The sequence below is a fragment of the Pseudomonas sp. 9Ag genome, from assembly GCF_902506445.1.
GTDB lineage: Bacteria > Pseudomonadota > Gammaproteobacteria > Pseudomonadales > Pseudomonadaceae > Stutzerimonas > Stutzerimonas stutzeri_AB.
Genome location: NZ_LR733836.1, coordinates 3,502,391 through 3,731,365 on the forward strand (window position 1 = coordinate 3,502,391; position 228,975 = coordinate 3,731,365).

Annotated in this window: 209 protein-coding genes and 4 pseudogenes (1 of these 213 running past the window's edge); 92 read left to right on the forward strand and 121 right to left on the reverse strand. The window is 61.5% G+C overall.

The window, feature by feature from the left end; translation table 11 throughout:
• Positions 1–307 precede the first annotated feature (307 nt).
• From ALTERO38_RS15945 to ALTERO38_RS15955, 3 genes and pseudogenes are all read right to left on the reverse strand, one after another.
• Complete coding sequence (locus ALTERO38_RS15945; protein WP_159968977.1) at positions 308–1,561, reverse strand: acyl-CoA dehydrogenase family protein; 1,254 nt, start codon at positions 1,559–1,561, stop codon at positions 308–310.
• Between the two features lie 170 nt (positions 1,562–1,731).
• A complete protein-coding gene (locus tag ALTERO38_RS15950; protein ID WP_159968978.1) occupies positions 1,732–2,172 on the reverse strand; it encodes a CopD family copper resistance protein in 441 nt (146 codons plus the stop codon).
• A 56-nt stretch (positions 2,173–2,228) separates the two neighbouring features.
• A pseudogene (locus ALTERO38_RS15955) lies at positions 2,229–2,581 on the reverse strand (hypothetical protein).
• Positions 2,582–2,773: 192 nt separating this feature from the next.
• Here ALTERO38_RS15955 and ALTERO38_RS15960 point away from each other — a divergent pair.
• From ALTERO38_RS15960 to ALTERO38_RS15970, 3 genes are all read left to right on the forward strand, one after another.
• Positions 2,774–3,175 carry a DUF488 domain-containing protein gene (locus ALTERO38_RS15960; protein WP_159968979.1) on the forward strand — a complete coding sequence of 134 codons (402 nt, stop codon included), beginning with the start codon at positions 2,774–2,776 and terminating at the stop codon, positions 3,173–3,175.
• 175 nt (positions 3,176–3,350) lie between these two features.
• The gene (locus ALTERO38_RS15965) at positions 3,351–5,243 is read left to right on the forward strand and encodes a DUF294 nucleotidyltransferase-like domain-containing protein (protein ID WP_159968980.1); all 1,893 of its coding nucleotides are present in this window, start codon (positions 3,351–3,353) and stop codon (positions 5,241–5,243) included.
• Positions 5,240–5,956 carry a 3'-5' exonuclease gene (locus ALTERO38_RS15970; protein ID WP_159968981.1) on the forward strand — a complete coding sequence of 239 codons (717 nt, stop codon included), beginning with the start codon at positions 5,240–5,242 and terminating at the stop codon, positions 5,954–5,956. The genes ALTERO38_RS15965 and ALTERO38_RS15970 overlap by 4 nt, the downstream gene beginning before the upstream one ends.
• An 82-nt stretch (positions 5,957–6,038) precedes the next feature.
• Here ALTERO38_RS15970 and ALTERO38_RS15975 read toward each other — a convergent pair whose 3' ends face one another.
• Together ALTERO38_RS15975 and ALTERO38_RS15980 are read right to left on the reverse strand one after the other, a co-directional pair.
• Complete coding sequence (locus ALTERO38_RS15975) at positions 6,039–7,679, reverse strand: BCCT family transporter (protein ID WP_102837847.1); 1,641 nt, start codon at positions 7,677–7,679, stop codon at positions 6,039–6,041.
• A 417-nt stretch (positions 7,680–8,096) separates the two neighbouring features.
• Positions 8,097–9,095 carry a TRAP transporter substrate-binding protein gene (locus ALTERO38_RS15980; RefSeq protein WP_178114601.1) on the reverse strand — a complete coding sequence of 333 codons (999 nt, stop codon included), beginning with the start codon at positions 9,093–9,095 and terminating at the stop codon, positions 8,097–8,099.
• 361 nt (positions 9,096–9,456) lie between these two features.
• Here ALTERO38_RS15980 and ALTERO38_RS15985 point away from each other — a divergent pair, with 361 nt between their 5' ends.
• The 3 genes from ALTERO38_RS15985 to ALTERO38_RS15995 all read left to right on the forward strand — a co-directional run bounded on the left by ALTERO38_RS15985 (position 9,457) and on the right by ALTERO38_RS15995 (position 16,214).
• Positions 9,457–10,407: an NAD(P)/FAD-dependent oxidoreductase gene (locus ALTERO38_RS15985; protein ID WP_178114602.1), complete on the forward strand. Its 951-nt coding sequence runs from the start codon at positions 9,457–9,459 to the stop codon at positions 10,405–10,407.
• An 88-nt stretch (positions 10,408–10,495) separates the two neighbouring features.
• Positions 10,496–11,872 carry an L-serine ammonia-lyase gene (locus ALTERO38_RS15990; RefSeq protein WP_148926818.1) on the forward strand — a complete coding sequence of 459 codons (1,377 nt, stop codon included), beginning with the start codon at positions 10,496–10,498 and terminating at the stop codon, positions 11,870–11,872.
• 169 nt (positions 11,873–12,041) lie between these two features.
• Positions 12,042–16,214: a CheR family methyltransferase gene (locus ALTERO38_RS15995; RefSeq protein ID WP_159968982.1), complete on the forward strand. Its 4,173-nt coding sequence runs from the start codon at positions 12,042–12,044 to the stop codon at positions 16,212–16,214.
• A 603-nt stretch (positions 16,215–16,817) separates the two neighbouring features.
• On the opposite strand, the gene ALTERO38_RS16000 is transcribed toward ALTERO38_RS15995, so the two are convergent.
• Complete coding sequence (locus tag ALTERO38_RS16000; protein ID WP_159968983.1) at positions 16,818–18,374, reverse strand: sigma-54-dependent transcriptional regulator; 1,557 nt, start codon at positions 18,372–18,374, stop codon at positions 16,818–16,820.
• 271 nt (positions 18,375–18,645) lie between these two features.
• Here ALTERO38_RS16000 and phhA point away from each other — a divergent pair, with 271 nt between their 5' ends.
• From phhA to ALTERO38_RS16020, 4 genes are all read left to right on the forward strand, one after another.
• On the forward strand, positions 18,646–19,431 hold the full coding sequence (gene phhA, locus ALTERO38_RS16005; protein ID WP_159968984.1) for a phenylalanine 4-monooxygenase: 786 nt from the start codon (positions 18,646–18,648) through the stop codon (positions 19,429–19,431).
• 155 nt (positions 19,432–19,586) lie between these two features.
• Positions 19,587–19,943, forward strand: a complete 357-nt coding sequence (locus tag ALTERO38_RS16010) for a 4a-hydroxytetrahydrobiopterin dehydratase (protein ID WP_102837853.1) — start codon at positions 19,587–19,589, stop codon at positions 19,941–19,943.
• A complete protein-coding gene (locus tag ALTERO38_RS16015) occupies positions 19,940–21,136 on the forward strand; it encodes an amino acid aminotransferase (RefSeq protein WP_159968985.1) in 1,197 nt (398 codons plus the stop codon). The genes ALTERO38_RS16010 and ALTERO38_RS16015 overlap by 4 nt, the downstream gene beginning before the upstream one ends.
• Before the next feature lie 344 nt (positions 21,137–21,480).
• On the forward strand, positions 21,481–22,293 hold the full coding sequence (locus tag ALTERO38_RS16020; RefSeq protein ID WP_159968986.1) for an EAL domain-containing protein: 813 nt from the start codon (positions 21,481–21,483) through the stop codon (positions 22,291–22,293).
• Between the two features lie 19 nt (positions 22,294–22,312).
• Here ALTERO38_RS16020 and ALTERO38_RS16025 read toward each other — a convergent pair whose 3' ends face one another.
• From ALTERO38_RS16025 to ALTERO38_RS16055, 8 genes and pseudogenes are all read right to left on the reverse strand, one after another.
• Entirely contained in the window at positions 22,313–22,996 is a 684-nt protein-coding gene (locus tag ALTERO38_RS16025) for a type 1 glutamine amidotransferase domain-containing protein (RefSeq protein WP_159968987.1), read from the reverse strand.
• 1,105 nt (positions 22,997–24,101) lie between these two features.
• Positions 24,102–24,866, reverse strand: a complete 765-nt coding sequence (locus ALTERO38_RS21855) for a methyl-accepting chemotaxis protein (protein ID WP_372239425.1) — start codon at positions 24,864–24,866, stop codon at positions 24,102–24,104.
• A gap of 93 nt (positions 24,867–24,959) precedes the next feature.
• A pseudogene (locus ALTERO38_RS21860) lies at positions 24,960–25,991 on the reverse strand (cache domain-containing protein); the annotation flags it as partial.
• A 278-nt stretch (positions 25,992–26,269) separates the two neighbouring features.
• Complete coding sequence (locus tag ALTERO38_RS16035; protein WP_159968989.1) at positions 26,270–27,730, reverse strand: sodium-dependent transporter; 1,461 nt, start codon at positions 27,728–27,730, stop codon at positions 26,270–26,272.
• Between the two features lie 79 nt (positions 27,731–27,809).
• A complete protein-coding gene (gene maiA, locus ALTERO38_RS16040) occupies positions 27,810–28,490 on the reverse strand; it encodes a maleylacetoacetate isomerase (protein WP_159968990.1) in 681 nt (226 codons plus the stop codon).
• Between the two features lie 328 nt (positions 28,491–28,818).
• Entirely contained in the window at positions 28,819–30,222 is a 1,404-nt protein-coding gene (locus tag ALTERO38_RS16045) for a sodium-dependent transporter (protein WP_102837861.1), read from the reverse strand.
• Positions 30,223–30,327: 105 nt separating this feature from the next.
• The gene (locus tag ALTERO38_RS16050; protein ID WP_102837862.1) at positions 30,328–31,419 is read right to left on the reverse strand and encodes a Glu/Leu/Phe/Val dehydrogenase dimerization domain-containing protein; all 1,092 of its coding nucleotides are present in this window, start codon (positions 31,417–31,419) and stop codon (positions 30,328–30,330) included.
• Positions 31,420–31,598: 179 nt separating this feature from the next.
• Positions 31,599–35,069: an indolepyruvate ferredoxin oxidoreductase family protein gene (locus ALTERO38_RS16055; RefSeq protein WP_159968991.1), complete on the reverse strand. Its 3,471-nt coding sequence runs from the start codon at positions 35,067–35,069 to the stop codon at positions 31,599–31,601.
• A gap of 239 nt (positions 35,070–35,308) precedes the next feature.
• On the opposite strand from ALTERO38_RS16055, the gene ALTERO38_RS16060 reads away from it, so the two are divergent.
• A complete protein-coding gene (locus ALTERO38_RS16060) occupies positions 35,309–35,776 on the forward strand; it encodes an Lrp/AsnC family transcriptional regulator (RefSeq protein WP_045430192.1) in 468 nt (155 codons plus the stop codon).
• Between the two features lie 155 nt (positions 35,777–35,931).
• Here the strand turns inward: ALTERO38_RS16060 and ALTERO38_RS16065 are convergent, their stop codons facing one another.
• From ALTERO38_RS16065 to ALTERO38_RS16075, 3 genes are all read right to left on the reverse strand, one after another.
• Positions 35,932–36,357, reverse strand: a complete 426-nt coding sequence (locus tag ALTERO38_RS16065; RefSeq protein ID WP_159968992.1) for a DUF192 domain-containing protein — start codon at positions 36,355–36,357, stop codon at positions 35,932–35,934.
• 59 nt (positions 36,358–36,416) lie between these two features.
• Entirely contained in the window at positions 36,417–37,193 is a 777-nt protein-coding gene (locus tag ALTERO38_RS16070; protein ID WP_159968993.1) for a DNA-formamidopyrimidine glycosylase family protein, read from the reverse strand.
• A gap of 262 nt (positions 37,194–37,455) precedes the next feature.
• Positions 37,456–38,337: a pseudouridine synthase gene (locus tag ALTERO38_RS16075; RefSeq protein WP_159968994.1), complete on the reverse strand. Its 882-nt coding sequence runs from the start codon at positions 38,335–38,337 to the stop codon at positions 37,456–37,458.
• Positions 38,338–38,518: 181 nt separating this feature from the next.
• On the opposite strand from ALTERO38_RS16075, the gene ALTERO38_RS16080 reads away from it, so the two are divergent.
• The 3 genes from ALTERO38_RS16080 to ALTERO38_RS16090 all read left to right on the forward strand — a co-directional run bounded on the left by ALTERO38_RS16080 (position 38,519) and on the right by ALTERO38_RS16090 (position 42,124).
• Entirely contained in the window at positions 38,519–39,298 is a 780-nt protein-coding gene (locus ALTERO38_RS16080; RefSeq protein ID WP_159968995.1) for a thioredoxin family protein, read from the forward strand.
• 158 nt (positions 39,299–39,456) lie between these two features.
• The gene (locus ALTERO38_RS16085) at positions 39,457–41,268 is read left to right on the forward strand and encodes a thiamine pyrophosphate-requiring protein (RefSeq protein ID WP_159968996.1); all 1,812 of its coding nucleotides are present in this window, start codon (positions 39,457–39,459) and stop codon (positions 41,266–41,268) included.
• 583 nt (positions 41,269–41,851) lie between these two features.
• A complete protein-coding gene (locus ALTERO38_RS16090; protein WP_218581731.1) occupies positions 41,852–42,124 on the forward strand; it encodes a GMC family oxidoreductase in 273 nt (90 codons plus the stop codon).
• A 10-nt stretch (positions 42,125–42,134) separates the two neighbouring features.
• Here the strand turns inward: ALTERO38_RS16090 and ALTERO38_RS16095 are convergent, their stop codons facing one another.
• Both ALTERO38_RS16095 and ALTERO38_RS16100 read right to left on the reverse strand, forming a co-directional pair.
• A complete protein-coding gene (locus ALTERO38_RS16095) occupies positions 42,135–42,401 on the reverse strand; it encodes a PepSY domain-containing protein (RefSeq protein ID WP_159968997.1) in 267 nt (88 codons plus the stop codon).
• A gap of 106 nt (positions 42,402–42,507) precedes the next feature.
• Entirely contained in the window at positions 42,508–42,867 is a 360-nt protein-coding gene (locus ALTERO38_RS16100; protein WP_159968998.1) for a copper-binding protein, read from the reverse strand.
• 163 nt (positions 42,868–43,030) lie between these two features.
• On the opposite strand from ALTERO38_RS16100, the gene ALTERO38_RS16105 reads away from it, so the two are divergent.
• Genes ALTERO38_RS16105 through ALTERO38_RS16120 form a run of 4 tightly spaced genes read left to right on the forward strand, consistent with a single transcriptional unit; the run spans position 43,031 to position 45,631 of the window.
• Complete coding sequence (locus ALTERO38_RS16105; RefSeq protein ID WP_148926840.1) at positions 43,031–43,339, forward strand: PepSY domain-containing protein; 309 nt, start codon at positions 43,031–43,033, stop codon at positions 43,337–43,339.
• Complete coding sequence (locus ALTERO38_RS16110; RefSeq protein ID WP_102837871.1) at positions 43,339–43,644, forward strand: PepSY domain-containing protein; 306 nt, start codon at positions 43,339–43,341, stop codon at positions 43,642–43,644. The genes ALTERO38_RS16105 and ALTERO38_RS16110 overlap by 1 nt, the downstream gene beginning before the upstream one ends.
• Positions 43,644–44,309, forward strand: a complete 666-nt coding sequence (locus ALTERO38_RS16115) for a response regulator transcription factor (protein WP_102837872.1) — start codon at positions 43,644–43,646, stop codon at positions 44,307–44,309. Before ALTERO38_RS16110 ends, ALTERO38_RS16115 begins: the two co-directional genes overlap by 1 nt.
• The gene (locus ALTERO38_RS16120; RefSeq protein WP_159968999.1) at positions 44,306–45,631 is read left to right on the forward strand and encodes a sensor histidine kinase; all 1,326 of its coding nucleotides are present in this window, start codon (positions 44,306–44,308) and stop codon (positions 45,629–45,631) included. The genes ALTERO38_RS16115 and ALTERO38_RS16120 overlap by 4 nt, the downstream gene beginning before the upstream one ends.
• Positions 45,632–45,648: 17 nt before the next feature.
• Here the strand turns inward: ALTERO38_RS16120 and ALTERO38_RS16125 are convergent, their stop codons facing one another.
• Positions 45,649–45,864: a hypothetical protein gene (locus ALTERO38_RS16125; RefSeq protein WP_102837874.1), complete on the reverse strand. Its 216-nt coding sequence runs from the start codon at positions 45,862–45,864 to the stop codon at positions 45,649–45,651.
• 315 nt (positions 45,865–46,179) lie between these two features.
• On the opposite strand from ALTERO38_RS16125, the gene ALTERO38_RS16130 reads away from it, so the two are divergent.
• From ALTERO38_RS16130 to cynS, 5 genes are all read left to right on the forward strand, one after another.
• A complete protein-coding gene (locus ALTERO38_RS16130; protein WP_159969000.1) occupies positions 46,180–47,049 on the forward strand; it encodes a YafY family protein in 870 nt (289 codons plus the stop codon).
• A 982-nt stretch (positions 47,050–48,031) separates the two neighbouring features.
• A complete protein-coding gene (locus ALTERO38_RS16135) occupies positions 48,032–49,267 on the forward strand; it encodes an exonuclease SbcCD subunit D C-terminal domain-containing protein (RefSeq protein ID WP_159969002.1) in 1,236 nt (411 codons plus the stop codon).
• Positions 49,264–52,920, forward strand: coding sequence for an AAA family ATPase (locus ALTERO38_RS16140; protein WP_159969003.1), 3,657 nt, complete (start codon positions 49,264–49,266; stop codon positions 52,918–52,920). The genes ALTERO38_RS16135 and ALTERO38_RS16140 overlap by 4 nt, the downstream gene beginning before the upstream one ends.
• A 325-nt stretch (positions 52,921–53,245) precedes the next feature.
• Positions 53,246–54,007 (forward strand): phytanoyl-CoA dioxygenase family protein, encoded by a 762-nt coding sequence (locus ALTERO38_RS16145; protein ID WP_159969004.1) that lies wholly within the window; start codon positions 53,246–53,248, stop codon positions 54,005–54,007.
• 131 nt (positions 54,008–54,138) lie between these two features.
• Positions 54,139–54,588 (forward strand): cyanase, encoded by a 450-nt coding sequence (gene cynS, locus ALTERO38_RS16150; protein WP_102837879.1) that lies wholly within the window; start codon positions 54,139–54,141, stop codon positions 54,586–54,588.
• Positions 54,589–54,688: 100 nt separating this feature from the next.
• Here the strand turns inward: cynS and ALTERO38_RS16155 are convergent, their stop codons facing one another.
• The gene (locus ALTERO38_RS16155) at positions 54,689–55,369 is read right to left on the reverse strand and encodes a c-type cytochrome (protein ID WP_159969005.1); all 681 of its coding nucleotides are present in this window, start codon (positions 55,367–55,369) and stop codon (positions 54,689–54,691) included.
• 354 nt (positions 55,370–55,723) lie between these two features.
• Between ALTERO38_RS16155 and ALTERO38_RS16160 the strand changes: the two genes are divergently transcribed.
• Both ALTERO38_RS16160 and ALTERO38_RS16165 read left to right on the forward strand, forming a co-directional pair.
• Complete coding sequence (locus ALTERO38_RS16160; protein ID WP_159969006.1) at positions 55,724–56,206, forward strand: acyl-CoA thioesterase; 483 nt, start codon at positions 55,724–55,726, stop codon at positions 56,204–56,206.
• Between the two features lie 151 nt (positions 56,207–56,357).
• Complete coding sequence (locus ALTERO38_RS16165) at positions 56,358–56,699, forward strand: zinc ribbon domain-containing protein YjdM (protein ID WP_128120901.1); 342 nt, start codon at positions 56,358–56,360, stop codon at positions 56,697–56,699.
• 360 nt (positions 56,700–57,059) lie between these two features.
• On the opposite strand, the gene speA is transcribed toward ALTERO38_RS16165, so the two are convergent.
• The 3 genes from speA to thiO all read right to left on the reverse strand — a co-directional run bounded on the left by speA (position 57,060) and on the right by thiO (position 60,913).
• Complete coding sequence (gene speA / locus ALTERO38_RS16170; protein ID WP_159969007.1) at positions 57,060–58,973, reverse strand: arginine decarboxylase; 1,914 nt, start codon at positions 58,971–58,973, stop codon at positions 57,060–57,062.
• A gap of 121 nt (positions 58,974–59,094) precedes the next feature.
• A complete protein-coding gene (locus ALTERO38_RS16175) occupies positions 59,095–59,466 on the reverse strand; it encodes a translation initiation factor Sui1 (RefSeq protein WP_159969008.1) in 372 nt (123 codons plus the stop codon).
• Positions 59,467–59,818: 352 nt separating this feature from the next.
• Entirely contained in the window at positions 59,819–60,913 is a 1,095-nt protein-coding gene (gene thiO, locus ALTERO38_RS16180; protein WP_159969009.1) for a glycine oxidase ThiO, read from the reverse strand.
• A gap of 152 nt (positions 60,914–61,065) precedes the next feature.
• Here thiO and ALTERO38_RS16185 point away from each other — a divergent pair, with 152 nt between their 5' ends.
• The 7 genes from ALTERO38_RS16185 to ALTERO38_RS16215 all read left to right on the forward strand — a co-directional run bounded on the left by ALTERO38_RS16185 (position 61,066) and on the right by ALTERO38_RS16215 (position 68,673).
• Positions 61,066–61,584, forward strand: coding sequence for a GspH/FimT family pseudopilin (locus ALTERO38_RS16185; RefSeq protein ID WP_159969010.1), 519 nt, complete (start codon positions 61,066–61,068; stop codon positions 61,582–61,584).
• A gap of 75 nt (positions 61,585–61,659) precedes the next feature.
• Entirely contained in the window at positions 61,660–62,166 is a 507-nt protein-coding gene (locus ALTERO38_RS16190) for a GspH/FimT family pseudopilin (RefSeq protein ID WP_256663906.1), read from the forward strand.
• The gene (gene pilV / locus ALTERO38_RS16195) at positions 62,163–62,633 is read left to right on the forward strand and encodes a type IV pilus modification protein PilV (RefSeq protein WP_159969011.1); all 471 of its coding nucleotides are present in this window, start codon (positions 62,163–62,165) and stop codon (positions 62,631–62,633) included. Before ALTERO38_RS16190 ends, pilV begins: the two co-directional genes overlap by 4 nt.
• Positions 62,630–63,742 (forward strand): PilW family protein, encoded by a 1,113-nt coding sequence (locus ALTERO38_RS16200; RefSeq protein ID WP_159969012.1) that lies wholly within the window; start codon positions 62,630–62,632, stop codon positions 63,740–63,742. The genes pilV and ALTERO38_RS16200 overlap by 4 nt, the downstream gene beginning before the upstream one ends.
• Complete coding sequence (locus ALTERO38_RS16205) at positions 63,739–64,254, forward strand: PilX N-terminal domain-containing pilus assembly protein (protein ID WP_159969013.1); 516 nt, start codon at positions 63,739–63,741, stop codon at positions 64,252–64,254. The genes ALTERO38_RS16200 and ALTERO38_RS16205 overlap by 4 nt, the downstream gene beginning before the upstream one ends.
• Before the next feature lies 1 nt (position 64,255).
• Positions 64,256–68,227 (forward strand): pilus assembly protein, encoded by a 3,972-nt coding sequence (locus tag ALTERO38_RS21580; RefSeq protein WP_256663907.1) that lies wholly within the window; start codon positions 64,256–64,258, stop codon positions 68,225–68,227.
• A 56-nt stretch (positions 68,228–68,283) separates the two neighbouring features.
• On the forward strand, positions 68,284–68,673 hold the full coding sequence (locus ALTERO38_RS16215) for a type IV pilin protein (RefSeq protein WP_159969725.1): 390 nt from the start codon (positions 68,284–68,286) through the stop codon (positions 68,671–68,673).
• Positions 68,674–68,727: 54 nt separating this feature from the next.
• Here the strand turns inward: ALTERO38_RS16215 and ispH are convergent, their stop codons facing one another.
• From ispH to murJ, 6 genes are all read right to left on the reverse strand, one after another.
• Entirely contained in the window at positions 68,728–69,672 is a 945-nt protein-coding gene (ispH, locus tag ALTERO38_RS16220; RefSeq protein WP_159969014.1) for a 4-hydroxy-3-methylbut-2-enyl diphosphate reductase, read from the reverse strand.
• 164 nt (positions 69,673–69,836) lie between these two features.
• Entirely contained in the window at positions 69,837–70,274 is a 438-nt protein-coding gene (gene fkpB / locus ALTERO38_RS16225; protein ID WP_102837892.1) for an FKBP-type peptidyl-prolyl cis-trans isomerase, read from the reverse strand.
• Positions 70,267–70,770 (reverse strand): signal peptidase II, encoded by a 504-nt coding sequence (gene lspA / locus ALTERO38_RS16230; RefSeq protein WP_148926860.1) that lies wholly within the window; start codon positions 70,768–70,770, stop codon positions 70,267–70,269. The genes fkpB and lspA overlap by 8 nt, the downstream gene beginning before the upstream one ends.
• A 57-nt stretch (positions 70,771–70,827) precedes the next feature.
• The gene (gene ileS / locus ALTERO38_RS16235) at positions 70,828–73,659 is read right to left on the reverse strand and encodes an isoleucine--tRNA ligase (protein WP_159969015.1); all 2,832 of its coding nucleotides are present in this window, start codon (positions 73,657–73,659) and stop codon (positions 70,828–70,830) included.
• 1 nt (position 73,660) lies between these two features.
• Positions 73,661–74,611, reverse strand: a complete 951-nt coding sequence (ribF, locus tag ALTERO38_RS16240) for a bifunctional riboflavin kinase/FAD synthetase (protein WP_159969016.1) — start codon at positions 74,609–74,611, stop codon at positions 73,661–73,663.
• Positions 74,612–74,695: 84 nt separating this feature from the next.
• The gene (gene murJ / locus ALTERO38_RS16245; protein ID WP_159969017.1) at positions 74,696–76,243 is read right to left on the reverse strand and encodes a murein biosynthesis integral membrane protein MurJ; all 1,548 of its coding nucleotides are present in this window, start codon (positions 76,241–76,243) and stop codon (positions 74,696–74,698) included.
• A gap of 220 nt (positions 76,244–76,463) precedes the next feature.
• Between murJ and rpsT the strand changes: the two genes are divergently transcribed.
• On the forward strand, positions 76,464–76,742 hold the full coding sequence (gene rpsT / locus ALTERO38_RS16250) for a 30S ribosomal protein S20 (RefSeq protein WP_003281567.1): 279 nt from the start codon (positions 76,464–76,466) through the stop codon (positions 76,740–76,742).
• Between the two features lie 92 nt (positions 76,743–76,834).
• Here rpsT and ALTERO38_RS16255 read toward each other — a convergent pair whose 3' ends face one another.
• From ALTERO38_RS16255 to rplU, 5 genes are all read right to left on the reverse strand, one after another.
• Positions 76,835–77,293, reverse strand: a complete 459-nt coding sequence (locus ALTERO38_RS16255; RefSeq protein WP_159969018.1) for a CreA family protein — start codon at positions 77,291–77,293, stop codon at positions 76,835–76,837.
• A gap of 9 nt (positions 77,294–77,302) precedes the next feature.
• On the reverse strand, positions 77,303–78,421 hold the full coding sequence (gene proB, locus ALTERO38_RS16260; protein WP_159969019.1) for a glutamate 5-kinase: 1,119 nt from the start codon (positions 78,419–78,421) through the stop codon (positions 77,303–77,305).
• A 107-nt stretch (positions 78,422–78,528) separates the two neighbouring features.
• Positions 78,529–79,746 carry an Obg family GTPase CgtA gene (cgtA, locus tag ALTERO38_RS16265; RefSeq protein ID WP_159969020.1) on the reverse strand — a complete coding sequence of 406 codons (1,218 nt, stop codon included), beginning with the start codon at positions 79,744–79,746 and terminating at the stop codon, positions 78,529–78,531.
• Positions 79,747–79,909: 163 nt separating this feature from the next.
• Positions 79,910–80,167, reverse strand: a complete 258-nt coding sequence (rpmA, locus tag ALTERO38_RS16270) for a 50S ribosomal protein L27 (protein WP_019339713.1) — start codon at positions 80,165–80,167, stop codon at positions 79,910–79,912.
• A 35-nt stretch (positions 80,168–80,202) separates the two neighbouring features.
• Complete coding sequence (gene rplU, locus ALTERO38_RS16275) at positions 80,203–80,514, reverse strand: 50S ribosomal protein L21 (RefSeq protein WP_003302133.1); 312 nt, start codon at positions 80,512–80,514, stop codon at positions 80,203–80,205.
• A 248-nt stretch (positions 80,515–80,762) separates the two neighbouring features.
• Between rplU and ALTERO38_RS16280 the strand changes: the two genes are divergently transcribed.
• Positions 80,763–81,731 (forward strand): polyprenyl synthetase family protein, encoded by a 969-nt coding sequence (locus ALTERO38_RS16280; protein ID WP_148926867.1) that lies wholly within the window; start codon positions 80,763–80,765, stop codon positions 81,729–81,731.
• Positions 81,732–81,882: 151 nt separating this feature from the next.
• Positions 81,883–82,110 carry a hypothetical protein gene (locus ALTERO38_RS16285; protein WP_102837902.1) on the forward strand — a complete coding sequence of 76 codons (228 nt, stop codon included), beginning with the start codon at positions 81,883–81,885 and terminating at the stop codon, positions 82,108–82,110.
• 11 nt (positions 82,111–82,121) lie between these two features.
• Here ALTERO38_RS16285 and ALTERO38_RS16290 read toward each other — a convergent pair whose 3' ends face one another.
• The 5 genes from ALTERO38_RS16290 to ALTERO38_RS16310 form a co-directional block, all read right to left on the reverse strand.
• Positions 82,122–82,739: an FKBP-type peptidyl-prolyl cis-trans isomerase gene (locus ALTERO38_RS16290; RefSeq protein ID WP_102837903.1), complete on the reverse strand. Its 618-nt coding sequence runs from the start codon at positions 82,737–82,739 to the stop codon at positions 82,122–82,124.
• A gap of 108 nt (positions 82,740–82,847) precedes the next feature.
• Complete coding sequence (locus ALTERO38_RS16295) at positions 82,848–83,153, reverse strand: DUF6482 family protein (protein ID WP_159969021.1); 306 nt, start codon at positions 83,151–83,153, stop codon at positions 82,848–82,850.
• A 95-nt stretch (positions 83,154–83,248) separates the two neighbouring features.
• Entirely contained in the window at positions 83,249–83,737 is a 489-nt protein-coding gene (locus tag ALTERO38_RS16300; protein ID WP_102837905.1) for a TIGR00645 family protein, read from the reverse strand.
• 165 nt (positions 83,738–83,902) lie between these two features.
• The gene (locus tag ALTERO38_RS16305; protein ID WP_159969022.1) at positions 83,903–84,238 is read right to left on the reverse strand and encodes a hypothetical protein; all 336 of its coding nucleotides are present in this window, start codon (positions 84,236–84,238) and stop codon (positions 83,903–83,905) included.
• 171 nt (positions 84,239–84,409) lie between these two features.
• Positions 84,410–86,860, reverse strand: coding sequence for a Lon protease family protein (locus ALTERO38_RS16310; protein ID WP_159969023.1), 2,451 nt, complete (start codon positions 86,858–86,860; stop codon positions 84,410–84,412).
• Positions 86,861–87,109: 249 nt separating this feature from the next.
• On the opposite strand from ALTERO38_RS16310, the gene ALTERO38_RS16315 reads away from it, so the two are divergent.
• Positions 87,110–88,141: a cytochrome-c peroxidase gene (locus tag ALTERO38_RS16315; RefSeq protein ID WP_159969024.1), complete on the forward strand. Its 1,032-nt coding sequence runs from the start codon at positions 87,110–87,112 to the stop codon at positions 88,139–88,141.
• 61 nt (positions 88,142–88,202) lie between these two features.
• On the opposite strand, the gene mscL is transcribed toward ALTERO38_RS16315, so the two are convergent.
• Complete coding sequence (mscL, locus tag ALTERO38_RS16320; protein WP_102837909.1) at positions 88,203–88,613, reverse strand: large-conductance mechanosensitive channel protein MscL; 411 nt, start codon at positions 88,611–88,613, stop codon at positions 88,203–88,205.
• Between the two features lie 210 nt (positions 88,614–88,823).
• Here mscL and ALTERO38_RS16325 point away from each other — a divergent pair, with 210 nt between their 5' ends.
• On the forward strand, positions 88,824–89,093 hold the full coding sequence (locus ALTERO38_RS16325) for a YdcH family protein (protein WP_102837910.1): 270 nt from the start codon (positions 88,824–88,826) through the stop codon (positions 89,091–89,093).
• Positions 89,094–89,248: 155 nt separating this feature from the next.
• Here ALTERO38_RS16325 and ALTERO38_RS16330 read toward each other — a convergent pair whose 3' ends face one another.
• A complete protein-coding gene (locus ALTERO38_RS16330; protein ID WP_148926872.1) occupies positions 89,249–89,689 on the reverse strand; it encodes a CopD family protein in 441 nt (146 codons plus the stop codon).
• Positions 89,690–89,803: 114 nt separating this feature from the next.
• Here ALTERO38_RS16330 and radA point away from each other — a divergent pair, with 114 nt between their 5' ends.
• Positions 89,804–91,165 carry a DNA repair protein RadA gene (radA, locus tag ALTERO38_RS16335; RefSeq protein WP_159969025.1) on the forward strand — a complete coding sequence of 454 codons (1,362 nt, stop codon included), beginning with the start codon at positions 89,804–89,806 and terminating at the stop codon, positions 91,163–91,165.
• An 8-nt stretch (positions 91,166–91,173) separates the two neighbouring features.
• Here the strand turns inward: radA and ALTERO38_RS16340 are convergent, their stop codons facing one another.
• The 6 genes from ALTERO38_RS16340 to ALTERO38_RS16365 form a co-directional block, all read right to left on the reverse strand.
• Positions 91,174–91,545, reverse strand: coding sequence for a PilZ domain-containing protein (locus ALTERO38_RS16340; RefSeq protein ID WP_148926873.1), 372 nt, complete (start codon positions 91,543–91,545; stop codon positions 91,174–91,176).
• 58 nt (positions 91,546–91,603) lie between these two features.
• A complete protein-coding gene (locus ALTERO38_RS16345) occupies positions 91,604–92,065 on the reverse strand; it encodes an isoprenylcysteine carboxylmethyltransferase family protein (RefSeq protein ID WP_159969026.1) in 462 nt (153 codons plus the stop codon).
• A 102-nt stretch (positions 92,066–92,167) separates the two neighbouring features.
• Complete coding sequence (locus ALTERO38_RS16350) at positions 92,168–92,806, reverse strand: response regulator transcription factor (protein WP_159969027.1); 639 nt, start codon at positions 92,804–92,806, stop codon at positions 92,168–92,170.
• A 31-nt stretch (positions 92,807–92,837) separates the two neighbouring features.
• Positions 92,838–94,190: a cache domain-containing protein gene (locus ALTERO38_RS16355; protein WP_159969028.1), complete on the reverse strand. Its 1,353-nt coding sequence runs from the start codon at positions 94,188–94,190 to the stop codon at positions 92,838–92,840.
• A 173-nt stretch (positions 94,191–94,363) separates the two neighbouring features.
• Positions 94,364–95,617, reverse strand: a complete 1,254-nt coding sequence (gene glyA, locus ALTERO38_RS16360; protein ID WP_159969029.1) for a serine hydroxymethyltransferase — start codon at positions 95,615–95,617, stop codon at positions 94,364–94,366.
• 138 nt (positions 95,618–95,755) lie between these two features.
• On the reverse strand, positions 95,756–98,545 hold the full coding sequence (locus tag ALTERO38_RS16365; protein WP_372239426.1) for an EAL domain-containing protein: 2,790 nt from the start codon (positions 98,543–98,545) through the stop codon (positions 95,756–95,758).
• 430 nt (positions 98,546–98,975) lie between these two features.
• Between ALTERO38_RS16365 and ettA the strand changes: the two genes are divergently transcribed.
• The 5 genes from ettA to siaD all read left to right on the forward strand — a co-directional run bounded on the left by ettA (position 98,976) and on the right by siaD (position 104,549).
• Complete coding sequence (gene ettA / locus ALTERO38_RS16370) at positions 98,976–100,643, forward strand: energy-dependent translational throttle protein EttA (RefSeq protein WP_102837918.1); 1,668 nt, start codon at positions 98,976–98,978, stop codon at positions 100,641–100,643.
• A gap of 147 nt (positions 100,644–100,790) precedes the next feature.
• A complete protein-coding gene (siaA, locus tag ALTERO38_RS16375; RefSeq protein WP_159969031.1) occupies positions 100,791–102,782 on the forward strand; it encodes a biofilm regulation protein phosphatase SiaA in 1,992 nt (663 codons plus the stop codon).
• A gap of 28 nt (positions 102,783–102,810) precedes the next feature.
• Positions 102,811–103,356 (forward strand): biofilm regulation protein kinase SiaB, encoded by a 546-nt coding sequence (gene siaB, locus ALTERO38_RS16380; protein ID WP_148926895.1) that lies wholly within the window; start codon positions 102,811–102,813, stop codon positions 103,354–103,356.
• A gap of 20 nt (positions 103,357–103,376) precedes the next feature.
• The gene (gene siaC, locus ALTERO38_RS16385; protein WP_159969032.1) at positions 103,377–103,754 is read left to right on the forward strand and encodes a biofilm regulation phosphoprotein SiaC; all 378 of its coding nucleotides are present in this window, start codon (positions 103,377–103,379) and stop codon (positions 103,752–103,754) included.
• Between the two features lie 9 nt (positions 103,755–103,763).
• On the forward strand, positions 103,764–104,549 hold the full coding sequence (gene siaD / locus ALTERO38_RS16390) for a biofilm regulation diguanylate cyclase SiaD (RefSeq protein WP_148926897.1): 786 nt from the start codon (positions 103,764–103,766) through the stop codon (positions 104,547–104,549).
• Between the two features lie 196 nt (positions 104,550–104,745).
• Here the strand turns inward: siaD and gbcA are convergent, their stop codons facing one another.
• Positions 104,746–106,035: a glycine-betaine demethylase subunit GbcA gene (gbcA, locus tag ALTERO38_RS16395; RefSeq protein WP_102837923.1), complete on the reverse strand. Its 1,290-nt coding sequence runs from the start codon at positions 106,033–106,035 to the stop codon at positions 104,746–104,748.
• Positions 106,036–106,431: 396 nt separating this feature from the next.
• Between gbcA and gbcB the strand changes: the two genes are divergently transcribed.
• The 8 genes from gbcB (at position 106,432) to fdhA (ending at position 117,012) form a co-directional block, all read left to right on the forward strand.
• Positions 106,432–107,532, forward strand: coding sequence for a glycine-betaine demethylase subunit GbcB (gbcB, locus tag ALTERO38_RS16400; protein ID WP_102837924.1), 1,101 nt, complete (start codon positions 106,432–106,434; stop codon positions 107,530–107,532).
• 478 nt (positions 107,533–108,010) lie between these two features.
• Positions 108,011–109,264 carry a serine hydroxymethyltransferase gene (gene glyA / locus ALTERO38_RS16405; RefSeq protein WP_159969033.1) on the forward strand — a complete coding sequence of 418 codons (1,254 nt, stop codon included), beginning with the start codon at positions 108,011–108,013 and terminating at the stop codon, positions 109,262–109,264.
• A 121-nt stretch (positions 109,265–109,385) separates the two neighbouring features.
• Positions 109,386–110,636 (forward strand): sarcosine oxidase subunit beta family protein, encoded by a 1,251-nt coding sequence (locus ALTERO38_RS16410; protein ID WP_102837926.1) that lies wholly within the window; start codon positions 109,386–109,388, stop codon positions 110,634–110,636.
• Positions 110,637–110,692: 56 nt separating this feature from the next.
• On the forward strand, positions 110,693–111,019 hold the full coding sequence (locus tag ALTERO38_RS16415; RefSeq protein ID WP_102837927.1) for a sarcosine oxidase subunit delta: 327 nt from the start codon (positions 110,693–110,695) through the stop codon (positions 111,017–111,019).
• Positions 111,016–114,048, forward strand: a complete 3,033-nt coding sequence (locus ALTERO38_RS16420; RefSeq protein ID WP_102837928.1) for a sarcosine oxidase subunit alpha — start codon at positions 111,016–111,018, stop codon at positions 114,046–114,048. The genes ALTERO38_RS16415 and ALTERO38_RS16420 overlap by 4 nt, the downstream gene beginning before the upstream one ends.
• Positions 114,049–114,131: 83 nt before the next feature.
• Entirely contained in the window at positions 114,132–114,761 is a 630-nt protein-coding gene (locus tag ALTERO38_RS16425) for a sarcosine oxidase subunit gamma (RefSeq protein ID WP_159969034.1), read from the forward strand.
• Positions 114,762–114,867: 106 nt separating this feature from the next.
• Complete coding sequence (purU, locus tag ALTERO38_RS16430) at positions 114,868–115,725, forward strand: formyltetrahydrofolate deformylase (RefSeq protein ID WP_101152638.1); 858 nt, start codon at positions 114,868–114,870, stop codon at positions 115,723–115,725.
• A gap of 87 nt (positions 115,726–115,812) precedes the next feature.
• The gene (gene fdhA / locus ALTERO38_RS16435; protein ID WP_102837930.1) at positions 115,813–117,012 is read left to right on the forward strand and encodes a formaldehyde dehydrogenase, glutathione-independent; all 1,200 of its coding nucleotides are present in this window, start codon (positions 115,813–115,815) and stop codon (positions 117,010–117,012) included.
• A gap of 163 nt (positions 117,013–117,175) precedes the next feature.
• Here fdhA and ALTERO38_RS16440 read toward each other — a convergent pair whose 3' ends face one another.
• Positions 117,176–117,640 carry a thioesterase family protein gene (locus ALTERO38_RS16440; protein ID WP_159969035.1) on the reverse strand — a complete coding sequence of 155 codons (465 nt, stop codon included), beginning with the start codon at positions 117,638–117,640 and terminating at the stop codon, positions 117,176–117,178.
• Between the two features lie 265 nt (positions 117,641–117,905).
• Between ALTERO38_RS16440 and ALTERO38_RS16445 the strand changes: the two genes are divergently transcribed.
• From ALTERO38_RS16445 to ALTERO38_RS16475, 7 genes are all read left to right on the forward strand, one after another.
• Entirely contained in the window at positions 117,906–118,883 is a 978-nt protein-coding gene (locus ALTERO38_RS16445) for a dipeptidase (protein ID WP_101152634.1), read from the forward strand.
• A gap of 113 nt (positions 118,884–118,996) precedes the next feature.
• Positions 118,997–119,527 (forward strand): 4-vinyl reductase, encoded by a 531-nt coding sequence (locus ALTERO38_RS16450; protein WP_102837932.1) that lies wholly within the window; start codon positions 118,997–118,999, stop codon positions 119,525–119,527.
• 95 nt (positions 119,528–119,622) lie between these two features.
• Positions 119,623–121,683: a dimethylglycine demethylation protein DgcA gene (gene dgcA / locus ALTERO38_RS16455; RefSeq protein ID WP_102837933.1), complete on the forward strand. Its 2,061-nt coding sequence runs from the start codon at positions 119,623–119,625 to the stop codon at positions 121,681–121,683.
• A 169-nt stretch (positions 121,684–121,852) separates the two neighbouring features.
• A complete protein-coding gene (gene dgcB, locus ALTERO38_RS16460; RefSeq protein WP_159969036.1) occupies positions 121,853–123,832 on the forward strand; it encodes a dimethylglycine demethylation protein DgcB in 1,980 nt (659 codons plus the stop codon).
• Positions 123,832–125,067, forward strand: a complete 1,236-nt coding sequence (locus tag ALTERO38_RS16465) for an electron transfer flavoprotein subunit alpha/FixB family protein (RefSeq protein WP_159969037.1) — start codon at positions 123,832–123,834, stop codon at positions 125,065–125,067. Before dgcB ends, ALTERO38_RS16465 begins: the two co-directional genes overlap by 1 nt.
• A gap of 113 nt (positions 125,068–125,180) precedes the next feature.
• Positions 125,181–125,954 carry an electron transfer flavoprotein subunit beta gene (locus ALTERO38_RS16470; RefSeq protein ID WP_148926904.1) on the forward strand — a complete coding sequence of 258 codons (774 nt, stop codon included), beginning with the start codon at positions 125,181–125,183 and terminating at the stop codon, positions 125,952–125,954.
• 40 nt (positions 125,955–125,994) lie between these two features.
• Positions 125,995–126,243, forward strand: coding sequence for a hypothetical protein (locus ALTERO38_RS16475; protein WP_102837937.1), 249 nt, complete (start codon positions 125,995–125,997; stop codon positions 126,241–126,243).
• Positions 126,244–126,428: 185 nt separating this feature from the next.
• Here ALTERO38_RS16475 and ALTERO38_RS16480 read toward each other — a convergent pair whose 3' ends face one another.
• Both ALTERO38_RS16480 and ALTERO38_RS16485 read right to left on the reverse strand, forming a co-directional pair.
• On the reverse strand, positions 126,429–127,526 hold the full coding sequence (locus ALTERO38_RS16480) for a GlxA family transcriptional regulator (protein ID WP_102837938.1): 1,098 nt from the start codon (positions 127,524–127,526) through the stop codon (positions 126,429–126,431).
• 394 nt (positions 127,527–127,920) lie between these two features.
• Positions 127,921–129,297, reverse strand: coding sequence for an L-serine ammonia-lyase (locus tag ALTERO38_RS16485; RefSeq protein WP_148926905.1), 1,377 nt, complete (start codon positions 129,295–129,297; stop codon positions 127,921–127,923).
• 1,005 nt (positions 129,298–130,302) lie between these two features.
• Here ALTERO38_RS16485 and ALTERO38_RS16490 point away from each other — a divergent pair.
• The 8 genes from ALTERO38_RS16490 (at position 130,303) to ALTERO38_RS16525 (ending at position 140,046) form a co-directional block, all read left to right on the forward strand.
• A complete protein-coding gene (locus tag ALTERO38_RS16490) occupies positions 130,303–131,499 on the forward strand; it encodes a glycine betaine/L-proline ABC transporter ATP-binding protein (protein WP_148926906.1) in 1,197 nt (398 codons plus the stop codon).
• 2 nt (positions 131,500–131,501) lie between these two features.
• Positions 131,502–132,389: a proline/glycine betaine ABC transporter permease gene (locus tag ALTERO38_RS16495; RefSeq protein ID WP_178114603.1), complete on the forward strand. Its 888-nt coding sequence runs from the start codon at positions 131,502–131,504 to the stop codon at positions 132,387–132,389.
• A gap of 34 nt (positions 132,390–132,423) precedes the next feature.
• Positions 132,424–133,368 carry a choline ABC transporter substrate-binding protein gene (locus tag ALTERO38_RS16500; protein WP_159969038.1) on the forward strand — a complete coding sequence of 315 codons (945 nt, stop codon included), beginning with the start codon at positions 132,424–132,426 and terminating at the stop codon, positions 133,366–133,368.
• A gap of 214 nt (positions 133,369–133,582) precedes the next feature.
• On the forward strand, positions 133,583–134,437 hold the full coding sequence (locus tag ALTERO38_RS16505; protein WP_159969039.1) for a glycine betaine ABC transporter substrate-binding protein: 855 nt from the start codon (positions 133,583–133,585) through the stop codon (positions 134,435–134,437).
• A 296-nt stretch (positions 134,438–134,733) separates the two neighbouring features.
• Positions 134,734–135,321 carry a transcriptional regulator BetI gene (betI, locus tag ALTERO38_RS16510; RefSeq protein ID WP_064481439.1) on the forward strand — a complete coding sequence of 196 codons (588 nt, stop codon included), beginning with the start codon at positions 134,734–134,736 and terminating at the stop codon, positions 135,319–135,321.
• A 41-nt stretch (positions 135,322–135,362) separates the two neighbouring features.
• Positions 135,363–136,835: a betaine-aldehyde dehydrogenase gene (betB, locus tag ALTERO38_RS16515; protein ID WP_159969040.1), complete on the forward strand. Its 1,473-nt coding sequence runs from the start codon at positions 135,363–135,365 to the stop codon at positions 136,833–136,835.
• Positions 136,836–136,918: 83 nt separating this feature from the next.
• A complete protein-coding gene (betA, locus tag ALTERO38_RS16520) occupies positions 136,919–138,634 on the forward strand; it encodes a choline dehydrogenase (RefSeq protein ID WP_148926911.1) in 1,716 nt (571 codons plus the stop codon).
• 440 nt (positions 138,635–139,074) lie between these two features.
• Positions 139,075–140,046: an IS110 family transposase gene (locus ALTERO38_RS16525; protein ID WP_128122069.1), complete on the forward strand. Its 972-nt coding sequence runs from the start codon at positions 139,075–139,077 to the stop codon at positions 140,044–140,046.
• 289 nt (positions 140,047–140,335) lie between these two features.
• Here ALTERO38_RS16525 and choX read toward each other — a convergent pair whose 3' ends face one another.
• Positions 140,336–141,223 carry a choline ABC transporter substrate-binding protein gene (gene choX, locus ALTERO38_RS16530; protein ID WP_256663951.1) on the reverse strand — a complete coding sequence of 296 codons (888 nt, stop codon included), beginning with the start codon at positions 141,221–141,223 and terminating at the stop codon, positions 140,336–140,338.
• Between the two features lie 110 nt (positions 141,224–141,333).
• Positions 141,334–142,839, reverse strand: coding sequence for a choline-sulfatase (gene betC, locus ALTERO38_RS16535; protein WP_148926913.1), 1,506 nt, complete (start codon positions 142,837–142,839; stop codon positions 141,334–141,336).
• 112 nt (positions 142,840–142,951) lie between these two features.
• On the opposite strand from betC, the gene ALTERO38_RS16540 reads away from it, so the two are divergent.
• Positions 142,952–143,872, forward strand: coding sequence for a LysR family transcriptional regulator (locus ALTERO38_RS16540; protein WP_159969041.1), 921 nt, complete (start codon positions 142,952–142,954; stop codon positions 143,870–143,872).
• A 13-nt stretch (positions 143,873–143,885) separates the two neighbouring features.
• On the opposite strand, the gene ALTERO38_RS16545 is transcribed toward ALTERO38_RS16540, so the two are convergent.
• Complete coding sequence (locus ALTERO38_RS16545) at positions 143,886–144,662, reverse strand: ferredoxin--NADP reductase (protein ID WP_148926915.1); 777 nt, start codon at positions 144,660–144,662, stop codon at positions 143,886–143,888.
• A gap of 220 nt (positions 144,663–144,882) precedes the next feature.
• On the opposite strand from ALTERO38_RS16545, the gene ALTERO38_RS16550 reads away from it, so the two are divergent.
• The 4 genes from ALTERO38_RS16550 to ALTERO38_RS16565 all read left to right on the forward strand — a co-directional run bounded on the left by ALTERO38_RS16550 (position 144,883) and on the right by ALTERO38_RS16565 (position 148,341).
• Positions 144,883–146,010 carry a class I SAM-dependent methyltransferase gene (locus tag ALTERO38_RS16550; RefSeq protein WP_148926916.1) on the forward strand — a complete coding sequence of 376 codons (1,128 nt, stop codon included), beginning with the start codon at positions 144,883–144,885 and terminating at the stop codon, positions 146,008–146,010.
• Positions 146,007–146,384 (forward strand): MerR family transcriptional regulator, encoded by a 378-nt coding sequence (locus ALTERO38_RS16555; protein ID WP_159969042.1) that lies wholly within the window; start codon positions 146,007–146,009, stop codon positions 146,382–146,384. The genes ALTERO38_RS16550 and ALTERO38_RS16555 overlap by 4 nt, the downstream gene beginning before the upstream one ends.
• A 57-nt stretch (positions 146,385–146,441) precedes the next feature.
• Positions 146,442–146,846 (forward strand): carboxymuconolactone decarboxylase family protein, encoded by a 405-nt coding sequence (locus ALTERO38_RS16560; RefSeq protein WP_159969043.1) that lies wholly within the window; start codon positions 146,442–146,444, stop codon positions 146,844–146,846.
• A gap of 268 nt (positions 146,847–147,114) precedes the next feature.
• Complete coding sequence (locus ALTERO38_RS16565; protein WP_159969044.1) at positions 147,115–148,341, forward strand: MFS transporter; 1,227 nt, start codon at positions 147,115–147,117, stop codon at positions 148,339–148,341.
• A gap of 99 nt (positions 148,342–148,440) precedes the next feature.
• On the opposite strand, the gene ALTERO38_RS16570 is transcribed toward ALTERO38_RS16565, so the two are convergent.
• The 4 genes from ALTERO38_RS16570 to ALTERO38_RS16585 all read right to left on the reverse strand — a co-directional run bounded on the left by ALTERO38_RS16570 (position 148,441) and on the right by ALTERO38_RS16585 (position 152,985).
• On the reverse strand, positions 148,441–150,645 hold the full coding sequence (locus ALTERO38_RS16570; RefSeq protein WP_148926920.1) for a xanthine dehydrogenase family protein molybdopterin-binding subunit: 2,205 nt from the start codon (positions 150,643–150,645) through the stop codon (positions 148,441–148,443).
• The gene (locus ALTERO38_RS16575; protein WP_159969045.1) at positions 150,642–151,628 is read right to left on the reverse strand and encodes a xanthine dehydrogenase family protein subunit M; all 987 of its coding nucleotides are present in this window, start codon (positions 151,626–151,628) and stop codon (positions 150,642–150,644) included. Before ALTERO38_RS16575 ends, ALTERO38_RS16570 begins: the two co-directional genes overlap by 4 nt.
• The gene (locus tag ALTERO38_RS16580; protein WP_148926922.1) at positions 151,625–152,158 is read right to left on the reverse strand and encodes a (2Fe-2S)-binding protein; all 534 of its coding nucleotides are present in this window, start codon (positions 152,156–152,158) and stop codon (positions 151,625–151,627) included. Before ALTERO38_RS16580 ends, ALTERO38_RS16575 begins: the two co-directional genes overlap by 4 nt.
• Before the next feature lie 224 nt (positions 152,159–152,382).
• Positions 152,383–152,985 carry an NTP transferase domain-containing protein gene (locus tag ALTERO38_RS16585; protein ID WP_159969046.1) on the reverse strand — a complete coding sequence of 201 codons (603 nt, stop codon included), beginning with the start codon at positions 152,983–152,985 and terminating at the stop codon, positions 152,383–152,385.
• Between the two features lie 342 nt (positions 152,986–153,327).
• On the opposite strand from ALTERO38_RS16585, the gene ALTERO38_RS16590 reads away from it, so the two are divergent.
• On the forward strand, positions 153,328–154,623 hold the full coding sequence (locus ALTERO38_RS16590) for an NCS2 family permease (protein ID WP_045430412.1): 1,296 nt from the start codon (positions 153,328–153,330) through the stop codon (positions 154,621–154,623).
• Positions 154,624–154,912: 289 nt separating this feature from the next.
• Positions 154,913–156,001, forward strand: a complete 1,089-nt coding sequence (trmA, locus tag ALTERO38_RS16595; protein WP_159969047.1) for a tRNA (uridine(54)-C5)-methyltransferase TrmA — start codon at positions 154,913–154,915, stop codon at positions 155,999–156,001.
• Positions 156,002–156,023: 22 nt separating this feature from the next.
• Here the strand turns inward: trmA and ALTERO38_RS16600 are convergent, their stop codons facing one another.
• From ALTERO38_RS16600 to ALTERO38_RS16620, 5 genes are all read right to left on the reverse strand, one after another.
• Complete coding sequence (locus ALTERO38_RS16600) at positions 156,024–156,446, reverse strand: diacylglycerol kinase (RefSeq protein WP_159969048.1); 423 nt, start codon at positions 156,444–156,446, stop codon at positions 156,024–156,026.
• Positions 156,439–157,155, reverse strand: a complete 717-nt coding sequence (locus ALTERO38_RS16605; RefSeq protein WP_159969049.1) for a lipopolysaccharide kinase InaA family protein — start codon at positions 157,153–157,155, stop codon at positions 156,439–156,441. Before ALTERO38_RS16605 ends, ALTERO38_RS16600 begins: the two co-directional genes overlap by 8 nt.
• A gap of 2 nt (positions 157,156–157,157) precedes the next feature.
• On the reverse strand, positions 157,158–157,835 hold the full coding sequence (locus tag ALTERO38_RS16610) for a class I SAM-dependent methyltransferase (protein ID WP_159969050.1): 678 nt from the start codon (positions 157,833–157,835) through the stop codon (positions 157,158–157,160).
• An 81-nt stretch (positions 157,836–157,916) separates the two neighbouring features.
• Entirely contained in the window at positions 157,917–159,194 is a 1,278-nt protein-coding gene (locus tag ALTERO38_RS16615) for a HAMP domain-containing sensor histidine kinase (RefSeq protein ID WP_159969051.1), read from the reverse strand.
• Complete coding sequence (locus ALTERO38_RS16620) at positions 159,184–159,867, reverse strand: response regulator transcription factor (RefSeq protein ID WP_003302056.1); 684 nt, start codon at positions 159,865–159,867, stop codon at positions 159,184–159,186. The genes ALTERO38_RS16615 and ALTERO38_RS16620 overlap by 11 nt, the downstream gene beginning before the upstream one ends.
• A gap of 192 nt (positions 159,868–160,059) precedes the next feature.
• On the opposite strand from ALTERO38_RS16620, the gene ALTERO38_RS16625 reads away from it, so the two are divergent.
• The 8 genes from ALTERO38_RS16625 (at position 160,060) to ALTERO38_RS16660 (ending at position 167,201) form a co-directional block, all read left to right on the forward strand.
• The gene (locus ALTERO38_RS16625) at positions 160,060–160,749 is read left to right on the forward strand and encodes a thermostable hemolysin (protein WP_159969052.1); all 690 of its coding nucleotides are present in this window, start codon (positions 160,060–160,062) and stop codon (positions 160,747–160,749) included.
• Positions 160,733–162,178 carry an AMP-binding protein gene (locus tag ALTERO38_RS16630; protein ID WP_159969053.1) on the forward strand — a complete coding sequence of 482 codons (1,446 nt, stop codon included), beginning with the start codon at positions 160,733–160,735 and terminating at the stop codon, positions 162,176–162,178. Before ALTERO38_RS16625 ends, ALTERO38_RS16630 begins: the two co-directional genes overlap by 17 nt.
• Before the next feature lie 15 nt (positions 162,179–162,193).
• A complete protein-coding gene (locus ALTERO38_RS16635; RefSeq protein WP_159969054.1) occupies positions 162,194–162,865 on the forward strand; it encodes a TenA family transcriptional regulator in 672 nt (223 codons plus the stop codon).
• Positions 162,852–163,688, forward strand: coding sequence for an SDR family oxidoreductase (locus ALTERO38_RS16640; protein WP_159969055.1), 837 nt, complete (start codon positions 162,852–162,854; stop codon positions 163,686–163,688). The genes ALTERO38_RS16635 and ALTERO38_RS16640 overlap by 14 nt, the downstream gene beginning before the upstream one ends.
• Positions 163,685–164,335, forward strand: a complete 651-nt coding sequence (locus tag ALTERO38_RS16645; protein ID WP_159969056.1) for a tetratricopeptide repeat protein — start codon at positions 163,685–163,687, stop codon at positions 164,333–164,335. The genes ALTERO38_RS16640 and ALTERO38_RS16645 overlap by 4 nt, the downstream gene beginning before the upstream one ends.
• A 50-nt stretch (positions 164,336–164,385) precedes the next feature.
• Positions 164,386–165,045, forward strand: a complete 660-nt coding sequence (locus ALTERO38_RS16650; protein WP_159969057.1) for a response regulator transcription factor — start codon at positions 164,386–164,388, stop codon at positions 165,043–165,045.
• Positions 165,039–166,451, forward strand: a complete 1,413-nt coding sequence (locus tag ALTERO38_RS16655; protein ID WP_159969058.1) for an ATP-binding protein — start codon at positions 165,039–165,041, stop codon at positions 166,449–166,451. Before ALTERO38_RS16650 ends, ALTERO38_RS16655 begins: the two co-directional genes overlap by 7 nt.
• Positions 166,452–166,652: 201 nt before the next feature.
• Complete coding sequence (locus tag ALTERO38_RS16660; RefSeq protein WP_159969059.1) at positions 166,653–167,201, forward strand: cytochrome b; 549 nt, start codon at positions 166,653–166,655, stop codon at positions 167,199–167,201.
• A 53-nt stretch (positions 167,202–167,254) separates the two neighbouring features.
• Here the strand turns inward: ALTERO38_RS16660 and glp are convergent, their stop codons facing one another.
• From glp to ALTERO38_RS16715, 11 genes and pseudogenes are all read right to left on the reverse strand, one after another.
• Positions 167,255–168,487 carry a gephyrin-like molybdotransferase Glp gene (gene glp / locus ALTERO38_RS16665; RefSeq protein ID WP_159969060.1) on the reverse strand — a complete coding sequence of 411 codons (1,233 nt, stop codon included), beginning with the start codon at positions 168,485–168,487 and terminating at the stop codon, positions 167,255–167,257.
• Positions 168,484–169,029 (reverse strand): molybdenum cofactor biosynthesis protein B, encoded by a 546-nt coding sequence (gene moaB, locus ALTERO38_RS16670; RefSeq protein WP_019339935.1) that lies wholly within the window; start codon positions 169,027–169,029, stop codon positions 168,484–168,486. The genes glp and moaB overlap by 4 nt, the downstream gene beginning before the upstream one ends.
• A gap of 232 nt (positions 169,030–169,261) precedes the next feature.
• A complete protein-coding gene (gene moaA / locus ALTERO38_RS16675) occupies positions 169,262–170,251 on the reverse strand; it encodes a GTP 3',8-cyclase MoaA (protein WP_159969061.1) in 990 nt (329 codons plus the stop codon).
• Between the two features lie 172 nt (positions 170,252–170,423).
• Positions 170,424–171,380: a peptidylprolyl isomerase gene (locus ALTERO38_RS16680; protein ID WP_159969726.1), complete on the reverse strand. Its 957-nt coding sequence runs from the start codon at positions 171,378–171,380 to the stop codon at positions 170,424–170,426.
• A gap of 206 nt (positions 171,381–171,586) precedes the next feature.
• A pseudogene (gene narI, locus ALTERO38_RS16685) lies at positions 171,587–172,261 on the reverse strand (respiratory nitrate reductase subunit gamma); the annotation flags it as partial.
• Positions 172,254–173,009, reverse strand: a complete 756-nt coding sequence (narJ, locus tag ALTERO38_RS16690; RefSeq protein WP_159969062.1) for a nitrate reductase molybdenum cofactor assembly chaperone — start codon at positions 173,007–173,009, stop codon at positions 172,254–172,256. The gene narJ and the pseudogene narI, both read right to left, overlap by 8 nt.
• 3 nt (positions 173,010–173,012) lie before the next feature.
• Positions 173,013–174,551, reverse strand: a complete 1,539-nt coding sequence (gene narH / locus ALTERO38_RS16695) for a nitrate reductase subunit beta (RefSeq protein WP_159969063.1) — start codon at positions 174,549–174,551, stop codon at positions 173,013–173,015.
• Positions 174,552–174,650: 99 nt separating this feature from the next.
• Positions 174,651–178,406 (reverse strand): nitrate reductase subunit alpha, encoded by a 3,756-nt coding sequence (locus ALTERO38_RS16700; protein ID WP_159969064.1) that lies wholly within the window; start codon positions 178,404–178,406, stop codon positions 174,651–174,653.
• A gap of 102 nt (positions 178,407–178,508) precedes the next feature.
• Positions 178,509–179,996 carry an MFS transporter gene (locus ALTERO38_RS16705; protein ID WP_159969065.1) on the reverse strand — a complete coding sequence of 496 codons (1,488 nt, stop codon included), beginning with the start codon at positions 179,994–179,996 and terminating at the stop codon, positions 178,509–178,511.
• A gap of 14 nt (positions 179,997–180,010) precedes the next feature.
• Positions 180,011–180,469 carry a universal stress protein gene (locus tag ALTERO38_RS16710; RefSeq protein ID WP_045430483.1) on the reverse strand — a complete coding sequence of 153 codons (459 nt, stop codon included), beginning with the start codon at positions 180,467–180,469 and terminating at the stop codon, positions 180,011–180,013.
• 15 nt (positions 180,470–180,484) lie between these two features.
• Positions 180,485–182,086 (reverse strand): antiporter, encoded by a 1,602-nt coding sequence (locus ALTERO38_RS16715; protein ID WP_159969066.1) that lies wholly within the window; start codon positions 182,084–182,086, stop codon positions 180,485–180,487.
• Positions 182,087–182,307: 221 nt separating this feature from the next.
• Here ALTERO38_RS16715 and ALTERO38_RS16720 point away from each other — a divergent pair.
• From ALTERO38_RS16720 to ALTERO38_RS16730, 3 genes and pseudogenes are all read left to right on the forward strand, one after another.
• Positions 182,308–184,335 (forward strand): annotated as a pseudogene (locus tag ALTERO38_RS16720) (histidine kinase).
• The gene (gene narL / locus ALTERO38_RS16725) at positions 184,313–184,921 is read left to right on the forward strand and encodes a two-component system response regulator NarL (protein WP_234484583.1); all 609 of its coding nucleotides are present in this window, start codon (positions 184,313–184,315) and stop codon (positions 184,919–184,921) included. Before ALTERO38_RS16720 ends, narL begins: the two are co-directional and overlap by 23 nt.
• A 173-nt stretch (positions 184,922–185,094) precedes the next feature.
• Complete coding sequence (locus ALTERO38_RS16730) at positions 185,095–185,880, forward strand: type IV pili methyl-accepting chemotaxis transducer N-terminal domain-containing protein (protein WP_159969068.1); 786 nt, start codon at positions 185,095–185,097, stop codon at positions 185,878–185,880.
• A 91-nt stretch (positions 185,881–185,971) separates the two neighbouring features.
• Here the strand turns inward: ALTERO38_RS16730 and ALTERO38_RS16735 are convergent, their stop codons facing one another.
• Positions 185,972–186,511, reverse strand: coding sequence for a DUF4345 domain-containing protein (locus ALTERO38_RS16735; protein ID WP_159969069.1), 540 nt, complete (start codon positions 186,509–186,511; stop codon positions 185,972–185,974).
• Between the two features lie 173 nt (positions 186,512–186,684).
• On the opposite strand from ALTERO38_RS16735, the gene ALTERO38_RS16740 reads away from it, so the two are divergent.
• Entirely contained in the window at positions 186,685–187,119 is a 435-nt protein-coding gene (locus ALTERO38_RS16740) for a DUF411 domain-containing protein (protein WP_159969070.1), read from the forward strand.
• An 89-nt stretch (positions 187,120–187,208) separates the two neighbouring features.
• Positions 187,209–188,069: a neutral zinc metallopeptidase gene (locus ALTERO38_RS16745; protein WP_159969071.1), complete on the forward strand. Its 861-nt coding sequence runs from the start codon at positions 187,209–187,211 to the stop codon at positions 188,067–188,069.
• A 22-nt stretch (positions 188,070–188,091) separates the two neighbouring features.
• Here the strand turns inward: ALTERO38_RS16745 and ALTERO38_RS16750 are convergent, their stop codons facing one another.
• Positions 188,092–188,433: a hypothetical protein gene (locus tag ALTERO38_RS16750; protein WP_159969072.1), complete on the reverse strand. Its 342-nt coding sequence runs from the start codon at positions 188,431–188,433 to the stop codon at positions 188,092–188,094.
• A gap of 109 nt (positions 188,434–188,542) precedes the next feature.
• Here ALTERO38_RS16750 and ALTERO38_RS16755 point away from each other — a divergent pair, with 109 nt between their 5' ends.
• The 4 genes from ALTERO38_RS16755 to ALTERO38_RS16770 all read left to right on the forward strand — a co-directional run bounded on the left by ALTERO38_RS16755 (position 188,543) and on the right by ALTERO38_RS16770 (position 191,709).
• Positions 188,543–189,145, forward strand: a complete 603-nt coding sequence (locus ALTERO38_RS16755; protein ID WP_159969073.1) for a DUF2796 domain-containing protein — start codon at positions 188,543–188,545, stop codon at positions 189,143–189,145.
• Between the two features lie 66 nt (positions 189,146–189,211).
• A complete protein-coding gene (locus ALTERO38_RS16760; protein ID WP_159969074.1) occupies positions 189,212–189,919 on the forward strand; it encodes an ABC transporter ATP-binding protein in 708 nt (235 codons plus the stop codon).
• Positions 189,920–189,922: 3 nt separating this feature from the next.
• Positions 189,923–191,188 (forward strand): ABC transporter permease, encoded by a 1,266-nt coding sequence (locus tag ALTERO38_RS16765; protein ID WP_159969075.1) that lies wholly within the window; start codon positions 189,923–189,925, stop codon positions 191,186–191,188.
• 8 nt (positions 191,189–191,196) lie between these two features.
• Entirely contained in the window at positions 191,197–191,709 is a 513-nt protein-coding gene (locus tag ALTERO38_RS16770; RefSeq protein WP_159969076.1) for a DUF3299 domain-containing protein, read from the forward strand.
• Between the two features lie 307 nt (positions 191,710–192,016).
• Here the strand turns inward: ALTERO38_RS16770 and ALTERO38_RS16775 are convergent, their stop codons facing one another.
• From ALTERO38_RS16775 to ALTERO38_RS16800, 6 genes are read right to left on the reverse strand one after another with little or no spacing between them, the layout of a single operon-like run.
• The gene (locus ALTERO38_RS16775) at positions 192,017–193,108 is read right to left on the reverse strand and encodes a hypothetical protein (protein ID WP_102838114.1); all 1,092 of its coding nucleotides are present in this window, start codon (positions 193,106–193,108) and stop codon (positions 192,017–192,019) included.
• 1 nt (position 193,109) lies between these two features.
• Positions 193,110–193,820, reverse strand: a complete 711-nt coding sequence (locus tag ALTERO38_RS16780) for an energy transducer TonB (protein ID WP_159969077.1) — start codon at positions 193,818–193,820, stop codon at positions 193,110–193,112.
• Positions 193,820–194,233, reverse strand: a complete 414-nt coding sequence (locus ALTERO38_RS16785) for a biopolymer transporter ExbD (protein ID WP_159969078.1) — start codon at positions 194,231–194,233, stop codon at positions 193,820–193,822. The genes ALTERO38_RS16780 and ALTERO38_RS16785 overlap by 1 nt, the downstream gene beginning before the upstream one ends.
• A gap of 10 nt (positions 194,234–194,243) precedes the next feature.
• Positions 194,244–194,789, reverse strand: a complete 546-nt coding sequence (locus ALTERO38_RS16790) for a MotA/TolQ/ExbB proton channel family protein (protein WP_159969079.1) — start codon at positions 194,787–194,789, stop codon at positions 194,244–194,246.
• The gene (locus ALTERO38_RS16795; protein WP_159969080.1) at positions 194,782–196,128 is read right to left on the reverse strand and encodes a MotA/TolQ/ExbB proton channel family protein; all 1,347 of its coding nucleotides are present in this window, start codon (positions 196,126–196,128) and stop codon (positions 194,782–194,784) included. Before ALTERO38_RS16795 ends, ALTERO38_RS16790 begins: the two co-directional genes overlap by 8 nt.
• The gene (locus ALTERO38_RS16800; protein WP_148926955.1) at positions 196,125–196,895 is read right to left on the reverse strand and encodes a DUF3450 domain-containing protein; all 771 of its coding nucleotides are present in this window, start codon (positions 196,893–196,895) and stop codon (positions 196,125–196,127) included. Before ALTERO38_RS16800 ends, ALTERO38_RS16795 begins: the two co-directional genes overlap by 4 nt.
• 278 nt (positions 196,896–197,173) lie before the next feature.
• Here ALTERO38_RS16800 and ALTERO38_RS16805 point away from each other — a divergent pair, with 278 nt between their 5' ends.
• Positions 197,174–197,860 (forward strand): OmpW family protein, encoded by a 687-nt coding sequence (locus ALTERO38_RS16805; RefSeq protein WP_159969081.1) that lies wholly within the window; start codon positions 197,174–197,176, stop codon positions 197,858–197,860.
• A gap of 71 nt (positions 197,861–197,931) precedes the next feature.
• Here ALTERO38_RS16805 and ALTERO38_RS16810 read toward each other — a convergent pair whose 3' ends face one another.
• The 4 genes from ALTERO38_RS16810 to ALTERO38_RS16825 form a co-directional block, all read right to left on the reverse strand.
• The gene (locus ALTERO38_RS16810) at positions 197,932–198,861 is read right to left on the reverse strand and encodes an NAD-dependent epimerase/dehydratase family protein (RefSeq protein WP_159969082.1); all 930 of its coding nucleotides are present in this window, start codon (positions 198,859–198,861) and stop codon (positions 197,932–197,934) included.
• Positions 198,854–199,738, reverse strand: coding sequence for a sugar nucleotide-binding protein (locus ALTERO38_RS16815; protein ID WP_159969083.1), 885 nt, complete (start codon positions 199,736–199,738; stop codon positions 198,854–198,856). Before ALTERO38_RS16815 ends, ALTERO38_RS16810 begins: the two co-directional genes overlap by 8 nt.
• Before the next feature lie 10 nt (positions 199,739–199,748).
• Positions 199,749–200,243 (reverse strand): single-stranded DNA-binding protein, encoded by a 495-nt coding sequence (locus tag ALTERO38_RS16820; protein WP_019339955.1) that lies wholly within the window; start codon positions 200,241–200,243, stop codon positions 199,749–199,751.
• A 162-nt stretch (positions 200,244–200,405) separates the two neighbouring features.
• The gene (locus ALTERO38_RS16825) at positions 200,406–201,773 is read right to left on the reverse strand and encodes an MFS transporter (RefSeq protein WP_159969084.1); all 1,368 of its coding nucleotides are present in this window, start codon (positions 201,771–201,773) and stop codon (positions 200,406–200,408) included.
• Positions 201,774–201,904: 131 nt separating this feature from the next.
• On the opposite strand from ALTERO38_RS16825, the gene uvrA reads away from it, so the two are divergent.
• Positions 201,905–204,742: an excinuclease ABC subunit UvrA gene (gene uvrA, locus ALTERO38_RS16830; protein ID WP_159969085.1), complete on the forward strand. Its 2,838-nt coding sequence runs from the start codon at positions 201,905–201,907 to the stop codon at positions 204,740–204,742.
• A gap of 366 nt (positions 204,743–205,108) precedes the next feature.
• Here the strand turns inward: uvrA and rplQ are convergent, their stop codons facing one another.
• The 34 genes from rplQ to rpoB all read right to left on the reverse strand — a co-directional run.
• Positions 205,109–205,495 (reverse strand): 50S ribosomal protein L17, encoded by a 387-nt coding sequence (gene rplQ / locus ALTERO38_RS16835; protein ID WP_019339959.1) that lies wholly within the window; start codon positions 205,493–205,495, stop codon positions 205,109–205,111.
• Between the two features lie 45 nt (positions 205,496–205,540).
• Positions 205,541–206,542: a DNA-directed RNA polymerase subunit alpha gene (gene rpoA / locus ALTERO38_RS16840; RefSeq protein WP_019339960.1), complete on the reverse strand. Its 1,002-nt coding sequence runs from the start codon at positions 206,540–206,542 to the stop codon at positions 205,541–205,543.
• A 22-nt stretch (positions 206,543–206,564) separates the two neighbouring features.
• Positions 206,565–207,185: a 30S ribosomal protein S4 gene (rpsD, locus tag ALTERO38_RS16845; protein WP_102838124.1), complete on the reverse strand. Its 621-nt coding sequence runs from the start codon at positions 207,183–207,185 to the stop codon at positions 206,565–206,567.
• Between the two features lie 17 nt (positions 207,186–207,202).
• On the reverse strand, positions 207,203–207,592 hold the full coding sequence (gene rpsK / locus ALTERO38_RS16850) for a 30S ribosomal protein S11 (RefSeq protein WP_014854207.1): 390 nt from the start codon (positions 207,590–207,592) through the stop codon (positions 207,203–207,205).
• Positions 207,593–207,622: 30 nt separating this feature from the next.
• Entirely contained in the window at positions 207,623–207,979 is a 357-nt protein-coding gene (gene rpsM / locus ALTERO38_RS16855) for a 30S ribosomal protein S13 (protein WP_073301056.1), read from the reverse strand.
• A 131-nt stretch (positions 207,980–208,110) separates the two neighbouring features.
• Positions 208,111–208,227: a 50S ribosomal protein L36 gene (gene rpmJ / locus ALTERO38_RS16860; RefSeq protein ID WP_014854209.1), complete on the reverse strand. Its 117-nt coding sequence runs from the start codon at positions 208,225–208,227 to the stop codon at positions 208,111–208,113.
• Between the two features lie 30 nt (positions 208,228–208,257).
• Positions 208,258–209,586: a preprotein translocase subunit SecY gene (gene secY, locus ALTERO38_RS16865; RefSeq protein WP_159969086.1), complete on the reverse strand. Its 1,329-nt coding sequence runs from the start codon at positions 209,584–209,586 to the stop codon at positions 208,258–208,260.
• A complete protein-coding gene (gene rplO / locus ALTERO38_RS16870; RefSeq protein WP_159969087.1) occupies positions 209,587–210,021 on the reverse strand; it encodes a 50S ribosomal protein L15 in 435 nt (144 codons plus the stop codon).
• 3 nt (positions 210,022–210,024) lie between these two features.
• Positions 210,025–210,204: a 50S ribosomal protein L30 gene (gene rpmD / locus ALTERO38_RS16875; protein WP_003281818.1), complete on the reverse strand. Its 180-nt coding sequence runs from the start codon at positions 210,202–210,204 to the stop codon at positions 210,025–210,027.
• Between the two features lie 2 nt (positions 210,205–210,206).
• Complete coding sequence (gene rpsE / locus ALTERO38_RS16880) at positions 210,207–210,707, reverse strand: 30S ribosomal protein S5 (RefSeq protein ID WP_019339966.1); 501 nt, start codon at positions 210,705–210,707, stop codon at positions 210,207–210,209.
• Positions 210,708–210,710: 3 nt separating this feature from the next.
• Positions 210,711–211,061, reverse strand: coding sequence for a 50S ribosomal protein L18 (gene rplR / locus ALTERO38_RS16885; protein ID WP_019339967.1), 351 nt, complete (start codon positions 211,059–211,061; stop codon positions 210,711–210,713).
• Positions 211,062–211,071: 10 nt separating this feature from the next.
• Positions 211,072–211,605, reverse strand: coding sequence for a 50S ribosomal protein L6 (gene rplF / locus ALTERO38_RS16890; protein ID WP_019339968.1), 534 nt, complete (start codon positions 211,603–211,605; stop codon positions 211,072–211,074).
• A 12-nt stretch (positions 211,606–211,617) separates the two neighbouring features.
• On the reverse strand, positions 211,618–212,010 hold the full coding sequence (gene rpsH / locus ALTERO38_RS16895) for a 30S ribosomal protein S8 (protein WP_003281824.1): 393 nt from the start codon (positions 212,008–212,010) through the stop codon (positions 211,618–211,620).
• Between the two features lie 185 nt (positions 212,011–212,195).
• Positions 212,196–212,501: a 30S ribosomal protein S14 gene (gene rpsN / locus ALTERO38_RS16900; RefSeq protein WP_046164401.1), complete on the reverse strand. Its 306-nt coding sequence runs from the start codon at positions 212,499–212,501 to the stop codon at positions 212,196–212,198.
• Between the two features lie 13 nt (positions 212,502–212,514).
• Entirely contained in the window at positions 212,515–213,054 is a 540-nt protein-coding gene (rplE, locus tag ALTERO38_RS16905; protein WP_019339970.1) for a 50S ribosomal protein L5, read from the reverse strand.
• Positions 213,055–213,073: 19 nt separating this feature from the next.
• Complete coding sequence (gene rplX / locus ALTERO38_RS16910) at positions 213,074–213,388, reverse strand: 50S ribosomal protein L24 (RefSeq protein WP_019339971.1); 315 nt, start codon at positions 213,386–213,388, stop codon at positions 213,074–213,076.
• A gap of 11 nt (positions 213,389–213,399) precedes the next feature.
• Positions 213,400–213,768 carry a 50S ribosomal protein L14 gene (gene rplN / locus ALTERO38_RS16915; RefSeq protein ID WP_003289207.1) on the reverse strand — a complete coding sequence of 123 codons (369 nt, stop codon included), beginning with the start codon at positions 213,766–213,768 and terminating at the stop codon, positions 213,400–213,402.
• Positions 213,769–213,791: 23 nt separating this feature from the next.
• Entirely contained in the window at positions 213,792–214,058 is a 267-nt protein-coding gene (rpsQ, locus tag ALTERO38_RS16920; protein ID WP_025240347.1) for a 30S ribosomal protein S17, read from the reverse strand.
• 2 nt (positions 214,059–214,060) lie between these two features.
• The gene (gene rpmC, locus ALTERO38_RS16925; protein ID WP_159969088.1) at positions 214,061–214,252 is read right to left on the reverse strand and encodes a 50S ribosomal protein L29; all 192 of its coding nucleotides are present in this window, start codon (positions 214,250–214,252) and stop codon (positions 214,061–214,063) included.
• Positions 214,252–214,665: a 50S ribosomal protein L16 gene (gene rplP, locus ALTERO38_RS16930; RefSeq protein WP_003176421.1), complete on the reverse strand. Its 414-nt coding sequence runs from the start codon at positions 214,663–214,665 to the stop codon at positions 214,252–214,254. Before rplP ends, rpmC begins: the two co-directional genes overlap by 1 nt.
• Before the next feature lie 12 nt (positions 214,666–214,677).
• On the reverse strand, positions 214,678–215,364 hold the full coding sequence (gene rpsC / locus ALTERO38_RS16935) for a 30S ribosomal protein S3 (protein WP_019339973.1): 687 nt from the start codon (positions 215,362–215,364) through the stop codon (positions 214,678–214,680).
• Positions 215,365–215,377: 13 nt separating this feature from the next.
• Positions 215,378–215,710, reverse strand: a complete 333-nt coding sequence (gene rplV, locus ALTERO38_RS16940) for a 50S ribosomal protein L22 (RefSeq protein WP_007924194.1) — start codon at positions 215,708–215,710, stop codon at positions 215,378–215,380.
• A gap of 13 nt (positions 215,711–215,723) precedes the next feature.
• Complete coding sequence (gene rpsS / locus ALTERO38_RS16945) at positions 215,724–215,999, reverse strand: 30S ribosomal protein S19 (RefSeq protein WP_021209376.1); 276 nt, start codon at positions 215,997–215,999, stop codon at positions 215,724–215,726.
• Positions 216,000–216,015: 16 nt separating this feature from the next.
• Complete coding sequence (rplB, locus tag ALTERO38_RS16950) at positions 216,016–216,837, reverse strand: 50S ribosomal protein L2 (protein ID WP_019339975.1); 822 nt, start codon at positions 216,835–216,837, stop codon at positions 216,016–216,018.
• Positions 216,838–216,851: 14 nt separating this feature from the next.
• Positions 216,852–217,151, reverse strand: coding sequence for a 50S ribosomal protein L23 (gene rplW / locus ALTERO38_RS16955; protein ID WP_021209378.1), 300 nt, complete (start codon positions 217,149–217,151; stop codon positions 216,852–216,854).
• Positions 217,148–217,750 carry a 50S ribosomal protein L4 gene (rplD, locus tag ALTERO38_RS16960; RefSeq protein WP_019339977.1) on the reverse strand — a complete coding sequence of 201 codons (603 nt, stop codon included), beginning with the start codon at positions 217,748–217,750 and terminating at the stop codon, positions 217,148–217,150. Before rplD ends, rplW begins: the two co-directional genes overlap by 4 nt.
• A gap of 12 nt (positions 217,751–217,762) precedes the next feature.
• Entirely contained in the window at positions 217,763–218,398 is a 636-nt protein-coding gene (gene rplC, locus ALTERO38_RS16965; protein ID WP_045430590.1) for a 50S ribosomal protein L3, read from the reverse strand.
• Between the two features lie 81 nt (positions 218,399–218,479).
• Positions 218,480–218,791, reverse strand: coding sequence for a 30S ribosomal protein S10 (gene rpsJ / locus ALTERO38_RS16970; RefSeq protein WP_003186070.1), 312 nt, complete (start codon positions 218,789–218,791; stop codon positions 218,480–218,482).
• A 149-nt stretch (positions 218,792–218,940) separates the two neighbouring features.
• A complete protein-coding gene (tuf, locus tag ALTERO38_RS16975) occupies positions 218,941–220,134 on the reverse strand; it encodes an elongation factor Tu (RefSeq protein ID WP_025240334.1) in 1,194 nt (397 codons plus the stop codon).
• Positions 220,135–220,164: 30 nt separating this feature from the next.
• Positions 220,165–222,267: an elongation factor G gene (gene fusA / locus ALTERO38_RS16980; protein ID WP_102838128.1), complete on the reverse strand. Its 2,103-nt coding sequence runs from the start codon at positions 222,265–222,267 to the stop codon at positions 220,165–220,167.
• Positions 222,268–222,297: 30 nt separating this feature from the next.
• Positions 222,298–222,768: a 30S ribosomal protein S7 gene (rpsG, locus tag ALTERO38_RS16985; protein WP_045430600.1), complete on the reverse strand. Its 471-nt coding sequence runs from the start codon at positions 222,766–222,768 to the stop codon at positions 222,298–222,300.
• A gap of 98 nt (positions 222,769–222,866) precedes the next feature.
• Positions 222,867–223,238: a 30S ribosomal protein S12 gene (gene rpsL, locus ALTERO38_RS16990; RefSeq protein WP_025240342.1), complete on the reverse strand. Its 372-nt coding sequence runs from the start codon at positions 223,236–223,238 to the stop codon at positions 222,867–222,869.
• Between the two features lie 140 nt (positions 223,239–223,378).
• Complete coding sequence (gene rpoC, locus ALTERO38_RS16995; protein WP_102838129.1) at positions 223,379–227,578, reverse strand: DNA-directed RNA polymerase subunit beta'; 4,200 nt, start codon at positions 227,576–227,578, stop codon at positions 223,379–223,381.
• 65 nt (positions 227,579–227,643) lie between these two features.
• Positions 227,644–228,975: the 3' portion of a DNA-directed RNA polymerase subunit beta gene (gene rpoB, locus ALTERO38_RS17000; protein ID WP_159969089.1), read on the reverse strand. 2,739 nt of this gene lie beyond the right edge of the window; the window shows 1,332 of its 4,071 coding nt (coding positions 2,740–4,071); the start codon falls outside the window, past its right edge; its stop codon occupies positions 227,644–227,646.

A 228,975-nucleotide genomic window follows, 5' to 3' on the forward strand; every position in this document is an offset into this window, starting at 1 on the left:
CAGAGCTTTGGGCGCCTGCCGGAGGCCGACAGTGCACGTCTTACCGCGGTGGGCTGAAGCTGAACGCCGCCCGCCCGTCCCACCCTAACGGGCTGAAACCGCAGCCTGCTTTAAGTGCATCAAATTGCAAGGCAGGGTGAGCGGCGCGACGCGCCGCCCTAACGACCAGCGCAAAAGGCGAACGTCGCGTCACCCACCCACTGCGCTGGTCAGGCCGCCGCCATACTGGGTGACGGCTCGTAGGGTGGACCACGCTTCATCGATCCACCAACCCGGGCCACGGTGGATGTAAGAAGCAACATCCACCCTACGCATTGCGTCCAGGCGGTGTCAGGTAAGCCGCCGTTGCGCCACGATTGGCCTCGCTGGCCTTGAACTCCATCTTGGCGATGCTGCGCAGATGCACCTGATCGGGACCATCGGCGAAGCGCAAGGCCCGCCCGCCGGTCCACATGTCCGCCAACGGCGTGTCCGGCGTCAGGCCCATTGCGCCATAGACCTGCATGGCGCGATCGGTAACGTTGGTCAGCATTCTCGGCACCAATGCCTTGATCATCGAGATCTCCTTTCGCGCCGCCTTGGCGCCGACCTCGTCGATCATCCAGGCGGTTTTCAAGACCAGCAGACGCGCCTGTTCGATCTCGATGCGCGACTCGGCGATCCAGTCGCCGATATTCGAGTACTGCTGCAGATACTTGCCGAACGCCTTGCGCTCCTGGCAGCGCTCGACCATCAGCTCCAGCGCCAGCTCGGCCATGCCGATCGAGCGCATGCAGTGGTGAATACGCCCCGGCCCAAGCCGCGCCTGCGCCATCATGAACCCCTCGCCCTCCTTGCCCAGCAGATTGCTTGCCGGCACTCGCACGTTGCGCAGGACCAGTTCGCTGTGGCCCTCCGGCGCCAGGTGATTCATCACCGGGATGTTGCGCACCAGCTCGACACCGGGCGTGTTGAACGGCACCAGAATCATGCTCTGCTGCTGATGGGGCTCCGCACCCGGGTCGGTCTTGCCCATCACGATCAGCAGCTTGCAGTTGGGGTGCGAGGCGTTGGTGATGAACCACTTGCGTCCATTGATCACGTAGTCGTCGCCATCACGGCGTATCAGTGTCTGGATATTGGTGGCATCGGAGGACGGTACGTCCGGTTCGGTCATGGCGAAGGCCGAGCGGATCTCTCCGTCAAGCAAGGGATTCAACCAGCGCTGGCGCTGCTCCGGCGTGGCGAACATGTGCAGCAGCTCCATGTTCCCGGTATCCGGCGCATTGCAGTTGAACACCTCCGACGCCCAGTGCACGCGCCCCATGATCTCCGCCAGCGGCGCGTACTCCAGATTGCGCAGCGCCATGCCCGGCTCATCCTCGCCGAGCGAAGGCAGGAACAGGTTCCACAGCCCTTCCGAGCGCGCCAGCGCCTTGAGATCCTCCATGAAGGAGACGGGGTAAGCGCCGGCCGCGACCTCCATATGCCAGGCTCCGATACGCGGCACGATGTATTGATCCATGAACGCGAGAAGCTGCTGACGCAGCGCTTCGACACGTGGGCTATAGGCAAAATGCATCGGATACCTCGGCGATCTGACGGGTCAGGAATGCAATCACCATAGGCGCGGTTAGCAGGAAAAAGAACGAGTCTAAAGCGGCTGAATCAGCCGCCAATCACGGTCGCTGATAGCGCCGCGGCATTGACCGAGGTCATCGTCTGCCAGGCGCCGATGCACTAGGCCCACGCTTACCAGTGCAGGTAGAACATCCCTTTGGCCAGCAGCACGATGCCCACCATCTGCGCGAAGATCGCCCAGTGGATGCGCCGATAGCGAGCCGGCGTCATGCGCCCGCTGCGCAATAGCATGGCGACCATGCCAAAGGTGAAAAAGACACCCACCGCCAACAGGATCTTCAGCGACAGCAAGGTCGCGAAGCTGCTGGCGAAGGGGTCGGCCAACACCTGGCGGTGATACCAGGCCAGACCGATACCGGCGCCGTAAACAAACAGCACGACCCAGTGCAGCACCACCCGCAGACGTGCGCCGACCGCCTTGTCGACCTTCTGCATCAGCTCCGGCTCGATCTGCTGGCGCACGCGGCTGAGCACCGCGACCTCGACGAACAAGGTGCCGATGAAGAAAATGGCCGCCAGCAGATGAATGACATGCAGCAGGGAATAGCTCATCACGGCTCCTTCGGTTGTGATGCCGGCCAGCCTAGCAAAGCCACCGGCAGAACAGGCTAGCGATTCAGTGCCGTCAGGTCGCCGCCCTCGGGTTGCACTTGCTGTCCGGCGAGCAGACCGTTGTTCGACGTCCGCAACCGCGTCCGACTGCCATCGTCCTTCTCGATCACATACAGGGTTTGCTCCAGCCCGGCCGCCTCCTGCCCCCCTGCCCGGCCAGATAGCCCAGGCCACCACCGATCAGCGCACCGATGGGTCCGCCAGCAGCTGCTCCCAGCATGAATCCGCTGAGCCCACCGAAACCACCACCGACAACGCGGTCCTCATGCGCCGACACCACCTCAGCGGCGCCAGCCAGCGAGCTGACCAGCAGGGTTGCGCAGGTAACCAAAGCGACTAGATTCTTCATGCAATGCTCCGTTGTGTGTTGTGTCGTTCCCCTGTACACAGTCATGAAGCGTGCCGCTTTTAAAAGCATTTGAATTCAACTACTTAACTAGGTGTATGTATTTTTTACCCCGCCTTAATAGGTACCAAAGACCATTATGTTAGGTACTTTTCACCACATACTCAGATACTCCTTATCAAGGAGGCCGACCGAGTGATCCACTGCAAACGCGCCTATGAGCCGCCTGCACCTGATGACGGCCATCGGGTGCTGGTCGATCGCCTATGGCCACGCAACCGGCGCAAGGAAACGCTGGCGCTGGATGACTGGTGCAAGACGCTGGCGCCCTCGAACGAACTGAGGCGCGCCTTCAAGGCTGGCGAACTGACCTTCGAGAGTTTTCGGGAAGCGTACCGGCGTGAACTGGCGAGCCACCCGGAGCACTGGTGGCCGCTGTTGGACATCGCGGCCAGAGGTCCACTGACGCTGGTCTACGCCGCGCGCGATGAACAGCACAACAACGCGCAGGTGCTCGCCGAGTGGCTGGAAGAGGAGCTGGGGCGACGTGGCGCGCCCACATCGCCCACCTGCTATGCCGGCGAGCCGATGGCCTGATTGCCCGAAAGTCTGTCGCGCCGTCATCGAGCGCCCCAGGACCTCGACAGCGCAGCGATACACGCAACGAACGACATGCGACTGCCTGCCTGCGACCCGCGTCCGTGCTCACTGACGCTGGTCGCTACGGCGATGTGCTTCAATGCATCAACAGCGTGCCGCCAGGAGCCCCCGCATGCAGGTCGAGCTGCTCGAAATACGCGACCATCTGAGTCGCTTCGCCCCCTTCGACGGTCTGCCGGACGACACGCTCGACGAAATCGCGCGACAGATCGAGGTCGGCTATTTCAAGGCCGGCAGCGACATTCTTCGCTACGGCGAGACGATCTCGGACCTGCATTACATCCGCAGTGGCGCCGTTGAGGTCTACCGGCGTAACGGCGAACTGTACAACCGCCTGTCCGAGGGCGAAGTATTCGGCCAGTTCGGCCTGCTGCGCGGCCACAAGGTGCGCCTGCCGGCACGGGCGATTGAAGACAGCCTGATTTACTTCGTTCCCGGCCTGTTGTTCGAGCAACTGTGCGAGGCCAATGACGCCTTCGCCGACTTTGTCGAGGCCGAGGGCCAGTCGCGCCTGAAGGTGGAAGAGCCGCAGGGCAAGGCCAGCGAGCTGATGAAGATCAAGGTCCGCAAGCTGGTCACCCGGCGCACCGTCAGCGTGCCGCTGGGCACCAGCGTGCAGGAGGCCGCGCAGGTGATGACCGAGCATGGCGTGTCCTCACTGGTGATTCTCGGCCCGTCGCCGAACGCGGACGAGTCATCCAGCCTTCAGGTCATGACCGGCATCACCACTGACCGCGACCTGCGCACGCGGGTGTTGGCCGAAGGACTGCCGCTGGATACGCCGGTCGACCAAGTGATGTCACCCAACCCGATCACCATCCAGGCCGACGATTCGGTGTTCGAGGCCATGCTCAGCATGCTGCGCAACAACATCCATCACCTGCCGGTGATGTATCGCCAGCGCCCGGTCGGGGTGATCAACCTGTCGGACATCATCAAATACGAATCGCAAAGCAGCCTGTATCTGGTCAACAGCATCTTCAACAAACAGTCGGTCGCCGAGCTGCAGGGCCTGGTGCCGGACCTGCGCGCCACCTTCCTGCGCATGGTCAACGAAGAAGCCACGGCACACATGATCGGCAGCGCCATGTCCGGCATCGGTCGCAGCCTTACCCATCGTCTGCTGGAGCTGGCCGAACAGCGGCTGGGACCGCCACCAGTGCCCTACTGCTACATGGTGTTGGGGTCGATGGCACGCGACGAGCAACTGATCGTCACCGATCAGGACAACGCCCTGGTCCTCGACAACCGTTTCGATCCGCGCATCCATGACGAGTATTTCCTGCAGCTGGCGAGCTTCGTCAGCGACGGCCTGGCAGCCTGCGGCTACACATACTGCAAGGGCGGCATCATGGGGAGCAACGCCAAGTGGCGCCAACCGCTGCGGGTCTGGAGGGGCTACTTCACCCAATGGATCGAGCAACCCAATCCTGAAACGCTGCTCAACAGCTCGATCTTCTTCGACCTCAGCAGCGTCTACGGAGAGGCCGGACTCGTGGAAAGCCTCAAGGATCTGATCGCGCAAAAGGCCAGCAGCAACCCGCTGTTTCTCGCCGCCCTTGCACGCAACGCGCTCAACCGCACGCCACCGCTAGGGTTCTTCCGCACCTTCGTGATGGAAAAAGACGGCCAGCAGAACAACATAATCAACCTCAAGGGGCGCGGCACCGCGCCGCTGACCGACCTGATCCGGGTGCATGCTCTGGCGGTCGGCTCCAAGGCGCAGAATTCCCAGGACCGTCTGGAGGCCATTGCGGCCACCAAGCTGCTGACCGAAGACGCCATCACCCAGCTGCGCAATGCCCTGGAATTCCTCTCCATCGTGCGCATCCGTCATCAGGCCATGGACTTGCTGGAGGGACGCGAGCCGGATAACTACATCGAGCCGGAACAGATTGACGCCAACGAACGACACAACCTCAAGTCGGCTTTCCAGGTGCTCAGCAATGCGCAGCAGTTCCTGCGCTTCCGCTATCCGGGCCAACTTCCAAGCCGGCCGCTATGAAGCGTAGCGGATCTCGTACGGCCCCCGACTGGCCAGCCGTGTTTGCCCAGCTCGCGCGCACGGCCCGCGACCCGCGCCTGGTCCGTTTCTACGAGGCCGGTACGGTCAGTGCCGACACGCCACTGGAGCAGGTGCCCTTGCTCGCTCTGGACGTCGAGACCACCGGCCTGGACAGCCAGCGCGACTCCATCGTCAGCCTTGGCCTGATGCCCTTCGACCTGCAGCGGATCCGCTGCAGCGAGGCCAGTTATTGGGTCGTCAAGCCGGTGTGCGAACTGAGCAGTCAATCGATCACCTTTCACCACATCACGCACTCGGATGTCAGCAACGCACCGAGGTTGGCCCACGTGCTCGACGAACTGCTGGAGAAAATGGCTGGCAGGATCATGGTGGTGCATTACCGCAGCATCGAGCGGCGCTTTCTCGACCAGGCCGTGCACCACCTCCTGGGCGAAGGCCTGCAGTTTCCGGTGATCGATACGATGCAGCTGGAAGCACGGCTGCACCCGCGCCGACGTGGCTGGCTGCGCCGAGTGCTCAGCACCAAGCGGCCCGTATCGATCCGCCTGGCCGACAGCCGCCTGCGCTATAACCTGCCGCTGTACCAGGCCCACCATGCCCTGACCGATGCCCTGGCTACCGCCGAGCTGTTGCAGGCGCAGTCGGCCCTTCATTACCCACCGACCACTGCGGTAGGCGATCTTTGGAATTGAAAAGGCGCGACCGCTACTAACGGTCGCGCCTTTTCGGATCGCCTGCCAGGCGGCCGGGCCGCCTGGACATAGGCCTAAGCCACTACCGAGGCTCGCTCATCAGTCCCTTGACGATGGACACGCAGCCAACCAGCAGAACGACGGTGAATGGCAGACCGGTGGATACCGCCATGGCCTGCAAGGCGACCAGACCGCCGCCGAGCAACAGTGAAGCAGCCACTCCACCCTGCAACACAGCCCAGAATGCCCGCTGCGGTACCGGCGCGTTAATCTTGCCACCCGCTGTGATGGTATCGATCACCAACGACCCCGAGTCAGACGAGGTGATGAAGAACACCACCACCAGCACAATGCCGACAAAGGAGCTGATTTCCGCCAGCGGCAATTGCCCGAGCATGACGAACAGTTTCAGCTCAAGCGCTGCATCCTGGACGCCGGTAAAGCCCTCGTTAACAAACTGACCCAACGCGGTGCCACCGAACGAGGTCATCCACAGTACCGATACCAGCGATGGCACCAGCAGGACGGCGATCAGGAATTCACGTACCGAGCGGCCACGGCTGACCCGGGCGATGAACATACCAACGAACGGCGACCAGCTGATCCACCAAGCCCAGTAGAACGCAGTCCAGCCTTGGCTGAAGTTGGCGTCAGCACGGCCTATCGGATTGGATAGCGCCGGCAGGTTGACCAGATAACTACCAAGGTTGCTGAAGAAGCCGGTGAAGATCGCCAAGGTCGGGCCGACGATGATGATGAACAGCAGCAGCAGCAGTGCCAGCACCATGTTGAATTCCGACAGGCGCTTGACCCCCTTGTCCAGTCCCGCCAGCACAGACATCAGCGCGAGGGCAGTGATACCCGCGACCAGCAGCACCTTGCTGGTATCTGTATTGGGCATACCGAACAGAGATTCGAGGCCGGCCGCCGCTTGCTGAGCCCCAATGCCCAATGATGTAGCAAGGCCAAACAGGGTGGCAAATACCGCAAGAATGTCGATTAAATGACCCGGCCAGCCCCAAACCCGCTCACCAAGCAGCGGGTAAAAGATCGAGCGAATGCTCAGCGGCAAACCTTTGTTGAACGAGAACAGCGCCAGAGCCAACGCGACGACGGCGTAGATCGCCCAAGGGTGCAGGCCCCAGTGGAAGATGGTGGCAGCCATACTCAGGCTAGCCGCAGCCTGTGCATCGCCAGCAGCGGCGCCCAGCGGTGCCCAGTCGGTACGTACGCCGTTCTCTACAGTGGTGCCGCCCATAGCCGTGGAGAAATGCGACATGGGTTCGGAAACGCCGTAGAACATCAGACCGATGCCCATGCCGGCGGCGAACAACATGGAGAACCACCCGATATAGGAATAGTCCGGCTTCGCATCCGTGCCGCCCAGGCGAACTTTACCCAGTGGTGAGAGGATGAGCCCCACGCACAACAGCACGAAAATGTTCGCCGACCCGATGAAGAACCACGCCAGATTGCCAGTCAGCCAGTCGCGCATGGCGGTAAACACCGGCTCGACTTCGCTGCGCAGGGCAAGGGTAACGATCACAAAGAAAACGATTGTCACTGCGGAGATGCTGAAAACCTTGCTGTGAACATCGAAAAACTTGCGTTTGATATTGTCCTGACCGATGACGTAGTCGGTATCGATCAGGTTGGCCGCCCCGGTCGGTGCGGGAATGCTTTCCACGGACGTTGCCGGGGTCTTTCCAGGATTGGTCGCCACCTGCTGTTCTCCTTATTCTGGGTTGGCACATCGGAAACAAGCACAAAGACGGCACGCCCCTCTGCTGCACACGAGCTCAGGTACGCGCTTCGCAAGAATGCTAACAGCCGAAGGGTGGCGTTAAGCGGCCAAGACCGGCATCGACGATTCCATAACCGTCATCCGTCGGAGGCAAGCCTTGCCGTCGCCTGGCGGTTGAGGTAACGCCAGGTCGAAGGTCAACCGGCTGGCAACTGCCCTGAACCAGCATGCCTGTGTGACAGGCTGCCCGGCTGCCGAAGGGCTGGAAGCAATACCGTTTCGTCAGGAAGGCCGTCGCGCCAGCGCTAATAACAGTGCGGGATGGAACGAGGGCGGGTGAAAGGAACGACAACGCGCTCGCCGACCCCGGATGTCGGCGAGCCGAGTGGCTGAGGATCAGCGCTTGCGATTGACCGTCAATGCGGCGCGGATCACGTCGGCGCCGATCTCGCTTTCGTAGGCCTGCCAGACCGGCATCATCTTTTCACGCCAGGCTTCGCGCTGCTCGGCCGTCAAGGCGATCAGCTTGCTGCTGCCGCTGGCGAGGATTCGGTCGCGGTCGCGCTGGTTCAGCGCGGCGGCCTCCTTATTCACCGCCTGGGTGACCTCGAGGATGATGCCTTCGAGCTCGGAGCGTACTGCAAAGGGCATGCTCATCCAGAACTTCGAGCTGGTCACCAGCATATAGTTGAGCACCCCGTGATTGCTCTCGGTGATGAACGGCTGAACCTTGTGCATGTTCTGGCTGGCGATGTTCGACCAGGGGTTCTCCGCGCCCTGGACCACACCGGCCTGCAGCGACTTGTAGACCTCGGCAAACGGCAGCACCACCGGCTTGGCCCCGACCGCATTGAACTGCGCTTCCAGTACCGCCGAGGGCTGTATGCGAAACGCCAAGCCGGCGGCGTCGCCTGGCAGACGCAGCGCCTGCGTGGCAGAAAGCTGCTTCAGACCGTTGTTCCAGTAGGCCAGGCCATAGATCCCCGAGTCGGCCATGGAGCGCAGCAGATCACGGCTCGTCTCACGCGACTGGAAACGCTGGACGGCGGCCTCGTCGTCGAACAGAAACGGCAGGTCGAACACCTGCAGCTTCTTCGTGTACTTGCCAAACTTCGACAGGGACGGCGCGAGGATCTGCACCTCATTGTTCAGCAGCGCCTGCATCTCCTCGGCATCACCGACCAGTGTCGAGTTCGGGTACACCTCGACCTTGACCTTGCCCGCCAGGCGCTCGTGCACCAGCTTCTGGAACAGCAAGGCGCCTTTGCCCTTGGGCGTGTCGTCCGCCACCACGTGGGCGAACTTGATAACGAAAGGCTCCCCATCGGCCGCCATGACCGAGGCACTCAACCCACACAGGACCGCGACCAACGCAGCAACACAAGACTTGAACATCTGACCCCCAACGGGAATAGCCCGAATCGACGCCTTGTGAGCACCGTTCGAGCAGTTATCGAATAACGACGGGACCTGACTCACACCGTGGCGTGGTCGGTCCATTCTTTGGTTTGAGTTAGCCAGATCATCTCGACTGCGGCGGTCGGCGCCTGGCCTTTATTGGAATGCGGGTGACGTCGAACCGGGTGCGGAGCGACTGTGCCAACCGAGGCGGAAAGTCTTGGCCATCACCCTTGATGGCACAAGCACCAGAAAGTCCAACCAGCTCTCAAAACAGCACATCTCACTCATCGGAACGGCCGAACTTTCGATCCGCTGCCCCTTTCTACAGGCAACACCCTCAGCCATCCGGTCAGCCATGAACGAGTTTTCGACCCCCTCCTCGCAAAACCCCGCCGTGATCGACTGCCTGATAGTCGGTGGCGGGCCGGGCGGACTGACGGCGGCGCTCTACCTCGCGCGCTTCCGCCGCAGTTGCATGGTCATCGATGCCGGCTCCAGCCGTGCCTCATGGATACCGCGATCGCATAACTACCCAGGCTTCCCGCCGGGCATCAACGGCAATGACCTGCTCGCCCGCCTGCGTGAACAGGCCAGGGGCTATGGCGCGCGGCTCGAGCAAGGCCGGGTCGAGCACATCGAGCCACATGCCGACGGCTTCAGCGTGCGCTATGGCGATGCCACCTGCGTGACCCGACGGATTATCCTCGCCACCGGGATCGAGGACACCCTGCCGGACATGCCGGATGTCGAGCAGGCCATCGGTGAGGGCAAGGTGCGGCTGTGTGCGATCTGCGATGGTTATGAGGTCGACGGTGACAATGTCGCGGTCTACGGCGAAGCAGAAAATGCCATCAGCCATGCGGTATTCCTGCGTACCTTCACCGATCGCGTCACGGTGGTGGTGCATGGCGAGCCCAATGCCTGCGACCAGGCCATCGCGCTGGCCGAGCACTACGATATCCGCGTGATCAGCGACCGCGTCGAGTCACTACACCTCTGCGAGACCGGGATCGAACTGCTGACCTGCAGTGGCGAACGGCACCATTTCGACATCATCTACCCCAGCCTGGGCGCGCGGTTTCGCTCCGACCTGGCGCTGCAGCTGGGCGTCGACTGTGACGAGTGCGGCGGCATCTGGGTGGACGACCACCTGCAAACCACCATGCGCGGCCTCTATGCCATCGGCGATGTAACCATGGGCCTGAAGCAGATGAGTGTTGCCATCGGCCAGGCGGCGCAGGCGGCGACGGCCGTGCACAACAGCCTCGAAGCCAACCCTTGGGGCGGCACCGAGGCGACTCGTTGAAAAAGCGAGCGCAACGGCGACTTTTGCACCAGCCCGATGGCAGCGACGGTCTAGGCTGAATACAAGCCTGTTCGCTTCGGAGCCTTTCATGTCACTCAGCGTATTCGACCTGTTCAAGATCGGTATCGGGCCGTCCAGCTCGCATACGGTGGGACCGATGCGCGCCGCGTTACGGTTTGCCGAGGGGCTCAGGCGTGACAACCTGTTGGCCGTCACCGAACACCTGAAGGTCGAGCTGTACGGCTCGCTCGGTGCCACCGGCAAGGGCCATGGCAGTGACAAGGCCGTTTTACTGGGCCTTGAAGGCGAGCGGCCCGAGGACGTCGATACCGACGCCATCTCCCCTCGCATGGCAGCGATGCGCGAATCCCACGAGCTGCGCCTGCTGGGCGAAAAACTCATTCGCTTCGAGACCGGCAATGACCTGCAATTCATCCGCAAGCCATTGGCATTCCACCCCAACGGCATGATCTTTCGCGCGTTCGACGCCGCCGGGCTGCAGTTGCGCAGCCGCGAATACTATTCGGTCGGCGGCGGCTTCGTGGTCGACGAGCAAGCCGCTGGCAACGACCGCATCGTCGAGGACCAGACTGTCCTGCCCTATCCCTTTCACAGCGCCGACGAGCTGCTCGCGTTATGCGACGAGCATGGCTTATCCATCAGCCAGCTGATGCTGGCCAACGAAGCCGCCTGGCGCTCGGAAGCCGAAACACGGGCGGGGCTACTGAAGATCTGGCAAGTGATGCAGGAATGCGTAAAGGCCGGGTGCAACACCGAAGGGGTAATGCCCGGCGGGCTCAAGGTCGAGCGCCGCGCCGCCGGCCTCTACCGTCAGCTCAGCGAGCACCCCGAAGCCAACCTGCGTGACGCACTCAGCGTACTCGACTGGGTCGACCTCTACGCGCTGGCCGTCAACGAGGAGAACGCCGCGGGCGGCCGTGTGGTGACGGCGCCCACCAACGGCGCCGCCGGGATAGTGCCTGCCCTGTTGCACTACTACATGCGCTTTATCCGCGGCGCCAACGAAGACGGCGTTGTGCGTTTCCTACTGACCGCGGCGGCCATCGGCATCCTCTACAAGGAAAATGCCTCGATCTCCGGGGCCGAAGTCGGCTGCCAGGGCGAAGTGGGCGTGGCCTGCTCCATGGCTGCCGGCGCCTTGTGCGAAGTGCTGGGCGGTACGCCGCAGCAGGTCGAGAATGCGGCCGAGATCGGCATGGAGCACAACCTCGGGCTCACCTGCGACCCGGTGGGCGGGTTGGTTCAGGTGCCCTGCATCGAGCGCAACGCCATGGGCGCGGTCAAGGCGATCAACGCGGCACGCATGGCCTTGCGTGGCAACGGCAAACACTTCATCTCGCTGGACAAGGTGATCCGCACCATGCGCCAGACCGGCGCCGATATGAAGAGCAAGTACAAGGAAACCGCCCGTGGCGGGCTGGCGGTAAATATCATCGAGTGCTAACTCCACTTGCGGCTCATCACTGTCCGTTTCTTTGGCAGTAATCCGCATCGCGAAGCTTTATCATCCGTTCAGCAGTGTCTGGGGTGGCAAAGGAATCCATCCGAGGTCTCGCTGTCTTCCCTGTATATCGCCCGCCCCGGAAAGACCCGGAAATAATGCTGAGGATTTGATGACCACCAGCCATGAGGCGTCCACGCCGAAAAATAGCCAGCTCACCCGCAGCACCCTGAAGTTCCCGGTAGTCGGGATCGGGGCCTCGGCCGGCGGCCTCACGGCGTTGCTGACCCTCTTTGAACACATGCCCAGCGACTGCGGCATGGCGTTCGTGGTGATCATGCACCTCTCACCCAAGCACGAAAGCAACGTCGACAAGATCCTGCAAAATGTCACCCGGATGCCGGTGTTGCAGGTCACCCAGCCGGTGCCCATCGAGCGTAACCACATCTACGTGATTCCCCCGGCCATGGACCTGTCGATGAATGACGGCTATTTGCGCTTGGCGAAGCCTGAGCGCGAGCGCGGTGCTCAGGTGGCCATCGACCTGTTCTTTCGCGCCCTGGCCGATGTGCATCACACCCACGCCATGGGCATTGTGTTGTCCGGCACCGGCGCCGACGGCTCGGTCGGGCTGGCCCGCATCAAGGAGCAAGGCGGTGTCACCCTGGCGCAGACACCGGAAGATGCCGAATACGATTCGATGCCACGCAACGCCATCGAAACCGGGATGGTGGATATCGTGCTGCCGGTTGCCGACATGCCCGAGCGGCTGGTCGAGCTGCGCCGCAACCAGGAAGTTCTGCTGAACCGGCAGGACCCGATCGCGTCGCCGGGCGACACCGAACAGGCCAACGAGGACCAGGGCGAACTGGAATCCGCCCAGGCCCATACGCAATCCAAACCCAACGAACTGGCGCTGCGCGAGATTCTCGCTGCACTCCGGGCCCGCACCGGACACGACTTCCGTCATTACAAACAGGCCACGGTGCTGCGCCGCATCGAGCGTCGCATGCAGGTCAATGCCCTGCGCGACATGCCCAGCTACGCCAAGCACCTGCAAAGCCACCCGGAAGAAACGCCGGCCCTGCTGGCCGACATGCTGATCGGCGTAACTAACTTCTTCCGCGACCGCGAGGCGTTTGAAGCGCTGGAGCGCGACATCATTCCTTCGTTGTTCGAGCGCAAACAGCACAGTGAAGACAAATCGATTCGCGTCTGGGCGGCCGCCTGCTCGACCGGTGAAGAGGCATATTCACTGGCCATGCTGTTGAACGACCAGGCGGAAGTCAGCAATGCTCATGGAGAAATCCATTCGCAGGTGTTCGCCACCGACATCGATGATCGGGCGTTGGAAACCGCTCGCGCCGGTGTCTATCCGGAAGCCATCGTGACCGACGTGCCGCCCACTCGGCTGCGACAGTACTTCATCAAGGAACAGGATCATTACCGCATGCAGAAGGAGCTGCGCGAGCGGATCCTGTTTGCCCGCCACAACATCCTGCGTGACCCGCCGTTTTCCAGACTCGATCTGATCTCCTGCCGCAACCTGATGATCTACCTGGACAGGGACATTCAGCTCGAAGTGCTGCGCATGTTTCACTTCGCCCTCAATCCAGGCGGCTACCTCTTCCTTGGCAGCTCCGAGACCGCCGATGCCTGCAGTCAGCTGTTCACGCCGGTGGACAAGAAGAACCGCATCTATCGCGCCAAGGAAGTGTCATCCGCGCTGCGCCGCGCACCCACCGGCCCGTACCACGGCTTTACGCTGAGCGCACCGAGTCGCCCGCCCTTCAGTGAACCCTCAAAACGCCACCGCAAGTTTTCCTACGCCGATGTCCACCAGCGTGCGCTCGAGCAGTACGCCCCGCCCAGCGTCATCGTTAACCAAGAAGCGGATATCGTGCACATGTCCGATCGTGCCGGGAACTTCCTGCGCTATGTCGGCGGCGAGCCTTCGCTGAACTTGACGACGCTGATACACCCGCAACTGCGGCTCGAGCTGCGCACCGCGCTGTATCAGGCGACTCACACCGGCAAGAGCGTCGAAGCGCGACGGGTTCGTCTGGAACGCGACGACCGAAGCTTCTACGTGAACATGGTGGTTCGCCCGTTCCGCGACAGCGAGGCCGGCAGCGACTACATGCTGGTGATCTTCGATGAGGTTGAAGCCTGCATGGACAGCAGTGCTCAGGAGCATTCCGACACCAAGGACAGCGTGCTGACCCAGCTCGAAGCCGAGTTGCAGCAGACCAAAGAGCAGCTGCAGATCACCATGGAGCACTCGGAAACCTCGACTGAAGAGTTGCGTGCATCCAACGAAGAACTGCAGGCGATCAATGAGGAGCTGCGCTCAGCCACCGAGGAACTGGAGACCAGCAAGGAAGAATTGCAGTCGATCAACGAAGAGCTGACCACGGTCAACTCCGAGCTCAAGGCCAAGGTCGACGAAACCAGCAAGATCAACGATGACCTGCAGAATCTGATCTCCTCAACCGACATCGCCACGGTCTTTGTCGACCGCAAGCTGCGCATCAAGTGGTTCACGCCCCGCGCACGCGAAATCTTCAACGTGATCGGCAACGATGCCGGCCGCTCACTTTCGGACATCACCCATCGTCTCGACTACCACGGGCTGCACGCGGACGCTGCGAAAGCCTTCGACGAGTTGCACCTGGTCGAGCGGGAAGTCAGGTCCAAGGACGACAACCGCTGGTTCCTCGCGCGTTTCGTGCCCTACCGCACGCAGGATGACCGCATCCAGGGTGCCGTGCTGACCTTCATCGACATCACCGACCGACGCCGTGCCGAAGAAAGCCTGCGTGCCGGTGAAGCCCATATGAAGCTCCTTGCACAGAGCACAAAGGGCTACGCCATCATCACGCTGAACTGTGAGGGCCTCATCACCACCTGGAACCGTGGCGCGGAGAAGATATTCGGCTACGGCGAGCAGGATGTGATCGGCAAGAGCATCGACATGCTCTATACCGAAGAGGACCGCAACCAGGGTGTGCCCAGCGCTGAACGACAGCGTGCCCTTGAACAAGGCCAATCCGCCGATGAGCGCTGGCATGTGCGTCAGGATGGCAGTCGGTGCTTTTTCAGCGGCCTGGTCAACCCGCTGGTGGATAACGACGGCAAGGTTATCGGTTTTGCCAAGATCGCCCGCGACCTCACCGAGGAGCGCGAGCAGGAGGCCCACCAGCGCAACGAGCTGGAAAACATCCAGGCTGCCAACATGCAGAAGGATCAGTTTTTCGCCGTGCTGTCGCACGAGCTCAAGCACCCGCTGAACCTGATCCAGCTCAACACCGACCTGGTCGCGCGCTCCCAGGCCGCGAAAAACTTCCCAAGCCTGCGCAAGGCAACCCAGTCGATTCAGAACGCGGTTCGCAGCCAGTCACGGATCATCGACGACCTGATGGACGTGTCCCGCATCCGTACCGGCAAGCTCAAGCTGCAATTCTCGACCTTGAATTACCAAGAGGTCCTGCGCGGCATCGAAGCGGTGTTCGCCCCGCTGGCGCAAGCCGAGAACGTCACGTTCGAGGTGCTCAAACCCGAGCAGCCGATCTATGTTCTTGCCGACCCGACACGGCTCGATCAGATCATCTGGAACCTGCTGAACAATGCCTGGAAGTTCACCAAAGGCGGCGAGCGCATCTGCATGCAGCTGGAGCGCGACGGCGAACAGGCGCGGCTGGATGTCATCGACAGCGGCGAAGGCATATCAGCAGACTTCCTACCCAAGGTGTTCGACATGTTCGGCCAGGCGGAAATGCAACATGCGCAGCGCTCCAAGCATGGCCTGGGGATCGGCCTGGCGCTGGTCAAGCAACTGGTAGAAGCCCATGGCGGCCGTATCGAAGCCTTTTCCGAAGGCATCGGGCGCGGTGCCCGTTTCAGCGTCTGGCTGCCGATCCACCTGCAGACCGAGCTGGAGCTCAGCGAGTTGGAGCACGACGGGGATATGGGAGGCTTGGCCGGCATTCGCATCCTGCTGGTAGACGACTCGCCGGACATCCTTGAAACCATGTGCGAACTGCTGGAAAGCGAAGGCGCCAAGGTCACCACCGCCGACGGCGGCGCCAAGGGCATCGAACTCGCTGAGCAGAACGCCTACGATGTGATCGTCTCCGACATCGGCATGCCGGGAATCGACGGCCACAAGATGATGACGGCGATCCGCGGCGGCAACACCAATGCCGACACGCCCGGCATCGCCCTGACCGGTTACGGCACCCTGCGCGACGTGGAAAAGGCCAAGGCCGCCGGCTTTACCCTGCACCTGCGCAAACCGATCGACCTGCAAGCGCTGATCGATGCCGTGACACAGGCCGTGCACTAGACCAGCCGCACCGCGGCTCGCTGCTCTTCACAGCAGTGAGCCCGTGCACCACACAGGGCTTCAGCTGCGCATGAGTTGCTTTTCGTAGGAGCGAGGGGGACGCCGAGTCCTTGCTCGCGAACCAGGCATGAGGCACATCACAGGTGCAACGCTCGCCTCCGATTCGCCAGCAAGCTGGCTCCTACAGACACGTGCGGCACCGCAGCAGCAGGCGCCGCCGTATCAATGCCTGAAAACCATCAAACCCACGCGCTGAATTAGCCTGCCGCGCGGACACGGTTTGCCTTTCGTTGGAGCGAGGGGGACGCCGAGTCCTTGCTCGCGAACCGCGGCGGCGAACACAACTCCGAGACTTCGGCCGACCTCCGCTTCGCCAGCAAGCTGGCTCCTACAGGTGCGTGCTACCGCGGCCGCTGGGAGCCGTAGCGATGGGCCAGCGATCACCGAAGCAGGATGCAAATCCATCACACGAGCACAATCTTGCTTTTCGTAGGAGCCAGCTTGCTGGCGATCCGGTGCGTCAAATGCAACACCTCTGCGGCGCCCACCTCCGCTTCGCCAGCAAGCTGGCTCCTACAGACAGGTGCTGCGCCGCAACGGCGATCAGCCTTCCTTGCCGATCCCGTATCCGCGCAGCTTGTTTGCCACGGTGGTGTGCGAAACGCCAAGGCGTTTGCCCAGCAGCCGGCTGCTGGGATGGCGTTGATACAGCTCCTGCAACACCGCCTTTTCGAAGCGGCCGACGATGCAGTCCAGATCGCCGTCCAGCGAGAAGTCACCCAGCGGTTGCGGTGAGCCGTAGTCCGGCAGGCGAATGTGTTCGGGCTTGACCACCCCGCCCTCGCACAGCGAAACCGCCTGGAACAGCGTGTTTTCCAGCTGCCGCACGTTACCTGGCCAGTGATAGCCGGCCAGCCGCTCCAGCGCCTTGGGTGACAGGCTCGGCAAGGCGCAGCCGATCTGCCGGCTGGCCTGATCGAGGAAGTGCTGCACCAGCGGTTCCAGGCCATCCAGGCATTCACGCAGCGGGGGAATGTGCAGCGAGAGGACGTTGAGCCGGTGATACAGGTCCTGGCGAAACTCGCCCCTGGCGCAGAGTTCGGACAGATCAAGCTGCGTCGCGCAGATCACCCGCACATCGAGATAGACCTCCTCGTCACTGCCCACCCGTCGAAAGCAGCCGTCCTGCAGAAAGCGCACGAGTTTGGCCTGCAAACGCGTACTCATCTCGCCGACCCCATCGAGGAACAGGGTGCCGCCGGTGGTCAGCTCCAGCAGACCGAGCTTGCCTTCCGGACGCGCGCCTTCAAAGGCGCCAGGGCCGTAGCCGAACAGCTCGGTCTCGGCCATGGATTCCGGCAGGCCGGCGCAATTGAGCGCCATGAACGGCGACTGCCCTCGCGGGCTGGACAGGTGACAGGCGCGCGCCAGCAGCTCCTTGCCCGTGCCGGTCTCGCCCTCGATCAGCAGCGGCGCATCCAGCGGCGCCATGCGGCGTGCTTCACGGACCACGGCGGCCATCACTTTGGAACTCTGGAAAATACTGTCGAAGCCGCGCAGTTCCTGCTTGCGCACGTTATAGATGCGCTCGCCGACACGGTCGGCGCGGTGCAGCGTGAGCACGGCGCCTGCCAGGGCTTCACTGTCATCATGCTCCGACTGCAACGGCGCGATGTCAGCGAGAAACACATCGCCCTTGATGGTGACGCGCAGGCCGTTGATGCGTGCCTTGTTCGCTCGCACCAGCTCCGGCAGGTCGAAATCCTCGGCGTAGCGCGACAGGCTCATGCCCGGCACCTCATCCACGCGAACCCCGAGCAGCTGCGCCGCGGCACGGTTGGCCGCCACGATGGCACCGGCCATGTCGATGGAGAGCACTGGAAACTCCAGCGCGCCCAGCAGCGCATTGAGCTCCAGCGAATGCCGTTCGCTGGGCATGAGGCCTACCTTGCGCACCTCGAATACGCCTTGCAGCGCTTCGATCTTCGGCCGCAGCGCCTGGAGCTGCAGGTTCATCAGGTTGGGGCAATGCAGGTAGACCGCATTGCCGTGCTCACCGCCGACTTCGCCGCGCGCCACGTTGATACCGTAGTCGACCAGCAGTTCGAGCATGTCACGGAGGATGCCAATGCGGTTCTGGCAATGAATCTTGATACGCATGCAAGGGTGCCTTTGGGCTTGTTGTTATAGGCGGTATCAGATTTTCTGCTGATCACCGCTGATTTTCGTCAAGATTATTTGACAGATACGCCCGCAAGCAAGGCGATTTTTGCCTGAACGCGCCCAATTGTAATCATTTCGTTACGAAAGCAAGTCCCCGCTCACGCTTCTTACCAGGGCAACGGGGCTCGCCAGAGCGGTGGCAGCGCGTTCAGATGGAGCCATTCCATAACAACAAAGACTCAGGCGGCCGCCCCGCTCAGGAGGTCAGATGAAAGCCACTCAATACGTTGCCCGCGAACCGGATGCGCAAGGCCACATCCACTATCCGGACAGCGAACATGCGGTTTGGCAAACCCTGATTGAACGTCAGCTGAAACTGCTCGACGGCCGCGCTTGCCAGGAGTATCTGGACGGCATCGAACAGCTCGCACTGCCCCATGACCGCATCCCCCAGCTGGGCGAAATCAACCGTGTGCTGGATGCGACCACCGGCTGGCAGGTCGCCCGGGTGCCGGCGCTGATTCCCTTTCAGACCTTTTTCGAGCTGCTGGCCAGCAAGCGCTTCCCGGTCGCCACCTTCATCCGCGCCCCGCAAGAACTGGATTACCTGCAGGAACCTGACGTCTTTCACGAGATCTTTGGCCATTGCCCGCTGCTGACCAACCCCTGGTTCGCCGAATTCACTCACACCTACGGCCAGCTCGGCCTCAAGGCGACCAAGGAAGAGCGCGTCTACCTGGCGCGGCTGTACTGGATGACCATCGAATTCGGCCTGGTGGAAACCTCAGCCGGCCGCCGCATCTATGGCGGCGGCATCCTCTCCTCGCCAAAGGAAACGCTCTACAGCCTTTCCGACGAACCCGAGCACCAGGTCTTCGATGTTGTCGAAGCCATGCGCACGCCTTATCGCATCGACATCCTGCAGCCGGTCTACTTCGTTCTGCCGGAGCTCAAGCGGCTGTTCGATGTGGCCCATGAAGACATCATGGCCCACGTCCGCACCGCCATGAAGCTGGGCCTGCACCAGCCGAAGTTTCCACCTAAAGCGGCGTAGGGTGGATGACGCCGAAGGCTCATCCACGCGTCAATCGTTTCGGATGGCGCTGTTGCTCGACGTCGTGAAGACCGAAGCAGACGCGTGGAAAACGCTTCGCGGCTTTCCACCCTACGCTGCTTAACTCTTATGACCCTCACCACAAGGACCAAGCCATGACCGCCCTCACCCAAGCCCACTGCGAAGCCTGCCGCGCCGACGCACCCAAGGTGTCCGATGACGAACTGGCCGAGCTGATCAAGCAGATCCCGGACTGGAACATCGAAACCCGCGACGGCCACATGGAGCTGGAGAAGGTCTTCCTCTTCAAGAACTTCAAGCACGCCCTAGCCTTTACCAACGCCGTCGGCGAGATCGCCGAAGCTGAGGGTCACCACCCCGGCCTGCTCACCGAATGGGGCAAGGTCACCGTGACCTGGTGGAGTCACTCGATCAAAGGTCTGCATCGCAACGACTTCATCATGGCCGCGCGCACCGACGAGGTCGCGAAAAACGCCGAGGGTCGCAAGTGAAGCAGTTCGCTGACGTGGCGCGGGTGCCTGGCGACCCGATTCTCGGGCTGCTCGATGCGTATCGAGCAGACCCCAATCCAGCCAAGCTCGACCTCGGTGTTGGCGTCTACAAGGATGCCCTCGGCCTGACGCCGATCCCCAAGGCCGTGAAGCTTGCCGAGCAGCGGCTGATCGACAGCGAACAGACCAAAAGCTACATCGGCGGCCATGGTGACCCGCTGTTCGGCGAGCAGCTGTTGCAGCTGGTGCTGGGCGAAGGCTCACTGGCGCTGGTCGAACACCGCGCCGGTTGCACCCAGACACCCGGCGGCACCGGTGCGCTGCGGCTGGTGGGCGATTTCATCGCCAAGTGCCTGCCGGGCCGCAGCCTCTGGCTCAGCGACCCGACCTGGCCGATCCACGAAACCCTGTTCGCCGCGGCCCGCTTGAAGGTTGAGCACTATCCCTACGTCGACGCGCAGAACAGGCTGGACGTGCCGGCCATGCTCGCCGCGCTGGAGCAGATCCCCAGCGGTGACGTGGTGCTGCTGCACGCCTGCTGCCACAACCCCACCGGCTACGATCTGAGCCGGGACGACTGGCGCCAGGTACTCGAGATCGTGCGCCGCCGTGAGCTGTTGCCGCTGTTCGATTTCGCCTATCAGGGCTTTGGCGACGGCCTGGATGAAGATGCCTGGGCCGTCCGCCTGTTTGTCGCGGCGTTGCCTGAAGTGCTGATCACCAGTTCCTGCTCGAAGAATTTCGGCCTGTACCGCGAACGCACCGGTGCGTTGATCGTGGTCGCCGCTGACGGCGAGTCGCTGATCGATGTGCGCAGCCAGTTCGCCTCGGTGGCGCGAAACCTCTGGTCGACACCGCCTTCTCACGGTGCTGCTGTAGTGGCGACGATTCTCTCCAACCCCGAGTTGCGTCAGCTATGGCAACAGGAAGTCGCCGCCAAGCGCGAGCGCATTGCCGGTTTGCGCCAGGGGCTGGTGGAAGCGCTTGCACCCTATGGGTTGGCTGAGCGCTTTGCGCATATCGCGCAACAACGCGGGATGTTCTCCTACACCGGCCTCACCGCCGGGCAGGTGCTGCGCCTACGGCGAGAGGATGCGGTGTATCTGGTCGAAAGCGGGCGGGCGAATATCGCCGGGCTGGACGCTGCGCGGCTTGACCAATTGGCTGCGGCCATCGCACGCGTTACCGGCTGATCACACGCCACTCGCTCGAAGCCCGGAGGCCGGCCGACACGGCCGGTCTCTGCGTTTACCGGCTCGGTTCAACATCAACGCCCTCCCCGCGCTTCAAGCAATGTCGTCAACCGAGCACGCCTATCTCACCCCTACCTTCCTACCGTAAAGCACCTCTCTGAAGGTCTGGAACTCAGACAGGGTTTTTATGTCGTAGCATTTGGCCATCATGCTGGGTCGATTCTGGCCTACCATATAGCCCTGCTATCTATTCCGGCGTGACTGACCGGTCCGGTGACGAACGGGCTCTAGCGAAAGCCAGGGTAGCCGCTATCTTCAGCAATAGGTTTCGAACGAGCTCGCCCATGATTCATAGCAACACCGCCGGTAACCCTGCTCCGCACCAATACGCCTGCCATTCAGCCAGCGAGCACGGGGCCTGCCCCAGCTGCGCGAGTGGCGAGCGTCTCGGCTTTCGCTTCAGTTACGCCTACCAACCGATCGTGGATATTGCCAAGCGCGAGATCTTCGCTCACGAAGCCCTTGTTCGAGGCGTGAACGGCGAACCGGCGCCCAGCGTGCTGGCGCAGGTGACCGAGGACAACCGCTTCCGCTTCGACCAGGCTTGCCGGGTCAAGGCCATCAAGACCGCGGCCAAGTTCCAGATGCAGAGCAAGCTGTCGATCAACTTCATGCCCAACGCCATCTATCGCCCGGAGCTGTGCATCCGCTCGACGCTGGAAGCTGCCCGTGCGCACAACTTCCCCATCGAGCAGATCATTTTCGAGACGGTCGAAGGCGAGCGCATCAGTGACGCCAAGTGGCTGACCGAGGTCTTCCGTGAATACCAGCGCATCGGCTTTCTCACCGCCATCGACGACTTCGGTGCCGGCTTTGCCGGGCTCAACCTGCTTGCCGACTTCCAGCCCGATCTGATCAAGCTGGACATGGACCTGATCCGAGGCATCGACCAGAGCCACTCGCGCCAGGCTATCGTCCGCGGCACGGTGGGCATGTGCCACGAACTAGGCATTCAGGTGATCGCCGAGGGCGTGGAAACATCGGACGAATGCAAGGCCTTGCGCGACCTGGGCATCAGCCTGATGCAGGGCTATCTGTTCAGCAAACCGCTGTTCGAGACCTGCAGCCACGCCGATTCCCTGGCATGGCCGAACTGACTGTAGAGCTGAGCGAGGCTCAGCCGGTCTTCAACAGTTTGAGCAACTCACGGGCAGCCTCTTCCGAGGAAGCCGGGTTCTGGCCTGTAACGAGCAGGCCATCGACCAGCACATAGGACGACCAGTCCGGCCCCTTGCTGTAGTCGCCGCCGATCTCCTTGAGTTTGTCTTCCAGCAGGAAGGGCACCACGTCGGTGAGCTGCACCCCCTCCTCCTCGGTGTTGGTAAAGCCGGTGACGCGCTTGCCTTTGACCAGATACTCACCATCCACGCCGCGCACCTGCACCAGCGCCGCTGGCGCATGGCAGACGGCCGCCACTGGCTTGCGCGCCTGGATGAAGGATTCGATCAGGGCGATGGAGGTCGCATTGCCGGTCAGATCCCACAGCGTGCCATGGCCACCGGGGTAGAACACCGTATCGAAGTCCGCTGCCGATACCTCGTCCAGCTTGCGGGTGTTGGCCAGCAGTGCCTGGGATTCGGCATCGTTCTTGAAACGCTTGGTCATCTCGGTCTGAGCATCCGGCGCATCACTTTTCGGATCCAGCGGCGGCTGGCCACCCTTGGGTGAGGCCAATACGATCTCGGCGCCGGCATCCTTGAACACGTAGTAAGGGGCGGCGAATTCTTCGAGCCAGAAGCCGGTGGGCTTGCCGGTGTCGCCGAGTTTGTCGTGGGATGTGAGGACGATAAGGACTTTCATGGAGTCTCCTGTGGTCGGGTGGCCCGGGGATTTGCGGGGCCTTGGTTTATCTGGACCGTGGGAGGGGGGAATCGGTCAATTGGCATTGGCGGCGGCCAAAGCCGTGAAGCCTGATGCCTCGTTGCTTTTCGTAAGAGCAAGGGAGACGTCGAGTCCTTGCTCGCGAAGATTTTTTAGCTTGTGCATGCGGCCTATTACGGAGTTGGCCGAGGCATTGGTTTCGCCCTGCTGGGCGACTCACTTTTTTCAATTGCCAAAAAAGTAAAACGCTTGCCCCTGCATCCGGCCCCGGCTTCGCCGGGGTTCCTTCACTCCGGTGACGCTCAGCCTCCTGAAAGGGGCGTTCGGCGGCGTCTGTGAGTCGGTTCGTCAGCAGAGAAGCAAGGTGCCCAGGCGTAGGATGGGCGAAGCCCATCGCAAGAGTTCGATGGGTTGCACCCATCCTACGAGACTGAGTTGGCTGAGGCATTGGTTTCGCCCTGCTGGGCGAGTCCCTTTTGGCAATTGCCCCAAAAGGAACCAAAAGGTCTTGCCCCCTACATCCGGGTCTCGCTGCGCTCGACTTCCCTCATTCCATCCGCGCTCCGGGGGCCGGCGTACAAGGGCCATCCATGGCCCTTTACGCCTCTCGCGGCATCCATGCCGCTCGCTCCCCTCCGCGCGGACTCCATTCGGCCTCCTGAAAGGGGCGTTCGGCGTCGTCTGCTAGTCCGCACAAATTGAAACAAGCAAGGCGCTTCGTTTCTCTTGCTTAACAGCTTTCAGACAACTCGGACCCGATCCCCCTTCAGGAGGCCGAGCGCAGATGCTGCGCAGGGGGGCGCGAGGCATGGATGCCGAGCGAGGCGCGATGGGACATGGATGTCCCTTCGCGCCGCCCCCCGGAGCAGCACCGGAGCGAGGGAAGTTTTGCGAAGCAAAACCCGGATGCAGGGGTGGCCTTCTTTTTGGTTACTTTTTCTTGGCCACTCAAGAAAAAGTGACTCGCCCAGCAGGGCGAAACCAATGCCTCAACCCACTCCGCCAACTGGCTAGAACCACCGAAACGCCAATTCGGCAAAATAAAAAAGGGCGCCGAAGCGCCCTTATTTTCATCAACCCCGGATCAGATCCGAAAACTCCCCACCAGCTGCTTCAACCGCGCCGCTTGCTGTTCCAGATCGCCACAGGCACGCAGGGTGGACTGGAGGTTCTCCACCCCCTCCTGGTTCAGCGTGTTGATCTCGGTGATATCCATATTCAACGACTCGATCACCGAGGTCTGCTCTTCGGTCGCGGTGGCTACCGACTGGTTCATCGCGTCGATCTCACCGATGCTGAGTGTCACGCTGCCCAGGCGCTCACCGGCCTGGTTGGCGATGCCGACGCTCGCCTCGCTCTGGCGCTGACTCTCGGTCATGGTGCTCACCGAATCGCGGGCACCAACCTGCAGCTTCTCGATCATGCCGTGAATCTCCTGCGCCGAGGTCTGAGTGCGATGCGCGAGGCTGCGCACTTCATCTGCAACAACCGCAAAACCACGTCCGGCTTCACCGGCGCGCGCCGCTTCGATGGCGGCGTTGAGCGCCAGCAGATTGGTCTGTTCGGAGATGCCCTTGATCACGTCGAGAATTTGCCCGATTCCCACGGTCTGCGTGTTCAACTGCTCGATCTGTTGGCAGGAGGCGCTGATGTTGCTCGACAGCTGCTTCATCGCCTCGATGTTGCGCTCGACCACCTTGCGCCCGTCTTCGGCCTGGTGACTGGCACCGCTTGCCTGCTGCGAAGCGTCGGCCGCATTGCGGGCGATCTCCTGTGCGGCGGCGCCGAGTTGATTGATCGCCGCCGCGACGCTGTTGGTGCGGCTGGCCTGTTCGTCGGAGTTGATCATCGACGAGTTGGAGGCGGCCAGTACACGTTGCGCCACTTCATTGACCTGCTCGGTAGCCGAGGCCACGTCGCGAATCGAGCCGTGGATACGCTCGACGAAGCGGTTGAAGGCCAGCGCCAGCGTGCCGAACTCGTCCTGCGATTGCACGGTCAGGCGGCGAGTCAGGTCGCCCTCGCCTTCCGCAATGTTGCTCATCGCGCGACCCATGTCGGTCAGCGGCCGCATCAACACGCGGATCAGCATGCCCAGCAGCACCATGATGAACACCACAGCGATGACAGTGGCGACGATCGCCGAGGTACGGAAACTCGACAGCGCCGCGTAGGCCTTGTCCTTTTCCACGGAAATGCCGACGTACCAGGTCACCGAGGGCAGTCCCGGAACGGGGCTGAAGCTGAGGATGCGGGCCTGGCCGTCGAGCTCGGATTCGCTGAGATCGCCGGTTATCGAAGGTGTGTTCTGCGGATACAGTTCAGCCAGCGTTTTCATCACTTTGCTTTTGTCCGGGTGGACCAGCACCTTGCCGTCACCGCTGACCAGAAACGCATAGCCCATGCCGTCGAAGTTCAGCGCGTTGATGATGTCGACCAGCGCCTTCAAACCCAGGTCGCCGCCCACCACGCCAACCGTCTGGCTGCCGCTGCGCGCGGGGGTGGCGATCGTGATGATCAGCTCGCCCGTGGCCGCGTCGACATAGGGTTCGGTAAGGGTCGTTCCGCCAGCAGCCACCGCGTCCTTGTACCAGGGGCGGGTGCGCGGATCGTACCCGGCGGGCATTTCGTCTTCCGGACGCATGGTGAAGCGGCCGCTCTGCTCGCCCAGATAGGTAAAGCCGAAGGTTGAGGCGAACGCCTTCTGTTCGAGCAGAGCAACCACGCGCTGATCGGAGCTGTCGTTGGCGATGGACTGCGCAGCGCTTTCCACCAACAGGATCCGACCGGACAGCCAGTTCTGAATGTTGTGAGCGGTGACTTCACCCATCTCATCCAGATAGCTATCGAGATTGTCTCGGATGGCGTTGCGCTGAAGGTAATCGTTGAACAGCGTGAACAGGGCGAACGTCGCGATTACGACGAGTGACGCAGCCAACAGAATCTTGTGGCTGAATTTGAGACGGCTAGGCATGGCGCGTGTCCGGATAGGTCTGGATCGAATCGGCAATCCTTTCCTTACGTAGCGTCCACTGCTTGATCGTATGTCGGCCGCAGGGACTCAAGCTTTAGGCAAATCGCCTGATCGAGACGGGCTACAACCCGCGCCAGCCGGGGGTTTCAAAGCAATTCACGACTGTTTCAGACGAGCGGCATGGCGTTTTGACAGCGCCTTTTTGAATAGCCTGCAAACAAAAACGGCATGCCTTGCAGACATGCCGTTCTGTCAATCCAGCAAGAACGCTGCCGAAGTCAGCGTCCTGCCAAAGCCGGCATGACCCGCGGCCGCAACCCCTCACCGAGGATGGCCAGCACAGCCACGGCCCCGACAATCCAGTACCAGCGCACCAGCGGATCGAAGCCCAGCCAGCCGAGGGCGTGCAGGAAGACCATCGTGATCAGCACCGGGCAGACGTAGCGCACCATGAACAGCCACAGCGCATAACCCAGCGGCGGCAGATCCAGCTCTTCACGCATGATCTCGCTGCGCAGCGCATAGCCGGCAAAGATCACGATGAAGATCCCGCCCAGCGGCATCATCCAGCGCGAGGTCAGGTAGTCGAGCCAGTCGAAGAAGTTCTTGCCCATTGGTGTCCAGCCGGCCATCAGGTTGAACGAGAGCATCGCCAGCAGGCTGATCACCAGCAGCACCGCACCCGCGCCCACGGCGGCCTTGAGACGGCTGATGCCATGCTTCTCGTTGAGGTAGGCCACCGTGGCTTCGATCATCGAGATTGCCGAGGTCAGCGCGGCAATCGACACCATGGCGAAGAACAACACGCCGAACAGCGTGCCGAACGGCATCTGCTGGAAGGCCAGCGGCAGGCTCATGAAGATCAGCCCGGGCCCGGCGGTCGGGTCCATGCCGTTGGCAAAGATGATCGGGAAGATCGCCAGCCCTGCCAACAGCGCCACCGCCGTATCGGCAATCGCGACCATGAAGGTGGTGCGGGCGATGGATTGTCCGTCGGGGATGTAGGAGCCGTAGGTCAGAATCGCCCCGGATGCCAGGCTGAGGGTGAAAAACGCGTGGCCCAGTGCGGCCAGCAGCGCTTCACCGGTGAGCTTGGAGGTGTCGAAGCTGAACAGGAACGCGAAGCCTTGATCGAAGCCGCCACTGGTAAAGGCATAACCCACCAGAATCAGCAGCATCACCGCGAGCCCCGGCATCATCCAGCGCACCGCGCGTTCGATGCCCGCCTGTACGCCCTTGGCGACGATCCACAGCGTCAACAGCGCTACGAGGAGACTCCAGCCACCCAACTGCAGGGCATTGGCGTTGTGCGCCTCGAACACCTGCGCCAGGCCGTCCACGGAACCCGCCGCGAGCGAGCCGTCGAGCATCTTCACCGTATAGGCAAAGGCCCAGCCGGCGACCACCACGTAGAAACAGAGAATCAGGAAGCCGGCCGCCATGGCCATGCCGCCGACACCTTTCCACAACGGGCTGCTGCCGTTTTCGCGTGCCGCCCGACCAATCGCGTCGATGGGGCTGCCGCGGCCGCGACGGCCGATGGCGATCTCGGTCATCATCACCGGAATACCGATGGCGAGGATGCACGCCAGGTACATCAGCACGAACGCGCCGCCGCCGTACTCGCCGGTGATGTAGGGAAATTTCCAGATGTTGCCCAAGCCGACGGCGGAGCCGGTCGCGGCAAGAATGAAGCCCCAGCGGGAGAGCCAGAGGTTCTTGGGTTTTTCACGGGTCATGCGTCACCTGTTTGTTGTTATCTGTGACGGAATCGAACCCGCCGCGCTTGTGGCGCGACGGAGTGCAAGGCGGATGAACCTATTGAGCGTCGGGCTGCACCTCCGGAGCTGCGTTGGCAAAGGCTTCGAGGGATTCGCACTGCTCGGTCATCTGCAAAATGCGCGGATACTGGCTGAGGTCACAGGCAAAACGGCGCGCATTGTATACCTGCGGCACCAGGCATGCCTCCAGATAGCCCGGCCGTTTGCCGAGTGAGAGCTTGCCGTCGAAGGCAGCCAGCCCCTGCTCGACACCGGCGAGGCCCGTGTGAATCCAGTGCTGGATCCACTGCTGCTTCGCCTCGTCCGCAATGCCCAGCGGGCCGCTGAGGTACTGCAACACACGCAGGTTGTTCAGCGGATGCAGGTCACAGGCGATATGAAGCGCCAGCGAGCGCACCCGAGCACGGTCGGCGGGGTCATCCGGCAGCAACGCCGGAAGCGGAAAGACCTCCTCCAGATATTCAAGAATCGCCAGCGACTGGCTGATGCGCTCGTCGCCATCGACCAACAAGGGCACCAGCCCCTGCGGATTGAGCCCCTTGTAGTCGGCCGAGCGTTGCTGGCCGCCGTCCTTGACCAGATGCACCGGCAAGTTTTCGAAGGCGAGGCCTTTCAGGTTCAACGCAATGCGTACGCGATAGGCGGCGCTGGAACGCCAGTAGCCGTAGAGCTTCAGCGTGGGCGACGAACCGGCCGTTGTGGTTGTTTCACTGCTCATAACGCTCCCAGTACGTGGTTCTCTGTGGCGGGCAACATCCTTTGACCATCCCGGTTGCCCTGCTGATCACCCAGCAAGGTCGAAGGATTGGCTTGGCCGCCGCCATAACAAACCACCCGGACCAGCCGCACAAGCCCGCCGGTAGCAGGGCTGGCGACTTCGGGATGCTCAGCCTGGAAGGATTTCGTTACGGCCCTTTGCGAGCGCAGGGCTACGAGGTTGCGTCATTTGCTGCGTAACGAAAACCTGACGGCTCGGTGCGACAGCTCGCCGCACCACACCTTTTTTAACTCCGGTTTCGACGCACCGGGCTCAGCGCAAGAGCCTCCTAGATCAGCCCGCTGAGGTTGAGAAACACCAGGACGATCGCCAGCGGGGTGCCGAAGCGCAGCAGCACCCACCATGCACGGAACAGTCCACCGTCCCGAATTCCAATGGCGTCGCGTACCGTTTGTTCCTTCATCACCCAGCCGGTGAACAGCACAGTCATCAGGCCGCCCAAGGGCATCAGCCAGTTGGTCGTCAGATAATCGAGGCTGTCAAAGAAGGTCTTGCCGAACAGCTGGTAGTCCGCCCAGAGGTTGAAGGAGAACACGCTGCCCAGGCTCAGCAGCCAGAGCAGGCCGCCACTGATCAGCACCGCCTTAGTACGGCTCATGCGGAAGCGCTCGGTCATCCAGGCGATGCTCGGTTCGCTCAGGGAAATGGCCGAGGTCAGTGCGGCGATCACCAGCATGACAAAGAACAGCCCACCGACCACCTGGCCCAGCGGCATCTGGCCGAAGGCGATGGGCAGGGTGACGAAGATCAGCCCAGGGCCGGCGCCCGGCTCCAGACCATTACCGAACACCAGCGGGAAGATCGCCATACCGGCCAGCAGCGCAACGACGGTGTCAGCCAGCGCCACCAGCACGGAGGTTTTCGCAATCGAGGTGCCTTCGGGCAGATAGGAGCCATAGACCATCATCGCCCCTGCCCCGAGGCTGAGCGTGAAGAAGGCGTGACCCAGCGCGATCAGCACGCTGGTGGCAGTCAGCGCGGAGAAGTCCGGCACAAACAGAAATTCCAGCGCCTGCAGGAATTCGCCCGTCACAGCAGCATAGCCAACCAGCCCGAGCAACAGCACGAACAGACCGGGCATGAGGAACCGCAGCGAGCGCTCCAGCCCGCCGCGCACACCAAAGCCGACAATCAGCATGGTCGCTGCCAGCACCAGCGTGCCGCAGACGATCAGCCGCATCGGGCTGGCCAACAGGCCATTGAACATCTCACCACTGGTGTCACCGCTCACACCACCGAAAGCGCCGCTGAGCGTGGTCGGCACATAGGACAGCGCCCAACCAGCCACCACCAGGTAGAAGCTGAGAATGAGGAAACCGGTCAATCCCCCGAGCCAACCGGCAATGCGCCACCGGGTACTGGCGCCGGCCTCACGCGCCAGTCGCGCCACTGCGTCATCGGGGTTCTGCCGACCACGACGGCCGATCATCACTTCGGCCATCAGCAAGGGAATGCCGATCAGCAGAATGCAGCCGAGGTACACCAGCACAAAGGCGCCGCCGCCGTTCTCACCGGTGATGTAGGGGAACTTCCAGATATTGCCCAGGCCGACCGCCGAGCCAGTGGCGGCCAGGAAGAACACCCAGCGTGAGGACCAGAGCCCACGCGCCGCGCTTTGCTGAGTATGAACGCCACCGAGAGAGCCGGCGGCAATGCTGCTTTTGTCAGTCATTGCGGATTCCTGCTTGTTGTTTTTGTCAGGGATTTGCACATGCTCGGCAGAACAACTCGGGCTGCCGAAAACAAAACGGGCGGCCCTGGGCCGCCCTCATGCTCGTTACGCCTGCAGGCGCTGTGGGTGCTTCTGCACCGCGTGCTGGCCGCCGAGGCGCTCCTGGGCCAGCCGATCGGCGACGACCGACGTGGACTCACCACTGCTGGCGGCGCGCTCGAAGATCTCGCGCAGGGTTTCAGCGATGCCTCGAACGTGCGCGTCCGTCTGTGCCGGGCTGCCGCCGATGCGCTGGTAATAGACGTCGATGATGCCGCCGGCATTGATGGCGTAGTCCGGCGCGTAGAGATGATTGCGACGCTGCAGTTCGACGCCTATTTCCGGGCTCGCCAGCTGGTTGTTCGCCGCCCCGGCGATCACCGGGGCACGCAGGCTCTGCAAGGTTTCGGCGTTGAGAATGCCGCCCATGGCGCAGGGCGCGAACACATCTACGTCCAGGCCATAGATGTCGTGTGGCCGCACCGCGTTGGCGCCCAGCTCTTCGACGGATTGCTGCACGTTGGCATCGAAAATGTCGCAGACCCACAGCTCGGCGCCGGCGTCCTTCAGATGACGAGCCAACCCGAGCCCGACATGCCCGACGCCCTGGATGGCGACCTTCAGGCCAGTCAGGTCGTCCCGACCGAGGCGCTGACGCACTGCTTCGCGCAGGCCGACAAACACACCGAGTGCCGTGGACGGCGACGGGTCGCCGCTGGCGATAGTGCCATCGAGCGTGGTGCGCGGTGTGGCGCCGATAACGTGGCGGGTGCGCTGGGCGAAGGCCTGCATTTCCGGCTCACCGGTGCCCGAGTCGGCCGCCGTGATGTAGCGTCCGCCGAGGCTGTCGACGAAATCACCCATGGCGTGGAGCAATGCCTGGCTCTTGCCGGCGTGCGGGTCGCCGATGATCACCGCCTTGCCGCCGCCAAGCTTGAGCCCGGCCAGCGAGGATTTCAGGGTCATGCCACGAGACAGACGCAGCACGTCACGCACCGCGTCGTCGTCACTGGCATAGGGGAACATCCGGCAGCCGCCCAGCGCCGGGCCGAGCGTGGTGTCATGGATGGCGATGATCGCGCGCAGCCCCGATGCCTTGTCGTGGCAAAAGACGACCTGTTCGTGGTGATCGAAATCGGGATGGGTGAAAACGGACATTGCGGATTCCTCTTTGTTGTTCTGTTTGAGAGCCCTGCTATTCAGGCCCCTTCGAATCTTCTGTGCGACCTATCCGGCGCACTTCGCGGAGAGCTTTCGACGCTTACGCCATCAATCAATGGTGGGCTGAAGCCCACCGAACAACTCTGGCCCGCTCGACGAGCGCCCAGCGCCAGCGGTCAGGCCGCCGGTTCGAACAGCCGCACGGTCTGCACCTCGTCGCCGCGGTTCAGCTGCTCCTTGAGCACCTTTTCCTGCTGGCGTGCCTTGGCAATGGAGCGCTCTTTCACCGGGCCATAGCCACGGATCAGTTCCGGTAGCGCGGCGATGGCCACAGCGGTGCGGTAGTTGCTCGGCTTCAGTTGCGCCAGCAGGCCGTCGAGGTTGCGCTCGTACTCGCTGATCAGCTCGCGCTCGACGCGGCGGTCATGGCCGTAGCCGAACACGTCCAACGGCGTCCCGCGCAGGAACTTCAGCTTCGCCAGCACGTTGAAGGCGTTCAGCACCCAAGGGCCGAGTTCGCGCTTGCGCGGCTCGCCGGTGGTGCTGTCACGCTTGGCCAACCAGGCCGGCGCCAGATGGAACTGCAGCTTGTAGTCGCCTTCAAACTGCGCTTCGAGCTGCTGGCGGAATTCCGGCTCGCTGTACAGCCGCGCAACTTCGTACTCGTCCTTGTAGGCGAGCAGTTTGAAGTAATAACGCGCCACGGCTTTGGACAGCGCCAGATCATCGGCGGTATCCAGCGCCCGCACCTGCTCCACCTTGGCGCGATACCGCTTGGCATAGGCGGCGTTCTGGTAACGAGTGAGGAAATCCACACGCCAGTCGACGATCTCTTCCAGGGTCTGGCACAGCGGTTCCACCAATTCAGACGGACGCGCCAGTTTCTCCACAGCCTCACGCTCCAGCGATGCGCGGCGGCCCCAGCGGAAGGCCTGCTGGTTCAACTCGGCAGCGACTCCGTTGATGCTGATAGCCTTCTCGATGGCTTCGGCAGACAGCGGCAACAGCCCTTGCTGATAGGCAAATCCCAGCAGGAAGAGGTTGGTCGCGATGCTATCGCCGAGCAGTCGGGTGGCCAGGTAAGTCGCATCGATGAAGTGAGTCTTTTCGGCACCCACCGCATCGACCAGCGCTTCGCGCATGGCCTTGCCCGGCACCTGGGCATCGGGGTTGCGGGTGAATTCGGCGGTCGCCGATTCGTGGCTGTTGATCACCGCATGGCTGATCTGATCATTGAGGCGGGTGAGCGAATCGTCACCGGCGGCGACCACCAGATCGCAGCCCAGCAGCAGATCGGTTTCACCGGCTGCAATGCGCACTGCATAGATATCGTCCTGCTTGGCGGCGATGCGGATATGCGTGACCACCGGGCCGAATTTCTGCGCCAGACCGGCCTGGTCGAGCACGGTGCAGCCCTTGCCTTCCAGGTGCGCCGCCATGCCGAGCAGCGCGCCAAGGGTGGTCACGCCGCTGCCGCCAACGCCGGGGATCAGCACATTCCAAGGCCGCTCCAGCGACGGATGCTGCGGCTCGGGCAATGTCGCCGCCTCGATACCGCCGGCTACGGCTTCGGGCTTACTCAACCCGCCACCATGCACGGTGACGAAGCTCGGACAGAAGCCCTCGACGCAGGAAAAATCCTTGTTGCAGGCGTTCTGATCGATCTCGCGCTTGCGCCCCAGTTCGGTTTCCAGCGGCAACACGGCGAGGCAGTTGGACTTCTCACCGCAATCGCCGCAACCCTCGCACACCGCCGGATTGATGAAGGCGCGCTTGGCCGGGTCTTCCAGCTTGCCGCGCTTGCGCCGACGACGCTTCTCGGTGGCACAGGTCTGGTCATAGATGATCACCGAGACGCCCTTGAATTCGCGCAGCTCGCGCTGCACGGCATCCAGTTCGCGGCGGTGATGGAAGCTGGTGATCGGCGCGAAGGTATCGCGAGTCGGGTACTTGTCCGGCTCGTCGCTGACCAGAGCAATGCGCTTGACGCCCTCGTGAAAGATCTGCCGGCTGAGCTGGTCGACGCGCAGCTCGCCGTCGATGGGCTGGCCGCCCGTCATGGCCACGGCATCGTTGTAGAGAATCTTGTAGGTGATGTTCACCCCGGCGGCCACCGCGGCGCGTACTGCCAGGCTGCCCGAATGGAAGTAGGTGCCATCACCGAGGTTCTGAAACATGTGCGGCGTGTCGGTGAACGGCGCCTGGCCGATCCAGTTCACGCCCTCCCCGCCCATCTGGGTAAAGGTCTCGGTGCGCCGGTCCATCCACTGCACCATGTAGTGACAGCCGATGCCGGCCGAGGCGCGGCTGCCTTCGGGCACTTTGGTCGAGGTGTTATGGGGGCAACCGGAGCAGTAATGCGGGGTGCGCACCGTGTCGTAATTGCGCGCGGCCAGGGCCTTTTCCTTGGCGGCGAGAAAGGCCAGGCGCCCCTGGATGCTGTCGCTGGTGTAGATCGGCGCGAGGCGCTTGGCGATCACCCGGGCGATCATCGCCGGGGTCAGCTCGCTGAGGTTCGGCAGCAGCGAGGTGCCGTGCTCGTCAAACTCACCCACCACCCGCGGGCGCTTGTCCAGCGGCCAGTTGTAGAGCTGTCCGGTGAGCTGGTCTTCGAGAATGCTGCGCTTTTCCTCGACCACCAAGATCTCGTCCAGGCCCTGGGCAAATTCATGCACCGAAACCGGCTCCAGCGGCCAGCTCATGCCGACCTTGAGCACCCGCAGGCCAACTTGGGCGCACAGTGCTTCGTCCAGACCGAGATCGTCCAGCGCCTGGCGCACGTCGAGATAGGACTTGCCGGTGGTGATGATCCCCAGGCGCGGGTTCGGCGAGTCGAGCATGACCTGGTTGAGATTGTTCGCCCGTGCGAATGCGCGCGCGGCGTAGATTTTGTACAGATTTAGGCGTTTTTCCTGCGCCAGCGGCGGGTCCGGCCAGCGAATGTGCACGCCGTCTTCGGGTAGTTCGAAGTCATCGGGGATGCGTGTCTTCACCCGCAGCGGATCGACTTCCACCACGGCGGAGGAATCGACGTTCTCGGCAATGGTCTTGAGCGCCACCCAGCAGCCGGAATAGCGCGACAGCTCCCAGCCGATGATGCCGTAGTCGAGAATCTCCTGAACGTTGGCCGGGTTCAGCACCGGGATCGAGGCAGCGATAAAGGCGTGTTCGCTCTGGTGCGGCAGCGTCGAGGATTTGCAGCCATGGTCGTCACCGGCCAGCAGCAGCACGCCGCCATGGGGCGAAACGCCCGCGGCATTGCCGTGCTTGAAGACGTCACCGGAGCGGTCTACGCCCGGGCCCTTGCCGTACCACATGGCAAACACGCCGTCGTACTTGGCGCCGGGAAACAGGTTGGTCTGCTGGCTGCCCCAGACCGCCGTCGCCGCCAGTTCCTCGTTGAGGCCCGGCTGGAAATGGATGGCGTTCTGCTTGAGGAAATCGCGCGCGTCCCAGAGGCTCTTGTCCAGCATGCCCAATGGCGAGCCGCGGTAGCCGGAGATGAAGCAACCGGTATTCAGGTTCTGAGCCTGGTCGCGCTGATGCTGCAGCATGGGCAGACGGGTCAGCGCCTGGGTGCCGGTGAGGTACAGATGTCCGGTTGCGAGCCGGTACTTGTCATCCAGGCGGATCTCGGCCAGTGACATGTGGCGCTCCTGTTTGTTTTTATCGGAGTCTGGACGACGCTTTACGTCGTCCGCCTAACAAGGTCGTGGGTAGCTGCACGGTAAGCCGTCCCACGCCAGCGACCGGCAGGGGATCACCCCACCGTTGCGCGTTGGATAAATTCTGGCTGTGACAAGGAGAGATTTTCTTTCTACTTTTGCGGTGTAAGCGCTATCGCGTGCATGATCCATTCACTAACAACAACAAAATGAGAACAACCATGCAGACGCCTCTGAGCAGCATCGACCGCAAGATTTTGCTGCTGCTGCAACACAACGCTGACCTCTCCGCCGCCGAGGTCGCGGAAAAGGTCGAGCTGTCGCAATCACCCTGCTGGCGACGCATCCACCGCATGCAGGAAGAAGGGCTGATCGAGCGCAAGGTCGCCCTCCTCAACCCCAAGAAGCTCGGGCTGAACATGACGGTGTTCGTAAACATCAAGCTGTCCGCTCACGGGCGCAGCAACCTCGACGAATTCGAGCGCGCCGTGGTGGGTTATCCCGAAGTGCTGGAGTGCCACACCATGGCCGGCGAATCGGATTACCTGCTCAAGGTGGTGGCCAAGGACATCGACAGCTACGAGCGTTTCCTGCGCGACCAGCTCCTGCAACGCCCCCATGTGCAGGAGGCTCACTCGCATATCGCCATGAGTGAGGTGAAGCGGACCACGGAATTGCCGCTGGATTGATGGCAGTCACGGCGGAACAATCGGTGGATAAGGCAGAGCCGTTATCCACCCTACAGGCGCAGCGCCGGCCCAACGTGGGGTGGAAAACGACCACAGCCTTTTCCACCAGCATTCAACCGCAACAGAGGCGTCACGCCGTATCACAGCGTGAACGGCTACTCGCCCGGTATCCCGCGCACCGGCTCGCCAACCTCGATCCCGTTGCGTACGAACCATCCCTGATTGACCTCCAGCGCATAGCGGGCCGGCTCGCTTGAGCAGCGAATCGCCTTACTCAACGGCTCCAGATCGATCAAATCGACGATGCGTCCCTGCTCGTCCATGAACGCCGCTGACAGTGGTAGCGGTGTGTTCTTCATCCACAGGCAGTGACGACGAAAGTCATCGAAGCGAAACAGCATGCCGTGGTCGGCAGCCATCTCGGTGCGCTCCATCAGGCCGCGTTCACGTTCAGCGGGAGAGCGGGCGTACTCGGCCTCGATCCTGGCGTCACCAACCTGCAGTTCCAGCAATGGCTCGCTGGCATGGACGATGGCTGGCCCGACCACGGCAACGAGAAACGGCAGTAACACAATACGCATCGATGATCGGCCTCTGATGGTTAAGCGCAGCGTGGTGAGAAGCATACAACGCCGGGTCTTCATTCATTGTCAGCCGGCGCTTCGACCGCAACCTGATCGCTGTCGCCGTAGTGTTTCTGGCAACGCTCGCAAAAGAAGCTTCGCCGTTTGCTGCGGCCGAGCGATTTGGCCCGAATGAAGGGAATCTTGCAGCGCGGGCAGGTGGTTTTGGTGTGCGCGAGCCAGTGCGCTTTAAGCGCGCCCTCGCGCTTCCACTGCAGGAATTCAAAGCTGTAGGTGCGAACCTCACGCGTCAGCTCCCTGAGCTTGGGCGCTGGCAGAGCGCCGATCAGCGACAACGGATGGATGCGGGTACGAAACAGCACCTCGTTCTTGATGATGTTGCCAGAGCCGGAAAACAGCGTTTGATCCAGCAACGCATCGCAGGCCAGCATCTGCGGCCGTTTGCGCAGTTTCTTCAGCGCTGTGCGGTTGTCCCAGGCGTCGCTCATGACGTCCGCACCCCAGTCGTACGCTTCGTTCAGCGAGCCTTCGATGAACTGCACCGAGCAGCCGTAGAAATTCAATTCACCGTTCGGGAAACCCAGGCTCAGACGAGGCGCCGACTCCTTGCGCTCATTGATCCGATAACTGCCGAACAACAGCAGATGAATGCGCAGCGAGACATCATCCAGCTCGATTAGGAAGTGCTTGCCCCAGCTGCGAAACGACCGCACCGTCTGCCCCACCAGCCGCGCCTTGTCGATTTTGGCGCTGCCCTCGGCGCGCTCGATGGGTTTGCCGGTAAATGCAGAGACTTCTTCTCGCAAGATGACGATCGATGGACCTTCGGGCATGGCGATATCGCTTCGGCTGGGTGTTACCGATATCGACTAGGGGCGGCTGAGATGGTGCCAGCCACCCGTTCGAGGATGGTGCAGGGACCGTCGAGACTTGCTGCGCTCAGGCGGCAAGACACCTCCAGCTGTGCGAGATACAGTCCAATCCTTTCGGAGCCTGATCGCTGGCGAAGCTTCTGCGATGGTGTCCCACAGATTCGCGAGCAAGCTCGCGCCCACAAACAGGCCCATACCGCCCACCGTAGGCTAGCGGAACGGTCTACCAATCCAGCTGCAAGCGGCTCTCGAAACAACGCGGTTCACCGGTCAGGGGATCTCGAAATTCCAGGCCACGCGCCAGCAGTTTGAGCGGGTTAGTGTAGTCATCCTGATCGCGGCGACCGCGTTCCAGCAGTTCAGGGTAGAAGGGGTCGTTGCAGATGCCCGCGCCCAGCGAGGCCATCTGCAGGCGCAGCTGATGCTTGCGTCCGGTAACGGGATACAGCGCATAGCGCCAATGCTCGCCGTGCTTTTCGAGCACCTCGATGCGGGTCTCGCTGTTGGGCTCGCCATCGCCGCGCTTCATCAGGAAGAAGGGTTCACCATCGACCATGTGCAGTCGTTCGCACCGTGGAAACTCTAGACCGGGCAGCGCCGGACAGATCGCTTCGTAGCGTTTTTCGATTTTGCGTTCACGGAACAGCGCCTGGTAGCGGCCGCGACTTTCGGGATTGGTGGAGAAAAGCACCAGCCCGGCCGTCAGTCGGTCGATGCGGTGAATCGGCACCAGATTCGAATTGCCCACGCGCTTGCTCAGGCGCGCCAGCAGAGTTTCGTTGACGTACTCCCCGGCCGGCATCACCGGCAGGAAATGCGGCTTGTCCGCCACCAGCAGGTGCTCGTCGAGGTGCAGGATCTGCTCTTCGAAGGGAATCGGCTTCTCGTCCGGCACCTCGCGAAAGTAGTAGACCTTCAATCCGACCTGATAAGGACGCGTCGCCTCCAGCGGCTGCCCGTCAGCGCCAAGTACGCGCCCCCGCGCGAAGCGATCGGCCCAGGTTTCGCGATCAATTGCCGGAAAATGCGCGCACAGGCATTCGAGTACCGTCGCCCAGTTGCCTTGGGGGAGATGCAATGTGCTGCGAGCGTCTGGGGCGGGCATGGGCATGGCGACCGTCTGAGCGGAGAGGCGCAATGATACTTCAACAGCGCAGCCGAGCCGCGACAGAGTCCCATTCGTCGTAATCCTGGTCGGCATCGACTTAGGTTGTCGAGGCGAGCAGTCGCGAGTCGACCATCAGTGACAGCTCGTAAATGAGTGTCCCATCGCAAGGAGACCGAAGATGACTCATCGAATCGTTTCCCGTCAGGAGTGGCTCGCGGCACACGCGGCGCACCTCGTTCACGAAAAGCAGGTCACCCGTCAGCGCGATGCGCTTGCCGCCGCCCGTCGTGAGCTGCCCTGGACAAAGGTGGACAAGGATTACATGTTCCATGAGGCACGAGGACCGGTCCGGCTCGCGGACCTGTTCGAAGGTCGCAGCCAGTTGATCATCAAGCATTTCATGTTCGGCCCGGACTGGACCGAAGGCTGTGTCGGCTGCTCATTCGAGATGGATCACGTAGAGGGTGCGCTGCAGCACCTCACCCATCACGATGTCAGCTTTGCTGCTGTTTCACGGGCGCCGCTCAATATGCTCGAGGCCTACCGCAAAAGAATGGGCTGGCATTTCCGCTGGCTGTCCTCGGCTGGAAGCGATTTCAACCGCGACTTTCACGTGTCCTTCGAGCCGCAGGACATCGTCGACAGCCAGGTCTTTCACAATTACGTGTGGCAGCCGTACGTCTGTGAAGAGCTGTCGGGGTTCAGCGTGTTCTACCGGGATGACGATGGCAGCGTCTTTCACACCTTTTCTGCCTACGGCCGCGGCGCCGAGGAGCTGCTCGGTAGCTACGTGCTGCTCGACATGACACCCAAGGGGCGCAACGAGAACGGCCCTCGGCACAACCTGACCGACTGGGTGCGCCACCATGATCGCTATGGCAGTGATGACAGTGTCGATGCAACCGGGCGTGCCGTTGCAGCCGAGCCGGCCTCGACGCCGTGCTGCCACCCCGACTGAAGGCTCGCTGGTCAGTCAGACGAATCTCTGGGAAACCCTCGCCACCCTCTCCGGTCCAGACGTGAACATTCAGGCATTCGGGTCGCGAGGGCCGCCTCGTTGCGCAGCGTCCAGCCCCTTGTGTCTGAACGAACACGCCCAGACCAAGCGAGGTTTCCATGGCAATGACAGTCGGTGATTACGTAGTTGAACGCCTCTATGAATGGGGTGTGCGCCGCATTTATGGCTACCCCGGCGACGGCATCAACGGTGTGTTCGGTGCGTTGAATCGTTCCAACGAAAAGATCCGTTTCATTCAAGCCCGACATGAGGAAATGGCCGCGTTCATGGCCTCCGCCGACGCCAAATTCAACGGCGGGCTGGGTGTCTGCATCGCCACATCCGGTCCAGGTGCAGCGCATCTGATCACCGGTCTCTACGACGCGCGACTGGACCACATGCCGGTGCTGGCAATCACCGGCCAGAAATCGCGCACCTCACTGGGCAGCCACTACCAGCAGGAAATCGACCTGCCGGCGCTGTTCAAGGATGTGTCCGGTGCGTTCGTCGAGCAGGCCAGTGCGCCAGCGCAGGTTCGGCACTTGATCGACCGGGCGATTCGCACCGCAGTGGGCGAGCGCAAGGTTGCCACCATCATCCTGCCCAGCGACCTGCAAGACGCCGAGTACAGCGAGCCACCGCGCGCCCACGGGGCCGTGCATTCCGGTATCGGCTACACCCGGCCAAAGATAGTGCCGTACGAAGCGGATCTTCAGCGTGCCGCCGAGGTGCTCAACTCAGGCGAAAAGGTGGCCATTCTGGTGGGCGCTGGTGCCTTGAATGCCACCGATGAGGTCATTGCCGTGGCCGAGAAACTCGGAGCCGGGGTTGCCAAGGCGCTGCTCGGAAAGGCCGCCGTACCGGACGATCTGCCGTGGGTCACCGGCTCTATCGGATTGCTGGGCACGGAACCGAGCTACAAGCTGATGACAGAATGCGACACGCTACTGATGATCGGTTCGGGCTTCCCCTATTCCGAATTCCTGCCGGAGGTCGGTCAAGCTCGTGGTGTCCAGATCGACCTCAAGGCGGACATGCTCAGCATCCGGTATCCCATGGAAGTGAATCTCCAGGGCGACTCCGCTGAAACCCTTCGCGCGCTGCTACCCATGCTGCAAGAGAAGACCGAGCGCAAATGGCGCAAGCGCGTCGAGGAGTGGCGCATGGACTGGGAAAGTGTGCTGGAGAAGCGTGCCCTGGTCGAGGCCAACCCGATCAACCCGCAGCGCGTTGCCTTCGAACTGTCACCACGGCTGCCGGATTACTCGATCGTTACCAGCGACTCGGGCTCCTGCGCCAATTGGTATGCCCGCGATGTGAAGATGCGCCGCGGCATGATGGGCTCACTGTCCGGCGGGCTGGCCTCGATGGGTGCAGCGGTGCCCTATGCCATTGCTGCGAAATTTTCTCACCCGGACCGCCCGGTGGTGGCAATGGTCGGCGATGGCGCCATGCAGATGAGCAACATGGCCGAATTGATCACCGTAGCCAAGTACTGGAAGGAATGGCAAAACTCCCAGTGGATCTGCTGCGTGTTCAACAACGAGGACCTCAATCAGGTCACTTGGGAACAGCGTGTGATGGAGGGCGACCCTAAATTCGAGGCGTCGCAGGACATTCCCAACGTGCCCTACCACCGCTTTGCCGAATCCATTGGACTGATCGGTATCTACGTCGACCGTGAAGATCAGGTGGCGGCAGCGTGGGACCGGGCCTTTGCGGCGGATCGGCCAGTGGTGATCGAATTCAAGACCGACCCGGACGTACCGCCGCTGCCACCGCACATCAAACTGGAACAGGCAAAACAGTACGCCTCCGTGCTGCTGCATGGCGATCCCGACCAAGCGGGAATCATCAAGCAGTCGGCCAAGCAGGTGCTGAGCAAGCTGCTGCCTGGGCACAAGGCGGACAAGGGCAAGGACCGGGAATGATTGCGCGGCCGGCGGCCAGACCGGGTTGGGCTACACCTATGCCGACGCATCGCTGGTGCGGCTAGTCTAGGGTCACTTAGCGACCTGCCGACGGTGCGGGTGCGCTCGCCATGGGCCAGCTCAACGAGTGACCCTGGGCAGGCGTGCGCAAGGCCGTTCGGGCCTGCCTAGTCCATATCAGCGGTGGACACAGCGCTCTGGGACCTCAAGACGCGGCTGCTGGAGCTGCGCTGGCGCAACTGCTGGGCATGCGTCGTGAGTACGTCGCCGTCTATAGCCGCGCGGTTTCACCAGCTACGACGATGTGCGCCTGCGCGAGCAGCTCAGCCGCTAGGTGCTAGGTGCTAGGTGCTAGGTGCTAGGTGCTAGAGGACGGCTGCCGCTGGGTGATGTCGCAGCAGGGGAATATGCCTACACGGCGGACGACTTTCGGTAGGGGTGAAGGTCGTCGGCGAGACTCTGCCGCAGGCGCGAAACAAGTCACCCTAGCAGACGAGAAAGATCAGTACGGGCTGCCGATTGCGCGCCTCAGCTGGTCGATGAGCGACAACTATCAGCGTCAGGACGAATATGCCGTGACTTCATGCGCCGAGGACTGGAAGGCATAGCAGCGCAAAACAACTGGAGCGAAGCGGACGGTACGGCGCATCTGATGGGCACCGTGCGGATGGGCAGCGATCCTGCTAGCAGCGTGGTCGACGCGGATTGCCGCAGCTGGGACATCCGCAACCTGTGGGTCTGCGACGGCTCAGTATTTCCGACTTCAGGCGGGGTAAACCCGTCGCTGACCATTCAGGCCATCGCCTGCCGCACTGCCGATCGCATCCGCGACCTGGCAGCGCGTGGCGAGCGGTAGAGTTCGACGATTAGTCGATCTCATCCAGCATGATTTTGCCGGTCTTGCCTTCCATCTGGAACTCGTACTTCTTACCGTCGGCTTTAAGGCCGGTGCCTTCCCAGCTCTTGTCGTCGACCTCCAGGCTATGTAGCTCGGTATAACCGGCGGCCTTGGCCTTTTCCATGGCCTGTTCGAAGGTGATCCAGCCCTCGCCTGGCTCATCCGCCAGCGCAACGCCGCTCGCGGAACCCAGTACAGCGATGGCGAGCGCAGCAGTCATTTTCTTGTGGTACATGGTCGATCCTTTCTTCAGTGAACAGGGTGGGCCGCGTCGCGGCCCTGTTCATAGGAGCCGGATCATCCGCTCAGGGTTCAGTCCGAATCCGTCTGGTACCGGCGTTTCAGCGCTTATCGATGGACACCAGCGCGGCTTCATCGTCCTCGGCCTGAAAACTGATGCGTACGCGGTCGCCCACCGACAGGCCGTCGAGCTGCTCGCGGCGAGCATGAAAGTCCATCGTCGCCGCTGGCCACTTGAGGGCGGGAACAGCCTCATGGGCGATGGTGACAACGCCCTTGTCCGGGCCGATGGCTTCGATTCGACCTTCGGCGTGCACCACCGGCTCGGACACGATGTCGGTGGCCGGGCCGCCGTTGATGGTCGGCGAATCGACCTGTGTGGGCGGCTTGAGCAGGTCTTGGGCGAATACGGGTGAAACGAGCAGTGACAGGCTCACGGTGACGCAATGAAGCAGCTTCATGGCAGACCTCCCGAAACTGGTAGACGTACGCTCAATTGGACAATGCCCACGAGGTAAATGCTGGCGGTCACCGTCGCCTCGCTCCACAGCCGGCCGTTCAGTTTCGCGTAAGCCGCGCCTCGTAACCTGTGAATCGTCGAAACCCACACAGGAAAACGAAACCATGAAAACACTGACTACTCTGATCACTGCAGCCACCCTCGCCCTTGGTGCCAACCTGGCCATGGCCCGCGACCTGGGACCGGACGAAGCATTGAAACTGCGCGATGCGGGCACCATTCAATCCTTTGAGAAACTGAACGAAGCCGCCCTTGCCAAGCACCCTGGCGCCACCATCGATGATACCGAACTGGAAGAAGAGTACGGTCGCCACATCTATCAGGTTGAATTGCGTGACGACAAAGGTGTGGAATGGGATGTAGAGCTCGACGCCAAGACCGGCGAAGTCCTCAAGGACCATCAGGACGACTAATGCGACCCGCCATTCTTTTCACCCTTCCGCTGGCCCTGCTGCTCGCTGCCACCCCGGCGGCGAGCCGCGACCTCGATCAGGATGAAGCCCTGCGGCTGCGTCACGAGGGTTTGATCCTACCGTTGGAAAGTTTGTTGCGTCAGGCAATGGAGCGTCATCCCGGCGCTCGGTTGCTGGAAGCCGAACTGGAAGAAGAGGATGGCATCTTCGTTTACGAAATCGAATTACTGACTGCAGACGGCGTTGCCCGCGAGCTGGAACTGGACGCGCGTGACGGGCGGCTGCTCAAGGATGAAGAAGACTGATGCGTCTGTTATTGGTCGAAGACAATGTGCCGCTGGCCGACGAATTGATCGCAACCCTCACACGCCAGGGCTACGCCACTGACTGGCTGGCCGATGGTCGCGATGCCGATTACCAGGGCAGCAGCGAACCCTATGACCTGATCGTTCTGGACCTTGGCCTGCCCGGTAAGCCGGGGCTGGAAGTGCTACGCGCCTGGCGAGGGCGTGGCCTGGGGACGCCGGTGCTGATTCTGACGGCCCGTGACTCATGGGCCGAGCGCATCGAAGGACTTAAAGCCGGGGCCGACGATTACCTGACCAAACCTTTCCATCCCGAAGAACTGCTGCTGCGTATCCAGGCGCTGCTGCGGCGCGCCCATGGCGTGGCCAACCAGCCCCTGCTGCAAGCAGGCGGGGTCGCGCTGGACGAAGCACGCCAGCGCTGCCACAAGGACGGCCATGACATCGAACTGACCGCCGGCGAGTTTCGTCTGCTGCGGTATTTCATGTTGCACCCCGGTCAGCTGGTGTCGAAAACCCAGCTGGCCGAGCATCTTTACGACGGTGAAACCGAGCGCGACTCCAATGTGATCGAGGTGCATGTCAATCGGCTGCGCGGCAAGCTCGGTCGCGAGCTGATCGAAACCCGCCGCGGCCAGGGTTACCGCTTCGGCGGCGCCGCTTGAAGTCGATTCAGCGCAGCCTCAGTGTCGGACTGATCTCGGTGCTGCTGCTGGTCGGACTGTTGCTGGTCCAGAGCAGCCTCTGGTTGTTCGAATCCGGCCTGCGGCGCAACCTGGCCACCGATCTAAGGGAAGAAACCGAAGGCCTGTTGATGGCTGTGGTTCAGGGACCTGAGGGGTTTGTGCTCGATTCGAGCCGGCTCAACCCTCGTTATCAGCGAGCATTTTCCGGACACTATTTCCGCATCGACTTGCCGGCCCGCAGCTGGCGATCCCGCTCACTGTGGGACGCCGAACCGGCCTGGCCGGCTGGCAACGGCATGGCCGAGGAACTGCTGGACGGCCCACAGGATCAGCGGCTGTTGGCTTATCGAGCGACCTATCGGCGCGACGGACAAACCATCACCATCAACGTGGCCCAGGATTACACGCCCACCCTCAACAGCTTCGCCCAGGTCAGGCTCAGTGGTTTGGGACTGGTCAGCCTGGCGCTGCTGGTGTTGCTGTTGCTGCAACGCTATGCGGTCAAGCTCGCCATGCGCCCGCTGGAACGCGCGCGCCAGCAGATTGCGCAGCTGCAGCAGGGGCAGCGTCAGCAATTGGACGTCCAGGCGCCGGTCGAGCTGCAACCCCTCGTGGAACAGATCAATCATCTGCTGGCACACACCGACGACACTCTTAAACGCTCACGTCATGCGCTGGGCAATCTCGGTCACGCGCTGAAAACACCACTGGCGGTGCTCGGCAGCCTGGTCAGACACGAGGAACTGGCAGCGCATCCGGACCTGCAGCGCAACCTTGAGCAACAGCTAGAGCAGATTCAGCAGCGGGTCAGCCGAGAACTGGGGCGCGCCCGCCTGGCCGGTGAGGTCCTGCCTGGCAGCTACTTCGACTGCGCCAAAGAGCTTGCGCCGCTGTTCGAAACACTGAGGATGATCCATCGTCGAGACCTCGAGTTGCGCTGGCATACCCACGAGAACTGCCGCCTACCGTGGGACCGCGAGGACATGCTCGAGCTGCTCGGTAACCTGCTGGACAACGCCTGCAAGTTCGCCCGATCCGAGGTGCGGCTGCAGATCGAGCAGTTGGATGACGGCTATCTCATTACGGTCGATGACGACGGGCCGGGCATCCCTGAAGCGCGTCGAGAAGCCGTGCTGGAACGCGGAACTCGCCTCGATGAACATGCCGAAGGGCACGGTCTCGGACTTGGCATCGTGCGCGATATTCTGGCCGCCTGGCGGGGTGAACTGTCACTTGAGCAGAGCGAGCTTGGAGGGCTGTGCGTACGCATCCGGCTTGGGGTATACAGCCAAAGATCGTAGCGGTGACGCGAGGTGGGTTACTGGACGCGCGCCAGTTCGTTGCGCATGTCTTCCAGGATGGTCTCGACCAGCAGACCGTTCTGAACATGCCGGCCTGCCATCACCCGAGTGGCCTCGGTGCCGTTGAGCGGATACCCGACACGGACCACCAGGTAACCGTCTTCTTGCGGTTCTACGCGGGTCTTGTAATCAGCCGGAAAGTTTTCGGCAAGGTGACGGGACAGGGTTTTCATGGGGGCCTCGTGCGCTGGGTCTGAAACAAAGACCCTGCTTTACACTCGGGATTCCAACCACTCATCGGATGACCGTTCACCGACTACAAAATTGTAAACACCCTTCACTTCCGTTCGTTGGCACCGTAGGCCAGCCAAGCCAGAACGCCCATCCCCGCAAAGGCAGTGAGCGAAAAAATCAGCGCATTCAGTAACAGGCTCATGGGCGTTCCTCTATCTGCTCGCTTGAAGTACGCCCTGAATATATGTAGCTTCGCGCGACACGTCGAGTCACCCGATAGTCGCACGTAAACTTTTCCAACAGATGGGGCGCGCATGAAACGCAAGCAATCGATCAGTCAGGTTCGCTGGGATCTGGCACTGCGTTACCGACTGATCGAGACCATTGCCTGGTGGGAAGGCCGCCTGACCACGGGCCATCTGATGCAGAGTTTTGGCATCAGCCGGCAGCAGGCCTCCAAGGACATCAACACCTACCTGAACGAGCATGCGCCGAAAAACCTTACATATGACCGTCATCTGAAGGGTTACAAGCCGAGCCCGCAGTTCGAGCCGCTGTTCATTGACGGCAGTGCCAGTGCCTATCTTCACCTGCTCGACCAGAACCGCGACCGCGCCCCGCACATTGAAGGCCTGGCCCTGGCCTATGCCCACACTGAAGTGCTGCACATGCCCGACCGCAGCATCCGACCCGAGGTGCTGCGCCCGATTCTCAAGGCCTGTCGTGAAGGGCTGCGGCTGGAAACCGAGTACGTCTCCCTCGCCCATCCGGACGTCGAGATCAGGGTGATGGCGCCGCACACGCTGGTATTCACTGGCACCCGTTGGCATGTTCGTGCCTATTGCGAGAAGAACCGGGGCTTCCGCGATTTCGTCCTTAGCCGTTTTCGCGGCGAGCCGGATCTGATGGATCCAAGCGAGAACAGCGCCGAGCAGGACGAGGCCTGGAACACGCAGGTAGATGTGGTCATCGAGCCGGATGTACGGCTGAGCGCTGAGCAGAAGGCGATCATCGAAACCGACTACGGGATGCAGGACGGTGAGCTGCGCATCGCCACGCGTGGGGCGCTGGTGCAGTACGTGTTGCAGCGGTATCAGATCGATCCGAATACGGTGTTGGCCAATGCGGCGGCGCAGCAGATTCAGGTGAGGAATCTGCAGGGGTTGAAGGCGTGGTTGTATTGATGGGGTTGGCGACTCATACCGCTTTGCGTAGGAGCAAGCTTGCTCGCGATCAGCAGCAGGCGCAGAACTGCGCATACGACGTAGCGCCCTTCTCAGCCCGACCGGCAGGTTGCGCCTTGCACGGCGCCTCGCTGGCTTTCGCTCCGTGCTCACACTCGATTGGCCCGGCTGGCCGAAGCATTGGTTTCGCCCTGCTGGGCGAGTCACTTTTTCCAGACGCCCGGATGGCCGGCCCCTCAAAAATAAGCAAAAACGCTTACCCCTGCACCGGACTAGGCGTCCCCGGTTCGCTTCGCTCGACTTCCCTCATTCCATCGCTACTCCGAGGGTCGCCGCGCAAGGGCCATCCCTGCCGACGGCGGCCCCGACCCTTCACGGCTCTCGCGGCATCCATGCCGCTCGCCCCTCTGCGCAGCTATTCGCAGCGTTTGGTATCGAACTTTGCCGACGAAAAACGGTGGGTAAGCTTCGCGTTACCCACCGTACGATTTGAGACCGGCGCCGGGCGGCGTCTGGCAACTTCCTCGTCAGCAAACAAGCAAAGCTCTTTTGTTTCACTGTTTACGATCTTTCAGGCGGCTCGGACCCGATTCCCCTTCAGAAGGCCGAGCGCAGGTGCTGCGCAGGGGGACGCGAGGCATGGATGCCGAGCGAGGAGTGATGGGACATGGATGTCCCTTCGCGACGCCCCCCGGAGCGGCGCCGGAGCGAGGGAAGTTTTGCAAAGCAAAACCCGGATGCAGGGGTGGCCTTCTTTTTGGTTACTTTTTCTTGGCCACACAAGAAAAAGTGACTCGCCCAGCAGGGCGAAACCCATGCTTCAGCAAACCTCGACAACAGACCCGAGTATCCCAGGCCAAAGACCTTCGCGAGCAAGCTCGCTCCTACAAAAACCTACCCAGAGGCATCGCGAGATCTTTGCGTCTGGAGGGCTGATTCCAATCGCGCTTAACCGCCAATCCACCGTAAGAAGGCCGTGCGTATGCGCCTGATCCACACCTCCGACTGGCACCTCGGCCAGACCCTTCATGGCCAGGACCGCGACTACGAACACGCGCAGTTTCTTGCCTGGCTGCTCGACCAGCTGATCGCACAGCAGCCCGACGCCCTGCTCATCGCCGGCGACATCTTCGACACGGTAAACCCGCCCCTGAAAGCACAAGAGCGCCTCTACGACTTCATCGTGCGTTCCCATGAAAAGCTGCCGCAGCTGGACATCGTGATGATCGCCGGCAATCACGACTCTGGCGGCCGTATCGAGCTGCCCGGGCCGCTGATGCGACGCCTCAATGCCCACGCCATTGGCCGTATCAGCTGGATCGCCGAAAACCAGCTCGACCATGACCGGCTGCTGGTGCCGCTGCACGACGCGAAGGGCCAGGTGGCTGGATGGTGCCTCGCCCTGCCCTTCCTGCGCCCGGCCGAAGTTACCGGGGGCGATGCAGGGGATGACTACATGCTCGGCATCCGCCACGTGCACCAACACCTGATCGCCGCCGCCGAGGCGCAGCGCCAGCCAGGCCAGACGTTGATCGCCATGAGCCACGCGCACATGGCTGGAGGGGCAGTCTCGGAGGATTCTGAACGCAACATTGTCATCGGCAATGCCGAAGCCCTGCCGGCAAGCCTATTTCCAGAGCCCATCGCCTACGTTGCCCTTGGCCACCTGCACAAACCGCAGAAAGTCGCTGGGCAGGAGCGCATCCGCTACAGCGGCTCACCGCTGCCGCTGTCCTTCGGCGAGATCAATTACCCACATCAGGTCCTGCTGGTGGAGTTCGATGGCGATCAGCTCGCCGGCGTCGAGCCGTTGCCCGTGCCTCGCGCGGTGGAGATGATTCGCATCGGCCGCGCCCCGCTGGCCGAAGTGATCAGCCAGCTTGAAGCGTTGCCGCCGCTGGGCCTGTTCGCTGAGAACCTGCCCTGGCTGGAAGTACGGGTGCAGCTCGACGAGCCGTTGCCGGACCTGCGCCAGCGCATCGAAACCGCCATCACGGGCAAGGCCTGCCGGCTGGTCCGCATCGCCAGCGAATACCGGGGAACACGGGGCGAGACTGAATCCGAAGTGCTGCTCGGCCTTGACCAGATCACCCCGCAAGAGCTCTTTGCCCGCGCCTGGGAGGAACAGTTCGGCAATCCGCCCGACGATCAGGCGCTGGAGGACTTTGCCAGCCTGCTCCAAGGCGTCGAGTTTGCCGGTGAAGGAGACACGCGATGAAAATCCTCGCCATCCGCCTGAAGAACCTCGCCTCGCTGGCCGGTGAACAGGTCATCGATTTCACCGCCGATCCGCTTGCCAGCGCCGGTCTCTTCGCCATCACCGGGCCCACCGGCGCAGGCAAGAGCACCATCCTCGATGCCCTGTGTCTGGCGCTGTTTGGCAGCACGCCGAGGCTCGACGGCGCTTCCTTGTTGAGCAAGGTGCCGGACGGCAAGGATGAGATCGGCAGCGGCGATGAACGCAACCTGCTGCGACGGGGCTGCGCCAACGGCTATGCCGAAGTGGATTTCGTCGGGGTCGACGGCCACCGCTACCGCGCCCGCTGGGAGGTCAGGCGCGCCAAGGAGAAGATTGACGGCAAACTGCAGGCCAGCAGCCAGAGCCTGCTCGACCTGGACCGCGACCAGCTGCTGGCCAGCGGCAAAAAACGGGAATTCAAAGAGCTGCTTGAAGCCAAACTTGGGCTCACCCTGGCGCAATTTACCCGTGCCGTGCTGCTGGCGCAGAGCGAGTTTTCCGCTTTCCTCAAGGCCGATGACAACGACCGCGGCACGCTGCTGGAAAAGCTCACCGACACCGGCCTTTATAGCCGCCTGGGCCAGGCGGCGTTCGAAGCAGCCAAACGCGCCCGCGAAGCACTTGCCGCCTTGCAGCAACAGGCCGGCGGCGTACAGCCAATAGACGCCGAGGCGCGTCAGGCGCTCGAAGTTCAGTCTTCGGAGCAACAAGCCGAGCTTCGAGACCTGCAGCAAGGTCTCGAAGCGCTCAAACAGCAACGCCAGTGGTTGCAGGATATGGCGCGCTTGCAACAAGAGCGTGACGCTGCCAAGCAGCAACTCGCCGAGGCTGAGGAAGAACAGGAAAATCTGGCAGACGCCCGGCGCATCCTCGGACTGTTCGAGCAGCTGGCGCCGCAACGCCATCGATTTATCCGTGAGCGCGAACTGGCTCCATTGGTAGCCAAGGTCGAGGCAACTCTTGCCCGTCACGCCCGGGAGCACGCCGCCGTACAACAACGCCTCGAAACGCTGGAACAGGCCTGCCGGGCTTCTACCGAAGCGCTGAAAGCCGCCGAGCATGGGTTGAAAGCAGCCGAACCGCGACTGGCTGCAGCGCGCCGTGAAGAGGAGCGTCTCAGCCATCTTCGCACTGATCTGCGCGACGCCCAGAAACAGGCCGAACAGGCTGAAACAGCGAGCAGAACGGGTGAACTCACGCTCGCCCAGCTACGCCAACATCAAGAGCGGGCCGCTCAACAGCTCTCCATCCTGACCGACCAACTCGCCACCAGCGCCGAACTGCAACCGCTTTGCGCGGCCTGGAGCGGCTACCGGCCGCGCCTGCAACAGGCCGTACAGATCGCCGCTCGACTACAGCAAGGCCGACGAGAACTGCCCGCACTGGAAGCCGCTGCCAAAACCGCCGAAGCGGCGCAGACCAAGGCAAAAGCTGCTCTGGACGCGCTGCAAAAGCAGATCGGTGGTGAACCAGGCTTTGGCGAGCAACTTGCGCAACTGACGACGCGCATTGGAACGCTTCGTGAAACCGAGCGCGGGTTCGAAAGCCTGCATGGCCTCTGGTCCCGCCAGCAGCAGTTAACCGGCCAGCAACGCACGCTACAGAGCGAACAGAGCAGTCAGCAAGACGAGCTGAACAGGCTCACCGACGCGGGCAAGCTCGCCCGTGTCGAGCGTGACGATGCAGAAAAAGCATTGAAGGTCGTGCAGGCGTTACTGGATCGGCAGCGTCTGGCCCGTAGCGCAAACGTCGAGGCCTTACGTGCCGCGCTGATACCGGGCGAGCCGTGCAGTGTCTGCGGCAGCACCGAGCATCCCTGGCACGACGGCGAGGCACTGATTGCCGCGCTCGATCAACAGGACGAGCGTGAAGCCGAGCACGCGCAACTGCAACTCAAGGCCCAGGACGAAAAGCTGCAAGCCCTGCGTGACCAGCACATTGCGCTAACCACCGGCATCAAGCAGAACGCACAACGGCAAGCGGAACTCACCGGCGACCTGGCCAAGCTCGATGCTCAACTGGCAGAGCTGCCCGTCTACGTAGAACTGCAAAACCAGGCGGAAGGAGAACAGCAAACCTGGCTCGACAGCCGCATAGCTTCGCTTAGGTCCGACATCGCAGGGGCAAATAACCGACAGCGCGAGCTGCTGGAGTTGCAACAGCAAACCGAGACTCTGCAGGGTGCCTGGCAGAGTGCACGTGACACCTGTGTTCAGGCCACACAGATGCTCGCCGCACAGCGCGACGCCATCGTCCGCGATGACGCACGGCTTGAGGAAGAGCTGGCCGAATTCGCTGAGGTTTTGCCGACAGCCATGCTCGAACGCTGGCGGGACAAACCGGCCGAGACCTTTATGCTGCTGGACGGCAAGGTTGAAGCCCGGCGCCAGCAGGTCGATCAGCAATCGGAATTGGCCGAGGAACAGCAGCAGCGCCAGACCGCACTGGAGCGCGAGCAACTGCAACAACAGCATCGAATGGAGCAGCACAAGACTTGCACCGACCGGCTCGCGGAGCTGGAGAGCCGCGAGCAGGCCTGTCGGCTCGCGCTGAACGACAGTCTTGGCGAGCAACCCAGCGCCCAGGCCTGGCAACAGCACCTCGACAGCGCAATCCAGACTGCTCGCCAGCAACAAGCCGAGGTCGACCAGCAGTTGAACGAGGCGCGAGTTGAACTGACCCGCCTAGCTGGGGAGCAGCACAACTGCAGCCAACGCCGCGACGAAATGCTGGCCGAACGCGGCGTGCTGAGTGAGGAGCTCGCTGCCTGGCGCGCGTCTCACCCTGACTTGGACGATGCGACCCTGGAGCAATTACTGCAGCTGGACGACACCCTGCTCACCGAGGCGCGGGAGCGCCTGCGCGCCAACACCGAACAGCTTGCCCGTGGCCGCGAGCGACTGGACGGCTGCGAGCAGCGATTGCAGAAGCATCAAGCCGGGCAGCCGAACCCACCGGACGCCGACGCCCTGGAAATACAGTTCAGCGCTCAGCAAGCCAGCTGCGAGAGCGCCGAGCAGCGCGCCACCGAGACCCGCGCCGCGCTGCTCGACGATGATCGCCGACGCAACCAAAGCCAGGCCTTGCTTCAGCAAATCGCCGATGCCACGACTGAAAGCCAACGCTGGGGCCGCATCGCCGCGCTGATCGGCTCCAGCGATGGCGGCGCCTTCCGCAAGATCGCCCAGGCCTACAACCTCGACTTACTCGTGCAGCACGCCAATGTGCAGTTGCGCCAGCTGGCTCGCCGTTATCGGCTCAAGCGCGGCGGCAGTCCGCTGGGGTTGCTGGTGATGGATACGGAGATGGGTGATGAGCTGCGCTCGGTGCATTCACTGTCGGGCGGCGAGACCTTTCTCGTCTCTCTGGCCCTGGCGCTGGGCCTGGCCTCGATGGCGTCGAGCAAGCTGAAGATCGAATCGCTGTTTATCGACGAAGGCTTCGGCAGCCTCGATCCGGAGTCTCTGCAGATCGCCATGGACGCGCTGGATTCGTTGCAGGCTCAGGGCCGGAAGGTCGCCGTGATTTCCCATGTGGCCGAAATGCATGAGCGCATCCCGGTGCAGATCCAGGTGCAACGGCAGGGCAACGGCCAGAGCGGATTGAAGATCGTCGGCGGAGCGGGCGTCTAGGACTAGGCAAATCGGGTGGCAAAGGTGCAATGCGCCTTGCTTGCAGTGAGCCAGCAGCGCTTGTGAACGCCCTTAGCACGAGCTGGCCGAAGCAGACATGTCGACGCTCGAGCAGCATCGCGCCGCCGTGAGCAGGCTGAAAGCGAACCCGGCAGACGCCGCTTGTGGCTGCGCGCCGAGGTTCGCACGAGAAGGGATGAAACGGGCTCACCGCTTGTGGCCGTGCGCCTGCTGTGACGACAGGTCGTCACAGACGCAGGCAGCTTATGAACCCAAGCTTTCAACAAGCTGTCGACAGTTCTGAACGTCACGGAATCCGGACACCATGCCAGGCACCAGCCGCACCACCGAGCAGTTGCAGGCCATGCACAAGCAAGGTTTCGTGTTGCTGCGTGGCATCGTGACGCCGCAACAGGTCGAAGCGGTACGCGCGGCCATTGATCGCCTCGAGCCAATCCACTGGGACTATCAGGGGCTGGTCGATGACCATTACAAGTGCGTGTTCAACCGCGACCCGTTCTGGCTGCCCTTGCTGGATCTTCCTGGGGTGATCGAACTGGCGGAAGCCTGTCTTGGCGAGGATTGCCATGTCATCGGGCATACAGCCTGGCGCAGCCATCCGGGGTTTGTCGGCGGTGAATTGCATGCCGATTACCTCGCCATGGAGCTACCCGAGCAGGTGGTGCAAGCCCCTGACTTCGACCTGCCGATGCAAGTTTGCACGGCACACCTCTATCTCGACCGGATCGATGCCGACCTCTGCCCCACCCTGGTGATACCCGGCAGCCACCGGGCCGGTCGCAAGCCTCGCCCGGGCGAAACGCACTGGAAAGGTCGCGAAGCACAGCCGGTACTCTGCGAAGCCGGTGACGTGCTGCTGTTTCGCAGCGACCTCTGGCACGCCGGCAGCCGCAATCGCACGACTGACCGCAGCCGCTATCTGCTGCAGATGCATTACGGGAGGCGGATGGTGGCGCAGAAGTTCTCGCCCTATCTGCAGTGGCGATTCAACCCGGATGTGATCGCCGCGGCCACACCGAGGCAGCGCCGCCTGCTCGGTGAGCATGAGCCGTCGGAGTACGATTGAGCCGGTTCGCTGCGCCAAGCCCCCGGGTCGGCCGCAGCCAGCTCTGTCTCAGCCTGGCACAGCCTCTGCATCGAACTGAGCGCTCAGCCGCAACATGCGGCTCGCCCAATCAAGTCGATGAGGATCGCGCAATGATTTCCTGCCGTAGCCAAGTGACCCAGATGATCGTGTCCGCCAAGGTACGCAAGAAGCTGAAATGGGCCCAGATAGCCGAGTCCATTGGCATGTCCAAGGAGTGGACCACGGCTGGTTGCCTTGGCCAGATGGCCTTCGACAAGGCCCAGGCGGAAACCCTGGGCAAGTTGTTCGAGCTGTCGGATGAAGCCATCGCCTGGCTACAGATCGTGCCCTATAAAGGGTCACTGCCGACCTCGGTGCCCACCGACCCGCTTATCTATCGCTGGTATGAGCTGGTCAACGTGTATGGCAGCACCATCAAGGAACTGATTCACGAAGAATTCGGCGACGGCATCATGAGCGCCATCGACTTCTCCATGGACATCCAGCGCCAACCCGACCCAAAGGGCGACCGGGTCAACGTCGTCTTGTCTGGCAAATTCCTGCCCTACAAGAGCTACTGACCGGCGCGTAGGAAATCTCGCAAGCGGCGCGCCAGACTCTCGACTCGGAGAGCGGCAAGTCCGGCACCGCGAGCTGTCAACGGAGGCGTTGCGTACAGCCCTAGTGTGCAACCACTCCGAGCAGCTGCGCGCTGGCCTGCTGCTCCTGCTGCTCGCTCAGTTGCAGCTGCGTCAGATAAGCGGCCAGCGCCTCTATGTCCGCCTCGGACAGCTTGCCAGCGATGCCTATCATGACTGAACCGGCTCGGCTCGGATCATTGCTACGGAAACGACCCAACGCCTTGCGAATGTACTCATCAGACTGCCCGGCCAGGCGTGGCATGGTCTCCTTGCCTTGTGCATGGCTGCCGTGGCAGGCGGTGCAGGTGCGCTGAAACATCGCCTCGCCACGCTGGACCAGCGCCGCATCCGGCGCAGCGGCGGCAGGCTCGACCTTCTGCTGGCTGAAGTAGACGGCTATGTTGACCCGATCCTCCAAGGTCAAGCTTTTCGCCAGTTTCGACATCACGAAATCGACACGCTCGCCTTTGGCAAACTTCTCGAACGAATGGAACAGATAGACAGGATTCTGCGAGGCCAGATTGGGGATGTGCGGGCGCTTGCTGTTGCCGGTTTCGCCATGGCAATAGCCACAAAAAAGAGCACGTTCCTGACCGGCCTCATACGCCTGCTGACGTCGTGCCGCATCGTCCATCAGATAGTTGAAGCGCTCCATCGCCTCTTCGCTGGCGTGGGCAAACGGAACGAGGCAGCTGAGCAGAAGGAGGCTGAATAAACGCATGGCTAGTCCGGCACTGATGGGTGGTGAGGCGTGTATGGCAGCCACTGGACTATAGGGAGAAAAACAGGCGCGATACTGGCGCAGGTCAATAAAGCCTCACACACACGCGGCACCTCGCCAGACTCGAGCACCGGTTCGCAATATTCATTCGCTGCACAGCGCGCAGTGCAGCGCGCTCGGCCCGAGCGACCTTGCAGTCGACGATGAACAGCCGGCGACACACCACGACGACCTGCGCGCTATTGCCACATTGACCACCCCAAAAAAAACGGCTGACGACGCGGATTTCTGGGCCACAGCCGCCTCGCATTCGACTAAAGTAGCAGCCCTTTTTGCCAGCACGAGCCGCGCACCATGCTTGATGGACATGCCGAACTGACCATGACCGTACTGATGACTCCGGACAAGGCCAACTTTTCGGGCAACGTACATGGCGGCACGCTGCTGAAATACCTGGACGAAGTGGCCTACGCCTGCGCCAGCCGCTATGCAGGTCAGTACGTTGTAACGCTGTCGGTCGATCAGGTGAATTTCCGCCAGCCCGTGCATGTTGGCGAGCTGGTGACCTTTCTCGCCTCGGTCAACTATGTCGGCAGCACTTCGATGGAGATCGGCATCAAGGTGATCACCGAAGACATCAGGCAGAAAACCGTGCGGCATACCAATAGCTGCTTCTTCACAATGGTGGCGGTAGGTGAAGATGGTCGCCCTGCCACTGTGCCGTCACTGGCGCCGAAAACACCTGACCAGAAGCGTCGCTTCGCCCAAGCCCAGCAGCGCCGGCAGATCCGCCGGGAGCTGGAGGAGCGTTATCGCGCACTCAAGGACGATTACTGAGCCCTGCTCGCTGCCATCCTTCGGCGGCACTCAGGTGGCGAGGATGGCACCTCTGTTGAGTCCGCAAGCCTCCACGCCCTGGCAGGCAGCCCGCAAGCCGATAAAACCCTATACAATTCGCGGCTTTTCGCACTGCCAACGAGGATCCGCCGTGAGCGCTTTGCCAGCCTGCCCCCAATGCAATTCCGAATACACCTATGAAGATGGCCAGATGCTGGTCTGTCCGGAGTGCGCCCACGAATGGTCGGCCAACGCTGCAGAGCCTTCCGGTGAAGACGAAAAGCTGATCAAGGATTCGGTCGGCAACACCCTGCAGGACGGCGACACTATCACCGTCATCAAGGACCTCAAGGTCAAGGGCTCGTCGCTGGTGGTCAAGGTGGGCACCAAGGTGAAGAACATCCGTCTGGTCGACGGCGATCACGACATCGACTGCAAGATCGACGGCATCGGTGCGATGAAGCTCAAATCCGAGTTCGTCAGAAAGGTTTGAAGCGAAAAGCTTCGCGCCGGGGCGGCCTTCCCACATAAGCAAAAAACCACACCGCGCGCTCTGGTGGGAGGCGCGCCCCGCGGCGAATGCAGCCCTGTAGGGTGGATCGCGCCTCATCGATCCACCGAGCGGAGCCACGGTGGATGTAAAAGGCGACATCCACCCTACGGTCCTGGATCAGAAATCGTACGGTGGATCAGGCCTCACCGATCCACCGCGCCCGGTTAAGGTGGAGCTGAAATCGACCCACCCTACGCGACTCAAGCAAGCCGGTCGCGGCCTACGCAGGATGACTGTAAACCCATTGTCAGCGGTTATGGGTTGCGCGTTCTACGACTGGCGGCATCCGTCTACGCATCTTCAAGGCGTGAGATACGACGAACGCGTCAACCCCAGCCGCAACGCATCGATGTACTGGGTGCGTTCCTTGGCGCTGAGCCGCGCGCTGGACACCTTGTCACGGTAGTAGGTCATCAGCTCCTCGGGCGAGAGGTGCACGTAGCGCAGCATGTCTTCGATGGTGTCGTGGGTCTCGATACCGGCGTGGTAGAAGCTGCCATCCTCACGCTGGTAGACGTTGACCGAATCGGTGTCGCCAAACAGGTTGTGCATGTCGCCGAGAATTTCCTGGTAGGCCCCTACCAGGAACACCCCGAGGAAGTATTCCTCTCCCGCCTGGATCTCATGCACCGGCATGCTGTTCTCGATGCTCTGCTCGTCCACGTAATGCTTGATCTTGCCGTCGGAGTCGCAGGTCAGGTCTTGCAACACGGCGCGGCGCACCGGTTCCTCACTCAGGCGCTGCAACGGAACGATCGGCAGAATCTGGTCGATCGCCCAGGTGTCCGGCAGGCTCTGGAAAACCGAGAAGTTGCAGATGTACTTGTCGGCCAGCTTGTCATTCAACTCGTCGAGCACCGCACGGTGCGACCGCTGACGCGCCTTGAGCTGGTTGTACAGCCGGCGGCAAATGGCGAAGTAGCTCTGTTCGGCCAACGCTTTCTGCGCCAGTGACAACTTGCCAGAGGCATATTGTGCTGCCGCCTCGCTCATGTAGTGCGTCGCGCGCCAGTAGGTTTCGGTGACCATCTCGGGGTCGGTCGGGCCGAGCAGATCAGCCAGTGCCTGGACGATTTCTGGCAGCTCGTCGTAGTTCTCGATGGTCGGCGCTTCATCGTTGTGGCGCTCGAAGTCAGTCACCTGCATCACCAGCACTGCGTGGTGCGCAGTCATGGCGCGGCCGCTTTCGGAAAAAATATGCGGGTGCGGCAGTTCCTGCCGATCGCAGAACTCCTTGAGCATCCCGACTACCGTGCCGGCGTACTCATCGATGTCGTAGTTGATCGAACTGGCATTGCGCGAATGGGTGCCGTCGTAGTCGACGCCGAGGCCGCCGCCCACATCGATATGGTCGACCGGCAACCCGAGCGCGCGGAGCTCGGCGTAATAACGAATGGCCTCGCGAAAGCCATCGCGGTAGTCCGCCAGGTTGGCGATCTGCGAGCCCATGTGAAAGTGCAGCAAGCGCACGCCCTGATCGACGCCAGCCGCGCGAAAGCGCTCGATGACAGTCAGCAACTGCGCAGCGGACAGACCGAATTTGGACTTTTCACCACCGGTGTCGGCCCACTTGCTCGAAGCCAGTGAGGACAACCGTACGCGCAAGCCAACCTGCGGGATGATCTTCAGCTCCGCCGCTTCCTCGATCACCATGCCCACTTCGGACATCTTTTCGATGACGATGAAGACGTTGTGGCCGAGCTTCTGCCCCATCAGCGCCAAGCGAATGAATTCGCGATCCTTGTAGCCGTTGCAGACGATGGTGCCGCCCTTCGGCGCCAGCGCCAGCACCGCCATCAGCTCAGGCTTCGAGCCTGCTTCCAGGCCGATCGATACATTCTGCGTAGCGATAATGTTCTCGATCACCGCTTCTTGTTGGTTGACCTTGATCGGGTACAGCGCGGTGTATTTGCTCTGGTATTCGAGGCGCTCGATGTTGGCATCGAAGGCACCGGTCAAATGACGTACCCGGTCCTGCAAAATGTCAGGGAAGCGCACCAGCAGCGGCAAGGTCAGCCCGGCATCGCGCAACTGCTCGATCAGGCCGGTGAATTCGACGGCCGCGCCATTGGGTCCTTGTGGGCGCACTTCGACATGACCGTCATCACTGATCGAAAAGTAGCCTGCACCCCAGTGGCGAATACCATAGACGCTACGGCTGTCCGCTGCGGTCCATTGACTGCCGTCATCTTTACGTGTGCGTCGTACGGGCATCTAGGCCTCCTGAGAATAGGGATGAGTCTGTCGAGCTTAGCGCGACAGCGGGGCTATCCGGTTTGGACAGCCGACGCGCCCGGAAATAAGCGCACGCGCCTGATTGAGTCAGATCGGACGTTCAACCGCCCGATTTCTTGGCCTTGAATCCGCGCTTGATCAGTTCGTCGATGAGCAATTGAACATGGTCACCCTGGATTTCGATCACGCCTTCCTTGAGTGCGCCACCGGTACCGCAACGACGCTTGAGCGCACTGGCCAACTCCTTGAGCTCGACCTCCGCAAGCGGCACACCGGTTACCGTGGTGACCGTCTTGCCGCCGCGACCTTTGCTCTCCCGGCGCACGCGCGCGATGCCGTCCCCCTCAGGTATCAGCGCTTGCTTGCAGACGCAGGCATCCAGCGGTTGACTGCAATCCGGGCAGTGACGCCCCGCATCGGTGGAAAAGACCAGACCACCTAGTCCGGAAAGGGATGTGGTTTTCTTGGCCACACGCAACCTCATGAGTGTAGAAATCGGCGCGGCAAGGCTCTGCGCCACAAAGCCGGATAATTTAACAGCAAAACCGGCACACCCGAAGGGCTGCACAGCGCTTTGCCAAAAACACCGCCGGATAGCACCGCAGTTAGGTACTGGCCCCCGAAAGGCCAGCGATTTGACGCGAGAACGAGCGCCTCACACCCAGTGATAGATGACGTGAGAGAGCCGCCACCTACTGCGGGCGACTATTTACAACCGGGAAAGGTTTCGATGCGACGAGTGCACAACGAAACCCCTTACTTGAACATCGAAACCAGCTAGTTGCAGGGCTGGCACGCATGGCACGCACCAGCCCTGGGCAATATCACAACCGACCAGCAGGGGCGTAAGGCTCGGGATCGATGCACGGCGACCGATCCAGCATCAGATCGGCCAACAGCTGACATGAAGCCGGTGCAAGCACTAGTCCGTTTCGGAAGTGCCCGCAGTTGAGCCAAAGCCCATCATGCTCCGGCACCGGACCAATATACGGAATGCCGTCCGGCGAAGCAGGACGCAGACCCGCCCAATGCTTCACCACCTCAGCATCGGCTAGCCCAGGCAGCAAATCGACAGCGGTCGCCTTGAGACTTTCCAGCGCATCTTCGGTCGGCGTCTTGTCGAACCCAACGTCCTCCAAAGTACTGCCCACCAGAATGTGGCCATCACGCCGCGGAATCGCATAGCGTCGCTTGGCCAACACCATGCTCGGCAGGAAGTCCTCAGCGCACTTGAACAGAATCATCTGCCCTTTCATGGGCTTGACCGGCAGCTTCAGCCCCAGCGTCGCCAATAGGTTCCCACTCCAGGCGCCCGCCGCGACGACAACCTGCGCGGCACGCATCTCGCCCTTCGCCGTTTGCACGCCAACGATACGCGTACCTTCACGAACGAAACCGCTAACAGGGCAATGCTCGATGATCGTGACATTGGGCAGCTTCGCCAAAGCTGCACGCAGCGACTGCAGCAAACGTGGGTTCCGGACGTTGGCGACACCCGGCATGTAAACCGCCTTCGAGAAACCCTCCCTAAGCGATGGCACCGCAGCGCGCACCTGCTCCATCGCCACTCGATGCAGCGGTCGATTATGTCGGTGCGCCCAGGCTAGCGCCTGGTCCTCGTCTTCCAGGTCGAGCCAGTAGAGCCCAGTCTCGTGAACTTCAGGGTCGATCCCGCTCTGCTGCTGCAAGGCCTCGCCAAGCTTCGGATAGAAGTCCTGCGACCAGTGCGCCAACGCACTGATCGAAGCGTCATAACGCCACGGATAAAGCGGAGAAACGATGCCCCCGCCGGCCCAGGATGCTTCGGTGCCAGTCGCGGATGCCTCGCATAACGACACGGAGCACCCTGCAGCAGCCAGCCCATACGCCGACAGCAACCCGATAACGCCGCCGCCCACCACAATCGTCCGTTGCTTCAACTCAACCTCCACCACTCGGGTTCACATTTTCCGCGTTTCATCCTTGGACTTGCAGTCGCACTGGTCTAAAAAGCCCACTTCGTCAGGATGATTGACGAAGCAAAGTGGCAACGCCAGGAAGGCGGCCATCATACGTGCAAAGGAACCGCACCATGCCGAATCAGGATCAAGGCTTCACGCTTATTGAACTGCTAATCACCCTGACCGTACTGGCTATCCTGCTTGCGATCGCCATCCCGACATTCTCCTCAACGCTCGAATCGGTCCGCCAACGCACGCTGGTCAACCAGCTGCTCGCTGACCTCAACTTTGCAAGAAGCAGGGCGATAACCTCCAGGCGACCGGTCAGCATGTGCGCAGGGTCGGCCGGCTGCGACGATCAAGCGATGTGGAGCGGCCAGGTACTGATATTCGATGACCTGGATGCCAACGGCACAATTGGTGAGGACGACCTGACGCTACGTACCACTGCAGTCAAAGCGGGCCATAGCTGGAAATGGCGAAACTTTCGCCAGCAACGACACATGACATTCAAGCCCGACGGCACAACACACAGCCTCAATGGCACCTTCATCCTGTGCCGACAGGAAATGCCGGTGAGGAAGATTGTGATCAACATCACGGGGCGGACGAGACTTGCGCCACCCACGGCCGACGACCTTTGCACCTAACATGCCGCACGGCCTCGAAAACCGACCGAACGTCCGGGCAGGATGGGAAGCCGAACGGCAAACCGGGATGATTCGATGACCCTGAAACTGAGAAGAACCATGCAGCATTCCCGAGCTTTCACGCTGATCGAGTTGATGATCACGCTGGCGATCCTCGCGATCCTGTTGGCGATCGCGGCGCCCTCGTTCCGAGACACCATCCAGAACAACCGGACCCAGACTATCTCCAACGACCTAACCACTGCGCTCCAGTTCGCTCGCTCCGAGGCAGTCAAGCGTGGCGTGAGAGTGGATATCTGCCGCCGCAATGATAACGCCTGCGCCGATGCGGCCGATTGGGGAAACGGTTGGCTGGTGAAAGTGAATGGCGGCGCTGTGCTCCGCGTATGGGAGGCGGTAGGTAACCAGAATACGGTCACCGGGCCGGCTGAAACGCTCTCTTATCGGCCGAACGGCCTGCTGACCAAAACGACCGCGACAGATTTCACAGTGAAGTTTTCCAACTGCACTGGCAAACCCCAATACACCATTGCACTGACCGCGACAGGACGAGTGACGAGCACAAAAGGAACGTGCCAATGAGAAGCCCCGTTTTTATATCTGCCCGCCAACGCGGCGCGACGCTCATCGAAGTGCTTGTCGCCATGCTGATCCTTTCCGTAGGCCTGTTAGGCCTCGCTGGCATGCAGATGACGGCGCTCAAGAGCAACCAGAGCGCGTACTACCGGTCTCAGGCAACTGTACTGGCTTACGACATCATCGACCGGATGCGCGCCAATCGCACCGAAGCCTTAAACGGTGTCTACGACATCGCGCTACAGAACCAAGCCTGCGATCCAGACATCGCACCCAGCGGAACACTCGCTAAAAAAGACGTAGCCGAATGGCTGAATTCGCTTTCATGCCTGCTCTCTGGCGATGCCAAGGGCAGCGTCGTCCGAAACGATCGAGTGTTCACCGTATCCATCGAGTGGGATGACAACCGCGGCCGCATCGACGAAGCCGCTAACAACGACCGTGAAACCTTTGTCTATCGGACGCAGCTATGAAACCAGTCCCTTTTTACCGGCAGGCGGGCCTTTCGCTCATCGAGCTGATGGTAGCCATGCTGATCAGCCTGATCTTGCTGGGTGGCGTTTTGCAGGTTTTCATCTCCAGCAAAGATATGTACCGCACCAATACTGCGGTAGCCCGCGTTCAGGAAGCGGGTCGCTTCGCAACTGACTTTATGACGTTCGACGTCAGGCAAGCGGGCTACAAGGGCGAGTGCCTAAGTGACCCTCTCAGTCATTTGGAGCTGAGCTCGAAAACAACCGACGAAAAGAACGCCTTCAGCACTTCACCCGCTATCCAAGGTTGGGATAACAGCAAGCCAGTCACATTCGGTGCAGCGGATAGTACGCGCGCCGACACCGATGCGTTCATTGTCAAATATGCAGGTGAAGGAAAGGAGTTTGATCCACAGGGCACTAACAATGCTCAAACGCCAAGCCTAGGCGTGGAAGTTAAAGTGAACGATGAAAAAGGGACCGGCGCATATGCAGGTCAGATTGTTCTACTTGGCAACTCTACTGGCTGCGATATCTTCCAGAACGCCAACAATGCTAATGCCAGCTCTTTTCAGAGAGCTGGCAAGAACGTCGAGCCGGGCAATGAAGTCCCCGCGGCCGACTGGAGCCAGTCGTACCAGAAAAAGCTCACCTCCTACATATTTCGCAGCCATACCTATTACGTACGGGACAACGTCGGAAGACTCCCTTCGCTCGTTCGCAAAGCACTAACGCCCTCCGGCAATAACGTCATCTTTGCCGATGAGGAACTTGTTGAAGGCGTTATTGATATGCAGGTCACCTATGGGTTGGACCAAGACGGTGACCGCCTTGCAGACCAGTATGTGAAGGCCGGAACCAATAATCTGGTCGCCACCGGCACCGGTGATTGGGACAAGGTGGTTTCAGCGCGTATCTCGATCCTTGCAGTCAGCCCAGAAATCCACGTCCTGGAAGAACCGCAGACGTTCGTGTATCCCGCAGCTGTTGGCATCGAGCGGGACGACGACTACGCGCTTTATGAAGATGACGGCACGGTCACCATCAAGAATAACCGGGTCGCGCAGGTATATACCGCTACTGTGGCCATACGGAATCGTCTGCCATGAAACAGAGATCCTTCAGTCATTCACGTCAACGAGGGGCTGTCCTGCTCGTTGCACTCATCATGCTGTTGTTGCTCACCATCCTCGGAGCTGCAGCGATGCGTGACACTAATCTTCAGGAGCGCATGGCAGGCAACATGCGTGACCACAACTTAGCGTTTCAGGCCGCTGAGGCCGCGCTTCGGTTTGCCGAACAGGAAGTCAAAACGGATTACGACAACCTGGTCAACGACGCCCTGTACCCAGTCGACGACGAGTCGCCAGACGTGGTGACCTTCACCAGCTTTAATGGCAACGTTTATCAAGCACCAACCTACACCATCACCCGTTTGCCCCATCCCGGTCAGCTCGACATGCAAAACATGGTCAACCCAACCACCGCTGGTGGCGACTCGCTCGCGGCTGGCGAGTCGCTGATTCTCGACTTCGTTCTAGTCCGCATTGAAGCAACCGGCACCGGCGCCAGCCCGGACTCGAAGGTAACCCTTCGTTCCCTGTATTTTGTAGAGGAGTGACATGATGCCGCTCAATTATCGCCGTATGCCCTGGAATGGACCTACCGGTACGTGGCGCCCGTTGCTGCTGGCGGGGGCTGCAGTATGCTGGACACTCGGCGCTAATCAGGCCGTCGCAGACGTATCGCAGACTCCCCTGCTACTAGGTGCCAGCAATGTCCCTGGCAACCTTGCACTCGTGCCCTCCGTGGAGTGGCCGACACTGCTATCCATTGCCAACACCGGAAACTACAGTTCTGGCAATACCTATCTTGGCTACTTCGACTCGGCGAAGTGCTACACCTACGATAAAACTAACGAATGGTTTGAACCAGCCGGATATGCCACGTTGCGAAAGTGCGGTGGCTCAAAACAATGGAGTGGAAATTTCCTGAACTGGGCGGGAACGCCAACGATCGATCCATTTCGCAGCGCGCTAACCGGTGGGTATCGCTACCGTGATGAAGTTGGGCTCACAGTTCTGGAAAAAGCAAGGCATACGGGTCAAAGTAGCGCCGGCAACCGTACGTCCAGCGCCAACGTCCCTCAAAGCGAAATCGTCGGCGCCACGCCTGCCAAAAGTGACTGGACAAACTTCTATTTGCGCCTGAGTGGCTTGGGCGTTGATATGCTTTTCTCCACTTGGAATGACAAGCTTGGCGATGACAACGCATCCCTCGCTGAACAGGTCGCGTACGACCCAACACTCACAAGTCCTTGGGACGGGGATCGCCTGCTAAAGAGCTATACCCCACAAAACAGCAATACCCTGAAAACCGTTTACCGCCTCAAACTCCGGGTGAAAGTTTGTGTTCCTTCGTTGCTTGAAGCGAACTGCAAAAAATACAGTGACACCAACTACAAGCCTGAGGGCCTTCTGCAGCAGTACAACGAAAATATACGTTACAGCGTATTCGGCTACCTGAACGACGAAAAGCAGCTACGCGACGGCGGAGTATTGCGTGCGGGCCAAAAGTACATAGGCCCACTTAAAAGAGAACGTGGCGTGGCCGGCCAGATGGATAACGCACGCACAGAATGGAGCAAGACAACCGGTATTCTCGCAACTAACCCGAACCCTGATGATGCTACAGCGACTCAAACAGCATTCGGCCGGACTGTCAGCAATAGCGGTGTTATCAATTACCTGAACAAGTTCGGGCAGCTGACGACCAACCAGCACAAGAGCAACGACCCGGTTAGCGAACTCTATTATGCGGCGTTCCGTTACTTCCGAAATCTCGGCAATGTAACCGCCTACAGCACACCGACCCCAGCTCACAACCCCTCGCCGGGCGGAACAACTAAAGACAAATGGCTTGATGGATTTCCGGTCATAACGTCTTGGGAAGACCCCATTCAATACGCCTGCCAGAAAAACGTCATCCTTGGAATTGGCGATACCAATACACACGCCGATCGCAACCTGCCTGGCGCGACAGTAACTAGTCTCGAACCCGCGGTACCAGCCCAAGTCGCTGCTGATGCTGCCAACTTCAATGTCGCAACCGCCACCACGGTGGTTGGTACTCTGGAGGGCGTTGATACAAAAGCAACGACTGCAGGCCAATTCGGCGATTGCTGCAGTAATAACTCCGCCTATATCGCTGGGATGGCGTACCACGCCAATACCGTCGACCTTCGGGACGATATCAGCGGCAAGCAACTGCTCTCCACCCACTGGGTGGATGTTCGTGAAAACGGCGTACTGAAAGGCCGAGCCAAGAACCAATATTGGCTGGCAGCCAAATACGGCGGCATCAAGTTTCCCACCGATAAGGACGTTGAGGACTATGGTGACCCTTACGCCCCCTCCAAAGAGATCCAACCCAGCTGGTGGACCGACGGCGATCAGACCGAAATTGGTGAGCTTCGGCCTCGAAACTTCTACGTAGCTAGCGATGCAACCAAAATGGTCGAAAGTCTGAAAACAGCCTTCGCTAACATCTCCAAGGAAGTCAGTAGTACCACAGCGGCCCTGTCAACCAATTCAACCAAGCTGGAAACCGATACCGTCGTATTCCAATCGATGCTCGACAGCGCCAAGTGGAGCGGGGACCTACTGGCCAAGGCGGTTTCCAGCACCGGAACCGTGAGCACAACCCCTACTTGGAAAGCGGCACAGAAGCTGGATGCGCTAACCAACGCACAGACAGCTGATCGCGTCATCCTGACTTCCACGCCACCTACAGCTGACAGCACGACAGGGGCGCTGGTATCAACGACGGGCAGGACCTTCCTGTGGGATCAGTTGGAAGCAACACAGCAGACCGCCCTGAGGGCTACAGCCAGCGGAACTCCGACGACAGAAGCAGTCGGACAAGACCGACTTGCCTTCATTCGCGGCGACCGCAGCTATGAGCGCACCGATGCAGCGCCTAACAATCCGTTCCGGCAGCGGGACAGCCGGCTCGGTGACATTGCTAACTCTGACCCGCAGTACATTTACAAACCGAATTTTGGTTACTCCCAACTGCCCGAAAGCGCCGGTTTTACCAGCGCAATCAAGAGTGCATACACCACCTTTCGCTCGCAGAGCTCTTACCAAAACCGCCCGCCGCTGGTGGTAGTTGGCGCGAACGACGGCATGCTGCACGGCTTCGACGCAAGCCTTGGCAGCACAGGCGGCAAGGAGTTGTTTGCCTATGTTCCGAATGACCTTATCGACGAGCTCCACGAACTGACCGACCCAACCTATGCGCATCGCTACTATGTGGACGGTACGCCCCGTATCGGTGACGCTCTGGTCAGCGGTCAGTGGAAGACGCTCTTAGTCGGTTCGTCCGGCGCAGGTGGCCGCAGCATTTTTGCGCTGGATGTTTCGAACCCCAACAGCATGTCCGCCAGCAGCGTGCTCTGGGAATTTACACACCCGGAGATGGGCTACAGCCTCGGCCGCCCCAGTCTGGTTCCACTCTACAACGGTAAGTTCGGCGTAATCGTCACTAGCGGTTATGACCGGCCGACGACCACTACCAATGGTTATGTCTGGCTCCTGGATGCTTCGAACGGCAGTGTGATCAAGCGCTTTGATCTGCCGAACAGCGGCGATCTCGGTGCGCCTTTGGCGGTTGATATCGATAACGACCGCGTAGCGGATCGCGTTTATGTAGCCGACACGCTGGGCAAAGTGTGGCGCCTGGACATAACTGGCACGTCCGCCAGTGGATGGGACGCCCCAAGCAGCTTGAAATCCGGCGGCAACATCACCCCGTTGTTCTTGGCCAAGGACGCCAGCGGCGTTGCGCAGCCGATCACCGCACCACTAGACGCGGCCTATACCAAAGATAGGGAGATCATGCTGGTTTTCGGTACTGGCAGCTTCTATCAGACCACCGACAATGAGGTCCCTGCCTCACCGCAGGTGCAGTCGTTCTACGGCATCGTTGATAGCGGTGTCCAGATCAACGGGCGAAGCACGCTGCTGGAACAGGAAATTCTGAGAGAGGTAACCGGCACCGAACTCAATGGCCGAGCGGTCAGCGAAAACGCCATGACCGATAGCCATGGAGGATGGTACTTAGACCTGCTGTGGAAGACAGCGAGAGGCGGAACTGGCGCCAAGGGTGAGCGCGTCATTTCCCAGGCTCAACTGGGTGGCAACCGCGTCACATTCAGCACCCTTATCCCGTCCGCAAACCCTTGTGACGCGGGCGGCACAAGCTGGATCATGAGTCTCGATTTGGCAACCGGCAGCCGCCTCGTCTATTCGTATTTTGACTACAACGGCGACGGCAGTATCAATGAAGACGATTACATCGAACTGGGCGATGGAACGAAGGTTCCCGTCAGCGGCGTAGCCGACCCCGACGAAGGCGCGGTCAAGGGAACGATCGGACTAAACGATCAAAGTACCGGCAAACGCTACTTGTGCTACGCCAGCTCGGCATCTAGTACAGGTTCGAATGGCGTGACGCCGGTGTGTATCGAAGTTATGGGAAACAACAACGATTCTAATCGCTTGTCCTGGCATGAAGTGAGGAAAAATCTTTGATTACTTTAGTCTCATCGTCCCAGCGAACAGCGCGGGGCTTTACGCTGATAGAGCTGATGATCGTAGTTGCGATCATTGGCATCATCGCTGCCATCGCCTACCCCAGTTACCAGGAATACGTCCGCAGCGCTAAGCGCGCGGACGCCGAAACGGCGTTGATGGAACTGGCGCACTTTATGGAGCGCTATTACACCGGCAATGGCCGCTACGTCAAAAGCGATGGAAACGGGCCCGATCTTCCCTTCACCCAGGCGCCAAAAGATGGAGGCGCCAAAGCCTACGATATCAGCCTGATCGCAGCCAGCACCTCCCCCACTGCATACGTGCTGCAAGCCGTACCGACCGGGAGTATGGCCAACGACAAATGTGGGACCCTAACACTAGCGAACACAGGCGCCAAAGGGCAAAAAAACGGTATGACCTTGGCCGAATGCTGGAGACGCTGAACGGCTGAAACAAAAACGCCCGGCGTATAGCCAGGCGTTTCGTTTGCGGGGCTATCAAACCGCCTTCAAACGCAACTCCTTCGGCATCGAGAATGTCACGTTCTCGGGCCGACCATCCAACTCGTCCATTCCTGTCGCGCCCCATAACCTGAGCTGGTCGATCACGCCGCGCACCAGCACTTCAGGTGCTGATGCACCTGCGGTAATACCGATGCGCTCAACGTTCTCAAACCACTCCTGCTTGAGATCTTCTGCCCCGTCGATCAGATACGCGGGTGTATCCATGCGCTCCGCCAGCTCACGAAGGCGATTGGAGTTTGAGCTGTTTGGACTGCCCACTACTAGTACCAGATCGCATTCAGCCGCGAGCTGCTTTACTGCATCCTGACGGTTCTGCGTCGCGTAGCAGATGTCATCCTTACGCGGACCGCCAATGCTTGGAAACTTGCTGCGCAGCGCGTCGATGACGCGACTGGTGTCATCCATGGAAAGCGTTGTCTGGGTGACGAAGGCCAGCGCCTCGGGGTTGCGCACCTCTAGCTTCGCCACATCGTCTTCGTCTTCGACCAGGTAGATCGAGCCACCACTGGCGGTATCGTATTGCCCCATGGTGCCCTCGACTTCGGGGTGCCCAGCGTGTCCGATCAGAATGCACTCACGCCCTTCACGGCTATATTTGGTCACTTCCAGATGAACCTTGGTCACCAATGGGCAGGTGGCGTCAAATACCTTGAGGCCGCGCCTTTCCCCTTCCATGCGCACAGCCTGGGATACGCCGTGCGCACTGAAGATAACGATGAAGCCGTCCGGCACCTGATCAAGCTCATCGACGAAAACAGCGCCCCGCTCGCGGAGATCCTCTACGACAAATTTGTTATGCACGACTTCGTGGCGCACATAGATCGGCGGACCGAAGACTTCCAGCGCGCGATTAACGATCTCGATGGCGCGGTCTACACCGGCACAAAAGCCACGCGGATTGGCGAGTTTGATTTGCATATGAATTCTCGTCGCTCGGGGCGGGTGGGTTGTGGATCAAGTGAAGCTTGATGCTTTATCAGCGTGACGGCCGGACTCACGATAGCGTACGTGGGTCGGGTCGCCCAAAGGGACTGGGCGTGCCCTGCCTCCTACACGAGCAGTGCGCATGAGAGGCTATCCCTTCAGACAGGTTTGACGTCGAATATTTCCACATCGAACGTCAATGCCTTGCCGGCCAATGGATGATTGAAGTCCACGGTTACCTGACGATCATCGAAAGCCTTGACTACCCCTGGCAGCTCCGTCTTGGCAGCATCGTTGAAGATCACCAGCAGCCCTTCGGAGAGTTCCATGCCTTCGAACTGGCTCCGCGGCATGGTTTGCACATTCTGCGGGTTGTGCTGGCCGAAGCCCTGCTCGGGCGCGATCTGAAAAGTGCGCTTGTCACCAGCCTTGAGGCCGAATAACTGCTGCTCGAAACCGGGCAGCAAATTGCCATCGCCAACCTTGAACGTCGCCGGCTGCTTGTCGAAGGTGCTGTCGACTTGCTCGCCATTTTCCAGACTAAGGGAGAAATGCAGGGTGACCTGCATGTCGGGCCCGATACGCTGCTCACTCATTTACCGTTTCTCCCGTTTTACTGCTACGGAACATATCCAACGCCAGCATGACGGCACCGATTGTGATGGCGCTGTCTGCGATATTGAACGCCGGGAAATACCAGCGATTCTGCCAATGCACCAGGATGAAATCGACGACGTGTCCGAGCACCACTCGATCATAGAGATTGCCGACGGCGCCCCCTAAGACCAGTGCCAGCGCCACCGCAAGCCAAGTCTCACCGGGCTTCAAGCGCTTCATCCAGACCACCAGCACGGCGCTGACACCGATGGCGATCAAGGCGAAAAGCCAGCGCTGCCAGCCGGAATGATCGGCGAGAAAACTGAAAGCAGCGCCTGTGTTGTAGGCCAGCGTCCAGGCGAAGTAGTCGGGAATGACCTCGACTTTCTGGTACAGGCTGAAGTTGGCCTCGAAGTAATGCTTGGTCGCCTGATCTAGCGCAATGACCAGCACGCTTAGCCACAGCCAATTGAGCTTACCGAAGCGCGAGGTCATGCTGGCACCCCCGAAAGCGCGTGCCGGGTCTCAGCCGCGCAGCCGTACCGCATGCCGTCACGCATGGTGGCGAACCTCACCTGCACCTTCGATGTTCTCAATGCAGCGACCGCAGATCTCAGGATGAGCTGAGTGCGTGCCGACGTCAGGCAGGTGATGCCAGCAACGGCCGCACTTGGCGTGACCGGTTTTGCTGATCTGCAGCTTGAGACCGGGCAGTTCGCTTTGCACGGCTTCGGCTGGCGCTTTGGCAAGCGGCGCTACTGTCACCGCAGACGTAATCAGCACGAAGCGCAGTTCGGCCCCCAGCTTTGCCAGGTCGGAAACCAGCGAGTCTTCAGCGTACAGGGTGACCTCAGCCTGCAGGTTGCCGCCGATGGTCTTGGCCGCGCGCTGGGTTTCCAGCTCCTTATTCACCGCAGCCTTGACCGCCATGACCTTGTCCCAGAACTCGCGACCCAGTTCGACGCTGCCAGGCAGCTCAGCAAGCCCCTCGTACCAGGTGTTGAGCATCACCGATTCGTTGCGCTCACCCGGCAGGTACTGCCAGATTTCATCAGCCGTGAACGACAAGATCGGCGCAATCCAACGCACCAGCGCCTCGGCGATGTGGTACAGCGCGGTCTGGCAGGAGCGGCGCGGCAGGCTGTCGGCACCAGTCGTGTACTGACGGTCCTTGATGATGTCGAGGTAGAAACCGCCCAGCTCCTGAACACAGAAGTTATGCACTTTCTGATAGACGTTCCAAAACTTGTAGGTGCCATAGGCCTCTTCGATTTCCCGCTGCAACAGCAAGGCGCGGTCGATGGCCCAACGGTCGAGCGCGATCAGCTGATCGACTGGAACCTGATGCTGCGCTGGATCGAAGCCGTCGAGATTGCTCAAGAGGAAACGCGCGGTGTTGCGAATGCGGCGATAGGAGTCTGCGCTGCGCTGCAGGATGACCTTGGACACAGCCATCTCGCCGGAGTAATCGGTCGAGGCCACCCAAAGACGGAGGATGTCTGCGCCCAGGCTGTCAGTGACTTCCTGCGGTGCAACGACATTGCCCAGCGACTTGGACATTTTGCGGCCGTTCTCATCGACCACAAAACCGTGGGTCAGCAACCCTTTGTAGGGTGCGTGGCCGTCAATGGCCGAGCCGGTCAGCAGCGACGAATGGAACCAGCCGCGATGCTGGTCCGAGCCTTCCAGATACAGGTCCGCACGCGGGCCGTTGTCATGCCCCATCGGGTGCGAGCCGCGCATCACATGCCAATGGGTGGTACCGGAGTCGAACCAGACGTCCAGCGTGTCACTGATCTTCTCGTATTGCGCGGCTTCATCGCCCAGCAGGTCGGCTGCATTCAGCTTCGACCAGGCCTCGATTCCGCCCTGCTCGACATGTTGAGCGACGGCTTCCATCAGCTCGACGGTGCGCGGATGCAGCTCGCCGCTTTCCTTGTGCAGGAAGAACGGGATCGGCACGCCCCAGGTGCGCTGACGCGAAATGCACCAGTCCGGACGGCCGGCGATCATGCCGTGCAGCCGCGCCTGGCCCCAAGCGGGAACGAACTCGGTCTGTTCGATAGCGTCTAGCGCACGACGACGCAGGGAGCTGCCGTCGTGAGCGACTTTGTCCATGCCAACGAACCACTGCGCCGTGGCGCGGTAGATCAGCGGCGTCTTGTGCCGCCAGCAATGCATGTAGCTGTGCTGGATGGACTCATGCTTGAGCAGCGCGCCAACTTCACGCAGCTTCTCGACAATGGCCGGATTGGCCTTCCAGATGAACTGGCCGCCGAAGAATGGCAGATCGGCTACGTATACGCCGTGGCTCTGCACCGGGCTGAGAATGTCATCATTCTCCATGCCGTAATGCTTGCAGGAACGGAAGTCGTCTTCGCCATACGCAGGGGCAGAGTGAACGATGCCGGTACCTGCGCCGGTTTCCACATAGTCAGCCAGATAAACGGGCGCGAAACGCTCGTAAAACGGGTGGCGGAAGCGGATGAGCTCCAGCGCCTTGCCCTCGCAGCGGGCGATGATTTCGCCCTGCAGTTCGTAGCGCTGCAGGCAGGACTCGACCAGCTCCTCGGCGAGCACCAGGAGCCGGTCGCCAGTGTCGACCAGGGCGTAGACGAAGTCAGGGTGAACGTTGAGCGCCTGGTTGGCCGGAATGGTCCAGGGCGTGGTGGTCCAGATCACGATGCTGGCCGGCTTGCCCAAGGCAGCGACGCCGAAGGCCGCGGCCAGCTTGTCTGCATCTTCCACTTCGAACGCGACGTCGATGGCGTCGGACTTCTTGTCCTGATATTCGACTTCCGCCTCGGCCAGCGCCGAACTGCAATCGAAGCACCAGTTCACGGGCTTCAGCCCTTTGAAAACGAAGCCACCCTCGACCATCTTCGCCAGCGCCCGAATTTCGCCGGCCTCGTTGGCGAAATCCATCGTACGGTACGGGTTATCCCACTCCCCCAACACGCCGAGACGGATGAAATCGGCTTTCTGCCCCTCGATCTGCTCTGCGGCATAGGCACGGCAGCGCTCGCGAGTCAGATCGGCAGGCTGATTTTTGCCATAGGTGATTTCGACCTTGTGCTCGATCGGCAAGCCATGGCAATCCCAACCCGGGACATAGGGAGCATCGAAACCGGACAGTGTCTTCGAACGAACAATGAAGTCTTTGATGACCTTGTTCACTGCATGACCGATATGAATACTGCCGTTGGCATACGGAGGGCCATCATGCAGGACAAATTTCGGGCGATTTTCACCAATCTGCCGCAGCTTCCCGTACAGGTCGATACTGTTCCAGCGCTGCAGGGTCTCCGGCTCGCGCTGTGGCAGACCGGCCTTCATCGGGAATGCCGTGGACGGCAGATTGAGAGTCGCTTTGTAATCGGTCATTTCAGTCCTGACTCGTGGTAAAGGGTGAAGCCCGCCAGTATTCGCGAGCCGCAGCAATATCTGCTTCGATTGCCGTCTTGAGCGCCTCAAGCGAGGCAAAGCGCTGCTCGTCACGCAGTTTGCGGTGAAAGGTCACGCGCAGCAGTCGCCCATAGAGGTCGCCTTGATAATTGAGCAAATGCACTTCCAGATGCGGTTGGCCGTCGCTTTTAACCGAGGGTCGCATGCCGATGTTGGCGACCGCCGGCTGAGCGAGACCGTCAACCTCGGTGCTCACCATGAACACTCCGCTAAGCGGTGTATTTTTGCGTTTGAGCTGGATATTGGCGGTCGGCGCACCCAACTGTCGACCTAGCGCTTGGCCATGCATCACTCGGCCGGTAATGCTGAACGGCCGACCGAGCAGCTTTTGCGCCAGATCCAGGTCGCCGTCAGCGAGCACCTGACGCAAGCGCGTGCTACTGACGCGCTCGCCCTCCACTTCTATGGTAGTGGCAGCCTCGACGGTGAAGCCTTCGGCAGCACCGGCCTTCAGCAAAAAATTGAAATCCCCGGCACGGTCGCAGCCAAAGCGGAAGTCATCGCCCACTTCCAAGTGCCGCACGCCAAGGCCATCAACCAGCGTCGCGTGAACGAACTCTGCAGCACTCAACTCCCGCAAACGACGGTTGAACGCCAGGCATAGCACCAAATCGACACCCTGCTCACTCAACAGCTGCAATTTCTCGCGCAGGCGGGTCAAGCGAGCGGGCGCCTGATCTGGTGCGAAGTACTCGCGCGGCTGCGGCTCGAAAATCACCACGCAGCTGGGCAAGCCAAGCTCGGAAGCACGTTCGCGCAGGCGCTCCAGGATGGCTTGATGCCCCCGGTGAACCCCGTCGAAATTGCCGATGGTGGCGACGCAACCCCTATGCCGGGGTCGCAGGTTATGAAGACCTCGAACCAGCTGCATACCGCACTTCTTGCTTGAAAAGTCGCCGATTATACGCATGAGGCGGCGGTCACGGACAGGTTTGCCACCCGCGCAAGGTACGGATCAATGACGGAGATGCCGAGGACGCAAACCAAGCACTACCAGGCCCGCCGCGAAAGCACCCAACCCCGCCCCGACGAGCAGCCCCAACTGCAGCGCTCGCTGCTGCCAGCCCCAAGCGAACCATTCGACCGACGGCGCATTGAGCCACCAGACCATCACCACCATTGCAGCACAGCCGCCGACCAACCGAAGGAGGAACAACCCCCATCCGGGCGTAAACCGGAACACGCCTGTCTTGTACAGCCCCCAGAACAGCAGGCCTGCATTGAGCATCGACGACAATGAGGTCGCCAATGCCAGCCCGACATGCTGGAGCGGCCAGATCAGCATCAGGTTCAGTGCCATGTTGGCGATCATGCAGATGATTGCAACGCGCACTGGCGTCTTCAAATCCTGGCGAGCGAAGAAACCTGGCGCCAGCACCTTGATCAACATGAACGCCAGCACGCCCAGCGAATAGGCCTCTAGCGCATTGGCGGATTGCACTACGGCCTCCTCGCTCATTGCACCGTAAAAAAACAGACTGGCAATCAGCGGCTCAGCGAGGATGCCCAGCGCAAGCGCCGCTGGAATCCCCACCAGGAGAACCATTCTCAGCGCCCAGTTGAGGGTATCGGAAAACGCCTTGGGATCCTCCCCAGCATGCTGACGCGACAGGCTGGGCAAAATCACCGTACCGATGGCGATACCGAATGCTCCAAGCGGCAATTCCGAAAGGCGGTCAGCGTAATAGAGCCAGGACACGCTACCGGTCTGCAGAAACGACGCGAGAACCGTATCGAGCAAGAGATTGATCTGACTGACCGACACACCGAACAAGGCCGGAACCATCAGCAGCATTATTCGCCGTACGCCCTCGTCTCCGAATCTCACCCGCGGCCTGGGCAGCAACCCCAGCTTGGCGACGTAAGGGAGCTGAAACGCCAGCTGGGCGAAGCCGGCAATGAACACCCCCCAAGCCAGGGCCATGATCGGTTGATCAAAGTAAGGCGTCAGGAAAACAGCCGAGCTGATCATGCAGACATTCAACAGCACCGGCGTGAAGCCCGGCACCGCGAAATGCCCGTAAGTATTGAGCACGCCGGAGGTGAAAGCCGTTAGCGAAATCAGCAGCAAGTAGGGGAAGGTGATGCGCAGCAGCTCGCCAGCGAGCTGCATTTTGGCTGGATCGTCATGAAAGCCAGGCGCAAAGAGCATGACCACGTATGGCGAAGCCAACACGCCAACCGCCGTAATGCCCGTCAGGATCAGCCCAAGCATGCCGGCAGTGCGATCTACCAGCAGCTTAACCTCCGTCAGAGTTTGTTTTGTCCGGTATTCCGACAGCACCGGAACGAAAGCCTGCGCAAACGCGCCTTCTGCAAACAGACGGCGTAAAAAGTTGGGAATCTTGAAAGCGATGAAGAAGGCATCAGCAGCAGCGCCAGAGCCGAAGTAGCTGGCCACCACCATATCGCGTACCATGCCGAGCACCCGGGATAGCAGCGTCATCACGCTGACTACCGCACTGGACCGCAGCAATCCACCTTTGCCGGATGTATCGGACATTTGTCTTCCTAGAGTTGCAGCAGGAGGGGTTCTGGCCAGGGCACTGAGCATCGACTCGATGACCAGTTTCGACAGTTAACAGAGGGCGCGAGTTTAGCGACCCCCCTTCTGTCCGGCCAGTGTCTCGATTAGTTCAACCGGGGTTGACAAGGGCCAGCCGCATCGGCATGATTCGCGGCCTTATTTGCTTTGTAATCCCACGTTTTCGAGGAGTTCGACGGTGGCCAACAGCCCTTCCGCCAAAAAACGCGCAATTCAGGCTGAGAAGCGTCGCAGCCACAACGCCAGCCTGCGCTCCATGGTTCGTACCTACATCAAGAATGTGGTCAAAGCCATTGATGCAAAAGATCTGGATAAAGCTCGTACTGCTTATACTGCAGCCGTGCCTGTAATCGACCGTATGGCCGACAAGGGCATCATCCACAAGAACAAAGCAGCTCGGCATAAAAGCCGCCTGAACGGCCACATCAAGGCCCTCGGCGAAGCTGCTGCAGCCTAAGCTGCACGCTCTTGTGAAAAAACCGGCCTTGAGCCGGTTTTTTTTATGCCTGCGATTCAGCCATCACAACAACCAACTGAACCACATACCGCTTACGGCTGAGCCCAAGGCAGTATTGGAATCGCAGTCACCGCGTTCTGCGGGCTTCCTTCGATAACCCGATCGCTGTACACCAGATAGACCAGCGTATTGCGAGCCTCATCGAAAAAGCGGACCACCTGCATTGTCTTGAACACCAGAGACGTTCGCTCCTTGAAGACCACTTCGCCATCTTTGAGCTTCTCGCTCATGCGGATGGGCCCTACCTGTCTGCAGGCGATTGACGCCTCGGCGCGATCCTCAGCCAACCCGAGCCCGCCCTTTATGCCGCCAGTCTTTGCACGCGATAGATAGCAGGTCACACCCTCAACCTTCGGGTCATCAAACGCCTCAACCACAATCCTGTGGTTCGGCCCCAGCCATTTAAAGACCGTGTCGACCTCGCCCACTTCGCGCGCCATACCAACTACTGGCCACATCAACAAAACCACTAACGCTTTTGCCAGGCGCATCGAACCACCTCAGACCAAGATCATATTGTCGCGGTGAATCAGCTCGGGCTCATCGACATAACCGAGCAGCTTCTCGATTTCATCCGACGGACGCCCAAGGATTCGCTGCGTTTCAGCCACACTGTAGTTAGCCAGACCGCGCGCAACCTCACGACCATCCAGACCGACACACACGACCATCTCACCACGACGGAAACCACCCTGCGCCGCCTTGACCCCGACCGGCAACAAGCTGCGATTACCCTGCTTCAGCGCATGCACAGCACCGTCATCAAGGACGACCGTACCACGCATCTGCAGATGCCCCGCCAGCCACTGCTTTCGCGCCGCATGACGATTACATTCCGGCGCCAACAGTGTGCCGAGCGACTCACCCGCCTTCAGTCGCGCCAGCACCTGCTCGATTCGACCACCAATGATGACGGTATAGGCACCAGAGCGCGCAGCCAAACGCGCCGCGCGCAGCTTTGTCTGCATGCCGCCCCGCCCGAGCGCGCCACCCGTAGCACCCGCCACTGCGTCCAACGCAGGATCATCGGCGCGCGCTTCACTGATCAAGCTGGCATCTGGATTATTGCGCGGATCAGCATCGAACATGCCGTCGCGGTCAGTAAGGATCACTAGGAGATCCGCTTCGACCAGGTTCGCCACCAACGCAGCGAGCGTGTCGTTGTCGCCGAAGCGGATCTCGTCAGTGACAACCGTATCGTTTTCATTGATAACCGGCACCACACCCAGATCGATCAGCGTACGAAGCGTACTGCGAGCATTGAGATAGCGTTTGCGGTCGGAGAGATCATCATGGGTTACAAGAACCTGCGCAGTTTGTTGCTCGCAACGCGCAAAACTGGCCTCCCAGGCCCGGATCAACCCCATCTGTCCAACGGCTGCCGCAGCCTGCAGCTCATGGACGGCCTTTGGCCTGGCAGCCCAACCGAGACGACTCATACCAGCAGCGACAGCGCCAGAGGACACCAACACTAACTCGACACCCGCCTTGCGCAGCGCGACCATCTGATCAACCCAGACAGCCATGGCCGCCTGATCCAGGCCACGACCATCAGCCGTCAGCAAAGCGCTGCCGATCTTAACCACCCAGCGCCGCGCACCGCTCACCTTGTCCCGCATCGATCCTGCCTTCCAATCGGTACCTGGCCAAACCACTCGGCGGGCGACAGACAAGCCAGCCCGCAACTATTCGCTAGTGACGCTCGCAACGATGCAAACATGCGCCATCAACGCACGTAGAAGATCTCAGCACCACCTTCATCGTCGTCATCATCATCGAAGTCGTCTTCATCGACCTCATCGACAGATTTCACGCCCGCACGACGCAAGGCGCGCTGATCATCCAGCTCCTGAAGGCGAGCACGCGCCTCGTCCTCGATCTGCCGATCCAGCTCAGCAAGCGCCTCCGCATATGCTGGCTCCTCGGCGATACGCACCAAGCGCTCATCCAGGTAACGCATGATGGCCTGACTTAACGCCTCGGTACCCTCGCGCTCGAGGGCAGAGATGACGAATACAGGACCGTCCCATTCAAGGCGCTCGACCACCTGCTGAACACGCTCGTCGCGGTCCTCTTCGAGCAGCTGGTCAGCCTTGTTCAACACCAGCCAACGGTCACGTTGCGCCAGCGCCGGACTGAACTTCTCCAACTCACTGACGATAACTTCAGCCGCATCGGCCGGATCACTTTCATCCAGCGGCGCCATGTCCACCAGATGCAGCAACAGCCGCGTCCGCGCAAGGTGCTTGAGGAACCGAATGCCCAGCCCTGCACCTTCCGAAGCGCCTTCAATCAGACCCGGAATGTCAGCCACCACGAAGCTCTTGTAGCGACCAACGCTCACCACCCCGAGGTTCGGTACTAGCGTGGTAAACGGATAATCGGCAACCTTAGGTTTGGCAGCCGACACCGAGCGAATGAACGTACTCTTACCAGCGTTCGGCAACCCCAGCAGCCCAACATCCGCCAGTACCTTCAATTCAAGTTTCAGGTCGCGAGCATCACCTGGCTTGCCTGGCGTGGTCTGGCGAGGAGCACGATTGGTGCTGGACTTGAAGCGGGTGTTACCCAGCCCGTGCCAGCCACCCTGAGCGACCAGCAGGCGCTGACCGGCCTTCGTCAGGTCGCCAATGACGTCCTGAGTAGCCGCATCAATTACCGTAGTCCCAACCGGCACTGGCAAGACAAGGTCGTCGCCCTTAGCGCCGGTACACTCGGTACTGCCGCCTTTCTGGCCATTCGGCGCATTGAAGCGACGGGTATAGCGGTAGTCGACAAGGGTATTAAGGCTCTCGTCAGCCTGCAGATAAACGGAGCCACCGTCACCGCCGTCACCCCCGTTGGGGCCGCCTTTTTCGATGAACTTCTCGCGACGGAAGCTCATCATGCCGTTACCGCCGTCGCCAGCCTTTACAAAAATCGATACTTCATCGACGAATTTCATGGGAACGCCTCCCGCCGCCAGGACGGGCTAGAAAACAGGAACATAAGGGTCTTGCAAAACCCAGCGATAATTAGAGCACAGCAGCGTTTTGCAAGAGCCCTACAGAGGATATAGAAACAAAAAAGCCCCGTCGCATGACAGGGCTTTTCCAGCAACGCCGCGATTAGGCCGCGACGACGCTCACGTAGCGACGACCAAACTGGCCCTTCACTTCGAATTTGATCACGCCTTCCACCTTGGCGAACAAGGTGTGATCCTTGCCCATACCAACGCCGTAACCGGCATGGAACTGGGTGCCGCGCTGACGCACGATGATGTTACCGGCCTTGATGACCTGGCCGCCATACATCTTCACGCCAAGACGTTTGGCTTCTGAGTCGCGACCGTTGCGGGTAGAACCGCCAGCTTTTTTGTGTGCCATGAGTTCAATACTCCTATAAGGGGATTCAGGCCCGATTAGCCCTGAATGCCGGTGATTTTGACCTCAGTGAACCACTGACGGTGGCCCTGACGCTTCATGTGATGCTTACGACGGCGGAATTTGATGATGGTGACCTTGTCATGACGGCCCTGAGCGATCACTTCAGCAGTGACCTTGGCACCATCGACCACCGGAGCGCCGATCTTTACATCATCGCCGTTGCCAATCAGCAGAACGCGGTCAAAAGTGACGGCTTCGCCAGTGGCAACTTCGAGTTTTTCAATCTTGAGGTATTCGCCTTCGGCGACCTTGTATTGCTTGCCGCCGGTAACGATAACTGCGTACATCTGTGTATCTCCGTTGATCCTGCTCACCCAGCGCTTAAGTGAAATAGTTGGAGGCTGGCATGGCTGCTCGGGGCCGGATAGGACGCCCTTGCAATTGCGTAAGGCAGGGAAATGCCCAGGGGGAAAGTTCAGGGTCCGCGATTGTACGCATCCACCTGAGCCTGCGCAATAGCCGCCGGACCTTGCCTTGACACTGCCTGACCCGCCCCATAGCATGCCGCGCAATCTCCGAGGAGTACTCGTCCCCGATGCAACCCCAGGCCTTTTACCAAGTAGTGGCTGAAGATTTCGCCGCTGTTGACGGCATCATCCGCAACCAGTTGACGTCCCGCGTACCGCTGGTGGAAAAGATCGGGGATTACATCACCTCGGCCGGCGGCAAGCGCCTGCGTCCTCTGCTGGTCCTGCTCAGCGGCAATGCGTTGGGACTTAAGGGTGAGCAGCTGCGCCTGCTGGCAGCGATCATCGAATTCCTGCATACCTCGACGCTGCTACATGATGACGTCGTCGATATGTCCGGCATGCGCCGCGGTCGCTCAACCGCCAATGCCCTGTGGGGCAATGCGCCCAGTGTACTGGTCGGTGACTTTCTCTATGCGCGTTCTTTCGAAATGATGGTCGAGCTGGGCTCGATGGAAGTCATGCGAATCATCTCGCAGGCTACTCGCGTCATCGCCGAAGGCGAAGTGCTGCAACTGTCGAAGGTACGCGACGCCAGCACCACCGAAGAAATTTACATGGAGGTCATCCGCGGCAAGACCGCCATGCTTTTCGAAGCCTCCACGCACAGCGCGGCCACTCTGGCGGGTGCCAGCGAAGAGCAGCGCGAAGCACTGCGCAGCTTCGGCGACTACCTCGGCATTGCATTCCAACTCGTCGATGACCTGCTCGACTATCAGGGCGATGCCGAAGCGCTGGGCAAGAATGTTGGCGATGATCTTGCCGAAGGCAAGCCGACACTGCCGTTGATCTACACGATGCGCGAAGGCACGCCGGAACAGGCCGCCCTGGTGCGCCAGGCCATTCAGAAAGGCGGTATCGAGGATCTGGAAAGCATCCGCCGTGCGGTAGAAGCAGCCGGCGCACTGGACTATACGGCCCGCCTGGCGCGTGACTATGCCGATCGCGCCATAGCCTGCCTCGAGCTGATCCCTGCCAACAGCTATCGTGATGCCCTGGTCGAGCTAAGCCGTTTCGCTGTCGCTCGCACCCACTGAGCACAGCACAGTGAAGGGTGCGTACTGAGCGCCCTTCATCCCTCCCTAAACACCCTACTCTGCGCATCAGCAAATGCCTCAGAGATTCTTTGCGCTTGTATATCTGCAAATAACAATTATTATCATTAACAGAGACTAATTGGAGGTGCGCATGACTTATCTGATCGATGCCTGGCTGGACCGCCCGCAACCTTACCTGCGGATACTCGACCGCAGCACCGGTGCTGTGTGCATTACCTTAGAGGGAGACGCCCTGGACGAGCTTCGCGACCAGGGCGACTTGGATCTGCAGGAACTGAGCACCAGCGAACCCTGCGTGCTCAAGGAACAGGTGCGAAATCTGTTCCTGTTCTCCTATGCCAGGGCGTTGCGCCCGTAGCGGCAGCGGCTTTAGAGAACAGCCAGCAACTCGACATCGAACACCAGTACGCTGTGTGGCGGGATACTGCCAACGCCTTGCGCGCCATAGGCGAGCTCGCTTGGCACATAAAGGCGCCATTTGCTGCCCACGCCCATAAGTTGCAGCGCTTCGGTCCAGCCGGCGATCACGCCACCCACCGGAAACTCGGCCGGCTGGCCACGCTGGTAGGAGCTGTCGAATACCGTGCCGTCAATCAGTGTGCCGTGGTAATGGGTACGCACTTGATCCTCAGCGCTGGGCTTGTTGCCCTCGCCGGCGGTCAGCACTTCGTATTGCAGGCCTGACGGAAGCGTAGTCACTCCGTCACGCTGGCCGTTTTTTGCCAGAAACGCTTTGCCTTCACCGGCAGCGGCTTCGGCCTTTTGCTGAGCCTCGGCTTGCATGCGCTCACGAATGACGGCAAAGCTGGCGTTGAGTGCTTCCGGAGCAACCTGGCTGGCCGCACCCGAAAAGGCGTCTCGAATACCCGCGATCACTGCATCCAGGCTGATCCCCGGCGGCGGGTTCTCGCGCAGCTGATCACCCAGTTGACGGCCGATACCGTAGCTCACGCGCGTTTCGTCGGTTGATAGATTCAGGTCAGTCATGCATCGGCTCCGCCGGAAAAAAGGCCGCACAGCCTAGCACAGCGACTAGCATCGCCCACCCTAGACTGTTCTATAGAACAGCATAGAGGCGCTAGATAAACGGAATGCTCACCAGGCAGAACGCAGGCTGATCGGCACCCGCAGCGGCTCTCGAACACCCTCGGCCAAGCCGCACATTTCATCGTACGCAGAACTGTGAACCAGAAAGAAAGGGACCGTGGGCATCTCACTGAGGAGATCACGCGCATGCTCCACGGATCGCAGATGAATCACTTTGGCCTCCTCATCACATAGCACATGTGACTTGCCGTGGGCGTGGACACTCAACAAGTAGAAGCCGCCCTCAACAGACACCAGATCCAGCGCCTCGACATCATGCGCTTGCGCGCCTTCCAGCAATGCCTGCAGATTCATGCGCACCACCCTGTACAAAATTCTACCTTTGTACAATATCAGGGGAGCCGATCACAACCAATCAACCTTTCACGACTTCTGCGCGAAAAAAACCATCAGTGCTTGGTGAGCTTATCCAGATACCCCATGGCGAAAGCTGAAAAGACGAATGTGAGATGGATAATGACGTACCACATCAATTGATCGCTCTCGAGCTGCTGCGCGTCCATGAACATGCGCAGCAGGTGGATCGATGAGATTGCCACAATCGAAGCAGCGACCTTCATCTTCAAGGAGCCGGAATCCATTTTTCCGAGCCAGTCGAGCTTTTCCTTGCCCTCGTCCACGTCCAGCTGCGAAACGAAGTTCTCGTAGCCAGAAAGCATCACCATCACCAGCAAACCGCCAACCAGCGCCATATCGATCAGCGAGAGTAGCTTGAGGATCAGATCGCCTTCACTCAGAGAAAGCACGGCAGGAAGGATGTGCCAGATTTCCTGAAAGAATTTAATCGCCAGGGCCAGCAGGGCAAAGGCAAGACCAAAGTAAATAGGCGCCAACAACCAACGGGCGGCGTACATGGTGTTTTCGATCAAGCGTTCCATCTGTTCTCACTGCGCGGGGCGGGGTTCGGCAAGCGAGTATACGCAGCGGGGCGGAGTCTTCAAGACGGTGCTATAGCGGCATGTTTCTGCTGTGGATAAGAATTTGCCAAGACCTTTGCCAGCCCCAATAACCGGGACCGCGCTGGCATCCCTTGGCCGGTGCGCTCAGGATTTAGCGCCCCATCCGCTCAGATAGCGCGACTGGTTGGCGTTGACCTTGCGTAACTCTGCCTGCATGTGCAGTTGCCAGATCGAGGGCGATTCCGATTCCGCATAGCCTTGCCCATAGAGATTCTCGGCAATCGCCTTCAGTACCGCCTCGGCCTCGCGAGGCCCGCGAAATGGGCCTTGCGCTTTGATTGCAGTAGGCTGCCCAGCATCGATTCCAGCCGCACACAGCAACGTCCACAAACCATTGCCTCCGGACAGGGGCCGGATGATGCATTCGATACGGGTCACCAGACCCAGGCACTCGCGGTTCAAACAGAGTGTTTGCGACATGACGGCGATCCTCGCGCTCGGTTGCGCGCCCTCATCTGGGAGGAAAGGGCCGCAAATCCGTTATCCACAGATGCTGTGGATAACCATGTGGATAGAGAGTGGAAACTCTCTTCCATTGCAGACCCGCCGCGTGCCATATCGTTCCGTCCACTACTCTGCGTTTTGAACCGATTACCCTTGCTCGGCCCCTTTTACCTGGGCTGCGGCCAGCACCTCCTCGGGGGACGCTGCATCGCTTCGATGATCGTCTTCCAGTTCGATCTCGGCGATGTCGCGCAAACGCTCCACGACCCGTGCATTGACGCTGCCCTTGGGGAACTGCCCGTCCTTGTCCGCCGCGCCTACCGGCTCACCCACCAACAGCGAAAGCGCTTCATCGACATGACGCACCGCGTAGATATGAAAACGCTCCTGGCGCACGGCTTCCAGCACCCGCTCGTCGAGCATCAGCGTCGTAACGTTGGCGAAAGGAATGATCGCACCCTGGTCTCCGGTCAAACCGCGTGCTTCGCACAAGCGGAAGAAGCCCTCGATCTTTTCGTTCACACCACCGACCGCCTGCACCTCGCCGAACTGGTTGATCGAGCCGGTAATAGCAAAGCATTGCTTTAGCGGCGTGCGCGAAATAGCCGAAATCAGCGCACAGCATTCGCCCAATGACGCACTGTCGCCGTCGACATAACCATAAGACTGCTCAAGCGCGATGCTGGCGGAGATCTCCAGCGGAAACTCCTGGGCATAGCGGCTGCCGAGAAAGCCAGTAAGGATCATCACGCCCTTAGAGTGAATCGGCTGGCCGAGATTGACCTCGCGCTCGATATCGACGATTCCCGAGCCGCCCGGATAGACAGTGGCGGAGATACGCGCCGGCATGCCGAACGCCGAGTCACCCACCTCCAGGACGGTCAGGCCATTGCACTTGCCAATGGCCGCCCCCTCGCTGTCGATCAGTATCACGCCGGCGAGGATGTCTTCGAGAATGCGCGCCGAAACACGCCCGGTACGAGTGGCCTTTGCCTTTAACGCACGTTCAATATGGCCGACGTCGGTCACCTCATCCTTGGCCAGCTGACGGATGAAATCCGCCTCACTGACCAGCTGGAACAGATCACCAATCCGGGCCGACAAGCGCCCCTGGTGCTCGGCCAAACGGGCGCTGTAGGTTGCCAGACGCGCAACTGCGGCGGCCGTCAACGGCGCCATACCCTCTTCCGAGGTGCGCGTTTTCATCAACTGTGCGAATTGCTCTAGGCTGTCCTCGGCCAGCGGGATTTCTTCATCGAAGTCCACCAGCACGCGAAACATCTCCTGAAAGTCCGGATCCAGGTCCTGCAGCGTATAGTAGAGCTGGCGGGAGCCGATGATCACCACTTTGACATTGAGCGGGATCACTTCCGGATTCAACGTCACCGTGGCTAGTCGACCCAGCTCGGCCAGCGGCGACTCCATCTTCAGCTTGCGCGACTGCAAGGCACGCTTCAGCGCTTCCCAGACAAAGGGTTCGCTGAGCATCTTTTCCGCTTCGAGCATCAGGAAGCCACCATTGGCACGGTGCAGCGCGCCGGGTCGCAGCTGGCGGTAGCTGGTGTAGAGCGCGCCCTGATCCGTACTGTACTCGATGCGACCAAACAGGTTGTCGTAGGTCGGGTGCGGCTCGAACACCACTGGTGCGCCGCCATCAAGCGGATGGCCGACGACCAGACTCGGGCTGTATTGCTCTTCGAGAAGCTGACGGGTCTGCGCATCCGGACGGTTTTCATCCACCAGCTGCTCCACAACGGTTTTCAGCAGATTGACCTGCACGGCCTGCAGATAAGCCTCGATGCCGGCGTTTTCGCCATACTTCTCTGACAGCGGCGTCAGCAGCGGCTGCAACGCCTGGCTGATGGTTTCATCATTGAGCTGGCGCAGCTGGTTGCTGGACTCGCGCTTCCATTGCGGCAGGCTGGCAAGCCCCTCGTTCAGGTGGACTTCGAGCGCGGAGATGTCTTCGTGGTAACGCTCGCGCTCCGCTTCCGGCAACTGGGCAAATTCCGCCTCGTCCATCGACTTGCCGTCCTTCATGGGCGTGAAGGCGATGTTGCTGCTGTCCCGATATAGCGCGATTTCTTTTTCGAGGGCCAGCTTTTCGATGACATCCAGCGCCTTGTCGTAGCGCTGGTTGAAGGCGCGGTCGATGGCGCTCTTCTTCTGCTGGAAGCTCGGGTGCTCGAACACAGCCGGGAACGTGGCCATCAGGTTGTCGATCAGCTGCCCAATATCGGCAATGAACTCACCCGCACCGCCCTGCGGAAGCTCAACCACGCGCGGCTCGCGAGGCTCGTCGAAGTTGTTCACATAGAGCCAGTCCGACGGCGTATCCAGTCGCTTGCCTTCAGCCTTGAGGTAGCGGCGCACGAACGAGAAGCGTCCGGTCCCCGGCTCGCCCATCACATAGACGTTGTAGCCAGGGCGCGGCATCGCCACCCCGAACTGCAGCGCCTCGACGGCCCGCTCCTGTCCGAGCACACCAAGAAAAGGCTCCAGCTCATCGGTGGTCTTGAAGGCGAACTGGCTGGGTTCAAAGGGACGGGTCAGCGCATCAGGCGCCAGGCGCAGGCCGGCAGCGACGGTTTCGGGCATTGGAAATCCTTGCAGGAATGGCCTTGTGGCCACGATTGATGCTGCCATTCTGGCGATGCCTCCCGCTGGCCGCAAGGTCCAGCAAGGCGCAGCTTGAAGGTTTGCCGAACGGGGCAAGTTTGCGTTCGGGCAAGGCAACCCCTGCGACACACGAGCCGGCGGCGAAAGCCTTCGCCTTGATTCAGATCAACCTGGCGCCTTCGCGAGTAGCGCCTCATGGAGCGGCCAACGTAGAAAAAGGACTCCGTGATGCGCTCCCCTATACCCGTCATGATCAGCGGACTGATGCTGATCTCGAACATCGCCCATGCCGACGAACTGCGAGAACGCGCCAACGAGATTTTCAAGCCGATCCCGGCCAAGGTGGCAGAAATCCGCGGGAAAGCCGTCAGTCCGGATCAGGCACAACTCGGTCACAAGCTCTGGTTCGACCCCCGCCTGTCGCGCAGCCACGTCATCAGCTGTAATACCTGTCACAACCTCAGCCTAGGTGGCGGCGACAATGTCACCACATCGATCGGCCATGGCTGGCAGAAAGGGCCACGCAACTCCCCCACCGTCCTTAACGCCGTGTTCAACGCCGCCCAGTTCTGGGATGGACGCGCCGAGGATCTGCAGGCCCAGGCCAAGGGCCCGGTTCAGGCCGGAGTGGAGATGAACAACACGCCCGATCGCGTCGTCGCGACCCTGAAGAGCATCCCCGAGTACGCCAGCGAGTTTAAAAAGGCGTTTCCTAGTGACAAGGATCCGGTCAGCTTCGACAACATGGCTTACGCACTGGAAGCGTTCGAAGTCAGCCTGATTACTCCGGACGCCCCGTTCGACCGCTATCTCAAGGGCGATGACAAGGCACTCGACGCCAAGCAGAAGCAGGGCCTGGCGCTGTTCATGGACACGGGCTGCACCGCTTGCCACAGCGGCGTCAACGTCGGCGGCCAGGGCTACTTTCCATTTGGTGTGATCAAGAAGCCTGGCGCTGAAATCCTGCCCGCTGGCGACAAGGGCCGCTTTACCGTCACCAACACGGCCACCGATGAATACGTCTTCCGCGCCGCGCCTCTGCGTAACGTAGCGCTAACGCCGCCCTACTTTCACAGCGGTGAGGTCTGGGAGCTGGAACAGGCAGTCGCAATCATGGGAGATAGCCAGCTAGGTCGCACACTCAAAGAAGACGAGGTCGGTGCCATTGCGGCCTTCCTGCGCAGCCTGACGGGCGAGCAACCTCGGGTTGCCTACCCCGTCCTCCCCCCCAGCTCGGTCGATACGCCAAAGCCGGAGTGACCCTTCTCAGCTCCCGACACCCCCGTCGGGAGCTGAGTTGTTGAAGCCTGCTATATCCGGATCACGAGCGATTCTGCTCACGTAACGCGTCGCGAATCTCTGTCAGCAGCTGCTCCTCCTTGCTCGGGGCCGGCGGAGCCGACGGCGCTTCAGCTTCTTTGCGCTTGAGATGGTTGATCGCCCTGACGGCGAGGAAGATCGCAAACGCCACAATGGTGAAGTCGAACACCGTCTGGAGGAAGCGGCCATAGCTCAGGGTAACCGCCGGCGCATCGCCAACGGCCTGCTTGAGCACGATGGCCAAGTTCGAGAAATCCACGCCCCCAATCAGCATGCCCAGCGGCGGGGTAACCACGTCAGCAACGAAGGACGAGACAATCTTTGTGAACGCGGCGCCAATGATGATGCCGACTGCCATATCGATCACATTACCTCTGACTGCAAAGGCTTTGAATTCACTGAGCATGCCCATTTGTCTGTTCCTCTGATGCTGATAGGGAGTGGTCGACGCGACCGCCGTGCCGCTTCGACCATCGGCAGCATAGGTTGGGTTCAATACTCAGGCCAGACAGCCCGTGCGACAGACGGGTTTAACGCAGTCGGCTTGGCTTGATCGCCGTCAAAAAGAATTGCGAAAGGCGGGGCTAAGGTACAGCTCCTCATATCCACCCGGAGCGGCACCATGCACGTTGAACACCATCCCCTGATGAAGGACTTCCCGGAAAAGCTCGAGCAGCTTCATCAGCTGCGTCAGCAGGATCCAAAGTTCGCCCGCAAGGCTGAAACCTACGAGGCGCTGGACAAGCAGATCTGCCGCGTGGAAGACGGCGTTGAACTGCTCGATGACGAAGCGCTAAACGCGCTGAAAATTGAACGTGTTTCCCTCAAGGATGACATCGCTCGCGACCTCAAACGCGCCAGCGGTAGCTGCTGCGGTGGCTGCTGCGGCTGATCTGCTTCAAGCCGCGTCCCGTGTCCATACGCCAGCCATGTGGCGTATGGATGGCGGAAGTTCCACTCTCTGCCCTGCCCTCTACCGTCTTTTGGCGGCTATCGCTAAACGTCCGACTCGCCAGCCTGCCCACTCCGAGCAAAACGTTTTTAAGCTCATCCCTGCAACAATCCACCGAACCTGAAGCCGGACCCCACCCAGACAAAGGCTACCGCCGTCAGCGTGATCAGGACGATATGCACGCCCAGCTGGGGCAAGCGCTGGGCATCAAGTTTCGGGATTATCGCTAACCGGGCATGTACACCCAGCACCGCCGTAAAACCCAGAAGCACCAGTTTGGCCTGGACCAGATGAGCGATGGACGTACCCCCGAACCACTGCGCGTGCGGCAGCCACTGCCCAGCCAGCCATATGCCAGTCGCTATCTGCAGCAGCAGGGCCGGTATCCCGACCCGTTCGTAGAGCTGTTCAAAGGCACGCACGGGCTGCACGTCGCGGCGGCGCAAGGCGCCTGGCAGCACACTGAACAGCAACACCAGATGGCCGCCCACCCAGACGCTGGCACCCAGCAAGTGCAGAAACAACAAATGGCGCATGAATTCACTCCTGTTCGATTTGTTTACAGTCTGGCGGCTGATGTGGCGCTTGTGGCTGATGGCGATCAAGTCAGCCGCTATCATGCGGCTCCACTCATCCGACGCGGAGTTCCCATGGCCAAGGCCAAGCGCATGTACGGCTGCACCGAATGCGGCTCGACCTTTCCCAAATGGGCCGGCCAGTGCGGCGACTGCGGCGCCTGGAACACTCTGGTCGAAACCATTATCGATGGCGCTGCGCCCCCTTCCGGGCGGGCCGGCTGGGCTGGCGATCAGGCCAACATCAAAACCTTGGCTGAAGTCAGCGTCGAAGAGGTCCCGCGATTTTCCACTGCGTCCGGCGAGCTGGACCGCGTGCTCGGCGGCGGTCTGGTAGACGGCTCGGTGGTGCTGATCGGCGGCGATCCCGGGATCGGCAAGTCGACCATCCTGCTACAGACCCTGTGCAACGTCGCCCGCCAGTTTCCTGCGCTCTACGTGACCGGCGAAGAATCTCAGCAGCAGGTGGCCATGCGTGCACGACGTCTGGATCTGCCGCAGGACAAGCTCAAGGTGATGACTGAAACCTGCATCGAAACCATCATTGCCACCGCTCGGCTAGAGAAGCCCAAGGTCATGGTCATCGACTCGATCCAGACCATCTTCACCGAGCAACTGCAGTCCGCCCCCGGCGGGGTCGCCCAGGTTCGCGAGAGCGCCGCGCTGCTGGTGCGCTTTGCCAAGCAGAGCGGCACGGCGATCTTTCTCGTTGGCCACGTGACCAAGGAAGGCGCACTGGCGGGGCCGAGGGTGCTCGAGCACATGGTCGACACGGTGCTTTATTTCGAGGGTGAATCGGATGGGCGCCTGCGCCTGCTGAGAGCGGTGAAGAACCGCTTCGGCGCGATCAACGAGCTGGGCGTGTTCGGCATGACCGACAAAGGGCTCAAGGAAGTGACCAACCCCTCCGCGATCTTCCTCACCCGCGCCCAGGAAGCCGTGCCAGGCAGTGTGGTGATGGCGACCTGGGAAGGCACCCGACCCATGCTGGTGGAAGTGCAGGCGCTGGTTGACACCAGTCACATGGCCAACCCGCGCCGCGTCACGCTCGGCCTGGATCAGAACCGCCTGGCCATGCTGCTGGCGGTGCTGCATCGCCACGGTGGCATCCCGACCTACGACCAGGACGTGTTCATCAACGTGGTTGGGGGCGTGAAAGTGCTGGAGACGGCTTCAGATCTGGCATTGATGGCGGCAGTGATATCTAGCCTGCGCAACCGCCCGCTGGATACCGATCTGCTGGTGTTTGGCGAGGTCGGTCTGTCCGGCGAGATCCGCCCAGTGCCGAGCGGCCAGGAGCGGCTGAAGGAAGCCGCCAAGCATGGGTTCAAGCGCGCCATCGTACCGAAGGGCAACGCGCCCAAGGAGGCGCCCGCCGGGCTAAAGGTGATCGCCGTGACGCGCCTCGAACAGGCGCTAGACGCGCTGTTCGAGTAATCGCGGCTTTATCGCGGCTCACCGAGTGCTGCCAGCTCACGCTCGAGCAGCGCTTCGTCGCCAAGGTTAAGCTCGACCAGCCGCCGCAGATGGCTGATGGAGTCGACATCGATGTGCCGACAGACCATACCGACCAGGTCACCGTCGCCGCGGGTCATCTCGACCTGCATGCGCACTTCGGCGTCATCCGAAAGCCGGATGCGCGCTTCGAACGGCTGAGCGGGATCGGCGTCCCACTCAGCTGGGCGGTGAACCAGCAGCCCCTTAAGCGAGAGATCGTGTAGCTGGACCGGCCAGCAACGCTCGCCTTGCCTCAGCTCCGTTTCGGCGTCGAATTCGAAGCGCTGAAAGCGCCGGCGGTCACTGTTTGTCTCGGTCATCGTATCCACTCCCCTCGGACTTCTTGTTCAACTATAGGCGACGTCAACGTCGGCCCGCTCAGAGCCAGCGCCGTACGCGCCGACGGTATATTCGGTAATCGTCGCCGAACAACCGCAGCAGCAAATGCTCTTCATGAATGATCACGGTGCGCTGCATGCACACAATCAACAAAGGCAGCAGCAGCCAGGGCCAGACACTGTTCAGCAACAACCCGACACCGCAATAGACAAAGGTGTCAGCCAGATAAATCGGGTTGCGCGAGAAACGAAACGGCCCGCTCTGCAACAAATTGCTCGGCTTGCCATAGGGGTTGATGGTGGTGCGATAGCGAAACATTTCCAGCGCTGACCAGAGCATCAGTGCGATGCCGACGGCTATCGCCACCCAGCCTGCATAGAACGTCAACTCGTATTCCGGCAGATCGAGAGGCACCCCTCTCGACAGTCCCCATGCACACCCCATGAAGACCAGGTAAACCAAGGGGGGTGGCGGAATCAATCTGGAAGAGGCATGGCTCATGGCGCGTCCCGGTGTATTGGATAGACCTATCCTACAGAAGCCGACAGTTAACACCGCCAGCTTTTAGTTGGATTTCCCGGGAAACCTAAACAAGCGCGTAAGTTAATGCTGCCCTGGTAGCCAGCCATGCACCATGGCGTGTTTCATCAGGTCCGCCGGTCGATCGATATCCAGCTTGCGGCGAATGCTCAGTCGATGGGTTTCCACCGTCCGCACGCTGATCTGAAGTTCGCGCGCCATGGTTTTGTTGTTGTGCCCTTGTGCAAGCATCAACAGCACTTCGCGCTCACGCGGGGTGAGTTCGCGCTCCTCGGCACTGCGACTGGCCAGCTTTTCAGCGATGCCCTCGCTGTAGTAGGTGCCTCCCGCAGCGATCGCCTGAATCGCGACGATGATTTCCCGTGACGGCGCGTCTTTCAGCACATAGCCGCTGGCGCCAACCTTGACCGAGGTGTTCACGTATTCCTGATTGTCGTACATGCTCAGAATCAGCACCCGCACGTCCGGAAACTGCTGGCGCAGCGATTGGGTCAGCTCGAGACCGTTTACATCCTTTAGGCCAATGTCCATCAGCACCACATCGGCCGTGGCGCGACCCAGCAGCTCAATGGCCTCGGCGCCGCTGCCGGCCTCACCGACCACATCCAGTTCGGGCACGGACATCAGCAAGGCGCGGATGCCGTCCCGAACCAGGGCATGGTCGTCGATCAGAGCCACCTTGATACAGGCTTGCGGGTTCATCGAGCGGGCCTCTTGTATTGAAATTCGATATTCAGCCGGCCCGTGCCGGCAAGGTGACATCCAGTTCCGTGCCGCCGGACTCAGACAACAGGCTGAAACGTCCACCGAAGTGCTCCACCCGTTCGCGGATGTTACGCAAACCGATGCCGCCTCCCTTGATGCTGTCGAGATGGCGCGGGTTGAAGCCGACGCCATCGTCCCGCACCCGCAAGCGTACCGACGCATCATCGCCGTCCAGACTGATGTGCACTGACTGCGCGGCGGCGTGTCGCTCGATGTTGGCCAGCGCTTCCTGCAACACGCGGAACAGCGCAACAGCCACCGAATCGTCAGGATCGCTCTCACCGAGGCCGTTGCTGTATAGCATTTTCAGGCCGCTGCGCTGTTCGAACTCTGCCACAAGCTGGCCAACCGCAGCCGACAAGCCCAAGGTGTCGAGCAAAGACGGATGTAGATCATGGGAGATGCGCCGCACCTCGCCAATCGCCCCGGCCAACCGCTCGGTGCCGCGATCCAGCGTTGCCTGCGCATTGGGATTTCCGCTGGCGAGTTCATGACTGGCCAGTTCGAACTGAAATTTGATCGACACCAGTAACTGACTGATGCCGTCATGCAACTCTCGGGAAACGCGGGAGCGCTCTTCTTCCTGCAAGCTGACGATGCGCTGGGTCAGCAACTGCAGCTTGCGGTCGGCCAAACGCCGCTCGCTGACGTTGAGCGTCAGGCCGCTGGCGAAGACCAGCAACACCGCGACGAGCGCGACGCCGGCGATGGCCAGCATGGTGGTGTAGATACCGCTGGCGACCTCTCCGCGTACCTGCAGGATCGCCTGATCCACATCCTCAAGATAAATGCCGGTCCCCAGCATCCAGCCCCAGCGCTCGAGCATCACCACATAGGCCAGCTTCGCGGCGAACTGTCCGGTCGAGGGTTTTTGCCAGGCGTAGCGTTGGAATCCCGTGCCCGTCTCGGCGCTCTGCATGAGCGCCTGGATCACCTTAAGACCGTTAGGGTCGGTCATATTCCAGAGATCCTTGCCGACCAGCTCCTGCTGGCGCGGGTGCATCAGATTGCGTCCGCTGCGGTCGTAGACGAAGAAATAACCATCACTGCCGAAACTGAAGCGTCCCAGCGCGGCGAGCACCTTCCGTTTGGTCTCTTCATCATCCAGTTTGCTGTCGTAGAGCGGCGCAATGGTGCTCAAGGCCATTTCGACGTAGTTCTTCAGCTCGGCCTGCTTGCTCGCCAGGATGCTGCTTTCGATCAGCTTCGCCTGCTGCTCGCCGAGACGCTGGTTCTGGAACAGCACCAGTGCGCAGACCACCGCCACGGCCAGGAGCAGTGGCAGGATGCTGAGCGCGGCGATCTTGTGCTTGAGCTGCATCGAGCCTCTCCGATGACCTGAACCTAGGCGAAACGTAGCGAAACTTAACCCAGACCGTAGGCCAGGCACAGTACCAGATGGCACTTGGCCTTGACGCACCGTAATCCGGACCGTTTCTCGCTGAAACGAAAAAGCCCGGCAAAGGCCGGGCTTTCGATACCGCGTGAAGCGTCTTAGTTACCGTAAACCGGGAACTTGGCGCAGACCGATTCGACCTTGCCACGCACTGCTTCGACAACCGACTCGTCGCCCATCTTGTCGAGGATGTCGCAGATCCAGCCTGCCAGGTCACGGCACTCGGTCTCGCCGAAGCCACGGGTGGTCACGGCCGGAGTACCAATGCGCAGTCCGGACGTCACGAACGGCGAACGCGGGTCGTTCGGCACGCTGTTCTTGTTCACGGTGATGTGCGCGTTGCCCAGCGCGGCATCGGCGTCCTTACCCGTGATGTCCTGCTTGATCAGGCTGAGCAGGAACAGATGGTTCTGGGTGCCACCGGACACCACGTCGAAGCCGCGCTGAATGAACACCTCGGCCATGGCCTGGGCATTCTTTACCACCTGCTGCTGGTAGGCCTTGAATTCAGGCTGCAGCGCTTCCTTGAAGCACACCGCCTTGGCCGCGATGACGTGCTCCAGCGGGCCGCCCTGGGCGCCCGGGAATACAGCAGAGTTCAGCTTCTTCTCGATCTCGGCATTGGCGCGGGCCAGGATCAGACCACCGCGCGGGCCGCGCAGGGTTTTGTGAGTGGTAGTGGTAACGACGTCGGCGAACGGCACCGGGTTCGGATAGACACCAGCGGCAACCAGACCGGCCACGTGGGCCATGTCGACGAACAGGTAGGCACCTACCTTGTCGGCGATTTCGCGGAAGCGAGCAAAATCCAGCTTCTGCGAATAGGCAGAGAAACCGGCGACGACCATCTTTGGCTTGTGCTCGAGGGCCAGGCGCTCGACTTCGTCGTAGTCAATCAGGCCCTGGTCGTTGATGCCGTACTGCACGGCGTTGTACAGCTTGCCAGAGGACGACACGCTGGCGCCGTGGGTCAGGTGACCGCCGTGGGCCAGGCTCATGCCGAGAATGGTGTCACCGGCGCTCAGTAGGGCCAGATAGACGGCGCTGTTGGCTTGCGAACCGGCATGCGGCTGGACGTTGGCGTAATCGGCGCCAAACAGCTCCTTGGCGCGGTCGATGGCCAGCTGTTCAACCACGTCGACGTACTCGCACCCACCGTAGTAGCGCTTGCCCGGATAGCCTTCGGCGTACTTGTTGGTCAGCACCGAACCCTGGGCTTCCATCACCGCCGGGCTGGTGTAGTTCTCCGAGGCGATCAGCTCGATGTGGTCTTCCTGACGCTTGGCTTCCTGCTCCATGGCAGCGAAGAGATCGGCGTCGAAACGGGCGAGGGTCAAATCACGGCTGAACATGGCAGTCCTCTGAGAATCAGCTGGCGGTAATAAAGAGGCGCGGATTCTACCCTATCCACCGAGGTGCGGGTATGAGCCGTGGTCATCTGCAACATGAGACAAGCTGCAAGCAAATCGAAGTTGCGGCTCGCCGCACCGCTACAACACGGGCCCTGGTTCGAGCTGACCACAGGCAGCCTGCAGCCGGCAGTTTGAAACCGATTCTTTCAACACCGCCGCTGAAACTGGTCGCCCCAGATAGAAACCCTGCACTTCGTCACAGCCATGGTCGCGAAGAAAATCCAGCTGGGCCTGATTTTCGACGCCCTCCGCGATCACTGACAGCCCGAGACTGTGCGCCATGGCAATGATCGCTCGGGCTATCTGCCCGTCCTGCTCGCCTTCGGGTAGACCGTCGACGAAGCTGCGGTCGATTTTCAGCACATCGATCGGGAATTGCTTGAGGTAATTCAATGAAGAGTAACCCGTGCCGAAATCGTCAATGGCAATCGATGGACCGAGCTGCTTGAGCGCATCGAGCATCCGCAGCGCGCCGCCGACATCCTGCATCAGTATGCTTTCGGTCAGCTCCAGCTCCAGTCGGCTCGGTTCAATTCCGCTAGCCGCGAGGATTCCGGCGATGCGCTGGCCTAGCTGTCCGTCGGCAAACTGGCGGGCCGAAAGGTTCACCGACACCTTTGGCACCACCACGCCCTGCCGCTCCCAGCTGCCGATCTGCCGACAGGCTTCGTCGATGACCCAGTCGCCTACCTCGACAATCAGGCCCAGCTCTTCCAGCGCAGGGATGAATTCACCGGGCGGCACCAGCCCTCGGGATGGGTGCTGCCAGCGCAGCAACGCTTCGACGCCAGTCAGCGTGTGGCCGTCGGCAAGATACTGTGGCTGGTAGTGCAGCACGAACTGTTGCTGTTCGAGGGCGTGGCGCAGATCGCTTTCCAGCTCCAGACGTTCCAGTGCGCTGGCATTCATCTCGGCCTGGTAAAACTGGAAGTTGTTTTTGCCTCGTTCTTTGGCGTGGTACATCGCGGTATCGGCATTCTTCATCAGCTGACTGATATCGTTGCCATCCTGTGGGCTCAGGGCGATGCCAATACTCGCAGTGACAAAGAACTCGCGGCCAGAGAGCACGAAGGGGTCGGCGAGACTGGCCAGGATTCGTTCAGCCACGTGAATGGCCCTGCTCAGTGCTTCATCGCGATCTCCGCCAGGGTGCAGCAGAAAAGTGAACTCATCGCCGCCCATGCGCGCCACGGTATCGTCTTCATCCACACAAGAGGCCAGACGGACCGCGACATCCTTGAGCATGCGGTCACCGGCGGCATGGCCGAGCGAGTCGTTGATCGGCTTGAAGCGATCCAGATCGAGAAACATCAGCACGACCCAGCCACGGCGCCGGGCAGCCAATTGAAGGCTGCTGTGCAAACGGTCCTGAAACAGGGTGCGATTGGGCAACTGAGTCAGCCCGTCGTAATAGGCAAGGCGGTGGATCCGCTTTTCGCTGGCTTTGCGCTCGCTCATGTCGCTAAAAAAACAGACATAGCTGACCAGCTCATTCTCATCATCGCGAACGGCGGTAATGCCGATCCAGCACGGGTAAGTCTCGCCACCCTTGCGCTTGAGCCAGAACTCCCCTTCCCAGCTACCGGTCTGGAGGACCTGGCTGTGCACGTAATCCATCTGGTTGGCCTGCTGCCTATCGGCGCTGAGCACCATTGGCAGCTCGCCTTTTACCTCGTCGCCGCTGAAGCCGGTGATCCGGACGAACGCCGCGTTGACCTGAGCGATCTTGCCCGCGGGGTCGGTGACGACGATGGCCGCGGTGGAATGGTCGAATACGGTTGCGGCGCGGCGCAATGCCGTATCGGCCTGACGCTGTTCGCTGACATCCCGGCCGATGCACAGGGTCCCATCGAACCGGTTGCTCTCGTCGGAAATCAGCATGATCCGCAGTTCGATTGCAACGGGCCGGCCATCAGCCGCGAGGCAATCGAAATACAGCGTTTGCGTCTGTAAATCCTGCCCCAGCTTGGCCAGTTCAGCCGGGCTGGCCGACGCATCGCGCACCCGCCGCATCAGATCATAGAAGCGCGCCGCCTGACGCGGCTTGGTCACTACCCGCTCCAGCCCATGACGTGCCGCCCACTCCGGGCTGTAGCCAAGCACGGTCTGGATTGAAGGGCTGATGTAATCAATGCGCAGCGAACTGTCGGTGGTGAAGATCACATCGCGCAGGCTGCCAGCGAGCATCCGGTAGCGGCGCTCGCTGTCGCGCAGCGAGTGGCTGTGGTCCATGTTCGCGGTAACGTCTCGTGCCACGCCGATCAAGCGTCGCACCCGTCCCTGGTCATCACGGGTCAGGACCTGTTCCGTCACATTGAACCAATGCCATTTGCCGTCACGGTGGCGCCAGCGCAACAACGACTCCTGAGCCACGCCGTCCATCATCGAACCGCGCAGGGCCAGCAGCCTCCAGATATATTCCTGATCGTCTGGGTGACTGATGCGCTGCCAGAACAGATCGCTGTCCTCGCCGCGCTCCTCTTCGCTGTAGCCCAGTCGCGTGGCCAGATTGCTGTTGCTGAAGAGCAACTTGCCGGCCTCCAGATCCTGCACGTAAAGCGTGTCGGGTACCGCGCGCAGCACCTCTGACCAGAAGCGCTCACGCTCAACCAGTGCGGCCTGCGCCGCCCGCTCACGGGTGATATCACGCATGACCCAGACAAAGCCGGACGGCTCCACCTCACCCGCCAGCCGCAAAGCCCGACGCGTGATCGAAAAGAGATGGCTTTCCCCCTCCTGAAGCAGTCGCACCGCCTCAAGGCACAGGTCAACGGTCGAATTGGCCGCATCGAACGCCAGGGGATCCAGAGTCGGCAGCAGCTCCTGCAAACGATAACGCGGCGCCTCTCGGCTATTCAGGCCGAACATTGCCTCGGCCTGGCTGTTGAGAAATTGCAGGCGACCACTGAAGTCGCTGATCAGGATCCGCTCTTCAATCGCTCCGAGAGCCGTCGCCGAGTAGCGCAACAGCTGCCAGTGGACGCGCAAGCGTCGTGGCACCAGAAGTCGCGCACACGCGGTGGCGATTCCCCGTGCAAGCCTTTCAAGGCGGGCTGACGCTGATGGAAGTCGATCGACCAAACGTTGAGAGTCCCAAGTGGCATGGCAATGAGCGCTGGGCCGAACCAGCGCCTGAACGGGGCCAAGAATGCCTTGAGAGCCATCAAAGCGCCAGCATCGGATCGACGTCCCGGTTTGCCCTGCCAGGTGCATTACGGTAGCTTTGCCAGTCCGGTTCGACCCGCCCACGGCGGCGGGATTCGCCTCACTTTTTCCTTCGTCACGGGCACTCGTCTCCATGGCTCAATACGTCTACACCATGCATCGGCTCGGCAAAGTCGTTCCGCCGAAGCGTGAAATTCTCAAGAACATTTCCCTGTCATTCTTCCCGGGCGCCAAGATCGGCGTGCTCGGCCTCAACGGCTCGGGCAAGTCCACCCTGTTGAAGATCATGGCCGGGGTCGACAAGGAGTTCGACGGCGAAGCGCGAGCGATGCCCGAGCTGAATGTCGGCTACCTGCCGCAGGAGCCGGAGCTGGACCCGAACAAGACGGTTCGCGAAGTCGTCGAGGAAGCTGTCAGCAGCATCAAGGATGCCCAGGCGCGCCTGGACGAGGTCTACGCCGCCTATGCCGAGCCCGATGCCGATTTCGACAAGCTGGCCGCCGAGCAGGCCAAGCTCGAAGCGATCCTGCAGGCCAGCGATGGCCACAACCTCGAGCGCCAGCTGGAAGTCGCCGCCGACGCCCTGCGTTTGCCGCCGTGGGACGCCAAGGTGGAACACCTGTCCGGTGGTGAGAAGCGCCGCGTAGCGCTGTGCCGTCTGCTGCTGTCGGCTCCCGACATGCTGCTGCTGGATGAGCCGACCAACCACCTGGACGCCGACTCGGTCGCCTGGCTGGAGCACTTCCTCCACGACTTCACCGGCACTGTCGTCGCGATCACCCACGACCGCTACTTCCTCGACAACGTGGCCGGCTGGATTCTCGAACTCGACCGCGGCCAGGGCATCCCCTATGAGGGTAACTACTCCGGCTGGCTGGAAGCGAAATCCAATCGTCTGGCGCAGGAATCCAAGCAGCAGTCGGCCCACGAAAAAGCCATGAAGGAAGAACTGGAGTGGGTGCGCAAGGGCGCCAAGGCCCGCCAGGCGAAATCCAAGGCCCGCCTGCAGCGCTTCGAAGAACTGCAGTCGCAGGAATTCCAGAAGCGCAGCGAGACCAACGAAATCTACATCCCTGCCGGCCCGCGTCTGGGTGACAAGGTCATCGATTTCCACAATGTGACCAAGGGCTACGGCGACCGTGTACTGATCGACGACCTTTCGTTCAGCATGCCCAAGGGCGCCATCGTCGGCGTGATTGGCGGCAATGGCGCAGGCAAGTCGACATTGTTCCGCATGATCATGGGCAAGGAGCAGCCGGATTCAGGCAGCATCGAGATCGGCGACACGGTGCAGGTCGCCTGCGTCGACCAGAGCCGCGATGATCTCGATGGCAGCAAGTCTGTGTGGGAAGCGGTGTCCGATGGCGCCGACATGATCCGCATCGGCAACTATGAAGTGCCGTCGCGCACCTACGTGGGGCGCTTCAACTTCAAAGGCGGCGACCAGCAGAAGTTCGTCAAAGACCTTTCCGGCGGTGAGCGTGGTCGCTTGCACCTGGCATTGACGCTGAAGGAAGGCGCCAACGTGCTGCTGCTCGACGAACCCTCCAACGACCTCGACGTGGAAACCCTGCGTTCGCTGGAAGAGGCCTTGCTGGACTTCCCTGGCGCGGCCATCGTGATCTCCCACGATCGCTGGTTCCTCGACCGTGTCGCCACGCACATCCTCTCCTATGAGGATGACGGCAGCATCGTGTTCTTCGAAGGCAACTACACCGAGTACGAAGCCGATCGCAAGAAGCGCCTCGGCGATGCAGCTTCTCAGCCGCATCGGGTGAAATACAAGAAACTTGCCCAGTAGCAAACCATAGCGGAGCCGAAAGGCTCCGTTTTTGTGTGGCGAAGCGCCTCTGGTGGCAACTGGCCTGATGCCGGATAATCCCGGTTTTCGACGCTTGGCACGACACTTGGATGTCAGCCAGCAATTGCAAGGGAAGTCAGGATCACCATGGCAGCACTGGGAATACGCGGCAAGTCACTGCTGGCGTTGCTATTGACCTTCCTGCTTGCAATCGGCGTCACCGTGCTGGTGGGCCGCGAAGCGTTGCAGGGCGTGCAGAATCGTTTTGGCGAAGCCTATGCGCGAAACGTGGTTCAGCTCAACCGCGAACGGCTGTTCGCACCGGTCACCCGCGAATTGGCCTTGGCGCAACGCCTTGCCGAATCTCAAATCACCCGTGCCTGGCTGCTCGATGAGAACGATCCGGCCAAGCGTGCTTTGTTTTTCCGCGAAGCGGCCGGTTATCAGCGCGCGCTGAGTGACCATTCCTACTTTGCGGCGTCCGCAGCGAGCAACCGCTACTACTCCAACGGCGACCAGCAACCTCCCAGCGAGGCGCCCCGCTATGAGATGAAGCCCGACGCGCCGCAGGATGAATGGTTTTACGTCACCCTGCGTTCGGATGCGCCCTACCATCTCAACGTCGACCGCTCGGCCGTCACTGGCGACCTGAAGATCTGGTTCAACATCCTGGTCCGGGATGGTGAGCGCCCGCTCGGCATCGTCGGCTCCGGCATCAGCCTCAAGGCGTTCGTAACCCAGTTCATCGAAGAGGACAAAACCGGCGTCGAGTCGATGGTCCTCGACAGCCACGGCTCAATCCTGGTCCACCCTGATCAGAACCTGGTTACCCTGAACGCTGACACCTCCCAGGGCCGCTCGCTGTCCACCAGCCTGCTTGGCCAGCTCGACGATATCGACCAGGCCAACGCACTGCGACAAGCGATGCGCTACAACCGCGAACACCCTGGCGAGACGACCACGTTGGAGGCCAGTCTCGATGGCGAGCCCCGACTGCTGGCGCTGACCTGGATTCCGGAACTGCAGTGGTTCGTCGCCAGCGCCGTGGATCTGCGAACCGCGCAAGTCATCGAGCTGAGACCCCTGCTGCCCGCCCTCGGTGCTGTGTTGTTGCTACTGCTATTGCTCATCGCGGGCGGCGCCTGGCTGGTCGACCGTCGCGTACTCAGCCCGTTGCGGCAACTGCGCAAGAGCGCTCAGGCCATCGCTGCCGGACACTACAACGCGCCGCTGCCGAGTGATCGGGACGACGAGATCGGCGAGCTCAGCGCTGCGTTCCGCAGCATGGCGCTGAAAATTCATAGCCATACCAGCGAGCTGGAAAGCCGCGTCGACGAACGCACGCGTGAACTGCAGCAGGCCAACCGCGACATGGCCGCCGCACACAAGAAAATCGAGGACTCGATCGATTACGCCAGCCTTATCCAGCACGCCATCTTGCCCAAGCGCCAACTGGTGGCCGACCTCGATGAGCGCCACGCGGTGCTCTGGCACCCCCGCGACGTGGTCGGCGGCGACTTCTACGTCTATCGCGCCACCGAACAAGGCTGCCTGCTCGGCGTGGTCGACTGCGCCGGCCACGGGGTGCCCGGCGCCCTGATGACCATGCTCGCCCACGCTGCCATCGAACAGGCCATCGCCGATGCGGGCCTGCACGACCCGGCGGCTATTCTTGCGCGCTCTGACGGCATCGTGCGCAGGATGCTGCGCGACGACACGACCCAACAGGCACTCGCCACCAACATGGACGTCGGCCTCGCCTACGTCGACTTCGGACGCCGCCTGGTGGTCTACGCTGGTGCCAAGGTTGCGCTCTACTACAGTGATGGCGAAAGCCTCGAGGAGCTGCCGGCCGGACGCCGCGCCATTGGCGACCGACGCGTAGGCGAGTACGGGAATGCCGAAGTCGGGCTAAAGCCAGGCCGCACCTTCTATCTGGCCACCGATGGCTTCCTTGACCAGGCAGGTGGCGAGCTCGGTTATGGTTTCGGCAATAGCCGCTTCGCCGATATGATTCTGCGTCATGCCCGCCTGCCCATGAACGAACAGGGGGCGGCGTTCAAAGCCACCCTGGACGAATACCAGGGCGATTACCCCCAGCGTGACGACATCACGATGTTGTGTTTCCGTTTCGATTGAGCGCCATTCACCGGAGTCGAGTTGCCCCATGGAAACCCTTGACCTGTTCGCCATGCGCGAAAGCTACAACCGACAGCAGATCATGCTGTGCTTCAACGGCCCGATTTCGCGCAGCCTGATCGAGGAAATCGGCAACGCGCTGCGTAACTACCTCGCGGCTGATCATGCCAACCCGTCGTCGGCGATGGATGTGTTTGCCGTGTACATCGAGATGACCCAGAACATTCGCCATTACGCCAAGGTGCGTAATTGGGCGGATCAGGAGGCCGGCGCGACAGTCGTGGTCGCCCGCAACGATGCCGACGGGCGCTATGTGGTATCCGCCGGCAACCTGATCGAGACCGCGGACGGCGAAGCGCTGATCGCCACTATCGAAGAGCTGGCCCGCCTGGACAAGACGCAGCTCAAAGCTCGTTACAAGGAACAATTGCGCAAACCGCGCGAAGACAACACTGTCAGCGGCGCAGGACTCGGCCTGATCGACATCGCCCGCAAATCCAGCGAACCGCTGAAAGCGTCGCTGCAAACCGTCGCCAACGGCCGCTCGTTCATCAGCCTGAGCGCGGTCATCTGACTTACAAGAGCCAACTGCACATGAATGATTTCTCCATTGCCGGCAGCCAGTCATCGCCCGCCATTCAGTCCGACTGGGAAAACGGCGTGCTCGCCATGCAAGGCGACTCCTACCCGGAAAACTCCTATGAGCTTTTCCATCAGGTCATCGAGTGGATCGAACGTTATCTGGCCGAAGCCGGCCGCCCGCTGCGCCTGGAACTGCACCTGCTCTACCTCAACACCAGCAGCATCAAAGCCGTGATGGACATCTTCGACCTGCTCGAAGCGGCCCATCAGGAAGGCAAGGCAGTGGCCGTCAACTGGCACTACGACCGTCGCAACGAACGTGTGGTAGAGCTGGCCGAAGAGTTCAAGGAAGACTGCACCTTTCCATTCATGATCCTCAGCCACGATTAGAAGGTCCTTATGCGCGGGCAGAATCCGCTGGAAAGTCAGGTTTTGGAGTCGCTGTCCGACCCCGAGAACCAAGGCCATCCACTGCATGAAACGCTGGGTCAGCTGTGGGAGGCACACCACAGCCTGCTCAACCGCATCGAGCGAATCGCCCGGGTCTCCGACGGCTACCAGAGCATCGTCCGCGACCGCGAGATGACCCTTTCGGCCCGTTTCGACAAGCAGCTGCGGCAGCTGGAAAAGGTCGCACGCATTTCAGATCGTTATCAGACAATGCTGCGTGACCTGAACATCGCACTGAAAGAAGCCTCCACCCATGACGCCCTCACCGGCATCGCCAACCGCCGCTTGCTTACCGAGCGGCTACGCGAAGAAACCGAACGGGCCAAGCGTTATTCACGTCCGCTGTGTGTGGTCATGGTCGACATCGACCGTTTCAAGGCCATCAATGACGACCATGGCCATGAGGTCGGTGACAATGTGCTGATGGAAGTGGTGCGGGTGATGGAAGCCGAGATCCGCGAGCATGACCTCTGCGGCCGCTGGGGCGGCGAAGAATTCCTCCTGCTGATGCCGGAGACCTCGACCGAAAGCGCAGTGCGGATAATGGAGCGGTTGCGTCAAGCCGTCGCCAAGCTGCGGGTACGGGTCAATGACGACTCGCTGTCGGTAACGGTGAGCCTGGGCATGGCACAGCTGCGACACGATGAGAACTACTCCAGCGCCATCAACCGAGCCGATGTGGCACTGCTGCGCGCCAAGCGCAACGGCAGGGACCGCTACGAGCTGGCGGACTGACCGTACAAATCCTTGCATCGTCAGCGCTCAGTCGCTGAAAACGCCGGTTTTGCGCTCGACCCGGCGTTCCCCATCGCCCAGCGCAATACCGCTGGCGACCTTCTGTTCACATCGGTGCGATGAATCTCATCGCACCCAGCAAGTACTGGTAACGCACCCGCCTGCAAGCGGGCGCGTCACCGGATGACGCCGGCGCTTAGTCGTTGATCTGCTTCAGGTAGCTCGCAGGCTCAGCGCCGAGGTTGTTCAGCATGCGCTCGCTGTACCAGTCGATGAAGTTGACCACACCGAACTCATAGGTCTTCGAGTAAGGGCCGGGCTGATAGGCCGTCGAGTTGATCCCGCGCTGGTTCTCTTCCGCGAGGCGACGGTCCTGGTCGTTGGTCGCGTCCCACACCTGACGCAGGCGCGCCACGTCGTAGTCGACACCTTCGACCGCATCCTTGTGAACGATCCACTTGGTGGTAACCATGGTCTCCTGCGCGCTGATCGGCCACACGGTAAAGACGATCACGTGATCGCCCATGCAGTGGTTCCAGGAGTGCGGCAGATGGAGGATACGCATGGAGCCGAGCTCGGGGTTCTGGATGCGGCCCATGAGCTTCTTGCTGCCCTGCTTGCCGTCCATGGTCATCGAGACCGTGCCCTTGAGCAACGGCATGCGCACGATGCGGTTACGCAAACCAAAGCTGGCGTGGGCATAGGGAATCTTCTCCGCCTCCCACTTGGCGGCGGAATCGGCAACGTGATCCTTGAACGCCTGGCTGGCCCGTGGATCGGTGACGTCGTCCCACTCCAGCAAGGTATTGAGCAATTCCGGATGCGCGCCGTTGCAGTGGTAGCACTCGCGGTTGTTTTCCAGCACCAGCTTCCAGTTGGCCTTTTCCACCAGGGTGCTCTGCACCGCCACCTTGGTGTTCTCCATGTCGTACGGTTCCATGTAATGCGACAGGGTGGCCAGGAAGTCGTCGATCGCCGGCGGGTTCTCGGCCAGGGAGATGAAGATGTAGCCGCCAGCCGTCTTGCACTGCACCGGCTTCAACCCGTACTGGTTGAGATCGAAGTCAGCGCCCATCTCGGTGCCGGCGAACAGCAGCCGACCGTCCAGCTCGTAGGTCCACTGATGGTAGGGGCAGACCAGCTTGGCAACCTTGCCCTTGTCGCTGGTGCACAGCCGTGAACCACGATGGCGACAGACGTTATGGAAGGCATGGACTGCACCTTCCGCACCGCGGATAACCAGAATCGGGTTAGTGCCGATCTGTAAGGTCAGGAAATTGCCCTTGGCGGGTATTTCGCAGGTCATGCCGGCGATCAACCATTCTTTATGGAAGATCTCCTGCATGTCGATCTGGAACAGCCGTTCATCGCTATAGAACGGCTGCGCCAGAGAAAAATTCGGCTCGCGTGCCTGCAACATCTCGGCCGTGGCTTTGCGCGCGGCTTCGAGTGGATCGCCCAGGCTCAGGTTGGAAGTGACATCCATCGGTTGCTCCTCAAGCCGGCCGCGCCTTGCAGGCGTCTGTGGCTGGCGACAAAAATGGCTATTCGGTTACGACGCAAGGCGGCGAGCCGGACGGCATCAGCGCCGTCAAATAGAGAAGCGGCTCCGGCGAATCACCCCCCTGCTCGGCTGGGACCGAGTGTGTCGCGGCGCAACAGGCAAACCTTATCCATGGGCGACAGGCGCGCATCCGTTTCCGACGCGCAAACGCCCATGACATCGGCCTGGTCGCGATAAGCATGCCGATGTCGCGGGTAGGTAAGTGTCGCCGCGGCGTGTTACGCACAATTCTGTGCCATAAGGGCTATGCGGCGTGGAGTCGCAGTCCCGGAAAAGGGGCCCAACGGGTCGATGTAGCAGCGCGCAATCGAGGTGAGCATGTCCAGTAATTTCCTCAATCCGGTCAATACCCAGACATGGACCAACGGCCGCCATCTGGTGCGCTGCGTGAAGGTGATCCAGGAAACCTGGGATGTCCGCACCTTCTGTTTCATGTCCGATCAACCCATCATGTACTTCTTCAAGCCGGGCCAGTTCGTGACCCTCGAGCTTGAAATCGAAGGGCAGCAGGTGATGCGTTCCTACACCATCGCCAGCTCACCCTCGGTGCCTTACAGCTTTTCGGTGACGATCAAGCGCATCCCCGGCGGCAAGGTATCCAACTGGCTGCATGACAACCTCAGTGAGGGTGACCAGCTACCGGTGCACGGCCCCGTCGGGCTGTTCAACGCCATCGACTTTCCTACCGAGAGAGCCCTGTTTCTGTCCGGTGGCGTCGGTATCACACCGGTCATGTCGATGGCCCGCTGGTACTTCGACACCAACGCCAACGTCGACATGGTGTTCGTCCACAGCGCCCGCTCGCCAAAGGACATCATCTTTCACCGCGAGTTGGAGCACATGGCCTCGCGGGTCAACAACTTCAGCCTGCACATCATTTGCGAGAAACACGGCATGGGCGAGGCCTGGGCCGGTTATCGCGGCTACCTCGACCAGCGCATGCTGGAGCTGATCGCGCCGGACTTCGCCGACCGGGAGATTTTCTGCTGCGGCCCGACCCCGTACATGAACGCGGTCAAGCGACTGCTGCAGGCCAATGGATTTGACATGCAGCACTATCACGAGGAGTCCTTCGGTGCGACGCCGGCAGACGTGCGCGAAGACGTCAAGGAACTGGCCGAACAGGCAGCCGAGGCGCCCGACGTACCGCTAGCCGACCTGAATCAGGTGGAATTCACCGCGACCGGCAAGAGCATTCGCGTCGGCCCGCGCGACACCGTCCACTCGGCTGCCGCGCAGCTCGGTCTGCACATCCCCAAGGCCTGCGGCATGGGCATCTGCGGTACCTGCAAGGTATTGAAGACCTCCGGCGAGGTGGTCATGGAGCACAACGGCGGCATCACCGATGAGGACGTGGCCGAGGGCTACATCCTGTCGTGCTGCAGCGTGCCACAGGGCGATGTGGTCATCGACTACTGAGCCAGGGCTGCACGGGCGGAGCCAGTCCCCCGTGCAGCATCCCCAGCGCCACCCGGGTCGGGCGCTACGCTGCAATTCACAGGCCGCGTAGCACCGGCTCATCACCCATGTCGCTCAGAGAAGCGACCTGCTCGACTGGCTGATTTGCCGGCCACCGCCAGCGCATCACCTCGCCATCGGCCCCTCCGACGTCTCATCCCCGCCCCGTCGCGACCCTTGTCGCCCCTGCTTTACTTCATTCTGCCCAACGCGCAAGCGACTTCTGCGCTGCGCAATCGGCGTGCGCAAACGGCCAGCCGGCGCGCGCGACCGATTACTTGCGCGAGATTTCCGAGAGCGACGACAGCATGTCGCAAACGAACTCCCGCAAGACGCAGGCAGGCATCTTCCCACCAAGGCCCAGCCCTACCATCGCATCCAGACACACCAAGGCCTTCACCGAGGCGAATGGCGCCGTTGCGCCTTTAGGAGATCCGCGATGTTCAGCAAGCAAGACAAAATCCAGGGCTATGACGACGTACTTCTGGCGGCGATGGATGCCGAGGAAGCGCGTCAGGAACATCACATCGAACTGATCGCCTCGGAGAACTACACCAGCAAGCGCGTGATGCAGGCCCAGGGCAGCGGGCTGACCAACAAGTATGCCGAAGGCTATCCGGGCAAGCGTTACTACGGTGGTTGCGAGCACGTCGACAAGGTCGAGCAGCTGGCCATCGATCGCGCCAAAGAGCTGTTCGGCGCCGATTTCGCCAACGTCCAGCCGCATTCGGGCTCCTCGGCCAACAGCGCCGTCTACCTGGCGCTGCTCAACGCAGGCGACACCATTCTCGGCATGAGCCTGGCCCATGGCGGCCACCTGACGCACGGCGCCAAGGTCAGCTCGTCCGGCAAGCTGTACAACGCCGTTCAGTACGGCATCGACACCGACACCGGCCTGATCGACTACGACGAGGTCGAGCGCCTGGCGGTCGAGAGCAAGCCGAAGATGATCGTTGCCGGCTTCTCTGCCTACTCGAAGACTCTGGATTTCCCGCGCTTCCGCGCCATCGCCGACAAGGTCGGGGCGCTGCTGTTCGTCGACATGGCGCACGTGGCGGGCCTGGTCGCGGCCGGCCTGTACCCGAACCCGATTCCGTTCGCCGACGTGGTCACCACCACCACGCACAAGACCCTGCGCGGCCCACGTGGCGGCCTGATCCTGGCCAAGTCCAACCCGGACATCGAGAAGAAGCTAAACGCCGCGGTCTTCCCGGGCGCCCAGGGCGGCCCGCTGATGCACGTCATCGCAGCCAAGGCCGTGTGCTTCAAGGAAGCCCTGGAGCCTGAGTTCAAGGAATACCAGCAGCAGGTGATCAACAACGCCAAGGCCATGGCCAAGGTGTTCATCGAGCGCGGCTACGACGTGGTCTCGGGCGGCACCGACAACCACCTGTTCCTGGTCAGCCTGATCAAGCAGGGCATCACCGGCAAAGATGCGGACGCAGCCCTCGGGCGCACCGGCATCACCGTCAACAAGAACGCCGTACCCAACGACCCGCAATCACCCTTCGTCACATCTGGGCTGCGGATCGGCACACCAGCCATCACCACCCGCGGACTCAAGGAAGACCAGAGCATCGAGCTCGCGGGCTGGATCTGCGACATCCTCGATCACCTCGGTGATGACGATGTCGAGGCCCAGGTGGCTCGCCAGGTCGCAGGGCTGTGCGCCGACTACCCGGTGTACCGCTGATTCGAAAGGTGGAAGGCGCTGCTGCCTTCCACCGCCAGTTGTTGGTGGATCGCTGAGGGGGTGACCCCGCTACGAGTCGCAAAACCGCTTCGAGGCGGTCGTTTTTCCAGGAGCATTCGACATGCAACGTTATTCCGGCTTCGGCCTGCTCAAGCACTCATTCAGCCATCACGAAAACTGGCAGCGCATGTGGCGCAACCCCAAGCCCAAGCCGGTCTACGATGTGGTCATCGTCGGCGGTGGCGGCCATGGTCTGGCCACGGCGTACTACCTGGCGAAGCAGTTCGGCGTAAAGAACGTCGCAGTCATCGAGAAAGGCTGGTTGGGCGGTGGCAACACCGCGCGCAACACCACCATCGTGCGCTCCAACTACCTGTGGGACGAATCGGCACGCCTCTATGAACACGCGATGAAGCTGTGGGAAGGCCTGTCCCAGGACATCAACTACAACGTGATGTTTTCCCAGCGCGGCGTGTTCAACCTCGGTCACACCCTGCAGGACATGCGCGACATCGAGCGCCGGGTCAGCGCCAACCGCCTCAACGGCATCGACGGTGAAGTGGTCGATTCCCGTCAGGTGGCGGAGATGATCCCTTACCTGGACTGCTCGAAGAACACCCGTTATCCGATCCTCGGCGCCTCGCTGCAGCGCCGCGGCGGCGTCGCCCGTCACGACGCAGTGGCCTGGGGTTATGCCCGCGCCGCCGACGCCCTGGGCGTCGACCTGATCCAGCAAACTGAAGTGATCGGCTTCCGCAAGGAAAACGGCGTGTGCATCGGCGTGGAAACCAACAAGGGCTTCATCGGCGGCAAGCGCGTCGGCGTGGTCACGGCCGGTAACTCCGGGCACATGGCCAAGCTGGCCGGCTTCCGCCTGCCGCTCGAGTCGCATCCGCTGCAGGCGCTGGTCTCCGAGCCGATCAAGCCGATCATCGACACCGTGATCATGTCCAACGCCGTGCATGGCTACATCAGCCAGTCGGACAAGGGCGACCTGGTCATCGGCGCCGGCATCGACAGCTACGTCGGCTACGGCCAGCGGGGTTCCTACCCCACCATCGAGCACACCCTGCAGGCGATCGTCGAGATGTTCCCGATCCTCTCGCGGGTGCGCATGAACCGCCAGTGGGGCGGCATCGTCGACACCACTCCGGACGCCTGCCCGATCATCGCCAAGACACCGGTCAAGAACCTGTTCTTCAACTGCGGTTGGGGTACCGGCGGCTTCAAGGCCACGCCGGGCTCGGGTCACGTCTTTGCCGCCAGCCTGGCCAAGGGCGAGATGCACCCGTTGGCCAAAGCATTCTCGATCGAGCGTTTCTACAACGGCGCGCTGATCGACGAACACGGCGCGGCTGGGGTCGCACACTGATTTTGTGCCCCTCCGCCGACGGCGGAGGGATGTAGGTTTTCTGGAGGTACCCGACCATGCTGCATATTTTCTGCCCTCACTGTGGCGAATTGCGCTCCGAAGAAGAGTTCCACGCGGGCGGCCAGGCCCACATCCCCCGCCCGCTGGACCCGAACGCCTGCACCGATGAGGAATGGGGCGAGTACCTGTTCTTCCGCGACAACCCGCGCGGCATCCACCACGAGCTGTGGATCCACGCTGCCGGTTGCCGCCAGTACTTCAACGTCACCCGTCATACGGTGAGCTACGCAATTCTCGAGACTTACAAGATCGGCGAACAGCCCAGCGTTACCGAGGCATCGCTCGCCTCGAAGAAGGCTGCCGAGCAAGGAGTAAAGGCATGAGCCAGGTCAATCGTCTTTCCCAGGGCGGCCGCATCGACCGTAACCGGCCCCTGACCTTCACCTTCAATGGCGAGACCTATCAGGGCTACGCCGGTGACAGCCTGGCCGCCGCCTTGCTGGCCAACGGTGTCGACGTGGTCGGCCGCAGCTTCAAGTACTCGCGTCCGCGCGGCATCGTTGCCGCCGGTTCCGAAGAGCCTAATGCCGTGCTGCAGATCGGTAGCACCGAAGCGGCGCAGATCCCGAACATCCGTGCCACTCAGCAGGCGCTGTACCCAGGTCTGACCGCCAGCAGCGTGAACGGCTGGCCGAGCGTCAACACCGACCTGATGGGCATTCTCGGCAAGGTCGGCGGCGGGATGATGCCGCCCGGGTTCTACTACAAGACCTTCATGTATCCGCAGAACCTCTGGCTGACCTACGAGAAGTACATTCGTAAAGCCGCTGGTCTGGGCCGCGCGCCCACGGAGAACGATCCTGACCGCTACGATCACCTCAACCAGCATTGCGATGTCTTGGTAGTCGGTGCTGGCCCGGCTGGACTGGCAGCCGCGTTGGCCGCCGGTCGCAGTGGCGCCCGCGTGATCCTGGCCGACGAACAGGAAGAGTTCGGCGGCAGCCTGCTCGCCACCCGTGAGACCCTGGACGGCAAGCCAGCCGCCGAATGGGCTGCCGGCGTGATTGCCGAACTGGAAAAAATGCCGGAAGTGACGCTGCTTCCCCGCTCCACCGTGAACGGCTACCACGACCACAACTTCCTGACCATTCATCAGCGTTTGACCGACCACCTCGGTGAAGTCGCGCCCAAGGGTGCCTTGGGCCAACGGATGATTCGTCAGCGCATGCACCGCGTTAGAGCCAAGCGCGTCGTGCTGGCCACGGGTGCTCATGAGCGTCCGCTGGTGTATTCGAACAACGACGTGCCCGGCAACATGCTCGCCGATGCAGTCTCCACCTACGTGCGCCGCTACGGCGTGATCCCCGGCCGCCAGCTGGTACTGTCGACCAACAACGACTACGCCTACCGGGCAGTGCTCGACTGGCTGGACGCAGGCCAACAAGTGGCTGCGGTGGCCGATGCACGCAGCAACCCCAAGGGTGCCTGGGTCGAGGAAGCACGTCGTCGTGGCGTTCGCATTCTCGCCGGCAGTGCGGTAGTTGAAGCGCGCGGCAGCAAGCGGGTCACCGGGGCGCGCATCTGCGCCATCGACCTGGCCAGCCACAAGGTCGTCAGCCAGGGCGAAGTGATCGATTGCGACCTGATCGCCAGCTCCGGCGGTTACAGCCCGGTGGTCCACCTGGCCTCGCACCTTGGCGGTCGTCCTGTTTGGCGTGAAGACCTCCTGGCCTTCGTGCCCGGCGAGGGCTTCCAGCAGCGCACCTGCGCTGGCGCAGTGAATGGCGTGTTCGCCCTTGGCGATGCGCTCGCCGACGGCTTCGAAGCGGGCGCCACAGCGGCTGCCGAGACCGGCTTCAAGGCAGTCAGCGGCAGCGTGCCGCAGGCCGAACAACGCGTCGAGGAAGCCAGCGTCGCGCTGTTCCAGGTCCCGCACGACAAATCTACCGAGCGTGCGCCCAAGCAGTTCGTTGACCTGCAGAACGATGTCACCGCGGCCGGTATCAAGATCGCTACTCGCGAAGGCTTCGAGTCGGTCGAGCACGTCAAGCGCTACACCGCACTGGGCTTCGGTACTGACCAGGGCAAGCTCGGCAACATCAATGGTCTGGCCATTGCCGCCCATTCAATGGGCATCAGCATCGCCGAGATGGGCACCACGATGTTCCGGCCGAACTACACGCCGATTACCTTCGGTGCGGTCGCCGGTCCTCACACCTACGAGCTGTTCGAGCCCAAGCGTTACACCGCCATGCAGGCCTGGCACCTCAAGAATGGCGCCGAGTTTGAAGACGTCGGTCAGTGGAAGCGCCCCTGGTACTTCCCCAAGAAGGGCGAAGACCTGCATGCCGCCGTGGCCCGCGAATGCCTGGCCGTGCGTAACGCGGTGGGCATCCTCGACGCTTCCACCCTTGGCAAGATCGACATCCAGGGTCCGGACGCACGCGAGTTCCTCAACCGCGTCTACACCAACGCCTGGACCAAGCTGGATGTGGGCAAGGCCCGTTACGGCCTGATGTGCAAAGAAGACGGCATGGTCTTCGACGACGGCGTGACCGCTTGTCTGGCCGACAACCACTTCGTGATGACCACCACCACCGGCGGTGCGGCACGGGTGATGGAATGGCTGGAGATCTACCACCAGACCGAGTGGCCTGAGCTGAAGGTGTACTTCACTTCAGTCACTGACCACTGGGCGACCATGACCCTGACCGGCCCCAACAGCCGCAAGCTGCTGGCCGAGGTCACCGACATCGACCTGGACAAGGACGCCTTCCCGTTCATGACCTGGAAGGAAGGCAAGGTAGGCGGCGTGCCAGCACGGGTCTTCCGCATCTCCTTCACCGGTGAGCTGAGTTACGAAGTCAACGTCCAGGCCGACTATGCGCTGGATGTGTGGGAGCAGGTCATCGAGGCAGGCAAGAAGCATGGTTTGACGCCTTACGGCACCGAGACCATGCACGTCCTGCGCGCCGAGAAGGGCTTCATCATCGTCGGTCAGGACACCGATGGCTCGGTGACCCCGGACGACCTGAACATGGGCTGGTGTGTCGGCCGTACCAAGCCGTTCTCCTGGATCGGCTGGCGTGGCATGAACCGCGAGGATTGCCTCAAGGAAAACCGCAAGCAACTGGTCGGGCTGAAGCCGCTGGATCCGAAGAAGGTACTGCCCGAGGGCGCGCAGCTGGTATTCGATCCCAAGCAGCCCATCCCGATGACCATGGTGGGCCACGTGACCTCCAGCTACATGAGCGCGGCCATGGGTTATTCCTTCGCCATGGCCCTGGTCAAGGGCGGCCTCAAGCGCATCGGCGAGCGAGTCTACGCACCGCTGGTCGATGGCAGCGTGATCGAAGCGGAGATCGTCAGCTCGGTGTTCTACGACCCGAAAGGCGAGCGGCAGAACGTGTGAGGTGAACGTGAGGCTGGCGCGCCAGCCTCACGCTCGGTACACCCGGAATTCTACGGCGCCGCACGGCGCCAGGCAGGTAAACCATGACCGCAGTGAACGTGTACAAACAACGCCCGGACAACATCCAGGGGCAATCGCCGTTGCACCACGCCGGCCTGAAAGAGCTGGTCGGCAAGGGCCGTGCTGGCGCCGGCATTCGCCTGCGGGAAAAGAAGCTGCGCGGGCACCTGACCTTGCGCGGCGACGCCCACGACCCGGCCTTCATCAAAGGCGTTAACCAGGCGCTCGGAATGGAACTGCCGGTCGCACTGACGCTGGTGGCCAACGGCGAGACCTCGCTGCAGTGGATGGGCCCGGACGAGTGGCTGCTGATCGTGCCGCAGGGCGAGGAATTCGCCACCGAACAACGCCTGCGCGACGCGCTGGCCGGCCAGCACATCCAGGTGGTCAATGTCAGCGGCGGGCAAACCCTGATTGAGCTCTCCGGGGAAAAGGCTCGTGAGCTGCTGATGAAGTCGACACCCTACGACGTGCACCCGAGCAACTTCCCGGTGGGCAAGGCCGTGGGCACCCATTTCGCCAAGAGTCAGCTGGTGATCCGGCGTACCGGTGAGGAAGTCTGGGAACTGCTGGTGCGCCGCAGCTTCGCCGACTACATCTGGCTCTGGTTGCAAGATGCCAGCGCCGAGTACGGGATGGCGATCGAGGCGTGATGTCGCCGGGGTGGCCGACGCGTTCGTCCACCCCGGCCAACCAGAAAGGGACGGCTGACGCGTGAGCCACACGCCCACCGATGCCCGCCCCGCTTGGGAGATAACCATGAGCCGCACGCCCGATACCTGGATCCTTACCGCACACAGCCCGAGCCTGCTCGGCACGGTCGATGTGGTGACGCGCTACCTCTTCGAACAGGGCTGCTACGTCACCGAGCACCACAGTTTCGATGATCGTCTGGTCAGCCGATTCTTCATCCGCGTCGAGTTTCGCGCGCCGGAGGGCTTCGACGAGTCGCAGTTCCGCGCCGGGCTGGTCGAGCGTGTCACGCCCTTCGGGATGCACACCGAGCTGACACCGCCGGGCTACCGGGCCAAGGTGGTGATCATGGTGTCCAAGTCCGATCACTGCCTGAACGATCTGCTGTACCGCCAGCGCATCGGCCAACTGCCGATGGAGATCGCCGCAGTGGTCTCCAACCACCCGGACCTCGAACCCCTGGCGCGCTGGCATGGCATTCCCTATCACCACTTCCCGCTCGATCCGCGCGACAAGCAGGCGCAGGAGCGTCAGGTGCTGCAGGTGATCGAGGATAGCGGCGCGGAGCTTGTAGTGCTCGCCCGCTACATGCAGGTGCTCTCCCCCGAGTTGTGCCGCACGCTCGATGGCCGCGCCATCAACATTCACCACTCGTTGCTGCCCGGTTTCAAGGGCGCCAAGCCCTACCATCAGGCCTACCAGAAAGGCGTCAAGCTGGTCGGCGCCACTGCGCACTTCATCAACAACGACCTCGACGAAGGGCCGATCATCGCCCAGGGCGTCGAGCCGGTGGACCACACCCACTATCCCGAAGACCTGATCGCCAAGGGCCGCGACATCGAATGCCTGACCCTGGCCAAGGCGGTCGGCTATTTCCTCGAACGCCGGGTATTTCTGCACGCCAACCGAACGGTGGTGCTGTAGGTCCCGGTCGCAATTTCATAGCTCCACTACAAGCCCGCGTGACCTCCCGTCGCGCCTTGTATTCACAAAAACAAAGGAGAAAGGCAGATGGCTGACAATCGTGGCGTCGTTTACCTCGGCGCAGGCAAGGTCGAAGTCCAGAAAATCGACTATCCGAAAATGCAGGACCCCCGCGGGCGCAAGATCGAGCACGGAGTGATCCTGCGCGTCGTTTCCACCAACATTTGCGGCTCGGACCAGCACATGGTGCGCGGCCGCACCACCGCTCAGGTCGGCCTGGTGCTCGGTCACGAGATCACCGGGGAAGTCATCGAGAAAGGCAGCGACGTCGAGCACCTGCAGATCGGCGACCTGGTCTCGGTTCCGTTCAACGTTGCCTGCGGCCGTTGCCGTTCCTGTAAGGAACAGCACACCGGCGTCTGCCTGACCGTCAACCCGGCGCGTGCCGGCGGTGCTTACGGCTATGTCGACATGGGCGACTGGACCGGTGGCCAGGCCGAATACGTGCTGGTCCCCTACGCCGACTTCAACCTGCTCAAGCTGCCCAACCGCGACAAGGCGATGGAAAAGATCCGCGATCTGACCTGCCTGTCGGACATCCTGCCCACTGGCTACCACGGCGCGGTCACCGCCGGCGTCGGCCCAGGCAGCTCGGTGTACATCGCTGGCGCCGGCCCGGTCGGTCTGGCGGCTGCCGCTTCGGCGCGCCTGCTGGGCGCTGCAGTGGTCATCGTCGGTGACCTCAATGCGGCCCGTCTGGCTCACGCCAAGGCGCAGGGTTTCGAGATCGCCGACCTGTCGCTGGATACTCCGCTGCACGAGCAGATCGCTGCCCTGCTGGGCGAGCCGGAAGTCGACTGCGCGGTTGACTGCGTAGGCTTCGAAGCGCGTGGCCATGGCCATGAAGGCGCCAAGCACGAGGCTCCGGCCACTGTGCTCAACTCGCTGATGGGTGTGGTTCGCGTCGCGGGCAAGATCGGTATTCCCGGTCTGTACGTCACCGAAGATCCGGGCGCCGTGGACGCCGCAGCCAAGATGGGCGCCCTGAGCATCCGCTTCGGTCTCGGCTGGGCCAAGTCGCACAGCTTCCACACTGGCCAGACTCCGGTCATGAAATATAACCGCGCCCTGATGCAGGCAATCATGTGGGACCGCATCAACATCGCCGAAGTGGTAGGCGTGCAGGTAATCAGCCTGGACCAGGCGCCTCAGGGCTACGGCGAGTTCGATGCCGGCGTGCCGAAGAAATTCGTCATCGACCCGCACAAGATGTTCAGCGCCGCCTGATCCGTCGTCAGCAGTTGTTTCGTCTTGCGGGTCGGCCGCAGGACTCTGATGTTGAGCACTTTGGGGAGCCTTTGGCTCCCCCTTTTTTGGTGAGCATTTCGCCAGCGTTTCAGCGTGGCCGAGGCATAGGTGCCCCTGCATGTCTGGCCACCCTCTCCCGCCCTCAGCTAGGCAAGCCGATGACCCGACCGACGTGAATGGGCTTGGGCAAGTCCTGCTGCGCCTCGTGCAACGCCTGCACCTGCGCCAGCACCGCCTCGTCGAACGGCGCCGAGCGGCCTGCCAGTCGATCGATGTTGATCAGCATCTGCTCGTTGGCTGCCAGCAGGCTGTCCTCACCGGCCCGATAAAGACCGTGGTAGACCTGCAGCCGCTTGCGGTCGTGATTCAGCAGCTGCGTGCGCACCTCTACTTCCGCCCCAAGCTTGACCTCGGCCAGGTAGTTCAGATGGCACTCGAGGGTATACAGGGTGTGCCCGCTGCGCTCGCGCCCGGCCTGGTCGAGGCCGATCCGATCCATCAGCGCATCCGTGGCAAAGCTGAAGATCAGCAGGTAGAAGGCGTCGCGCAGGTGATTGTTGTAATCGACCCACTCGGGCCGGATTGGGGTGCGATAGGTCGTGAGCATCCGAGGGTGTCCTTCGTTGAGTCGGTGTATTCCGAGCGCGACCAATGTGCCGAAAATGGCCTGCCGGCCACGCTGTAGCCGATAGCCGGTCGCCGCGGCGTGCGCCGGGATCAGCACTATGGCTGCTCCAGCGGCCTGGTTATCGCGTGTTGACGTTTTGAGCAATACCCCAGTCGTTTTTGCATCGGGACGACATCCCCCCCAGGGATAAGCTGCCGCCAAGCATCGACAAACGATTCGATGAGCCGCACTGGGGAGTTACCTGATGAACCCAACCGAACTGCACGCTGACAGCATCGTCATTGACGGCCTGATCATCGCCAAATGGAACCGCGAACTGTTCGAGGACATGCGCAAGGGTGGTTTGACGGCCGCCAACTGCACCGTCTCGGTATGGGAAGGGTTCCAGGCCACAGTCAACAACATCGCCGCCAGCCAGAAGCTGATCCGCGAAAACAGCGACCTGGTGATGCCGGTGCGCACCACCGCCGACATCCGCAAAGCCAAGGAACTGGGCAAGACAGGCATCCTGTTCGGCTTCCAGAACGCCCATGCCTTCGAGGACCAGCTCGGCTACGTCGAAGTGTTCAAGCAGCTCGGCGTTGGCATCGTGCAGATGTGCTACAACACCCAGAACCTGGTCGGCACCGGCTGCTACGAGCGCGACGGCGGGCTGTCCGGGTTCGGGCATGAAGTCGTCGCCGAGATGAACCGCGTCGGCATCATGTGCGACCTCTCCCACGTCGGCAGCAAGACCAGCGAAGAAGTCATCCTCGCATCGGAAAAACCGGTCTGCTACTCGCACTGCCTGCCATCCGGCCTGAAAGAGCACCCGCGCAACAAGTCCGACGAAGAGCTGAAGTTCATCGCCGACCATGGCGGTTTCGTCGGCGTGACCATGTTCGCGCCCTTCCTGGCCAAGGGCATCGACTCGACCATCGACGACTACGCCGAGGCCATCGAGTACGTGATGAACATCGTTGGCGAAGACGCCATCGGCATCGGCACCGACTTCACCCAGGGCCACGACCAGAACTTCTTCGAGTGGCTGACCCATGACAAGGGTTATGCACGCCGCCTGACGCGCTTCGGCAAGATCGTCAACCCGCTGGGCATCCGCACCGTGGGCGAATTCCCCAACCTCACCGAGACCCTGCTCAAGCGCGGCATGCCCGAGCGCACCGTGCGCAAGGTGATGGGCGAAAACTGGGTACGGGTCCTCAAGGACGTCTGGGGCGAATGACGAATACCGGAGCCCGCCGCGCGCACCAATAGCGGCCTCGCCCTCAGCGGGCTCGCCAAGGCTCATCAGCACTGTTCAAACAAGCAAGACAACGAATTCTGGAGCTCAAACACATGTCCACCCACGCACCCGAAATGCCCATCCAGGTCGACGACGAAACCGGCGTCTGGACCACCGACGCCCTGCCGATGCTCTACGTGCCGCGGCATTTCTTCGTCAACAACCACATCGGCATCGAGGAAGTGCTCGGCGCCGAGAAGTACGCCGAGATCCTCTACAAGGCTGGCTACAAGTCGGCCTGGCACTGGTGCGAGAAGGAAGCCGAATGCCACGGGCTGGTCGGCGTGGAAGTCTTCGAGCACTACATGAAGCGCCTGTCGCAGCGCGGCTGGGGCCTGTTCAAGATCGAATCAATCGATCTGGACGCCGGCACTTGCGAGGTCCGCCTGGATCACTCCGCTTTCGTCTACGTCTACGGCAAATGCGGGCGTCCGGTGGATTACATGTTCACCGGCTGGTTCGCCGGCGCCATGGATCAGATTCTCCAGGCGCAGGGCAGCAGCATCCGCACCGTCGCCGAACAGGTCTACGGCGCTTCGCAGGAAGGCCACGACCACGGTCTTTTCCGCGTCAAACCACTCTAAAAAAAGGTATGTGAGAGGGGCTTCGTGGCGACAGCATCGCCGCGCAAGCCCCCCACAAAGAAAACGCTAGGCTGCTTTTCCGTGAGGGTGCCGCAATGGCTTTCGAAGCAATGTTCCAGCCGATCCAGATCGGCAAACTGACCATCCGCAACCGCGTGATCAGCACCGCCCACGCCGAGGTCTATGCCACCGACGGCGGTATGACCACCGAGCGTTATGTGAAGTATTACGAGGAGAAAGCCAAGGGCGGCATCGGCCTGGCGATCTGCGGCGGCTCCTCGGTTGTCGCCATCGACAGCCCGCAGGAATGGTGGTCTTCGGTGAACCTGGCCACCGACCGGATCATCCCTCACTTCCAGAACCTGGCTGACGCCATGCACAAGCATGGCGCCAAGATCATGATCCAGATTACCCACATGGGCCGCCGCTCGCGCTGGGACGGCTTCAACTGGCCAACCCTGATGTCGCCGTCGGGTATTCGCGAACCCGTACACCGCGCCACCTGCAAGACCATCGAGCCGGAAGAGATCTGGCGCATCATCGGCAACTACGCTCAGGCCGCACGCCGCGCCAAGGAAGGCGGCCTGGATGGCGTCGAGCTGTCCGCCGTGCACCAGCACCTGATCGACCAGTTCTGGTCGCCGCGGGTGAACAAGCGTACCGACGAATGGGGCGGCACCTTCGAGGGCCGCATGAAGTTCGGCCTGGAAGTGCTCAAGGCCGTGCGCGCCGAGGTCGGTGACGACTTCTGCGTCGGCATGCGCATCACCGGTGACGAGTTCCACCCGGACGGCCTCACCCACGAAGACATGAAAGAGATCGCCAAGTACTACGATGCCACCGGCATGGTCGACTTCTTCGGCGTGATCGGCTCAGGCTGCGACACGCACAACACCCTGGCCAACGTCATTCCGAACATGAGCTATCCGCCGGAGCCGTTCCTGCACCTGGCCGCCGGCATCAAGGAAGTGGTCAACGTCCCGGTCCTGCATGCGCAGAACATCAAGGACCCGAACCAGGCCCAGCGCATCCTTGAGGGCGGCTACGTGGACATGGTCGGCATGACCCGCGCCCACATCGCCGACCCGCACCTGATCGCCAAGATCAAAATGGGCCAGGTCGACCAGATCAAACAGTGCGTCGGCGCCAACTACTGCATCGACCGCCAGTATCAGGGCCTGGACGTGCTCTGCATCCAGAACGCGGCCACCAGCCGGGAATACATGGGCCTGCCGCACATCATCGAGAAGTCCACCGGGCCCAAGCGCAAGGTGGTGATCGTTGGCGGTGGCCCGGCCGGTATGGAGGCCGCACGTGTCGCTGCCGAACGCGGCCATGACGTCACCCTCTTCGAGAAAAAGGACAGCCTCGGCGGGCAGATCAACCTCGCCGCCAAGGCACCGCAACGTGACCAGATGGCGGGCATCACCCGCTGGTTCCAGTTGGAAATCGCACGCCTCGGCGTCGACCTTCGCCTGGGTACCGGTGCGGATTCGGAGACCATTCTCGATCTGCGTCCGGACATCGTGGTACTGGCCAACGGCGGTCACCCGTTCATCGAGCAGAACGAGCACTGGGGCGCGGAAGAAGGCCTGGTTGTCAGCAGCTGGGACATCCTCGACGGCAAGGTGGCGCCCGGCAACAACGTGCTGGTCTACGACACCATCTGCGAGTTCACCGGCATGTCGGTGGCCGACTTCATCGCAGAGAAAGGTGCCAAGGTGGAAATCGTCACCGATGACATCAAGCCCGGCGTGGCGATTGGCGGCACCAGCTTCCCGACCTACTACCGCAGCCTGTACCCGAAGGAAGTGATCATGACCGGCGACCTGATGCTGGAAAAGGTCTACCGCGAGGGCGACAAGCTGGTGGCGGTGCTGGAGAACGAATACACCGGCGCGCAGGAAGAGCGGGTGGTCGACCAGGTGGTGGTGGAGAACGGTGTGCGTCCTGACGAGCGCCTGTACTACGCCCTCAAGGAAGGCTCCCGCAACAAGGGCCAGATCGACGTCGAGGCATTGTTCGCGATCCAGCCGCAGCCCTGCCTTTCGCAGAGCGGCGAAGGCTACCTGCTGTTCCGCATCGGCGACTGCGTCGCGCAGCGCAACACCCACGCGGCGATCTATGACGCGCTACGGCTGTGCAAGGACTTTTAAGTCCAGCGCAACGTTGACGGTCTGACCCGGTCTGGCTCCCTCTCCCTTTTTGGGGAGAGGGCTGGGGTGAGGGTCTGTCCCGCGGACCAACAGCTCACCCTGACCCTCTTTCCGGAGGGGCGAAGGACTGAAACGCATCATCCCCTGACATTGGCGGTGGGAGCCTCACATGTTGAATACCATTCTTCCCATTCTCCTGTTCGCCGCCCTCGCGCTTGCCGTACTCGGCGCAGGCAGGCGCTTCGCTATGTGGCGCCGCGGTCGGCCGACCAAGGTCGACTGGATCGGTGGCCTGATGGCCATGCCACGGCGCTACCTGGTCGATCTGCACCATGTGGTCGAACGCGACAAGTACATGTCCAAGACTCACGTGGCCACGGCTGGCGGCTTTGTCCTGGCGGCTGTCCTGGCCATCATCGTGCACGGCTTCGGTCTGCAGAGCCGGATTCTCGGCTTTGCCCTGCTCGCTGCCTGCGTGCTGATGTTTGTCGGCGCGCTGTTTGTTGCCAAACGCCGCCGCAACCCGCCGGCACGGCTTTCGAAAGGCCCCTGGATGCGCCTTCCGAAGAGCTTGCTGATGTTCTCGTTCAGCTTCTTCATCGCCACCCTGCCGGTAGCTGGCATCCTGCCGGCCGATTTCGGCGGTTGGATCCTCGCGGCCATGCTGGCGCTCGGCGTGGCCTGGGGTGTGTCAGAGATGTTCTTCGGCATGACTTGGGGCGGGCCGATGAAGCATGCCTTCGCCGGTGCCCTGCACCTGGCCTGGCACCGCCGTCCTGAGCGTTTCCGCACTCCGCACAACGCCAGCGCGGCCCGTTCCAGCGGCCTCAAGGCCCTGGATCTGACCGATCCGAACGCACCGTTGGGTGTGGAAAAGCCCAAGGACTTCACCTGGAACCAGCTGCTCGGCTTCGATGCCTGCGTGCAGTGCGGTCGTTGCGAGGCAGCGTGCCCGGCCTTCGCCGCCGGCCAGCCGCTGAACCCGAAGAAGCTGATTCAGGACATGGTCGTCGGCCTCGCCGGTGGCAGCGACAAGGGTTACTTCGGCAGCCCCTATCCCGGCATTCCAGTGGGCGAGCACGGCGGCAACCCGCACCAGCCCATCGTCTTCGCCGAAGGCAAAGGTTTGGTCGAGGCGGAAACACTGTGGTCCTGCACCACCTGCCGCGCCTGTGTCGAGGAGTGCCCGATGATGATCGAGCACGTCGATGCCATCGTCGACATGCGCCGCCACCTCACCCTGGAAAAGGGTGCGACGCCAAACAAGGGCGCCGAGGTGCTGGACAACCTGATCGCCACCGATAACCCCGGCGGCTTCGCCCCCGGTGGCCGCCTCAACTGGGCCGCCGACCTCAACCTGCCGCTGATGAGCGAGAAGAAGCAGGTCGACGTGCTGTTCTGGGTCGGCGACGGCGCCTTCGACATGCGCAACCAGCGCACCCTGCGCGCCTTCGTCAAGGTGCTCAAGGCCGCCGACGTCGACTTCGCCGTCCTCGGTCTGGAGGAGCGTGACAGCGGTGACGTGGCACGCCGTCTGGGTGACGAAGCGACCTTCCAGTCGCTGGCCAGACGCAACATCGAGACCCTGGCCAAGTACCGTTTCAACAAGATCGTCAGCTGCGACCCCCACAGCTTCCATGTGCTGAAGAACGAATACGGCGCACTGGGTGGCGAGTATCAGGTACTGCACCACAGCACCTACATGGAAGAGCTGATCCGCGGGCAGAAACTCAGCCTGGGTCAGCACAAGGGCGGCAGCGTGACCTATCACGACCCCTGCTACCTGGGCCGCTACAACGGCGAGTACGAAGCGCCGCGCAGCGTGCTCAAGGCTATCGGCATCGAGGTCAAGGAAATGGAGCGTTCCGGCTTCCGCTCCCGTTGCTGCGGCGGTGGTGGCGGCGCGCCGATCACCGACATTCCCGGCAAGCAGCGTATTCCCGACATGCGCATGGTGGACATCAAGGAGACCGGCGCCGAACTGGTGGCCGTGGGCTGCCCGCAGTGCACCGCGATGCTCGAAGGTGTGGTCGAGCCTCGGCCGCAGATCAAAGACATCGCCGAACTGGTCGCCGACGTATTGCTGGAGAAACCTGCCCCGGCAAAAAAGTCCGCAGCGGCCAAGCCTGAATCCCTGGAGGTGCACTGATGAGCGACATCATCCGCCGCGACCCTCGCGCCGAGTGGATCGCCCGTAACCGTCTGCATCCACTGCACGCCGCCATGGCCTCGGCCGCAGCGGGCGGCGAAACCAGCTGGGCTGGCCCCAACGGCCTCCTGCGCAAGAATCCCCATGCGGTCGGCTTCATCGGCCCCAATGGCCTCAAGCGCATCGACCGCAGCGGCGCCCAGCAAGGCGGCAGCGCCAAGCGCAGTGCGGCCAATGCGGTGGTGCAATTGCCGCTGCACGTGGTCGAGCAGCCGGCCTTCCATATCGCGGTGGTGCCGGACATGGTCGGCGGTCGTCTCACCAGTCACGACAAGGATCTGCTCGGCCTGGCCAACAAACTGGCCGGTGATACCGGCGCCGTGGTCGCCGTGGTCTTTGGCGGGTACAAGGAAACCGCCTTCGATACCGCCGGCGTCGACCGTCTGGTGCACATCGAGGGCGAGGCCTTCGACGGCTACGCGCCGGAAGCGCGCGTGCTGGCCCTCAGTGCAGTGGAAAGCCAGCTGGCGCCACGCCACTGGTTGCTGCCAGACAGCCGAACCGGCGGTGGCGAACTGGGTCGCCGCCTCGGTGCCAAGCTCGGCGAGCGTGCGGCTACCCGCGTCTGGCAGGTCGCCGACAGCCAGTGCATCGGTCGCGCCGGAGCCGGCCAGCAGGACCTGGTACGTCAGGCGCCACGCCTGATTCTCGCCGCCGTCGAGTGTGCCGATCCGGTCAGCGACACCCGCCACGAAGCGCGTGCCCTGCCCCTTGAGCATCCGATCACCCGCTGCCTGCCACGCATCGAAGACCTCGGTGCGGTAGCGGTCGACCCGGCCTTGATCCCCATGGCTGAAGCCGAGTTCATTCTCTCCGGCGGCAACGGCGTCAAGGACTGGGACCAGTTCCATCAGGCCGCCGAGGCGCTTGGTGCCACAGAAGGCGCCTCCCGCGTGGCGGTCGACGACGGCTTCATGCCGCGCAACCGCCAGGTCGGCGCGACCGGCACCTGGGTCACCGCGCGGGTCTACCTGGCCATCGGCATTTCCGGCGCCATTCAGCACCTGCAGGGCATCAGCGCCTGCGACAAGGTCGTGGCGATAAACATGGATCCTGGCTGCGACATGATCAAGCGTGCCGACCTGTCGGTCATCGGGGACTCCAGGGAGATCCTCGCTGCGCTGGTCGAACTGGTCACTGAATACCGCCAAGGAGGCGCCCGCGATGCGGCATGAACAGCAAGCTCACGAAAAACCCGTAGGGTGGATGACGCTTCACCCATCCGCAGGGAACGACGGCACATTGATGGTGGAAGAAGACAGCGTCTTCCACCCTACGGAGTCGCGCCATGACTGACCTGAACGTCATCACCCTGGTCTCGGTCGGCGCTCATCCGACCTCGGGCCGCCCCCGCCGTGCCGAGCAGGATGCCCGCGCAGTCGAGCTTGGCCTGCGACTGGTGGGCGACCAGCTGCAGCTGCTGCATGCCGGCAATCCGCAAGAGGAGGCACTGCGCGCTTATCTGGGCATGGGCCTGAGCGAGATGACTGTGCTCGAACAGCCCAGCCATTGCGACGCCCTCCCGCTGCTGAACAATTACCTGCTGGATGCCGGGGTTCATCTGGTGCTGACCGGCAGCCAGGCAGAAACCGGCGAAGGCTCCGGCCTCCTGCCCTACCTGCTGGCCGAGCGCCTGGGCTGGCCCTTGGTGGTCGGCCTGGCCGAGGTGGAAAAAGTCGAAAACGGTGTGGCGCAAGTCCTTCAGGCCTTGCCCCGTGGTCAGCGGCGCCGGTTGAAGGTACGCCTGCCGTTCGTTGCCTGCGTCGACAATGCTGCCCCGGCGGCACGCCAGAATGCCTTCGGCCCGGCTCGCCGTGGCGAGCTGCACGCCGAGGATGTGGCTGTCATCGAAGACAGCATGCTGGACGAGGCGCAGCTACAGCCGGCGCGCCCGCGCCCCAAGCGGCTCAAGGTGATCAAGGCCAAGACTGGCGCCGAACGGATGAAAGCGGCCACCGCCAAGACCTCCGGCGGAGCAGGACAGGTACTCAAGGATGTGTCGCCGCAAGTCGGCGCCGAAGCCATATTCAAACTGTTGCGCGAAGAAGGCGTGCTGCGCTGAGCCAGCCGCCTCGCCTATCGAAGCCAAAGGAGCAAGAACGATGATGCATGCCGATCTGATCGACCAGGACGACTTTCGAGACCGCCTGGTGGCGCTGGGCTTTGAGATTCCCTGTGGGTTCTCGGCTGAACAAGCCTGTGAGCGCGCCATTGTCGGCCTGTCCCGGGAACGCGCGCAGGCGCTACGTCGTCTCGTCGAGGAACTGCTGGGCGGCTCTGCCACCCTGCTACCGTCGGTCCGCGAGGCCATCTGCCGCAATCTGCTTCCCGCACTGGTGCGCGCCAACTAGACCGTGCGGATCACCTGTGACGTGGCATGGTAGCGTCACAGGTGCGCCATGGCCACAGCTCGAACAAGCAGTTCCGAAGCAGGCAGGGTCGTCACAAAACAGCACGCAGCTTCTACCCAAAAAACTGCAAAAAAAAAGGTGGATGACATCGTCACCCACCTTTATCAACCAGAGCGTGCGCTACGTCAGATGCGCACGCTGGCGAATGTCGACTCTCCCTGAGCACGCTGCAACGCGGCGACAGTGGCAGGATTTCTGCTGGCCTCGCCGGGACGCGGTATCAGCGCAACAACCTGCGCCGACTGCTGGCCCGAGCGTTCGTCACGCGGCGGAATGCCGAAGAACTCGCGGTAGCACTTGGAGAAGTGCGGGGTCGAAACGAAGCCGCAGACCGAAGCCACTTCGATGATCGACATCGGCGTCTGCTTGAGCAGCTGGCGCGCACGAATCAGCCGCAGCTTGAGGTAATAGCGCGACGGCGAGCAGTGCAGGTATTTCTGGAACAACCGTTCGAGCTGGCGCCGCGACACGCTCACGTAGCAGGCCAGTTCGTCCAGGTCGATCAGTTCTTCGAGGTTAGCCTCCATCAGGGCCACGATCTCCAGCAGCTTCGGCTGGTTGGTGCCCAGCATGTGCTTGAGGGGCACGCGCTGTAGATCCTGTTCACTGCGGATCCGCTCGTACATGAACATGTCGGAGATGGCCGCGGCCAGTTCACGTCCATGCCGGGCGCCAATCAGTTGCAGCATCAGATCCATGGGCGCGGTGCCGCCGGAGGCGGTGTGGCGATTGCGGTCGATGGAGAACAGCCGAGGGGTGACGGAGGTACGCGGGAAGGCTTCCTGCATTGCGGCCAGGCATTCCCAGTGCACGCTGCAGTCAAAACCATCGAGCAAGCCGGCCTTGGCCAGCGCCCAACTGCCGGTGCACACCGCGCCAAGCTGACGGCCATGACGCGCTTGTGTCTGCAGCCAGTGCAGATGCTCGCGCGTCACGCTGTGCTGAATATCCACACCGCCGCAGACAATGACGCTGTCCAGGCTGGGCGAGGTCTCGAAGCTGGCGTCCGGCGTGATCTGCAGGCCGTCGCTGGCGCTGACGGGCTGTCCCGACTGGGTCACGGTGAACCAGCGGTACAGCTCTTTGCCGGACAGCTGATTGGCCATCCGCAGCGGTTCCACGGCCGAGGCCAGGGAAATCAGGGTGAAGTTGTCCAGCAGCAGAAAGCCGATGGTCTGTGGGAGCCGGTTCGGGGGCTGTGACCCTGGGTTGATCTGTGACATGACGGACCCTCACGGTAGGCAATTATCACGAGCCTTCGAAGAGGCTCTTTTTCTTGTAGTGTGCAGCGCTGGCTAGCGCCTGGTTTTGCTTATAAAGAAGGCAAACAGCGTGCCTACTTTGAATGCGCGTTCAATTAAAAGTTAGCACCTCTGAAACGCCCCCGTCATGCGCCTCGCGTGACGCAGATAGAACAGTGTAAAGGTCGGGGGTTATCTGCCTGTGAGCACTTTGGTAGCAGTGTGGGGCGCCTTTTGGCGCGATCCGCACACTGTCGCTCTCAGGTAACAGGGCTGGGTAACAGTCGGGGTGCAGATGACTGAGTTCGAGCGCCCGCGCTGGGCGAAGAATGCACCGCAACGGGCCGTCACGAAGGGCCCGATGCACCCGTTCGACTCAGCATTCGATGGCATTGACCGCCAGGCCGCCACGGGACGTTTCTTTGTACTTGTCGTGCATGTCGGCACCCGTGTCACGCATCGTGCGGATGACACGGTCGAGCGAGATGAAATGCTCGCCGTCACCACGCATCGCCATCTGCGCCGCATTGATCGCCTTCATCGCCGCGATCGCGTTGCGTTCGATACACGGCACCTGAACCAGTCCGCCGACGGGGTCGCAAGTAAGTCCCAGGTTGTGCTCGAGACCGATTTCCGCCGCGTTCTCCAACTGCTCGGGTGTCGCGCCGAGCAGTTCGGCCAGGCCAGCCGCGGCCATGGCGCAGGCGGAACCCACCTCACCCTGACAACCCACCTCAGCGCCGGAAATGGAGGCGTTCTTCTTGCACAGAATGCCAATCGACGCCGCGGCGAGCAGGTAGTCGACCACGTCGTTATCGGACGCTTCCGGATGGAATTTCATGTAGTAGTGCAGCACAGCCGGAATGATGCCGGCTGCGCCGTTGGTAGGCGCCGTAACCATGCGCCCGCCCGCTGCGTTTTCCTCGTTGACCGCTAGGGCGAACAGGTTCACCCACTCCATGGCGCTCATGGTCGTGCCGATGACGTTCGGCTTGCCCAGCTCCAACAGGTTCTGGTGCAGCCTGGCGGCACGCCGCCGGACCTTCAGCCCGCCGGGCAATATGCCTTCATGACGCAAGCCATTGGTGACACACAGCTTCATCGCCTCCCACAGGCGCAACAGCCCCTGGCGAATCTCCGCCTCGCTGCGCCAGGCCATCTCGTTGGCCATCATCAGTTCACTGACGCGCATGCCGTGGCGCTTGCACAGCACCAGCAGTTCGACAGCATTGGAAAAATCATAGGGCAGTACGGTGTGGTCCTGGTCCAGCAGCCCGGCAGCGGCCTGCTCCGCGTTGACCACGAATCCACCGCCGACGGAGTAGTAGGTGTCCTCGTGCAGCACACCGGAATGTCCGTACGCGATGAAGGTGACGGCATTGGGGTGATACGGCAGATTTTCCTCGAGCAGGAGCAGGTCTTTGGACCAGTCGAAGGCGATCGGCCACTGCCCGTCGAGCCGTAGCTGGCCGCAGGATCGAAGTGCGGCAATGCGCGGGGCGATCTGCTCCGGATCGATAACGTCCGGTCGCTCGCCCATCAGGCCCATGATCACGGCGTTATCGGTGCCATGCCCGACCCCGGTGGCCGACAGCGAGCCATACAGGCGCACTTCGACTCGACATACACGCTCGAGCATTTGGCGCTCGCGCAAGGCATCGACAAAAAGCGCCCCGGCGAGCATCGGTCCGACGGTATGGGAACTGGAAGGCCCGATGCCGATTTTGAAAAGGTCGAATACGCTGATCGCCACGCTAAACGCTCCACTGGAAGCCCTGAAGACAGGCGCCATCATGGTGGTTTTGCGAACACATAGAAGTCTGGCACCGACGTGGTCATGCCCAATTCCGTCAGGTTGCCCAGTTTATGACCAGCCGGTCTTGCCCGGTGCAACGGCTATTCAAGGTGCCATCAGCCAAGCTGCAACCACCTTGGACGCGCATGAACGGGGAAGCACGGCCACCGCCACCAGCCGGTCGCTGATTACGAGAGCGTTAGCTACAGATAAACGAAGGGCTGCGCCTTTAGCTGCCATCTGACTCAGGTCGCTGCGGCGGCGCTTGCCCCGTTCCGCATTGCGCGGCCACGTCAAGGCCCATGGATGCAGAGCAGATCCCATATGCTCCGAGCTATGGGAAACAAGCCGAGCCCACAACATGACCTACGCTCATATTGCCGTCACCCCAGCGCCTCTTTTACTGGCCGAATGCGCCGTATTGGTTCACTTCATAGCAAACAGCTGGAAATCTGCACCATCATCGTGATGAATTTTTTTCGCTCATGAATAAAAAAGGGCGCATGTCGCCGTTCAGTATGTAGGCGTCGTAACTCGACAATTGTCGTGCCCAAAGCGGCCTATCGTTGAGTCATGTTCCACAGCCGGCGCCTGGTGCGGCGGTGATTGGAGGCCTTGCACGACGTAGCTTCAGCCGTCCCCAACGGCTGAGCAGATAACAATAATGGGTACCGGCTCCGCTCCGCAGGGGGCGTACGAACCACGATGAACTTACTAGCACTGCCAAGGGTAGAAGCGGTCACGACACAGCGGTGAAACGCCACGACGCCGAGCCTGCAGACGCGCGAGATGAGTCGCTCATTTCGCCTGGCGACTGCTGCGCGTCGAGCGACCGCAAGATCGCTTCAGCCCGGTACATGACTACCGATTACGCCATTGAGCAGTTGGCAACAGCCGTCGAGCGCTGCGTGCGCTTGCGGCCTCCGTTTAGCTGAGCTGGATGTCTACTGAGGGAACCGTCCCATGCAGTCTGGAAAGATCGTCGTCGAGAACCTGTACAAGGTCTTCGGCCCACACGAACAAGAAGCCATCACCTTGCTCAAGCAAGGCTGGAGCAAGGACAAGATTCTCGCCGAGCGTAACGCGGTCATCGGCGTTAGCGATGTGTCGTTCAGCGTCGAGGAAGGCGAAATCTTCGTCCTGATGGGCCTGTCCGGCTCCGGCAAATCCACGCTGATACGCCTGATCAACCGCCTGATCGAGCCCAGCGCCGGAGACGTCTTCATCGATGGGCAGAACGTCGCCAAATTGCCCCACTCGCAACTCATCGACCTGCGTCGACGTGACATGAGCATGGTCTTCCAGTCGTTCGCCCTGATGCCCTCGCGCACGGTGCTGGACAACGCCGCCTTCGGCCTCGAGGTCGCCGGCGTCGGGCGCAAGGAGCGCGAGCAGCGCGCCATGACGGTGCTCAAGCAGGTCGGTCTCGACACCTTCGCGCACAAGTTTCCGCACGAACTCTCCGGTGGCATGCAACAGCGCGTCGGCCTGGCCCGTGCCCTGGCGGTCAACCCTTCGATGATCATCATGGACGAGGCCTTTTCCGCGCTCGACCCGCTCAAGCGCCGGGAGATGCAGGACGTCCTGCTGGAACTGCAGAAGACCCACCGACGCACGATCATCTTTGTCTCCCATGACATCGAGGAGGCCATGCGCATCGGTAACCGCATCGGCATCATGGAAGGCGGCAAGCTGATTCAGGTCGGTACGCCGCAGGAGCTGGTCGACAACCCTGCCAGCAGCTACGTGCGCAACTTCTTCGAAACCGTCAACACCAGCCGTTACCTCACCGCCGGCCAGCTCAAGGCCGACAGCGTCCCGCTCTACGTGCACAACGGCAAGGCCCCGGATGCCCTGAAGGTCTGCCAGGACCTGCAGGCGCTGGACAAGCACTACGCCTTCGTCGTCGATGAAGAAAAACGCTTTCGCGGCTCGATCAGCCTGGAACGTCTGGCTTTGCTGGTCGAGAACGGCCGGACCTGTGCCCTCGAGGCCAATCTGCTGAAGCAGATCGCCCCCCTCACCGAAGACCAGCCGCTGGACCAGATCATCGGACGCCTGGTGGATAACGAGGGACCCATGCCCGTGGTGGACAGCCAGGGGTTCTATGCGGGCGCCATCAGTAAAGGCCGCCTTCTGACTCGCCTGCAGGAGGAATGATCATGAGCAAAGAACTCGATCTCGGAAGCTGGGTCAACGACGTCGTCCAACACCTGCTGGAAAATTACAGCGGCGCCTTCGACAGCCTCGGAGGTGTCGTCAGCGGATTTTCCGAAGGTATCGAAGCGTTGCTGATGCTGCCGCCGGCCTGGCTGCTGATCGCCCTCTTCGTTGGCCTCGGGTTGTGGCGCATCGGCGCCCGGTTCGCCGCCTTCACCGCTGTGTCTTTCGTACTCATCGTGCTCACCGGCTTCTGGGAGCAGACCGTGGTGACCCTCGGCCTGACCTTCTCCGCCACGCTCATCAGCCTGCTGCTCGGCATCCCGCTGGGCATCTGGTCGGCACGCAGCGAACGCGTGGCGATGATCACCCGCCCGATCCTGGACTTCATGCAGACCATGCCGGCGTTCGTCTACCTGATTCCGGCGGCGATGCTGTTCGGCCTCGGCCGCGTGCCCGGCATCATCGCCACCGTGATCTTCGCCATGCCGCCGGCCGTGCGCCTGACCAACCTGGGCATCCGCCAGGTCAACAAGGAGATCGTCGAAGCTGGCCAATCGTTCGGCTGCAACGGCCGGCAGCTGCTGTTCAAGGTGCAGCTGCCAAACGCCATGCCGTCGATCATGGCCGGGGTGAACCAGACCATCATGATGGCGCTGTCGATGGTGATCATCGCCTCGATGGTGGGTGCCGGAGGCTTGGGCAATGACGTGCTGGCGAGCATTCAGCGATTGGACATCGGCCTCGGCTTCGAAAGCGGCATGGCGGTAGTTCTGCTGGCGATCATCCTGGACCGGATCACCGAAAGCTTTGGCACCGCCAAGCGGGCCACGCAGAAAGCCACTTGGTACACATGGGTGACGACCAAGCTCAGACCGCAGGGCCAGTAATCGCAACGACCCCATTCGGAAAAAGGAAATCAGAATGACCACGTTCAAGACGATAACGGGTATCGGCCTGCTCGCCTGCACACTGCTGCAAAGCGCTTGGGCACAGGAGCCCGCAAGCTGCGAGAAGGTGCGTTTCGCCGAGATCGGCTGGGCCGACATCGCCGCGACCACGGGGGTTGCGATGGTCCTGACCGAAGGGCTGGGCTATGACCCGAGCAAAGTGATGGCGTCGGTACCGATCGCCTTTACCGGGGTTAAAAACAAGCAGATCGATGCGTTTCTCGGCTATTGGTCACCCTCCATGGATGCGGTCATCGAGCCGTTCACCAAGGACGGTGGCGTCAAGGTGCTCGAGTCGCCCAACCTGGTGGGCGCCAAATACACCCTGGCGGTGCCCACCTATGCAGCCGAAGCGGGTCTGAAAAGCTTCCAGGATATTGCCAAGTTCAAGGATCAGCTGGGAGGCCGGATCTACGCGATCGAGCCGGGCAACGACGGCAACTTGCTGATCGAGAAGATGATCAAGAACGACCAGTTCGGGCTCGGCGACTTCCGCATGGTCGAGTCCAGCGAAGCCGGCATGCTGGTCCAGGTGCAACGTGCCATTCGGAAGAAGGAGCCCGTGGTCTTCCTCGGCTGGGCGCCCCACCCGATGAACTCCCAGTACGACCTGACCTACCTCGCCGGTGGCGACGAGGTGTTCGGGCCTGACTTCGGTGCCGCCAAGGTGTTTACCGTGGTGCCGCAAGGCTATCTGGAGCGCTGCTCGAACGTCGGGAAGCTGCTGCAGAACCTGCAGTTCAGCGTGCCGATGGAAAGCGAGCTGATGCAGATGGCCCTTGAGCGTGACGATCCACAGACCGTCGCCAAGCAATGGATCAAGGACAACCCGGACGCCCTCGACCAGTGGCTGGCCGGGGTGACCACCCGGGACGGTCAGGACGGCGTTGCGGCCGTGAAGAAGTTCGTCGGTTTCTGACGGATACCTAGTCAGCCAGGCAGCCTCGGCAGACACGCCAGGCTCCTGACCGGCTCGCGCCAATCCAACCCCTTTCTCTATCGGTGCGCAGGTCGCGTATCGGAACCGCGCGTGGGGCCCCACTTTGCAAGTGAGGCGCCAGCAACAACCTTGAGCCCTGGTATGGGCCTCGGTCGGCATCACTGCCACTTTTCCTGACATGGAGCTAACACGCATGAGTCTGATCAAGCATCTCCTTTGCGGCCTCGGCGCCGCCAGCATGGCGCTCGGCATGGCGGCCAGCATGGCGGCGGACAAGCCCGAGCTGAAAATCGGCTACGTCAACGGTTGGGACGACAGCGTCGCCGCCACCCACGTGGCGGGCGAAATTCTGCAAAGCAAGCTGGGCTACACCGTCAAGCTGCAACCGGTAGAACCGGCCATCATGTGGCAGGGCGTGGCGCGCGGCGACCTCGACGCTACCCTCTCCGCCTGGCTGCCAGCCACCCACGGCGAATACTTCGAGAAACTGAAGGACAAGATCGTGGTGCTCGGCACCAACTACGAAGGCGCCAAGATCGGCCTGATCGTGCCGGACTACGTGGAGGCGAAAAGCATCGAGGACCTCAACCAGTACAGCGATGCATTCGACGGCAAGATCACCGGGATCGATGCCGGCGCTGGTGTCATGCGGCGGACCGAGGACGCGATCAAGCAGTACGACCTGGACCTGCGCCTGATGCCCAGCTCGGGACCGGCCATGACCACCGCGCTGACCCGTGCGGAAAAGGCCAAGGAACCGATCGTCGTCACCGGCTGGATCCCGCACTGGATGTTCGCCAAGTGGGATCTGCGCTTCCTGGAAGACCCGAAGAAGGTTTTCGGTGACGACGAGCACGTCGATACGGTCGCCAACCCGGGGCTCGCCAGCAAGGCTCCCGAAGCCGAGGCCTTCCTGAAGAAATTCAGCTGGGGCGCCGAGGAAGTTGGCGAAGTCATGCTGGCGATCCGCGACGGCGCCAAGCCTGAAGCTGCCGCCCGCGAGTGGGTGGAAAAGCATCCGGATCGCGTCGCCGAGTGGCTCGAATAACCGCCCCGCTCTTTACCCATCACGAGCGACGCCCTTGCCGGGCGTCGCTCGACACCCTGCGGTCGTATACGGGCGCGCAGTCAGATGGGGTATGGCGATATCAATAACCTCTCTTGCGACATGCGCTACGCCATGGCGCGCGGGTTCGCTGGTGGCATCGGCCGCACAGCTGTCCACCGCACTCGATGCGCGACACGAATATGCCGAATATCGACAACCGCTCTTTTATTGATTGAGCGTTCAATAAAAAGACTCTAGTCTGGTCGCCAGTCTAAACCTGACCGGATTCTCAAAAAATGCCCAAGCTTGGTATGCAGCCTATAAGACGCAAGCAGCTGATACACGCGACTCTCGAGGCGGTGGACCAGGTCGGCATGAGCGATGCCAGCATCTCCATGATTGCGCGCCTGGCAGGGGTGTCGAACGGCATCATCGCGCACTACTTTCAGGACAAGAACGGCCTGCTCGAAGCGACCATGCGGCACCTGATGAAGGCGCTCAACCAGGCCGTTCGCACGCGCCGCGAGCAGCTTGCCGACGACAGTCCTCGCGCACATCTGAAAGCCATCATCGAAGGCAACTTCGACGACAGCCAGGTCAATGGCCCGGCGATGAAGACCTGGCTGGCGTTCTGGGCGTTCAGCATGCACCAGCCCTCCCTGCACCGCTTGCAGAGAATCAACGACCACCGCCTGTATTCGAATCTCTGCTGCGAGTTCCGCCGTGTCCTGCCCCAGGAAAAGGCACGCTCGGCCGCGCGTGGCATGGCAGCACTGATCGACGGTCTCTGGTTGCGCGGTGCGCTGGCCGGCGATGACTTCGACATCGAGCAGGCGCTGCAACTGGCCGACGACTACCTGGATCAGCTCCTGGCTAACCGCTGAGCTGCTCCCCACCTCTCCACACGCACCGCGCGAGGATGACCATGCCCCGTTTCGAGCAGCAGCAACTCTATATCGATGGCCGTTACGTCGACGCCACCAGCGGCGCGACCTTCGAGACGGTCAACCCGGCGACCGGCGAAGTACTAGCCGAATTGCAGCGAGCCTCGCGTGATGACGTCGACAAGGCGGTCGCCAGCGCCGCTGCCGGACAAAAGGTCTGGGCCGCCATGACCGCCATGCAGCGCTCACGCATCCTGCGACGCGCGGTGGACATCCTGCGCGAACGCAACGACGAGCTGGCCGAACTGGAAACACTCGACACTGGCAAGCCGCTGACTGAAACCCGCGCCGTGGACATCGTCACCGGCGCTGATGTGCTGGAGTATTACGCCGGCCTGGTTCCGGCCATCGAAGGCGAGCAGATCCCGTTGCGCGACACCAGCTTCGTCTACACCCGCCGCGAGCCGCTGGGTGTGGTGGCGGGCATCGGTGCCTGGAACTACCCGATCCAGATCGCGCTGTGGAAGTCCGCGCCGGCACTGGCAGCCGGCAACGCCATGATCTTCAAACCCAGCGAAATGACCTCCCTGACCACGCTGAAGCTGGCCGAGATCTATACCGAGGCAGGCCTGCCGGACGGCGTGTTCAACGTCCTCACCGGCAGCGGCCGGGAAGTCGGCACCTGGCTCACCGAGGACCCGGGCATCGAGAAGATCTCCTTCACCGGCGGCACTCGCACCGGCAAGCAGGTCATGGCCAGCGCCTCCAGCTCCTCACTCAAAGACGTGACCATGGAGCTGGGCGGCAAGTCGCCGCTGATCATCTTCGAAGACGCCAATCTCAACCGTGCGGCAGACATCGCCGTCATGGCCAACTTCTTCAGCTCCGGCCAGGTGTGCACCAACGGCACCCGCGTGTTCATCCCGCGTTCGTTGCAGGCGCGGTTCGAAGCCAAGGTGCTCGAGCGGGTCAAGCGTATCCGCCTGGGTGATCCGCTGGACGAGCGAACCAACTTCGGCCCGCTGGTGGGCTACGCACACATGGACAGCGTGCTCGATTACATCGAGTCGGGCCGTGCCGAGGGCGCACGCGTGCTCTGGGGCGGGACGCGGGTGACCGAAGGCGAATACGCCAAGGGCGCCTATGTCGCGCCGACCGTGTTCAGTGACTGCCGGGATGACATGCGCATCGTGCGTGAGGAAATCTTCGGCCCGGTGATGAGCATCCTGATCTTTGACGACGAAGCGGAAGTGATCCGCCGTGCCAATGACACCGACTACGGCCTCGCCGCAGGAATCGTCACCCAGGATCTGGCACGTGCACATCGCGTCATTCATCAGCTCGAAGCGGGCATCTGCTGGATCAACACCTGGGGCGAATCGCCTGCCGAAATGCCCGTAGGCGGCTACAAGCAATCCGGCGTAGGCCGCGAGAACGGCCTGACGGCCCTGGCGCACTACACGCGCACCAAGTCGATCCAGGTCGAACTGGGCGAATTCGTCTCGGCGTTCTGACCGGTAACGTAAGCAAGGGCCGCGCTTTCGTGCCTGCTGATGGCGCGAGACTGCCGGTCTCCATTCGGGAGGATGCTGCTTTGATGGAATACGACTACATCATCATCGGCGCCGGATCGGCCGGTAACGTGCTGGCCACCCGGCTGACCGAGGACGCGGATGTCAGCGTGCTGCTGCTCGAAGCCGGAGGGCCGGACTACCGGATGGACTTCCGTACCCAGATGCCCGCCGCGCTCGCCTTTCCGCTACAGGGGCGACGCTATAACTGGGCCTACGAGACCGATCCCGAACCGCACATGAACAACCGCCGCATGGAATGTGGTCGCGGCAAGGGCCTGGGCGGCTCCTCGCTGATCAACGGCATGTGCTACATCCGCGGTAACGCCATGGACTACGACGGCTGGGCCAAAGCGCCCGGCCTGGAAGACTGGAGCTACCTCGACTGCCTGCCCTACTTCCGCAAGGCCGAAACCCGCGACATCGGCCCCAACGACTACCACGGCGGTGACGGTCCGGTGAGCGTGAGCACGCCCAAGCCCGGCAACAACCCGCTGTTCCGCGCCATGATCGAGGCCGGCGTGCAGGCCGGTTATCCGGAAACCGACGACCTCAACGGCTATCGCCAGGAAGGCTTCGGCCCGATGGACCGCACGGTCACCCCCAACGGCCGTCGCGCCAGCACCGCGCGCGGCTATCTGGACATGGCCCGTGGCCGGCCGAACCTGACCATCGTGACCCATGCGCTGACCGATCGCATCCTGTTCAGCGGCAAGCGGGCCATCGGCGCGGCCTACCTGCACGGCACCAGCGACACACCAGTGACCGTCCACGCCAGGCGTGAAGTGCTGCTCTGCAGCGGCGCCATCGCCTCGCCACAGATTCTGCAACGCTCGGGCGTGGGCCCGGGCGCGCTGCTGCGCGAACTCGGCATTCCGATCGTTCACGAGCTTCCGGGCGTAGGCGCCAACCTGCAGGACCACCTGGAGATGTACCTGCAGTACGCCTGCAAACAGCCGGTCTCGCTCTACCCCGCGCTGCAGATGCACAACCAGCCGCTGATCGGCGCCGAGTGGCTGTTTCTCGGCAAGGGTATCGGCGCGAGCAACCAGTTCGAGGCCGGCGGTTTCATTCGTTCGCGTGCCGAGTTCGAATGGCCGAACATCCAGTACCACTTCCTGCCGGTGGCGATTAACTACAACGGCAGCAATGCGGTAAAGGAGCACGGCTTCCAGGCCCACGTCGGCTCCATGCGCTCGCCCAGCCGCGGGCGCGTACATGCACGGTCAAGGGACCCGCGCCAGCACCCGAGCATTCTGTTCAATTACATGTCCTGCGAGCAGGACTGGCAGGAATTCCGCGACGGCATCCGCATCACCCGGGAAATCATGGCGCAATCGGCGCTGGACCCTTATCGCGGTCGCGAGCTGAGCCCTGGCGCGGATGTCCAGAGCGATGCCGAACTGGATGACTTTGTCCGCCAGCACGCCGAAACCGCCTTCCATCCCTCCTGCTCCTGCAAGATGGGTGAGGACGACATGGCCGTGGTCGACGGTCAGGGCCGCGTACACGGCCTCGACGGGCTGCGGGTGATCGACGCCTCGATCATGCCGCTGATCACCACCGGCAACCTCAACGCACCCACCATCATGATGGCCGAGAAGCTCGCCGACCGGATCCGCGGCCGCACGCCGCTGCCCCGCAGCACCGCGTCCTACTACGTCGCCGGAGACGCCCCGGCTCGCAGCGTACCGCAGCCACAACCGGCGGCCGCACCTCAGGCTGAAAGCGTTCTGGTCTAGGGCGCCGATGGAAGGGTGAAGAGGCTCTTCTCATCCACCAGTGCCGCCGCTCGGTGGATCGGTGACCCGTGATCCACCCTGGGACGTTCCGGTGCGTATGTTCACGATCAGGCTGCGCTCAACCAAACGTTCGACGTAGGGTGGATGACGCTCTTTCCATCCACCGTTGCCTCCGCCCGGTGGATCGGTGAAGCGTGATCCACCCTTGTATCTCGACTACCACGCTATGTTGGGGTGATAGTTCCCGACTGATCATCGGGGGAAGGCCAGGAAGCCGTATCCACCCTTAGGCTTTGAGCCTGCGACGTAGATAGCGCTGCGGCCTTCCATACTCACTCTTACAGCTCGAACGGTATCCAGAGCCCGCCTCCGGCGAGAGCTCGCATCAGCAAGGTAGAGCTGAGTGAAGTGTTGATCTTTCTGAACCAGCAGGAGGACTTATGCCCAGCGTCATCGGCATCGATATCGCCAAACGCACGTTCGACATCGCCACCCAGCAGCCCAATGGCAAGTACCGCACCAAGGCCAAATTGCCAAACGAGGTGGCCGGTTTCGAAGCGCTCCAGCAGTGGCTGCTCAAGCACGCCAATGCCCAAGCCTGGATCGTGATGGAAGCGACCGGCGCTTACCATGAAGCGCTCGCGACTTGGTTTCACGATAAAGGCTATCAGGTCTGCGTGCTCAATCCTGCACAGGTCGCCTATTACGCTCGAAGCCAGCTCCAGCGCGTAAAGACCGACAAAGTCGACGCCAAACTCATCGCTGAGTATGGCGAGCGGCACCAGGGTGATCTGCGGGCCTGGCAGCCTGAGCCTCCCGCCGTCCGGCGCTTGAAAGCATTAGTGCGGCGCCTGGAAGATCTGCAGGAGATCCAACAAATGGAACGCAACCGCCTGGATCTGGCCGACGCTAGTGTGCAGGCTTCAATCTACTCAGTGCTGCACCATGTCGAGCGGCAGATCGGAGAGACGCTACGTGCGATCCGAGACCACATCGATGATGACCCGGACCTGCGCAACAAACGCGACCTGCTGACCAGCATTGATGGCATCGGCGAGCGTTCCGCAGCCCTGTTGCTGGCTGAGCTGGGCGATCCGCTACGCTTCGCCAGCTCACGCGCGATCACCGCTTATGCCGGGCTGAACCCCCGCCTTCAGGAGTCTGGCTCCTACAAGGGCCAGACGCGCATATCCCGCACAGGATCGTCTCGCTTGAGGGCTGGACTCTACATGCCGGCGGTCTGCTCGCTCACACACAACCCGGCCATTAGTGCTCTACGCGAGCGTCTGAGTGCAAAAGGAAAATCCGGAAAACAAATCGTCTGTGCAGCGATGCGCAAGCTGCTGCACATCGCCTATGGGGTACTTAAATCGGGCCAGCGTTTCGACCCTCAACTGGCCCTTGCTCGGTAATGGGGAAGACGGTATCTACGAAAATGCTCGTGCCCGTTATGGATGAAACGCTTCGCGGTGTTTCTAGGCTGATGGAGAGCTCGGAGGAGGATGCCGAGTGCCCGCACGCGTTCAGGGATCAGGCATCGTTAAACCAAGCGTTCATAACGTAGGGTGGATGACGCTCTTTTCATCCACCTCCGCCACCGCCCGGTGGATCGATGATGTGTGATCCGCCCTACGGAGCTGAAGGTGCAGGGACGGTTACATCAGATGCCGAGCCCCGCTTGCCCGCCTTACGCAGCGCACCTCAGAGCGAGGCTTTCACTGCGGCCAATCCGTCTTTACCCTCTCGGGTCTTGACGCCTTGCAGCCAGCCTTCGAGCACCTCGGGATGAGCCTTGACCCAGGCCTTCACCGCCGCGTCGTTGCTGGCGTTTCTGGCCAGCACCTCGTCCATGATGGCGTTCTCCATCTCCTGGGTGAATTGGAGGTTGCTCAGCAGTTTGCCGACATTCGGGCACTGCGCGGCATAGCCCTTGCGCACCAGCGTATTGACCGTGCCGCTCTCGCCGAAATAGGCCTCGCCACCCTTGAGGTACTTGATGTCGTACTGCACGTTCATCGGGTGCGGCGTCCAGCCGAGAAAGACCACGCCCTTGTCGCGCTTCACCGCGCGGCCGACCTGCACCAGCATCGCCTGCTCGCTGGATTCAACCAGCCGCCAGTCGCCCAGCCCGAACTCGTCCTGATCAATCATCTTCTGGATCGACAGATTCGCCGGCGCACCGGCAGCGATCCCGTAGATCGTCTTGTCGAACAGCTCGGCGTGCGTGTCCAGGTCCTCGAAACGTTTTACCCCCTCGCTCCACACCGAAGTCGGTACCGCCAGGGTGTATTCGGTACCGGTCAGGTTGACGCTGTGCTCGTCGATCTCACCGCTGGCCACGAACTTGTCGTAGTTGTCCTGCTGCGCCGGCATCCAGTTGCCCAGGAAGACATCGAGCTGATCCTTGGTCAGCCCGGCGAAGATGATCGGCACGCCGAGGGTCATGACCTTCGGCTTGTAACCGAGGCCCTCGAGCAGCAGGCTGGCGATGCCATTGGTGACGGCGATGTCACTCCAGCCCGGATCACCCAGACGCACGGTGGCGCATTGTTTGTCTTCCTGCGCCTGAAGCCCCGTGGCGGCCAACATCACGCTGCCGGCAATGACTGCACTTATCGTTTTTCTCATGTCCTTCTGCCTTCTCTCTGCTCGAAAGGGTTCCGTATCGCGCGGCCTGAGGGCAGCCACGCCGCTGTATGTCAGGGTCTAGGGTAGCGAGCCTGACGCTCGAGATCGTCCAGGTCGATGTGGTTACGCATGTATTGCTGGCCGGCATCGACCCAGGGCTGGTGATCCCAGCTGGTCAGTTTGCCCAGGCTCAGCGCTTCGCTGACCAGTCGCCGCCGGCGCTGGCTGGCGAGCACCTGGTCATGGATGGCCGGGATGTTCCAGCGCTGCCGCGCCTCGGCCAGGAAGGCGTCGACGAGCGCCTGGTGATCGGCGGAGTTCATCAGGTTCTCGCGCTCCTGTGGGTCGTTGAACAGATCGAACAACAGGCAGGGATCCTGCTCCGAATAGATGAATTTGTAGGCGCCGCGCCGGATCATCATCAGCGGGCTGAGGGTGCCTTCGGCCATGTATTCGCCGATCACCTCGTCATGGCCCTCGTGGCCGGTCAGGTGCGGTAGCAGTGAGCGACCATCGAGCGGCAGGTTGGCCTCCAGCGTGCCGCCCGCCAGCTCAACCAGGGTCGGCAACAGGTCGGCGGTCGACACCGAGGCGCCGATCCGTGCCGGATCGATTCCCGGGGCACGGATGATCAGCGGCACGCGAGCGGCCATCTCGAACCAGTGCATCTTGTACCAGAGGCCACGCTCGCCCAACTGGTCACCATGGTCACCGGAGAACACCACGATGGTGTCCTCGGCCAGGCCGCACGCCTCAAGCGTTTTCAGCAACTTGCCAACGTTGTCGTCGATGTAGCTGCAAGCGCCGAAGTAAGCGCGGCGGGCGTCCTTGATCTTCTGTTCGGGCAGCGATTTGCCCCATAGATCAATGACCTTGAGCAGGCGCTGCGAGTGAGGGTCCTGCTCGTCCTGGGCGATGTGCTGGCGCGGCAGCGGGATGTCCTCTTCCCGGTAGCGGTTCCAGTACTCCTCTGGAATTGTGTAGGGATCGTGAGGGTGCGTCATCGAGACCGTCAGGCAGAAAGGCTGATGGCTATCGGAGCGAACGAAGTCGTAGAGGTACTGCTGCGCCTTGAAGACCACCTCTTCGTCGAAATCCATCTGGTTGGTACGCACGCTGGGCCCGGCCTGGAGCACCGACGACATGTTGTGGTACCAACTCAGGCGTACCTCTGGCTCGTCCCAGTTCACTGCCCAGCCATAGTCGGCAGGATAGATGTCGCTGGTCAGCCGCTCCTCGTAGCCATGCAGCTGGTCAGGCCCGCAGAAGTGCATCTTGCCGGACAGCGCCGTGCGATAACCGAGCCGCCGCAAGTAATGTGCGTAGGTCGGCACGTCGGCAGGAAAATCGGCAGCATTGTCGTAAGCGCCGATCTTGCTGGGCAGTTGGCCACTGACCAGGGTGAAGCGCGAGGGCGCGCAGAGCGGGCTGTTGCAATAGGCCGAATCGAACACCACGCCGCTGGCGGCCAGTTGCGAGAGATGCGGCAGTTTGATCGGCGACGCCGGGTCATGCATCGGCAGGATCGGAGCGGCCATCTGGTCGGCCATGATGAACAGAATGTTGGGGCGCTTCATAGTGCGAACGGTCCATGCCTTGTTTTTATGCGAAATTGCGTCATACAGAGTCTGGACCCTTAAACTCTGCGGTAAACCCGGCCACGCGCTATGACTAGGATAAGCAGAGCTTATGCGTAACCGTCTCGATCACATCGCCCTGGACACGCTGCGGGTATTCGAATCCGCTGCACGTCAGCAGAGCTTTACCGCCGCCGCGTTGGAGCTGGGCAGCACACAGCCGGCGATCAGTCAGCAGATCAAGCGTCTGGAACAGCAGCTGGCGGTTCGCCTGTTCGACCGCGTCTATCGCGGCATCGTCCTCACCGAGGCCGGCGAGCTGCTGCTGAGCTATGTACAGCAGGGTCTGGGCACGCTGGACGCTGGCCTTGCCGCGGTCACCGCGCAGCAGCAGCATGAGGTGCTCCAGGTCGCGACCGATTTCGCCTTCGCCGCGTACTGGCTGATGCCGCGCCTGGAGCGTTTTCACCAGTTGCATCCGGAGGTGGACGTCAGCCTGGTGACCAGCGAGCGTGGGCTGGGCGTGCTGCCCTCGGAAACCGACGTAGCCATCGTCTTCGGCGACGGCCGCTCCAGGCATGGCGAGGCGCATCTGCTGTTTCACGAGGAGGTCTATCCCGTCTGCAGCCCGCTGCTGCTGAATAATGAGACCACGCCTCTGGCGCCGACGGCGCTTTCGCGGCTGCCGCTGCTGCATTTGCGACCGGAAAGCCGCTCACGCTGGCTCGACTGGAACAACCTGTTTCGCGCGCTCGGGATCACCGGGAACCCAGGTTCGGGCATGTTGCGCTTCGACAATTACACCCTGTTGATTCAGGCGGCGATTGCTGGCCAGGGCGTCGCCATCGGCTGGCGTCATCTGGTCGATGAGCTCCTGGCGCAGGGGCTGCTTTGCCGCGTCTGCAGCGCCAGCGTGCGAACCGAGTTCGGCTATTACGTCGTGCTGCCTGAGCGCAAGCGGCGCCAGCGCCTGATCGGCAGCTTCGTGACCTGTCTACAGGCCGAACTGATCGAAGACGGACCCGAGAATTGATCCCGCGGGCCTGTCACCAGTAATTCTCTACCGCCACCTGCCCCGGCCGCCGGGTCAGGCTCAGGTTGAGGTCGCGTGTTTTGAGCAGGGTGCGGGTGTCCTCGATCATCTGCGGGTTGCCGCAGAGCATGATGCGCGAGTGCTCCGGCTCCAGCTTCAGATCGGCGGCCCGTTCCAGCTCGCCGCTCTCGATCAGCGTGGTGACGCGGCCGTGTAGCGCGCCAGGCACCTGCTCGCGGGTCACCACCGGCAGGTAGGTCAGCTTCGAGCCGAGCCCTTCCAGATAGTCGCGCTGCGGCAGCTCGCGTATCAGCTGTTGATACGCCAGTTCCGATGCCGTGCGCGCGCTGTAGACCAGGATGATCCGCTCGAACCGCTGCCAGACTTCGAAGTCCTGCAGGATCGAAAGAAACGGCGCGATGCCGGTACCGGTGCCCAGCAGCCACAGGTCGCGGCCGTCGATGAAGCGGTCGAGGGTCAAAAAGCCGAACGCCTGCTTGTCCACCAGCAACTCGTCGCCGGGTTCGAGGCGGCTCAGCTCGCTGGTGAATTCGCCGTCCGGCACCACGATGGAGAAGAAATCGAGAAACTCGTCGTGCGGCGCGGAAACCATCGAGTAGGCGCGCCAGACAATGCTGCCGCTCGGCTTGCGGACGCCCAGGCGCGCGAACTGCCCGGCGTTAAAGCGAAACCCCGGGTCGCGGGTGGTACGTAAGGTGAACAGATTGGGCGTCAGCGTCTGCACCTCGAGCAGACGCTGGCGGGTGAACTTCTCTTCGCTGACGGTCATACTTCACTCCTTCCGAACTTGGGCGAACCACGTACCCAGGTCGTGGAAAACGTAGACGAGGCAGGCAAGACAAGGCAGAAACAGCCGAAGAAGCGGAGTTTAGTTTTCTAAATGAGCATTCTGAGGCTGGTTCTAACGCAGTATTGCCAACGCAGTTAGTTTTTCCGCGGCCTGGGACCTTGATACTCCATTCCGACGCCTATAAACACCGCCAGTTCTTATGCCTATTCTCGAATCACCCTACGCCCGCCTCGACCTGGTCCGCCAGCCCGAACAGCCCAACGAACCCTTGCAGGCGTTCGATGCGGCTGACGAATACCTGTTGGCGCAGCTGCACGAGCAAGGCTTGGCCGCGACAACGCGGGTACTGATCCTCAACGACAGCTTCGGCGCCCTGGCCTGTGCGCTGGCACAGCATGTACAGGTCACCAGCAGCGGCGATTCGCACCTGGCACACCTGGCGCTGGAAAAGAACCTGCAGCGCAACGCGCTGGCCGACGACGCCGTGACGTTCGTTCCGGCCAGTGAAGTGGCGCAGGGCCCATTCGACCGCGTGTTGATTCGCGTGCCGAAGACCCTTGCCTTGCTGGAGGAACAGCTGATCCGCCTGCACGGCCAGCTGGCGCCGGGTGCTCAGGTGAACGCCGCCGCGATGATCAAGCATCTGCCACGCGCTGCCGGCGACCTGCTGGAGAAATACATCGGCCCGGTGCAGGCCTCGCTGGCGGTCAAGAAAGCGCGTCTGCTGACCGCAACGCCCGTAGACAAGCCCGTACCGCACTCGCCCTACCCGACCCGCTACCGCCTCGATCAGCCAGCCCTCGAGCTGCTCAACCACGCCAACCTGTTCTGCCGCGAAGACCTCGATATCGGCACTCGGGCTTTTCTTCCGCATCTGCCCAAGGCGCTCGGCAACCTGCGCGCCGCGGATCTGGGCTGTGGCAACGGTGTGCTCGGCATCGTTTACGCGCTGGGCAACCCGCAAGCACAGATGACGCTGGTGGACGAGAGCTACATGGCGGTGCAGTCGGCGAGTGAAAACTGGCTGGCCATCCACGGCGACCGCCCCGCCGACATCCGTGCCGGCGATGGGTTGGCCGAGCAGCCGATGGATTCGCTGGATCTGGTGCTGTGCAATCCCCCTTTCCATCAGCAGCAGGTCGTCGGCGACTTTCTCGCCTGGCGCATGTTCACCCAGGCCAAAACGGCACTGTGCAAAGGCGGCGAGCTATGGATCGTCGGCAACCGCCACCTCGGTTATCACCTCAAGCTCAAGCGGCTGTTTGGCAAGGTCGAGCAGGTCGCGGCGACGCCGAAATTCGTGATCCTGCGGGCGATCAAACCATGAGCGACACGCCGGTTCGGATGAGCGTGCAGCAGTTTGCCGCTCGAACCGGCCTGTCCGCCCACACCCTGCGCTACTACGAAAAGATCGGCCTGCTGCGGCAGGTTGCTCGGGATGCCAGCGGCTTTCGAGTGTACGGCCCGCGCGATCTGGAATGGGTCGGTTTCATCTTGCGTCTGAAAGAAACGAACATGGCGCTGGACGACATCATCCGCTACGCCGATCTGCGCGAGCTTGGCGATTCCACGCTTGAGGCGCGTCAGACACTGCTCGAAGCCCACGCCGCGAAGCTGCAGGAACGTCTCCAGCGCGACCGTGAGCACCTTGATGCGCTGCATAAAAAGATCGAGTTGTATCGCCAGCAAACGACCGCTTGACTTAGAGTCGACTCCAACCCGCAGGCTTTCCTCTCACCCAACCGAGAGGAATGATTCATGCCTGCATCGATCCGCTATACCGAAGGCCTGGCCAAACTCGAAGAAATCGACGGCGAAGCCGGCCGCAAGGTCATCGACAGCCTGCAAGCCATCGCTCCGGATCTGGCCCGTTACGTCATTGAATTCCCCTTCGGCGATATCTACCAACGCCCCGGCCTCGACCTGCCGCAGCGTGAGCTCGCCACGGTCGCAGCACTGACCGCGCTCGGCCATTGCCAACCACAGCTGGCCGTGCACATCCACGGCGCGCTGAACGTCGGCTGCACGCCGGAGCAGGTCGTTGAGGTGATCATCCAGATGGCGGTTTATGCCGGTTTCCCTGCCGCGCTTAATGGCATGAGTACGGCCAAGACGGTGTTTACCGAACGCGGGCTGTTACCTGAGGTGAAACCCGACGCCTGAATTGCATGCGCATTGGTGAACCCAGTCCGCCACGGACACCAAAACTCGTCTACGGTGGGCTAAAGCCCACCCTACGGCGGAAAGTCGACGCGTATTCTTCCAAGTAGGGTGGGCTTCAGCCCACCAGCGCAACCTGTCTCGACAGCTGGCGGGCCAAAGCAAAACCCCGTTCGTCCTCACTGCGCGGCTTTCAACAGGCAGATTCCCTCAAAGCGCCACCGCGACTGAATGCTAATCTGCGCCACTGCCCACCTTGCGCCTCGACCTGATGTCCATACACGCCAAACTCCTGCTGCGCCACCAACGCCCCTTCATCAAGTTCTGGTTTGCTCGCGTGTTCACCGCCAGCGGCTTCCAGATGCTGGCCGTGGCCATTGGCTGGCACATGTACGAGCTGACCGGGAGCGTGCTCGACCTCGGGCTGGTCGGGCTGGCTGAATTCTTTCCCCGCCTGCTGTTCATCCTCTGGACCGGACACGTCGCCGACCGCTTCGACCGCCGCCGTGTCGCGGCACTGTGTCAGGCCCTGCAGGGCCTGATTGCGTTGGCCTTGGTGCTCGGTGCCGGTGGGCTCGGAGTCACCCGCGAGATGATCTTCGTGCTGGCCTTTCTGCTGGGCAGCGCGCGCGCTTTTGAAGGACCCGCCACCCAGGCGCTGTTACCCAGCCTGGTGCCCGCTCAACTGTTTCCCGCTGCCGTGGCCGCCTCATCCTCGGCGATGCAAACGGCGACCATCGTCGCGCCGGCACTGGGCGGCCTGCTCTTCGCCATCGGTCCGCTGTGGGTCTATGGCCCGGTCGCGCTGCTGTTCGCCCTCGCCTGCAGCCTGATGCTGAGCCTGCCGAAACGCCCGGCCCCACCGAAGCAAACTGGCCCGGCGATGGACAATCTGCTCGCGGGGATGCGCTTCATCCGCAGCCGACCGGATATCTTCGGCGCCATCTCGCTGGACATGTTCGCTGTGCTGCTGGGTGGCGCCACTGCGCTGTTGCCGGTGTTCGCCAAGGACATCCTGCTCACCGGCCCCTGGGGACTCGGGCTGCTGCGCTCGGCACCCGCGGTAGGCGCGCTGTTGATGTCCTTATGGCTGGCGCGCTACCCGATCAACAAGCGCGTCGGCCGAGTCATGTTCGCCGCTGTCGGGGTGTTCGGCCTGGCCACCATCGCCTTCGGCCTGTCGACCTCGTTCTGGCTCTCGATGGGCGTGCTCGCCGTTCTCGGCGCGGCGGACATGATCAGCATGGTGATCCGCGGGGCGTTCGTGCAGCTGGAAACGCCGGACGCGATGCGCGGCCGGGTGAGTGCAGTCAATGGGCTATTCATTGGCGCGTCCAACCAGCTCGGTGAGTTCGAGTCCGGCCTGACGGCACACTGGTTCGGCACGGTGCCGGCAGTAGTGCTCGGTGGCGTCGGCACGCTGATTATCACCGGCACCTGGATGAAGCTGTTCCCGACGCTGGCCAACCGCGACCAGCTACATCGGGATCTGGATTAGCGGTTTCGGTGGAAGGCGCTTCGCGGTCTTCCACCCTACAGCCGTTGCCTGCCAACCGTAGGGTGGAAACGGCGCAGCCTTTTCCACGTGGCTGGCCGGTTACAACACCTTGTCCAAGGTAATCGGCAAGTCCCTCACCCGCTTGCCGGTGGCATGGTAGATGGCGTTGCCCACCGCCGCCGCCACGCCGACGATGCCGATTTCGCCGACGCCCTTGGAGCCCAGCGCATTGACGATGTCGTCTTTTTCTTCCACGAAGAACACGTCGATGTCATTGATATCGGCATTGATCGGGACGTGGTACTCGGACAGGTTGTGGTTCATGTAACGACCGAGGTTGTGGTCGATCATGGTTTCCTCATGAAGTGCCTGGCCGATGCCCCACACCACACCGCCGGCGATCTGGTTGCCCGCCGTCTTCGGATTGACCACGCGCCCGGCCGCTACTGCACTGACCACGCGACTCACCTTCACCGTGCCCAATGATTCATCCACGCGAACCTCAACGAAGATCGCCGAATGGGTGGAGATCGAGTATTCACTGCGTTTTTCGCCCGGCTTGGCGCTGACTTCCGCCTCGATCACGCCGTTGGCGGCGATAATCTCCGCCAACTCGACCCAATGTTCTGGCGAGGCCTTCAAGCGCATCTGACCGTCGACGAACTCGACATCCTCGAGCTTGGCCCCGGTAAAAGGCGATACCGGCGCCTGCTGCGCTGCGTCGAGCAATTTCGCCTGCAGCCCTTCACACGCCTGCTGTACGGCTGTGCCAACGGAAGACACCGTGAAGGAGCCACCCTCTAGCGGCGCCTGCGACAGGTTCGAATCACCCAGGCGAAACTCGACCTGCTCCATCGGCAGGCCCATGGCCGCGGCGGCAATCTGGGTCATGACGGTGTAGGTGCCGGTACCGATGTCGGAGGTGGCGCTGCTGACCACCAGCCGACCGTCGGGCTCCAGGCACGCCTTGGCGGCGGCCGGCATCTGCATCGCCTCCCAGACGCCGGTGGCCATGCCCCAGCCGATCAGCTGGTTGCCATCTCGCATGGAGCGCGGCGCCATGGAACGGCGTGACCAGCCGAAGCGCTCGGCGCCCTGCTCGTAGCACTGGCGCAGCTCCTTGCTGGAATAAGGCTTGTCTTCGTTGGCATTGCGCTCGGAGTAGTTGGTCAGGCGCAACTGCAGCGGGTCGATGCTCGCTGCGTAGGCCAGTTCATCCATGGCGCTTTCCAGGGCGTAGACGCCAATGGTCGCGCCCGGTGCTCGCATATCCAGCGGCGTGTAGACGTCCAGCGGCACCAGCTGGTAGTCGAGCCTTGCGTTCGGGCACTTGTAGAGCATCCCGGACCACTCGACCTCATGCTCGGTGAAATCCTCGAAGCTGGAGGTCTGACCGATCGCCTGATGGGTAATGGCCTGCAGTTCTCCGCTGGCGTTTGCGCCGATCGACAGCCGCTGTACGGTGCGCGGACGATAGCCAAAGGTGAACATCTGCTGGCGCTTGAGAGTGACGCGCACCGAGCGCTTGAGCTTGAGCGCCGCCATCACCGCCAGCGTCAGCTGGTACTGAGGACGCAAGCCGGAACCGAAGGCACCGCCAACAAACGGCGAGAGGATGCGGATCTTGCCCTCCATGTCGAACACGCCTTCCAGATAGCGCATGCAGTTCTGCACGCCCTGGGTCTTGTCGTAGATCTCCAGGTTGCCTTCGGGAAAGTAGTGAACGGTGGAGGCATGCGGCTCCATCGGATTGTGGTGCTCGACCGGCGTGGTGTACTGCACGTCCACCTTGAACTGCGCGCTGGCCAGGGCGCTGTCCACGTCACCGCGCGGCTCCGGCAGATCGGCCGGGGCCTTGTGCATGGTTTCCAGTTCGCTGAGCAGGTCGGTGCGGTGGGACTCGCGCTCGTACTCGACGCGCACCAGGCTGCCGGCGTAGCGGGCCAGCTCGAGATTTTCCGCCACGACCAGCGCGATCGGCTGGCCGCTGTAGAGAATACGGTCGTTGAACAGCGGTCGGAACGGCGAGCCGTCGGCGGCATCGTCGTCCTCGTAAGGATCGTCGTAGCTCGCAATGGGCGGACGGTTCTGGTGGGTCAAGACCAGCGCCACGCCCGGCACCGCTTCGGCCGCGCTGGCGTCGATGCTGACGATCCGACCACGCGCGATACTGCTGTTGACCACGCTGCCATAGAGCAGGCCGGGCACATCGAACTCACCGGCGTAATGCGCCTGGCCGGTGACTTTCAGCGGGCCATCGACGCGGTTGAGTGGCTGCCCGAACGGGGAATTGGCTGGTTTCATTGGGCGGCTCCTTTGGCTGCGTCGGTCAGGGCGCGGACGATGGCGCGGTGGCCCAGTTCGATCTTGAAGGCGTTGTGTTCGAAACCGCTGGCACCCTCGAGCAGGATGTCGGCAGCGGCGCTGAACGCGGCCTTGTCAGCCGTTTTGCCTACCAGCGCCGCCTCCGCTTCCTTCTTGCGCCAAGGCTTGTGCGCCACGCCGCCCATGGCGATGCGGGCACTGCGAATGCTGTCGCCGTCCATCTCCAGTGCAGCGGCGACCGAAACCAGGGCAAACGCATAGGAGGCACGATCACGCAACTTGAGGTAGCTGCTGTGCGCGGAGAAGTCCTGTGGCGGCAACTCGACCGCAGTGATCAGCTCGCCATCGACCAGGGTGTTGTCCTGCTCGGGCGCATGGCCCGGCAAGCGGTGAAAGTCGGCCATGGGAATGCGCCGCTCGCCGCGCTGCCCTTGCACATGCACCACCGCCTCCAGTGCCGCCATCGCCACGCACATGTCGGAAGGATGCACGGCGATGCAGGCGTCGCTGTGGCCGAGAATCGCGTGGATGCGATTGAGCCCATCGCGCGCCGAGCAGCCGGTCCCGGGCTCACGCTTGTTGCACGGTGTGGTGGCATCGTAAAAGTAGTAGCAACGGGTGCGCTGCAGCAGATTGCCGCCAGTGGTAGCCATGTTGCGCAGCTGCGGCGAGGCACCCGCCAGGATCGCCTGTGACAGCAGCGGATAGCGGGCTTCCACCAGCGGATGCCAGGCCAGATCCGCATTGCTGACCAGCGCACCGATGCGCAGGCCGCCCTCGGGCGTCTCTTCAATGTCGGCCAGTGGCAGCTGGGTGATGTCGATCAGCTGCGACGGACGGGTGACGTTTTCCTTCATCAGGTCGAGCAGGTTGGTGCCGCCGGCGATGTAACGGCTGTCCGGCCGGAACTGCCCGATGGCTTCTTCGACGCTGCTTGGGCGTGTGTAGCTGAAGGGATTCATGGCGTCACCTCCTTCGCACCGGCAAGCCGCTCGCGTGTCTCCTCGGTCGCATCCTCGATGGCCGCAACAATGTTCGGATAGGCGCCACAGCGGCAGACGTTGCCGCTCATCTGCTCACGCAGGTCATCGCGCGATTGCACCCGCCCTTCGGCCACCATGCCCACCGCCGAGCAGATCTGCCCGGGCGTGCAATAGCCGCACTGAAAGGCGTCGTGTTTGACGAAGGCGGCTTGCATCGGGTGCAGCTCCTCGCCCTCAGCCAGCCCTTCGATGGTGGTCAGCTGGGCGCCGTCATGCATCACGGCCAGGGTCAGGCAGCTGTTGATGCGCTTGCCGTTGAGCAGCACGGTACAGGCACCGCACTGGCCGTGGTCACAGCCCTTCTTCGTGCCGGTCAGGTGCAGTTGTTCGCGCAGCAGATCAAGCAGTGTGGTCCAGGGATAGACCTCGACTTCGCGGCGCTGGCCGTTCAGTTGGAGGGTAATGGAACAGGCGGAAATCCCACCTGCAGCGGTAGATGTTTCGCTCATGGCAGCCTCACAGTTTGGGAGTCTTCGGCTGCCTGTTCTATGCAGGATCGCCGAAAACTTCAGGCATTAGGTGCGCTGTCCGTGCGCTTAGGGGTACGACTGCCACGTCGGAAAAAACGTTCAGCTGATGGGCCGGAAGGAACCGGAAGGGGCCGACAGGTTTGTCTTGGGCCCTTCAACCACAGCCCGCGAGGTACCGACCACTGATCGGCACCGCGCCGGCCTCAGGCGTCTCGGCGATCCTCCGGTCGGTCGATGTCCTGCAGCACGCCCACATCATCAACCTCTATTTCGGTGACTGGGCCCGAAGCGAACAAGACCTGCGCACCGCGGTCGCCGTCGAGTGACATCACCTGCGAGCGGTAGCAACTGCCGATGCCTCGCGGATGACCAAGCTGCCCAACATGGCGCGGCACCACCAGCCGCTCCTGGCGGATTTCAGCGGCAATGCCACGGATGGTTTCGCGGCGGATATAAGGCATGTCGCCAAGCGCTACCAGCCAGCCCTGCTCGGCCGGATACTGCGCAATGGCCTGCGCCAGGCTGTGGCCCAGGCCGTTGCTGCGCACCGTAAAGACCTCGGCACCGAACGATCCGGCCCGCTGATCAAGCCACGCGCGCAGCGCAAGATTATCCTCGCGGGTGACTACCACCAGTCGCTCCGTGACCCCTGCCAGCGACTCGAGCGTCGAGGCCAGCACGCCGGGTGCAGCAGGCGTATCACGGCTGGGCGCGAGCAGCTTGTCTTGATCGACAAGCTCGCGGTAGCGGCTGCCCTGCCCGGCTGCCAACACCAGCGTGCACAGCCCCATGATTGGCTCAGGCATAGACAGGCTCCTTTGCAGAGGACCCGCCCCAGCCATGGCCTCGACTACCTGGCTGCCCGAACTCTTGGCTGCATCTTTTGAACATCTCACCCTCGAAAACCGCAGTGCAGACACAGGTGCGTGATGCACCCGATGGCTCTTTGGACAGGCGCCAGCCTCAGAGGTGGCAGAGCCCAACGAAGCAGAACTGACGGGTCACTCTAATCACATTCAACCGGCCGGAACGACGGTGTAAGATGCGCCGCTTTTGCGGGCATCGCCCGGATAAGCTTTGCTGTAACGAGCAAGTCGTCCAGAGAGACAACCCCAACGCATCATCGACCGGCAAGAAGAGGAATCAAAATGCTGGAGAAGCTGTTCCAACTCAAGGCGCACAACACCACGCTGCGCACCGAGATCCTCGCCGGTCTCACCACCTTCCTGACGATGGCTTACATCCTCTTCGTCAACCCGAGCATCCTCGCCGAAACCGGCATGGATCACGGCGCGGTATTCGTCGCCACCTGCCTGGCCGCGGCCATCGGCTCGGCGATCATGGGTTTGGTCGCCAACTACCCGATTGCGCTGGCGCCGGGCATGGGCCTGAACGCCTTCTTTACCTACACCGTGGTGTTGACCATGGGCTACACCTGGCAGACCGCGCTGGGTGCGGTGTTCCTGTCCGGTGCGATCTTCTTTCTGCTGTCGATCTTCAAGATCCGCGAGTGGATCATCCACAGCATTCCGCTGGCGCTGCGTTCGGGCATCGCGGCAGGTATCGGCCTGTTCCTTGCGATCATCGCGCTGAAGAACGCTGGCATCGTCGTCGACAATCCGGCCACGCTGGTCGGCCTGGGTGACCTGACTGCCGGCGGCCCGCTGCTGGCCTGCCTGGGCTTCTTCCTGATTGCCGCCCTGGCTTACCGCAAGGTCACCGGCGCGGTGATGATTGGCATCCTGGTGGTCACCGTGCTGTCGATCGTCCTCGGCCTCTCCGAGCTCAACGGCGTCGTGTCGATGCCGCCTTCGCTGGTGCCGACCTTCATGCAACTGGACATCATGGGCGCGCTGGACATCGGCCTGATCAGCGTGATCTTTGCCTTCCTGTTCGTCGACCTGTTCGACACCTCCGGCACCCTCATTGGCGTGGCGCAGAAGGCCAATCTGCTGGACAAGGACGGTCGCATGCCTCGCCTGGGCCGCGCGCTCTTGGCTGACAGCACCGCGACCATGGCCGGCGCAGCCCTGGGCACCTCGACCACCACCAGCTACATCGAATCCGCAGCTGGCATCAGCGCCGGTGGCCGCACCGGCCTGACCGCGTGCGTGGTCGCCCTGCTGTTCCTGCTCAGCCTGTTCTTCGCCCCGCTGGCCGGCGCCGTGCCGGCTTACGCCACAGCACCGGCCCTGTTGTTTGTTGCTGTGTTGATGATGAGCAGCCTGGTCAACATCGACTGGGAAGACCTCACCGTCGCCGCGCCGGTGGCCATCGCCGCCCTGGCCATGCCGCTGACCTTCTCCATCGCCAACGGCATCGCCTTCGGCTTTATCGCCTGGACCGCGATCAAACTGCTGGCCGGCCGCTGGCGCGACCTGAGCCCGGCGATGTGGATCCTGTCGATCCTGTTCGTGATCAAGCTGGGCTGGTTCGCCGGCTGACAGCCGCGTCCTGCCGTTGGAGCGGAACCCCGTCCGGCCGGTGCCTGCGTTCGGGACGACCTTAGGGTGGGCCGGACGGCTTTCCGCCTCAGCCCACCAAAGCCGCCCCGAGCAGGACCCGAGCGGTCCTGACAACCTGAGCTGACGACCGTACAATCCGCGCCCTCCGGTTGCGTAGGGTGGATGACGCTTTTTTCATCCACCTTTCATGCGGAGACGGTGGATGGATGAAGCGCCAGCTGCGCGCCCCGATCCACCCTACGATTCACCTACTATTCCAAGGGTCCCCATGAGCGCTCCGCAGTTCGATCCCGCCACTTACGACGCCCAACTCGCCGAGAAAGCCGCGCGGCTGGTAGAACTGCTGACGCCCTTCGACGCACCCGCGCCGGACGTGTTCGACTCACCGCGTGAACACTATCGCCTGCGCACCGAGTTCCGCCTGTGGCGCGAAGACGGCCAGCGCCACTACGCGATGTTCGAGCAGGGCGACAAGCACACGCCGATCCTGATCGACAGCTTCCCTATCGCCAGTCGCCGCATCAATGAGCTGATGCCGCAGCTCAAGGCCGCCTGGCAAGCCAGTGAAACGCTGAGCTTCAAGCTGTTCCAGGTCGAGTTTCTGACCACGCTGTCCGGCGATGCGCTGATCACTCTTGCCTATCACCGCCCGCTTAACGACGCATGGCAGACCGAAGCTGAACAGCTCGCTGAGAAGCTTGGCGTGAGTATCGTCGGTCGCTCCAAGGGCAAGCGCATCGTCATCGGCCGCGACTACGTCACCGAGCAACTGACCGTTGCGGGGCGGACCTTCAACTACCGCCAACCCGAAGGTGCCTTCACCCAGCCCAACGGCGACGTATGCCAGAAGATGCTGAACTGGGCTTACGACGTCCTCGGCGAGCGCAGCGACGACCTACTCGAACTCTATTGCGGAAACGGCAATTTCACCCTGCCGTTGGCAACCCGTGTGCCCAAGGTGCTGGCCACCGAGATCAGCAAATCCTCGGTCAATGCCGCGCTGGCCAACCTCGACGACAACGGCATCGACAATGTCAGCCTGGTACGCCTGTCCGCCGAAGAGCTGACCCAGGCACTGAACGAGGTGCGCCCGTTCCGCCGCCTGGCCGGGATCGACCTCAAGAGCTATAGCTTCGGCAGCGTTTTCGTCGATCCGCCCCGCGCCGGCATGGACCCGGACACCTGCGAGCTCACGCGCCGCTTCGAGCGCATCCTCTACATCTCCTGCAACCCCGAGACCCTCGCGGCGAACATCGCCCAGTTGCACGACACCCACCGCATCGAGCGCTGCGCCCTGTTCGACCAGTTCCCCTACACCCACCACATGGAATCGGGGGTGTTGTTGGTGCGTCGCTGATCGAAGCGACATAGCGGCCGGCTCAGAGCAAAATCGTCAGCCACACCAGCAGAATGAGCAGCAGCGCCAGCAGTTGCGCGGCGCTGCCCATGTCCTTGGCCTGTTTGGAAAGCGGGTGCAGTTCGAGGGAGATGCGATCGACCGTCGCCTCGATGGCCGAGTTGAGCAGTTCGACGATAAGGCCGAGAAATACAACGGCGATCAGCAGCGCACGTTCGACGCGGCTGACATCGAACAGAAACGCCAAGGGAATCAGCAGCAGATTCAGCAGCACCAGCTGGCGGAATGCCGCTTCGCCCATATAAGCGGCCTTGAGACCTGCCGCCGAATAGCCGGAGGCGTACCAGATCCGCGCCAGTCCGCTGCGCCCCTTCAGCGCCGCACCGTCGGCCGGCACGTCAACGCCGCTTATGGCATCGGTAACCACGCAAGTCGGCTCAGACATCGCAGTGCAACTCGCTGAAGGTGCGGTGGGCGGCCAGCAATCGTTGCCAGTCCAGTTCAGGCATGGCCTGGCGATGACGTCTGAGCTGGCGCAGGTCATGCCGTGCCGCGGCGCTAAGACGAAGCCGGCGACGGCTCTTTTCCAGGTCGAGCAGGGCAACCTCGACTCCGGCCGCGTCACCTTCGCCGTGCACCTTGAGGAAGATGTGCTTGGGATAGCAGCAACCATGCTGCCAATGCGCCTGATGGATGCACCCGAGGCTAATGCCGACCGCTGCCAGCATGCGTTCCTGTACCGCCGTACCGAAGCGTTCGCCCAGGCCCTGTTGATACCAGTCTTCCAGGCTGATGAAGCCTTCCAGTTCCGCCGTCACCAGCAGCGCCTGCCACTGGCCGGCCTGTTGCCGGGTGCCGCAGTAGACAACTTCGGGTACCCGCACGCCGAGTCGGCCGATGGCCTGTAGCGCCTGCAGTTCACGCAGCACCGTTGGCCTGCCGAACGGATGCAGCCACGAGCGATACAGATGGCCGATCTGGCGTTTGCAGTACAGCAGCGGCTGCTGCGGATCGCGCAGCCGTATCCGTTGCACACCGCTTTCGCCCGCGCGGCGCTGGTTGGGCTCCTCGACCCATTCGCCCTGGGTGTTCCACCAGCGTTGAAAGGTGCTGGTGCTCGCTTCACGAGCCGGCAATACGAGTGGTCGGCTCATGCTCACCCCCGCTTGCGCAGCACGTAGACCCGCCACATGGCGTAGCCCGGAAGGAAGTCACTGCGATCGAGGATATCGAAGCCGGCCTCGGCGAATTCCGCCTCGATCACTGAACGCTCGACAACGAAGCGGTTCTGGTTGTCCTTCGCCGGCCGGCGACGCTCCAGGCGCTTGCGCTTCCAGGCCTTGTAGTTGCCATCGACCCACAGCGAGACGATCAGCGTGTCGCGTGTGACGCGGTGGAATTCGCGCAGCATTGCCAGCCGGTGCGCCGGGTCGGCGATGTGGTGCAGCAGGCGCATGCAGAAGATGTTGTCTACCGCGTTGTCGCCCATGTCGATGGCGAAGGCAGAGGTCTGGAAGCTCTCGACCCGATAAAGGATTTCCCGCGACTGCGAGGCTTCGGCGATCGCCAGCATGTCGGCCGAGTTGTCGGCGGCAAAGATCATCCGGCTTGGATGCTCGGCCAGCAGCGGCCAGAAGCGCCCGGCGCCGCACGGCAGGTCCAGCACCAGATCAGGATCGCCGGCGATCTTCAGTGCGCGGCGCGCCATCTGCTCGTCACGCCAGTGCGACAGCCGCCGGGCCAGGCCATCCTGATGCTTGTGCAGGTATTCGTAGGCGTGCTGGCGATCGTACTTGCGCGAGAACTCCAGTTCGATAGGGCTCGATGTCGTCATGGCGGGCATTCCGGTTGGAAACGGAACGCCAAACTAACCAGGCAGACATCAAGGGCCCGTCAACGGGATGTGAAAAAAACGTCAAACAGCGTCGCCATGAAAGCGCACCTGAAAGCAGCTGCCCTGCGGTTGCCGCGGCACCACACCTACCTGCCAGCCCTGGTGCGCGCAGATCCGCTTGACCAGCGACAACCCCAGCCCCAGCCCTTCGCCGCGCCCCTCGGCACCCCGCACGAACGGCTGGAACATGCGCTCCTGCTCCGCCAGGGGAATGCCCACGCCGCTGTCCTCGACGCGAAAGCCACCGTCGTCGAGGACCAGCCGCACCGTGCCGCGGTCGGTGTAATGCAGTGCGTTGCGCAGCAGGTTGGACATCACCGTGCCGAGCAGGGTGTGGTTGTAGACGCCGCGGTCCTCGCCCTCCTCCAGCAGCTCGAAGGCCAGGCCCTTCTCCGCCAGCAACGGTGCCCAGCGCTCGCTCTGCTCGGTCGCCACGCTCCGCAAGCTGGCGTCGCCGGCCAAGGACGACTGTTGCGGACGCGCCCGCGCCAGCATCAGGAAGGTTTCCACCAGCTCGTGCATTTCCCGCGCGGCGCGCTGGATGCGCGCCAGCGGTCGCTGCGCGGCTGGCGACAGCTCGGCCTGCTGCTCGAGCAGCTCGCAGGCGCCGAGCACCACCATCAGCGGCGTGCGTAGTTCGTGACTGACATCGGCGGTGAACAACCGCTCGCGCTCCAGGGTCTGGCGCAGCTGGCCGAGGGTGCTGTCGAACGCCGCAGCCAGATGGCCGACCTCGTCATCGGGATACTGCAGGGCCAGCGGCGGCGCCAGCGGATGCAGCTGGTCGCGGTGGCGCACCTGGTTGGCCAGGCGGCTGACCGGTGCCAACACCCGGTTGGCCATCAGCCGCCCCAGCGCCCAGGCGCCGAGCACGCTGAGCAGAAAGCCGGCCAGCACGACGTTGAACAGCGCATCCTCACGAGCCTCGAACTCGTGCTGCTCCTGCACCAGCACGTAGCGGTCAGCGCCGACATTGCGCACATAGACGTAGTAGGCATCGTCACCGCGAACCAGCTCGGTGAACCCCTCGCCGAGCCCGGCAAACGCCTTTGGCATCGGGTGCTCGGGCAGATGCGAGGCGAAGAAGTGGGTGCTGGTATCCAGCTGCGGTGTCCGTCCCTTTGGCAGGTCCTCGTTGAGCACGATGTCCAGGTCGCGACTCAGCTCCTCGGTGACCAGCTGCTCTTCGATGAAGTGCACCACGCCGACGATGCCGAGGGCGAACGCACCGCTCACCACCAGCGTCATCAGCGTGAAGGCGATGACGATTCGCCGCGCCAGCGGCTGCTTAGCGAGCATCGCAGTCCTCCGCCAGGCGGAAGCCAAGGCCGTGCACGGTATGCAGCAACGGCTTGGCGAACGGCTTGTCGAGCACCTGGCGCAACTGGTGGATATGGCTGCGCAACGCATCGCTGTCCGGCACGTGATCACCCCAGACGGCATCTTCCAGCGCTTCGCGGCGCACCACCGCCGGGCTGCGCTGCATGAGGATCGCCAGCAGCTTGTGGCCGATAGGGTTGAGGCGAATCGGCTGGCCACCACGACTGGCTTCCAGGGTGTCCAGGTCGTAGCAGAGATCGGCCACCTGCAGCTGCCGGCGACGCGATCCCTGGCAGCGACGCAGGATCGCCTCGATACGGGCAACCAGCTCGGACAGCGCGAAGGGCTTGATCAGATAGTCGTCGGCACCAGCCTGCAGCCCCTTGATGCGGTCAGGCAGCGCATCGCGGGCGGTGAGCATGATGATCGGCGTATCGCGCCCGGCATCGTCGCGCAGGCGCTTGCACACCTGCAGCCCGTCGATGCCCGGCAGCATCAGGTCCAGCACGATCAGGTCGTAGTCCTGGGTGGCGGCCAGGTGCAGACCGCTGAGGCCATCCTGCGCGCAGTCGACCACGTAGCCCTTGAGCTCGAGGTAGTCTAGCACGTTGGCGAGAATGTCACGGTTGTCTTCGATGACCAGGATGCGCATCGCTGGGGTACTCGCTAGAAGTTTCGGAACGGCAGACGCTGCTTATTACGCCTGCGCGCGGCGCAGAACATAGCCGAGACGATGTGAAAAAAACGTCGCCTCGCCAGCCGCGCATTTAGCCCTGCGCGGCTTAAGACTGCCTTAAGTTTGCGCCCCAACAATCCGGCCCAGGCTTCTAACCGAGGTTCCCCGATGGAACTGCCCTGGGTTGATCAAACTGACGTACTGGCGCGTATCGGCCGTGATCCATCACTGACGCTGCAACTGGCGCAGGCCGATGCGGGCGAGCGTCGCACAGCGTTGGAAGACTTCATCCGCCAGCGTTTCGCCGAGCACTATCAGGCGCGGGTGCGTCATTTCATGCCCTGCCTGCTCGGCCTGCATGGCGACAATGGCGAGGTGCAGGGCGCGGTTGGCCTGCGCAGCGCCCGGCGCCGGCCGCTGTTTCTCGAACGCTATCTGGACGAGCCCATCGAGCAGGCCGTGAGCCAGCGCCATGGGCGTACGGTGCCGCGCGAGGAGATTGTCGAGGTCGGCAACCTCGCCGCCTTCGGCAATGCCTCGGCGCGCCTGCTGATCGTCGCGCTGACTGATCTGCTGGTCGCTCAGGGCTTTCGCTGGGTGGTGTTCACCGGCACGCCGGCACTGCTTAACAGCTTCCAGCGCCTGGCGCTCGATCCGCTGCCGCTGGGTCTGGCCGATCCGGCGCGCATGGGCGAGGAGCTGGCCGATTGGGGCAGCTACTACGCCTGCCGGCCGCAGCTGATGGCCGGCGAGATCCTGCCCGGCCACCAGCGCCTGCTGCAGCTGGGGCTCTATGCGCGACTTGGCTATCAGCCTCTGTTCGATGCCACGGAGGTGCCCCATGCAGCCTGCAGCTGAACGCTTCTGGACGGTACTCGATCGGCATGCCGGCATCGCGCTGAGCGAAGGGCCGCGCCAACTGAGCTACGCCGAAATGCGCCATGAAGTGGCCGCGCGCGCCAGCCATCTGCAAAGGCTCGGCGTGCAGCGCGTCGCCCTGGCGCTGGATAACGGTCTGGAATGGGCATTGTGGGATCTGGCCCTGCTGCGCGCCGGGCTGGTCTGCGTGCCGCTGCCGGGATTCTTTTCCCCGGCGCAGCAGGAGCATGTACTGAACCACGCCGGCATCGACTGCCTGATCGGCGCCGTCAGCCCTTTCAGCGAGCGCTGCGGCTTTCGTCAGAGCGTCGGCGGACTGCTACTGCGCCAGCCGGATGCCGTCACGCCGGTGCCCGACGGCACCCTGAAGATCACCTATACCTCCGGCACTACTGGCCAGCCCAAGGGCGTCTGTCTGGATGCCGAAGCGCAGCTGGCGGTGGCAGAGAGCCTGCGGCAGGCCAGCCTGCCGTGCGACGTGCGACAGCACCTGTGCGTGCTGCCGCTGGCGACGCTGCTGGAGAACATCGCCGGGCTCTATGCGCCGCTGCTGGCGGGCGCGCGGGTCGAACTGCGGCCGCTGGCGGAGATCGGTTTCAGCGGCGCGGCGGGCTTCGAGCTGCCGCGTTTGCTGGCCACGCTGCAGACCAGCCAGCCGCACAGCCTGATCCTGTTGCCTCAGCTGCTGCTGGCGCTGGTCAGCGCCGCTGAGCAAGGCGTGCCATTACCCGCATCGCTGCGCTTTATCGCGGTGGGTGGCGGTCGCGTCGCGCCGCAACTGCTGGAGCGCGCCGAACGCCTCGGGCTGCCGGTGTTCGAGGGCTACGGCTTGTCCGAATGCACCTCGGTGGTCTGCCTGAACACACCCGAGGCGCGCCGCATCGGCACGGTCGGCCGGCCGCTGCCACACGTCGAGCTGCGCTTGGGCGACGATGGCGAGGTACTGGTGCGCGGCCCGCACATGCTCGGCTATCTCGGCGAACCGCCGCTGACCGGCGAGTGGTTGGCGACTGGCGATCTCGGCCATTTCGAGGGCAGTTTCCTAGTCCTGCATGGACGCAAGAAGCATCAGTTCGTCACCGCCTACGGGCGCAACGTGAACCCGGAATGGGTCGAGGCCGAGCTAGTGCAGCAGGCGCCGATTGCCCAGGCCTGGCTGCATGGCGAGGCGCTGGCGCAGAACGTCGCGGTGCTGGTGCCGCGCCGCGCCGAACTCGGCGATGCCGAACTGCAGGCGGCGGTCGAGCGGGTCAACGCCGGCCTACCGGATTACGCCCGCGTGCACCACTGGCTGCGCGCCGCTGAGCCCTTCAACGCCGGCAACGGCCTGGCCACCGCCAACGGCCGGCTGCGCCGCGACGCCCTCTTCAACCATTACCAATCGGCGTTCAACGCCTTTTCGTCCTGACTTTCGAGGTTCACCATGGATTTCTTCGACCAGTTGCAACACCAGACCAATACCGAACGCGAATACCTGCTTGGCGCACCGATCATCCACGCCGCGCTCGCCGGCACCGCGACACGCGAGCAGTACATCGTTTTCCTGACTCAGGCCTACCACCACGTCAAGCACACCGTGCCGCTGTTGATGGCCTGCGGCGCACGCCTGCCGGAGCGCCTGGAGTGGCTGCGCGAGGCGATCGCCGAATACATCGAGGAAGAGATTGGCCATCAGGAATGGATCCTCAACGACATCCGCGCCTGTGGCGGCGATGCCGAGGCGGTGCGCCACGGCCAGCCGGCACTGCCCACCGAACTGATGGTCGCCTACGTCTACGACCGCATCGCGCGACACAACCCGGCGAGCTTCTTCGGCATGGTCAACGTCCTCGAAGGCACCAGCATCGCCCTAGCGACCCAGGCCGCCGGCGTGCTACAGGACAAGCTCGACCTGCCGGCCAAGGCGTTCAGCTACCTGACCTCCCACGGCAGCCTGGACCTGGAGCACATCGAGTTCTTCAAGAAGCTGATGAACCGCCTCGACGACGAGGACGACAAGGCCGCGGTGGTGCACACCGCCCGCGTGGTCTATCGCCTCTACGGCGATATCTTCCGCAGCCTGACAGCACAGGAGCACGATCATGCAACTGCGTGACGCGCGCATCCTGCTCACTGGCGCCAGTGGTGGAATCGGCCAGGTGCTGGTGGAGCAGCTTTGCGCGGGCGGCGCCCGGCTGCTGCTGGTCGGTCGCGACAGCCTCGCCCTGGAAGCGCTGACACGCCGCTATCCGGCGCAGGTCAGCGTGGTCTGTGCCGACCTCGCCCTGCGCAGCGGCCGGCATACCGTGCTCGATGCCGCGCGGCGTTTCGGCGGCCTCAACGGCGTGATCAATGCCGCCGGGATCAACCAGTTCAGCCTTCTCGAACAGCAGGATGAGGACGCCATCGCCCGGCTGATCGGCGTCAACGTCACCGCCACGCTGCAGCTGACCCATCTGCTGCTGCCGCTGCTGCGCCAGCAACCGCAGGCGCTGCTGGTCAACCTTGGCTCGACCTTCGGCTCCATCGGCTACCCGGGCTTTGCCGCTTATTGCGCCAGCAAGTTCGCCCTGCGCGGCTTCTCCGAGGCGCTGCGCCGCGAGCTGGCCGACAGTCACGTCAAGGTGCTCTACATCGCGCCACGCGCCACCCGCACGGCGATGAACAGTGCCGACGTGGTGGCGATGAACGACGCGCTGAAGGTGGAGATGGACGATCCGCAAGAAGTCGCTCGACAAATCGTCCATGCCATCGCCACCGAGCGCAAAGAGCTTTACCTCGGCTGGCCGGAAAAACTCTTCGTGCGCCTCAACGGCCTGTTGCCACGGCTGGTCGACCAGGCTCTGCGCAAGCAGTTGCCGGTGATCAAGCGCTTCGCCCGTGCCGACCAGTCGCGGCCGCCCTCGTCCCAACCCACCTCTACCGGAGAACACCCATGAAGCGTCTGCTCGGCCTCTGCGCCCTGATACTGGCCCTGGCCAGCCAACCCTCCTTCGCGCTCAGCCCGGCCGGCGAGTCATCGCTGCGCCAGATCCAGACACGCTGGGCGGAGATCAACTACCAGCTACCCGCGACACAGCGCCAGGCGGCCTTCGCCAGGCTCGCCTCGGAGGCCGAAAGCGCGGTGGCCGGCGAACCCCAGGCTGCCGAGTTGCACATCTGGCACGGCATCGTGCTCAGCACCTGGGCCGGCGCCAAGGGCGGGCTCGGCGCACTGGGGCTGGTCAAACAGGCCAAGGCCGAACTGGAAACAGCCATCGAACTTGAGCCACTGGCGCTGGATGGCTCTGCCTACACCAGCCTCGCCAGCCTCTACTACCAGGTGCCCGGCTGGCCAATCGGCTTCGGTGACAAGAACAAGGCCGAAGCGCTGTTCAAGCAGGCGCTGGCGCTGAACCCGAACGGCATCGACCCGAATTACTTCCACGGTGATTTCCTCTTGCGCCAGAAACGCTATGACGAAGCGCGCACCGCACTGGAGAAGGCCCTTGCCGCCCCTGCCCGCCCTGGTCGCGAAACTGCCGATGCTGGCCGTCGCGACGAAGCCCAGGCCCTGCTGGCGAAGGTCAAGGAAAAGCTGGAATAACCGCGCTCGGCAGCGTTGAATGCAGAGCAACCCAGGACGACAGGAACGACATGCGCATTCTGCTGGTGGAAGATGATCGTGCCCTCGGTGAGGGCATCCGCACCGCGCTCAAACCCGAGGGCTACACGGTGGACTGGCTGCAGGACGGCGCCAGCGCGCTGCACGCCTTGAGCCACGAGAGCTTCGAGCTGGCCATCCTCGACCTTGGCCTGCCGCGGATGGACGGGCTGGAAGTGCTCAAGCGTCTGCGCGCCAGCGCTAACCCCGTCCCGGTGCTGGTGCTCACCGCGCGCGATGCTACCAGTGACCGCATTGCCGGGCTCGACGCCGGCGCCGACGATTATCTGGTCAAGCCCTTCGATGTCGCCGAGCTCAAGGCGCGCCTGCGCGCCCTGCTCCGGCGCAGCTTCAATCGCCCGGAACCGGTGCTGGAGTACCGCGGCATCCTGCTCGACCCGGTCAATCAGCAGGTCAGCTACCAGGGCACCCCAATCAACCTGCCGCGCAAGGAGTTCGTCCTGCTGCATGAGCTGATCGCCCAGCCCGGTCGCGTGCTGACCCGTGATCGGCTGCAGCAGGTGCTCTACGGCTGGGACGAGGAAGTCGAGAGCAACGCGCTGGAGGTGCACATCCACCACCTGCGCAAGAAGTTCTTTCCCGAGCTGATCCGCACCGTGCGCGGGGTCGGCTATCTGGTGGACAAATGCTGAGGCGTTCCATCCGCAACCGCACTCTGGTGCTGGTACTTGGCATCCTGCTGCTGTCGCTGAGCCTGATTTCCTGGCGCAGTTATCGCGATGCCCGCCACGAAATCGAAGAGCTGTTCGACGCCCAGCTGGCGCAGAGTGCGCGGCTGGTGCAGGGGCTGGTGATGCATGAGATGGAGCCGTCAGCGCGCCAGGCACTGCAGACTGCCTTGGACGCAGCGGTGAACGCGCGGCGTGACCAGGGGGTGCCCGGCCACGATTACGAAACCAAACTCGGCTTTCAGGTCTATGCCGCAGACGGCAGCAGCGTGCTGCAATCCGCCGGTGCGCCGAACGGCGCCTTGCAGGAGCTGGCCAAGACGGATTCGGCGCCGCCCTTCAGCGGCCTGAGTGGCGGTTATCACGACGTGCAGCTCGATGGGCATGCCTGGCGCCTGTTCCTGCTGCAAGACCGTGAAGACGATCTGTGGATTCTGGTCAGTGAGCGCGACGACGTGCGCGGCGAGCTGGTCGGCAAGATCGCCGGGCGCAGCCTGCTGCCCGACCTGATCGGCCTGCCGTTGCTGGCGCTGCTGATCTGGCTGGCGGTGGGCTGGGGCTTGCGCCCGCTGGCACATATGGCGCAACTGCTGAAGAGTCGCGATCCGGACAACCTCGCGCCACTGCTGCTGGCACCGCTGCCGCAGGAACTGGAGCCGGTGGCCGCCTCGCTCAACCGCCTGCTGCAGCAGGTCAATCAACTGGTCGAGCGAGAAAAACGCTTCATCGCTGACGCGGCACACGAGCTGCGCACGCCGCTGGCAGTACTTCGGGTTCATGCTCAGAACGCGCTGCAGGCCGGCAGCGACGCCGAGCGTGACGAGGCGATCCGGCAGCTGCTTGCCGGGGTTGACCGTACAACACGTGTAGTCACGCAATTGCTGACCCTCGCCCGGCTTGAGCCCAGCGCTCAGCAGCTGCGCCTGGCGCCGCTGGACCTGTGCCGGCTGACACGCGACACCCTCGCCGAGTTGACGCCATTGGCGATCGCCCGCGAACAGGAGCTCGCGCTGGAAGTTGATGAGCACGCCGACTGCACGCTGACCGGCGATGCCGCGAGCCTGGCGACGCTGTTGCAGAATCTGGTCGGCAACGCGCTGACCTACACGCCCGCAGGCGGGCGGGTCGAGGTACAGCTGCGTAGCACCGCCGAGCACTTGATCCTCGAGGTCGCGGACAGCGGGCCCGGCATTGCGCCCGAGCTGCGCGCGCAACTGTTCGAGCGCTTCGTTCGCCTCGGCGATGGCCAGGGTGCGGGGCTCGGCTTGTCGATTGTCGCGCGCATCGCCGAGCTGCACGGCGCGACTGTCGAACTGCTCGATTCGGCATTGGGCGGACTGCGCGTGGTTGTACGTATCCCCCGAACCTGAGCCTGTTCCCGATCCAAAACCAGGCCCTTCGCGCAGCGCCGACCTTCCATCGACGCGAGCCATATCAGCCGCCGCTACCATGCCTTGAAGCAGGCTAGGCAGCGGCACCGCGTCGAATCGTCGCGACGCTTGCCCGGATAAGCTTCGCTTAAGTTTCGAGGCCTAGACTCGCGGCAAGTATCCACACGCGGAGTAGGTGAAATGAACGAGAAACTGATGCCAAGACGCTACGGACGGCTGTCCATTGGCCTGCACTGGCTGATGGTGCTGCTGATTGCAGCGGTCTACGCAACGATTGAACTGAAGGGTAATTTCGCCAAGGGCAGCGAGCCGCGCGAGTTGCTTAAGCAGTGGCACTTCATGCTCGGCTTGTCGGTGTTCATGCTGGTCTGGCTGCGTTTGCTGGCCAGATGGCTGCGCCCGGCGCCGCTCGCCATTGCCAGCGCAGCCTGGGAGCAACGGCTGGCCAAGCTGGCGCACCTGGCGTTGTATGGCCTGATGATCGGCCTGCCGCTGCTGGGCTGGCTGACACTGAGTGCTGCGGGCAAGCCGACTCCCTTCTTTGGCCTGGAGCTGCCGGCCCTGCTCTCACCGGACAAGAACCTGGCCGGCGATATCAAGGAAATTCACGAAACCGTGGCCGAGCTCGGTTACTGGCTGATCGGTCTGCATGCCGCAGCCGCGCTGTTTCACCATTACGTTCGCCGCGACGACGTTCTGCGACGGATGCTGCCGCAGCGACAAAGCTGACCCAGGCACGAAGACGCCCGGCCGACTCCTCATCGACCGGGCGTTTTCGTGTGTCAGCCGAGCAACTCGCTGAACGGCAGGTACTCCACCACTTCACCCGCTTCCAACGTGCGGTTGCGTTCGACGAGGGCCAGGCCTTCGGCCCAGCTGGCCGAGGTCAGCATCGCCGAGCCCTGCCGCGGGTGCAGGCACACGCGCATCTCGCCGTCGACCTGCTCCAGCCGTGCGCGCAGGTACTGGCGGCGGTTGTTCGGCTTGCGCCAGGCGAAGCCCGCGGTCAGGCGCAGCGGCTTGGGCAGCACCTCGGTGCAACCCTGAGCACTGAGCAGGAACGGCCGCGCCACCACCAGCGAGGTGATCAGCGCTGCAGCCGGGTTGCCTGGCAGACCGATCCACGGTTTGCCATTGACCTCGCCAAACGCCAGCGGCTTGCCCGGCTGGATCGCCAGCCGCCACATGTGCAGCTCGCCCAGTTCGCGGATCGCCTGTTTGAGGTGATCCTCCTCGCCGACCGAGACGCCACCGGAGGTGATCAACATGTCCCATTCGGAGGCTGCCAGCGCTAGGGCGTCACGGCTGGCGGCCAGCTCATCGACGAGAATTTCGTAGTCGTGAACCTCCATCCCGAGGCTGCGCAGCACGCTGAGCAGGCAGTAGCGGTTGGAGTTGTAGATCTGTCCCGGCGCCAGCGGCTCGCCGGGTTCGCGCAGTTCGTTGCCGCTGGAGAGCAAACCGATGCGCAGGCGCCGATAGACCGCGACGCGGGCCACGCCGAAGCTCGCCAGCAATCCGATTTCCTGCGGTCGCAAGCGCTTGCCGGCCTGCAGCACCGCCTCGCCGGTCTTCACCTCTTCGCCTTGCCGACGCACATGTGCGCCTGGGGTAACCCCAGGCAGATGCACGCGGTCCGCCTCGACCTGGCAGTCTTCCTGCGCCACCACGGTGTCGGCACCCGGCGGCAGCGGCGCGCCGGTAAAGATGCGCACGGCGTGGCCGGCAGGCAGTTGCTGGTCGGCTGCATCACCGGCGGCGATGCGCCCGGCCAGTGGCAGCCAACCGCCGTCGGCTGGCAGGTCGGCCGCGCGCAGGGCGTAGCCGTCCATTGCGCTGTTGTCCCAGGCCGGCACCGGGAAAGGTGCGTCGAGCGACTCGGCCAGCACCCGGCCAAGGGCATCGGCCAGCGCCACATGCTCCACCGGCGGCAGCGCCGGCACCCGCGCCAGCAGTTCGGCGATGGCCTCGTCGACCGGCTTCAGGCCGCTGGTGTCGCAGCCACAGGCGCTCATGAGCGTGGCCCGCAGTATTCGACCGCGGAAGCCTTGAGGTGCGGCACGAAGTTGCAGGGTTTGGTGCGGCTGTCCAGCTGCTCGACGAGGATCTTGTTCCAGGCGGTACGGCAGGCGTTGGTCGAGCCCGGCAGGCAGCAAACCAGCGTGCCGTTGCTCATGCCGGCCAGCGCGCGGGACTGCACGGTGGAGGTGCCGATCTCGCCCAGCGAAACGTAGCGGAACAGTTCGCCGAAGCCGTCGACGTCTTTGTCCAGCAGCGGCTGTACCGCCTGCGGAGTGTTGTCGCGGGCGGTGAAGCCGGTACCACCGGTCACCAGCACGACCTGAACGTTCTCGCTGGCGATCCAGCTGCAGACGCGGGCGCGGATCTGCCAGATGTCGTCCTTGACGATGGCCCGTTCGGCCAGGGTATGGCCGGCGCTCTGCAGGCCGTCGATCAGCGCCTGACCGGAGGTGTCGGAATCGATGTTGCGGGTGTCGCTCACCGTAAGCACCGCGATGCTCAGGGCCTGAAATTCGGTGTTGGACAAATGAGCCATGGCTCGAAACTCCTTTGAAGATGTGTGCACAGGCTGCACCCGTGCCATATGCGAACCCATTCCCCTTTGGAGGTATGCGCGCGCTAAGTGGTGCCGTGAGCGTTGCAGGCGATGGCACGAGCGGTTTCGGCGACAAGCCCCAATTGCGGCAGCTGGGCATGTGGGTCAAACCGGCAATAGCGTCCGATGGTAGCGAATTAAGCGGTCGGCTCGTAGCCCATGGGTCGTTGGCTCAACCGCCGCTGACGTTCATGAAACGCAATACCTGGACCTCCCCGCCACTGGAGAATTCGTGGCGCAACGGCTTGCGCTGCAGCGCGGCGTGAATGGCATCGATCGCCGGCTGATCACTGGTCGGGTGGCGACGCAGCAAGGCACGCAGGTCAATGGCGTTCTCATGGCCCAGGCACAGCAGCAGGCGACCTTCCACCGTCAGCCGTACGCGGTTGCAGGTGGCGCAGAAATTGTGTGAATGCGGCGAGATGAAGCCGATGCGCGTCTGCGGATGCTCCGGCAGGCGCACGTATCGTGCCGGGCCGCCGCTCTGCTCGGCCGAGTCGACCAGCGTGTGCCGCTCGGCGATCAGCGCCTTGACCTCGTCACTGGAACAGAAACTCTCGCCGCGCGAACGACCGACGTCACCCAGCGGCATTTCCTCGATGAAGCTCAGGTCCAGCCCACCGGCGATTGCGAAGTCCACCAGGTCGGCGACTTCCTCAGCGTTGCGGCCCTTCATCACCACAGCATTGAGTTTTATCCGCTCGAAGCCGGCATCGCGCGCCGCCTCGATGCCGTCGAGCACCTGCTGCAGCTGACCGGTGCGGGTGATGGCGTGGAATTTGGCGGCATCCAGACTATCCAGGCTGATGTTCAGCCGCTTGACCCCGGCGCGCGCCAAGGGTGCAGCGAGCTTGACCAGCTGCGAGCCGTTGGTGGTCATCACCAGTTCGCGCAGACCGGGCAATGCCGCGATGCGCTCGCAGAGGCCGACGATGCCCTGGCGCACCAGCGGTTCGCCGCCGGTGAGGCGAATCTTCTTGACCCCCAGGCCAACGAAGATCCGCGCGATGCGTTCCAGCCCCTCCAGGCCGAGCACCTGCTGGCGCGGCAGGAAAGTCATGTCTTCGGCCATGCAGTAGACGCAGCGGAAATCGCAGCGGTCGGTCACCGACATGCGCAGGTAATCGATCTGGCGGCCGTGGGCATCGCGTAGTTCAGTCATCGAGAACACCTCTGAAACCTCGTAGGGTGGATGACGCTATTTTCATCCACCATTGGCCCCGCCCGGTGGCGCGACCCGGTGGGGTGGTGCGAGTGCCGCCGCTTCATACACTTCCAGCCCGCAAAGGTGGATGGGTGAAGCGTCATCCACCCTACGTTGAGCTAAGTCTCCGTTATTGCATCAATGGCGTATCGGCGCCCTGCATCTGGATGCCATCGATGTGCGCCGCCCCCACCAGGTTCTGCAGGTACTGGCTGACGCCGATCTGCCAGACGCGCTGGTTGAGCTCGGCGCGGATCGAACCGGCGACGACCTCGTAGGGCAGCTGTTCGCCTTCTATGCGCTGGTCGACGGCCACCAGGTGATAGCCGTAGCGGCTCTCCAGCGGTTGCTGGCAGAGGCCGACCGGCAGACGGAACAGCTGACGCTCGAACTCCGGCACCGTCTGCCCCTTGCTGATCTGGCCCAGCGCACCACCCTGGGCCTTCGACGGACAGGCCGAGTGCTGCAGCGCCAATTCGGCGAAGCGTTGCGGGGCGGCCTGCAGCTGCCTGATCAATTCCAAGGCCTGTTCACGCGCCAGACTGCGGGCCTCGGCATCGTCCGCCGGACAGGCCAGTAGAATATGCCGTGCGGCCAGCAAGGGTGCGCTGAAGAAGCGCTGCTGGTTGCCGTTGTAGTACTGCCGGCAGGCGGCCTCATCAGCCAGCGGCAGCGGCACTTCCTGCTCGATCAGGGTGCGGGTGGCCGCCTCTTCCTCGCTCTCGCCGGACTCGGCTCGCACCACCAGCCCCAGCTCGCCGATGCGCTGCTGCAACAGCTCGCGCAACACCAGCGCCTGGGTCGCCAGGTAGACGGCCTCATCACGGCTTTCGGCCGGGTGATACTGCAGTTCCTGGGCGATGGCCTGAGAGGCGATCGCCACGCCGTTGACGTGCACCCGCGGCCACTCCTGTTCACTGCTGGCGATCAGCGAGGGTTCGCCGGGCGCCTGTTCAGCCGCAGTATGGGTTTGAACTTCGTTCGCCAGCGCCTCGAACAACGGGGCATCGACCGGCACTTCGATCTCCGGACGCGCGCCGCCACCGCAGCCGCCTCCGCCTGTGCTTCCACCACATCCACAACCCATGATGATCACCTCGCTAAAGCCGTATGAAGGTTTGGTCGATTCAGCCAGAACGGCTGACGCAAAGTGCGCCAGCCGCCGAGTCATCACGCCGGGGTCTTGCTCTTCGCCGTGGCGTAACCGGGTACAGCCGTAGGCGCGGACGTTTCGCGGGCCGGCGCTTCATAGGTACGCGGACGCTGCGGGCGTGGCATGGCCGGTTTGACGCCCTTCTGCCGAACGATCTGGTAGCGCCGTCCCAGGTACCACACCGGCGCGCTGACGATGTGCACCAGACGGGTGAAGGGGAACAGCACGAACAGGGTCACGCCGAGGAACACGTGCAGCTTGTAAATGATGCCGACCGACTCGATGGCGCCAGCAGCCTTGACTGGCTGCAGGGTGACCAGGCTCTGCGCCCAGGTGCCCAGCAGCACCATCACCGAACCGTCCAGATGGCCGGTGGAGGCGACGATGGTCAGCAGACCCAGGACCAGCTGCGCCAGCAGCACGAAGAGAATCATGATGTCGCTGGAACTGGAGGTGGCCCGCACGCGGGCGTCGGTGAGGCGGCGACGGATCAGCATCGACAAACCGATCAGGCAGAGAATGCCGAAGAAGCCACCTGACACCATCGCCACAACCTGCTTCTGGCCGCTGCTGATGAAGTGGTGGTACAGCGCCTCGGGCATCAGCAGGCCGACGAAGTGGCCGGCCAGGATGAAGAGGATGCCGACGTGGAACAGGTTGCTCGCCAGGCGCATGCGGTTGTTCGACAGCATCTGACTGGAGCCAGCCTTCCAGCTGTATTGCGACAGGTCGAAGCGCGCCCAGCTGCCGATCAGGCAGATGGCCAGGGCGATGTAGGGGTAGGCCCCGAACAGCAGGAAATTGAAGTTAGACATTGCGCACCTCCTGGGCGAGCGCGGCGGCCTGCCCGTCATGCTTGAAATCGGTCCAGTGCAGCGGCACCGGGCTTTCCTCGCGGGCCTTGCCCGGCCCGCTCGGCATGGATGGGCAGCGATCCTGCTGCTCGGCCTTCAGGAAATCGACCTGTTCCTCCTCCCAGATCCTGTCCAGCGCTTCCAGCGAGTCGTCGCGTTCCTCGGCGGCGACCTGCTCCTGCAGGCCGGCCAGGGTTTCCTGTACCGGCTCGCCGGCGATCTGCAGCAGTGCGCTGAAGCACGCGGCATGCGGGCTTTCGCGCTCCTGCAGACGCGCCGCCAGCAGCGCCAGCAAGTGCGACACATCGGCCAGCCCCTCGCGGGCCTCGAGGTCCTCGCGGGTGGCGAGGTATTCGAGGTACAGCGGGATGTAGTCCGGCAACTCGCGGACGCCGATGTCGAAACCGGCCTCGGTGTACTGCGCCTTCAGGTCGACCATGGCCTGACCGCGGTCACGGGATTCGCCATGCACGTGCTCGAACAACAGCAGCGAAAGGGCGCGGCCGCGGTCGAACAGGTCGGTGTAGCGTTCCTGAACGTCCATCAGGTCGCCCTCGGTCAGCTCGTCGAGCAGGCGCCGCAACGCAATGCGCTGCGCCGGGCTGATCTCGCGGGCCGCACCGATGGCCTGGGCCAGCTCCGCGTGGCCGTCGCGCAAGTGCTGGTCGGGATAGTCGAGCAGCAGGGATATCACTTTAAGGATGCGCATGGCTCAGTCCTCCCACAGCCGGACGGTCTGGATGATGTCGCGGCGGTTGGCCTTCTTGGCGCCGAACATGTTGGTGTCCGAGGCGCCCGAGCACCCGCTGCCAAAGCTAAAGCCGCAACCGGAACGCTCGGCGAAGGCGTCGCTCATGGCCTCTTCGCGGTGCGCGGTCGGGATCACGTAGCGGTCTTCGTAGTTGGCGATGGCGAGATAGCGGTACATGTCCTCGACCTGGGCCACCGACAGCCCGACGCTGTCCAGTACCTCAAGGTCCTGCACGCCATCGACCTGCTCGGCGCGCTTGTAGGCACGCATGGCGAGCATGCGCTTGAGGGCAAGCTTGACCGGCTCCTCGTCGCCAGCGGTGAGCAGGTTGGCCAGGTAGCGCAGCGGAATGCGCAGGCTGTCGACGTCTGGCAGCACGCCGTCCATGCTGACGTGTCCGGCCGCCGCGGCGTTCTGGATTGGCGACAGCGGCGGCACGTACCACACCATCGGCAGCGTGCGGTATTCAGGGTGCAGCGGCAGGGCCAGCTTCCAGTCGACGGCCATCTTGTATACCGGCGACTTCTGCGCGGCTTCGATCACCGACATCGGCACGCCATCCTTGAGCGCCTGCTCGATGACCTTTGGATCGGACGGGTCGAGGAATATCTCCAGCTGCTTCTTGTAGAGGTCCTGCTCGTTGACCGTGCTGGCTACTTCATGGATGCGGTCGGCGTCATACAGCAGTACGCCGAGGTAGCGGATGCGGCCGACGCAGGTTTCGGCGCAGACGGTCGGCATGCCGGCCTCGATGCGCGGGAAGCAGAAGATGCACTTCTCGGATTTGCCGCTCTTCCAGTTGAAGTAGATCTTCTTGTACGGGCAGCCGCTGATGCACATGCGCCAGCCGCGGCATTTCTCCTGGTCGATGAGGACGATGCCGTCCTCCTCGCGCTTGTAGATCGCCCCGCTCGGGCAGGACGCGGCGCAGGTCGGGTTCAGGCAGTGCTCGCACAGGCGCGGCAGGTACATCATGAAGGTGTTTTCGTACTGGCCGTAGATGTCGGCCTGGACCTTGTCGAAGTTCTTGTCCTTGCGCCGCTTGGCGAACTCGGTACCGAGAATTTCTTCCCAGTTCGGGCCCCACTCGATCTTCTCCATGCGCTGACCGGAGATCAGCGAGCGCGGCCGTGCTACCGGCTGATGCTCGGAGATCGGCGCGGTGTGCAGGTTCTGGTAGTCGAAGTCGAACGGCTCGTAGTAGTCGTCGATGGTCGGCAGGTCGGGGTTGGCGAAGATGTTCGCCAACACGCGGAACTTGCCACCGATGCGCGGATTGATGGTGCCGTCGCCATTGCGCACCCAGCCGCCCTTCCACTTGTCCTGGTTTTCCCACTCTTTCGGGTAGCCGATTCCGGGCTTGGTCTCGACGTTGTTGAACCAGGCGTATTCCATGCCTTCGCGGCTGGTCCAGACGTTCTTGCAGGTGATCGAGCAGGTGTGGCAGCCGATGCACTTGTCCAGGTTCAGGACCATGCCCACTTGTGAACGAATTTTCATTGTGCAGCCTCCACAACCGGCGCCTTGATCTCTAGAGCGGGCATGGTCCGGGGACCATGCGCTGCCACCTCGGGTGAACGAATCTTCATGGCCTATTCCTCAGATGTCTTGCGGCAGGGGTTGTGGCAGGTCGTTGCCATTCGGGCCGTCGAGCCAGTCGACCTTGGCCATCTTGCGTACCACGACGAATTCGTCGCGGTTGCAGCCCACGGTGCCGTAGTAGTTGAAGCCGTACGCCTGCTGGGCGTAGCCGCCGATCATGTGGGTGGGCTTGAGCACCACGCGGGTCACCGAGTTGTGGTGGCCGCCGCGGGTCTTGGTGGTCTCGCTGCCGGGCACGTTCACGATGCGTTCCTGTGCGTGGTACATCATCACCATGCCTTCCATCACGCGCTGGCTGACCACCGCACGGGCCGTCAGGGCGCCGTTGGCGTTGAAGCACTCGATCCAGTCGTTGTCCTCGATGCCGGCCTTCTTGGCGTCGACTTCGCTCATCCACACGATCGGGCCGCCACGGCTCAGGGTGAGCATGATCAGGTTGTCCGAGTAGGTGCTGTGGATGCCCCACTTCTGGTGCGGGGTGATCCAGTTGAGGACGATCTCGGTATGGCCGTTGCTCTTCTTGCCCTTCACATAATCGATGGTGCGGGTGTTGATCGGCGGCCGGTAGCTCATCAGTTGCTCACCGAAGGCCTGCATCCAGGGGTGATCCTGGAAGAACTGCTGGCGGCCGGTGATGGTGCGCCACGGGATGAACTCGTGAACGTTGGTGTAGCCGGCGTTGTACGACACATGCTCGTCCTCCAGTCCTGACCAGGTCGGGCTGGAGATGATCTTGCGCGGCTGTGCCTGGATGTCACGGAAGCGGATCGCCTCGTGCTCCTTGGGCAGCGCCAGGTGGCTATGGTCGCGGCCGGTGAATTCCGACAGCGCGGCCCAGGCCTTCACCGCCACGTGGCCGTTGGTTTCCGGCGCGAGGCTGAGGATGACCTCGGCCGCGTCGATGGCCGACTCGATCTGCGGACGCCCCTGGCTGACGCCCTCGTCGCGCACCTTGTAGTTCAGCTCGCCGAGGAAATCGACCTCAGCCTGGGTGTTCCAGTTGATGCCCTTGCCGCCGTTGCCGAGCTTGTCGAGCAGCGGGCCGAGGGAGGTGAATTTCTTGTAGGTGGCCGGATAGTCGCGCTCGACCACCGCCATGTTCGGGCAGTTCTTGCCCGGCTGCGGATCTGTGCCAGCGGTTTTCCAGTCGGTGCCGCCGAATGGCTGAGCCAGTTCGCCGGGGCTGTCGTGCAGCAGCGGTACGGTGACCAGATCCTTCTCCACCCCCAGGTGACCTTCGGCCATCTTCGAGAAGGCCTTGGCGATGCCCTTGTAGATTTCCCAGTCCGAACGCGCTTCCCACGCCGGGTCGATGGCCGCCGACAGCGGGTGGATGAAGGGGTGCATGTCCGAGGTGTTCATATCGTCCTTCTCGTACCAGGTCGCAGTCGGCAGGACGATGTCGGAGTACACGCAGGTCGAGGACATGCGGAAGTCGAGGGTGGTGACCAGGTCGAGCTTGCCGATGGCGCCGTCGTCCTGCCATTCGGCCTCGGTCGGCTTGAAGCCGTCGCGCTTGCCGAGGTCCTCGTTCATCACGCCGTTCTTGGTGCCCAGCAGATACTTGAGCATGTACTCGTGGCCCTTGCCCGAGCTGCCCAGCAGGTTGGAGCGCCAGATGAACATGTTGCGCGGGAAGTTTTCCGGGCTGTCCGGCTGCTCGCAGGAGAAGCGCAGCGAGCCGTCCTTGAGCGACTGGGTGACGTAGTCCACCGGCGACAGACCGGCCGCTTCGGCATCACGGCAGATCTGCAGCGGGTTGCGGTTGAGCTGCGGCGCGCTGGGCAGCCAGCCGGCGCGTTCGGCGCGGATGTTGTAATCGAGCATGTGCTCGGGGAACTGCGATTTGTCGGCCAGCGGCGAGAGCACTTCGTGAATGCTCATCTTCTCGTGGCGCCACTGCGAGCTGTGGTTGTAGAAGAAGCTGGTGCCGTTCATCTGCCGCGGCGGACGGCTCCAGTCTAGGCCGAAGGCCAGCGGCAGCCAGCCGCACTGCGGACGCAGTTTTTCCTGACCCACGTAGTGCGCCCAGCCGCCACCGGTTTGACCGACGCAGCCGCACAACATCAGCATGTTGATCAGGCCGCGGTAGTTCATGTCCATGTGGTACCAGTGGTTCATCGCCGCACCGACGATGATCATGGAACGGCCATGGGTCTTGTCGGCGTTGTCGGCAAATTCGCGGGCGATCTGGATCGCCTTCTCACGCGCCACGCCGGTGATGACTTCCTGCCAGGCCGGGGTGCCCGGCACGCTGGCGTCGTCGTAGCTCTTGGCGACATTGCCGCCCCCCAGACCACGGTCAATGCCCAAATTGGCGGCCATCAGGTCGAACACGGTGGCGACCTTGGTGGTGCTGCCGTCGGCCAAGGTGATGCTGCGCACCGGGACGCGGCGCAACTGGATGCTCTCGCCTTCGGCGTGCTGGAAGTGCTCGTGGAGGATGCCGCCGAAGTACGGGAAGGCAACCTCGGCCGTCTCACCGCCCTCGATCTGGGTCAGGGCGAGGTCAACGTCACGGCCGTCCTTGCCTTCGCGGGCTTCGATGTTCCACTTGCCCTTCTCGCCCCAGCGGTAGCCGATGGAGCCGAGCGGCGAAACCAGCTCGCCGGTGCTGCCGTCGACGGCGATGGTCTTCCACTCGGGGTTGTTGTCCTGCCCGAGGTTGTCGGCGAGGTCCGAGGCGCGCAGGAAGCGGTCGGCGATGTAGCTGCCGTCCTTCTCGTTCAGGCGCACCAGCACCGGCATGTCGGTGTAGCGCTTGGCGTAATCGCGGAAGTACGCGCTCGGCGTTTCGAGGTGGAATTCCTTGAAGATGACGTGGGCGAACGCCTGGGCCAGGGCGGCATCGGTGCCCTGCTTGGGGTTGAGCCAGAGGTCGGTGAGCTTGGCGACTTCGGCGTAGTCCGGGGTGATAGCGACGGTCTTGGTGCCCTTGTAACGGACTTCGGTGAAGAAGTGCGCGTCCGGGGTACGGGTCTGCGGGACGTTGGAGCCCCAGGCGATGATGTAGTTGGAGTTGTACCAGTCGGCCGACTCCGGCACGTCGGTCTGCTCGCCCCACACCTGTGGCGAGGCCGGTGGCAGGTCGCAGTACCAGTCGTAGAAGCTCAGACACACACCACCGATCAGCGACAGGTAACGGCTACCGGCGGCGTAGGAAACCATCGACATGGCCGGAATGGGCGAAAAGCCGATGACGCGGTCCGGGCCGTACTGCTTGACGGTGTAGACGTTGGCGGCGGCGATGATCTCGTTGACCTCTTCCCAGCTGGAACGGATGAAACCGCCCATGCCACGCTTGCTCTTGTAGGACTCGGCCTTAGCCTTGTCCTCGACGATGCTGGCCCAGGCGTCGACCGGGGTCATGCTGCGCCGCGCCTCACGCCACAGTTTGAGCAGCGGTTTGCGCACCTTGGGGTATTTCAGGCGGTTGGCGCTGTAGATGTACCAGCTGTAACTGGCGCCGCGCGGGCAGCCGCGCGGCTCGTGGTTGGGCAAGTCGTTGCGGGTGCGTGGGTAGTCGGTCTGCTGGGTTTCCCAGGTGATCAGGCCGTTCTTCACGTAGATCTTCCAGGAGCACGAACCGGTGCAGTTCACCCCGTGGGTGGAGCGCACGATCTTGTCGTACTGCCAGCGCGAGCGGTAGACGTTCTCCCAGTCGCGGGATTCGATGCGGGTTTCGCCATGACCGTCGGCGAACTCGTCTTGCTTCCTGTTGAAGAAGCGCAGTTGATCGAGCAAGTGGCTCATTGGTTATTTCTCCTCACTCCGGTTGCGAACCACGGGCCCGACCGGTCGGCTTATCAATCTCGGCTGGCCGATCTCTGGGACCGGCGCATCAGGGTAGAAACGTCAGGACGCAAGCTTCTGGCGGGCCTCCAGTTCGCGGTCCACGCTGGACACGTAGTACTCGTCGGAGAACGCGCCCTCGGGCTCCTTCAGCCAGAGCAGGCAGAGCCCGAAGCTGACGAACGCACCGGCGGCAATCACCATGAAGAACTGTGAGGGGGTCACGAAGGTGTAGAGGGTCAGGTAGCAGACGGCGCCAACGTTGCCGTAGGCCCCGGCCATGCCGGAGATCTGCCCGGTAACCCGGCGCTTGATCGAGGGGATGATGCCGAAGGTCGCACCCTCGGCGCCCTGGACGAACATCGAGCAGGCCACGGTGATGGCGACAGCGACGATCAGCGGCCAGGACGCGTTCATCAGCCCCATCAGGAAGAACCCGACGGCGATGCCGAGCATGTAGGCGAGCATGACGAAGCGGCGGTTGCCGAAACGGTCGGAGACCAGCCCGCCCATGGGCCGCGCCACCAGGTTCACGAAGGCGAAGGAGGCGGCAATGATGCCCGCGGTGGTCGGGGTCAGACCCCAGGTCAGCTCGAAGAACATCGGCAGCATCGACACCACCGCCAGCTCCGCACCGAAGTTGGCGAAGTAGGTGGAGTTCAGCGCAGCCACGGTGTTGAAGGGGTACTTGTCGTCTTCCGGCACGCCCTTCTTCAGGATCGGTATGTTGACCCGCAGGATCTGCACCACCTGGAAGATCACCACCAGCGCGATCACCGAGTAGCAGATCGCCGCGCCGGTCGCACCCAGGTAACCCAGCCCCTCGATGCGCCAGACCAAGATGCCCAGCACGCCGACCATGGGGATGGTCCAGACGATCAGCTTGATCATGTCGGCCCAGGTGCTGACTTCCAGCGCGCTGGCCTTGTGCGGCTTGCGGTGGATGGTGCCGACCGGGCCGTCGGTGAGCGCGAACCAGTAGTACACGCCGTAGACGGCCATGATGATCGCCGAGCTGGCGATCGCCCAGCGCCAGCCTTCCGGCCCACCGAAGGCATGGATGGCGATGGCCGGCAGGCTCATGGCGGCAGCGGCTGAACCGAAGTTGCCCCAGCCGGCGTAGAAGCCTTCGGCGAAACCGATGTCCTTGGGCTTGAACCACATGGCGGTCATATGGATGCCAACCACGAAGCTGGCGCCGATGGAGCCGAGGATCAGCCGCGACACCAGCAGCTGGGTGCGGCTATCACCCAAGGCGAAAAACAGCGCGGGCGCCGCCATCGTCACCAGCAGCACCGAGAACACCCGGCGAGGCCCCCAGTGGTCGAGCGCCATGCCGACCAGGATGCGCGCCGGGATGGTCAGCGCCACGTTGGCGATGGCGAACAGCTTGAGGTCCTCGGGCGTCAGCCAGTTCACGCTTTTCAGCATGCTGGAGGCCAGCGGCGCCATGCCGAACCAGACGAAGAAACAGATGTAGAAGGCAATCCAGGTCAGGTGCAGGGCCCGGATCTCGGGGCGCTTCCATTCGAACAGCGTAGAAACTCTCATGTTGAGCTCCTCACTCAGGGGCAGGCTTGAATCAGGACCGGGCAAGGCGCCCGGCGGGCCAGGAAGGCGCTGACGCTGCCGAAGGTCATGTAGTCGAGCTCGTCGACCAAGAGATTCAGCGAGCGGGAGATGAAGCCGCCGTCCGGTTCGTTGGAATGCCGCGCGATGACCAGCAGGTCGGGCTTCTTGTGCTCGGCGGCCTTGAGAATCATCTTGCGGGCGTCCCCTTCGGCCAGCATCACGTCGACGTCCAGGCCGAAAGCACTGACCTTGGCCGCCGCCTCCTGCAGGAAGGCCTGAAATTCGCGGCGTTCACGCTCGTAGAGCTCGGCCGCCGAATCGCTGGTATCGCGGGTGTCTTCCACCACCCCGATCAGCATGATCAGGGGGTTGAGCGGACCGAACATCTCGAGGGTGGCGTCCAGGGCTTTCCTGGCGTTACGCGAGTTGTCGTAGGCAAGCATGATGTTCATGGCGGCTCTCCGGACTCAGGGGTTCTTCACGTAAGCGTTGGGGCGCAGGTAGAACCACCAGTTGAGGATCAGGCACAGCGCGTAGAACACCGCGAAGCCGTACATAGCCACTTCCGGGGTGCCCGCCTTGACCTGTTCGCCGATCACGATCGGGGCGACGAAGGAGCCGTAGGCGGCGACAGCGGAGGTCCAGCCGAGTACCGGGCCGGCCTTCTCGCGGTCGTAGATGACGCCGATGGTGCGGAAGGTCGAGCCGTTGCCGATGCCGCTGGCGGCGAACAGCACCAGGAACAGCACCAGGAACAGGAAGAAGTACTCTTCAGGCTGGGCCGAGCTGTAGGCCTGCTGCATCACGTAGCCGGCCGCGACCGAGGCACCAACCATGACCACCGAGATCACCTGGGTGACGATGGAGCCGCCGACCTTGTCGGAAATCCAGCCGCCCAGCGGGCGGATCAGGGCGCCAATGAACGGCCCGATCCAGGCGTAGGTCAGCGCACTCGGTGCGTTAGGGTTGGCGACACGGGTCACCACGCCATCAGCGCCGACCTCATTCATGAACCCAAAGATCACCGTGATCGACAGCGGCAGCGCCATGGAGAAGCCGATGAACGAGCCGAAGGTCAGGATGTAGAGAACGCTCATCGACCAGGTGTGCTTGTCGCGAAAGATCGCAAACTGGCGCTTGATGTTCGGGCTGATGCTGCCCGGCAGCAGGCGCAGCATGCCGAGCGTCGCGCCGATGGTCAGCAGCATCACGCCCCACATATTCAGCACGCCGAGGCCAGTCGGCGCAGGCAGGTAGAGGTACAGGCCGACGGCGGCGGCGAAAAAGGCCACGGCGTAGAGACCAAGAATCTTGCCGAAGGCGTTCAGCGGGTAACCCGGCGTCGGCGAGATCACCAGCAGATTGTTCATGCCGAACCAGCCGGCGAAAGCCAGCGGCACCAGGAACAGCAGCCAGACCCAACCGCCATTCTGAATCCAGGTATCGGTTCCGGCAGGAATGCCGCCGATCAAGGTGCCGCTGTCCTTGACCAGTGTCATCGGGTCGCCGGCGATAAAGCCGAACACACCGGCAGTCATCACCAGAGGGATCAGGATCTGCATGGTGGTGACACCGAAGTTACCGAGGCCGGCATTGAGGCCCAGGGCCAAACCCTGCTGGTTCTTCGGGAAGAAGGTGCTGATGTTGCTCATCGAGCAGGCGAAGTTGCCGCCGCCGATACCAGAGAGGAAGGCGAGCAGCTGAAAGACCCACAGCGGTGTGTCCTGGCTCTGCAGGGCAATGCCCGCGCCGGCGGCAGGAATCATCAGCAGTGCGGTGGTCAGGAAGATGGTGTTGCGCCCGCCAGCGATGCGGATCATGAACGACGCTGGAATGCGCAAGGTGGCGCCGGTGAGGCCGGCGATGGCGGTCAGGGTGAAAAGCTCGGCGGGCGCGAAGGGAAAGCCCAGGTTGAGCATCTGCACCGTGACGATGCCCCACATCAGCCAGATGGCGAAGCCCATCAGCAGGCTCGGAATGGAAATCCACAGATTGCGATTGGCGACCCGCTTGCCAGTGGTGTCCCAGAAGATCTGGTCCTCCACGTCCCACTTTTCGATATTGCTCATTGGTCGATCCTCTTGGCGCCAAGACACCCGGCCGGCAAACGCAGCGGGTTCAGGAATGGCTTGCACGCTAAGCGGGGGGGATCGATCCGAATTTGACTGTGGTCAACACAGGGTGAATGGCGATTTGCCACACACCCTCTAACTACCTCTTGCGAGGTATCCCTATCTCAACAATAAAAATGTCATTGAATCAGCAGGTTAGGTAGTGGCGCCGGCCAGCGGTGGCGCCTCAGAGGAGGGTTCAAAAGCATTGGAGGTACGCTCTCACCCGTGGCCAGCTGGACCGACCAGGCGCAGAATGTGGCATCGCCTGACCGTCGAGCCGAACATGTCTGCAACCGAAAGCGAGCCGCTCTCCACCCGTCACTCGATCGTGTTCAATACGTTGGTGGCCTTCGTGGTGATCATCGGTGTCTCGCTGGTCAGCATGCTTGCCAGCCTCTACCTGGCGGACGCCCTGGAAGGCGATGCCGAGGCGATCAATCAGGCTGGCAGTCTGCGCATGCAGGCCTACCGCCTGGCTTTCACGGCCGAACACGGCTCGCAAGCCCTGCTCTATGAGCGCATTGAAACCCTGCAGCAGACGTTGCGTTCTCCTTCGTTGCGCTCGGCCTTGCACCGCCACGACGGTACCCGTCTGCCGGTTTTGCACGCCGCGGTGTCGCAGCACTGGGAGCAAGGCATGCGCCCCCTGCTCGATGCGCAACCGGCGCGGCTGGAGGAGTACCGTCGGGAGGCGCCAGCGTTCGTCAACGAGCTGGACACCTTCGTTCGCACGCTGCAGGAGGCCTCGGAAGGCAAGCTCAGCGTTATCCGCGCACTGCAGGCCGGTACGCTGTTCGTCATCGTGGTGATCGCCTTTGTGCTGATCTACGGATTGCACAACAACCTGGCCACGCCGCTGCGCAGCCTGACCCGGATGGCGCGCGATATCGGCAAGGGCGATTTCAGCGGCCAGGTGCAGATTCCCGGCGATACCGAGCTGAGCCTATTGGCCCGCACGCTCAACCAGATGAGCCAGGAATTGGCCGGCCTCTACGCGGACATGGAACAGAAGGTCGATGACAAGACCGCTGCCCTGACTCGCAGCAACGCCACGCTGCAGCTGCTGTTCGACAGTGCCCGGATGCTCTACAGCAAGCCGGATGACCCCACCCAGATGATGGGCGCGCAACTCAGCAAGGTGCAGCAGATCCTCGACACCGGCCCGATTTCGCTGTGCCTGAACCGATCCGCCGAAGCGGGCAGCCACACGGCGATGACCTCCCACAATCTGCAGCCGCCGGAATACTGCCAGCTGCCTCAGTGCGAGGCCTGCCCGGTGAACCAGACCGGCCGACTGCCGACTGGCGAAGAACTGCTGACGTTCGAGCTGCGCTCAGGACCGGACGAGCTGGGCTCGCTGCGGGTGGCCAGTCGCACAGGCGAGCCACTGCGGCCCTGGCAAACGCTACCGCTGACGACCTTGGCCGATCTCTTCGCCGCATCGCTGAGTCTGGCCCGACTCGGCCAGAAACAGGCGCGCCTGGCCTTGATGGAGGAGCGTGCGGTGATAGCCCGTGAGCTGCACGATTCACTGGCCCAGGCGCTAGCCGCGCAGAAACTGCAACTGGCACGCCTCAAGCGGCTGATGCAGAAGCAGAGCGACCAGGCACAACTGGACGACAGCGTGCAGCAGATCGAGCAGGGGCTGAATTCAGCGTATCGCCAGCTGCGCGAATTGCTCACTACCTTTCGCATCAAGGTCAACGAACCCGGGCTCAAACCGGCGCTCTACGCCACGATTCAGGAGTTCAGCGCCAACTCGGGGCTGCAGGTCGAGAGTGACTACCAACTCGATCACTGCCCGCTCACGCCCAACGAAGAAGTGCACTGCCTGCAGATCGTCCGCGAAGCGCTTAGCAACGTGGTCAAGCATGCCGAGGCAGAGCACTGCTGGCTGAGCCTGACCCAGGACAGCGTCGGCACCATTCACGTCAAGATCGAGGACGACGGCGTCGGCATCCGCCTTGAAGAGCAGCGTGCCGGCCACTATGGCCTGATCATCCTGCGCGAGCGAGCCAACAGCCTCAACGGCACCATCAACATCGGCCGGCGCCCTGCGGGAGGCACTTTGGTGTACCTGCGGTTCCCGCCCGCCTACCGCCACATCTCCCCTGAAACAGGAACGGGTCACGCATGAACGAAGGGACTACTGCACGAATCCTGCTGGTCGACGACCACCCCATGATGCGTCGGGGTTTGCGTGACCTGCTGGAACTGGAAAATGACCTTGAGGTGGTCGCTGAGGCGGGCAACGGCGAGGACGCCATCGCGCTTGCGCAACAGACCGAGCCCGACCTCATCCTGATGGACCTCAACATGCCGGGTATCGATGGGCTGGAAACCACCCGGCGCATGCGCGACGTGGACATCGACGCACGCATCGTGATGTTTACCGTGTCTGATGAGCAGGGCCATGTACTCGAAGCCCTGCGCAACGGTGCTGACGGCTATCTGCTCAAGGACATGGACGCCGAACAGCTGATCGAGCAGATCCGCCTGGCGGCGACCGGCCGTATGGCCTTGAGTCCTGAACTGACCCAGGTGCTCGCCGAAGCGATTCGGGTGCGGCCCAAGCCCACCGGGCAGGTGCCATTCTCCAGCCTGACCAAGCGCGAGAAAGAGGTCCTGCGCCAGATTGCCAAAGGCCAGAGCAACAAGATGATCGCGCGCAAGCTCGGTATTACCGAAGGCACCGTCAAGGTCCACGTTAAAAATCTGCTGCACAAGCTGGGCCTGCGTTCGCGGGTGGAAGCGGCGGTCTGGGTCCTGGAGCACGAGGCCAAAGGCTGAGCCAGAGGCGCCCACTCTGCACTGCGTTTGTGTGCGTCACGCCTCAAGCTGAAGCACCGCTCCGGCGCCCTTGATAATCATCAATGCCGTCAGCGCGCAGCGCTCTATCGTCTCGCCCACGTCGACTGACCGATCGGTCAGCATCGCGCCCGCCCGGACGTCAGGAGCGCTCCATGTTGAAAATTTCGCTAATCATCACGCTGCTACTCGGTCTGCTGTCCGGCAGCCTGCCCTGTCAGGCCGGCATCAGCGACGCAGAAGCAGTCAACCGCGCCGGCATGCAGCGCATGCTCAGCCAACGCATCGCCAAAACCTACCTGATGATCGGCACCGACACCCGTGTCGACCTCGCCGCCAGTCAGCTCGACAACAGCATTGCCAGCGTCGAGGAGAACGCTCAGTGGCTCGATGAATACGCCGCTGAAGGGGATATTCGCAAAGCATTGAACGAAGCAACTGACACCTGGCACCAGTATCGTCAGTTGGCTTTGACCCGCCCGAACCGCAGCCAATCCGCCGAACTGCTGCGCCTGGCTGACCGCTTCCTCAGCCAGAGCGAAGCGCTGGTCGGAAAGATCGAGCGTCACAGCGGCAGTCAGGCCGCCCGGCTGGTAAACCGCAGCGGGCGCCAACGCATGCTCAGTCAGCGCATCGCCATGCTTTACCTGGCCATGAGCTGGAAGCTGCCAGAGCAGCGCTTGCGCAGCGATTTCGACGCTGCAGTCAATGAGTTCGAACAGGGGTTGAATGAGCTGAAAACGGCGCCGCAGAACACCGCGCAAATCGTTAGTCAGCTCGAGAAGATCGATACCCAATGGCGTTTCGCCCGGGCCGGCTTCACCTTGGCGGACGATTCTCGCTTCGTGCCTACCGTGATCGTCACCACCAGCGACTCGCTGCTGCGCAAGCTTGAACAACTGACCTTGGATTACGAACGCCTGGCCGGAAGCGCCCGATGAGTGCATCAGCTGAAGAGACTCATCCGGCACATCCGAGCAGCGGCAACTCGTTAGGCGGATACCTGACAGACCTCGGCCACCCGGCCTCAGATCAGGCGACAGGATCTCCGCGACGGAACGGCTGAGGTGAAGGCTCACCTGGACCAGGCTCTGCGTGCGGTGGGGTGTCACCCAACTTGAATGGCATCGGTGATTCGCTGACGAGCCGATGGGTAGCAGGCTCGAGGCGCTCCGACTCTGGCTCCGGAAGCTCGCGCACGGCGCGCCAGGCGAGGCCAGCAAGTACTACAGCCAGTACGCGGTAGAGCATCGAGGCCAGATCGAAGCCGACCAATTCACCGCCGTCCACCCAGAGCGACACCAGCCTTCCCAGCACCAGCGCCGCCATGGTCATTACCAGCATGATCAAGGCTGGGCGAGCTCGCTCCGGTGCGCGGGCGCTCCAGATCAGGAACAGCGCCAGCCCCAACTGCAAGCCGCCGTAGTAGACGCGCATATGGCTGACCGACGCAGTCTCCATCAACAGCATGCCGTTCAGATTGGCCATCTCGTGAGGCCGCAGCCAGTAGGCCAGACTGAGGCAGGCCATCACCAACGCCTGCGCGAGCAGAACGAAACGGGCAAAACGCATCGAAAACTCTCCTGACAGCGGCTCCGCACCATGATGGACATCCGACCGGATCACCCCGTTTTGGTTCGCCGCCCTCCCCGCGTCCGCCTCCTGTGACATTCGCTCACATGACTCGGCTTGGGCGCCCACGAGCATGCGGATATGCTGCGCACTTTCACGCCGGAGTGATCTTCATGCGCCGTTTACTGCTCGTCACCGCTCTGTTCGCCAGCCTCGCTCAGGCAGCCGACCCCATTGCCATCGAGGTGCACCGCGACGCCAATTGCGGTTGCTGCAAGGCATGGATAGAGCACCTGGAAGCCAACGGCTTTGAGGTCGACGATCACGTCGAAACCGACATGGCCGCAGTCAAGACCCGTCTCGGCGTGCCCCATAGCCTGGGTTCCTGCCATACCGGCGTGATCGACGGAAAATTCGTCGAAGGCCACGTCCCGGCTGCCGACATCCTCAAGCTCCGAGTACAACCCGATCTGATCGGTGCGGCGGTGCCCGGCATGCCCATGGGCTCGCCCGGTATGGAGATGGGCGAACATAAAGATGCGTTCAAGGTGATCGCCGTGGGCAACAAGGGTGAGCAGTCGGTGCTGGCCGAGTACCCGGCAGACTGACGAAACAGACGAAACGCCTACGAGTCGCTGAATTTGCAGTCCCTGAAGCCGGTCTGACCGGAATCAGCAACCGGCAGAGGGATTCAGGCATGCGCTGGAGAAAGGCTCGTCGCAGTGACAATGTGGTGGACGCTCGCGGCCGAAGCGGAGGCATCGGTGGCGGGCGCCTGACTCTGGCGGGCGTCGCTATCGTGGTGGTGATCGGTTTGTTATCCGGCCAGGATTCGATGCAGATCCTCGGTCAGCTGGCTGATCAGTCCGGTCCTACACCAACCCAGCAGTCCAGCGCCCCGGCCAACGGCGACGACCCGCAGGTTGCTTTCGTTCAGTCAATCCTGGGCGATACCGAGGACACCTGGCACGCTCTGTTTCAGCAGTCTGGTCAGCAGTACCGAGACCCCACTCTGGTGCTTTTTCGTGGTGGCGTGAACTCAGCCTGTGGCTTCGCCAATTCGGCAGTTGGCCCCTTCTACTGTCCGGGCGACCAACAGGTGTATCTCGACCTGCAGTTTTTCGATGAGATGGCCTCGCGCTTTTCGGTCGCGGGCGACTTCGCTCAGGCTTACGTGATCGCCCATGAGGTCGGCCACCATGTGCAAACGCTGCTGGGCGGATCGCAACAGATGCAGGCTGCCCGTCAGCGCGGCGCGCGTATGGAGGGTGACAACGGCTTGCTGGTTCGCCAGGAGCTGCAGGCGGATTGCTTTGCCGGGGTCTGGGCCAACCACGCCCAGCAGCGTCATGACTGGCTCGAGGAAGGGGATCTTGAGGAAGCGTTGAACGCGGCGAACGCCATCGGCGACGACCGTTTGCAGCAGCAAAGTCAGGGCCGGGTCGTTCCGGATGCCTTCACCCATGGCACCTCTGCGCAGCGGGTGAAGTGGTTTCGTATCGGCTTCGACAGTGGCGACCCGACACGCTGCGATACCTTCCAGACCCAACGTCTTTAATTCGGAACGCCGGTTGAGCCATTCAGTCGATCCAGCGGTAGACCGGCGCATCCGCACCGCTGTCCACCTTGACCTGCGCGCAGTGACGCAACCGCACCAGCAGGCGCTTGCCCATCTGAGCGCTACCGGCCAGCGCTTGCAGCTCCGCTAACAGCTGCGGCCCGTCCATGCTCTGCGCCGCGCGCAACAACCGTTGCGCCTCGTGCCAATGGGGATCAGCCGTCGGCTTGTCGGCCGGTCGCACCGGGGCGGTCTCGGCATGAGCGGCGGGCATCTGACGCGCCAGCTGAGCCCAGTCGTGGTCGTCCATTTCAATGCTGAGGTCCACCGGCAGCTCGCCGACATGGCCGCGAATTCGAATCATCGCCACTCTCCTGAAGACATTGGGTCGCATGCTCCCACGAGACGTTGAGACTGGCCAGCGACTGCAAACATTTGTTATAACGTAACCACTAATTGATATGGAGTCTGCCATGCGCCGTCTGCTGCTTGCCCTGCCCTTCGCCTTACTGCCCGGTTTTGCTCTGGCTGCTGAACACGATCACGACCATGCGCACCACGACAGTCTCGGCGCCCACGAGCATGGCGCAGCGGAACTGGACGCGGCGCTGGACGGTTCCACGCTGGAAGTCGAATTGCGCAGCCCGGCGATGAATCTGGTGGGTTTCGAGCACGCGCCGAGCAGCGAAGCGGATAAGCGCAAGGTCGCCGATGCACGCAAACAGCTGGAACAACCGAACGGGCTGTTCGGCCTGCCTGCGGCAGCAGGCTGCACCCTGGCCGAATCCGAGCTGGAGAGCCCGCTATTCGAAGGCGAGGGCCATGACCATGACGACGAGCACGAGCACGAGCACGAGCACGAGCACGAGCACGATGAAGATCATGAAAGCCAACACAGCGAAATCCACGCGCATTACCACTTCAATTGCGCCACGCCCGAAGCGCTAAAGGCGCTCGATCTGCAAGGCTTGTTCAAAGTGTTCCCCGATACGCAGAAGATCCAGGCACAGCTGATCGGTCCGAAAGGTCAACAGGGCGTGCAACTCACCGCGGACCAGCCACGCGCAGCCTTCTGATCTGATCCTGTCTGCCGCCTGGCTCGACGCAGTAAACTCCCGGCTCGCCCGACACGGATCATCTCGATGACCGCATCACTGCTTGAACTGCACCAATTGGGTTTCGCCTGGCCGGGCCAGGCGGAGCTGCTCGACATTCCCAACTTCACGCTGGCATCCAACCAGAGCCTGTTCCTCAAGGGGCCGTCGGGCAGCGGCAAGACCACCCTGTTGGGCCTGATTGGCGGCGTGCAGAAAGCGCAGCGCGGAACGGTTCAGCTGCTCGGCACCGATCTCGCAGCGCTTTCGGCCGGTGCGCGGGATCGTTTCCGGGTCGATCACACTGGCTATATCTTTCAGCAGTTCAACCTGCTGCCCTTCCTTTCGGTGGCTGAAAACGTCGGCTTGCCCTGTCATTTTTCCTGGACGCGAGCCGAACGCGCACGACAGCGACACGGCAGTGTTGCGCAGGCAGCGGCAAGCCTGCTCCAGCATCTCGGCCTACCGAAGAGCCTGCTTGAGCGACGGGCCGAAGCACTGTCGATCGGTCAGCAACAACGCGTCGCGGCGGCGCGTGCACTGATCGGTCAGCCGGAGCTGGTGATCGCCGACGAACCCACTTCGGCGCTCGACGCCGACAGCCGCGAAGCCTTCCTGCAACTACTGTTTGCCGAGTGTCGAGAAGCCGGTTCAAGCCTGTTATTCGTCAGCCACGACCAGAGCCTGGCGCCACTTTTCGACCGTAGCCTTTCACTGGCGGACCTCAATCACGCCGCACGCGCCCCGGAGTTGTAGGCCATGTACCTGTTGCGCCTGGCCTTGGCGAGCCTGAATAACCGCCGTTTCACCGCTCTGCTCACCGTTTTCGCTATCGCGCTATCGGTATGCCTGCTGCTCGCCGTGGAGCGCGTGCGCACCGAGGCTCGAGCCAGTTTCGCCAGCACTATCAGCGGCACCGACCTGATCGTCGGCGCCCGCTCCGGCTCGGTAAACCTGCTGCTTTATTCGGTGTTCCGTATCGGCAACGCCACCAACAATATTCGCTGGGAGAGCTTCGAGCACTTCGCCGCGCATTCCCGAGTCAGCTGGGCGATCCCTATTTCCCTGGGTGACTCTCACCGCGGCTATCGCGTGATGGGCACCAGCAGCGCCTATTTCGAGCACTACCGTTACGGCCGCAAGCAGCCCCTGCAACTGGCGCAAGGCCGGCCATTCGCCGACGATCCGTTCGAAGTGGTGCTGGGCGCCGAAGTAGCTGAGGCACTGAAATACAAGCTGGACGACCAACTGGTGCTGGCGCACGGCGTCGCCACGGTCAGCCTGGTCAAACATGACGACAAGCCTTTTCACGTAGTCGGAATCCTCAAACGCACCGGCACGCCGGTGGACCGCACGCTGCATATCAACCTTGCGGGCATGGAAGCGCTGCATATCGACTGGCAGAACGGCATGCCAGCCCGCGGCGCGGCGCGCATCGATGCCGAAGAGGCGCGCCAGATGGATCTGCAGCCCAAACAGATCACCGCATTCATGTTGGGCCTCAACAGCAAGATCGCCACCTTCACACTGCAACGTGAAATCAACCAGTTCCGCGGCGAGCCGCTGCTGGCAATCCTGCCCGGGGTGGCGCTGCAGGAGCTCTGGAGCCTGATGGGCACCGCTGAACAGGCCCTGTTCGTGGTGTCGTTGTTTGTCGTGCTGACCGGATTGATCGGCATGCTCACGGCGATCCTCACCAGCCTCAACGAGCGGCGCCGGGAAATGGCGATCCTGCGTTCGGTGGGCGCACGCCCCTGGCATATAGCCGGCCTGCTGGTGGTCGAAGCCCTCAGTCTGGCACTCGCGGGCGCGCTGCTCGGGCTCCTGCTGTTGTACATCGCCATTGCGGTGGCGCAGGGGCCGCTGCAAAGTCACTACGGTCTCTACCTGCCGCTGGCACTGCCAAGCGCCTATGAGTGGTCATTGCTGGCGGGCATACTGCTGGCTGGCCTGCTGATGGGCTGTGTGCCGGCGTGGCGCGCTTACCGGCAGTCACTGGCCGACGGCCTGTCGATCAGATTATGAGGATTTCCATGTCTCGCCTGCTTTTTGCCACCCTGCTCGCCCTAGCGGCGCCCTTCGCTGCTGCCGATGTTCGAGAGCTGCAATGGTCGGACCTGATCCCAGCGGACGCTCCGCCGCCGCCACCGCCGGTAGCGATCCACGATATGTCGCAATTGGCCGATGCGCTGGCTGCGGAAGCGGGCCCGGCTGCGGCTCAGCAATCGCCCGCCGAGCCGGTCGTCAAAGAACTAGATGGCGTTCAGGTCAAGCTGCCTGGCTATATCGTGCCGCTGGACATGGGCGAGGACGGACGAGTGACCGAGTTTTTGCTGGTGCCCTATTTCGGCGCCTGCATTCATGTGCCGCCACCGCCGTCCAACCAGATCGTGCATGCCACCAGCGAGCTCGGCGTGAAAGTGGATGAGCTGTACCAGCCCTTTTGGATCGAAGGTCCGCTAAAAGTCGAACACGCCACCAGTGAACTGGCCGATGCGGGCTATCGCATGGAAGCGCAGAAGATCTATCTCTACGAGCTTGAATAAAGGCAGCGCTGCGACGCCGTTATCAACTAGCTGAACCGCGTCATTGAGCGATACCAATCGATGTCGTCTTGCAAGCTGGCAGCAGGTAACAGCGCATATCGTGGACGCACGGTAATAACTGAGCCTCGCACATCACAGCGGGCGAACTCGCCCTTCGCTAACCAGCATCCGCATATCACCACGCAGAAAAGCGAAACCCCGCGTCGGTGCGGGGTTTCTGTTTGCCTCTACTACGCAGCGTGCGCAGCGCTCGTTCAGGACATCTCAGCGCTGCCTGAAAGCGCCATCTCAGTTCACCCCATCACCGTCAGCGAGTGCTGGCGACCTGACGCTGACGCTCGAAGCTCAGCTCGCCTTCGGCCCACTCCCGCCAGGAGCGAACCTTGCGCCGCTCGGCTCCCGCGCGCTCGGCCTGTTTCAGCGCATCGAGACCAGCCTGCCAGTGGGCTTGTTCCAGTTCCAGCTGTGCGACGTTCAGCCAGAACTTGGCGCTGCCGGATTGCGCCGCGAGATCGCGGTAGATCTGCGCCGCTTCCGAACGCTCACGGGCCTGCCACCAGAGCATGCCCAGACGCTCGCGCCGTTTGGCATCGCTGGCTAGAAGGCGCGACTGGAGCATGCCCTGAAGCAGCTTCGCACCTTGCCAGGGCTGGCCAGCAGCGCCGGCAAGCAACACCAGATTGTCCAGCTCGGCTTCGCTGAAGCGCAAACCCTTGGCATGAGCCGCACGCAGGGTTGCCAGCGCCTTGTCCTCGTCGCCAGCCATCTGCTGCAAGCCCGCCAACTGCCGCCAGCTCTTGGCTTGATCTGGATGACGAGCGAGTAGCCGGCTCTGCCAACGCTCTGCCGTCTCGTAACGTTTCAGCTCGGCATTGCCGCCTACCAGAAACTGCAACCAGGTGTCCGCAGCGTTGGGGTTGGCTTGCACGTAACGCTCAGCCAGTGGCAATGCCTTGGCATGCTGCCCGAGCCCCTGATACGCCTGCACCAGCATCTTCAGGACGTCTTCACTTGCCTTGGCGGGCGACCCCAACAGGCTGATGACCTTGGCATAGCGGCGTTCGATCAGGTTGAGTTTCGCCAGGTTGAGCCGCTCATTCGGCAGAATTGCCTCGTCCAGCTTGCCACTGGCGATCGCCTTGTCGAGCAGCTCCAGTGCTTGACGATTGTTGCCTTCAGCCCAGGCCAGATACGCCCGGCTGCGCCATAACAAGGCTTCCTCTGCACTGCCTGGCTTTGCCTCGGCCTGTTTCAGCGCGCGATGCGCAGCGCCATAGTCGCCCTTCTCCTGCGCACTCTGGGCTCGCTCCAATGCTTTGAACACCGAAGGATCAACGCTCTGGGCAGCCTGAGCCGATACAGCGAACAACAACGAGATCAACAACAGCAAACGGGGCATGTCAGCGTTCTCCTTGCAGGCGGAAATGCAGGGTTTTCACGGCTTCACGCGAAACCGCGGAACCATTTTCGGTGCGCGGGGCGAAACGCCAGCGGGCCGCGGCACGGCGGGCCTCGCGATCGAACACATTCGACGGCGAAGCCTCCAGTACGCGGATGTTTTCGACCTTACCGGCGGCAGTGATGGTGAATGCGAGCTTGATATGCCCTTCGATGCCGCGCTGACGCGCCCGATAAGGGTATTCGGGACGAACATCATTGAGCGGCATAACTTCCTGCTCGGGACCGGACTGTCCTGCCGTCTCGTCTGCCGAAGGAGCGGCTGGCGCAGGAGGTGCTGCCGGAGCGGACGCGGCTGTCAGCCCGGCGAGGCTGGACGCTGGCGCACTGGCGACCGATACACCGGTATCGATGTTCGGCAGGGGCAAATCGAGCTTCGGCAGATTGGCGCTCGGAGTCGCCATGCTCGGGGTCGGAGGCGTGGGGGTTTGGGGTGTCTTTGGTTGAGGCGGTTGCGGTGCCTGCTGCCGCGAGCGGGTCGCAGTGCTTTCGTTGCTGGTGTCCATCCGCACGAAATTGGCAATGGCCACCGGTTCGTCGGTCACCTCGCTTCGGGGCGGGTTGACCATGCTCAACATCAGCGCAAACAGCAGCAAGGCCACCACGCAGGCAGCGATGAAGGACAACCCGACGCGGGTCAGCCCACGGACCATCACTGCGCTCCCGAACTGGCGGCCAGGGCCACGTCCTGAACCCCGGCGAGACGTGCCTGATCCATCACCTGAACCACAAGGCCCGTGCGCGCATCCTGATCGGCCTGCACCACGACGGCACCTTCCGGCTGGTCGACGCGCATGCGCTCGACGTGGGCCCTGACGCTGCGTACGTCCACGGCCTGCTTGTCGATCCAGACCTGACCATCCGCCGTCACCGCAATCAGGATATTGCCCTTGTCCTGCGCGCTGGCGGTGTCGGCCTGCGGCCGCTGAACCTCGACACCGGATTCCTTGATAAAGGAGCTGGTGACGATGAAAAAAATCAGCATGATGAAAACCACGTCGAGCATCGGCGTCAGGTCGATGCTGGTGTCTTCTTCCTGCTGGTAGTGGTGACGACGCATACGCATCCGTTAATCCTCAATCGTGACGCAGCTGGTCGGCCAGCCGGTCGAGAGCCTGGCGCGAAATACGTTCGAGACGCGCCAGGCTAAACAGTCCAGTGATGGCCAGCACCATGCCGGCCATGGTCGGCAGTGTCGCCTGCCAGACGCCCGCGGCCATTCCGCGCGGGTTGCCAGTGCCGTTGAGCGCCAGCACATCGAATACCGCAATCATTCCGCTGACGGTGCCCAGCAATCCAAGCAGCGGGTACATCGCCACCAGCGTCTTGCTCATGCGCAAGGGACCGGCCAGCTGCTGCTGGGCCTGCGCCAGCCAGGCGCTACGAACGGCGCGTTGCCAGCTACCGGAATCGCTGCCCAGGCGTGACCAGGCCTCGCGGCGGGCTTCCACCCAGCGCGGAAACACCCGGCGCATGAACCACAACCGCTCGAAGACCAGCGTCCAATACAGCACGCACAAGGCGGCCAGCGCCCACATCACTGCGCCACCCGCCGCCATGAAGTCGAGCAGCGCATAACCGCTGTCGACCAGACGCAGCCATTGGCCATGCAGATCAGTCACGACGCGGAGTCCCCGACAGATGCAGCGCGATCAGGCCAGCGCTTTGCTGTTCGAGCAGCTGGATCAGCGCCTTGCTGCGGCTGGCCAGCAGGCTGTGTAGGAACAACAGAGGAATCGCTACCACCAGCCCCAGCACCGTAGTAACCAGCGCCTGGGAAATACCGTCGGCCATCAGCCGAGAATCCTCGCCGCCACTCTGTGTAATTGCCTGGAAGGTCACGATCATCCCGGTCACCGTGCCCAGCAGTCCGAGTAGCGGCGCGACGGCGCTGAGTAGCTTAAGCAGCGGCTGGCCGCGCTCGAGTGGTGGTGTTTCCTGGAGGATCGCCTCGTCGAGCTTCAGCTCAAGCGTCTCGAGGTCTGACAGTTGGGGCTTCGGCCCCAGCACACCGATGATGCGGCCCAATGGATTATCGTCACGCGGCTGATTGAGTTCGCGCGTTTGCCGGTTTACCGCTCGTCCAACCCGAGCCAGATAGACCATGCGCCATACCGCAAGGATCAGGCCGATGGCACCCAGGACGAGAATGACCCAGCCGACCAGACCACCTTGCTGGACACGGTCCCACAATTGGGGCTGGCGCTGCAGCTGAGCCAGCAACGAACCACGGCTCGGGTCGATCGGCAGCGTGGCCAACGCCTCGCTGCTATTCATATAGTCTTTGACCGTTCCCATGCCGGAAGGCTGACGGCTCGGCGTCAGCAACTCGCGAGCGTCGCTGTCGTAGCGCAGGAAATTATCATCGGTGAATGCCGAGAAGTTACCGACCCGCAGAACCGGCTGGGTGCTGCGCTGCCCGTCGACGCCGACTACCGGCAGCTCTACACGCTCCACCTGACCACTGGCCGTAAGGTCCTCAAGCAGCGTCATCCAGAAGCTGTCCAGATCATCGGCCGACGGCAGCGTACGGCTTTCCGCCAACGCCCGCAGGCGCTGCAAACGCTCCGGATACTGGGCATTGAGCAGACTGTCCTGCCATTGTCCGGCGATGTCACCAGCGCTCTGCCTGACCACACCAAACAGTTCACCGAGATGACCGACGCGCTGAGCCAGCAGCTTTTCCTGCTCGGCCAACTCGGCTTCCTGACGATCGAACTCAGTTTTCAGACGCTCAGCTTCGGCTTTCTGTTTGTCAAGCGCAGCATTGGCTCGCGCCAGCAGTTGCGCTTGCTCGCTGCGATTCTGAATGAAGGCCTGCTCGCGCGCTTGCATGGCGTCGACTTCCGCGGCGCGCTCGCTGCGAATACGCTGGAGCAACTGGTCGGGGCTCAGGGGCTCGGCAGCCTGAACCATTGCCGGCAACAGTCCGATGAGCAATAACGTCAACAAGCGGCTCATTGCGCAGCCTCCTTGGCCAGGGTCTTGATGGGCAGTTCGAGCCAGGTCGGGGCTTGCTGTTGACGAGCAATGGCGATCGCCTTGGTGATTGGCCGGCGCGCGCTGCCATCGAGTATTTCCCAGGCGCGGGTCTTCGGGTTCCACCAACCGCTCTCGTGTGCATCGAGTGTCTGGTAATAAAGCATCGTCCGACCCAGACGCAGGAATTCGACGCTGCGACTGCCGCCTTCGACCGGCAGCTCGCCGCGCCAGGCTTCCAGGGTCCGGCCGTAGTCACTCTCGATCTGGTAGGCCTCGAGGATGCGGCGATATTTCTCAGCAAGGCTGACGTCAGCGCGCGCCTGCATGTCCTGCAGGCTGGCGAGGCGATCGGCGCGCTCGTCGGGGAGGAACGGAAGGTCTGCCGCGATGAACTCCTCAAGCACTTCGATCATCCGCCCCATCTGCGGCGCAACGGCTTCCTGGGTACGCTCGATGCTATCCAGCTGACGCTGAAATCCATCCAGTTCCTTGCGCTGCGCAGCGGTCAGCTCGACCAACTGCTCGTTGTAGGCCTTCAGGGCCTCAGCCTGCTGAACGGCATTGCGGTATTCGGTGAGCATTTGCCGCGTCGCGTCATCGAGTTGCTCGATACGCGCCTGCGAGGCCTTGGCTTCGGCAGCCAGTTGCTGGCTTTCTTCTAGCGCAGCGTCCAGCGGAGCCGCGTTAAGCGGCAGGCATAACGACAACAGCACGCCTGCGAACAAGCGGGTCGGGTACTGATTCATGCGGAGCGGATCCTCGGTTCACGGCAGCCTAAAACGTTATGTTATAACAAATGATAATAATCGCGCAGCTCATCTTTAAACCACGACGCATATCCGGCCACTGCGGTTCAGAAAAGAGAAACATTATCATCTAGATCCGCAAAAGAAGGCAACCCGGGCATTACGTCGCAGCCGGGGCAAAGCGGAACGTTTCGTTGAGCTGGATCAAAGTCGCCAGGTCCGCACGCCCTACCATGGCCACCAGTCGCAACACACCATGTCTCGATGGAGTTTCCATTATGCGCAAGACCCTGTTTACCGCGTCCGTGTTGGCCGTAGCTCTCGCCTCCCCCTTCGCCCAGGCCTACCAGGCTGGTGATGTACTTCTTCGTGCTGGTGCGATCACAGTTGATCCGCACGAGGAAAGCGGTGACATCTGGGTAGGCGCCCTCTCTACGAGCGTTGCCGGGACCAAGGCTACGCTCGATAGCGACACCCAGCTGGGTCTGAACTTCGCCTACATGGTTACCGACAAAATCGGCATCGAACTGCTCGCCGCCAGCCCCTTCACTCATGACGTCGGTGTTGCTGGCATGCCCGGCGGTTTTGCATCGCTGAACGGCAAACTGGGCGAACTCAAGCATCTGCCACCGACCCTCAGCGTCGTCTACTACCCGCTCGACAGCAAGTCAGCGTTCCAACCCTACGTCGGCGCTGGCATCAACTACACCTGGTTCTTCGATGACAAGCTGAGCAGCGAAGCTGAGGCCAAGGGCTTCAGCGGCCTGGACATGAAGGACTCTTGGGGCTTGGCTGCGCAAGTGGGCATGGATTACATGCTGACCGACAATGTGATGGTCAACGCCCAGGTTCGCTATATCGACATCGATACGACAGGCACAACGAACTTCGGCGGCGCCAAGGTCAAAGTCGACGTAGAAGTCGATCCAATGGTCTACATGGTCGGCCTCGGATACAAATTCTGAAGTCATCGGCATTGCCGAATCTCAGACAAAACAAAGGCGCCATTCGGCGCCTTTTTTGATTCCGCGAATCGCTACAAACCTAGCAACTTGGTCAGACCTTCACGCATTCCGGTAGCAGGCTCTGGTAAGCGATAGCGCTGTAGCAGCCGCGCGTTGTTAGCACGCGAATGCCGGATGTCCCCCTGCCGCGCCGCCTGGTATGTCACCTCGGGCAACCCGCCCAGCACATCATCCACAGCACCAAGCAGCTGGTTCAGCGAGGTCGCCTGGTTCAGCCCGACATTCACAGCGCCCTCCTGGACCTCGGGTGACTCCAGTGCCTGCACCAGAAGCTCAACGAGATCGCCGACATACACGAAGTCTCGCGTCTGCTCGCCGTCGCCAAATACGGCGATAGGCAAGCCCTTCTGGGCACGCTCGGTAAAGATGCTGATCACGCCCGAATAGGGCGAGGACGGATCCTGGCGTGGGCCGTAGATATTGAAGAAACGGAAGACTACCGGTTCAAGTCCATGCTGACGCCGGTAGAAATCCAGATAGTGCTCGCTGGCCAGCTTGTCTGCAGCATATGGCGTCAGTGGCGCTTTCGGCGTGTCTTCGCCTATGGGCTCGCCCTCTCCGTTATTGCCGTATACCGCCGCACTCGATGCAAAAAGTACCCGGCGTATACCGGCTTCGCGCATCGCCTCACAGAGATTCAGCGTTCCTACTAGATTGCTCTGATGCGTACCAACCGGATCATCGACCGAGGCCTGTACCGATGCCACAGCCGCAAGGTGCACAACGGCGCGACATCCCCGAACGGCATCGCATACGGTTTGTGCATCCGCGACGTCGCCAACGATCAGCTCAACGACCGCATCATCCGGCAAATTGCTGCGCTTGCCGGTAGACAGATTGTCCAATACCCGAACGGCATAGCCTCGAGCAACAAGTGCATCAACCAAGTTAGAGCCGATGAACCCGGCCCCTCCGGTAACCAGAACAGGCAGTTCAGCCATGACGGTAATAACGCTCCAGTAAGCTCGGCAGCCCCGTGCGCCAGGCACGCGGCTTGATGCCAAAGGTGTTGAATATTTTCTTGCAAGCCAACACGCCGTGCTGTGGCTCGTCTGCTGCATCTGAGCAAGCCGCATGAGCGATGGGGGTCAGGCCTTCAACCGCCAGCGGGCGATAACTGGCCGCCTCGGTCAGGAGCGCCTGACCAACCACCAGAGGGGTTGACGCCTCATGCCCACCATAGTGATAGGTTCCCCAAAGTGGCGCCTGACAATCCAATTGCTTCAGCACAGCCAGGATGACCCGCGCCGCATCTTCCACCGGCGTAGGATTGCCACGACGGTCATCGGCGAGACACAGCTCCTCGCTCTGCTCAAGACGCTGGAGGAAACGCCCTAGCAAGCCGTCCGAACTGTCGTCCAGCAACCAGCCAAAGCGTAGCAAAACGTGCCGAGGGCAGAGCGCACGCACGCTCTGCTCCATACGCCATAGGGCACAGCTACGCGCGTCCAGCGGCGCAACTTCGTCTTTTTCGCTGTAGGAAGTCGTTCGGGCCCCATCAAAAACACGGTAGCTGGACGGCTGTATCAATACGAACTGATGATGCTGCCCCAGCTCGGCCAGGCGCTCTACGGCACGCTCCTGCTTGGTCAGCGCCGTTTCATCGACCCGCCCGCTCTGGAACCAGTCGAAGTAATAGGCGAGGTTGATCACGATATCCGGACGGTTATCGTCGAGCAAAGTGGTCAGACTTGGCGCATCCCAGCCCTGACTGGGCGGGCGCGGCGCGAGAAAGCCAATGTCTTCCTCGGCACCCAGGCGGATAAGCGCCTGACCCAGGGCATTACCGCCGCCCAACAGCATCAGGCGCATTCGCATGGAGTGAACTCTAGAACGGGATATCGTCGTCGAAGCTGTCGTAGTCCGGCGCAGGCTGCTGAGCGGGTTGAGGCTGAGACTGCGGGCGCGACTGCTGCTGCGGTTGGGATTCACGCTGCGGGCGCGGCTGGGATTGACGCGGCGCATCGTCGGAGCTGCCACCACGGCCACCAAGCAACTGCATGGTCCCGCCCATGTCCACGACCACCTCGGTGGTGTAGCGTTTAACGCCGTCCTTTTCCCACTCACGGGTCTGCAGGCGGCCTTCGATGTAGCACTGCGAGCCCTTGCGCAGGTATTCGCCAGCAATCTCGGCAACCTTGCCGAACAGCACGACGCGGTGCCACTCGGTGCGCTCCTGCTGCTGGCCGGTTTGCTTGTCCTTCCAGCTGTCGGTAGTGGCCAGCGTGATGTTGGTCACCGCATTGCCATTGGGCATGTAGCGGGTTTCCGGGTCGCCGCCGACATTGCCGATCAAGATGACTTTGTTCACCCCTCTGGCCATGGGTAACTCCTTTGCTCAAACATGAAGGTGGTTGGCTCGAATCCGCATGCGGGAAACAGCCAATGACCGGCAATCTTACCCTACCGCCCGAAGTGGGCCAACCGGCGCGACCGGACGAAGGCCAAAGCCAAACCTACATACCGAAAATCTGGCGCCTTTCCTTCAGGCCACCAGGTGATCCAGCGCAGCTCGATCCAGCACCTTCATGTCCACCTTCACATAAGCAGCGGCCTCCTCGACGATCACCACCGCGTCGGATACGCCCGGGATCGCCATCATCTGCTCCGTAAGTGCCGGATTACGCGCCGCACCGGCGGACAGCGGCAGACGCAGCCCCGTGACGTACGGCGGCTCTCGCATGCTCCAGGTCACAACAAACCAGAGCGCGCACAGCGCTGCACACCCCGCGAACACCGTCCCTAGACCACCCAGCTGGTAGAGCCAGCCGCCGAGCACGCCGCCCAGGCCGGAACCAAGGAACTGACTCGTTGAATAGATCCCCATCGCCGTTCCCTTGCCACCCGCCGGGGCGACCTTGCTGATCAGCGACGGCAACGAAGCTTCCAGCAAGTTGAAAGCGATGAAGAAGACGATCATGCCGCCGACCAACGACCAGAGCCGATCGCCGAACCACCAGAGGAACAACTCGGAAAGTACCAGCACCGCGACCGCACCCAGGACGATGCGCCTCATCTGACGCTTCTTTTCACCATAGATAATGAAAGGCACCATACCGAAGAAACCTACTACCAGCGCGGTAAGGTACACCCACCAGTGCTCCTCCTTGGGCAGGGCGGCTTCATTCACCAGCGCCAGCGGTAACGCGACGAAGCTGGCCATGAGAACGGCATGCAGCGCGAAAATACTGAAATCAAGCCGCAACAGATCGGAATGGCGGAGCGTTGCACCCAGAGCCTGCCGGGCGACTCCGGATTCCCGGTGCCGGATATGTGCTGGCGCGCGCGGAAGTACGGCTACGACCAGCATGCCTAGCGCTGCCATACCAGCCGTCACCCAAAACAGCCCGGAAAGTCCGAATGCACTCGTCAGCAGCGGGCCAACAACCATCGCCACCGCGAACGACACGCCAATGCTCATGCCGATCATCGCCATTGCCTTGGTGCGATGCTGCTCACGGGTCAGATCGGACAACAGGGCCATCACCGCGGCCGAGATCGCACCCGCCCCCTGCAGGACACGACCGGCGATGACTCCCCAAATGGTGTCGGCCGTTGCGGCAAACACAGCGCCAGCAGCAAAGATCAACAGCCCGAAATAGATCACCGGAAGACGGCCAATTCGATCGGAAATGATTCCGAACGGAATTTGCAGCACCGCCTGGGTCAAACCATAAGCACCAATGGCGAGACCAATGAGTGCCGGCGTTGCACCCTGCAGATCCATACCATAGGTTGCTAGCACCGGCAGAACCATGAACATGCCGAGCATGCGAAACGCGAAAACCAAGGCTAAGCCGGAGGCTGCGCGGGTTTCGCTAGCGCTCATGCGCTCGCTGTAAGGATCCTGCATGTGGGGTCTCGCTTGAATTAACCGGCGGCGATTCTAGCAGTCATCCCCTGCTCGGCACAGGTTCGCTACTTTGCCGCGATGTCGCCCCTGGCCGTATACTTTCGGGTTTTCGCCCGCCATGCGAGGCTGCTTTGGACAAGATTCTGATTCGTGGGGCTCGTACCCACAACCTGAAAAACATCGACCTGACCTTGCCACGCGACAAACTGATCGTGATCACTGGCCTGTCTGGTTCGGGCAAGTCCTCGCTGGCCTTCGACACGCTCTATGCCGAGGGCCAGCGCCGCTACGTCGAATCTCTGTCGGCATATGCCCGGCAGTTTCTCTCGATGATGGAAAAGCCCGACGTCGATACCATTGAAGGGCTCTCCCCGGCCATATCCATCGAGCAGAAGTCGACCTCCCACAATCCACGTTCCACCGTCGGCACCATCACCGAGATTTACGACTACCTGCGACTGCTCTATGCACGTGCGGGCACGCCACGCTGCCCTGACCATGACGCCCCGCTGGAAGCCCAAACGGTCAGCCAGATGGTCGACCAGGTTCTCGCGCTTCCTGAAGGTCGCAAGCTGATGCTTCTTGCGCCGGTCATCCGCGAGCGCAAGGGCGAGCATCTGGCGGTATTCGATGAATTACGCGCGCAGGGTTTTGTACGCGCTCGGGTCAACGGTCGACTCTACGAGCTCGATGAATTGCCGAAGCTGGACAAGCAGAAGAAGCACTCCATCGACGTTGTCGTGGACCGTTTCAAGGTCCGCAACGACCTGCAGCAGCGTCTCGCCGAATCGTTCGAAACGGCGCTGAAACTGGCCGACGGCATCGCCTTGGTCGCGCCGATGGAAGAAGAGGATGACAGCGAGGAGATGATTTTCTCTGCTCGCTTCGCCTGCCCCGTCTGTGGACACTCGATCAGTGAGCTGGAGCCAAAGCTCTTCTCTTTCAACAATCCAGCTGGGGCCTGTCCAACCTGTGATGGCCTTGGCGTCAAACAATTCTTCGACGCCAAGCGCCTGGTCAATGGCGAGTTAACACTGGCTGAAGGCGCTATCCGCGGCTGGGATCGGCGCAATGTTTATTACTTCCAGATGCTCGGCTCACTCGCCTCGCATTACGGGTTCAGCCTCGACGAGCCATTTGACGCTCTACCCGCCGAGCAGCAGAAATATGTTCTGCGTGGCAGCGGTAAGGAAAATGTCGACTTCCGCTATCTGAACGACCGCGGCGACATCGTAAAGCGATCGCACCCTTTCGAAGGTATCATCCCCAACCTCGAACGCCGCTACCGCGAAACCGAATCCAACTCGGTACGTGAAGAACTCGCCAAGTATCTCAGCACCCAGCCCTGCCCGGAGTGCCGTGGTACTCGACTGCGCCGCGAAGCTCGCCATGTTTGGGTCGGGGACAAGACGCTACCGGCAGTGACCGGGCTGCCGATTGGCGACGCCACAGAATATTTCGCTGGACTCACACTACCGGGCCGCCGCGGCGAAATTGCAGACAAGATCCTCAAGGAGATCTGCGAGCGACTGCAATTCCTGGTGAACGTTGGGCTGGACTACCTGACCCTGGACCGCAGCGCTGACACGCTGTCCGGCGGCGAAGCCCAGCGCATCCGCCTGGCGAGCCAGATCGGTGCAGGCCTGGTCGGCGTCATGTACATCCTCGACGAGCCTTCGATTGGCCTACACCAGCGAGACAACGAACGCCTGCTGGGCACCCTTCGCCACCTCCGCGACATAGGCAACACAGTGATTGTCGTCGAGCACGATGAGGACGCTATACGCCTGGCAGACTACGTCGTCGACATTGGCCCAGGCGCCGGCGTGCATGGCGGGCAAATCGTCGCAGAAGGCACGCCCGACGAAGTGATGTCCAACCCTGCTTCGCTGACCGGTGGGTATTTATCTGGCCGGGTAAAGATTCTCTATCCAGCCGAACGTACACCGCGCGATCCAGGCAAGCTGCTCAAACTCAAGGGCGCGCGGGGCAATAATCTGCGCAATGTGGATCTGGAGATCCCTGTCGGCCTGCTTACCTGCATCACGGGAGTTTCGGGTTCGGGTAAGTCGACGCTGATCAACAACACGCTTTTCCCGATCACCGCCACAGCCTTGAACGGCGCTACAACACTGGAAGTGGCACCACACGACTCGTTCGACGGCCTCCAGCACTTGGACAAGGTCGTGGACATCGATCAGAGCCCGATTGGAAGGACGCCTCGCTCTAACCCGGCCACCTACACCGGCCTCTTCACCCCCATTCGCGAACTGTTTGCCGGCGTACCGGAAGCACGGTCGAGGGGCTACGGACCGGGGCGCTTCTCCTTCAACGTGAAGGGCGGGCGCTGCGAAGCCTGCCAAGGCGACGGCGTGATCAAGGTAGAAATGCATTTTCTGCCCGACATCTATGTGCCCTGTGATGTGTGCAAAGGCAAGCGGTACAACCGCGAAACGCTAGAGGTGAAGTACAAGGGCAAAAGCATCACCGAAGTGCTGGGCATGACCATTGAGGAAGCCAGGGAATTCTTCGACCCCGTGCCTGCGGTGGCGCGCAAGCTGCAAACGCTAATGGACGTAGGGCTGTCTTATATAAAGCTGGGACAGAGTGCGACCACGCTGTCCGGCGGCGAAGCTCAGCGCGTCAAGCTATCCCGAGAGCTTTCCAAGCGCGACACGGGCAAAACCCTGTACATCCTCGACGAGCCAACCACTGGCCTGCACTTCGCGGATATCCAGCAACTCCTTGACGTACTTCACCGTCTTCGCGACCACGGCAATACTGTTGTGGTAATCGAACACAACCTTGACGTCATCAAGACCGCTGACTGGCTCGTGGATCTAGGGCCGGAAGGAGGCTCGAAGGGCGGACAGATCATCGCAACCGGCACCCCTGAACAAGTCGCCTCGATGACCCAGTCACATACCGGTCATTTCCTGAAGCCTTTATTGGAGCGCGACAAGGCCTGACAGCAATAAAAAAGCCGGGCATAACGCCCGGCTTTACATTGGCTATTCAGCGACTCCGCAGGAATAGTCCGCGCCCCAGACAGCGCCCAACCATATGCCGAATCAGCAGTCCCGATACGGCCAACGTAACTCGACGCGCTCATCCGGCCCTAGAGCAGCTCACCCTATCTGCAGCCAGCGACGCACTACTGCTTGCCGTCATGGCCGGTAACACCCGCGTCCATGACTGAGAAAGCGAATACCTTAATCGGCCATGCTTCACTCAGGTCATCTTAAGCGATCGCCGATTCGCTGGAATGGCAGATGTAAAGATCCATACGCATAAAAAAACCGAGCATGCGCTCGGTTTTTTTAAGCAAGCAACGCTTACTCAGCAGCTTCCACTTCACCGGTGACCGGACGGTCAACCAGCTCAACGTAAGCCATCGGTGCATTGTCTCCAGCGCGGAAACCACACTTGAGAATACGCAGGTAACCACCTTGACGGGTGGCGTAACGCGGGCCGAGATCGTTGAAAAGCTTACCAACGATAGCCTTGGAACGAGTACGGTCGAAAGCCAGACGACGATTAGCGACGCTGTCTTCCTTAGCCAGAGTGATGAGCGGCTCGGCTACGCGACGCAGTTCCTTGGCCTTAGGCAGGGTAGTCTTGATCAGTTCGTGCTCGAACAGCGACACCGCCATGTTCTGAAACATGGCTTTGCGGTGAGCGCTTGTGCGGCTGAGATGACGGCCACTTTTACGATGACGCATGATTGAAATTCCTTACCAAACGATCAGTTCGGTGACTATGGTCGATCAGGCCGTAGCCTTATCGTCCTTCTTGAGACTGGCCGGCGGCCAATTGTCGAGGCGCATGCCGAGGGACAGACCACGAGAAGCCAGAACATCTTTGATTTCGGTCAGAGATTTCTTGCCCAGGTTCGGCGTCTTCAACAGCTCGACTTCGGTGCGCTGGATCAGATCACCGATGTAGTAGATGTTTTCTGCTTTGAGGCAGTTCGCCGAACGCACGGTCAGTTCCAGGTCGTCAACTGGACGCAACAGGATCGGATCGATCTCGTCTTCTTGCTCGACCACGACCGGCTCGCTGTCACCCTTGAGGTCGACGAACGCGGCCAACTGCTGCTGCAGAATGGTCGCGGCACGACGGATCGCTTCTTCAGGATCCAGGGTTCCGTTGGTTTCCAGGTCGATAACCAGCTTGTCCAAGTTGGTACGCTGCTCAACACGAGCATTTTCGACAACATAAGCCACGCGACGGACCGGACTGAAGGTTGCGTCGAGCTGAAGACGGCCAATGCTACGGCTCTCATCTTCATCACTCTGACGCGCATCAGCCGGCTCGTAGCCACGGCCGCGAGCGACCTTGAGCTTCATGTTGATCGAGCCATTAGCCGCCAGGTTGGCGATCAGGTGATCGCCATTGACGATTTCGACATCGTGATCCAGCTGGATATCGGCAGCGGTAACAGCGCCCGCGCCCTTCTTCACCAGGCTCAAGGTCACTTCATCACGGCCGTGCAGCTTGATGGCGATACCTTTGAGGTTCAGCAGGATTTCGATGACATCTTCCTGCACGCCCTCGATAGCGCTGTACTCGTGAAGCACACCGTCGATCTCAGCCTCGACCACAGCGCAGCCGGGCATGGAGGACAACAGAATACGACGCAGCGCGTTGCCCAGGGTATGGCCAAAACCGCGCTCGAGGGGCTCGAGAGTGATCTTGGCACGGGTCGGACTGACCACCTGCACATCGATATGGCGGGGGGTCAGGAACTCATTTACCGAAATCTGCATGGATACACCTATTTTCTAGCCCTTACTTGGAGTAGAGCTCGACAATCAGGTTTTCGTTGATGTCGGCAGACAGATCACTGCGCGCCGGAACATTCTTGAAAACACCGGATTTCTTGTCGGCATCTACTTCGACCCATTCAACGCGACCGCGCTGTACGCACAGTTCAAGGGCTTGGGCGATACGCAGCTGGTTGCGGCACTTTTCACGAACGGCTACCACGTCGCCAGCTTTAACCTGGTAAGACGGAACGTTCACTGTCTGACCATTTACGCTAATCGACTTGTGCGAGACCAGCTGACGCGATTCGGCACGAGTAGAGCCAAAGCCCATGCGATACACGACGTTATCCAAACGGCACTCGAGCAGTTGCAGAAGGTTTTCACCGGTAGCGCCCTTGCGGCTGGCAGCTTCCTTGTAATAACCGCTGAACTGGCGCTCGAGAACACCATAAATGCGGCGGACTTTCTGCTTCTCACGCAGCTGGGTACCGTAGTCGGACAAACGACCACGACGCTGACCGTGAACACCAGGTGGGGTTTCGATGTTGCACTTTGATTCGAGCGCGCGCGCACCACTCTTCAAGAAGAGATCGGTGCCTTCACGACGAGACAGTTTGCACTTGGGACCAATATAACGAGCCATTTCTCACTGTCTCCTGATTACACGCGGCGCTTCTTCGGCGGACGGCACCCGTTGTGCGGGATCGGCGTCACGTCGGTGATGCTGGCGATTTTATAACCACAGCCGTTCAATGCACGAACAGCAGATTCACGGCCCGGACCAGGACCCTTGACATTGACGTCGAGGTTCTTGAGGCCATATTCCAGTGCCGCTTGACCAGCACGCTCGGCAGCCACCTGGGCAGCGAACGGGGTGCTCTTACGGGAGCCGCGGAAACCGGAACCACCAGACGTCGCCCAGGACAACGCATTGCCTTGGCGATCGGTGATAGTGATGATGGTGTTGTTGAAAGAAGCGTGGATATGGGCGATGCCATCAACCACCGTCTTTTTTACTTTTTTACGAGGACGAGCAGCAGGTTTTGCCATGATTAGATTCCTGTCGATGCGCTAATGCGATTACTTGCGGATCGGCTTACGCGGACCCTTGCGGGTACGAGCGTTGGTCTTGGTACGCTGACCGCGGACCGGCAGACCACGACGATGACGCAGGCCGCGGTAGCAACCCAGGTCCATCAAGCGCTTGATCTTCATGTTGACTTCGCGACGCAGGTCACCTTCAACGATGAACTTGCCCACTTCGCCACGAAGCAGCTCAACCTGCTCGTCAGTGAGATCCTTGATTTTTGCTGCCGGGTTTACACCGGTAGCGGCACAGATTGTCTGTGCGCGAGTGCGACCAACACCATAGATGTAGGTCAGCGAGATAACAGTGTGCTTGTTATCCGGAATGTTTACGCCTGCAATACGGGCCATTCAGTGAAACTCCAATTGACAGCTACCCAACGCCCCGGAAGCCAAGAAAAGGGCGCGAGATACTAACGCTGTAATAACAAATAATCAACCCGGCAGCGCACTAGCTGCCGGGCCCGAGCCTTAGCTCACAATCAGCCTTGGCGCTGTTTGTGCCGCGGTTCTGCGCTGCAGATCACACGAACGACGCCTTCGCGACGAACGATCTTGCAGTTGCGGCACAGTTTTTTGACCGATGCGCGAACTTTCATGACCAACTCCTAGAACCTTACGAGCTGACTTCAGCGAAGCATTCCGCTGCCGTAGCCCTTCAGGTTGGCTTTTTTCATCAGGGAATCGTACTGGTGGGACATCAGATGTGACTGCACTTGAGACATGAAGTCCATTACAACCACGACCACAATCAGCAACGAGGTCCCGCCAAGGTAGAACGGCACATTTGCAGCAACCACAAGGAACTGAGGAAGCAAGCAAACAGCCGTCATGTACAGGGCACCGAACAAGGTCAAGCGGGTCAGCACACCATCGATATAGCGCGCCGACTGCTCACCAGGACGAATCCCTGGAATAAACGCACCGGACTTCTTCAAGTTTTCTGCAACGTCTTTAGGGTTGAACATCAACGCCGTATAGAAGAAGCAGAAGAAGATGATTCCGGCACTGAACAACAGGATATTCAACGGCTGACCGGGAGCAATCGACTGCGAGATATCAGCCAGCCAGCTCATGCTTTCGGACTGACCAAACCACTGACCCAACGACGCCGGGAACAGTAGAATGCTGCTCGCAAAGATTGCTGGAATCACCCCAGCCATATTGACTTTCAAGGGCAAGTGGCTTGTTTGTGCAGCGAAGACCTTACGACCCTGCTGACGCTTGGCGTAATGCACGGCGATTCGCCGCTGACCACGCTCAATGAAGACCACAAAACCAATGATCGCAACAGCCAGAAGCCCCACGGCCAACAGCGCAATGATATTGACATCACCTTGGCGAGCTGACTCGAAGGACTGCCCTAGGGCGCCCGGCAAACCAGCAACGATACCGGCAAAGATCAACATCGAAATGCCGTTACCGACGCCACGTTCAGTGATCTGCTCACCCAGCCACATCATGAACATCGCACCCGCCACAAACGTGGTGATGGCGACGAAGTAGAAGCCGAAGTCACTACTGAATGCGACACCTTGCCCGGCCAGACCGACGGACATACCGATGGCCTGCACGATAGCCAGCACCAGCGCCAGATAGCGCGTGTACTGACTGATCTTGCGGCGACCGGCCTCGCCTTCCTTCTTCAACTGCTCAAGCTGCGGGCTGACAGCTGTCATAAGCTGCATGATGATCGACGCCGAGATGTACGGCATGATCCCCAGTGCAAAGATGCTCATGCGCTCCAGCGCACCACCTGAAAACATGTTGAACAGACTAAGGATGGTCCCTTCGTTCTGACGGAACAGCTCGGCCAACCTGTCGGGATTGATCCCCGGCACCGGGATGTGCGCCCCTACTCGATAGACGATGATCGCCATCAGCAAAAAGCGCAGACGAGCCCAGAGTTCGGACAGCCCGCCATTACTCAGCGCGGAGAGAGCACCTTGCTTAGCCATTTATTCCTCGAACTTGCCGCCAGCTGCTTCGATAGCCGCACGCGCACCTTTGGTGGCGGCGATGCCTTTCAGGGTCACAGCGCGACCAACCTCACCGGACAGCATGATTTTCACACGCTGCACGTTCTGGTTGATGACGTTGGCATCCTTGAGGCTCTGCACGGAGACAACATCGCCTTCGACCTTGGCCAGCTCGGATGTGCGCACTTCCGCACGATCCATGGCCTTGAGCGATACGAAGCCGAACTTCGGCAGACGACGATGCAACGGCTGCTGACCACCCTCGAATCCAGGAGCAATCTTGCCACCGGAACGGGAAGTCTGACCCTTGTGACCACGGCCACCGGTCTTACCCAGACCGCTACCGATACCGCGACCAGGACGAAGCTTTTCGCGACGGGCACCCGGCGCAGAACGCAGATCGTTCAGTTGCATGGCTTAGCCCTCCACACGGAGCATGTAATAAGCCTTGTTGATCATGCCGCGATTCTCAGGAGTGTCCTGAACCTCGACAGTGTGACCAATGCGACGAAGGCCGAGGCCCTTTACGCACAGCTTGTGATTGGGGATACGACCGCTGACGCTTTTAATCAGCGTGACCTTGACGGTGTTAGCCATGATCAGGAAATCTCCTCGACGCTCTTGCCACGCTTGGCAGCGATCGACTCAGGCGACTGCATGGCCTTCAGCCCCTTGAAAGTGGCATGAACCACGTTCACCGGATTGGTCGAGCCGTAGCACTTAGCCAGGACGTTCTGCACACCAGCCACTTCAAGGATGGCGCGCATTGCGCCTCCGGCGATAACACCGGTACCTTCAGAAGCAGGCTGCATGTAGACCTTGGAGGCGCCATGCGCCGCTTTGGTAGCGTACTGCAGCGTGGTGCCATTCAGATCAACCTGGATCATGTTGCGGCGAGCCGCCTCCATGGCCTTCTGAATAGCAGCAGGTACTTCACGCGACTTGCCGCGACCGAAACCTACACGACCCTTACCATCACCCACCACGGTCAACGCGGTGAAGGTGAAGATACGACCACCCTTTACAGTCTTGGCGACGCGGTTAACTTGAACCAGCTTCTCAATGTAGCCTTCGTCGCGCTTTTGCTCGTTATATGCCATAACTTAGAACTCCAGCCCGCCTTCACGAGCAGCATCAGCCAGTGCCTTGACACGACCGTGGTACTTGAAGCCAGAACGGTCGAACGCCACCTGGGTGACACCTGCGGCCTTAGCACGCTCAGCGACCAGCTGACCAACTTTCTTGGCAGCGTCGACGTTGCCAGTGGCACCGCCGCGCAGTTCTTTGTCCAGAGTCGAGGCGCTGGCCAGGACCTTGCCGCCGTCGGCCGAAAGGACCTGGGCGTAGATGTGCTGGGAAGAGCGGTACACACACAGGCGTACGGTTTCCAGCTCGCGCATCTTCAGGCGTGCCTTGCGAGCGCGACGCAGACGAGTAACTTTCTTTACGCTCATTTGCTATGCCCTACTTCTTCTTAGCTTCTTTACGACGGACCACTTCGTCCGAGTAACGTACGCCTTTGCCTTTGTAAGGCTCAGGACGACGGAAATCGCGGATTTCAGCAGCCACCTGACCGACCAGTTGCTTATCGACACCCTTGATCAGGATATCGGTCTGGCTGGGGGTCTCAGCGGTAACGCCTTGCGGCAGTTCATATTCCACCGGGTGCGAGAAGCCGAGAGCCAGGGACAGCACTTGACCTTTGGCTTGCGCCTTGTAACCAACGCCAACCAGCTGAAGCTTGCGCTCGAAGCCCTGGCTGACGCCGATGACCATATTGTTAACCAGCGCACGGGTGGTACCGGCCATGGCGCGATTCTGCTGATCGCCATTGCGAGCAGCGAAACGCAACTCACCAGCCTCGTGAATCACTTCCACGGACGAGTGCACATTCAGTTCCAGAGCACCCTTGGCACCCTTTACCGAAAGCTGCTGGCCGGACATGTTGAATTCAACACCAGCGGGCAGCTTGACGGGGTTCTTAGCAACGCGAGACATGCTTATCCCCCCTTAGAACACTGTGCAGAGCACTTCGCCGCCAACGCCAGCAGCGCGAGCAGCCCGATCAGTCATCACACCCTTGTTGGTGGACACGATCGAAACACCCAGACCGCCGCGAACCTTCGGCAACTGATCGACGGATTTGTACTGGCGAAGGCCAGGACGGCTTACGCGCTTCAGCTCCTCGATGACCGGACGGCCCTCGAAATACTTAAGCTCGATAGACAGCTGCGGCTTGGCGTCGCTGCTGACGTTGTATCCTGCTATATAGCCTTCACCCTGAAGAACGTTGGCTACAGCCACCTTCAGAGTGGAAGACGGCATGCTTACGACGGACTTTTCGGCCATCTGGGCATTACGGATACGAGTTAGCATGTCCGCTAACGGGTCCTGCATACTCATGGGCTCTTGGCTCCTAATACAAAAAAATAAGCCCGGGAGGGCTCGTGTCGCCTGCTAGATGAGCGAACGCCGAAGGCGTGGCTCGGGCGAGCCGGACATTCTAGAGATAGTCCAGAAACGAATCAAGCCCCATAGGGGCTTGATTTGGAAACAGCCAGCTCGACAGGATCGCCGAGCTACCGTTCTTACCAGCTGGCTTTAACCAGACCCGGTACGTCGCCACGCATGGCGGCCTGACGCAGCATGTTACGCGCAAGACCGAACTTGCGATAAACACCGTGCGGACGACCGGTCAGACGGCAGCGGTTACGCAAGCGCGAAGCGCTTGCGTCACGAGGCTGCTTTTGCAGAGCCACCTGAGCCTCCCAACGCGCTTCCGGAGTGGACTCCGGGTTAGCGATGGTTGCTTTCAGCGCGGCACGCTTCTGGGCGTACTTGGCAACCGTTTGCTGACGCTTCAGCTCACGGTTCTTCATGCTTTGCTTAGCCATGTGCCTACTCCAATCAGTTACGGAACGGGAAGTTGAAGGCACGCAGCAGTGCGCGACCCTCTTCATCCGTCCGAGCAGTAGTGGTCAGAGTGATGTCCAGACCACGCAGGGCATCGATCTTGTCGTAATCGATTTCCGGAAAAATGATCTGCTCTTTCACACCCATGCTGTAATTGCCACGGCCGTCAAACGACTTGGCATTCAGGCCGCGGAAGTCGCGAACCCGAGGCAGGGAGATCGACAACAGACGATCCAGGAATTCGTACATACGATCACTGCGCAAGGTCACCTTGACACCGATCGGCCAGCCCTCGCGGACCTTGAAGCCAGCTATAGACTTGCGAGCGTGAGTCACGACGACCTTCTGGCCGGTGATTTTCTCAAGATCAGCAACCGCGTTATCGATGATTTTCTTATCACCGATGGCCTCGCCAATACCCATGTTCAGGGTGATCTTGGTAATGCGCGGAACTTCCATCACGTTACCAAGCTGAAGCTCTTCTTTCAGCTTGGGAGCGATTTGCTTCCGATAAACTTCTTTTAGTCGTGCCATGGTTATCTACCTAGCAGTCTCAAGCTTCAACCGGCTTTTGGGTCGACTTGAAGACACGAATTTTCTTGCCGTCTTCAACTTTGAACCCAACGCGGTCAGCCTTGTTGGTTTCGCCATTGAAAATAGCGACGTTAGAGGCGTGCAGTGGCGCCTCCTTCTCGACGATACCGCCCTGAACGCCCGACATCGGGTTCGGCTTGGTATGGCGCTTCACCAGGTTGATACCACCGACAACCAGACGGTCGTCAGCGAGAACCCGGAGCACCTTACCGCGCTTGCCCTTGTCTTTGCCGGCGATGACGATGATCTCGTCGTTGCGACGAATCTTTTGCATGCGGCTTCTCCTTACAGCACTTCAGGCGCGAGCGAGACGATCTTCATGAACTTCTCGGAACGAAGCTCACGCGTCACCGGCCCAAAAATACGGGTGCCAATAGGCTCCTGCTTGTTGTTCAGCAGAACAGCAGCGTTGCCATCGAAGCGAATGATGGAGCCGTCAGGACGACGAACACCGTGACGGGTACGGACCACAACAGCGGTCATTACCTGGCCTTTCTTGACCTTGCCACGAGGAATCGCTTCCTTGACGGTAACCTTGATGATGTCGCCGATGCCGGCGTAACGGCGGTGCGAACCGCCGAGAACCTTGATACACATGACGCGACGGGCGCCACTGTTATCAGCCACATCGAGCATTGATTGAGTCTGAATCATATAATTTCTCCGACCCTTAGCCCTTAGACTTCGACGGCACGTTCGACGACATCAACCAACATCCAGCACTTGGTCTTCGCCATAGGACGAGTCTCGCGAATCGTGACCTTGTCACCGATACGGCACTGGTTGGTTTCGTCGTGGGCGTGCAGTTTGGTCGAACGCTTCACGTATTTACCGTAGATCGGGTGCTTGACGCGACGCTCGATCAGTACGGTGATGCTTTTGTCCATCTTGTCGCTGACGACGCGGCCAGTCAGCGTACGGACAGTTTTTTCAACTTCAGCCATGATCACTTACCTGCCTGCTGGTTGAGCACAGTCTTGACACGAGCGATATCGCGCTTGACTTGCGAGAGCAGGTGAGACTGCCCCAACTGGCCAGTTGCTTTCTGCATACGCAGATTGAACTGGTCGCGCAGCAGCTCGAGCAACTGCTCGTTCAGCTGCTGAGCGGATTTTCCACGAAGCTCATTCGCTTTCATCACATCACCGTCCGCTTAACAAAGGAGGTGGCGAGAGGCAGCTTTGCAGCAGCCAGGGCGAATGCCTCACGCGCCAGCTCTTCGGAAACACCCTCGATCTCGTAAAGCACCTTGCCCGGCTGAATCTGGGCAACCCAGTACTCGACGTTACCCTTACCTTTACCCATCCGCACTTCAAGCGGCTTCTTGGAAATAGGCTTGTCGGGGAAAACGCGGATCCAGATCTTGCCGCCACGCTTAACGTGACGAGTCAACGCACGACGTGCAGACTCGATCTGACGCGCAGTAAGACGACCACGGGCGACAGACTTCAGAGCGAATTCGCCGAAGCTGACTTTGCTACCGCGCTGAGCCAGGCCACGGTTGTGACCGGTCATCTGCTTGCGGAATTTTGTACGCTTTGGTTGCAACATTTGGCGTACTCCTTACTTGGCAGCTTTTTTACGAGGCGCAGGCGCTTGCGGCTTGAGCTCTTCATGGCGACCACCAATAACTTCGCCTTTGAAGATCCAAACCTTGACGCCAATCACACCGTAAGTGGTGTGTGCTTCGTAGGTGTTGTAGTCGATATCGGCACGCAGGGTGTGCAACGGCACACGACCTTCCCGATACCATTCTGTACGGGCAATTTCAGCCCCACCCAGACGACCGCTCACCTGGATCTTGATGCCCTTGGCACCAATGCGGATCGCGTTCTGTACGGCGCGCTTCATAGCGCGGCGGAACATTACGCGACGCTCCAGCTGCTGAGCGACGTTCTGTGCTACCAGCATTGCATCGAGCTCCGGCTTGCGGATTTCTTCGATGTTGATGTGCACAGGCACACCCATTCTCTTGGTCAGGTCCTGACGCAGCTTCTCAACATCTTCACCTTTCTTTCCGATCACGATGCCGGGACGAGCGGTGTGGATGGTGATGCGTGCGGTTTGAGCCGGACGATGGATGTCGATACGGCTTACGGACGCGCTTTTTAATTTGTCTTGGAGGTATTCACGCACGTTCAGATCTGCAAGCAGATAATCGGCGTACGTACGACCGTCTGCATACCAGACGGAAGTGTGCTCCTTGACGATTCCCAGGCGAATGCCAGTGGGATGTACTTTCTGACCCATCTGATCGACTCCGTTACTTGTCCGCAACCTTGACAGTGATATGGCAAGACCGCTTGACGATGCGATCAGCGCGGCCTTTGGCACGCGGCATGATGCGCTTAAGCGAACGCCCCTCGTTGACGAAGACAGTGGAGACTTTCAGGTCGTCCACGTCAGCGCCTTCGTTGTGCTCGGCGTTGGCTACAGCCGACTCCAGCACTTTTTTCATGATCTCGGCGGCTTTCTTACTGCTGAAAGCCAGCAGGTTGAGCGCTTCGCCCACCCTCTTCCCGCGGATCTGGTCGGCGACCAGGCGGGCTTTCTGGGCGGAGATGCGAGCGCCCGACAACTTAGCGGCTACTTCCATCTTTCCTTACCCCTTAGCGCTTGCCTTTCTTGTCCGCTACGTGCCCGCGATAAGTGCGGGTACCAGCGAACTCGCCGAGTTTGTGACCGACCATGTCTTCGCTCACGAGAACGGGGACATGTTGACGGCCGTTATGCACAGCGATGGTCAGACCGACCATTTGCGGCAGGATCATCGAACGACGCGACCAGGTTTTAACCGGCTTGCGATCATTCTTTTCCATCGCCACTTCGACCTTCTTCAATAGGTGAAGATCGATAAAAGGACCTTTTTTCAGAGAACGCGGCACTGTCGTATCCCTCTAGTTACTTGCGACGACGGACGATCATGTTATCGGTGCGCTTGTTAGAGCGAGTCTTCGCGCCCTTAGTCGGGAAGCCCCATGGCGACACCGGATGACGACCACCGGAGGTACGACCCTCACCACCACCGTGGGGGTGATCGACCGGGTTCATTGCCACACCGCGAACGGTCGGGCGAACACCGCGCCAGCGCTTGGCACCCGCTTTACCCAGCGAACGCAGGCTGTGCTCGGAGTTCGAGACCTCGCCCAGGGTCGCACGGCATTCAGCCAGCACTTTGCGCATTTCGCCGGAGCGAAGACGCAGCGTCACATAAGCACCTTCACGCGCGACCAGCTGAGCCGAAGCACCAGCGGAACGAGCAATCTGAGCGCCCTTGCCCGGCTTGAGCTCAACACCGTGAACAGTGGAACCCAGCGGAATGTTGCGCAGCGGCAGACTGTTACCAGCCTTGATCGGCGCATTAACGCCGGAAAGCAGCTGATCGCCAGCACTGACGCCTTTGGGAGCGATGATGTAGCGACGCTCACCATCCGCGTACTTGAGTAGCGCAATGTGCGCAGTACGGTTCGGGTCATATTCAACGCGCTCAACGACGGCTGGGATGCCATCCTTGTTACGACGAAAATCAACCAGACGGTAATGCTGCTTGTGACCACCACCAATGTGACGAGTAGTGATTCGACCGTTGTTGTTACGACCGCCAGACTTCGACTTCTTCTCGAGCAGCGGAGCATAAGGAGCGCCTTTGTGCAGCTCCTGACCGACCACTTTGACCACAAAACGGCGGCCCGCGGAAGTCGGTTTGCATTTAACGATTGCCATGATGCACCCCTTCCTTACTCAGCGTTGCCGGAGAAATCGAGATCCTGGCCCGGCTGAAGTGCGATGTACGCCTTCTTCCAGTCATTGCGCTTGCCCAGACCGCGAGCGGTGCGCTTGGTCTTACCCTGAACATTCAGAGTGCTGACCTTGGCGACCTTCACGTTGAACAGGCTTTCGACGGCCTTCTTGATTTCCAGCTTGGTTGCATCAGTAGCAACCTTGAAAACGAATTGGCTTTTGCTATCAGCCAACATGGTTGCCTTCTCGGAGACGTGCGGACCAAGCAGGACTTTGAATACGCGTTCCTGGTTCATCCCAGCAGCTCCTCGAATTTCTTCACAGCCGACACGGTGATCAAGACCTTGTCATAGGCGATCAGGCTGACGGGATCGGAACCCTGAACGTCACGAACATCGACGTGCGGCAGGTTGCGGGCCGCCAGATACAGGTTCTGATCGACAGCATCGGAAACGATCAGTACGTCATTCAGACCCATACCGGTCAGCTTGTTAGCAAGCAGCTTGGTCTTGGGGCTGTCGACGGCGAAATCTTCAACGACGACCAGACGCTCGGAACGAACCAGTTCAGAAAGAATGGAACGCAGCGCTGCGCGGTACATCTTCTTGTTGAGCTTCTGCTCATGGTTCTGCGGTCGAGCAGCGAAAGTCACACCACCGCCACGCCAGATCGGACCACGCGAGGTACCTGCACGAGCACGGCCGGTACCCTTTTGACGCCAGGGGCGCTTGCCGCCACCGGAAACGTCAGAACGGGTCTTCTGCTGCTTGCTACCCTGACGACCGCCAGCCATATAGGCGACGACTGCCTGGTGCACCAGCGTTTCGTTGAACTCACCGCCAAAGGTTTGCTCGGAGACTTCGATGGCTTGTGCGCCATTAACATTCAATTGCATGTGAACTCCCCCTTACCCGCGAGCCTTGGCAGCCGGACGCACGACAACGTCACCACCAGTGGCACCGGGCACTGCACCCTTGACCAACAGCAGATTACGTTCGGCATCGACACGCACGATTTCCAGGGACTGCACGGTTACGCGCTCGGCGCCCATGTGCCCGGACATCTTCTTGCCCTTGAAAACACGGCCTGGAGTCTGGCACTGGCCAATAGAACCCGGGACGCGGTGGGATACGGAGTTACCGTGAGTATTGTCCTGACCACGGAAATTCCACCGCTTGATGGTACCGGCAAAGCCTTTACCCTTGGACTGACCGGTGACATCCACCATTTGTCCAGCCTGGAAAATCTCGGCCTTGATCTGGTCGCCGACCTGGAACTCCTCGCCATCAAGGCGGAATTCCCAGACACCACGACCGGCAGCTACATTCGCCTTGGCGAAGTGACCAGCCTGAGCCTTGGTGACGCGGGACGCGCGACGCTCGCCGACAGTAACCTGCACAGCGCGATAGCCGTCGCTCTCTTCATTTTTGAACTGAGTGACGCGATTCGGCTCGATCTCAATGACCGTAACCGGAATAGAGACACCATCTTCGGTGAAAACGCGGGTCATGCCGCATTTACGACCGACTACACCAATAGTCATGTTGTAACCTCTTGAGTGTACGGGGCTTTCACCCGCTATGGCCGCCCATTTCAGAGCGTTACACGACTAAAACTCCAGGTTTTAGCCGAGGCTGATCTGCACTTCCACGCCAGCCGCAAGATCAAGCTTCATCAGCGCATCGACGGTCTTGTCGGTCGGCTGGACGATATCCAGCACACGCTTATGAGTACGGATCTCGTACTGGTCGCGCGCGTCCTTGTTGACGTGCGGTGAAACCAGAACAGTGAACCGTTCTTTGCGGGTCGGCAGTGGAATCGGACCACGCACCTGAGCACCAGTACGTTTCGCGGTTTCCACGATTTCCTGGGTTGATTGATCGATCAGGCGATGGTCAAAAGCCTTCAACCGAATACGGATTTGTTGGTTTTGCATTTTGACCTCAGACTCCAATTAGCCATCCCTACCAAACGCAATACGCCCGGTAAAAGGAGGCGCAATTGTACGGATGCGTCCAGGGGGTGTCAATAAATGATCAGCAATAGAAAAAAGGGCCCCGAAGGGCCCTTTTCGACACCGAGCGGTTACTCGATGATCTTGGCAACCACGCCGGCACCAACGGTACGGCCGCCTTCGCGAATCGCGAAGCGCAGACCATCTTCCATGGCGATCGGAGCGATCAGGGTGACAACCATCTTGATGTTGTCGCCCGGCATTACCATCTCAACGCCTTCTGGCAGTTCGCAGTTACCGGTGACGTCAGTAGTACGGAAGTAGAACTGCGGACGGTAGCCTTTGAAGAACGGAGTGTGACGGCCGCCTTCTTCCTTGCTCAGTACGTAGACTTCGCCTTCGAACTTGGTGTGCGGCTTGATGGTGCCCGGCTTGGCCAGAACCTGACCACGCTCGACGTCATCACGCTTGGTACCACGCAGCAGCACGCCGACGTTCTCACCTGCACGACCTTCGTCGAGCAGCTTACGGAACATCTCAACACCGGTGCAGGTAGTCTTGGTCGTGGCACGGATACCAACGATTTCGATTTCTTCCTGAACTTTGACGATACCGCGCTCAACACGACCAGTCACAACGGTACCGCGACCGGAGATCGAGAACACGTCTTCGATTGGCATCAGGAACGGCTTGTCGATGGCACGCTCAGGCTCTGGGATGTAGCTGTCCAGAGTTTCGACCAGCTTACGCACGGCCGATACGCCCATTTCGTTGTCGTCCTGACCATTCAGCGCCATCAGCGCAGAACCGATAATGATCGGAGTGTCGTCACCCGGGAAGTCGTAGGTCGACAGCAGGTCACGCACTTCCATCTCAACCAGCTCAAGCAGCTCAGCGTCATCCACCATGTCCGCCTTGTTCAGGAAGACAACGATGTAAGGAACGCCAACCTGACGAGACAACAGGATGTGCTCACGCGTCTGCGGCATGGGGCCGTCAGCTGCGGAGCAAACCAGGATCGCGCCGTCCATCTGCGCAGCACCGGTGATCATGTTCTTCACATAGTCAGCGTGGCCTGGGCAGTCAACGTGGGCGTAGTGACGGATCGAGGAATCATATTCAACGTGGGAGGTGTTGATGGTGATACCACGAGCCTTCTCTTCCGGCGCGTTGTCGATCTGCGAGAAGTCACGCGCAGAGCCGCCCCAAGTTTCAGCACAGACCTTGGTCAGCGCTGCGGTGAGCGTGGTTTTGCCATGGTCGACGTGACCAATGGTACCGACGTTCAGGTGCGGTTTGTTACGTTCGAATTTTTCTTTAGCCACGACAGTAAACCTCTTACTTAAAGGGCTGAATCAACCTTGTTTTTTAACGATAGCTTCGACGATGTTCGACGGAGCCTCAGAGTATTTCGAGAATTCCATGGAGTAGCTGGCGCGACCCTGAGACATGGAGCGGACGTCGGTTGCATAACCGAACATCTCACCCAGCGGAACCTCGGCACGAATGACCTTGCCGGATACCGTATCTTCCATACCCTGGATCAGACCGCGACGACGGTTAAGGTCGCCCATCACGTCACCCATGTAGTCCTCAGGCGTTACCACCTCGACCTTCATGATCGGCTCAAGCACTACGGCGCCGCCCTTTTGGGACAGCTGCTTGGTCGCCATGGAAGCCGCAACCTTGAACGCCATCTCATTGGAGTCGACGTCATGGTAGGAGCCATCGAACACGGTCGCCTTCAGGCCGATCAGCGGATAGCCGGCGACGACGCCGTTCTTCATCTGCTCTTCGATGCCCTTTTGAATAGCAGGGATGTATTCCTTCGGAATAACACCACCAACTACCTCATTGACGAACTGCAGGCCTTCTTGACCCTCATCTGCTGGCGCAAAGCGCACCCAGCAGTGACCGAACTGACCGCGACCGCCAGACTGGCGAACGAACTTGCCTTCGATCTCACAGGACTTCGTGATCTTCTCACGATAAGAAACCTGCGGCTTACCGATGTTGGCTTCGACGTTGAACTCACGACGCATACGGTCGACGAGAATATCGAGGTGCAACTCACCCATACCCGAGATAATGGTCTGACCGGTCTCTTCATCAGTCTTGACGCGGAACGAGGGATCTTCCTGGGCAAGCTTGCCCAGCGCGATCCCCATCTTCTCCTGGTCATCCTTGGTCTTCGGCTCAACCGCCACCGAAATAACCGGCTCAGGGAAGTCCATGCGCACCAGAATGATGGGCTTATCCAAAGCGCAGAGCGTGTCACCAGTAGTGACATCCTTCATGCCGATCAGGGCAGCGATGTCACCGGCGCGAACTTCCTTGATCTCTTCGCGGCTGTTCGCATGCATCTGCACCATACGACCGACACGCTCTTTTTTGCCTTTCACCGAGTTCAGAACACCGTCACCGGAGTTCAGGACACCCGAATAAACGCGAGCGAAGGTCAGCGTACCAACAAAGGGGTCGGTCGCGATCTTGAACGCCAGCGCAGAGAACGGCTCAGCGTCATCCGCGTGACGCTCCATCTCGATGGTTTCGTCATCGATATCGGTACCCTTGATCGCCGGAATGTCAGCTGGCGCAGGGAGATAATCGATAACCGCATCGAGAACCAGAGGAACACCCTTGTTCTTGAACGACGAACCACAGACAGCGAGAACGATTTCACCAGCGATTGTGCGCTGACGCAGAGCAGACTTGATTTCCTCGGTGGTGAGCTCTTCACCTTCGAGGTATTTGTTCATCAGCTCCTCGGTCGCTTCGGCAGCAGCCTCGACCATATTGCTGCGCCACTCATCAGCCAGATCTTGAAGCTCGGCAGGGATCTCCTCCTCACGGAAGGTCATGCCCTTGTCGTCATCGTTCCAGTAGATAGCTTTCATCTTGACCAGATCAATCTGGCCCTGGAAGTTATCTTCTGCACCAATGGCGAGCTGAATCGGGACGGGAGTATGGCCCAGACGCTGCTTTATCTGCGCAACCACACGCAGGAAATTGGCGCCTGCACGGTCCATCTTGTTGACATAGACCAAGCGCGGAACACCGTACTTATTAGCCTGACGCCAAACGGTTTCCGACTGCGGCTCAACACCCGAAGTACCACAGAACACAACGACCGCACCATCGAGTACGCGCAGCGAGCGCTCAACTTCGATGGTGAAGTCAACGTGACCGGGAGTGTCGATGATATTGAAACGATGCTTGTCGAACTGCTTCTCGGAACCAGCCCAGAAAGCGGTAGTGGCAGCAGAGGTGATGGTGATACCACGCTCCTGCTCCTGCACCATCCAATCCATGGTCGCGGCGCCGTCATGCACCTCGCCCATTTTATGGTTTACGCCGGTGTAAAAAAGGACGCGCTCAGTGGTGGTGGTTTTACCAGCATCCACGTGAGCGACGATACCAATGTTACGGTAGCGGTTAATCGGGGTAGTACGAGCCATAAAGCCCTCGCAAGTTGATGACGCTGAAAATTAGAAGCGGTAGTGCGAGAAGGCCTTGTTGGCTTCAGCCATACGGTGCACGTCTTCACGCTTCTTCACAGCAGCGCCTTTACCTTCAAATGCATCCGACAGCTCACCCGCCAAGCGCAGGGCCATGGATTTCTCACCACGCTTACGCGCAGCATCTACCAGCCAGCGCATGGCCAGCGCGTTACGACGGGACGGACGAACTTCGACCGGAACCTGGTAAGTCGCACCACCTACGCGGCGGGACTTCACTTCGACCAGCGGAGCGATGGCGTCGAGTGCTTTTTCGAAGATTTCCAGGGGATCGCTGTTCTTGCGTTCCTTGACCTTTTCCAAGGCCCCATAAACGATACGCTCAGCTACGGCCTTCTTGCCGCTTTCCATCACGTGGTTCATGAACTTGGCGAGGATCAGACTTCCGTACTTCGGATCGTCAAGGATCTCGCGCTTGGCTGCTACACGACGTCTTGGCATTGATAAGCCCTCAAACGGTCTTCAGGTTAGCCCGGGACGATAACGACGAGGTTACGCCCGACCTTACTCTTATCGACTCAAATAAATAAAAATACTGATTACTTCGGACGCTTGGTGCCGTACTTGGAACGGCCCTGCTTACGATCCTTGACACCGGAGGTATCCAGCGAACCGCGCACGGTGTGGTAGCGAACACCGGGAAGGTCTTTTACACGACCGCCACGGATCAGCACGACGCTGTGCTCTTGCAGGTTGTGACCTTCACCACCGATGTAGGAGGCGACTTCAAAACCGTTGGTCAGACGAACACGGCATACTTTACGCAGTGCAGAGTTCGGTTTCTTTGGCGTGGTGGTGTACACACGAGTGCACACGCCACGGCGTTGCGGGCAGTTCTGCAGCGCAGGTACGTCGCTTTTCTCGACGACGCGCTTGCGCGGCTGGCGTACCAGCTGGTTGATCGTTGCCATCTACTAGCTCCACTGTTGTCTTTCGACACAAACGAAAATGGCAGAGCGCAAGGCCCCGCCAAATTAGGGGTACAAGAGTCTAAAGAGCTTCCTGTCCACCGTCAAGGCGCGCCCCGACTTACGCCGGGGCAGACCGCCAATCAGCTACCGCTCGAATTGAGCGCCTCGGTCAGCGCCGCTTCTACTTCATCGGCACTCACGCGAACCGGTTTTTCAGCATCACGCTTGCGCTTGCGCTCGCTGTGATACTGAAGACCGGTACCGGCCGGGATCAGGCGACCCACGACCACGTTCTCTTTCAGCCCGCGCAGATAATCGCGCTTGCCAGTCACCGCAGCCTCGGTGAGGACGCGGGTGGTTTCCTGGAACGATGCCGCCGAAATGAACGACTCGGTAGACAGCGAGGCCTTGGTGATGCCGAGGAGTACACGGATGTACTTCGAACCGAACTTGTCATCCGCAGAGAGACGCTCGTTCTCCTCCAGCACCTGGGTGAGTTCCATCTGGTCACCCTTGATGAAGCTCGAATCACCGGACTCCGCCACTTCGACCTTGCGCAGCATCTGACGCAGGATGGTCTCGATGTGCTTGTCGTTGATCTTCACGCCCTGCAAGCGGTACACGTCCTGAATCTCGTTGACGATGTACTTGGCCAGCGCGCTCACGCCCAGCAGACGAAGGATATCGTGCGGGTTGCTCGGGCCGTCCGAGATAACCTCACCCTTGTTCACCTGCTCACCTTCGAACACGTTGAGGTGACGCCATTTCGGAATCAGCTCTTCGTACGGATCGGTACCATCGGTCGGCGTGATAACCAGGCGACGCTTGCCCTTGGTTTCCTTACCGAAGGAGATGGTGCCGCTGATTTCAGCCAGGATCGACGGCTCTTTCGGACGACGCGCCTCGAAGAGGTCGGCGACGCGCGGCAGACCACCGGTGATGTCACGGGTCTTCGAGGTTTCCTGCGGGATACGTGCAATAACGTCACCCACATTGATCTCGGCACCGTCCGCCACACCGACCAAAGCGTTGGCTGGCAGGAAGTACTGAGCCGGAACATCTGTTCCTGGCAGCAACAGTTCCTTGCCATTCGCATCCACCATCTTGATCGCAGGACGAATGTCCTTGCCCGAGGCTGGGCGATCCTTCGGATCCATCACTTCAATGTTGGTCAGGCCGGTGAGCTCATCGGTCTGACGCTTGATGGTGATGTTTTCCTCCATGCCAACGAAGGTCACGACACCCTTCATCTCGGTGACGATTGGGTGAGTGTGCGGATCCCACTTGGCCACGACCGCGCCCGCGTCAACCTTGTCGCCTTCCTTAATGGAGATAACGGCGCCGTAAGGCAGCTTGTAACGCTCGCGCTCACGACCGAAGTCGTCAGCAACCGCCAGCTCACCGGAACGGGACACCGCAATCAGCGCGCCGTCAGCACGCTCGACGTGCTTCAGGTTATGCAGGCGGATGGTGCCGCCATTCTTGACCATGACGTTGTCGACCGCGGAGGTCCGGCTGGCCGCACCACCGATGTGGAAAGTACGCATCGTCAGCTGAGTACCCGGCTCACCAATCGACTGCGCAGCGATAACGCCCACTGCCTCACCGATGTTCACCTGATGCCCGCGAGCAAGATCGCGGCCGTAGCACTTGGCGCAAATGCCATAGCGGGTTTCACAGCTGATCGGCGAGCGAACCACAACTTCGTCAATGCTGTTGAGCTCAATGAAGTCAACCCACTGCTCGTCAACCAATGTTCCAGCTGGAACCAGTACTTCTTCGCTGCCCGGCTTGAGTACATCACGCGCAATGACACGACCCAGCACGCGCTCGCCCAGCGGCTCGACCACGTCGCCGCCCTCGATGTGCGGCGTCATGAACAGGCCCTGCTCGGTACCGCAGTCGACCTCGGTAACCACCAGATCCTGCGCCACGTCAACCAGACGACGGGTCAGGTAACCGGAGTTGGCCGTCTTCAGAGCGGTATCCGCCAGACCTTTACGAGCACCGTGAGTGGAGATGAAGTACTGGAGTACGTTCAGACCTTCACGGAAGTTCGCGGTGATCGGCGTCTCGATGATAGAGCCGTCCGGCTTGGCCATCAGACCACGCATACCGGCCAGCTGGCGGATCTGGGCAGCAGAACCCCGCGCTCCAGAGTCGGCCATCATGTACATCGAGTTGAATGAGTCCTGCTCGGCCTCGTTACCGTCACGATCGATGACCTTCTCTTTCGAGAGGTTGGCCATCATCGCCTTGGAGACTTCATCGTTGGCTTTCGACCAGAGGTCGATAACCTTGTTGTACTTCTCGCCCTGGGTTACCAGGCCGGAGGCGTACTGCGACTCGATTTCTTTCACTTCCTCGGTGGCGGCATCGATGATGCGTGCCTTCTCGTCAGGGATTACGAAATCGTTCACACCGATGGAAACACCGGAAATGGTCGAGTAGGCGAAGCCGGTATACATCAGTTGGTCGGCAAAGATGACTGTGTCCTTCAGGCCGACCGTGCGGTAGCACAGGTTGATCAGCTTGGAGATCGCCTTCTTCTTCATCGGCTGGTTGACCACGTCGAATGCCAAGCCGGCCGGAACCACCTGGAACAGCAACGCGCGGCCGACAGTGGTGTCGACGATGCGAGTGTTCTTGGTGATCGAGCCGTCGCGATCCTTGATGGTCTCGTTGATGCGCACCTTGACGCGGGCATGCAGCGACGCCTCGCCAGCGCGGAACACGCGGTCGACTTCCTGCAGGTCAGCGAATACCCGCCCTTCGCCCTTGGCATTGATGGCTTCACGGGTCATGTAGTACAGACCCAGAACCACGTCCTGCGATGGAACGATGATCGGCTCACCGTTGGCCGGTGACAGGATGTTATTGGTCGACATCATCAGCGCGCGCGCTTCGAGCTGGGCTTCCAGCGTCAGCGGCACGTGAACGGCCATCTGGTCACCGTCGAAGTCGGCGTTGTAAGCGGCGCAGACTAACGGGTGCAGCTGGATGGCTTTGCCTTCGATCAGGACCGGTTCGAAAGCCTGGATGCCGAGACGGTGCAGCGTGGGTGCACGGTTGAGCAGCACGGGATGTTCGCGGATGACCTCAGCGAGGACGTCCCAAACTTCCGGCAGTTCACGCTCGACCATCTTCTTGGCGGCCTTGATGGTGGTCGCCATGCCACGCATTTCCAGCTTGCCGAAAATGAACGGCTTGAACAGCTCGAGGGCCATCTTCTTCGGCAGACCGCACTGATGCAGGCGCAGGGTCGGGCCAACGGTAATAACCGAACGACCGGAGTAGTCCACACGCTTGCCGAGCAGGTTCTGACGGAAACGACCCTGCTTGCCCTTGATCATATCGGCCAAGGACTTCAGCGGACGCTTGTTCGAGCCAGTGATGGCGCGACCACGACGACCATTGTCCAGCAGCGCGTCAACGGCTTCCTGCAGCATGCGCTTTTCGTTGCGCACGATGATGTCGGGCGCCGACAGATCGAGCAGGCGCTTGAGACGGTTGTTACGGTTGATCACCCGGCGATACAGATCGTTTAGATCCGAAGTCGCGAAGCGGCCACCATCCAGCGGAACCAGCGGGCGCAGATCCGGCGGCAATACCGGCAGAACGGTAAGCACCATCCACTCCGGCAGGTTGCCCGATCCATGGAAGGCTTCCATCAGCTTCAGACGCTTGGACAGCTTTTTGATCTTGGTTTCCGAGTTGGTCTGCGGAATCTCTTCGCGCAGGCGACCGATCTCGTGTTCCAGGTCGATTTCGTGCAGCAGCTCGCGCACAGCCTCGGCACCCATACGGGCGTCGAAATCGTCACCGAATTCTTCCAGCGCTTCAAAGTACTGCTCGTCATTGAGCAGCTGGCCCTTCTCAAGCGTGGTCATGCCCGGATCAATCACCACGTAGCTCTCGAAATAGAGCACGCGCTCGATGTCACGCAGGGTCATGTCCAGCAGCAGGCCGATACGGCTCGGCAGCGACTTTAGGAACCAGATATGAGCAACTGGGGAAGCCAGTTCGATGTGCGCCATGCGCTCACGACGAACCTTCGCCAAAGCGACTTCCACACCGCACTTCTCGCAGATCACGCCACGATGCTTGAGGCGCTTGTACTTTCCGCACAGGCACTCGTAATCCTTGACCGGGCCAAAGATCTTGGCGCAGAACAGGCCATCACGCTCGGGCTTGAACGTACGGTAGTTGATGGTCTCTGGCTTCTTGACCTCGCCAAAGGACCAGGAACGGATCATCTCGGGCGAAGCCAATGCAATCTTGATGGCATCGAACTCTTCGATTTGACCCTGGTTTTTCAACAGATTCAGCAAGTCTTTCAAGGCCTTTCCTCCTCACGGACCGGCGGCACCCGGCTGATGCCGGGCGCCGCTTAGGCGGTGCGTGGTTATTCGGTTTCCAGATCGATGTCGATACCGAGCGAGCGGATCTCTTTGATCAACACGTTGAAGGATTCCGGCATGCCGGGCTCCATACGGTGATCGCCGTCCACGATGTTCTTGTACATCTTGGTCCGCCCGTTCACGTCGTCCGACTTGACCGTGAGCATTTCCTGCAGGGTGTAGGCGGCACCGTACGCCTCCAGGGCCCAGACCTCCATCTCCCCGAAACGCTGACCACCGAACTGCGCTTTACCACCCAGCGGCTGCTGGGTGACCAGGCTATAGGAACCAGTGGAGCGCGCGTGCATCTTGTCGTCGACCAGGTGGTTCAGCTTGAGCATGTACATGTAACCGACAGTGGTCGTACGCTCGAATTTGTTCCCCGTCCGACCATCGAACAGCTGCATCTGGCCGCTTTCCGGTAGATCCGCCAGCTTCAGCATGGCCTTGATCTCGCGCTCCTTGGCACCATCGAATACCGGGGTCGCCATGGGCACGCCACCGCGCAGGTTCTTGGCCAGATCCAGCACTTCCTGGTCGCTAAACTCGTCCAGATTTTCCTGACGGCCACCGATCTCGTTGTAGATCTCAGTCAGGAACTTGCGCAGCTCCGCGACCTTGCGCTGCTCTTCCAGCATGCGGTTGATCTTCTCGCCCAGACCCTTGGCGGCAAGGCCCAGGTGCGTTTCGAGAATCTGACCGACGTTCATACGCGAAGGTACGCCCAGCGGGTTCAACACGATGTCTACAGGCGTGCCGTTGGCATCGTGAGGCATGTCTTCAACCGGCATGATGACCGAGACGACACCTTTGTTACCGTGACGACCTGCCATCTTGTCGCCCGGCTGGATGCGACGCTTGATCGCCAGGTAAACCTTGACGATCTTCAGTACGCCTGGCGCCAGGTCATCGCCCTGCTGCAGTTTGCGCTTCTTGTCTTCGAACTTATCATCGAGAAGCTGACGGCGGTCGGAAATATAGGCCTGCGCCTTTTCCAGCTGCTCGTTCAGTGCGTCTTCGGCCATGCGCAGCTTGAACCACTGCCCATGCTCAAGACCGTCGAGCATCTCGTCAGTGATGACGGCGCCCTTCTTGAGACCGGCACCACCCTCGACAGTCGCGCCAACAAGAGCGGAGCGCAGGCGTTCAAATGTCGCACCTTCGACAATACGGAACTCTTCGTTGAGGTCCTTGCGGATCTCGTCTAGCTGCATCTTCTCGATAGCCAGCGCACGGGAGTCACGCTCAACACCGTCACGAATGAACACCTGAACGTCGATGACAGTACCCTTGGTGCCGGTCGGCACGCGTAGGGAGGTGTCCTTAACGTCAGAAGC

Excerpts from the sequence above, each read along its gene's own strand:
- ALTERO38_RS16140 (WP_159969003.1), top strand. The coding sequence starts at position 49,264 with ATGAAAATCCTCGCCATCCGCCTGAAGAACCTCGCCTCGCTGGCCGGT.
- ALTERO38_RS16760 (WP_159969074.1), top strand. The coding sequence starts at position 189,212 with ATGACCGCATCACTGCTTGAACTGCACCAATTGGGTTTCGCCTGGCCG.
- ALTERO38_RS16135 (WP_159969002.1), top strand. The coding sequence starts at position 48,032 with ATGCGCCTGATCCACACCTCCGACTGGCACCTCGGCCAGACCCTTCAT.
- ALTERO38_RS16795 (WP_159969080.1), bottom strand. The coding sequence starts at position 196,128 with ATGAGCCGCTTGTTGACGTTATTGCTCATCGGACTGTTGCCGGCAATG.
- rplD (WP_019339977.1), bottom strand. The coding sequence starts at position 217,750 with ATGCAATTGAATGTTAATGGCGCACAAGCCATCGAAGTCTCCGAGCAA.
- ALTERO38_RS16605 (WP_159969049.1), bottom strand. The coding sequence starts at position 157,155 with ATGAGCCGACCACTCGTATTGCCGGCTCGTGAAGCGAGCACCAGCACC.
- siaD (WP_148926897.1), top strand. The coding sequence starts at position 103,764 with ATGCGCGGGCAGAATCCGCTGGAAAGTCAGGTTTTGGAGTCGCTGTCC.
- rplX (WP_019339971.1), bottom strand. The coding sequence starts at position 213,388 with ATGCAAAAGATTCGTCGCAACGACGAGATCATCGTCATCGCCGGCAAA.
- ribF (WP_159969016.1), bottom strand. The coding sequence starts at position 74,611 with ATGCAGCTGGTTCGAGGTCTTCATAACCTGCGACCCCGGCATAGGGGT.
- ALTERO38_RS16345 (WP_159969026.1), bottom strand. The coding sequence starts at position 92,065 with ATGAGCCATGCCTCTTCCAGATTGATTCCGCCACCCCCCTTGGTTTAC.
- ALTERO38_RS16125 (WP_102837874.1), bottom strand. The coding sequence starts at position 45,864 with ATGAAAACCCTGTCCCGTCACCTTGCCGAAAACTTTCCGGCTGATTAC.
- rpsN (WP_046164401.1), bottom strand. The coding sequence starts at position 212,501 with ATGGCTAAGCAAAGCATGAAGAACCGTGAGCTGAAGCGTCAGCAAACG.
- rpsL (WP_025240342.1), bottom strand. The coding sequence starts at position 223,238 with ATGGCAACGATCAACCAGCTGGTACGCCAGCCGCGCAAGCGCGTCGTC.
- trmA (WP_159969047.1), top strand. The coding sequence starts at position 154,913 with ATGAGCGCTCCGCAGTTCGATCCCGCCACTTACGACGCCCAACTCGCC.
- narJ (WP_159969062.1), bottom strand. The coding sequence starts at position 173,009 with ATGCGCATCCTTAAAGTGATATCCCTGCTGCTCGACTATCCCGACCAG.
- rplR (WP_019339967.1), bottom strand. The coding sequence starts at position 211,061 with ATGAGCGTAAAGAAAGTTACTCGTCTGCGTCGCGCTCGCAAGGCACGC.
- ALTERO38_RS16075 (WP_159968994.1), bottom strand. The coding sequence starts at position 38,337 with ATGCCCGCCCCAGACGCTCGCAGCACATTGCATCTCCCCCAAGGCAAC.
- rpmD (WP_003281818.1), bottom strand. The coding sequence starts at position 210,204 with ATGGCTAACACCGTCAAGGTCACGCTGATTAAAAGCGTCAGCGGTCGT.
- ALTERO38_RS16610 (WP_159969050.1), bottom strand. The coding sequence starts at position 157,835 with ATGACGACATCGAGCCCTATCGAACTGGAGTTCTCGCGCAAGTACGAT.
- betA (WP_148926911.1), top strand. The coding sequence starts at position 136,919 with ATGGAATACGACTACATCATCATCGGCGCCGGATCGGCCGGTAACGTG.
- ALTERO38_RS16680 (WP_159969726.1), bottom strand. The coding sequence starts at position 171,380 with ATGGGTTGTGGATGTGGTGGAAGCACAGGCGGAGGCGGCTGCGGTGGC.
- ALTERO38_RS21855 (WP_372239425.1), bottom strand. The coding sequence starts at position 24,866 with ATGATCAACTCCGACGAACAGGCCAGCCGCACCAACAGCGTCGCGGCG.
- moaB (WP_019339935.1), bottom strand. The coding sequence starts at position 169,029 with ATGGCTCATTTGTCCAACACCGAATTTCAGGCCCTGAGCATCGCGGTG.
- ALTERO38_RS16010 (WP_102837853.1), top strand. The coding sequence starts at position 19,587 with ATGACCGCCCTCACCCAAGCCCACTGCGAAGCCTGCCGCGCCGACGCA.
- ALTERO38_RS16415 (WP_102837927.1), top strand. The coding sequence starts at position 110,693 with ATGCTGCATATTTTCTGCCCTCACTGTGGCGAATTGCGCTCCGAAGAA.
- ALTERO38_RS15990 (WP_148926818.1), top strand. The coding sequence starts at position 10,496 with ATGTCACTCAGCGTATTCGACCTGTTCAAGATCGGTATCGGGCCGTCC.
- cynS (WP_102837879.1), top strand. The coding sequence starts at position 54,139 with ATGATTTCCTGCCGTAGCCAAGTGACCCAGATGATCGTGTCCGCCAAG.
- siaA (WP_159969031.1), top strand. The coding sequence starts at position 100,791 with ATGGCAGCACTGGGAATACGCGGCAAGTCACTGCTGGCGTTGCTATTG.
- ALTERO38_RS15995 (WP_159968982.1), top strand. The coding sequence starts at position 12,042 with ATGACCACCAGCCATGAGGCGTCCACGCCGAAAAATAGCCAGCTCACC.
- ALTERO38_RS16550 (WP_148926916.1), top strand. The coding sequence starts at position 144,883 with ATGCCTATTCTCGAATCACCCTACGCCCGCCTCGACCTGGTCCGCCAG.
- ALTERO38_RS16555 (WP_159969042.1), top strand. The coding sequence starts at position 146,007 with ATGAGCGACACGCCGGTTCGGATGAGCGTGCAGCAGTTTGCCGCTCGA.
- gbcB (WP_102837924.1), top strand. The coding sequence starts at position 106,432 with ATGTCCAGTAATTTCCTCAATCCGGTCAATACCCAGACATGGACCAAC.
- purU (WP_101152638.1), top strand. The coding sequence starts at position 114,868 with ATGAGCCGCACGCCCGATACCTGGATCCTTACCGCACACAGCCCGAGC.
- moaA (WP_159969061.1), bottom strand. The coding sequence starts at position 170,251 with ATGACTGAACTACGCGATGCCCACGGCCGCCAGATCGATTACCTGCGC.
- fdhA (WP_102837930.1), top strand. The coding sequence starts at position 115,813 with ATGGCTGACAATCGTGGCGTCGTTTACCTCGGCGCAGGCAAGGTCGAA.
- ALTERO38_RS16200 (WP_159969012.1), top strand. The coding sequence starts at position 62,630 with ATGAAACCAGTCCCTTTTTACCGGCAGGCGGGCCTTTCGCTCATCGAG.
- choX (WP_256663951.1), bottom strand. The coding sequence starts at position 141,223 with ATGTTGGCCGCCACGGGGCTTCAGGCGCAGGAAGACAAACAATGCGCC.
- ALTERO38_RS15980 (WP_178114601.1), bottom strand. The coding sequence starts at position 9,095 with ATGTTCAAGTCTTGTGTTGCTGCGTTGGTCGCGGTCCTGTGTGGGTTG.
- ALTERO38_RS16495 (WP_178114603.1), top strand. The coding sequence starts at position 131,502 with ATGAGCAAAGAACTCGATCTCGGAAGCTGGGTCAACGACGTCGTCCAA.
- proB (WP_159969019.1), bottom strand. The coding sequence starts at position 78,421 with ATGCGGGACAAGGTGAGCGGTGCGCGGCGCTGGGTGGTTAAGATCGGC.
- rpmJ (WP_014854209.1), bottom strand. The coding sequence starts at position 208,227 with ATGAAAGTTCGCGCATCGGTCAAAAAACTGTGCCGCAACTGCAAGATC.
- ALTERO38_RS16350 (WP_159969027.1), bottom strand. The coding sequence starts at position 92,806 with ATGAACCCGCAAGCCTGTATCAAGGTGGCTCTGATCGACGACCATGCC.
- siaC (WP_159969032.1), top strand. The coding sequence starts at position 103,377 with ATGAATGATTTCTCCATTGCCGGCAGCCAGTCATCGCCCGCCATTCAG.
- ALTERO38_RS16450 (WP_102837932.1), top strand. The coding sequence starts at position 118,997 with ATGTCCACCCACGCACCCGAAATGCCCATCCAGGTCGACGACGAAACC.
- ALTERO38_RS16755 (WP_159969073.1), top strand. The coding sequence starts at position 188,543 with ATGCGCCGTCTGCTGCTTGCCCTGCCCTTCGCCTTACTGCCCGGTTTT.
- ALTERO38_RS16365 (WP_372239426.1), bottom strand. The coding sequence starts at position 98,545 with ATGTTCGGCCTGAATAGCCGAGAGGCGCCGCGTTATCGTTTGCAGGAG.
- ALTERO38_RS16745 (WP_159969071.1), top strand. The coding sequence starts at position 187,209 with ATGCGCTGGAGAAAGGCTCGTCGCAGTGACAATGTGGTGGACGCTCGC.
- ALTERO38_RS16590 (WP_045430412.1), top strand. The coding sequence starts at position 153,328 with ATGCTGGAGAAGCTGTTCCAACTCAAGGCGCACAACACCACGCTGCGC.
- ALTERO38_RS16780 (WP_159969077.1), bottom strand. The coding sequence starts at position 193,820 with ATGGTCCGTGGGCTGACCCGCGTCGGGTTGTCCTTCATCGCTGCCTGC.
- betB (WP_159969040.1), top strand. The coding sequence starts at position 135,363 with ATGCCCCGTTTCGAGCAGCAGCAACTCTATATCGATGGCCGTTACGTC.
- glyA (WP_159969029.1), bottom strand. The coding sequence starts at position 95,617 with ATGTTCAGCCGTGATTTGACCCTCGCCCGTTTCGACGCCGATCTCTTC.
- ALTERO38_RS16045 (WP_102837861.1), bottom strand. The coding sequence starts at position 30,222 with ATGACTGACAAAAGCAGCATTGCCGCCGGCTCTCTCGGTGGCGTTCAT.
- radA (WP_159969025.1), top strand. The coding sequence starts at position 89,804 with ATGGCCAAGGCCAAGCGCATGTACGGCTGCACCGAATGCGGCTCGACC.
- rpsM (WP_073301056.1), bottom strand. The coding sequence starts at position 207,979 with ATGGCCCGTATTGCAGGCGTAAACATTCCGGATAACAAGCACACTGTT.
- ALTERO38_RS16565 (WP_159969044.1), top strand. The coding sequence starts at position 147,115 with ATGTCCATACACGCCAAACTCCTGCTGCGCCACCAACGCCCCTTCATC.
- ALTERO38_RS16065 (WP_159968992.1), bottom strand. The coding sequence starts at position 36,357 with ATGCGTATTGTGTTACTGCCGTTTCTCGTTGCCGTGGTCGGGCCAGCC.
- ALTERO38_RS16700 (WP_159969064.1), bottom strand. The coding sequence starts at position 178,406 with ATGAGCCACTTGCTCGATCAACTGCGCTTCTTCAACAGGAAGCAAGAC.
- ALTERO38_RS16300 (WP_102837905.1), bottom strand. The coding sequence starts at position 83,737 with ATGGAACGCTTGATCGAAAACACCATGTACGCCGCCCGTTGGTTGTTG.
- ALTERO38_RS16055 (WP_159968991.1), bottom strand. The coding sequence starts at position 35,069 with ATGTCACTGGCCGAGATCCGCCTGGATGACAAGTACCGGCTCGCAACC.
- ALTERO38_RS16820 (WP_019339955.1), bottom strand. The coding sequence starts at position 200,243 with ATGGCCAGAGGGGTGAACAAAGTCATCTTGATCGGCAATGTCGGCGGC.
- ALTERO38_RS16095 (WP_159968997.1), bottom strand. The coding sequence starts at position 42,401 with ATGTACCACAAGAAAATGACTGCTGCGCTCGCCATCGCTGTACTGGGT.
- rplV (WP_007924194.1), bottom strand. The coding sequence starts at position 215,710 with ATGGAAGTAGCCGCTAAGTTGTCGGGCGCTCGCATCTCCGCCCAGAAA.
- ALTERO38_RS16215 (WP_159969725.1), top strand. The coding sequence starts at position 68,284 with ATGATCGTAGTTGCGATCATTGGCATCATCGCTGCCATCGCCTACCCC.
- rplP (WP_003176421.1), bottom strand. The coding sequence starts at position 214,665 with ATGTTGCAACCAAAGCGTACAAAATTCCGCAAGCAGATGACCGGTCAC.
- ALTERO38_RS16410 (WP_102837926.1), top strand. The coding sequence starts at position 109,386 with ATGCAACGTTATTCCGGCTTCGGCCTGCTCAAGCACTCATTCAGCCAT.
- narH (WP_159969063.1), bottom strand. The coding sequence starts at position 174,551 with ATGAAAATTCGTTCACAAGTGGGCATGGTCCTGAACCTGGACAAGTGC.
- ALTERO38_RS16570 (WP_148926920.1), bottom strand. The coding sequence starts at position 150,645 with ATGAAACCAGCCAATTCCCCGTTCGGGCAGCCACTCAACCGCGTCGAT.
- ALTERO38_RS16445 (WP_101152634.1), top strand. The coding sequence starts at position 117,906 with ATGAACCCAACCGAACTGCACGCTGACAGCATCGTCATTGACGGCCTG.
- ALTERO38_RS16185 (WP_159969010.1), top strand. The coding sequence starts at position 61,066 with ATGCCGAATCAGGATCAAGGCTTCACGCTTATTGAACTGCTAATCACC.
- secY (WP_159969086.1), bottom strand. The coding sequence starts at position 209,586 with ATGGCTAAGCAAGGTGCTCTCTCCGCGCTGAGTAATGGCGGGCTGTCC.
- rplN (WP_003289207.1), bottom strand. The coding sequence starts at position 213,768 with ATGATTCAGACTCAATCAATGCTCGATGTGGCTGATAACAGTGGCGCC.
- ALTERO38_RS16645 (WP_159969056.1), top strand. The coding sequence starts at position 163,685 with ATGAAGCGTCTGCTCGGCCTCTGCGCCCTGATACTGGCCCTGGCCAGC.
- ALTERO38_RS16765 (WP_159969075.1), top strand. The coding sequence starts at position 189,923 with ATGTACCTGTTGCGCCTGGCCTTGGCGAGCCTGAATAACCGCCGTTTC.
- rpsQ (WP_025240347.1), bottom strand. The coding sequence starts at position 214,058 with ATGGCTGAAGTTGAAAAAACTGTCCGTACGCTGACTGGCCGCGTCGTC.
- ALTERO38_RS21580 (WP_256663907.1), top strand. The coding sequence starts at position 64,256 with ATGATGCCGCTCAATTATCGCCGTATGCCCTGGAATGGACCTACCGGT.
- ALTERO38_RS16620 (WP_003302056.1), bottom strand. The coding sequence starts at position 159,867 with ATGCGCATCCTGGTCATCGAAGACAACCGTGACATTCTCGCCAACGTG.
- cgtA (WP_159969020.1), bottom strand. The coding sequence starts at position 79,746 with ATGAAATTCGTCGATGAAGTATCGATTTTTGTAAAGGCTGGCGACGGC.
- ALTERO38_RS16160 (WP_159969006.1), top strand. The coding sequence starts at position 55,724 with ATGCTTGATGGACATGCCGAACTGACCATGACCGTACTGATGACTCCG.
- ALTERO38_RS16500 (WP_159969038.1), top strand. The coding sequence starts at position 132,424 with ATGACCACGTTCAAGACGATAACGGGTATCGGCCTGCTCGCCTGCACA.
- rplB (WP_019339975.1), bottom strand. The coding sequence starts at position 216,837 with ATGGCAATCGTTAAATGCAAACCGACTTCCGCGGGCCGCCGTTTTGTG.
- rpsH (WP_003281824.1), bottom strand. The coding sequence starts at position 212,010 with ATGAGTATGCAGGACCCGTTAGCGGACATGCTAACTCGTATCCGTAAT.
- ALTERO38_RS16580 (WP_148926922.1), bottom strand. The coding sequence starts at position 152,158 with ATGAGCGAAACATCTACCGCTGCAGGTGGGATTTCCGCCTGTTCCATT.
- glyA (WP_159969033.1), top strand. The coding sequence starts at position 108,011 with ATGTTCAGCAAGCAAGACAAAATCCAGGGCTATGACGACGTACTTCTG.
- ALTERO38_RS16465 (WP_159969037.1), top strand. The coding sequence starts at position 123,832 with ATGAGCGACATCATCCGCCGCGACCCTCGCGCCGAGTGGATCGCCCGT.
- ALTERO38_RS16035 (WP_159968989.1), bottom strand. The coding sequence starts at position 27,730 with ATGACCCGTGAAAAACCCAAGAACCTCTGGCTCTCCCGCTGGGGCTTC.
- ALTERO38_RS16280 (WP_148926867.1), top strand. The coding sequence starts at position 80,763 with ATGCAACCCCAGGCCTTTTACCAAGTAGTGGCTGAAGATTTCGCCGCT.
- ALTERO38_RS16060 (WP_045430192.1), top strand. The coding sequence starts at position 35,309 with ATGCAGACGCCTCTGAGCAGCATCGACCGCAAGATTTTGCTGCTGCTG.
- ALTERO38_RS16600 (WP_159969048.1), bottom strand. The coding sequence starts at position 156,446 with ATGTCTGAGCCGACTTGCGTGGTTACCGATGCCATAAGCGGCGTTGAC.
- speA (WP_159969007.1), bottom strand. The coding sequence starts at position 58,973 with ATGCCCGTACGACGCACACGTAAAGATGACGGCAGTCAATGGACCGCA.
- ALTERO38_RS15950 (WP_159968978.1), bottom strand. The coding sequence starts at position 2,172 with ATGAGCTATTCCCTGCTGCATGTCATTCATCTGCTGGCGGCCATTTTC.
- ALTERO38_RS16050 (WP_102837862.1), bottom strand. The coding sequence starts at position 31,419 with ATGTCCGTTTTCACCCATCCCGATTTCGATCACCACGAACAGGTCGTC.
- ALTERO38_RS16190 (WP_256663906.1), top strand. The coding sequence starts at position 61,660 with ATGACCCTGAAACTGAGAAGAACCATGCAGCATTCCCGAGCTTTCACG.
- ALTERO38_RS16155 (WP_159969005.1), bottom strand. The coding sequence starts at position 55,369 with ATGCGTTTATTCAGCCTCCTTCTGCTCAGCTGCCTCGTTCCGTTTGCC.
- ALTERO38_RS16145 (WP_159969004.1), top strand. The coding sequence starts at position 53,246 with ATGCCAGGCACCAGCCGCACCACCGAGCAGTTGCAGGCCATGCACAAG.
- glp (WP_159969060.1), bottom strand. The coding sequence starts at position 168,487 with ATGAGCGCCTGTGGCTGCGACACCAGCGGCCTGAAGCCGGTCGACGAG.
- ALTERO38_RS16715 (WP_159969066.1), bottom strand. The coding sequence starts at position 182,086 with ATGAGCAATATCGAAAAGTGGGACGTGGAGGACCAGATCTTCTGGGAC.
- betC (WP_148926913.1), bottom strand. The coding sequence starts at position 142,839 with ATGAAGCGCCCCAACATTCTGTTCATCATGGCCGACCAGATGGCCGCT.
- rplQ (WP_019339959.1), bottom strand. The coding sequence starts at position 205,495 with ATGCGTCATCGTAAAAGTGGCCGTCATCTCAGCCGCACAAGCGCTCAC.
- rpsJ (WP_003186070.1), bottom strand. The coding sequence starts at position 218,791 with ATGCAAAACCAACAAATCCGTATTCGGTTGAAGGCTTTTGACCATCGC.
- ALTERO38_RS16330 (WP_148926872.1), bottom strand. The coding sequence starts at position 89,689 with ATGCGCCATTTGTTGTTTCTGCACTTGCTGGGTGCCAGCGTCTGGGTG.
- narL (WP_234484583.1), top strand. The coding sequence starts at position 184,313 with ATGATGCGTCGGGGTTTGCGTGACCTGCTGGAACTGGAAAATGACCTT.
- ALTERO38_RS16655 (WP_159969058.1), top strand. The coding sequence starts at position 165,039 with ATGCTGAGGCGTTCCATCCGCAACCGCACTCTGGTGCTGGTACTTGGC.
- ALTERO38_RS16705 (WP_159969065.1), bottom strand. The coding sequence starts at position 179,996 with ATGAGAGTTTCTACGCTGTTCGAATGGAAGCGCCCCGAGATCCGGGCC.
- ALTERO38_RS16575 (WP_159969045.1), bottom strand. The coding sequence starts at position 151,628 with ATGAATCCCTTCAGCTACACACGCCCAAGCAGCGTCGAAGAAGCCATC.
- ALTERO38_RS16295 (WP_159969021.1), bottom strand. The coding sequence starts at position 83,153 with ATGAATCTGCAGGCATTGCTGGAAGGCGCGCAAGCGCATGATGTCGAG.
- siaB (WP_148926895.1), top strand. The coding sequence starts at position 102,811 with ATGGAAACCCTTGACCTGTTCGCCATGCGCGAAAGCTACAACCGACAG.
- rplU (WP_003302133.1), bottom strand. The coding sequence starts at position 80,514 with ATGTACGCAGTTATCGTTACCGGCGGCAAGCAATACAAGGTCGCCGAA.
- ALTERO38_RS16130 (WP_159969000.1), top strand. The coding sequence starts at position 46,180 with ATGAAACGCAAGCAATCGATCAGTCAGGTTCGCTGGGATCTGGCACTG.
- ALTERO38_RS16660 (WP_159969059.1), top strand. The coding sequence starts at position 166,653 with ATGAACGAGAAACTGATGCCAAGACGCTACGGACGGCTGTCCATTGGC.
- ALTERO38_RS16085 (WP_159968996.1), top strand. The coding sequence starts at position 39,457 with ATGGCAATGACAGTCGGTGATTACGTAGTTGAACGCCTCTATGAATGG.
- rpmA (WP_019339713.1), bottom strand. The coding sequence starts at position 80,167 with ATGGCACACAAAAAAGCTGGCGGTTCTACCCGCAACGGTCGCGACTCA.
- mscL (WP_102837909.1), bottom strand. The coding sequence starts at position 88,613 with ATGGGCATGCTCAGTGAATTCAAAGCCTTTGCAGTCAGAGGTAATGTG.
- gbcA (WP_102837923.1), bottom strand. The coding sequence starts at position 106,035 with ATGGATGTCACTTCCAACCTGAGCCTGGGCGATCCACTCGAAGCCGCG.
- rplE (WP_019339970.1), bottom strand. The coding sequence starts at position 213,054 with ATGGCACGACTAAAAGAAGTTTATCGGAAGCAAATCGCTCCCAAGCTG.
- ALTERO38_RS16560 (WP_159969043.1), top strand. The coding sequence starts at position 146,442 with ATGCCTGCATCGATCCGCTATACCGAAGGCCTGGCCAAACTCGAAGAA.
- ALTERO38_RS16305 (WP_159969022.1), bottom strand. The coding sequence starts at position 84,238 with ATGTCGCAAACACTCTGTTTGAACCGCGAGTGCCTGGGTCTGGTGACC.
- ALTERO38_RS16640 (WP_159969055.1), top strand. The coding sequence starts at position 162,852 with ATGCAACTGCGTGACGCGCGCATCCTGCTCACTGGCGCCAGTGGTGGA.
- ALTERO38_RS16315 (WP_159969024.1), top strand. The coding sequence starts at position 87,110 with ATGCGCTCCCCTATACCCGTCATGATCAGCGGACTGATGCTGATCTCG.
- ettA (WP_102837918.1), top strand. The coding sequence starts at position 98,976 with ATGGCTCAATACGTCTACACCATGCATCGGCTCGGCAAAGTCGTTCCG.
- ALTERO38_RS16775 (WP_102838114.1), bottom strand. The coding sequence starts at position 193,108 with ATGCCCCGTTTGCTGTTGTTGATCTCGTTGTTGTTCGCTGTATCGGCT.
- pilV (WP_159969011.1), top strand. The coding sequence starts at position 62,163 with ATGAGAAGCCCCGTTTTTATATCTGCCCGCCAACGCGGCGCGACGCTC.
- rplW (WP_021209378.1), bottom strand. The coding sequence starts at position 217,151 with ATGAACCAGGAACGCGTATTCAAAGTCCTGCTTGGTCCGCACGTCTCC.
- fusA (WP_102838128.1), bottom strand. The coding sequence starts at position 222,267 with ATGGCTCGTACTACCCCGATTAACCGCTACCGTAACATTGGTATCGTC.
- ALTERO38_RS16355 (WP_159969028.1), bottom strand. The coding sequence starts at position 94,190 with ATGCAGCTCAAGCACAAGATCGCCGCGCTCAGCATCCTGCCACTGCTC.
- ALTERO38_RS16825 (WP_159969084.1), bottom strand. The coding sequence starts at position 201,773 with ATGCAGGATCCTTACAGCGAGCGCATGAGCGCTAGCGAAACCCGCGCA.
- ALTERO38_RS16325 (WP_102837910.1), top strand. The coding sequence starts at position 88,824 with ATGCACGTTGAACACCATCCCCTGATGAAGGACTTCCCGGAAAAGCTC.
- ALTERO38_RS16740 (WP_159969070.1), top strand. The coding sequence starts at position 186,685 with ATGCGCCGTTTACTGCTCGTCACCGCTCTGTTCGCCAGCCTCGCTCAG.
- ALTERO38_RS16470 (WP_148926904.1), top strand. The coding sequence starts at position 125,181 with ATGACTGACCTGAACGTCATCACCCTGGTCTCGGTCGGCGCTCATCCG.
- ALTERO38_RS16000 (WP_159968983.1), bottom strand. The coding sequence starts at position 18,374 with ATGCGTATCAAGATTCATTGCCAGAACCGCATTGGCATCCTCCGTGAC.
- ALTERO38_RS16020 (WP_159968986.1), top strand. The coding sequence starts at position 21,481 with ATGATTCATAGCAACACCGCCGGTAACCCTGCTCCGCACCAATACGCC.
- ALTERO38_RS16070 (WP_159968993.1), bottom strand. The coding sequence starts at position 37,193 with ATGCCCGAAGGTCCATCGATCGTCATCTTGCGAGAAGAAGTCTCTGCA.
- ALTERO38_RS15945 (WP_159968977.1), bottom strand. The coding sequence starts at position 1,561 with ATGCATTTTGCCTATAGCCCACGTGTCGAAGCGCTGCGTCAGCAGCTT.
- ALTERO38_RS16810 (WP_159969082.1), bottom strand. The coding sequence starts at position 198,861 with ATGGCTGAACTGCCTGTTCTGGTTACCGGAGGGGCCGGGTTCATCGGC.
- ALTERO38_RS16490 (WP_148926906.1), top strand. The coding sequence starts at position 130,303 with ATGCAGTCTGGAAAGATCGTCGTCGAGAACCTGTACAAGGTCTTCGGC.
- rpsC (WP_019339973.1), bottom strand. The coding sequence starts at position 215,364 with ATGGGTCAGAAAGTACATCCCACTGGCATTCGCCTGGGAATCGTCAAG.
- ALTERO38_RS16115 (WP_102837872.1), top strand. The coding sequence starts at position 43,644 with ATGCGTCTGTTATTGGTCGAAGACAATGTGCCGCTGGCCGACGAATTG.
- ALTERO38_RS16770 (WP_159969076.1), top strand. The coding sequence starts at position 191,197 with ATGTCTCGCCTGCTTTTTGCCACCCTGCTCGCCCTAGCGGCGCCCTTC.
- dgcB (WP_159969036.1), top strand. The coding sequence starts at position 121,853 with ATGTTGAATACCATTCTTCCCATTCTCCTGTTCGCCGCCCTCGCGCTT.
- ALTERO38_RS16730 (WP_159969068.1), top strand. The coding sequence starts at position 185,095 with ATGTTGAAAATTTCGCTAATCATCACGCTGCTACTCGGTCTGCTGTCC.
- ALTERO38_RS16090 (WP_218581731.1), top strand. The coding sequence starts at position 41,852 with ATGCGCCGAGGACTGGAAGGCATAGCAGCGCAAAACAACTGGAGCGAA.
- ALTERO38_RS16585 (WP_159969046.1), bottom strand. The coding sequence starts at position 152,985 with ATGCCTGAGCCAATCATGGGGCTGTGCACGCTGGTGTTGGCAGCCGGG.
- ALTERO38_RS16100 (WP_159968998.1), bottom strand. The coding sequence starts at position 42,867 with ATGAAGCTGCTTCATTGCGTCACCGTGAGCCTGTCACTGCTCGTTTCA.
- rpoA (WP_019339960.1), bottom strand. The coding sequence starts at position 206,542 with ATGCAGATTTCGGTAAATGAGTTCCTGACCCCCCGCCATATCGATGTG.
- ALTERO38_RS16735 (WP_159969069.1), bottom strand. The coding sequence starts at position 186,511 with ATGCGTTTTGCCCGTTTCGTTCTGCTCGCGCAGGCGTTGGTGATGGCC.
- ALTERO38_RS16710 (WP_045430483.1), bottom strand. The coding sequence starts at position 180,469 with ATGAACATCATGCTTGCCTACGACAACTCGCGTAACGCCAGGAAAGCC.
- ALTERO38_RS16420 (WP_102837928.1), top strand. The coding sequence starts at position 111,016 with ATGAGCCAGGTCAATCGTCTTTCCCAGGGCGGCCGCATCGACCGTAAC.
- rpsK (WP_014854207.1), bottom strand. The coding sequence starts at position 207,592 with ATGGCAAAACCTGCTGCTCGTCCTCGTAAAAAAGTAAAAAAGACGGTG.
- ALTERO38_RS16805 (WP_159969081.1), top strand. The coding sequence starts at position 197,174 with ATGCGCAAGACCCTGTTTACCGCGTCCGTGTTGGCCGTAGCTCTCGCC.
- fkpB (WP_102837892.1), bottom strand. The coding sequence starts at position 70,274 with ATGAGTGAGCAGCGTATCGGGCCCGACATGCAGGTCACCCTGCATTTC.
- ALTERO38_RS16475 (WP_102837937.1), top strand. The coding sequence starts at position 125,995 with ATGATGCATGCCGATCTGATCGACCAGGACGACTTTCGAGACCGCCTG.
- phhA (WP_159968984.1), top strand. The coding sequence starts at position 18,646 with ATGAAAGCCACTCAATACGTTGCCCGCGAACCGGATGCGCAAGGCCAC.
- rplF (WP_019339968.1), bottom strand. The coding sequence starts at position 211,605 with ATGTCTCGCGTTGCTAAGAACCCCGTCAAGCTGCCCGCTGGTGTTGAA.
- ALTERO38_RS16630 (WP_159969053.1), top strand. The coding sequence starts at position 160,733 with ATGCAGCCTGCAGCTGAACGCTTCTGGACGGTACTCGATCGGCATGCC.
- rpmC (WP_159969088.1), bottom strand. The coding sequence starts at position 214,252 with ATGAAAGCGAATGAGCTTCGTGGAAAATCCGCTCAGCAGCTGAACGAG.
- rpsD (WP_102838124.1), bottom strand. The coding sequence starts at position 207,185 with ATGGCTCGTTATATTGGTCCCAAGTGCAAACTGTCTCGTCGTGAAGGC.
- ALTERO38_RS15965 (WP_159968980.1), top strand. The coding sequence starts at position 3,351 with ATGCAGGTCGAGCTGCTCGAAATACGCGACCATCTGAGTCGCTTCGCC.
- ALTERO38_RS16785 (WP_159969078.1), bottom strand. The coding sequence starts at position 194,233 with ATGCGTATGCGTCGTCACCACTACCAGCAGGAAGAAGACACCAGCATC.
- ALTERO38_RS16105 (WP_148926840.1), top strand. The coding sequence starts at position 43,031 with ATGAAAACACTGACTACTCTGATCACTGCAGCCACCCTCGCCCTTGGT.
- ALTERO38_RS16340 (WP_148926873.1), bottom strand. The coding sequence starts at position 91,545 with ATGACCGAGACAAACAGTGACCGCCGGCGCTTTCAGCGCTTCGAATTC.
- ALTERO38_RS16525 (WP_128122069.1), top strand. The coding sequence starts at position 139,075 with ATGCCCAGCGTCATCGGCATCGATATCGCCAAACGCACGTTCGACATC.
- ALTERO38_RS16110 (WP_102837871.1), top strand. The coding sequence starts at position 43,339 with ATGCGACCCGCCATTCTTTTCACCCTTCCGCTGGCCCTGCTGCTCGCT.
- ALTERO38_RS16440 (WP_159969035.1), bottom strand. The coding sequence starts at position 117,640 with ATGCTCACGACCTATCGCACCCCAATCCGGCCCGAGTGGGTCGATTAC.
- murJ (WP_159969017.1), bottom strand. The coding sequence starts at position 76,243 with ATGTCCGATACATCCGGCAAAGGTGGATTGCTGCGGTCCAGTGCGGTA.
- ALTERO38_RS16625 (WP_159969052.1), top strand. The coding sequence starts at position 160,060 with ATGGAACTGCCCTGGGTTGATCAAACTGACGTACTGGCGCGTATCGGC.
- ALTERO38_RS16285 (WP_102837902.1), top strand. The coding sequence starts at position 81,883 with ATGACTTATCTGATCGATGCCTGGCTGGACCGCCCGCAACCTTACCTG.
- ALTERO38_RS16540 (WP_159969041.1), top strand. The coding sequence starts at position 142,952 with ATGCGTAACCGTCTCGATCACATCGCCCTGGACACGCTGCGGGTATTC.
- betI (WP_064481439.1), top strand. The coding sequence starts at position 134,734 with ATGCCCAAGCTTGGTATGCAGCCTATAAGACGCAAGCAGCTGATACAC.
- ALTERO38_RS15985 (WP_178114602.1), top strand. The coding sequence starts at position 9,457 with ATGAACGAGTTTTCGACCCCCTCCTCGCAAAACCCCGCCGTGATCGAC.
- ALTERO38_RS16800 (WP_148926955.1), bottom strand. The coding sequence starts at position 196,895 with ATGAATCAGTACCCGACCCGCTTGTTCGCAGGCGTGCTGTTGTCGTTA.
- ALTERO38_RS16025 (WP_159968987.1), bottom strand. The coding sequence starts at position 22,996 with ATGAAAGTCCTTATCGTCCTCACATCCCACGACAAACTCGGCGACACC.
- rpsG (WP_045430600.1), bottom strand. The coding sequence starts at position 222,768 with ATGCCAAGACGTCGTGTAGCAGCCAAGCGCGAGATCCTTGACGATCCG.
- ALTERO38_RS16310 (WP_159969023.1), bottom strand. The coding sequence starts at position 86,860 with ATGCCCGAAACCGTCGCTGCCGGCCTGCGCCTGGCGCCTGATGCGCTG.
- ALTERO38_RS16750 (WP_159969072.1), bottom strand. The coding sequence starts at position 188,433 with ATGATTCGAATTCGCGGCCATGTCGGCGAGCTGCCGGTGGACCTCAGC.
- lspA (WP_148926860.1), bottom strand. The coding sequence starts at position 70,770 with ATGACCTCGCGCTTCGGTAAGCTCAATTGGCTGTGGCTAAGCGTGCTG.
- ALTERO38_RS16290 (WP_102837903.1), bottom strand. The coding sequence starts at position 82,739 with ATGACTGACCTGAATCTATCAACCGACGAAACGCGCGTGAGCTACGGT.
- dgcA (WP_102837933.1), top strand. The coding sequence starts at position 119,623 with ATGGCTTTCGAAGCAATGTTCCAGCCGATCCAGATCGGCAAACTGACC.
- rplO (WP_159969087.1), bottom strand. The coding sequence starts at position 210,021 with ATGCAACTGAACGATCTGCGTTCTGCGCCGGGTGCCCGTCGCGAAAAG.
- ileS (WP_159969015.1), bottom strand. The coding sequence starts at position 73,659 with ATGACCGATTACAAAGCGACTCTCAATCTGCCGTCCACGGCATTCCCG.
- ALTERO38_RS15970 (WP_159968981.1), top strand. The coding sequence starts at position 5,240 with ATGAAGCGTAGCGGATCTCGTACGGCCCCCGACTGGCCAGCCGTGTTT.
- ALTERO38_RS16815 (WP_159969083.1), bottom strand. The coding sequence starts at position 199,738 with ATGCGAATGCGCCTGATGCTGTTGGGCGGCGGTAATGCCCTGGGTCAG.
- ALTERO38_RS16255 (WP_159969018.1), bottom strand. The coding sequence starts at position 77,293 with ATGCGCCTGGCAAAAGCGTTAGTGGTTTTGTTGATGTGGCCAGTAGTT.
- ispH (WP_159969014.1), bottom strand. The coding sequence starts at position 69,672 with ATGCAAATCAAACTCGCCAATCCGCGTGGCTTTTGTGCCGGTGTAGAC.
- rplC (WP_045430590.1), bottom strand. The coding sequence starts at position 218,398 with ATGACTATTGGTGTAGTCGGTCGTAAATGCGGCATGACCCGCGTTTTC.
- ALTERO38_RS16650 (WP_159969057.1), top strand. The coding sequence starts at position 164,386 with ATGCGCATTCTGCTGGTGGAAGATGATCGTGCCCTCGGTGAGGGCATC.
- ALTERO38_RS16205 (WP_159969013.1), top strand. The coding sequence starts at position 63,739 with ATGAAACAGAGATCCTTCAGTCATTCACGTCAACGAGGGGCTGTCCTG.
- ALTERO38_RS16505 (WP_159969039.1), top strand. The coding sequence starts at position 133,583 with ATGAGTCTGATCAAGCATCTCCTTTGCGGCCTCGGCGCCGCCAGCATG.
- ALTERO38_RS16615 (WP_159969051.1), bottom strand. The coding sequence starts at position 159,194 with ATGCTCGCTAAGCAGCCGCTGGCGCGGCGAATCGTCATCGCCTTCACG.
- ALTERO38_RS16425 (WP_159969034.1), top strand. The coding sequence starts at position 114,132 with ATGACCGCAGTGAACGTGTACAAACAACGCCCGGACAACATCCAGGGG.
- rpsE (WP_019339966.1), bottom strand. The coding sequence starts at position 210,707 with ATGGCATATAACGAGCAAAAGCGCGACGAAGGCTACATTGAGAAGCTG.
- ALTERO38_RS16080 (WP_159968995.1), top strand. The coding sequence starts at position 38,519 with ATGACTCATCGAATCGTTTCCCGTCAGGAGTGGCTCGCGGCACACGCG.
- ALTERO38_RS16545 (WP_148926915.1), bottom strand. The coding sequence starts at position 144,662 with ATGACCGTCAGCGAAGAGAAGTTCACCCGCCAGCGTCTGCTCGAGGTG.
- maiA (WP_159968990.1), bottom strand. The coding sequence starts at position 28,490 with ATGAGCAGTGAAACAACCACAACGGCCGGTTCGTCGCCCACGCTGAAG.
- ALTERO38_RS16480 (WP_102837938.1), bottom strand. The coding sequence starts at position 127,526 with ATGTCACAGATCAACCCAGGGTCACAGCCCCCGAACCGGCTCCCACAG.
- ALTERO38_RS16635 (WP_159969054.1), top strand. The coding sequence starts at position 162,194 with ATGGATTTCTTCGACCAGTTGCAACACCAGACCAATACCGAACGCGAA.